The sequence below is a fragment of the Streptococcus sp. V913 genome (genome assembly GCF_054353455.1).
Window position 1 is genome coordinate 458825 of record NZ_JBTHHX010000001.1, and the last position, 230686, is coordinate 689510.

The 230686-nt window shown below is 42.0% G+C and carries 212 protein-coding genes, 1 tRNA gene, 1 other RNA gene, 9 pseudogenes and 1 riboswitch (2 of these 224 cut by a window edge); of the genes and pseudogenes, 53 read left to right on the top strand and 170 right to left on the bottom strand.

Going from position 1 to position 230686, the window contains the following annotated elements; genetic code table 11:
* The 5 genes from ACXYSL_RS02305 to ACXYSL_RS02325 form a co-directional block, all read right to left on the bottom strand.
* Window positions 1-588: the 5' portion of an ABC transporter permease gene (locus tag ACXYSL_RS02305; protein WP_458623846.1), read on the bottom strand. Its footprint begins 690 nt before the window's first position; only the first 588 of its 1278 coding nucleotides appear in the window; the start codon lies at window positions 586-588; the stop codon falls past the left edge of the window.
* A 393-nt stretch (window positions 589-981) separates the two neighbouring features.
* Window positions 982-1067 (bottom strand) — tRNA-Leu (locus ACXYSL_RS02310).
* Between the two features lie 80 nt (window positions 1068-1147).
* Window positions 1148-1723, bottom strand: a complete 576-nt coding sequence (locus ACXYSL_RS02315; protein ID WP_458623847.1) for a cysteine hydrolase family protein — start codon at window positions 1721-1723, stop codon at window positions 1148-1150.
* Complete coding sequence (gene codY / locus ACXYSL_RS02320) at window positions 1723-2511, bottom strand: GTP-sensing pleiotropic transcriptional regulator CodY (protein ID WP_000940727.1); 789 nt, start codon at window positions 2509-2511, stop codon at window positions 1723-1725. Before codY ends, ACXYSL_RS02315 begins: the two co-directional genes overlap by 1 nt.
* A gap of 281 nt (window positions 2512-2792) precedes the next feature.
* Window positions 2793-4370: a DEAD/DEAH box helicase gene (locus tag ACXYSL_RS02325; RefSeq protein ID WP_458623848.1), complete on the bottom strand. Its 1578-nt coding sequence runs from the start codon at window positions 4368-4370 to the stop codon at window positions 2793-2795.
* A 349-nt stretch (window positions 4371-4719) separates the two neighbouring features.
* Here ACXYSL_RS02325 and ACXYSL_RS02330 point away from each other — a divergent pair, with 349 nt between their 5' ends.
* The 4 genes from ACXYSL_RS02330 to ACXYSL_RS02345 all read left to right on the top strand — a co-directional run bounded on the left by ACXYSL_RS02330 (window position 4720) and on the right by ACXYSL_RS02345 (window position 9576).
* A complete protein-coding gene (locus ACXYSL_RS02330) occupies window positions 4720-6036 on the top strand; it encodes an FAD-containing oxidoreductase (protein ID WP_000958903.1) in 1317 nt (438 codons plus the stop codon).
* A 204-nt stretch (window positions 6037-6240) separates the two neighbouring features.
* Complete coding sequence (murT, locus tag ACXYSL_RS02335) at window positions 6241-7584, top strand: lipid II isoglutaminyl synthase subunit MurT (protein ID WP_458623849.1); 1344 nt, start codon at window positions 6241-6243, stop codon at window positions 7582-7584.
* Window positions 7584-8366: a lipid II isoglutaminyl synthase subunit GatD gene (gene gatD / locus ACXYSL_RS02340; RefSeq protein WP_458623850.1), complete on the top strand. Its 783-nt coding sequence runs from the start codon at window positions 7584-7586 to the stop codon at window positions 8364-8366. Before murT ends, gatD begins: the two co-directional genes overlap by 1 nt.
* 127 nt (window positions 8367-8493) lie before the next feature.
* Complete coding sequence (locus tag ACXYSL_RS02345; RefSeq protein WP_458623851.1) at window positions 8494-9576, top strand: M24 family metallopeptidase; 1083 nt, start codon at window positions 8494-8496, stop codon at window positions 9574-9576.
* Window positions 9577-9784: 208 nt separating this feature from the next.
* Here ACXYSL_RS02345 and ACXYSL_RS02350 read toward each other — a convergent pair whose 3' ends face one another.
* The 18 genes from ACXYSL_RS02350 to ACXYSL_RS02435 form a co-directional block, all read right to left on the bottom strand.
* A complete protein-coding gene (locus ACXYSL_RS02350; protein ID WP_458623852.1) occupies window positions 9785-10246 on the bottom strand; it encodes an ECF transporter S component in 462 nt (153 codons plus the stop codon).
* On the bottom strand, window positions 10224-10997 hold the full coding sequence (locus ACXYSL_RS02355) for a bifunctional hydroxymethylpyrimidine kinase/phosphomethylpyrimidine kinase (protein WP_458623853.1): 774 nt from the start codon (window positions 10995-10997) through the stop codon (window positions 10224-10226). Before ACXYSL_RS02355 ends, ACXYSL_RS02350 begins: the two co-directional genes overlap by 23 nt.
* Complete coding sequence (gene truA, locus ACXYSL_RS02360; protein WP_061588344.1) at window positions 10987-11736, bottom strand: tRNA pseudouridine(38-40) synthase TruA; 750 nt, start codon at window positions 11734-11736, stop codon at window positions 10987-10989. Before truA ends, ACXYSL_RS02355 begins: the two co-directional genes overlap by 11 nt.
* Window positions 11737-11835: 99 nt before the next feature.
* A complete protein-coding gene (locus ACXYSL_RS02365; RefSeq protein WP_096421856.1) occupies window positions 11836-12987 on the bottom strand; it encodes an MFS transporter in 1152 nt (383 codons plus the stop codon).
* A 112-nt stretch (window positions 12988-13099) separates the two neighbouring features.
* On the bottom strand, window positions 13100-13723 hold the full coding sequence (locus ACXYSL_RS02370; RefSeq protein ID WP_084910792.1) for a Pr6Pr family membrane protein: 624 nt from the start codon (window positions 13721-13723) through the stop codon (window positions 13100-13102).
* Between the two features lie 2 nt (window positions 13724-13725).
* Window positions 13726-14064 (bottom strand): zinc ribbon domain-containing protein YjdM, encoded by a 339-nt coding sequence (locus ACXYSL_RS02375; RefSeq protein ID WP_001061598.1) that lies wholly within the window; start codon window positions 14062-14064, stop codon window positions 13726-13728.
* A 210-nt stretch (window positions 14065-14274) separates the two neighbouring features.
* Window positions 14275-14793 carry a Dps family protein gene (locus ACXYSL_RS02380; RefSeq protein WP_000229898.1) on the bottom strand — a complete coding sequence of 173 codons (519 nt, stop codon included), beginning with the start codon at window positions 14791-14793 and terminating at the stop codon, window positions 14275-14277.
* A 149-nt stretch (window positions 14794-14942) separates the two neighbouring features.
* Window positions 14943-16724, bottom strand: coding sequence for an ABC transporter ATP-binding protein (locus ACXYSL_RS02385; RefSeq protein ID WP_458623854.1), 1782 nt, complete (start codon window positions 16722-16724; stop codon window positions 14943-14945).
* Between the two features lie 8 nt (window positions 16725-16732).
* Window positions 16733-18469 (bottom strand): ABC transporter ATP-binding protein, encoded by a 1737-nt coding sequence (locus tag ACXYSL_RS02390; protein WP_458623855.1) that lies wholly within the window; start codon window positions 18467-18469, stop codon window positions 16733-16735.
* A 179-nt stretch (window positions 18470-18648) separates the two neighbouring features.
* Window positions 18649-19407 (bottom strand): triose-phosphate isomerase, encoded by a 759-nt coding sequence (gene tpiA, locus ACXYSL_RS02395; RefSeq protein WP_458623856.1) that lies wholly within the window; start codon window positions 19405-19407, stop codon window positions 18649-18651.
* A 96-nt stretch (window positions 19408-19503) separates the two neighbouring features.
* Complete coding sequence (locus ACXYSL_RS02400) at window positions 19504-20181, bottom strand: DnaD domain-containing protein (protein WP_458623857.1); 678 nt, start codon at window positions 20179-20181, stop codon at window positions 19504-19506.
* 8 nt (window positions 20182-20189) lie between these two features.
* The gene (gene metA, locus ACXYSL_RS02405) at window positions 20190-21134 is read right to left on the bottom strand and encodes a homoserine O-acetyltransferase MetA (protein ID WP_001122695.1); all 945 of its coding nucleotides are present in this window, start codon (window positions 21132-21134) and stop codon (window positions 20190-20192) included.
* 181 nt (window positions 21135-21315) lie between these two features.
* Entirely contained in the window at window positions 21316-21828 is a 513-nt protein-coding gene (locus ACXYSL_RS02410) for an adenine phosphoribosyltransferase (RefSeq protein WP_001049316.1), read from the bottom strand.
* A gap of 174 nt (window positions 21829-22002) precedes the next feature.
* The gene (rplA, locus tag ACXYSL_RS02415; protein ID WP_001085676.1) at window positions 22003-22692 is read right to left on the bottom strand and encodes a 50S ribosomal protein L1; all 690 of its coding nucleotides are present in this window, start codon (window positions 22690-22692) and stop codon (window positions 22003-22005) included.
* A 207-nt stretch (window positions 22693-22899) separates the two neighbouring features.
* Window positions 22900-23325 (bottom strand): 50S ribosomal protein L11, encoded by a 426-nt coding sequence (gene rplK, locus ACXYSL_RS02420; protein ID WP_001085808.1) that lies wholly within the window; start codon window positions 23323-23325, stop codon window positions 22900-22902.
* Window positions 23326-23447: 122 nt separating this feature from the next.
* The gene (ldcB, locus tag ACXYSL_RS02425) at window positions 23448-24164 is read right to left on the bottom strand and encodes an LD-carboxypeptidase LdcB/DacB (RefSeq protein WP_458623858.1); all 717 of its coding nucleotides are present in this window, start codon (window positions 24162-24164) and stop codon (window positions 23448-23450) included.
* A gap of 15 nt (window positions 24165-24179) precedes the next feature.
* Window positions 24180-24641: an HIT family protein gene (locus ACXYSL_RS02430; RefSeq protein ID WP_458623859.1), complete on the bottom strand. Its 462-nt coding sequence runs from the start codon at window positions 24639-24641 to the stop codon at window positions 24180-24182.
* A 1-nt stretch (window position 24642) separates the two neighbouring features.
* A complete protein-coding gene (locus tag ACXYSL_RS02435) occupies window positions 24643-25680 on the bottom strand; it encodes a M42 family metallopeptidase (RefSeq protein WP_061597902.1) in 1038 nt (345 codons plus the stop codon).
* A 138-nt stretch (window positions 25681-25818) separates the two neighbouring features.
* Here ACXYSL_RS02435 and ACXYSL_RS02440 point away from each other — a divergent pair.
* Window positions 25819-26370, top strand: a pseudogene (locus ACXYSL_RS02440) (DUF1307 domain-containing protein).
* 48 nt (window positions 26371-26418) lie between these two features.
* Here ACXYSL_RS02440 and brnQ read toward each other — a convergent pair.
* The 14 genes and pseudogenes from brnQ to recJ form a co-directional block, all read right to left on the bottom strand.
* Window positions 26419-27744 carry a branched-chain amino acid transport system II carrier protein gene (gene brnQ, locus ACXYSL_RS02445; RefSeq protein ID WP_001074573.1) on the bottom strand — a complete coding sequence of 442 codons (1326 nt, stop codon included), beginning with the start codon at window positions 27742-27744 and terminating at the stop codon, window positions 26419-26421.
* A 171-nt stretch (window positions 27745-27915) separates the two neighbouring features.
* Complete coding sequence (locus ACXYSL_RS02450; RefSeq protein ID WP_231870005.1) at window positions 27916-28143, bottom strand: rhodanese-like domain-containing protein; 228 nt, start codon at window positions 28141-28143, stop codon at window positions 27916-27918.
* Between the two features lie 266 nt (window positions 28144-28409).
* Window positions 28410-28988, bottom strand: coding sequence for a uracil-DNA glycosylase family protein (locus ACXYSL_RS02455; RefSeq protein ID WP_084939214.1), 579 nt, complete (start codon window positions 28986-28988; stop codon window positions 28410-28412).
* Between the two features lie 159 nt (window positions 28989-29147).
* The gene (pepV, locus tag ACXYSL_RS02460) at window positions 29148-30548 is read right to left on the bottom strand and encodes a dipeptidase PepV (protein ID WP_458623860.1); all 1401 of its coding nucleotides are present in this window, start codon (window positions 30546-30548) and stop codon (window positions 29148-29150) included.
* Window positions 30549-30559: 11 nt separating this feature from the next.
* Window positions 30560-31165: a nitroreductase family protein gene (locus tag ACXYSL_RS02465; protein WP_458623861.1), complete on the bottom strand. Its 606-nt coding sequence runs from the start codon at window positions 31163-31165 to the stop codon at window positions 30560-30562.
* A gap of 173 nt (window positions 31166-31338) precedes the next feature.
* A complete protein-coding gene (locus ACXYSL_RS02470) occupies window positions 31339-32193 on the bottom strand; it encodes a metallophosphoesterase family protein (RefSeq protein WP_084939217.1) in 855 nt (284 codons plus the stop codon).
* Complete coding sequence (gene uvrC / locus ACXYSL_RS02475; RefSeq protein WP_458623862.1) at window positions 32183-34030, bottom strand: excinuclease ABC subunit UvrC; 1848 nt, start codon at window positions 34028-34030, stop codon at window positions 32183-32185. The genes ACXYSL_RS02470 and uvrC overlap by 11 nt, the downstream gene beginning before the upstream one ends.
* A 101-nt stretch (window positions 34031-34131) precedes the next feature.
* Window positions 34132-34233 (bottom strand): annotated as a pseudogene (locus tag ACXYSL_RS02480) (M57 family metalloprotease); the annotation flags it as partial.
* 184 nt (window positions 34234-34417) lie between these two features.
* Complete coding sequence (locus ACXYSL_RS02485) at window positions 34418-35650, bottom strand: aminoacyltransferase (RefSeq protein WP_061588360.1); 1233 nt, start codon at window positions 35648-35650, stop codon at window positions 34418-34420.
* A 4-nt stretch (window positions 35651-35654) separates the two neighbouring features.
* On the bottom strand, window positions 35655-36869 hold the full coding sequence (locus ACXYSL_RS02490) for an aminoacyltransferase (RefSeq protein WP_007520467.1): 1215 nt from the start codon (window positions 36867-36869) through the stop codon (window positions 35655-35657).
* Window positions 36870-37094: 225 nt separating this feature from the next.
* Window positions 37095-37808 (bottom strand): M57 family metalloprotease, encoded by a 714-nt coding sequence (locus ACXYSL_RS02495; protein ID WP_458623863.1) that lies wholly within the window; start codon window positions 37806-37808, stop codon window positions 37095-37097.
* A gap of 104 nt (window positions 37809-37912) precedes the next feature.
* A complete protein-coding gene (locus ACXYSL_RS02500; protein WP_125840423.1) occupies window positions 37913-38692 on the bottom strand; it encodes an alpha/beta hydrolase in 780 nt (259 codons plus the stop codon).
* 68 nt (window positions 38693-38760) lie between these two features.
* Window positions 38761-40422 (bottom strand): ribonuclease J, encoded by a 1662-nt coding sequence (locus tag ACXYSL_RS02505; RefSeq protein WP_458623864.1) that lies wholly within the window; start codon window positions 40420-40422, stop codon window positions 38761-38763.
* A 173-nt stretch (window positions 40423-40595) separates the two neighbouring features.
* The gene (gene recJ / locus ACXYSL_RS02510) at window positions 40596-42818 is read right to left on the bottom strand and encodes a single-stranded-DNA-specific exonuclease RecJ (RefSeq protein ID WP_458624009.1); all 2223 of its coding nucleotides are present in this window, start codon (window positions 42816-42818) and stop codon (window positions 40596-40598) included.
* 177 nt (window positions 42819-42995) lie between these two features.
* Here recJ and ACXYSL_RS02515 point away from each other — a divergent pair, with 177 nt between their 5' ends.
* From ACXYSL_RS02515 to ACXYSL_RS02535, 5 genes are all read left to right on the top strand, one after another.
* Window positions 42996-43754, top strand: coding sequence for an amino acid ABC transporter ATP-binding protein (locus ACXYSL_RS02515; RefSeq protein ID WP_195215425.1), 759 nt, complete (start codon window positions 42996-42998; stop codon window positions 43752-43754).
* Between the two features lie 10 nt (window positions 43755-43764).
* Entirely contained in the window at window positions 43765-44559 is a 795-nt protein-coding gene (locus ACXYSL_RS02520; protein ID WP_458623865.1) for a transporter substrate-binding domain-containing protein, read from the top strand.
* Between the two features lie 12 nt (window positions 44560-44571).
* Window positions 44572-45249, top strand: coding sequence for an amino acid ABC transporter permease (locus ACXYSL_RS02525; RefSeq protein WP_458623866.1), 678 nt, complete (start codon window positions 44572-44574; stop codon window positions 45247-45249).
* A gap of 9 nt (window positions 45250-45258) precedes the next feature.
* Window positions 45259-45918 (top strand): amino acid ABC transporter permease, encoded by a 660-nt coding sequence (locus tag ACXYSL_RS02530; protein ID WP_195215422.1) that lies wholly within the window; start codon window positions 45259-45261, stop codon window positions 45916-45918.
* A 127-nt stretch (window positions 45919-46045) separates the two neighbouring features.
* The gene (locus ACXYSL_RS02535; RefSeq protein ID WP_458623867.1) at window positions 46046-46828 is read left to right on the top strand and encodes a DUF4037 domain-containing protein; all 783 of its coding nucleotides are present in this window, start codon (window positions 46046-46048) and stop codon (window positions 46826-46828) included.
* A 288-nt stretch (window positions 46829-47116) separates the two neighbouring features.
* On the opposite strand, the pseudogene ACXYSL_RS02540 reads toward ACXYSL_RS02535, so the two are convergent.
* The 3 genes and pseudogenes from ACXYSL_RS02540 to ACXYSL_RS02550 form a co-directional block, all read right to left on the bottom strand.
* Window positions 47117-48138, bottom strand: a pseudogene (locus tag ACXYSL_RS02540) (YdcF family protein).
* A gap of 67 nt (window positions 48139-48205) precedes the next feature.
* Window positions 48206-48643 carry an Rrf2 family transcriptional regulator gene (locus ACXYSL_RS02545; protein ID WP_084872646.1) on the bottom strand — a complete coding sequence of 146 codons (438 nt, stop codon included), beginning with the start codon at window positions 48641-48643 and terminating at the stop codon, window positions 48206-48208.
* Between the two features lie 72 nt (window positions 48644-48715).
* On the bottom strand, window positions 48716-49558 hold the full coding sequence (locus tag ACXYSL_RS02550) for a metallophosphoesterase family protein (protein WP_458623868.1): 843 nt from the start codon (window positions 49556-49558) through the stop codon (window positions 48716-48718).
* A 197-nt stretch (window positions 49559-49755) separates the two neighbouring features.
* On the opposite strand from ACXYSL_RS02550, the gene ACXYSL_RS02555 reads away from it, so the two are divergent.
* The 3 genes and pseudogenes from ACXYSL_RS02555 (at window position 49756) to thrS (ending at window position 52948) form a co-directional block, all read left to right on the top strand.
* Entirely contained in the window at window positions 49756-50130 is a 375-nt protein-coding gene (locus ACXYSL_RS02555; protein ID WP_458623869.1) for a hypothetical protein, read from the top strand.
* 262 nt (window positions 50131-50392) lie between these two features.
* Window positions 50393-50994 (top strand): annotated as a pseudogene (locus ACXYSL_RS02560) (AAA family ATPase).
* A 10-nt stretch (window positions 50995-51004) separates the two neighbouring features.
* Window positions 51005-52948, top strand: coding sequence for a threonine--tRNA ligase (gene thrS, locus ACXYSL_RS02565; protein ID WP_270747685.1), 1944 nt, complete (start codon window positions 51005-51007; stop codon window positions 52946-52948).
* A 153-nt stretch (window positions 52949-53101) separates the two neighbouring features.
* Here thrS and ACXYSL_RS02570 read toward each other — a convergent pair whose 3' ends face one another.
* The 4 genes and pseudogenes from ACXYSL_RS02570 to ACXYSL_RS02585 form a co-directional block, all read right to left on the bottom strand.
* Window positions 53102-54151: a DUF389 domain-containing protein gene (locus ACXYSL_RS02570; RefSeq protein ID WP_458623870.1), complete on the bottom strand. Its 1050-nt coding sequence runs from the start codon at window positions 54149-54151 to the stop codon at window positions 53102-53104.
* A 263-nt stretch (window positions 54152-54414) separates the two neighbouring features.
* Window positions 54415-54693, bottom strand: a pseudogene (locus tag ACXYSL_RS02575) (ABC transporter permease); the annotation flags it as partial.
* 75 nt (window positions 54694-54768) lie between these two features.
* Entirely contained in the window at window positions 54769-55743 is a 975-nt protein-coding gene (locus ACXYSL_RS02580) for a sensor histidine kinase (RefSeq protein ID WP_458623871.1), read from the bottom strand.
* Complete coding sequence (locus ACXYSL_RS02585; RefSeq protein ID WP_458623872.1) at window positions 55736-56413, bottom strand: response regulator transcription factor; 678 nt, start codon at window positions 56411-56413, stop codon at window positions 55736-55738. The genes ACXYSL_RS02580 and ACXYSL_RS02585 overlap by 8 nt, the downstream gene beginning before the upstream one ends.
* A 320-nt stretch (window positions 56414-56733) precedes the next feature.
* On the opposite strand from ACXYSL_RS02585, the gene ACXYSL_RS02590 reads away from it, so the two are divergent.
* The 4 genes from ACXYSL_RS02590 to ACXYSL_RS02605 all read left to right on the top strand — a co-directional run bounded on the left by ACXYSL_RS02590 (window position 56734) and on the right by ACXYSL_RS02605 (window position 60063).
* On the top strand, window positions 56734-57303 hold the full coding sequence (locus tag ACXYSL_RS02590; protein WP_458624010.1) for a TetR/AcrR family transcriptional regulator: 570 nt from the start codon (window positions 56734-56736) through the stop codon (window positions 57301-57303).
* An 84-nt stretch (window positions 57304-57387) separates the two neighbouring features.
* A complete protein-coding gene (locus ACXYSL_RS02595; RefSeq protein ID WP_458623873.1) occupies window positions 57388-58164 on the top strand; it encodes a ferredoxin reductase domain-containing protein in 777 nt (258 codons plus the stop codon).
* A 111-nt stretch (window positions 58165-58275) separates the two neighbouring features.
* Entirely contained in the window at window positions 58276-59370 is a 1095-nt protein-coding gene (locus tag ACXYSL_RS02600; protein ID WP_458623874.1) for a DUF2974 domain-containing protein, read from the top strand.
* A gap of 63 nt (window positions 59371-59433) precedes the next feature.
* On the top strand, window positions 59434-60063 hold the full coding sequence (locus ACXYSL_RS02605) for an MBL fold metallo-hydrolase (protein WP_458623875.1): 630 nt from the start codon (window positions 59434-59436) through the stop codon (window positions 60061-60063).
* A gap of 38 nt (window positions 60064-60101) precedes the next feature.
* Here the strand turns inward: ACXYSL_RS02605 and ACXYSL_RS02610 are convergent, their stop codons facing one another.
* On the bottom strand, window positions 60102-61994 hold the full coding sequence (locus ACXYSL_RS02610) for a M13 family metallopeptidase (protein ID WP_458623876.1): 1893 nt from the start codon (window positions 61992-61994) through the stop codon (window positions 60102-60104).
* Between the two features lie 179 nt (window positions 61995-62173).
* On the opposite strand from ACXYSL_RS02610, the gene ACXYSL_RS02615 reads away from it, so the two are divergent.
* From ACXYSL_RS02615 to ACXYSL_RS02640, 6 genes and pseudogenes are all read left to right on the top strand, one after another.
* Window positions 62174-62896 carry a metal ABC transporter ATP-binding protein gene (locus ACXYSL_RS02615; protein ID WP_458623877.1) on the top strand — a complete coding sequence of 241 codons (723 nt, stop codon included), beginning with the start codon at window positions 62174-62176 and terminating at the stop codon, window positions 62894-62896.
* The gene (locus ACXYSL_RS02620; RefSeq protein WP_411866820.1) at window positions 62893-63741 is read left to right on the top strand and encodes a metal ABC transporter permease subunit; all 849 of its coding nucleotides are present in this window, start codon (window positions 62893-62895) and stop codon (window positions 63739-63741) included. Before ACXYSL_RS02615 ends, ACXYSL_RS02620 begins: the two co-directional genes overlap by 4 nt.
* A gap of 31 nt (window positions 63742-63772) precedes the next feature.
* Window positions 63773-64702, top strand: a complete 930-nt coding sequence (gene psaA / locus ACXYSL_RS02625; protein ID WP_458623878.1) for a metal ABC transporter substrate-binding lipoprotein/adhesin PsaA — start codon at window positions 63773-63775, stop codon at window positions 64700-64702.
* Between the two features lie 113 nt (window positions 64703-64815).
* Window positions 64816-65310 carry a thiol peroxidase gene (gene tpx, locus ACXYSL_RS02630; protein WP_458623879.1) on the top strand — a complete coding sequence of 165 codons (495 nt, stop codon included), beginning with the start codon at window positions 64816-64818 and terminating at the stop codon, window positions 65308-65310.
* Between the two features lie 82 nt (window positions 65311-65392).
* Window positions 65393-66043 (top strand): metal-dependent transcriptional regulator, encoded by a 651-nt coding sequence (locus ACXYSL_RS02635; RefSeq protein WP_458623880.1) that lies wholly within the window; start codon window positions 65393-65395, stop codon window positions 66041-66043.
* Window positions 66044-66149: 106 nt separating this feature from the next.
* Window positions 66150-66566: pseudogene (locus tag ACXYSL_RS02640) on the top strand (hypothetical protein).
* Between the two features lie 30 nt (window positions 66567-66596).
* Here ACXYSL_RS02640 and dtd read toward each other — a convergent pair.
* The 22 genes from dtd to ACXYSL_RS02750 all read right to left on the bottom strand — a co-directional run bounded on the left by dtd (window position 66597) and on the right by ACXYSL_RS02750 (window position 94542).
* Window positions 66597-67040, bottom strand: a complete 444-nt coding sequence (dtd, locus tag ACXYSL_RS02645; RefSeq protein ID WP_458623881.1) for a D-aminoacyl-tRNA deacylase — start codon at window positions 67038-67040, stop codon at window positions 66597-66599.
* A gap of 29 nt (window positions 67041-67069) precedes the next feature.
* Window positions 67070-69286, bottom strand: a complete 2217-nt coding sequence (locus ACXYSL_RS02650; protein ID WP_458623882.1) for a RelA/SpoT family protein — start codon at window positions 69284-69286, stop codon at window positions 67070-67072.
* A 139-nt stretch (window positions 69287-69425) separates the two neighbouring features.
* Window positions 69426-70556, bottom strand: coding sequence for an ABC transporter ATP-binding protein (locus ACXYSL_RS02655; RefSeq protein ID WP_000229944.1), 1131 nt, complete (start codon window positions 70554-70556; stop codon window positions 69426-69428).
* 114 nt (window positions 70557-70670) lie between these two features.
* Window positions 70671-71540, bottom strand: a complete 870-nt coding sequence (locus ACXYSL_RS02660) for a helix-turn-helix domain-containing protein (RefSeq protein WP_458623883.1) — start codon at window positions 71538-71540, stop codon at window positions 70671-70673.
* 2 nt (window positions 71541-71542) lie between these two features.
* Entirely contained in the window at window positions 71543-71929 is a 387-nt protein-coding gene (locus ACXYSL_RS02665) for a Mini-ribonuclease 3 (RefSeq protein WP_007520502.1), read from the bottom strand.
* Window positions 71922-73265 (bottom strand): cysteine--tRNA ligase, encoded by a 1344-nt coding sequence (gene cysS, locus ACXYSL_RS02670; RefSeq protein WP_458623884.1) that lies wholly within the window; start codon window positions 73263-73265, stop codon window positions 71922-71924. The genes ACXYSL_RS02665 and cysS overlap by 8 nt, the downstream gene beginning before the upstream one ends.
* An 82-nt stretch (window positions 73266-73347) precedes the next feature.
* A complete protein-coding gene (locus tag ACXYSL_RS02675; RefSeq protein WP_458623885.1) occupies window positions 73348-74229 on the bottom strand; it encodes a GNAT family N-acetyltransferase in 882 nt (293 codons plus the stop codon).
* Between the two features lie 11 nt (window positions 74230-74240).
* A complete protein-coding gene (cysE, locus tag ACXYSL_RS02680; protein ID WP_458623886.1) occupies window positions 74241-74858 on the bottom strand; it encodes a serine O-acetyltransferase in 618 nt (205 codons plus the stop codon).
* Between the two features lie 15 nt (window positions 74859-74873).
* Entirely contained in the window at window positions 74874-77087 is a 2214-nt protein-coding gene (pnp, locus tag ACXYSL_RS02685) for a polyribonucleotide nucleotidyltransferase (protein ID WP_458623887.1), read from the bottom strand.
* Window positions 77088-77852: 765 nt separating this feature from the next.
* Window positions 77853-78719: a methylenetetrahydrofolate reductase [NAD(P)H] gene (gene metF / locus ACXYSL_RS02690; RefSeq protein WP_458624011.1), complete on the bottom strand. Its 867-nt coding sequence runs from the start codon at window positions 78717-78719 to the stop codon at window positions 77853-77855.
* A gap of 92 nt (window positions 78720-78811) precedes the next feature.
* A complete protein-coding gene (gene metE / locus ACXYSL_RS02695) occupies window positions 78812-81061 on the bottom strand; it encodes a 5-methyltetrahydropteroyltriglutamate--homocysteine S-methyltransferase (RefSeq protein WP_458623888.1) in 2250 nt (749 codons plus the stop codon).
* 328 nt (window positions 81062-81389) lie between these two features.
* Window positions 81390-81683 carry a helix-turn-helix domain-containing protein gene (locus tag ACXYSL_RS02700; RefSeq protein WP_458624012.1) on the bottom strand — a complete coding sequence of 98 codons (294 nt, stop codon included), beginning with the start codon at window positions 81681-81683 and terminating at the stop codon, window positions 81390-81392.
* Window positions 81673-82038 carry a type II toxin-antitoxin system RelE/ParE family toxin gene (locus ACXYSL_RS02705; RefSeq protein WP_458623889.1) on the bottom strand — a complete coding sequence of 122 codons (366 nt, stop codon included), beginning with the start codon at window positions 82036-82038 and terminating at the stop codon, window positions 81673-81675. Before ACXYSL_RS02705 ends, ACXYSL_RS02700 begins: the two co-directional genes overlap by 11 nt.
* Before the next feature lie 156 nt (window positions 82039-82194).
* Window positions 82195-82560, bottom strand: a complete 366-nt coding sequence (locus ACXYSL_RS02710) for a TIGR02328 family protein (protein ID WP_458623890.1) — start codon at window positions 82558-82560, stop codon at window positions 82195-82197.
* On the bottom strand, window positions 82544-82948 hold the full coding sequence (locus tag ACXYSL_RS02715; protein ID WP_458623891.1) for a YbgA family protein: 405 nt from the start codon (window positions 82946-82948) through the stop codon (window positions 82544-82546). Before ACXYSL_RS02715 ends, ACXYSL_RS02710 begins: the two co-directional genes overlap by 17 nt.
* A 134-nt stretch (window positions 82949-83082) precedes the next feature.
* Complete coding sequence (locus ACXYSL_RS02720; RefSeq protein WP_458623892.1) at window positions 83083-86127, bottom strand: type I restriction endonuclease subunit R; 3045 nt, start codon at window positions 86125-86127, stop codon at window positions 83083-83085.
* A gap of 55 nt (window positions 86128-86182) precedes the next feature.
* Entirely contained in the window at window positions 86183-86764 is a 582-nt protein-coding gene (locus tag ACXYSL_RS02725) for a restriction endonuclease subunit S (protein ID WP_458623893.1), read from the bottom strand.
* Between the two features lie 59 nt (window positions 86765-86823).
* A complete protein-coding gene (locus tag ACXYSL_RS02730; protein WP_458623894.1) occupies window positions 86824-88020 on the bottom strand; it encodes a restriction endonuclease subunit S in 1197 nt (398 codons plus the stop codon).
* Window positions 88020-89024: a virulence RhuM family protein gene (locus ACXYSL_RS02735; protein ID WP_458623895.1), complete on the bottom strand. Its 1005-nt coding sequence runs from the start codon at window positions 89022-89024 to the stop codon at window positions 88020-88022. Before ACXYSL_RS02735 ends, ACXYSL_RS02730 begins: the two co-directional genes overlap by 1 nt.
* A complete protein-coding gene (locus ACXYSL_RS02740) occupies window positions 89014-90585 on the bottom strand; it encodes a type I restriction-modification system subunit M (protein ID WP_458623896.1) in 1572 nt (523 codons plus the stop codon). The genes ACXYSL_RS02735 and ACXYSL_RS02740 overlap by 11 nt, the downstream gene beginning before the upstream one ends.
* A 106-nt stretch (window positions 90586-90691) precedes the next feature.
* Complete coding sequence (locus ACXYSL_RS02745) at window positions 90692-91858, bottom strand: AbiH family protein (RefSeq protein ID WP_458623897.1); 1167 nt, start codon at window positions 91856-91858, stop codon at window positions 90692-90694.
* Between the two features lie 50 nt (window positions 91859-91908).
* Window positions 91909-94542: a DEAD/DEAH box helicase family protein gene (locus tag ACXYSL_RS02750; protein ID WP_458623898.1), complete on the bottom strand. Its 2634-nt coding sequence runs from the start codon at window positions 94540-94542 to the stop codon at window positions 91909-91911.
* A 135-nt stretch (window positions 94543-94677) separates the two neighbouring features.
* Between ACXYSL_RS02750 and ACXYSL_RS02755 the strand changes: the two genes are divergently transcribed.
* On the top strand, window positions 94678-95295 hold the full coding sequence (locus ACXYSL_RS02755) for a TVP38/TMEM64 family protein (RefSeq protein ID WP_000076176.1): 618 nt from the start codon (window positions 94678-94680) through the stop codon (window positions 95293-95295).
* 41 nt (window positions 95296-95336) lie between these two features.
* Here the strand turns inward: ACXYSL_RS02755 and scrK are convergent, their stop codons facing one another.
* Together scrK and ACXYSL_RS02765 are read right to left on the bottom strand one after the other, a co-directional pair.
* On the bottom strand, window positions 95337-96224 hold the full coding sequence (gene scrK / locus ACXYSL_RS02760; RefSeq protein WP_458623899.1) for a fructokinase ScrK: 888 nt from the start codon (window positions 96222-96224) through the stop codon (window positions 95337-95339).
* Window positions 96225-96373: 149 nt separating this feature from the next.
* Window positions 96374-98311, bottom strand: a complete 1938-nt coding sequence (locus ACXYSL_RS02765; RefSeq protein WP_458623900.1) for a sucrose-specific PTS transporter subunit IIBC — start codon at window positions 98309-98311, stop codon at window positions 96374-96376.
* A 378-nt stretch (window positions 98312-98689) separates the two neighbouring features.
* Here ACXYSL_RS02765 and ACXYSL_RS02770 point away from each other — a divergent pair, with 378 nt between their 5' ends.
* Both ACXYSL_RS02770 and ACXYSL_RS02775 read left to right on the top strand, forming a co-directional pair.
* Window positions 98690-100144: a sucrose-6-phosphate hydrolase gene (locus ACXYSL_RS02770; RefSeq protein ID WP_458623901.1), complete on the top strand. Its 1455-nt coding sequence runs from the start codon at window positions 98690-98692 to the stop codon at window positions 100142-100144.
* The gene (locus ACXYSL_RS02775; RefSeq protein WP_000225991.1) at window positions 100125-101090 is read left to right on the top strand and encodes a LacI family DNA-binding transcriptional regulator; all 966 of its coding nucleotides are present in this window, start codon (window positions 100125-100127) and stop codon (window positions 101088-101090) included. Before ACXYSL_RS02770 ends, ACXYSL_RS02775 begins: the two co-directional genes overlap by 20 nt.
* Window positions 101091-101278: 188 nt before the next feature.
* On the opposite strand, the gene ACXYSL_RS02780 is transcribed toward ACXYSL_RS02775, so the two are convergent.
* The 22 genes from ACXYSL_RS02780 to ACXYSL_RS02885 all read right to left on the bottom strand — a co-directional run bounded on the left by ACXYSL_RS02780 (window position 101279) and on the right by ACXYSL_RS02885 (window position 122765).
* Entirely contained in the window at window positions 101279-102553 is a 1275-nt protein-coding gene (locus ACXYSL_RS02780; protein WP_458623902.1) for a hydroxymethylglutaryl-CoA reductase, degradative, read from the bottom strand.
* Window positions 102553-103725 (bottom strand): hydroxymethylglutaryl-CoA synthase, encoded by a 1173-nt coding sequence (locus ACXYSL_RS02785; RefSeq protein ID WP_458624013.1) that lies wholly within the window; start codon window positions 103723-103725, stop codon window positions 102553-102555. Before ACXYSL_RS02785 ends, ACXYSL_RS02780 begins: the two co-directional genes overlap by 1 nt.
* A 118-nt stretch (window positions 103726-103843) precedes the next feature.
* Complete coding sequence (locus tag ACXYSL_RS02790) at window positions 103844-104299, bottom strand: threonine/serine exporter family protein (RefSeq protein WP_000176910.1); 456 nt, start codon at window positions 104297-104299, stop codon at window positions 103844-103846.
* 1 nt (window position 104300) lies between these two features.
* Window positions 104301-105059: a threonine/serine exporter family protein gene (locus tag ACXYSL_RS02795; RefSeq protein WP_000344546.1), complete on the bottom strand. Its 759-nt coding sequence runs from the start codon at window positions 105057-105059 to the stop codon at window positions 104301-104303.
* Window positions 105060-105144: 85 nt separating this feature from the next.
* Window positions 105145-107025, bottom strand: coding sequence for a Stk1 family PASTA domain-containing Ser/Thr kinase (gene pknB / locus ACXYSL_RS02800; protein WP_458623903.1), 1881 nt, complete (start codon window positions 107023-107025; stop codon window positions 105145-105147).
* The gene (locus ACXYSL_RS02805; protein WP_084875761.1) at window positions 107022-107762 is read right to left on the bottom strand and encodes a Stp1/IreP family PP2C-type Ser/Thr phosphatase; all 741 of its coding nucleotides are present in this window, start codon (window positions 107760-107762) and stop codon (window positions 107022-107024) included. The genes pknB and ACXYSL_RS02805 overlap by 4 nt, the downstream gene beginning before the upstream one ends.
* 15 nt (window positions 107763-107777) lie before the next feature.
* Complete coding sequence (rsmB, locus tag ACXYSL_RS02810) at window positions 107778-109091, bottom strand: 16S rRNA (cytosine(967)-C(5))-methyltransferase RsmB (RefSeq protein ID WP_458623904.1); 1314 nt, start codon at window positions 109089-109091, stop codon at window positions 107778-107780.
* Window positions 109084-110019, bottom strand: a complete 936-nt coding sequence (gene fmt / locus ACXYSL_RS02815) for a methionyl-tRNA formyltransferase (protein WP_458623905.1) — start codon at window positions 110017-110019, stop codon at window positions 109084-109086. Before fmt ends, rsmB begins: the two co-directional genes overlap by 8 nt.
* Window positions 110020-110031: 12 nt before the next feature.
* Window positions 110032-112428 (bottom strand): primosomal protein N', encoded by a 2397-nt coding sequence (locus tag ACXYSL_RS02820; RefSeq protein ID WP_458623906.1) that lies wholly within the window; start codon window positions 112426-112428, stop codon window positions 110032-110034.
* 65 nt (window positions 112429-112493) lie between these two features.
* Window positions 112494-112808, bottom strand: a complete 315-nt coding sequence (gene rpoZ / locus ACXYSL_RS02825; protein WP_002874282.1) for a DNA-directed RNA polymerase subunit omega — start codon at window positions 112806-112808, stop codon at window positions 112494-112496.
* A 24-nt stretch (window positions 112809-112832) separates the two neighbouring features.
* Entirely contained in the window at window positions 112833-113459 is a 627-nt protein-coding gene (gene gmk, locus ACXYSL_RS02830) for a guanylate kinase (RefSeq protein WP_000775041.1), read from the bottom strand.
* Between the two features lie 134 nt (window positions 113460-113593).
* Complete coding sequence (locus ACXYSL_RS02835; RefSeq protein WP_295588650.1) at window positions 113594-115207, bottom strand: ribonuclease Y; 1614 nt, start codon at window positions 115205-115207, stop codon at window positions 113594-113596.
* A 203-nt stretch (window positions 115208-115410) separates the two neighbouring features.
* Window positions 115411-116508: a nucleotidyltransferase gene (locus tag ACXYSL_RS02840; protein ID WP_458623907.1), complete on the bottom strand. Its 1098-nt coding sequence runs from the start codon at window positions 116506-116508 to the stop codon at window positions 115411-115413.
* A 9-nt stretch (window positions 116509-116517) separates the two neighbouring features.
* Complete coding sequence (locus ACXYSL_RS02845) at window positions 116518-117258, bottom strand: class I SAM-dependent DNA methyltransferase (RefSeq protein WP_458623908.1); 741 nt, start codon at window positions 117256-117258, stop codon at window positions 116518-116520.
* Window positions 117259-117437: 179 nt separating this feature from the next.
* Entirely contained in the window at window positions 117438-117791 is a 354-nt protein-coding gene (gene rsfS, locus ACXYSL_RS02850) for a ribosome silencing factor (protein ID WP_458623909.1), read from the bottom strand.
* Window positions 117792-118385: a bis(5'-nucleosyl)-tetraphosphatase (symmetrical) YqeK gene (yqeK, locus tag ACXYSL_RS02855; RefSeq protein WP_458623910.1), complete on the bottom strand. Its 594-nt coding sequence runs from the start codon at window positions 118383-118385 to the stop codon at window positions 117792-117794.
* The gene (locus ACXYSL_RS02860) at window positions 118385-119014 is read right to left on the bottom strand and encodes a nicotinate-nucleotide adenylyltransferase (RefSeq protein WP_458623911.1); all 630 of its coding nucleotides are present in this window, start codon (window positions 119012-119014) and stop codon (window positions 118385-118387) included. Before ACXYSL_RS02860 ends, yqeK begins: the two co-directional genes overlap by 1 nt.
* A 51-nt stretch (window positions 119015-119065) precedes the next feature.
* Entirely contained in the window at window positions 119066-119377 is a 312-nt protein-coding gene (gene yhbY, locus ACXYSL_RS02865; protein WP_000060171.1) for a ribosome assembly RNA-binding protein YhbY, read from the bottom strand.
* Between the two features lie 210 nt (window positions 119378-119587).
* Window positions 119588-120694, bottom strand: a complete 1107-nt coding sequence (yqeH, locus tag ACXYSL_RS02870) for a ribosome biogenesis GTPase YqeH (protein ID WP_458623912.1) — start codon at window positions 120692-120694, stop codon at window positions 119588-119590.
* Between the two features lie 2 nt (window positions 120695-120696).
* Window positions 120697-121224 (bottom strand): YqeG family HAD IIIA-type phosphatase, encoded by a 528-nt coding sequence (locus ACXYSL_RS02875; protein ID WP_458623913.1) that lies wholly within the window; start codon window positions 121222-121224, stop codon window positions 120697-120699.
* Between the two features lie 14 nt (window positions 121225-121238).
* On the bottom strand, window positions 121239-122147 hold the full coding sequence (locus ACXYSL_RS02880; protein WP_000899718.1) for a magnesium transporter CorA family protein: 909 nt from the start codon (window positions 122145-122147) through the stop codon (window positions 121239-121241).
* A gap of 57 nt (window positions 122148-122204) precedes the next feature.
* Window positions 122205-122765 (bottom strand): mechanosensitive ion channel family protein, encoded by a 561-nt coding sequence (locus ACXYSL_RS02885; protein WP_007517840.1) that lies wholly within the window; start codon window positions 122763-122765, stop codon window positions 122205-122207.
* Window positions 122766-122916: 151 nt separating this feature from the next.
* Here ACXYSL_RS02885 and sstT point away from each other — a divergent pair, with 151 nt between their 5' ends.
* Both sstT and ACXYSL_RS02895 read left to right on the top strand, forming a co-directional pair.
* Window positions 122917-124128, top strand: a complete 1212-nt coding sequence (gene sstT / locus ACXYSL_RS02890) for a serine/threonine transporter SstT (protein ID WP_458623914.1) — start codon at window positions 122917-122919, stop codon at window positions 124126-124128.
* 49 nt (window positions 124129-124177) lie between these two features.
* The gene (locus ACXYSL_RS02895) at window positions 124178-125131 is read left to right on the top strand and encodes an aromatic acid exporter family protein (protein WP_458623915.1); all 954 of its coding nucleotides are present in this window, start codon (window positions 124178-124180) and stop codon (window positions 125129-125131) included.
* A gap of 211 nt (window positions 125132-125342) precedes the next feature.
* Here the strand turns inward: ACXYSL_RS02895 and ACXYSL_RS02900 are convergent, their stop codons facing one another.
* From ACXYSL_RS02900 to ACXYSL_RS02910, 3 genes are all read right to left on the bottom strand, one after another.
* A complete protein-coding gene (locus ACXYSL_RS02900; protein ID WP_250315327.1) occupies window positions 125343-125546 on the bottom strand; it encodes a hypothetical protein in 204 nt (67 codons plus the stop codon).
* Window positions 125547-125556: 10 nt separating this feature from the next.
* Entirely contained in the window at window positions 125557-127101 is a 1545-nt protein-coding gene (locus tag ACXYSL_RS02905; protein WP_061588416.1) for a peptide chain release factor 3, read from the bottom strand.
* A 143-nt stretch (window positions 127102-127244) separates the two neighbouring features.
* Window positions 127245-127937 carry a YwaF family protein gene (locus ACXYSL_RS02910; protein WP_458623916.1) on the bottom strand — a complete coding sequence of 231 codons (693 nt, stop codon included), beginning with the start codon at window positions 127935-127937 and terminating at the stop codon, window positions 127245-127247.
* A gap of 165 nt (window positions 127938-128102) precedes the next feature.
* Here ACXYSL_RS02910 and gatC point away from each other — a divergent pair, with 165 nt between their 5' ends.
* The 9 genes from gatC to nusB all read left to right on the top strand — a co-directional run bounded on the left by gatC (window position 128103) and on the right by nusB (window position 135429).
* On the top strand, window positions 128103-128405 hold the full coding sequence (gene gatC, locus ACXYSL_RS02915; protein ID WP_458623917.1) for an Asp-tRNA(Asn)/Glu-tRNA(Gln) amidotransferase subunit GatC: 303 nt from the start codon (window positions 128103-128105) through the stop codon (window positions 128403-128405).
* Window positions 128405-129871, top strand: coding sequence for an Asp-tRNA(Asn)/Glu-tRNA(Gln) amidotransferase subunit GatA (gatA, locus tag ACXYSL_RS02920; RefSeq protein WP_458623918.1), 1467 nt, complete (start codon window positions 128405-128407; stop codon window positions 129869-129871). Before gatC ends, gatA begins: the two co-directional genes overlap by 1 nt.
* The gene (gatB, locus tag ACXYSL_RS02925) at window positions 129871-131316 is read left to right on the top strand and encodes an Asp-tRNA(Asn)/Glu-tRNA(Gln) amidotransferase subunit GatB (RefSeq protein ID WP_001008649.1); all 1446 of its coding nucleotides are present in this window, start codon (window positions 129871-129873) and stop codon (window positions 131314-131316) included. Before gatA ends, gatB begins: the two co-directional genes overlap by 1 nt.
* Before the next feature lie 57 nt (window positions 131317-131373).
* Window positions 131374-131769, top strand: coding sequence for a hypothetical protein (locus tag ACXYSL_RS02930; RefSeq protein ID WP_458623919.1), 396 nt, complete (start codon window positions 131374-131376; stop codon window positions 131767-131769).
* A gap of 99 nt (window positions 131770-131868) precedes the next feature.
* Window positions 131869-132825 (top strand): zinc-ribbon domain-containing transport protein, encoded by a 957-nt coding sequence (locus tag ACXYSL_RS02935; RefSeq protein WP_000715069.1) that lies wholly within the window; start codon window positions 131869-131871, stop codon window positions 132823-132825.
* Window positions 132826-132833: 8 nt separating this feature from the next.
* Complete coding sequence (locus ACXYSL_RS02940) at window positions 132834-133961, top strand: SPFH domain-containing protein (RefSeq protein WP_458623920.1); 1128 nt, start codon at window positions 132834-132836, stop codon at window positions 133959-133961.
* Between the two features lie 81 nt (window positions 133962-134042).
* The gene (gene efp, locus ACXYSL_RS02945) at window positions 134043-134603 is read left to right on the top strand and encodes an elongation factor P (protein ID WP_000568640.1); all 561 of its coding nucleotides are present in this window, start codon (window positions 134043-134045) and stop codon (window positions 134601-134603) included.
* Window positions 134604-134624: 21 nt separating this feature from the next.
* Window positions 134625-135014 carry an Asp23/Gls24 family envelope stress response protein gene (locus tag ACXYSL_RS02950; protein ID WP_000510584.1) on the top strand — a complete coding sequence of 130 codons (390 nt, stop codon included), beginning with the start codon at window positions 134625-134627 and terminating at the stop codon, window positions 135012-135014.
* On the top strand, window positions 135007-135429 hold the full coding sequence (gene nusB / locus ACXYSL_RS02955) for a transcription antitermination factor NusB (protein ID WP_000203659.1): 423 nt from the start codon (window positions 135007-135009) through the stop codon (window positions 135427-135429). The genes ACXYSL_RS02950 and nusB overlap by 8 nt, the downstream gene beginning before the upstream one ends.
* Here the strand turns inward: nusB and ACXYSL_RS02960 are convergent.
* The 18 genes from ACXYSL_RS02960 to ACXYSL_RS03045 all read right to left on the bottom strand — a co-directional run bounded on the left by ACXYSL_RS02960 (window position 135401) and on the right by ACXYSL_RS03045 (window position 149140).
* Window positions 135401-136150 (bottom strand): lysostaphin resistance A-like protein, encoded by a 750-nt coding sequence (locus ACXYSL_RS02960; protein WP_458623921.1) that lies wholly within the window; start codon window positions 136148-136150, stop codon window positions 135401-135403. The genes nusB and ACXYSL_RS02960 overlap by 29 nt on opposite strands.
* An 18-nt stretch (window positions 136151-136168) precedes the next feature.
* A complete protein-coding gene (gene briC, locus ACXYSL_RS02965; protein WP_458623922.1) occupies window positions 136169-136354 on the bottom strand; it encodes a biofilm-regulating peptide BriC in 186 nt (61 codons plus the stop codon).
* 207 nt (window positions 136355-136561) lie between these two features.
* On the bottom strand, window positions 136562-137287 hold the full coding sequence (locus ACXYSL_RS02970) for a CPBP family intramembrane glutamic endopeptidase (protein WP_096421716.1): 726 nt from the start codon (window positions 137285-137287) through the stop codon (window positions 136562-136564).
* Between the two features lie 26 nt (window positions 137288-137313).
* Window positions 137314-137496: a hypothetical protein gene (locus ACXYSL_RS02975; protein ID WP_007520576.1), complete on the bottom strand. Its 183-nt coding sequence runs from the start codon at window positions 137494-137496 to the stop codon at window positions 137314-137316.
* A 226-nt stretch (window positions 137497-137722) separates the two neighbouring features.
* Window positions 137723-138424 carry a CPBP family intramembrane glutamic endopeptidase gene (locus tag ACXYSL_RS02980; protein WP_096421714.1) on the bottom strand — a complete coding sequence of 234 codons (702 nt, stop codon included), beginning with the start codon at window positions 138422-138424 and terminating at the stop codon, window positions 137723-137725.
* Between the two features lie 147 nt (window positions 138425-138571).
* Window positions 138572-139339 carry an acetyl-CoA carboxylase carboxyl transferase subunit alpha gene (locus ACXYSL_RS02985; protein WP_458623923.1) on the bottom strand — a complete coding sequence of 256 codons (768 nt, stop codon included), beginning with the start codon at window positions 139337-139339 and terminating at the stop codon, window positions 138572-138574.
* Entirely contained in the window at window positions 139336-140202 is an 867-nt protein-coding gene (gene accD, locus ACXYSL_RS02990) for an acetyl-CoA carboxylase, carboxyltransferase subunit beta (protein ID WP_001173374.1), read from the bottom strand. The genes ACXYSL_RS02985 and accD overlap by 4 nt, the downstream gene beginning before the upstream one ends.
* 35 nt (window positions 140203-140237) lie before the next feature.
* Entirely contained in the window at window positions 140238-141605 is a 1368-nt protein-coding gene (accC, locus tag ACXYSL_RS02995; RefSeq protein ID WP_458623924.1) for an acetyl-CoA carboxylase biotin carboxylase subunit, read from the bottom strand.
* 11 nt (window positions 141606-141616) lie between these two features.
* On the bottom strand, window positions 141617-142039 hold the full coding sequence (gene fabZ / locus ACXYSL_RS03000; RefSeq protein WP_000565515.1) for a 3-hydroxyacyl-ACP dehydratase FabZ: 423 nt from the start codon (window positions 142037-142039) through the stop codon (window positions 141617-141619).
* Entirely contained in the window at window positions 142036-142524 is a 489-nt protein-coding gene (accB, locus tag ACXYSL_RS03005; protein WP_458623925.1) for an acetyl-CoA carboxylase biotin carboxyl carrier protein, read from the bottom strand. Before accB ends, fabZ begins: the two co-directional genes overlap by 4 nt.
* 2 nt (window positions 142525-142526) lie before the next feature.
* On the bottom strand, window positions 142527-143762 hold the full coding sequence (gene fabF / locus ACXYSL_RS03010) for a beta-ketoacyl-ACP synthase II (protein WP_458623926.1): 1236 nt from the start codon (window positions 143760-143762) through the stop codon (window positions 142527-142529).
* A gap of 28 nt (window positions 143763-143790) precedes the next feature.
* Window positions 143791-144522: a 3-oxoacyl-[acyl-carrier-protein] reductase gene (gene fabG / locus ACXYSL_RS03015; RefSeq protein WP_096421710.1), complete on the bottom strand. Its 732-nt coding sequence runs from the start codon at window positions 144520-144522 to the stop codon at window positions 143791-143793.
* Between the two features lie 45 nt (window positions 144523-144567).
* Entirely contained in the window at window positions 144568-145488 is a 921-nt protein-coding gene (fabD, locus tag ACXYSL_RS03020; RefSeq protein WP_458623927.1) for an ACP S-malonyltransferase, read from the bottom strand.
* The gene (gene fabK / locus ACXYSL_RS03025) at window positions 145481-146455 is read right to left on the bottom strand and encodes an enoyl-[acyl-carrier-protein] reductase FabK (protein ID WP_007520587.1); all 975 of its coding nucleotides are present in this window, start codon (window positions 146453-146455) and stop codon (window positions 145481-145483) included. Before fabK ends, fabD begins: the two co-directional genes overlap by 8 nt.
* Window positions 146456-146574: 119 nt before the next feature.
* Window positions 146575-146799, bottom strand: coding sequence for an acyl carrier protein (locus tag ACXYSL_RS03030; RefSeq protein ID WP_007520589.1), 225 nt, complete (start codon window positions 146797-146799; stop codon window positions 146575-146577).
* A 56-nt stretch (window positions 146800-146855) separates the two neighbouring features.
* Window positions 146856-147830, bottom strand: a complete 975-nt coding sequence (locus ACXYSL_RS03035; RefSeq protein WP_007520591.1) for a beta-ketoacyl-ACP synthase III — start codon at window positions 147828-147830, stop codon at window positions 146856-146858.
* Window positions 147830-148264: a fatty acid biosynthesis transcriptional regulator FabT gene (gene fabT, locus ACXYSL_RS03040; RefSeq protein WP_045617632.1), complete on the bottom strand. Its 435-nt coding sequence runs from the start codon at window positions 148262-148264 to the stop codon at window positions 147830-147832. The genes ACXYSL_RS03035 and fabT overlap by 1 nt, the downstream gene beginning before the upstream one ends.
* A 90-nt stretch (window positions 148265-148354) precedes the next feature.
* Complete coding sequence (locus ACXYSL_RS03045; RefSeq protein ID WP_458623928.1) at window positions 148355-149140, bottom strand: enoyl-CoA hydratase; 786 nt, start codon at window positions 149138-149140, stop codon at window positions 148355-148357.
* A 275-nt stretch (window positions 149141-149415) separates the two neighbouring features.
* On the opposite strand from ACXYSL_RS03045, the gene ACXYSL_RS03050 reads away from it, so the two are divergent.
* The 3 genes from ACXYSL_RS03050 (at window position 149416) to serS (ending at window position 152642) form a co-directional block, all read left to right on the top strand.
* The gene (locus tag ACXYSL_RS03050; RefSeq protein WP_458623929.1) at window positions 149416-150780 is read left to right on the top strand and encodes an aspartate kinase; all 1365 of its coding nucleotides are present in this window, start codon (window positions 149416-149418) and stop codon (window positions 150778-150780) included.
* A 2-nt stretch (window positions 150781-150782) separates the two neighbouring features.
* Entirely contained in the window at window positions 150783-151154 is a 372-nt protein-coding gene (locus ACXYSL_RS03055) for a DUF956 family protein (RefSeq protein ID WP_000079370.1), read from the top strand.
* A gap of 213 nt (window positions 151155-151367) precedes the next feature.
* Window positions 151368-152642: a serine--tRNA ligase gene (gene serS, locus ACXYSL_RS03060; protein WP_458623930.1), complete on the top strand. Its 1275-nt coding sequence runs from the start codon at window positions 151368-151370 to the stop codon at window positions 152640-152642.
* Between the two features lie 23 nt (window positions 152643-152665).
* On the opposite strand, the gene ACXYSL_RS03065 is transcribed toward serS, so the two are convergent.
* The 6 genes from ACXYSL_RS03065 to zapA all read right to left on the bottom strand — a co-directional run bounded on the left by ACXYSL_RS03065 (window position 152666) and on the right by zapA (window position 159322).
* On the bottom strand, window positions 152666-153565 hold the full coding sequence (locus ACXYSL_RS03065) for a TDT family transporter (RefSeq protein WP_458623931.1): 900 nt from the start codon (window positions 153563-153565) through the stop codon (window positions 152666-152668).
* Between the two features lie 110 nt (window positions 153566-153675).
* The gene (locus ACXYSL_RS03070; RefSeq protein ID WP_458623932.1) at window positions 153676-154224 is read right to left on the bottom strand and encodes a carboxymuconolactone decarboxylase family protein; all 549 of its coding nucleotides are present in this window, start codon (window positions 154222-154224) and stop codon (window positions 153676-153678) included.
* A gap of 131 nt (window positions 154225-154355) precedes the next feature.
* Window positions 154356-155678, bottom strand: coding sequence for an alanine/glycine:cation symporter family protein (locus tag ACXYSL_RS03075; RefSeq protein WP_458623933.1), 1323 nt, complete (start codon window positions 155676-155678; stop codon window positions 154356-154358).
* Window positions 155679-155767: 89 nt separating this feature from the next.
* Window positions 155768-155856: riboswitch (glycine riboswitch) on the bottom strand.
* Between the two features lie 168 nt (window positions 155857-156024).
* Window positions 156025-158361: an endonuclease MutS2 gene (locus ACXYSL_RS03080; protein ID WP_458623934.1), complete on the bottom strand. Its 2337-nt coding sequence runs from the start codon at window positions 158359-158361 to the stop codon at window positions 156025-156027.
* 113 nt (window positions 158362-158474) lie between these two features.
* Complete coding sequence (locus ACXYSL_RS03085; RefSeq protein ID WP_458623935.1) at window positions 158475-159023, bottom strand: CvpA family protein; 549 nt, start codon at window positions 159021-159023, stop codon at window positions 158475-158477.
* Entirely contained in the window at window positions 159020-159322 is a 303-nt protein-coding gene (gene zapA, locus ACXYSL_RS03090; protein ID WP_458623936.1) for a cell division protein ZapA, read from the bottom strand. Before zapA ends, ACXYSL_RS03085 begins: the two co-directional genes overlap by 4 nt.
* An 86-nt stretch (window positions 159323-159408) precedes the next feature.
* On the opposite strand from zapA, the gene rnhC reads away from it, so the two are divergent.
* From rnhC to recD2, 3 genes are all read left to right on the top strand, one after another.
* Window positions 159409-160290 carry a ribonuclease HIII gene (gene rnhC, locus ACXYSL_RS03095; RefSeq protein ID WP_458623937.1) on the top strand — a complete coding sequence of 294 codons (882 nt, stop codon included), beginning with the start codon at window positions 159409-159411 and terminating at the stop codon, window positions 160288-160290.
* A 3-nt stretch (window positions 160291-160293) separates the two neighbouring features.
* Complete coding sequence (lepB, locus tag ACXYSL_RS03100) at window positions 160294-160908, top strand: signal peptidase I (protein ID WP_001083990.1); 615 nt, start codon at window positions 160294-160296, stop codon at window positions 160906-160908.
* A 128-nt stretch (window positions 160909-161036) separates the two neighbouring features.
* Window positions 161037-163403, top strand: a complete 2367-nt coding sequence (recD2, locus tag ACXYSL_RS03105; protein ID WP_458623938.1) for an SF1B family DNA helicase RecD2 — start codon at window positions 161037-161039, stop codon at window positions 163401-163403.
* Between the two features lie 47 nt (window positions 163404-163450).
* Here the strand turns inward: recD2 and tig are convergent, their stop codons facing one another.
* The 17 genes from tig to ACXYSL_RS03190 form a co-directional block, all read right to left on the bottom strand.
* Window positions 163451-164734, bottom strand: a complete 1284-nt coding sequence (gene tig, locus ACXYSL_RS03110) for a trigger factor (protein WP_458623939.1) — start codon at window positions 164732-164734, stop codon at window positions 163451-163453.
* Between the two features lie 90 nt (window positions 164735-164824).
* Window positions 164825-165481 (bottom strand): DNA alkylation repair protein, encoded by a 657-nt coding sequence (locus tag ACXYSL_RS03115; RefSeq protein ID WP_458623940.1) that lies wholly within the window; start codon window positions 165479-165481, stop codon window positions 164825-164827.
* Window positions 165482-166114, bottom strand: coding sequence for a response regulator (locus ACXYSL_RS03120; protein WP_458623941.1), 633 nt, complete (start codon window positions 166112-166114; stop codon window positions 165482-165484). It abuts the gene before it with no gap.
* 10 nt (window positions 166115-166124) lie between these two features.
* Window positions 166125-167123: an envelope stress sensor histidine kinase LiaS gene (locus ACXYSL_RS03125; RefSeq protein ID WP_458623942.1), complete on the bottom strand. Its 999-nt coding sequence runs from the start codon at window positions 167121-167123 to the stop codon at window positions 166125-166127.
* Window positions 167120-167818 (bottom strand): cell wall-active antibiotics response protein LiaF, encoded by a 699-nt coding sequence (gene liaF, locus ACXYSL_RS03130; RefSeq protein WP_009729816.1) that lies wholly within the window; start codon window positions 167816-167818, stop codon window positions 167120-167122. Before liaF ends, ACXYSL_RS03125 begins: the two co-directional genes overlap by 4 nt.
* A 165-nt stretch (window positions 167819-167983) precedes the next feature.
* Entirely contained in the window at window positions 167984-168985 is a 1002-nt protein-coding gene (gene fni / locus ACXYSL_RS03135) for a type 2 isopentenyl-diphosphate Delta-isomerase (protein ID WP_458623943.1), read from the bottom strand.
* Window positions 168969-169976: a phosphomevalonate kinase gene (locus ACXYSL_RS03140; protein ID WP_458623944.1), complete on the bottom strand. Its 1008-nt coding sequence runs from the start codon at window positions 169974-169976 to the stop codon at window positions 168969-168971. The genes fni and ACXYSL_RS03140 overlap by 17 nt, the downstream gene beginning before the upstream one ends.
* Window positions 169963-170916, bottom strand: coding sequence for a diphosphomevalonate decarboxylase (mvaD, locus tag ACXYSL_RS03145; protein WP_458623945.1), 954 nt, complete (start codon window positions 170914-170916; stop codon window positions 169963-169965). Before mvaD ends, ACXYSL_RS03140 begins: the two co-directional genes overlap by 14 nt.
* Window positions 170898-171776, bottom strand: a complete 879-nt coding sequence (gene mvk, locus ACXYSL_RS03150; protein ID WP_458623946.1) for a mevalonate kinase — start codon at window positions 171774-171776, stop codon at window positions 170898-170900. The genes mvaD and mvk overlap by 19 nt, the downstream gene beginning before the upstream one ends.
* Before the next feature lie 119 nt (window positions 171777-171895).
* Complete coding sequence (gene cbpF, locus ACXYSL_RS03155; RefSeq protein WP_458623947.1) at window positions 171896-172900, bottom strand: choline-binding protein CbpF; 1005 nt, start codon at window positions 172898-172900, stop codon at window positions 171896-171898.
* A 99-nt stretch (window positions 172901-172999) separates the two neighbouring features.
* Window positions 173000-173689, bottom strand: coding sequence for a response regulator transcription factor (locus ACXYSL_RS03160; RefSeq protein ID WP_458623948.1), 690 nt, complete (start codon window positions 173687-173689; stop codon window positions 173000-173002).
* Window positions 173690-173700: 11 nt separating this feature from the next.
* Window positions 173701-175125: an NADP-dependent phosphogluconate dehydrogenase gene (gene gndA / locus ACXYSL_RS03165; protein WP_000158758.1), complete on the bottom strand. Its 1425-nt coding sequence runs from the start codon at window positions 175123-175125 to the stop codon at window positions 173701-173703.
* 75 nt (window positions 175126-175200) lie between these two features.
* Complete coding sequence (gene mapZ, locus ACXYSL_RS03170; RefSeq protein WP_458623949.1) at window positions 175201-176643, bottom strand: cell division site-positioning protein MapZ; 1443 nt, start codon at window positions 176641-176643, stop codon at window positions 175201-175203.
* Window positions 176640-177812: a THUMP domain-containing class I SAM-dependent RNA methyltransferase gene (locus tag ACXYSL_RS03175; protein ID WP_458623950.1), complete on the bottom strand. Its 1173-nt coding sequence runs from the start codon at window positions 177810-177812 to the stop codon at window positions 176640-176642. Before ACXYSL_RS03175 ends, mapZ begins: the two co-directional genes overlap by 4 nt.
* A gap of 83 nt (window positions 177813-177895) precedes the next feature.
* An RNA gene (rnpB, locus tag ACXYSL_RS03180) (RNase P RNA component class B) lies at window positions 177896-178277 on the bottom strand.
* A gap of 23 nt (window positions 178278-178300) precedes the next feature.
* The gene (gpsB, locus tag ACXYSL_RS03185) at window positions 178301-178627 is read right to left on the bottom strand and encodes a cell division regulator GpsB (protein ID WP_235080460.1); all 327 of its coding nucleotides are present in this window, start codon (window positions 178625-178627) and stop codon (window positions 178301-178303) included.
* Window positions 178628-178696: 69 nt separating this feature from the next.
* The gene (locus tag ACXYSL_RS03190) at window positions 178697-179224 is read right to left on the bottom strand and encodes a DUF1273 domain-containing protein (RefSeq protein WP_458623951.1); all 528 of its coding nucleotides are present in this window, start codon (window positions 179222-179224) and stop codon (window positions 178697-178699) included.
* Window positions 179225-179290: 66 nt separating this feature from the next.
* Here ACXYSL_RS03190 and recU point away from each other — a divergent pair, with 66 nt between their 5' ends.
* From recU to ACXYSL_RS03205, 3 genes and pseudogenes are all read left to right on the top strand, one after another.
* The gene (gene recU / locus ACXYSL_RS03195; protein ID WP_458623952.1) at window positions 179291-179887 is read left to right on the top strand and encodes a Holliday junction resolvase RecU; all 597 of its coding nucleotides are present in this window, start codon (window positions 179291-179293) and stop codon (window positions 179885-179887) included.
* On the top strand, window positions 179884-182061 hold the full coding sequence (pbp1a, locus tag ACXYSL_RS03200; RefSeq protein WP_458623953.1) for a penicillin-binding protein PBP1A: 2178 nt from the start codon (window positions 179884-179886) through the stop codon (window positions 182059-182061). Before recU ends, pbp1a begins: the two co-directional genes overlap by 4 nt.
* A 357-nt stretch (window positions 182062-182418) precedes the next feature.
* Window positions 182419-182784, top strand: a pseudogene (locus tag ACXYSL_RS03205) (transposase); the annotation flags it as partial.
* A 31-nt stretch (window positions 182785-182815) separates the two neighbouring features.
* Here ACXYSL_RS03205 and ACXYSL_RS03210 read toward each other — a convergent pair.
* The 5 genes and pseudogenes from ACXYSL_RS03210 to ACXYSL_RS03230 all read right to left on the bottom strand — a co-directional run.
* Window positions 182816-183510 (bottom strand): annotated as a pseudogene (locus ACXYSL_RS03210) (IS30 family transposase); the annotation flags it as partial.
* A gap of 229 nt (window positions 183511-183739) precedes the next feature.
* Window positions 183740-185722, bottom strand: a complete 1983-nt coding sequence (locus tag ACXYSL_RS03215; RefSeq protein WP_458623954.1) for a peptide ABC transporter substrate-binding protein — start codon at window positions 185720-185722, stop codon at window positions 183740-183742.
* A gap of 193 nt (window positions 185723-185915) precedes the next feature.
* Window positions 185916-187877, bottom strand: a complete 1962-nt coding sequence (locus tag ACXYSL_RS03220; RefSeq protein WP_458623955.1) for a peptide ABC transporter substrate-binding protein — start codon at window positions 187875-187877, stop codon at window positions 185916-185918.
* A 155-nt stretch (window positions 187878-188032) separates the two neighbouring features.
* A complete protein-coding gene (locus ACXYSL_RS03225; RefSeq protein ID WP_458623956.1) occupies window positions 188033-190000 on the bottom strand; it encodes a peptide ABC transporter substrate-binding protein in 1968 nt (655 codons plus the stop codon).
* 167 nt (window positions 190001-190167) lie between these two features.
* Window positions 190168-191778, bottom strand: a complete 1611-nt coding sequence (locus tag ACXYSL_RS03230; RefSeq protein ID WP_458623957.1) for a glycoside hydrolase family 13 protein — start codon at window positions 191776-191778, stop codon at window positions 190168-190170.
* 152 nt (window positions 191779-191930) lie between these two features.
* Between ACXYSL_RS03230 and ACXYSL_RS03235 the strand changes: the two genes are divergently transcribed.
* Together ACXYSL_RS03235 and ACXYSL_RS03240 are read left to right on the top strand one after the other, a co-directional pair.
* Window positions 191931-193415 carry a DUF1846 domain-containing protein gene (locus tag ACXYSL_RS03235; protein WP_458623958.1) on the top strand — a complete coding sequence of 495 codons (1485 nt, stop codon included), beginning with the start codon at window positions 191931-191933 and terminating at the stop codon, window positions 193413-193415.
* A gap of 91 nt (window positions 193416-193506) precedes the next feature.
* Complete coding sequence (locus ACXYSL_RS03240) at window positions 193507-193989, top strand: S-ribosylhomocysteine lyase (protein ID WP_247945953.1); 483 nt, start codon at window positions 193507-193509, stop codon at window positions 193987-193989.
* Between the two features lie 59 nt (window positions 193990-194048).
* Here ACXYSL_RS03240 and ACXYSL_RS03245 read toward each other — a convergent pair whose 3' ends face one another.
* Both ACXYSL_RS03245 and pflB read right to left on the bottom strand, forming a co-directional pair.
* Complete coding sequence (locus tag ACXYSL_RS03245; RefSeq protein ID WP_458623959.1) at window positions 194049-196154, bottom strand: ATP-dependent Clp protease ATP-binding subunit; 2106 nt, start codon at window positions 196152-196154, stop codon at window positions 194049-194051.
* Window positions 196155-196547: 393 nt separating this feature from the next.
* On the bottom strand, window positions 196548-198863 hold the full coding sequence (gene pflB, locus ACXYSL_RS03250; RefSeq protein ID WP_033583856.1) for a formate C-acetyltransferase: 2316 nt from the start codon (window positions 198861-198863) through the stop codon (window positions 196548-196550).
* 236 nt (window positions 198864-199099) lie between these two features.
* On the opposite strand from pflB, the gene dinB reads away from it, so the two are divergent.
* Window positions 199100-200161 (top strand): DNA polymerase IV, encoded by a 1062-nt coding sequence (gene dinB, locus ACXYSL_RS03255; RefSeq protein WP_458623960.1) that lies wholly within the window; start codon window positions 199100-199102, stop codon window positions 200159-200161.
* Between the two features lie 33 nt (window positions 200162-200194).
* Here the strand turns inward: dinB and ACXYSL_RS03260 are convergent, their stop codons facing one another.
* Both ACXYSL_RS03260 and ACXYSL_RS03265 read right to left on the bottom strand, forming a co-directional pair.
* A complete protein-coding gene (locus ACXYSL_RS03260; RefSeq protein ID WP_009729779.1) occupies window positions 200195-201040 on the bottom strand; it encodes an undecaprenyl-diphosphate phosphatase in 846 nt (281 codons plus the stop codon).
* A 59-nt stretch (window positions 201041-201099) separates the two neighbouring features.
* Window positions 201100-202992 (bottom strand): DUF2207 family protein, encoded by a 1893-nt coding sequence (locus ACXYSL_RS03265; protein WP_458623961.1) that lies wholly within the window; start codon window positions 202990-202992, stop codon window positions 201100-201102.
* Window positions 202993-203122: 130 nt separating this feature from the next.
* Between ACXYSL_RS03265 and ACXYSL_RS03270 the strand changes: the two genes are divergently transcribed.
* Window positions 203123-204691 (top strand): ABC transporter substrate-binding protein/permease, encoded by a 1569-nt coding sequence (locus ACXYSL_RS03270; RefSeq protein ID WP_458623962.1) that lies wholly within the window; start codon window positions 203123-203125, stop codon window positions 204689-204691.
* Window positions 204688-205428: an amino acid ABC transporter ATP-binding protein gene (locus tag ACXYSL_RS03275; protein WP_000193353.1), complete on the top strand. Its 741-nt coding sequence runs from the start codon at window positions 204688-204690 to the stop codon at window positions 205426-205428. Before ACXYSL_RS03270 ends, ACXYSL_RS03275 begins: the two co-directional genes overlap by 4 nt.
* Window positions 205429-205520: 92 nt before the next feature.
* On the opposite strand, the gene ACXYSL_RS03280 is transcribed toward ACXYSL_RS03275, so the two are convergent.
* The 24 genes and pseudogenes from ACXYSL_RS03280 to ACXYSL_RS03395 form a co-directional block, all read right to left on the bottom strand.
* The gene (locus ACXYSL_RS03280; protein WP_000241003.1) at window positions 205521-205736 is read right to left on the bottom strand and encodes a capsule biosynthesis transcriptional regulator; all 216 of its coding nucleotides are present in this window, start codon (window positions 205734-205736) and stop codon (window positions 205521-205523) included.
* 106 nt (window positions 205737-205842) lie between these two features.
* The gene (locus ACXYSL_RS03285) at window positions 205843-206739 is read right to left on the bottom strand and encodes an SPFH domain-containing protein (protein WP_000244068.1); all 897 of its coding nucleotides are present in this window, start codon (window positions 206737-206739) and stop codon (window positions 205843-205845) included.
* 82 nt (window positions 206740-206821) lie between these two features.
* Window positions 206822-208072 (bottom strand): threonine ammonia-lyase IlvA, encoded by a 1251-nt coding sequence (gene ilvA, locus ACXYSL_RS03290; RefSeq protein ID WP_458623963.1) that lies wholly within the window; start codon window positions 208070-208072, stop codon window positions 206822-206824.
* A 79-nt stretch (window positions 208073-208151) separates the two neighbouring features.
* Window positions 208152-209174 (bottom strand): ketol-acid reductoisomerase, encoded by a 1023-nt coding sequence (ilvC, locus tag ACXYSL_RS03295; protein WP_000290683.1) that lies wholly within the window; start codon window positions 209172-209174, stop codon window positions 208152-208154.
* Window positions 209175-209263: 89 nt separating this feature from the next.
* Window positions 209264-209740: an acetolactate synthase small subunit gene (ilvN, locus tag ACXYSL_RS03300; RefSeq protein WP_001253808.1), complete on the bottom strand. Its 477-nt coding sequence runs from the start codon at window positions 209738-209740 to the stop codon at window positions 209264-209266.
* On the bottom strand, window positions 209733-211433 hold the full coding sequence (locus ACXYSL_RS03305) for an acetolactate synthase large subunit (protein ID WP_000411741.1): 1701 nt from the start codon (window positions 211431-211433) through the stop codon (window positions 209733-209735). Before ACXYSL_RS03305 ends, ilvN begins: the two co-directional genes overlap by 8 nt.
* 321 nt (window positions 211434-211754) lie before the next feature.
* Window positions 211755-213836 (bottom strand): elongation factor G, encoded by a 2082-nt coding sequence (gene fusA / locus ACXYSL_RS03310; protein WP_000090342.1) that lies wholly within the window; start codon window positions 213834-213836, stop codon window positions 211755-211757.
* A gap of 276 nt (window positions 213837-214112) precedes the next feature.
* Window positions 214113-214583 carry a 30S ribosomal protein S7 gene (gene rpsG, locus ACXYSL_RS03315; protein ID WP_000087873.1) on the bottom strand — a complete coding sequence of 157 codons (471 nt, stop codon included), beginning with the start codon at window positions 214581-214583 and terminating at the stop codon, window positions 214113-214115.
* Window positions 214584-214602: 19 nt separating this feature from the next.
* Entirely contained in the window at window positions 214603-215016 is a 414-nt protein-coding gene (gene rpsL, locus ACXYSL_RS03320) for a 30S ribosomal protein S12 (protein ID WP_001142332.1), read from the bottom strand.
* A 317-nt stretch (window positions 215017-215333) separates the two neighbouring features.
* A complete protein-coding gene (locus ACXYSL_RS03325) occupies window positions 215334-215933 on the bottom strand; it encodes a response regulator transcription factor (RefSeq protein ID WP_045617710.1) in 600 nt (199 codons plus the stop codon).
* Window position 215934: 1 nt separating this feature from the next.
* Window positions 215935-217032: a sensor histidine kinase gene (locus ACXYSL_RS03330; RefSeq protein WP_458623964.1), complete on the bottom strand. Its 1098-nt coding sequence runs from the start codon at window positions 217030-217032 to the stop codon at window positions 215935-215937.
* A 4-nt stretch (window positions 217033-217036) separates the two neighbouring features.
* Window positions 217037-217771, bottom strand: a complete 735-nt coding sequence (locus ACXYSL_RS03335) for an ABC transporter permease (protein ID WP_458623965.1) — start codon at window positions 217769-217771, stop codon at window positions 217037-217039.
* Window positions 217772-217783: 12 nt separating this feature from the next.
* On the bottom strand, window positions 217784-218659 hold the full coding sequence (locus tag ACXYSL_RS03340) for an ABC transporter ATP-binding protein (RefSeq protein WP_458623966.1): 876 nt from the start codon (window positions 218657-218659) through the stop codon (window positions 217784-217786).
* Entirely contained in the window at window positions 218646-218840 is a 195-nt protein-coding gene (locus tag ACXYSL_RS03345) for a hypothetical protein (RefSeq protein WP_000709170.1), read from the bottom strand. Before ACXYSL_RS03345 ends, ACXYSL_RS03340 begins: the two co-directional genes overlap by 14 nt.
* A complete protein-coding gene (locus tag ACXYSL_RS03350) occupies window positions 218837-219043 on the bottom strand; it encodes a hypothetical protein (RefSeq protein ID WP_162279303.1) in 207 nt (68 codons plus the stop codon). Before ACXYSL_RS03350 ends, ACXYSL_RS03345 begins: the two co-directional genes overlap by 4 nt.
* Window positions 219044-219167: 124 nt before the next feature.
* Window positions 219168-220835 carry a DAK2 domain-containing protein gene (locus tag ACXYSL_RS03355; RefSeq protein ID WP_458623967.1) on the bottom strand — a complete coding sequence of 556 codons (1668 nt, stop codon included), beginning with the start codon at window positions 220833-220835 and terminating at the stop codon, window positions 219168-219170.
* A 2-nt stretch (window positions 220836-220837) separates the two neighbouring features.
* Entirely contained in the window at window positions 220838-221203 is a 366-nt protein-coding gene (locus ACXYSL_RS03360; protein WP_000216435.1) for an Asp23/Gls24 family envelope stress response protein, read from the bottom strand.
* A gap of 152 nt (window positions 221204-221355) precedes the next feature.
* Complete coding sequence (gene rpmB, locus ACXYSL_RS03365; RefSeq protein ID WP_001140948.1) at window positions 221356-221544, bottom strand: 50S ribosomal protein L28; 189 nt, start codon at window positions 221542-221544, stop codon at window positions 221356-221358.
* A gap of 104 nt (window positions 221545-221648) precedes the next feature.
* Window positions 221649-222323: a LiaF transmembrane domain-containing protein gene (locus ACXYSL_RS03370; RefSeq protein WP_000725731.1), complete on the bottom strand. Its 675-nt coding sequence runs from the start codon at window positions 222321-222323 to the stop codon at window positions 221649-221651.
* Between the two features lie 5 nt (window positions 222324-222328).
* A pseudogene (locus ACXYSL_RS03375) lies at window positions 222329-222774 on the bottom strand (LytTR family DNA-binding domain-containing protein).
* A 113-nt stretch (window positions 222775-222887) separates the two neighbouring features.
* The gene (locus ACXYSL_RS03380; protein ID WP_458623968.1) at window positions 222888-223391 is read right to left on the bottom strand and encodes a phosphatase PAP2 family protein; all 504 of its coding nucleotides are present in this window, start codon (window positions 223389-223391) and stop codon (window positions 222888-222890) included.
* Between the two features lie 97 nt (window positions 223392-223488).
* Window positions 223489-225249 (bottom strand): ABC transporter ATP-binding protein, encoded by a 1761-nt coding sequence (locus ACXYSL_RS03385; protein WP_458623969.1) that lies wholly within the window; start codon window positions 225247-225249, stop codon window positions 223489-223491.
* Window positions 225239-227008, bottom strand: a complete 1770-nt coding sequence (locus ACXYSL_RS03390) for an ABC transporter ATP-binding protein (RefSeq protein ID WP_458623970.1) — start codon at window positions 227006-227008, stop codon at window positions 225239-225241. Before ACXYSL_RS03390 ends, ACXYSL_RS03385 begins: the two co-directional genes overlap by 11 nt.
* Window positions 226992-227453, bottom strand: coding sequence for a MarR family winged helix-turn-helix transcriptional regulator (locus ACXYSL_RS03395; RefSeq protein WP_045617722.1), 462 nt, complete (start codon window positions 227451-227453; stop codon window positions 226992-226994). The genes ACXYSL_RS03390 and ACXYSL_RS03395 overlap by 17 nt, the downstream gene beginning before the upstream one ends.
* Before the next feature lie 193 nt (window positions 227454-227646).
* On the opposite strand from ACXYSL_RS03395, the gene ACXYSL_RS03400 reads away from it, so the two are divergent.
* The gene (locus ACXYSL_RS03400) at window positions 227647-228336 is read left to right on the top strand and encodes a CD20-like domain-containing protein (RefSeq protein ID WP_458623971.1); all 690 of its coding nucleotides are present in this window, start codon (window positions 227647-227649) and stop codon (window positions 228334-228336) included.
* 47 nt (window positions 228337-228383) lie between these two features.
* Here the strand turns inward: ACXYSL_RS03400 and ACXYSL_RS03405 are convergent, their stop codons facing one another.
* Together ACXYSL_RS03405 and ACXYSL_RS03410 are read right to left on the bottom strand one after the other, a co-directional pair.
* Window positions 228384-229100: a YebC/PmpR family DNA-binding transcriptional regulator gene (locus tag ACXYSL_RS03405; protein ID WP_000532898.1), complete on the bottom strand. Its 717-nt coding sequence runs from the start codon at window positions 229098-229100 to the stop codon at window positions 228384-228386.
* A gap of 95 nt (window positions 229101-229195) precedes the next feature.
* Window positions 229196-230566 (bottom strand): MATE family efflux transporter, encoded by a 1371-nt coding sequence (locus ACXYSL_RS03410; RefSeq protein WP_061588624.1) that lies wholly within the window; start codon window positions 230564-230566, stop codon window positions 229196-229198.
* A 109-nt stretch (window positions 230567-230675) separates the two neighbouring features.
* Between ACXYSL_RS03410 and ACXYSL_RS03415 the strand changes: the two genes are divergently transcribed.
* On the top strand, window positions 230676-230686 hold the 5' end (the start) of the coding sequence (locus ACXYSL_RS03415; protein ID WP_000060287.1) for a GNAT family N-acetyltransferase. 544 nt of this gene lie beyond the right edge of the window; the window shows 11 of its 555 coding nt (coding positions 1-11); the start codon lies at window positions 230676-230678; its stop codon lies beyond the right edge, outside the window.

The window sequence follows — 230686 nt, forward strand, 5'->3', positions numbered from 1 at the left end:
AAAGATGCCGACAATTTCAAACTCAACTGTTTGTCCTTTGCCAGATTCTGACTGTCCAGCATCTAAGCGAATCTTGTCATGAAGCGAAAGGCCGTTCTTCTTAGCCAACTCTTCGTGGATGAGGATTTTCTTTGAATCCCCTTTTTGAAGGTGTCGTCCTTCTTTCAGATTGAAAGCCGAACTGGTAAAGGTAACATCCTTGGATGAATCCTCAAGAGCCGTTAAGCTAACCAAGTTCTTGTCCGCAGCGGACAAATCATCACGTTCAACGCTCTGCTCACCACTCACCGCTTCCTTGTCTTTTAATTTTGCGACTGTCTCGAGTTCAGGAGAGACAGTCTCCAGTCCCTTAATCTTGCTCACGGATGATAAGTCCGATAACTTGAAGGTCTGTCCATTTTCTATCTTCTTAATAGAAAAAGATGTATTGAGTGATTTGTAAAGATTGGTTTCTACTGTTTTGTTGGACTTCATCAGCGTCAAACAGGCTGAAATTCCTGCTAAAAGAACAAATAAAATCAGAAATAAAATAAAACTTCTCAGTCGTTTTCTGCTGACATAAGCCCAAGCTCTTTGGATTGGATTCATTTGTCACCTCCATATTTGTAAGACTATTATAAAATCCAAATATGAAATGTTTATGAAATCGAAAAAACTTTTTGATTTATTTTTTTTTTAAAAAACAAAAAGCTAGCAAACGCTAACTTTTCTTCCTATATAAACAAACAATTTACTAATCTAAAATCCACACCATTCTATAAATGATGGGTATCATCTTTCAGCTAAGTATTGCTTAATTTCTTCAGCTTTTAATTTCCTGACTTGTGTTTGAGGAAATTCTTGATAAGGAAAATGGAGAAACTCGATTCAACTATTCTGATAAAATAACAGCTTTTGATACCGATCTTTCGACTTTCAAAATCAGCCCCTAATCTTCTTTGGAATAACAAAAAGAGCTAGCCAAAGCTAACTCTTACCTTATGCGGAGAGAGGGACTTGAACCCTCACGACCTAAAGCGGTCACAGGATCCTTAGTCCTGCGCGTCTGCCAATTCCGCCATCCCCGCGTCGATTACTTTACTAGTATATCAACTTTCAAAATCTTTGTCAACACTTTTTTCAGATTTTTTTCATTTTTCCAAGGGAATCATTCTTTAATTTCAGACAGATTTTCATCTAGCAATTTAGCTCCCAGAGTGTTTTTAAAATGTCCAAGAGCAAACTGATGATGTTCTGGCCAGATAGAGGCAACCGCAGGTTTGACAACTTCAATGTCATAACCTAAATTATAAGCATCAATAGCCGTATGAAGGACACAAATATCGGTCAGAACCCCCGTCAAGATAACTGTAGTAACCCGACGTTCTCTCAGGCGAATATCGAGGTCCGTTCCTGAAAATGCTGAATAGTGACGCTTGTCCATCCAAAAGACGCGACTATCGTCCTTATTTTCCGCATAGAAATCAGCTAGGGGGCCATAGAGGTTACGGCCACTAGTCCCAATGATGTTGTGCGGTGGAAAGAGCTTGCTTTCCGGGTGGAAGGTATCCTTCTCCTCATGAGCATCAATAGTGAAGAAGACATAGTCTCCTCGATCAAAAGCCAGTCTGGTTACTTGATTGATGGCATCTGATATAGCTTGAGCTGGTGCTCCAGCAGTTAGCTTTCCGTGGTCTGCTACGAAATCCTCTGTATAGTCGATCGAGATTAAAGCCTTTGCCATTAGTAGTCCCTCTTTTTCACTTCCTCAAAAATATCACCAATTAGAACTTTGAGATAAGTCCCCTTCATTCCGAGTGAACGGCTCTCAATAATTCCAGCCGACTCCAATTTACGAAGCGCATTGACAATCACTGAGCGCGTAATGCCAATACGATCTGCAATAACTGATGCAGTCAGCTGCCCTTCATTTCCATCCAATTCAGCTAAAATGGCTGATACGGCACGAAGTTCTGAATAGGAAAGGGTATTAACCGCCATGGTAACAGCAGTACGACGGCGAATATTTTTCTCATCCTCTTCACGTTGGAAGTTCAACAGTTGAATCCCTACCACCGTGCTCGCAATCTCGACAAGAATCAAATCTTCATCTTCAAATTTCTTATCATTGCGCCAAATGATCAACGAACCTAGGCGAATCCCTGACACATGAATCGGAGCAATGGTCGTCAAACCATCTGGAAAATCCGCACGGCTCTCTACAGGGAAAATGGTCAAATCATGTTCAACAGGAAGGTTGGCTTCCGTATCATAGATCATGTTTGCACCTTGAATATAATCATCTGGAAAAATCTTTGTTTGAAAAAACTGCTCTACACGATCTGTATTCGTTTTATAACGCATGAAGTAGCCTAAAAGGCGTCCCTTGCTATTCACAATACAAGCGTTACAATCAATAATATCTGCCAACTGGCGTGTAATCGCATTGTAAGGAAGTTCATCTTGAAGTTGCTCCTCTGAGCGTTTCAAAATAGAAGTAATTTTTCTTGTTTTTTCTAATAAGTGTGCCATTTTTTACCTCGCATTTAATCGCTACCATTATAACATAAAGAGCGTGAATTTTCAATTATTATCTGAAAATTGCTTATTTAATTGCAATTTTGAACAGCAAAAATATTTTAGAAAAAAGCGATTTTTTTATTGACATCCTATTTTATTTTTGATATTATAACATTATAAGAAGATGACATGGTAAATCCCTTTCCGTTTCACCTATCCTTTACTATCACCATCTTCTTTTACTATCGGTCTCCTTATATATAAAAGCGATTCACAGTGTGAATCGCTTTTTTCTATTTGTCTCCTTTGTTACGAATAACAAAGCCGGTTTTCTTTTCACTTGAAGTGTTGTGAGGTTTTTTATTGTCTTTATTACGGTAACGTCTGTCTTTATCAAAACGATCGTTTCCGCGGTTGCCTTTCTTGAAGTCATCACGGCGACCATTGCCACGGCGATCACGATCTCGACGGTCGTCTCCACGACGACCTCCTCGACCTCCCTTGCCTTTGCCACCAAAGCCATTACCTGATGGTTTAAATGGCAGTGGTTTTTCACGCGCAATCTCCACTTCAGGAAGGCTGTCTGGATCTTGGACTGTCAGACTCAAGATATACATTGCCAATTCTTCTGGACTAAATTCGGCAGCTAACTTACGAGCATCCTTAGCAAATTTCTCAAAGTTCCCACGAATAGTTTCATCCGCAAAATCGCGTTCGATTTTCTTGAGAGCTACGTGTTTTTTTGCTTGGAAGGCTTCTTCTACACTTGCAGGTTTGAGACCTTTCATGCGTTTCTTAGTTAAGTTTTCAATGATTTGGAGGTAGCCCATTTCATTTGGTGATACGAAAGTAATAGACTGACCTGACTTACCAGCACGACCTGTACGACCGATACGGTGAACATAACTTTCAGGATCTTGTGGAATATCGTAGTTGTAGACATGGGTCACACCTGAAATGTCCAAACCACGGGCTGCCACGTCAGTCGCTACCAGAACATCCAGATTGCCATTTTTAAAATCACGAAGGACACGAAGACGTTTGTTTTGGTCCAAATCACCATGAATTCCTTCTGCACGGAAACCACGGATTTTAAGACCACGAGTCAATTCATCTACACGGCGTTTGGTACGACCAAATACGATAGCAAGCTCTGGTTGTTCCACATCCATAAGACGTGTCATGGTATCAAATTTCTCTTGTTCCTTGACACGGATATAGTATTGGTCCACCAGTTCTGTTGTCAATTCCTTAGCAGCAATCTTCACATGCTCAGGTTCTTTCATAAACTGAACACCGATACGTTTGATAGCATCTGGCATGGTTGCTGAAAAGAGTAAGGTTTGACGACTTTCAGGAACACGAGAGATAATAGCTTCGATATCTTCAAGAAAGCCCATGTTGAGCATTTCGTCCGCTTCATCAAGGATGAGGGTTTCAATATCGTGCAATTTCAAGGCCTTCCGTTTAATCAAGTCCAAGAGACGGCCTGGTGTTCCTACCACGATGTGGGCACCAGATTTAAGAGCCTTAATTTGTTTTTCAATGCTTGATCCACCATATACTGAGCGAACTTTCACTCCTTTGCTACGGCCAAAGCGGAACAGTTCTTCTTGGCTTTGGACAGCGAGTTCACGAGTTGGAGCGATAACCAAGGCTTGGATGGTCGCTTCTTCTGTACGGATTTTTTCAAGGGTTGGCAAGCCAAAGGCTGCAGTTTTTCCTGTACCAGTCTGAGCTTGACCGATAACGTCTTTTCCTTCGAGAGCCAATGGAATGGTCTGTTCTTGGATGGGACTGGCTTCTACAAATCCAGCTTTTTCAATCTCTGCTAGCAATTCAGCAGACAAGTTAAATTCATTAAATTTCACGTTATTCTTCTTTCTAAAGGTGGTGCGAAGCCACCCTATAGGGCTTTAGTTTATACTTTTCTTTTCATGACGTATCTTCTACAAAAAAGAGATACCGTGTTGCTTCTTTTCCACGAAAGAAAAGTACGAGTTTCTTTGCAACCTATCTAGTATAACACAAGACTAGAGCAAAAGATAGTAGAATCCTTTGGGAAAATCATGTAAACGATTTTCTAACAGTAAAGTAGCCCGAAACTGGTTTTTCAAAGGAAATGAAGGGAGCATTTCAAGCTCACTTCATTTCCCGTAGCAGATTTGTGCAAAAGTTTTTTTCTTGTGCTAGAATTAAATCAAATAGGAGGATTTAAAAATGTTAACATACGATTTAATTGTCATTGGATTTGGTAAAGCCGGTAAGACTTTGGCTGCTAAGATGAATGCGGCTGGAAAAAAAGTTGCTGTCATCGAGCGCAGTAAAGCGATGTATGGTGGTACTTGCATTAATATTGCTTGTATCCCAACCAAGACTATGATTGTAGCGGCTGAAAAGGGCTGGTCATTTGACGATACCATGAAAGAGCGTGGTGCGGTGACTGGTCGTCTTAACGCTAAAAATTATAAAATGTTGGCCGATAATGGCGTTGATGTCATTGATGCAGAGGCACATTTCGTGTCAAATAAGGTGATCGAGATCCAGGCTGGTGACGAAAAACAAGAAATGACTGCTGAAACAATCGTCATCAACACTGGCGCTGTTTCAAACGTCTTGCCAATTCCTGGACTTGCTACAAGTAAAAATGTCTTTGACTCAACAGGTATCCAAAACTTGGACAAATTGCCTGAAAAACTTGGAGTCCTTGGTGGTGGAAACATCGGTCTTGAATTTGCTGGACTCTACAACAAACTTGGTAGCAAAGTCACAGTCCTAGATGCCTTGGATACATTCCTTCCTCGTGCAGAACCTTCCATCGCAGCTCTTGCTAAACAATACATGGAAGAAGACGGTATTGAATTGCTTCAAAACATCCATACTACTGAAATCAAAAACGACGGTGATCAAGTCCTCGTCGTAACTGAAAAGGAAACTTACCGTTTCGATGCCCTTCTCTACGCAACTGGACGTAAACCGAATGTAGAACCACTTCAACTTGAAAATACAGATATTGAACTAACGGAGCGTGGTGCTATCAAGGTCGACAAACACTGCCAAACAAACGTTCCTGGTGTCTTTGCAGTTGGAGACGTCAATGGTGGACTTCAATTCACCTACATTTCACTTGATGACTTCCGTGTTGTCTACAGCTACCTTGCTGGAGATGGCAGCTACACACTTGAAGACCGTCTCAATGTACCAAACACCATGTTCATCACACCAGCTCTTTCTCAAGTTGGCTTGACGGAAAGCCAAGCAGCTGATTTGAAACTCCCTTACGCTGTTAAGGAAATCCCTGTTGCTACTATGCCTCGTGGTCACGTAAATGGAGACCTTCGCGGAGCCTTCAAAGCTGTTGTCAATACTGAAACAAAAGAGATTCTCGGTGCAACTATCTTCTCAGAAGGTTCTCAAGAAATCATCAACATCATCACTGTTGCTATGGACAACAAGATCCCTTACACTTACTTCACAAAACAAATCTTCACTCACCCAACCTTGGCTGAGAACTTGAATGACTTGTTTGCGATTTAAGTTGAAGTCTTATCTTATCTCACAGCCCTATTTGGGCTGTTTTTGCTTCTGCGAAATCTCATACTCTTCGAAAATCAAATTCAAACTACGTCAGCTTCACCTTGCCGTACTCAAGTACAGCCTGCGGCTAGCTTCCTAGTTTGCTCTTTGATTTTCATTGAGTATCAAATCTGTCTTTTCCCTCTTTTATGATATAATAGAAACATGAAATTAAAAACTACTTTGGGACTCCTAGCTGGGCGTTCATCTCACTTCATCTTGAACCGTCTTGGTCGTGGAAGTACGCTCCCTGGAAAACTTGCCCTTCAATTTGATAAAGATATTTTACAAAATCTAGCTAAGAACTACGAGATTGTCGTGGTCACTGGAACCAACGGAAAAACCCTGACAACTGCCCTCACTGTCGGCATCTTAAAAGAGGTTTATGGTCAGGTTCTGACCAATCCAAGCGGTGCCAATATGATTACAGGGATTACGACAACCTTCTTGACGGCCAAATCCTCTAAAACTGGGAAAAACATCGCCGTTCTAGAAATTGACGAGGCCAGTCTATCTCGTATCTGTGACTACATCCATCCTAGCCTTTTTGTCATTACTAATATTTTCCGTGACCAGATGGACCGCTATGGTGAGATTTATACGACTTATAACATGATTTTGGATGCCATTCGTAAAGTACCTACGGCTACTGTTCTTCTAAATGGCGATAGTCCGCTTTTCTACAAGCCATCTATTCCAAACCCAGTACAGTATTTTGGTTTTGACTTGGAAAAAGGGCCAGCCCAACTGGCTCACTACAATACCGAAGGTATTCTCTGCCCAGACTGTCAAGGCATCCTCAAATATGAACTCAATACTTATGCCAACTTGGGGGCCTATATCTGTGAAAATTGTGGTTGCAAACGTCCTAATCTCGACTATCGCTTGACAGAACTAGTTGAGTTGACCAACAATCGTTCTCGCTTTGTTATTGACGGACAGGAATACGGTATTCAAATCGGTGGACTCTACAATATCTACAACGCTCTCGCTGCGGTTGCTATTGCCCGTTTCCTCGGTGCAGATTCGCAACGGATTAAGCAAGGATTTGATAAGAGCCGTGCTGTCTTTGGACGCCAGGAAACCTTCCATATCGGTGATAAAGAATGTACTCTCGTCTTGATTAAGAATCCAGTCGGTGCAACTCAGGCTATCGAGATGATTAAACTAGCGCCTTATCCATTTAGCCTATCTGTCCTTCTCAATGCCAACTATGCTGACGGAATAGATACAAGCTGGATCTGGGATGCTGACTTTGAGCAAATTACTGATATGGACATTCCTGAAATCAATGCTGGTGGTGTTCGTCATTCTGAAATCGCGCGTCGTCTACGAGTGACAGGCTATCCAGCTGAGAAAATCACTGAAACAAGCAATCTGGAACAAGTTCTCAAGAACATTGAGAACCAAGACTGCAAGCATGCCTATATCCTAGCTACCTATACGGCTATGCTGGAATTCCGCGAACTACTGGCTAGTCGTCAGATTGTTAGAAAGGAGATGAACTAATGGTTTATACTTCACTTTCCTCAAAAGCTGGCGACTACCCTTATCAGCTCAACATCGCCCACCTCTACGGAAATCTTATGAATACCTACGGGGACAATGGAAACATCCTCATGCTCAAGTATGTGGCTGAAAAACTGGGGGCCCATGTGACAGTTGATATCGTTTCTCTCCATGATGACTTTGATGAAAACCACTACGATATCGCCTTTTTCGGTGGGGGTCAAGACTTTGAACAAAGTATTATCGCTGGAGACCTACCTGCTAAAAAAGAGAGCATCGACAACTACATCCAAAACGACGGTGTGGTTCTAGCCATCTGTGGTGGTTTCCAACTATTGGGACAATATTATGTTGAAGCTTCAGGCAAACGCATCAAAGGTCTAGGGGTCATGGGCCACTACACCCTCAACCAGACTAATAACCGCTTTATCGGTGACATCAAGATTCACAATGAAGACTTCGATGAAACCTACTATGGATTTGAAAATCATCAGGGCCGTACCTTCCTCTCAGATGACCAAAAACCACTGGGACAGGTTATCTATGGAAATGGAAACAACGAAGAAAAGATCGGCGAAGGGGTTCATTATAAGAATGTCTTTGGTTCCTATTTCCACGGACCTATCCTCTCACGTAATGCCAATCTAGCTTATCGCCTAGTTACTACTGCCCTCAAGAAGAAATATGGTCAGGACATCCAACTCCCTGCCTATGAAGACATTCTCAGTCAAGAAATCGCTGAAGAATACAGCGACGTAAAAAGCAAGGCAGACTTTTCTTAAACTAAAGAAAACTATATCAAAGAGCTCCGCTATCATATCGGAGTTCTTTTTGCCTGCTCTTTTACCCTTCTCCCTTGCATTTTCTCTCTTTTTTTGCCAAAATAGAGGGGTAGAAAGAAGGTAGCATATGTCTAAATTACAACAAATCGTAACATATCTTGAATCAGAAAAACTAGACGTCGCTGTCGTATCTGACCCCGTCACTATCAATTACCTCACTGGCTTTTACAGTGATCCCCATGAACGCCAAATGTTCCTCTTTGTTCTAGCGGATCAGGAACCTCTCCTCTTTGTCCCAGCCCTTGAAGTGGAGCGTGCAACCAGGACCGTTTCCTTCCCAGTTGTAGGCTATGTGGATTCTGAAAATCCATGGCAAAAAATCAAAAATGCTTTGCCTCAGCACGACTTCAAACGTGTCGCTGTTGAGTTTGACAATCTCATCTTGACAAAATACCATGGTTTGAAAACAGTTTTTGAAACTGCTGAGTTTGAAAATCTCACTCCTCGCATCCAACGCATGCGCCTCATCAAATCAACTGATGAAGTGCAAAAAATGATGGTTGCAGGGCTCTATGCTGATAAGGCTGTAAAAGTTGGTTTTGACAATATCTCTCTTGATAAAACAGAGACAGATATCATTGCCCAAATCGACTTCGCCTTAAAACGTGAAGGCTATGAAATGAGTTTTGATACCATGGTATTGACTGGTGATAATGCTGCAAATCCACACGGAATTCCTGGTGCAAACAAGGTCGAAAAAGACGCCCTTCTCCTCTTTGACCTGGGTGTTATGGTCAATGGCTACGCATCAGATATGACTCGTACAGTCGCTGTCGGCAAACCAGACCAATTCAAGAAAGATATTTACAACTTGACCCTTGAAGCCCAACAAGCTGCTCTTGACTTTATCAAACCTGGTGTGACTGCTCATGAAGTAGACCGCGCTGCCCGTGAAGTCATCGAAAAAGCTGGTTACGGTGAGTACTTTAACCACCGTCTCGGTCACGGTATCGGTATGGATGTCCACGAATTCCCATCTATCATGGAAGGAAATGACATGGTCATTGAAGAAGGCATGTGCTTCTCTGTTGAACCAGGTATCTATATCCCTGGTAAAGTCGGCGTTCGTATCGAAGACTGTGGTGTTGTTACCAAGGATGGCTTTGACCTCTTTACAAGCACCAGCAAAGACTTGCTTTATTTTGATTAATATTCATCTAATACTCAATGAAAATCAAAGAACAAACTAGGAAACTAGCCGCAGGCTGTACTTGAGTACGGCAAGGCGACGTTGACGCGGTTTAAATTTGATTTTCGAAGAGTATAAAATCTTCCCACAATAAAACGCATAGTATCAAGGTTTTTCAACACTTGATATTATGCGTTTTTCTGATTTTTAGAACTTTTCTCCAGCCGCTTTACTTAATTTTCTTAATACTTTGACTAAGCACAAACCCTACAACCATTCCCACGATATTTTGCAGGAAGTTTGGTAGGATTTCTGGTAGGGCTGCTGCCCAGCCATTCATCAAAGTTGAACCCAAGGCGTAGCCTCCTACCATCGCAATAGTAGCTAAGATAAGGCCTAGCCATTGCCATCTTCCTTTAAATCCTGCGAAAAATCCCTGCAAGCCATGGTTGATCAAGCTAAAGAACATCCACTGTGGATAGCCTGATAAGAGGTCAATCAAGAAACCTGCTAGACCTCCGACTACAGCCCCTTCACGACTACCAAAGTAGAAGGCTGCAAAGAAGATACCCGCATCTAAGAGAGTTAGAATGCCTGTTGGTGTTGGAATCTTTAAGAAATAACCTAGAACCACAGAAAGGGCGATTAAGAGGGATACAAGGGCGATTTTAGTTGTTTTGGTTTGCTTCATATTGTCTTACTCCATATTGATCTGCTTGTGCAATAGCACGGTAAACGAAAGCCTTAGAGCTTTCTACTGCTGGTAAAAGTTCATCCCCTTTAACCAAGTGACTGGCGATGCTTGAGGCAAAGGTACAACCTGCACCAGCATTTTGTCCTTGGATAACAGGATTTTCTAGGACAGTAAAACTTTGTCCATCATAAAAGACATCTACAGCCTTGGACTGACTAAGGCGATTGCCTCCCTTGATAATGACTGCTGGCGCTCCTAAATCATGCAATTTCTGCGCTGCAGCTTTCATATCTTCCAAGGTCTCAATTTTCTGACCTGCTAGCAATTCAGCCTCAGGAAGATTGGGCGTAATCACGCTAACATGAGGGAAAAAGAGAATCAACTCTTTACAGAGTTCACTGACAGCCACATCGTGCGTTTCCTTGCAGACCAAGACGGGATCCAATACAACAGGCACTCCTGGACGTTGCTTGATAAAGTTCAAGGCTTTCTCAGCCACACTGACAGTAGGGAGAAGACCAATCTTAATCCCTGCAAATTCCACATCACGCAAGCTATCCAATTCATGTTGAAAAATGGCATCGTCAGTTGGAAAGACTTCAAAGCCCTTTTCAGTCAAGGCTGTCAAACAAGTCACTGCTACAAAGCTATGCAAGCCGTTCAAGGTATAGGTAGCCAAATCAGCTGACAAACCACCACCACTAAAAATATCATTTCCAGAAAGTGCTAAAATACGATTATTCTTCATAACGAATCTCCTTTAAATACAAGCCATTTGGTGCCGCAGTGGGACCTGCAAGCTGTCTGTCTTTTTTCTCCAAGATCAGGTCAATCTGCTCAACTGGCATACGGTTGTTGCCGATCTTGAGAAGTGTCCCCACCATATTGCGAATCTGTTTGTAAAGAAAACCATTTCCAGCAAAGGTAAAGGTCAAAAACTGCCCTGTCTCATCGACTGTTAAACTCGCTTCTGTGATGGTGCGAACCTTGTACTCTACACTGGTTCCAGATGCTGTAAAACCGGTGAAATCATGGGTTCCCTCTAGCTTTTTGATTGCCATCTGCATCCGCTCCACATCAAGCGGATAGGGAAAGTGAGTAGCGTAGTGACGACGCATAGGATTTTTGGGGCGCCCTCTATCCACGATAAACTCATAAGTCTTGCTATGTTTTGCATAACGACAATGAAAATCATCCGCCACAATCTCAATCGAAATCACATCAATATCTTCTGGAGACTGGGTATCCAGAGCAAAACGGAGTTTTTCCTCATCCATCTGATAGGGCAGGTCAAAATGAATAACCTGTCCTAGAGCATGAACCCCACTATCAGTCCTACCAGCACCGTGAACAGTGATGGCTTGCCCCTTATTGAGTCTCGTTAACGTTTTTTCAATTTCTTCCTGAACGCTCCGCGCATGAGGCTGCCGCTGAAAACCAGCAAAGGCATAACCGTCATAGGAAATGATTGCTTTATATCTTGTCATAACTTCTATTTTATCAGGAAAGTAGTCTCGTAACAAGCTACAAAATTTAAAATTGTCCGGGTACAAAAAATTGAAAAAGAAAAACTTAGGAAACCAATCCTAAGCTCTCTTTTGAAGTGCGTACATAACAAAGATAGAAGTGACAATCAACCAGCAGCCTAGAATGGCGAAGACCAACATACCGTTTTGAGTCACCAAGCCAATCGCCCCAAGAATGAAAGGTGTGGTAAAGGCACCAAAGCTACATCCTAACACTGCGAAGGAAGTTGCCTGATTAAGGAGCTTGGCTGGAATTCTCTCCGATAAAATCTGAAAGACAGTGGTCAAGGCCACACTATAAGAAAAACCTGCCACAACACTTCCAATTACCATCACACCCAATGACGGAGACAAGGCAATCACAATTTGCCCCAATCCAAAGGCGATACCTGACCAAAGGAGCAATTTTTCTTTAAATAAAGAGATGAAGAAAGAAAAACTCACACCAGCCAAGATACCAATCAACTGCATGATACTTAAAACCAAGCTCGATAACTGGGCATCTCCTAGACCTCTTTCCACCATCAGACTAGGAATACGAATGGTGATAGCCGTATTGGTGCAGACAACAACTGCTGCTTCGACAGCCAATAGAAAAATTAATCCTTTCATCTTTCCTGTCAAACGAGTCGATTCGGTCTCTTTTTTCTTTGTTTCTTTCTTTTCTTTCCCATAAGGGACAAAGAGCAGATAAAGAATCAATACTAAAAATCCCGCACTGTAGGCCAAGAAGGTCACTGTCCATCCCAAGGATAAGAGTTGACCGACCACTAGAGTCAAAATCGATGCCCCGACAACTTCTGCTGATCCGCGAAGACCCAACATCTGAATCCGTGTCTTTCCATGATAGCGTTCGCTGATGATAGAAATAGCCTTGGCATTGATCATCCCAACACCCAAGCCAAATAAAATCCGCATCGCAAAGACAAAGTTGTACTCCTGATACCAGAAGGGAGCTGTTCCACCGATAGAGAGGATGAGAAGGCCCAGACTAATCTGAAGTCGCTCAGGAAACAAACGCTCCAAAAAACCATTTAAAACCAGCATAATCATGATTCCAAAAGAAGGGAGACTGACCAGGAGCTCGATTTGTTCTTTAGGGTAGCCTTGATAGTAGTCAAACATGGCTGGCAGAGCACTTGAGATGGAGAAGGAGGTAATCAAAACGAGGGAGAGGGCCAAAATACTAGCCCGTTCTAAAAATTGTTTCATGAATTTTCTTTCTGTATATTTCTCACTGTTGATCCTTTTAGAAGGAAGATGGCAAGAAAAGAAGGAGCCCGATTGAACTAAAGACTCCGTCCTAACTTTCCTAATAGGAAGACTATTTTCGCTTGATTTGCTTGATCAGATAGAAGATGAAGCCTGCAACCATATACGCTGCAAAAATGATCAAACACCATTTGATGACCACGTCCCAACCCTTGTTCACATTTAAAAAGAAATAAGGGAAGGGATTGTCCTTGGAATTCGGAATATTGAGTTTTAAGACCAGGCCGTTAAACAAGGCAAAAATCATATAAACCAAGGGCAAGATGGTCCACAAGACTGGATCCCAGATCTTGTATTGACCCCGTTTATCAAAGAAGAGGGTGTCGGCTAAAAACCAGAGTGGAACGATATAGTGGCAAAGGAAATTTTCCACACGGTAAAAGTCTGTCGCGATCGGAGCAAGCATAAAATGGTAAATCACACAGGTAATCATGATACTCATGGTAACGCCACCCTTGAGACGAAGCAAGGTCGGACTTTGCCAATTTTCACCTGAACGGCTCATCACACGGAGCAGATAGCCCGTGAAAATCGTTACCAAAAGATTGGACAATACTGTGTAGTAAAGGAGCATACCAAAACCACCATGCTTGGTGATCTCTAAATAAACTCCTGTAAATGCCGCTAAGAACAAGAGCACACGACTATAAAAGATAAATTTGTAGTTCGTTTTCATAGCTAGATTTTCTTAACAAACTCTGACTTCAATTTCATAGCTCCAAAACCATCAATCTTACAGTCGATGTTGTGGTCACCTTCTACGATACGGATATTTTTAACACGAGTTCCTTGTTTCAAATCCTTTGGTGCACCTTTTACTTTCAAGTCCTTGATAAGGGTCACAGTATCGCCGTCAGCCAGTTTATTTCCATTGGCATCGATAGCAACTACACCTTCTTCTACTTCTGCAACTTCTGCAGGATTCCACTCATAGGCACACTCTGGGCATACCAAGAGATTTCCATCTTCGTAGACATATTCTGAATTACATTTTGGGCAATTTGGTAAATTGTTCATGGGTTCTCCTTATAACATTTCACTATTCTTTGAAAATCAAAATTTCTCGAACAGCAACTATTATACCGTAAAATCCTACTTTTGACAATGTGTCCTAAGTCTAGCAGACAAAAAAGTCATGCAACTTTTCACAGTTACATGACTTTTAAAAGATGATTGGTCATGGGCACTTATCAAGCACCTCATGATAAAAGGGGTAGCAACTATATCTTACAAACCAGGAGCTTGTCCAAGTTCTGCTGCAACCATCCAAACTGTTTTCTCAAGTTCAGCCTTAGCACCAACAAAGATATCGTTTGTAACATCATCGCCTTCTTCATCTGTCACATCCAAAGCTTTTTGGAAAAGAGCGATGAGGTAGCGGTAAATCGCTAGAACACGTTCCAAGCTTTCTTCAACGTTACGGAATTCTCCTTCTTCTTCTTCGATTTCACTGTGTTGAAGGAATTCTGTCAAAGTTGAGTAAGGTTTGCCACCAAGGGTGATCAAACGTTCGCTGATTTCGTCAAGATAGCCATCAAGACTGTCCATGTATTCATCCATTTTTGGATGCCATACCATGAAGCCACGACCACGCATATACCAGTGAACTTGGTGAAGGGCAATGTGAGCCACATACAAATCCGCTACTGCTTGGTTCAATACTTCCCTTGTTTTTGCCAATGCTACTGGCGCTGTTTTAGATAATGTTGTAACGTCTTTTACTGCTTCTTTTTTCAATTCAACCATATTTCTTACCTCTTTTCTTTTTTTATAACCACCTTATTAGTGGTTACAGTATAAGTATACTACTACCATAAAACGATAGCAAGAAAAGTGTACTATCTGAGAAAAGTTGTAATAGACTGATAATTTAAGAAAAATCTAGCTTTAGTTTATTAGCTGACTTGATTGGATTTACTTGAAAATTGGCTTTGGTACAAATCATAATAAAAGCCTTTTTCTTGGAGCAAGCTTTCATGATTTCCCTGCTCAATAATCTGTCCATCCTTAAGAACGAGAATCTTGTCTGCTTCTTGAATGGTAGAGAGACGGTGGGCGATGACAAAGCTAGTTCTTCCCTTCATCAAGCGTTTCATAGCTTTTTGAATCAAGAGTTCCAAACGGGTGTCAACAGAGGAAGTTGCTTCATCCAGAATGAGAATTTTAGGATTGGCTAGGAGAGCACGCGCGATGGTCAAGAGTTGTTTTTGCCCGAGGGAAATATTGCTCGACTCTTGGTTCATCTCCATGTTGTAACCACCAGGAAGAGTTCGGATAAAGTGGTCTACATTTGCTGCTTTGGCAGCTTCTATTATTTCCTCGTCACTGGCGTCAAGATTTCCAAAACGTAGGTTTTCTTTGATCGTACCTTCATATAGCCAAGCATCCTGCAAGACCATCCCAAACTGACGGCGATAGTCTTGACGTGACAACTGGCGAATATCCTGCCCGTCAACCAAGATTGCGCCTGCTGTGACATCGTAAAAGCGCATAAGCAGATTGATCAAGGTCGTCTTACCAGCTCCAGTAGGACCAACAATCGCCACCATCTCTCCCGGTTGAACTTCTAGATTAAAGTCTCGAATCAATGGTTTGTTTTCAACATACTGGAAGTCAACATGTTGGAAGGTCACCTGACCTGTTAAGGGTTCAAGGATTTCGAGTTCTTCTCCCTTGACTTCCTCTGTCTCATCCAAGATATCGAAGATGCGGTCTAGCGAAGACTTAGCACTTTGCATTTGACCCGCAAGTTGTGTGATGTTTTGGATAGGCTGGCTGACCTGCCAAACGTACTGAACAAAGGCCTGCATATTCCCCACTGTCAAGCGACCCGCAATCACTTGCAAACCACCAAGAACTGCAACGATCAGATAGGTCAAGTCCGATACAGCATGAAGGGCTGGCATCATGAGCCCAGAGATAAAGCTGGCTTTAAAGCCAACACGTTGGAGGTCGTCTGTAATCTTAGAAAATTCTTTATGAGAAGTTTCCTCACGACCATAGAGCTTCAAGACATTAAAACCTGTGAGATTTTCCTGCACATAACCATTCATCCGTCCTAAAATAGCCGCCTGCTCTTTAAAATAAGGTTGAGAACGTTTCAGGATGCTTCTGGCACCGAAATAGGTCACTGGAATGGATAGAATCACCACTATAGCCAGTTGAAAGTTCAAGTATAAAACCATTCCCATGACGAGAACAATCGTCAGAACGCCATTGACAATTTGGAGAAAAGACTGTTGAAGAGCATTAGACACTGTCTCAACGTCACTGGTAAAGCGCCCCAATAAATCGCCAAATTGGTGTTTGTCAAAGAAAGACACAGGGATACGATTGATCTTTTCAGTCATTTCATTTCGCAGATCCTGAGTCATGGACTGGACCGCATTGGTCATGAAATAATTGGAATAATAAGACCCAAGTTCATACAAGAGCCCTCTAAAGAGGTAAATGATTAAAACTGTCCCGATGTAGCCAGTATTGATGCTAGCACCTGAAAGGCCATTAGCCATATCTAAGAGATTCTTTGTCAACTCCGTAATGGCTAACCCCAAGACAAAAGGCTCCAAGACACTCATGACTACGCTTAAAACTTTTAGAAAAACCGCAAAAAAGACAGAAAAACGGTAGGCTTTCAAATAGCTCCACAAACGAGCCAAACTAGATTGTGTTTTCATATTTCCTCCTATTCTTCTGTTAGAGATGCATTTTTCAACTGCGACTCAGCAATCTCACGATAGATGGCATTGGTCTCCATCAATTCCTCATGTCGACCACGACCTACGATTTCACCCTTATCCAGAACGATGATCTGGTCCGCATCCATGATGGTTCCGACACGTTGAGCAACAATTAAAACCGTTGCATTCTGTGTTACTTCCTTGAGACGACGGCGCAAAATGGCATCCGTACGATAATCCAAGGCTGAGAAAGAATCGTCAAAAATATAGATATCAGGATTCTTTATAACCGCTCTGGCAATTGAGAGACGTTGTTTCTGTCCTCCGGAAAGGTTGCTTCCACCTTCAGCTAGATGGGTCGCAAAGCCTTCTTCTCGGCTTTCGATAAAATCTTTAGCTTGCGCCACATCCGCTGCCTGATGTAGGTCTTTGTGACTAGCATCTTCCTTCCCATAGCGGATATTTTCAGCGATAGTTCCTGTAAACAGCAAGGCCTTCTGCGGGATAAAACCAATCTTTTGACGGAGAGACTTGAGGCGGTAATCCCTCACATCGACACCATCAACCTTGATTTTCCCAAGTGTGACATCGTAAAAACGAGGAATCAATTGCACAAGAGAGGACTTGCCCGATCCGGTCGATCCGATAAAGGCAATGGTTTCACCCGGTTTAGCGCTGAAAGAAATGTTATGCAAAACAGGATTTTCCGTCTCGCCAGGATAGGCAAAGGTGACATTTTCAAATTCCAAATATCCGTGGGTTGCTGTCTCTCTGACTCCTCCTTCATTGGGATCAATAGAAATCGGCATATCCATGACTTCTTTCAAACGTTCACTCGAAACGGCTGTACGAGGATACATGGTGAAGAGATTGGATAGGAAAAGGAAGGACAAGAGGGCGTGGAAACTATATTCGATAAAGGCTACTAGGTCCCCAATTTGCAAGCTTCCTTGTTTGATAGGGTCCAGAGCAAACCAGACAATGGCTACAATCATGGCAATGATAATCTGAACAAACAAGGGTTCCGTCAAACCGGTTAGTTTAAACAGACGATTAGAATTAGCTACATAGACCGCATTTTGTCCTGCAAAGCGTTCCTCTTGAAACTCCTCACGGGCAAAGGCACGAATGACACGGAGTCCCATTAGATTTTCCCTGGCATATTGGTTTATCTTATCTAAGGTAGCCTGCTGTTTCTCTGATAATGGTCGAGTCTTGACCGCTACATAAATGACCACCACGGCTAAGAAAGGTACTGCAAAGGCCACTATCCAGGCTAATGACGGACTGGTCAGGAAGATCATTAAGATACTAGACAGCATCATCATGGGGGTGATGACACCCAGTTTTAAGGTCTGTTCTGCAAACTGCATGAGAACAAAGGCATCACTGGTAATGCGAGTAACCAGTGAAGACACTCCAATCTTTTCATATTCATGATGAGAATACTCTTGTAATTTGGCATAGAGATCATCTCTCATATCCTTGACCATATTGGTCGTCAGCTTACTAGCAGCATAAGCCAAGACTATACGCCCCAAGGTTCCACATAGGATAATCACCAGCATAATTGCAGCCCAAACATACAATTGCTGTTCATTCCCTTTATTCACACCTTCATCAATCATCCGAGCTAGAACAGTTGGCAGTCCAAGATTGACGACAACAAAGAAAACCGCTCCAAAGAAATCCAAGAATAACCACTTGGGGTATTTTTTCAAATAAGACCAAATATAGAGCATAACTCTCCCTTTCATAACTTTTTGATATAGAAAAGAGCGCGCATCTGCACGCCTTTCTTTCCCTAAGGAACTTTCCTAGTCTAGAAAAATCCCTCTTTCACAAGAATGCTCCAAGTAAAAATAAGACAGGCAGTCAAAGTCACTTAGTACTTTTAACTGTCTGTCTGGAATAAGCTAGATTATTTTACAAAATCAAGCAATGCCAAGAAGCTTTCAGCTTCAAGTGACGCACCACCAACAAGGGCACCGTCCACATCTGGGCAAGCCATGTATGAAGCGACGTTTTCAGGTTTAACAGAACCACCGTATTGAACACGAACTTTGTCCGCAACTTCTTGACCAAAGTCAGCAGCTACAACGTCACGAACAACTTTACACATTTTTTGTGCGTCGTCTTGTGAAGCTGATTTACCAGTACCGATAGCCCAGATTGGCTCGTAAGCAATAACTGTTGAAGCAACTTGTTCAGCAGTCAATCCAGCCAATGCAGCAGATACTTGAGCACCTACGAATTCAGCTGCTTTACCAGCTTCGTAAGTTTCAAGTGACTCACCACAACAGATGATTGGAAGCATACCGTTTGCAAAGATTGCTTTTGCTTTTTTGTTGATGTCTTCGTCAGTTTCATGGAAGTAGTCACGACGCTCTGAGTGACCGATAACAACGTAGTCAGTACCGATTTCTTTCAAAACTTGTGGGCTAGTTTCACCAGTGAAAGCACCTGCATTTTCAAAGTAGCAGTTTTGAGCAGCAACTTTAAGGTTTGAACCTTTAGCCACAGCAAGAACAGTTGTCAAGTCAAGTGCAGGAACTGCGATACCTGCTTCAACAAGGTCTGATGAAGGAAGTTTTGAGGCAACGGCTTCAACGAATGCTTTTGCTTCTTCTGGATTTTTGTTCATTTTCCAGTTACCAGCGATAAATGGTTTACGTGACATTTCACATACCTCTTTTTTCATTTTATTCACTATTATTCTATCATATTTATAAGGAGCTTGCAAACCTTACTCTAATTTTCAAAATTTTTCAAGCGACTAATTTTGCCACAAATTCATGGCATCGAGGAAATCAGCCGAAGCCTGAACTTGTTTGGGATTATTCGCTTCTCGCTCTGCTCGTTTGGCCTCTACTTGGGCAACAGATTGAATGCCTTCATGCCGCCAATTCCGAAGGATGGCTTGAATATATTTCCAGTTTGGCTTGCCATTGAGAACGGCCTCTCGGAGAGCTTCCTTGATTAAATCCACCTTAACTCCGTCTTCTTTGACAGTCTTAGAAAGATCTTCGATTTCAAATGGTGTTAATAAGCGTCCCAATTCCTGCTGAAAAGTTTCAACCAGATCCTTCAATTGATTCTGCGGGTTTGGAGCAGTTGTAGCTGGAGTTTGGCTATCTAACAAGCTATCCAAGCGTTCAAAAGCCAAACTAGCATTAAAAATCAGCTCAATTTCTCCATTTAGTTCAATGGTCCGATATTGTAGCAAACCATTTTCAGTCAAATTCGAAATGGATTGGTTGACATCTGCCACTTCTTTCCCAATAATTTCAGCAATCTGGCTAGGCGAAACATCTCCTAGGGCTGTGGTATTTTGTAAATAGAAAAATTGCCAGACGAGAAAATCTTCGCTGGAAGGAAAGAGTTCCTTAAAATGCAAGAGCAGGGCACTTGGCAAAACCAAGTTCCCTGATTTAAAAGCGTCAAAATATGTCATAATTCCTCTTATAAATATCCAAATGAAGCTGCATCGTCCTCTACCTTTTTCCAGTCAAAAGGAGTTTCCTGATAAACGGCATAGTTAACCCAGTTACTGAAAAAGAGGGCAGCTGATGAAGACCAACAGAGACACGGTGTCTCATTCACATCATCATTTTTGAAGTAATTTTCCGGAATGTGAGGATCAAGTCCTGCCTCACAATCACGAAAATACTCTTTTGCTAGAGTATCACGGTCATATTCTAAATGACCAAAACTATAAATCTCACGAAGATCCCGACTGGCTAAAATAGAAACGCCGACTTGTTCTCCCTCAGAGAGGATTTCCAGATTGGTTTTTCCTAATATCTCTTCCTTATAGATTTCTGTATAACGAGAATGGGGAGCTACATAGCTATCATCAAAACCACGAAAGAGAAGATGGCCCTCTTTCAAGGTATCCTGCGGGTAAATGCCTGACAATTTCTGCTCCATCTGGTGTTTATCAACTCCATAGCGAGCATAAAGACCTGCTTGGGCACCCCAGCAGATATGAAGGGTCGAATAGACATGGGTCTTGGACCACTCAAGCACCTGACTGAATTCCTCCCAATAGTCCACTTCCTCAAATGGTAAATGCTCAATCGGAGCCCCTGTGATAATCATCCCATCAAAATACTCGTCCTTGACTTCAGGAAAAGTTTTATAAAAAGTCTCCATATGCTCTGCACGAGTCGTCTTGGAACGGTGGCTCTCCATATAGAGAAAGTCTATGTCCAATTGCAAAGGAGTATTTGCTAAATGCCGTAACAACTGGGTCTCTGTGACCACTTTTTTGGGCATTAGGTTTAAAATCAAAATTTTCAAGGGACGGATATCTTGGTGGGCCGCACGTTGATCATCCATGACAAAGATATTCTCTGTCCGTAAAATCTCAACAGCTGGCAATTTTTTATCAATTCTAATCGGCATAACCTTCTCCTAACTGTACTCTTTTAGAAATAATTGAATGTGTTTGAAGTCAAATCTCAAACACTTAGTCCTTTTATTATACTGCAAGAAGATATAGTTTTCAATTATAGTTTTTCTCTAACTAGCTATAGTTTGTTTATATAGCAGATGAAGAGAAAACAGCCCCAAGGACTGTTTTTCATTAATAATGCATAAGTACCTTGTAATCGTAATCTCCGATTTTTTCACGGCCTTTAAGCTCATCCAACTCAATCAAGAAGGCACAACCGGCTACAACTCCACCAAGTCTTTCAATCATCTCAATGGTTGCTTTGACAGTTCCACCTGTTGCCAAAAGATCATCTACGATGAGAACACGTTGACCTGGCTTAATCGCATCAGCATGCATGGTCAAGGTATCAATACCGTACTCTTTCTCATAGTCAGCAGAAATGACTTCACGTGGCAATTTCCCTGGTTTACGAACAGGTGCAAAGCCAATTCCCAACTCAAAAGCAACTGGGCAGCCAACAATAAATCCACGAGCCTCTGGCCCAACAATCATGTCGATCTTCTTGTCTGTTGCATACTGAACAATTTCACGAACAGCGTAGCTATAAGCATTTCCATCTGCCATCAAAGGGCTGATATCACGGAAGGTAATACCTTCCTTAGGATAATTTTCAATCGTTGCGATATAATCTTTTAAATTCATCTTTTTCTTTCTTTCAAAGTTTTTTACTCTCTATTATACCATATTTTCTGTGAAAGAAGAAGAGGAAACGCACTATTGCTACAAACCTGATCAATGAACTGATTTTTCTAAAAGGTCATACTCATCAAAAAAACGAGCACTTTCGTACTCGTCTTCTCTTTTATAAACTACTGATTAAAGTGAGTTTACGTCAACTTTGATACCAACACCTTGAGTAGTTGTGATTGTCAAGTTTGTTACGTAAGTTCCTTTAGCTGTAGCTGGTTTTGATTTTTGGATTGTTTCGTTGAAAGCTTTGAAGTTTTCAACCAATTTTTCAGCTTCAAATGATACTTTACCGATGATTGCTTGAACGTTACCTGCACGGTCAGCACGGTAAGTAATTTTACCACCTTTAGACTCTTCAACTGCTTTAGCAACATCCATTGTTACAGTACCAGTTTTAGGGTTTGGCATCAAGTTACGTGGTCCAAGGACACGTCCAAGACGTCCAACAAGAGCCATCATATCAGGTGTAGCGATAACTACGTCGAAGTCCAACCAACCGTCGTTGATTTTCGCAACAAGGTCATCTTCACCAACAAAGTCTGCACCAGCAGCTTTTGCTTCTTCAGCTTTTGCACCACGTGCGAAAACAAGAACGCGTGAAGTTTTACCAGTTCCGTTTGGCAATACCATTGCTCCACGGATTTGTTGGTCAGCTTTTTTAACGTCGATGTTCAAGTTGTAAGCAACTTCTACAGTTGCGTCAAATTTTGCAAAGTTAGTTTCTTTTGCAAGTGCTACAGCTTCTTCTACACTGTATGCTTTTGTGCTGTCAATTTTCTCAAGAGCAGCACGAAGTTGTTTGCTTTTTTTAGCCATTTTCTATTCTCCTTGTAAGTGGTTCAATCGATTTTCATCTCCCACGTCACTTCTCGAAATGATGAAGTCTTGCGGGTTTTCAGCCTATTATTTTCCTTTTCCTACTTCGTTCAGTTCCTTTACTGTACCTAAGTACAAGCCTCAGTCACTTGCCTAGTATGAAAAGCAACTAATAGACTGCTGTGAGATTTTCTACTGTGTTATTGATTAGTCAACAACAGTGAATCCCATAGAACGAGCAGTACCTTCGATCATACGCATTGCAGACTCAATGTTTGCTGCGTTCAAATCTGGCATCTTAGTTTCTGCAATTTCTTGTACTTGTGCACGAGTAACTGTAGCAACTTTAGTTTTGTTAGGCGTACCTGATCCTTTTTCAACACCTGCAGCTTTTTTCAAAAGAACAGCAGCTGGTGGTGTTTTTGTAACGAAAGTAAATGATTTGTCTTCGTATACTGAGATAACAACTGGAATGATCATACCAGCTTGGTCAGCTGTACGAGCGTTGAACTCTTTTGTGAATCCCATGATGTTGATACCAGCTTGACCAAGAGCAGGTCCAACCGGTGGAGCTGGTGTAGCTTTACCAGCTGGGATTTGCAATTTTACAAGTTTTTCGACTTTTTTAGCCATTTTTAAATCCTCCTTTGTGGTTTTGGCGGTAATGTAAGATTTTTACCTCCCACAAGTACGCTTTACACATACCCATCTATTATACACTATTTATCTAAAAATGCAAGAGAAAAATTTCTTTTTTAATCGACGTAATCTCCGCCCTCAAAGCCATAGTACTCTTCCAAACTGAGACCACTTGCAGCAATTTCTTTGGCTTCTTTTCCAACGTAGCGAAGATGCCATTCTTCCGCCATGTAGCCAGTCTCTTTTTCCTTGCCTTTGAGATAGCGAACAACAAAGCCATAGTCAGCTGCATGATCCAAGAGCCACTGAGCCGCCTTCTCCTCTGTCACTAATTCTCCATTAGTCCCAATCAAATCAAAAGCAAGACCTGTTTGGTGTTCACTGTATCCAGGGCGAGCTGAGTAGCGATCTGCTGCTTCCTTCCCGTCTTGATTGACATAGTCTTGGTAGAGCTTAACCTGAGTTTCATAACTTCTAAAACCACTGTAGTGGTCACTGATTGGATAACCCTCAGCCTGCATGGCTGCGATTAGCTTGAGCAACTCTGCCTTGGCTGTTGGATTTTCGCCTGGATTATAGTCTTTTGACAAAGGATAGTGCTTATTAGCTACGACGATTTCATCGTATTTTCCTTGTATACTATAGTGGTCTCCCTTATTGACAACTTCTGCCTTTTTCTGACTAGAATCTTGAGATTTGCTTCCTACAGTCCCTTCAGATTGGCTAGTCTGTTCCGTTTTTTGAGTATTTTCTTCATTTTTAGGTGTTTCTTGAGAACATGCTGCTAGGGTTACTGCTAGCAAACCGGATAAAACGATGTATCTTTTTTTCATTTTTTTCTTCCTCTCTTAAATCACATGCTTCTCTAATTCATCGGATAAGGCTTTAATCATTTGTTCCAACTCACGGGATTGCACTTGGCAATCTTCTGCCGCCATTTCTTCCCAGGGCACCCACCAGACTGGACCACGACCATTAAGACCATGACCATTCATATCACCTGATCGTCTTGGAAAGAGGTGCCAGTGAGCGTGGGCATCTCCATTTCCTAGAAGTTCGATGTTCATCTTTTCAGCTTTAAACGCTTTGGCAACCGCTTCTTGGACCAAACTCATTTCCTCTAGAAAACGAAGTTTTACAGAAGTCTCCATATGGTGGAGTTCTGTGACATGCTCTTTTGCCAGAAATAAGGTATAGCCCTTAAAGTATTGGTGGTCTCCAATAACAACATAGCCTGTTTCTAGTTCTTTTACAAAGTAGGGATTCTTCCCTACCTTTATCCATTCAATTCTTTGACAAATCAAGCACATATTAGTCTACCAATGCACTCTTGAGATAGGCATCGACCATACGCTCAGTCGCCACGACCGAATCAATATGTGTTCGTTCGTAAGAGTGACTGGACTCAATACCAGCTCCAAGGAGGGCATGCTTGACCTCTGCTCCTGCTGACATAGCTGCGGAAGCATCCGAACCGTAAAATGGATAAATATCGAGCTTAAATGGAATATCTTGCTCCTTTGCCAAAGCCACTAAATGTTGACGGAAGTCGTAGTGATAGGGACCCGAAGCATCCTTGACACAGATAGACACTGTATACTCATCCGTCTGCTGGTCATCGCCCATAGCTCCCATATCGACAGCCAGATATTCTACTACCTGAGCTGGAATATTGGAGTTGGCACCGTGGCCCACCTCTTCAAAGACTGAAAAAGCAAAATGAGTTGTTACTGGCAATGCAATCCCCTCTTCCTTATAAACACGAAGAAGATTGAGCAAAATCGCTGCGCTGACTTTATCATCCAAGTGACGGGACTTGATAAAACCAGTCTCTGTCACGACAGTTCGCGGGTCAAAGCTGATAAAATCACCGACCTCAATTCCAAGAGCACGAGTTTCTTTTTCATTGGTCACTTTTGCATCCAAACGCACTTCCATATTGTCCTGTGTGCGTTCTGCAGTTCCTGCATCCTTGTAGACATGGCAAGAAGTCTGGTGGATGAGGATGGTTCCAGATACCTTTTTACCTGTGCTAGCCACATGAACCGTACAGTTCTCCCCTTCAATCATGTTCCAAGGGAAACCACCGACACGGTCCATTTTGAGACGACCGTCTGGTTTGACTGCACGAACAATAGCTCCTAGCGTATCCACATGGGCAGTCACATAACGTTGTTGCTTATCTTTTTGACCTTTAATGGTCACATTGACACCGCCCTTGGCTGTACGAACCGGCTGGTAACCAAGCTCTTCTAGAGTATGGACTAGGTAGTCTGAAATCTCACGAGTAAAGCCTGTTGGAGATGCAATAGCGGTTAATTCTTTGATATAGTTTACAGTTTGATTCATTTCTTCACCTCTTTCCTACCATTATAACATTTTTCTAGTCAGACTCCTTCTCAAAAGGAGAAAAACTGTGTTTAGTTGCTTTCACTATAGATCCATGTTATAATACAAATACTTTGATTATGAAAGGAAAGTAAAAATATGAAATCCTACTTTAAAGTATCACTAGCCCTTGTGACTTCACTTGTCCTCCTACTCGGATGTTCCAAACAGGCATCAACACCTGCTAGCAGCAGTAGCAAAGAAGACACAACAACTCAGTCAAGCTAGACCAAACAAAGCAGTCAACAATCATCTGAAAAGAAAGATGAGACAGAAACTCACACATTTGTCCACAATAGCAAACCTGGGATTCATTCTACCTTGACTTATACTGTGAAGGGAGATGACGTTGTAAAACAAACTGTTCATAATGTACTTGACCCTGAAAAACTTAATAATACCGCGGAAGGTGTTAAGGAAATTGTTGATGATACTTATAAAGGTTATGAAGGGGTCAAAGGGGTTACACAAAAAGTTGAAATTAAAGACGAAAAAGTTATCCAAAACATCGAGGTTGACATGACTGTCGCGAGTCTTGACGAATTGAAAAAAGCAATGCCGAACGAATATTCTGGTATTGGAAACCGTGTAAGCTTTGCTGCCTCGAAAAAAATGCTTAAAGAAGCTGGTTATACTGAACAAACCAACTAATGAGTCGTGCTCATACAAAAAATTCTTGGTCGATGACCAAGAATTTTTTTATTCCATCTCAAAAACGTCACTCTCTTGTTTGTTTGGTAGAACCAGTGAAAGCAAGATTCCAATAATTGCTGGCACCAACCATGGTAGAGAGGCAGCTGCAAACGGAAGAGCATTAACGAGATTTGCTAGAAACTCAATCTTAAAAGAACTTCCAAGGACGCTTGCAAGAGCAATCGCTGTAACAAGCCCAATAGTTAACTGCATACCTGGTTTTGATAGAGCGACAAACTTATTAACAATCACAATCATCACAATGGCGATGGTGATTGGGTACAAGATTACCAGTACTGGAACTGAATACTTAATGATTGCATCAAGACCAAGGTTTGCAATAGCAAATCCAATCAAGGTAAAGGCAGTTGCATAGACCTTGTAGCTGATTTGTGGGAAACGTCCGTTAAAGAACTCTGCTGTCGACACAATCAAGCCAACTGTCGTTGTGAAGCAGGTTACAGTTACCATAACAGCAAGGAAGAGTTGAGCTGTTGAACCAAAGATTTCCTGAGTAGCTTGCGACAAGATATAAACACCTGGTGTTCCACCCTTCATTGCTTCTGCTGGTACCGGGAAGTGATTTCCAAGGAATCCTAAACCGATGTAAAGAGCGCTAAAGGCAAGAGCTACAACGATACCAACCACCCAAATAGTTGAAATGTACTCTTTCTTACTTGAGAATCCAAGTTGTTTCAAGGTTTGAACAGCAATCACACTAAAGGCGACTGAAGCAAGAGCATCCAAGGTATTATACCCTTCTAGGAAACCTGTTCCAAAAGCAGAGGATTGATAGGCTTCTGAGGCCGCTTGAGGACTTGTTCCACCATACTTGAAGGCACCTAGTACAACCAAGATAACGATCAACAAAGCAAAGACTGGTGTCAAGATACGTCCGATCCGATCCAAAATCTTTGATGGATTGAGTGAAATCAAATAAGCCGCTACAAAATATAGTACGGTAAAGACAATCAATCCAAGTCCTTTATTCGCATCTGATAAAAGGGGGCTAATCCCGACTTCGTAAGCTGTTGTGGCTGTACGTGGAATGGCAAAGAAGGGACCAATTGATAAATAGAGGACTGCGAGATAAAGCGTCGCAAACCAAGGTGAGATTTTCTTAGAAATCTCATAAATGTATCCCTTAGGATTGAGAGTTCCAATAATGAGAGTCAAAACGGCGATACCGACGCCTGAAAAGACAAAACCTGCAATGGCAGGAAGAAAATGTTCTCCAGATAGGGCACCTAGAGAAGGCGGAAAAATCAAGTTCCCCGCACCAAAAAATATTCCAAACAGGAGCAAACCTGTTAGGGCACCTTTTTTAGCCATAAAGAATCTCCTTCATATTTCTAAAATACTGACCTAGTATATCACGAATAAGAGTATGAAAAAAGCATCACGAAGTAAATATTGAATGTTTTCAATATTTTTAAAAATAAGAATTATCTAAAAACAAAATTCTCCTACCTGGTACACACCAAGTAGGAGAAATGCAAAATTTTAAAGATTTTCAAAGGCCGTCATGCCACCTTGAACATTGATGACCTTATATCCATGCTCCTCTAAAAACTGGCAAGCACGAGCTGATCTCATCCCAGATTTACAAATAACATAATGTAACTGCTCCTTTTCCAACTGCTCATAAGTATCAGCCAGTTGACTAAGCGGTAAGTTGTGTGCACCTTCTAAATGAAGCATCTTGAACTCTTCTATTTCTCTCACGTCCACTAGAGAAAGCTGACCATTTTAGTAAAACTGATAAAATTCATCGAAGGCTATTTCTTTCATTCTTTTTCTCCTAATACTCTTCGAAAATCAAATTCAAACCACGTCAGAGTCGCCTTACCGTAGTTATGGTTACTGACTTCGTCAGTTCTATCCACAACCTCAAAACAGTGTTTTGAGCTGACTTCGTCAGTTTTATCTGCAACCTCAAAGCTGTACTTTGAGCAGCCTGCGGCTAGCTTCCTAGTTTGCTCTTTGATTTTCATTGACTATAAAATCGTTTTAATTCTTCTTTGCAACTCTGGAACCACTTCAGACTCAAACCAAGGATTCTTAGCCATCCAGATTTGATTACGAGGAGAAGGGTGAACTAGGGGGAAATACTCAGGCAAGTAGTTCTGGTAATGTTTTACCCTTTCTGTCACCTTGCCACTGATTTTCTCCTGTAAATAATAGGCTTGGGCATATTGCCCAATCAAGAGAGTTAATTGGATATCTGGCAATTCCTTCAAGAGCTCTGGATGCCATTTTTCTGCGAAACCTGTACGAGGTGGCAGGTCGCCTGACTTACCACGTCCTGGAAAGTAAAAATCCATTGGCAGAACTGCAAAGTATCCTGAGTTGTAAAAGGTGTCTTCGTCAACACCAAGCCACTCACGCAAGCGATCGCCGCTCTTATCCTTCCAATAAATCCCAGCTTCTTGTGTTTTAAGTCCAGGAGCCTGACCGACAATATTGATGCGAGCTGTCTTTGGCGCCGCAAAGAGAGGTTCGATTCCGCGTTCTGTATAGCTGGTATTTTGCGGATCCGCCATAATGGCTTGCTTGATTCTTTCAATTTGAGACATCTGTTTTCCCTCCAAAAAGAAGTCTAAGATTAAAATCTCAGACTTCTATCGTTTTATACTCTTCGAAAATCAAATTCAAACCACGTCAGCTTCACCTTGCCGTACTCAAGTACAGCCTGCGGCTAGCTTCCTAGTTTGCTTTTTGATTTTCATTGAGTATTATTTGATCAATTCATAAATAGCTTCTGCATAGATTGCTGCTGCTCGGAAGAGATCATCCAAGGCGATAAATTCGTTGGCTTGGTGCATGGTATCGATTGAGTCTGGGAACATAGCGCCGTAGGCAACACCGCGTTCTAGCAAGCGACCAAAGGTTCCACCTCCGATGACTTGCTCGTGACCTTTAAGACCAGTTTGTTTTTCATAAACATTCAACAAGGTTTGCACAAGCGGATCTTCCATTGGCACATAGTGAGGGGTGTGTCCGTGTTCAGAAAGACTAACAGAAGCAACTGGCAAGTTTTCAAGAACTGACTTGATTTGCTCTGGACTTGTTCCTTTTGGATAACGGAAGTTGAGGGCAATGGTATTGTCAGCACTTGCTGCATCAAAGCGGAAGACACCGGCATTCATAGAAAGGGCACCCATCTTTTCATCTACATGAGCAACCTTGAGATTTGTACCCTCATGGTCGTTCAAGAGAATCTTACCAGCGATGTCGAGGTAGTCTTTTGCAGGTCCTTCAAAGTCAAACTGACTGAGGAAGAGGGCAAGGTAGGTCGCACCATTGACCCCTGAAGCAGGCATAGCACCATGGGCTGATTTACCAATGATAGTCACCTTGTACTGGCCGTTTTCTTCTTGGATTTCTCCTCTGAGTTTGTGTTCAGTGACGAAGGCATCTAATTTGCCCTGCAAATCAGCCAAATCACCTGAAACAACTGCCGTTGCTGATTCTGGTACCATGTTTTCACGCAAACCACCTGTAAAGCTGTGAAGACGGGCAGCACCTGTATTTTCACCTGCAAAATGAAGATATTCTGTGATGTTACCTTTTTCACCATTGATGATAGGGAATTCAGCATCTGGAGAGAAACCGAAGTCTGGTTTGGCAAGTCCTACATGTTCAAAATAGTAGTCCATGTCTGCCCAGCCTGATTCTTCATCCGTTCCAACGATAAAGCGAACTTTCTTAGACGTTGGAAGGCCCAATTCTTTGATGATTTTCAAACCATAGTAACAAGCTGTTGTAGGTCCCTTATCATCAGAAGCACCACGCGCGTAGAGGCGACCGTCCTTGATGGTTGGTGTGTATGGATCTGTGTCCCAACCGCTACCAGCTGGCACCACGTCCATGTGGGCAAAGATTCCAAGAACTTCTTCTCCTTGACCAAACTCAAAATGACCTGCATAGTTGTCTACATTTTTTGTTGGGTAACCATCACGGTCTGCGATTTCAAGGAATTTCTCCAAAGCTTTTACTGGACCAGGTCCAAAAGGATGTTGCGCATCCGCTTTGCTGTCATCACGTTCTGAGTTGATTTCCAAAAGACTGAATAGGTCAGCCAAGAGGGCTTCTTTGCGTTTTTCTACTTCTGCTGTAAAATCAATTACTGTCATATTATCTCCTTCTATCTTTTCTCGATGATTTCATCTACTGGCAAGCGGTAGCTTGGTTCCAATTTTTCGTCTGTGTAACCCACTGTAATCAAGAGTTCTGGGCGGAAACGGTCTTCAATGTCCAAAACTTCGTTGGCTTTTGATTTGTCAAATCCAAGGATAATGTTGGAACCAATTCCTTGATCTGTAAGAGCCAGAACCAAGTTCATGGCAACCAAACCAGCATTGAGGGCCAAGTAGTCACTAATCTGTTGCTCATTGTAACGTGCATATTCAGCAGGCAAATTTTTCATGAAGTATTGAAGTTGCTCTTCTGAGAAATTCTTTGCACCACCAACACGGGCAATCTTGCGGGCACGTTTGGCCAGATCTGTATCGGTAAACAAGGCAATGGTCACTGGCGCAGACGAAATCTGCTCAAAGTTCGAACCATAAGCCAATTTTGCCAATTCAGCATTTTTCTGACGAACCACCACAAACTTCCATGGTTGGCTATTGTGGGCACTTGGAGCCAAAGTCGCGATTTCGATAGCTGTACGAACATCTTTTGGATCCACAGGCTTGTCAATAAAATGCTTGGTCGCATGACGTTTTTTATTTAATTCAAGAAATTTCATAATCGATTTCCTTTTCTAATTCTACTGCTTCCATTCTACCATATTCTGAAAGAGCTTGCAGAGATTTTTCATAGAAATTAACTGGAACAAGGATAAGCAACTGAGCGAAGCACATCATTTAAATCAGTGATTCCCTCATTCAATTCCTACTATTTTTCAGCAGCTTAAAGAAACTAGTCTATCTTGTATTCTGACTTTATAGCCTCCAAGAAATCCTTCACATCCTCTACATACCGATGCTTTTCAATTAAACTAGCTAAGAGTTCTAGATTGTGCCCCCGATAGTTGTCTTCTCGTCGTAATTCTTCATACATTTCGATAAAGGGGAGGCCCTTAGACTTGGCCAATTCTAACTCCGCTTCATAATCATAAGAAACTTTTCGAAATAGAATATTTACCAATTCCCCATCCTCAACCTCTATCACAGCATACTGGGCACGGTGATTTTTTAACGCCTCCCAATCAAAATAGGGCATGCCAATCGTACCGGGATTGATGATTTGTTGCCCTTGGCTTCCATAACGAAGCAACTGCTTGTGGACATGACCATAGACTGCCACATCCGTTTCCTCATCTAGGAGTTGGTCAAATTTATCTGTATCATTCCCCACCAACAAGTCACCACCATAATTTTTGTCAGGTAAATTATGAGAGATAGAAAAGCGCAGCCCGTCAACTTCTTTCTTTTCCAGCAAAGGCAAGCTTCGTAGCCAGACAATCGTTGCAGGGTCCATTCGCTCCATCAAAAACTGGGTCAATCGCATGAGCTGGACTTCCTGTGGGTCTTCTAAGCCATATTGCCCATCTAAAGCCTCAAGGACACAATCATCCCAGTTTCCGCGGACAGTCGCTGTGATAGGCAGATCCTTTAGCAGAGCAACCAGATCATTTGTACCTGGACCAGGCAGAAAAATATCTCCCAGAAGCCAATATTCACTGACTCCTTGAGTTTTAGCATCTGCAATCACTGCTTCTAAGGCTGTCGTATTTCCATGAATGTCTGATAAAATTGCGATTTTATGGTTCATGATGACCTCCTTCTGTTTGGTAATCTACTTTTTCTTCCGCTACTTGAGCCAACTCCACTTCTTCCTGCGGGTTCAACTTTCTCTGAACAGCTTCTGCGACTGCTCTTGGCACACCAATTTCGACAATCTCATCCACACTGGCTTCCTTGATTTTAGTGAGAGATTTAAAATGCTTCATGAGATTCTGCTTGCGTTTAGGTCCCAGACCGTCAATCCCATCCAATTGAGATGAAAAAGAATTTTTGGAGCGCAGTTGGCGGTGGAAAGTGATAGCAAAGCGGTGTACCTCATCTTGAATGCGTTGGAGGAGGAAAAATTCCTGAGAATTGCGAGATAACTCTACCACTTCCAGTGGATCTCCAAAGAGCAGTTCATGGGTTTGGTGCTTGTCATTCTTTTGCAGACCTGCAATTGGAATATCCAAGCCCAGTTCCTCTTGGATGACTTGCTTGGCGATATTGACCTGACCTTGTCCCCCATCAATGACAATCAAATCTGGCGGGGTTAGACCATCACGTTGAACTCGGCCATAACGTCTGCGAATGACTTCTCTCATACTGGCATAATCATCTGGACCGACAACCGTTTTTATCTTGTACTTACGGTAGTCTTTTTTACTCGGTTTACCGTTGACAAAGACCACCATAGCTGAAACAGGACTGGTTCCCATGATATTAGAGTTATCAAAGGACTCGATACGAACCGGAGTCGGGATTTGGAGCAAGCGTCCCAGATTTTCAATAGCTCCCTGGGTCTTTTCGACAGATTTTTCTAGTAGATTGAACTTCTGCTCCAGACTAACACGAGCATTTTTTATGGCCAGATTGACCAGTTGTTTTTTCTCCCCACGTTGGGGTTTGAGAATCTTGGTATTCACCAAGGCCTTGACTGCTTCTTCATCGATATCCTGCGGAATCAGCACCTCATTGGGAACCAGGTGAGATTTTTCTTGATAGAATTGTCCCACATAGGTCAGAAAATCTTCATCAGGATCGTTGTAATAAGGGAATAGATTGACGTCACGCTCAATTAACTTACCCTGACGGACAAAGAAAACCTGCACACACATCCAGCCCTTGTCCACATAGTAGCCAAAGACATCACGGTTTTGGAGGTCTTTAGCCATGACCCGTTGCTTAGTCCGCAGAGTGCCAATCGCCTGAATCAGGTCACGGTATTCCGCTGCCCGTTCAAACTCCATACTTTGTGCTGCTACTGCCATTTTACCCTTGAGTTCGTCGATGATTTTGTCATCCTGCCCTTTTAAGAAGTCAGAAACCTCCTGAGCCATGGACTTGAAATAGGCCTCATCTTTTTTACAGATGGTGTGGGCCATACACTGGCCGATATGGTAATAGAAACAAACCTTAGACGGCGGATTGGTACATTTCCGAAAAGGGAAAATCCGATCCAGTAGTCGTTTGATTTCATTGGCTGCGCTCACATCGGGATAAGGTCCAAAATAAAGACCTCCATCCTTCTTGACCTGACGGGTGATAATCAAACGAGGATAGCGCTCATTGGTAATTTTGATAAATGGATAAGACTTATCATCCTTGAGCATGATATTGTACTTGGGCTTATTTTCCTTGATGAGGTTGATTTCCAGAAGGAGGGCCTCAATATTGGACTCGGTAACGATAAATTCGAAATCCACAATTTCAGATACCAGAGCCTCTGTCTTGGTATCGTGACTGCCACGGAAGTAAGAGCGCACGCGATTGCGCAGATTTTTAGCCTTTCCTACATAGATAATGGTGCCGTTTTTATCTTTATGAATGTAGCAACCGGGGCTGGTCGGCAAGAGCTCCAGTTTTGATTTGATCAAGTTATTCATAGTTCCATTATAGCAAAAAGGCCGTAACAGGACGAACAAAAAGCCCCACCAATCACTTGATGGAGGAGCTTTGATTTCTTTTCGGATTGCACCGACTTCATCTAGTCGCTACTAGTATAGAGTTCTTGAACAGCTTTCACATCCCGAGGCTGAATCCCATAGTAAGAGCCTGCAGGTTGCATAACAGAAGTCTCGTTGGTATAGCTATAGATTTATCTGATACCCTAATTTATATAAGTGAAATTTCCATATTACTTCCTGGTTTTCCCCTCTTATGCACATCAAAATATTTTTGACTCAAATAGAACATAGAAAAAAGAAGCACTAAACTATACTACAAAAGTTATACAAAAAATAACTTTTTGGGGTAGTACATAGGTAACGTAATTATCGACCCAATATCCTTTTTATTAGAGAAATAATTCTATACTTGAGAGGAGAAGGATAATAACGGAAAGTTCCCGCCTTCCTTACAATATAGCCATTAAAGTTTTGCTTAAAGCGAAGCACACCATCACTTCCATCAAATATTCCTTGAATCCCTAAAAAATTATAAACAGGAATTCCACGCTTTATACTCTCTAACATAACATACTCTTGAAGCAACGCTGGTGCATAGAACTTATTAAATTCTGTGTAAGAGCCACTAAAAAGATAGGTGCTCTCTTGAGGCATATAGATAAAAAGACTACCAGCCAATACAACCTTTTGTTCCCCATACTTTGCTATCAATTTATGTGCTTCCGATTTACGAACCTCAAAAGTTTCAAATTGATGTAGCAATTCTTTATGCTCTTTTTTCTTCTGAGCTGAATCAGGTGATTTTCTTAACGCTGCGTCAAAATCTGCTATTTTTTTGGATAAGTTTTCTTGAGTTTTCTCCAGTTGAGAAAGATAATCTTGAAAATTTAAAGTTGCAACCATAAATTCAGCTCGGTCTCCAAATGCATCATAAAAATGTTCGTAATATTCTAAACTTTTATCACTATATTCTCTTCTTTTTGATGTCGTAGCAGTAATATCTTTAAAAATAGATAATTCATCACGTTTTAATCGTCTCAATTGAATGCCAAAGCTTCTAGCTTTCTTAACCAAGGGTTTTCCCTTTTTACTAAAAGATCTAATTAAATTCTCCTCTGTGATTCCTTCTAAATCCTTGACATATAACCAATCAGGTTCCCCACCTGGGTAACCAATCTGTAAACCATCATGACAATATCCTAGATTCGTCAAACACTGAATAATTTCTTGTTGCTCCTCCGTCACTGGATTCCCATTAGTATCAAAACTTTGAAAAGTATCGTAAGGTTTGACAATCAACTCCAGAGCCCCATGTTGTTTAGCATACACTTGGAGATCTTTGTAAAATTCCTTTAGGTAAGTTGCATCGCTATAAATTGGACCAGAATTGATTTCCATGTGCAGTCCACCTGTCATTGGCAAACTATAAACCAACGCGGCAACCTGAATGGTCTCTGTATGCTTTAGAGCAAGGTAGGTCACTGTTGCTCCTCGCTTCTCTAATAATTCTCCCATCTGGATTGATTGTAAAAACGAGCGGGAGGTAATTGATTCTGAATAAATGCGAAAGTCTTCTTTAGTAAGTACAGTTAGTGTCATACATTTACTTTCTATGATATTTTTTTCGAAGATTAAATAGGAGATTTATTAAAGGATACAAAGGATGAATAGGTAGCGTAAACTCGCCTAAATATTCTTCAATAGTTGGATTAAAATTAGCCTTAAAGCGATAAAGCCCGCCATCTCTTGTATGTTCAATGCCTCCTAGATTTTGCCAGATAGAACCTCTTTCGAATGCATGCTGTAGTGTTCGATACCATGTTAAAATTGGAGCATTATAGCGTCTAAATTCTACATCCATTCCTGCATATAAATTCACAGATGTCTGCCCAAATTCCAAGGTCAAAGTGGCTGATAAAGGAGCAACTTGAACACCTGAAGAAATATATTTCTCCAAAAATAGAATTTCTTCATTCAACCTTTCGCTTTCTTGCAACCTACTTTGATATTTCGAAGATTTAACAGTAGCTGATAAAGATTCTAGAATTTTTTGATTCTGATTTCTTTGTTCTTCTAAAATATTCAACCGATTTGGCAAATCAAGTGTAGATAATGTTATATAAGCATGGTCTGGAAAAGACAATAGTAAATTTCGATAGTAGGCTTCATTACGCAAATGAATACTTTTTCTTGCCTCCGTCTTCTTCATTAGAAAAGAAAATGATTCTAATAATTCAATCCCACCAAACTGAATAGTTATTCCTTTATTTTGTGCAGTCCTAATAGCTTGTCTTGCTGATTTCGGTAGATATTTCTCATCAAAATTTTCTTTGTACACTTTCGCCTGTATACGAGGCTGAATAGTATCAATCATTCCACTAGTCTTACCAGACCAAATGAATCCTAGTTTTTGTAGATAATTTAGCGTTTTTAGAGTTTCCTCTGAGTAATCATAAAATTGACCATCAATATAAGTTTTATTCAAACAAAGCGCAGGGTCTATCTTAATAAAAAGAGCTCGTTTTTTCTGCGCAATCTTTTTAAGCGAAGAAAATACAAAATCCATCAAAGATTGGTCAGTATAATCCAAAATTGGACCTCTGGCAATGTAGCACATTGTAAAACCAAAGGGTAAAGATCTATAAAGTAAACTAGCTACCGCCACTATTTGATTATCACTATAAAACCCAACTCTTTCATTTTCCCATTCACTTTTTACACTTGCCCAAGCACTACTTTGCAAGAGATTCACTAAAGAACTTCGTCTAACAAAACGATCATGTTCTTCAGCAGAAATACCAACTCGATAATAATACATGACATGTACTTTCCATTTTCTATTAATCTTAGTCCTATTTTACTATTTTTTTTTTAAAAAATAAAGAAAAAATAATCTTCACACATCACCTAGTATATGGAGTTAATATCAGTAACTTTTCCTATAAATAGTTAAAAGAAATAATAGGAAGTATGTCATTAAGATAATCTTTCTCAACTAAATTTGTAGTATAAAAATTGTTGTTTTAGCTTTTGAAAAAGCAAATTAAATCACTCGTCCATAATTATTTACATACAATTCTCTGACTTCAATCACATCCCGAGGCTGAATCCCATAATAGGAGCCTGCAGGTTGCATAACAGAAGTCTCGTTGGTATGATCCAATCCGATGGCATGCCCCAGCTCGTGCTCCGCCGTGTGCACAATCCGTTCATAAGAATATCCATAGTTTGGATTAGATAGATAATAGTGATTCAGGCGAACCGTTACAGATATAAATTGTTTGGTTAACAAATTGGTTTGACTCTCGGCTTGACCAGCTACAGCGGTCGATCCATCATTCATCTCACTTGCCACAATATCTGCCTGGCTAGGATCCGCAACCACCTCAAAGGTAAAGGCTCCCGTTTGATTCCAGTTTTTTATAGCTTCTGCATAGGCACCTTGGAAGGTTTCATCCATTTGAGGCTCAATATAGATGCGAGCTGAGGCCTGAGCCCACTTGCCTTCTGCATGTTGGTGACTGTCTGTCTGAGACAAGACTTCCAGCGTTCCCGTTTCCTGCCATTGTTTCCAGCCACCTTGACCAATCTTACTCATTTTTTCAACTTGATTGACCGCAGAATGAAAATCACCTGTCAGATACCAAACCACTCCAAAGGCAATGAGAAGTAGAATGACCACAGTCCAAACCAGACGCCAGAAGAAACGCCAAATTCCCAACAGAAATCGGAACAATAATCGAATAATCCAGAACATGACGCCCCACCTTTCATAAAAATAAGAACCTATCTTGAAATCACATTCTCCTTGATTAAGATAGATTCTCTATTTTACTGAATAAAGCTGAAAGAAATCTAAAACTAAGATAAGCGTTCTTCCAAGACAAAGTCAATTGGTAGAGTAGCCAAAAAACGTTCCAATTGTTTTTCCCAGTAGTACCACTCGTGCTTACCTGGACTATGACTATAGGTTACTTCAAAACCAAGCTTTTTGAGGTTTTTCACTGCGAGATTATTGGCAGAGTAGAGATAGTCTTGCTCCCCACACCAAGCCCATAGTTTGGTCTTTTGATCGGACTTTGCAGCCATGCTTTCAAGCGAATGAGGACTAGCTGTCCAGTCTTTGATCTCTCCAAAAACTCCTCTCCAGTAGGCAAGAGAGCCCAAATCCTGACTTTCAGGAGAAAAATCCTGAAAACTGAGTGCACCAGAAAAACTAGCCGCATGAGAAAAACGATCGGTTGCGAGAGCCAGCTTGAAGGAGCCATAGCCACCCATGGAGAGACCTGCTATGAAGTTTTTTTCTCGCTTGCTGGTCATATTGGGGAAGAAACGTTTCATGACTTGGGGGAGTTCTTCTGCTAGAGCAGTATAGTAGTTATAGCCATACTGAGTATCTGTGTACCAGCCATTATTTGTATTGGGCATGATAACAATGAGATTGGTTCCACGCAACAAGCGTTCGACATTGGTACGCTTGAGCCAGCTATTTTGATTTCCTGACATTCCGTGCAAAAGGTAAAGAACAGGAATATCTGTGCAATCTGGTTCAGTCACTCGACTAGCATCTGGATAGAGTACGGTAACACCCCACTCCATATCCAAAACTTCTGAGTAATACTCAATATTCATAACTGCCATGGTTGTCTCCTTTTACTATTCTATAAGAAAAAGCCGAATATCGACTTTTTCCGTAGGTATTCTGCTTATTATTTAGCTTCCATCACGACTGGCAAGATTGCTGGGCGACGCTTGGTTTGATCAAAGAGGTACTTGGTCAAATTGTCACGAACCTTGCCTTTGAGATCTGCCCAATCAAAGTCATCACCTTGAAGATACTCTTCTACCGTTTGGTTAATCAATTCGGAACTTTCACGGAGAATGTCGCGACTCTTCTTAAGGTAGATAAATCCACGCGTGTGAACACGAGCCTTAGCCACAATCTTCTTCTCACGACGGTTAACAGTGATGGCCACGATAAAGATTCCATCCTCTGACAAGACCTTACGGTCGCGAAGAACGACATTCCCAACATCACCAATGGCATTTCCATCAATCATGACATCGCCTGCAGAAACTGCTCCAGATGGGACGAAGTCTCCATGTTCATAGGACATGGTCGTTCCCTTTTTAGGGATGAAAATACGCTCTGGCAACATTCCAACTGCCATGGCAGCCTTGGCATGCGCATCCAACTCACGGTACTCCCCTTGGACAGGGAAAAGATATTTCGGTTGCAAAAGATTGATCATCAACTGCAAATCACGCGCATTTCCGTGTCCGGATACTCGCAAACTCTGGGTAATGAGTTTTACCACACCACCAGCTTGGTAGATCATATTTTCAACGCGAGCCACAACCGCTTCTTTGGCGGTGGATGGAGTTGTTACAATATAAACCAAGTCCCCATCCTTGATTTCTACATAACGGTGGCGCCCAACGGACATCTTGCGAAGTCCATTGATGGGTTCACCCATACGACCTGTCTCTAGGATAATCAACTCATGGTCTTCAAAACGAGACATTTCTTTGGGTTTAATCAACAAACTTTCGTTGGCCAAAGACAATTTTTTGAGACGAATCGCTGTTCGAACAATATTTTCAACATCAAATCCCGTCAAAACAACTCGGCGACCTGTATCTGCTGCAGCATCAAAAACCTGCTGGATACGAGAGAGGTTGCTGGCAACTGCTGCAACGATAATACGACCTTCCCAGTCCGCAATGGTCTGGGTAATTTCATCCCCAACTTCACTCTCGCTCGCCACCTGAATATTGCTGTCTGCATTCGCAGAATCACTGAGAAGTGCCAAGACACCGTCACGTCCGATTTCGGCTAAACGTGCAAAATCCGTCGCATAGGATTCGCTAGCCGTCTGGTCAAATTTGAAGTCTCCTGTGTAAACAATGTTCCCTTTTGGTGTTTTTAACACAACTCCCAGACTTTCTGGGATAGAGTGAGTCGTACGGAAGAAGGAAACCACCGTTCCCCCAAAGTCAATCTCCGTGTTTTCATCAATCACATGGAAGTCATTGAATTTCTTAACCGTATCATTTCCTTTGACAAAGAGTTTCGCCAACTCAATGGTCAACTCAGAACCAAACACAGGCACCTTAGCTTCTGCCAAGAGATAAGGCAGGGCACCAATGGCATCCGCATGCCCGTGAGTCAAGAAGACCCCTGCGATACGGTCGCTATTTTCAAAAAGGTAGTCCATGTTTGGAATGACGACATCAACCCCTAGTTGTTCATTTTCAGGGTATTTAAGCCCTGCATCCAAAACAAAAATCGAATCGCCTATTTCAGCGATGTACATATTTTTCCCATTTTCTCGTACACCACCTAGTGTTGTTAAACTAATATTACTCATTTTTCCTCCGAAACTTAATTTATCTTGATTATAGGGTAGGTTTACCCTCTTATTCTAAAAGTTCTAAAACTTTCAGCCGAATCTTTTCCTACCATTATACCATTTTTTTGATGATTTTCAAAATGAAGATTTGTTTTCAAAAAAGAGCTGGTTACCCAACTCTTTCCTAACTTCTATTCTTTTTCCATTAAAAAGTCATAGATATCTTGCACCGTACCCAGCGCCATCATTTCTTGGTCTTTGACAGTTTGTTTGAGATTTTGGTAAATCTGACTTTCAGCAATTTCCCTTTTCGGCGCTTCTTTATTGACTGTCATGACACCATCTTTGATCGTCACAAAGCCCAGCTCCTCAAATACTTGGATCATCTTGACCAGCAAGATTTGTTGGATATTGAGATAAACCGCCAAATCTTTGAGCTTGTAGCGAATATCAAACTCTGGGAACTGGTAAATGGTCCTATACAATTTGGCAAACTGCTCTCTGGTCCCATAACCTGTCAGATAATAGGCTTTGTCAATGTCATTTTTGAAATAGACGGCAGAGAAATGTCGCTCCTGAAAAATGGCCTTCAGCAAGGTAATATCCTCAGGAATGTTTTTCACAACCACAGCATCACTAGTCGCTAAATCTGGCACCTCTCCAGAGAAATCCAAGACTGGAATTCCCTCTGGCAAGACTGCATTCTTCCCACGAATGTTAAAGAGTTGAACACCTTCCACACGCGCATCCACCATCATCAACTGGAGGGCAGTTTGGCCATTCCATTGGTTGACAGATAGGGTGACTGCTAATTCTAAGTTTTTTGTTTGAGCAAACTCTGTTGCCCATCTCCCTTGTCCGAAGGCCACCACTTCAAAACTCGCCTCATCCTTGGAAATTTTTAGTTTGAGGTGGGCATTGCCTGCTCCCATGGTTCTGGCACTTTCGACATGAAAATCCTTGATATAAAAGACAGGTTTCTGATTATCCATTCCAAAAGGTGCCAAGCGTTCAAAGCTTTTAACCGTTTCTAAACTAAGAGTCTCCAAATCCAGCTCTTCATCTAGATTTAACTTGTTCTTGCCAGCAGCATCTGCGCCTTTTTCACGGACATAGTCTTCCAAAACCTGAGATAAATCTGAAAGTTTCTCAACTTCCAGCGTCATTCCTGCTGCACCAGCATGGCCACCAAAGGCTATGAAGAGGTCGCGATGGGGGTCTAGGGCTTCAAAAATATCGACTGCTTCCACACTACGAGCGCTACCCTTAGCACGACCCTCCTCTATATTAAGAACGATGACTGTCTGCCCTAGTTCTTCCAGCAAACGACCAGCAACGATACCCAGAACGCCAGGATTCCAGCCTTCCTTGGCCAAGACCTGGACCTTCTTCTCAGGATCCACCATGGTCTTAGCTTCTTCATAGATAGACTGAACAATTTCCTTGCGCTCTTCGTTTTTCTGATGAATCATGAGGGCGATCTCATGCGCTTCCTCGTCGTCAAAGCCAGTCAGCAAATCAATGGCTGGATTCGGATCATCCAAGCGCCCCAAGGCATTTAAACGAGGGGCAATCTGAAAGCCAACCGTTTCTTCTGTCACTTCATTCGCAGCAATCCCAGCCATGTCTAGCATTTCTTGTAGACCGATGCGCTGAGTATGCCCCAACATTTCCAGACCATATTGAACCATGATACGGTTTTCATCCGTCAAACTTACCATATCCGCAATGGTACCGATAGCTACCAAATCTAGTAGCTCAACTTGCACTTCTTCTAAAAGAGCGCAAGCTAGCTTGAAAGCCACTCCGCATCCGGCCAACTGTTTGAAAGGATAGTCCGCATCCGGATGCTCAGGATGGACAATCGCATAGGCATCAGGAAGGGTTTCCGGCATGGAATGGTGGTCAGTCACAATGACATCCACTCCCATAGACTGGGCCAGTTTAATGGCCTCGTGACCTGCAACCCCATTGTCCACTGTCACAATCAAGGAAATCCCCTCTTGCTCGATAAAGTATTTATAGACACTGGCATTGGGACCATAGCCATCGGTAAAGCGATTTGGCAGATAAACACGGCACTCGGCACCAAGCTGTTCCAAACTTTCCCTCACAATCGAAGCTGAAGTCATGCCATCCGCATCGTAGTCTCCATAGATAAGAATGTTTTCCCCTTCTTCAATAGCCTGACGAATTCGTTCCACAGCCTTATCCATATCATGGAGCAGATAGGGATCATACAAGTCTCCTAAAGAAGGTTCTAAAAACTTCTTTAGACTTTCTTCATCCTGAATCCCTCTTTCAAATAATAACCGAGCCACCTCAGGACCCAGCCCAGCCTTCTTGGCTATCTTTGTAAAATCCGCATCTTCAACCTGCGGGGCAAACTGCCATTCATAAGTAGGAGTTATCAAAAAAACATCCACTCTTTCTAAGAATTCTATCGTTTCATTATAACATGATTTAGGCATTTTCTCTATCCAGATTGCTTTTTTATAACATTTTAGTGAATTTTTTTCAGATATGATTTGACAAGAACACTCTTTTGTTGTAAAATCATGTTATAAAATCTAACACAAAGGAGATCTCTCATGGCTTTAGTAGAATTTAAAAACGTCGAAAAATATTACGGAGACTACCACGCACTCCGCGACATCAATCTCCGTTTTGAAAAAGGACAAGTTGTTGTCCTGCTTGGACCTTCTGGTTCTGGAAAGTCCACTCTTATCCGTACGATCAATGGTTTAGAGGCTGTTGACAAAGGAAGTCTCCTAGTCAATGGACACCAAGTAGCAGGTGCTAGCCAGAAAGATTTAGTTCCTCTTCGTAAGGAAGTCGGCATGGTTTTCCAGCATTTTAACCTTTATCCACACAAAACAGTGTTAGAAAACGTGACACTTGCACCCATTAAAGTTCTAGGAATTGATAAAAAAGAAGCTGAAAAAACAGCCCAAAAATATCTGGAATTTGTAAATATGTGGGACAAGAAAGATTCCTATCCAGCTATGCTATCTGGTGGACAAAAACAGAGAATCGCCATCGCACGTGGTCTTGCCATGCATCCGGAGCTCCTCCTCTTTGATGAGCCAACATCTGCTCTTGACCCTGAAACCATCGGAGATGTTCTAGCAGTTATGCAAAAACTGGCGCATGATGGGATGAACATGATCATCGTTACCCACGAAATGGGCTTTGCCCGTGAAGTTGCTGACCGCATCATCTTTATGGCTGACGGAGAAGTTTTGGTGGATACGACAGATGTCGATGACTTTTTCGACAATCCAAGCGAACCTCGTGCCAAACAATTCCTCAGCAAAATTATCAACCACGAAAGTGACAAAGTCAAATAAGGAGGCGCCTATGAAAAAGAAATTCTTTTTATCCGCATTATTGATTAGCCTTTTCAGCCTTGCTGCTGCCAAACCAGTCCAAGCCGATACCAGTGTGGCAGACATTCAAAAAAGAGGCGAACTAGTTGTCGGTGTCAAACAAGACGTTCCTAATTTTGGCTACAAGGACCCCAAGACGGGTACTTATTCTGGTATCGAAACGGACCTGGCCAAGATGATTGCGGACGAACTCAAGGTCAAGGTTCGCTACGTTCCTGTTACCGCTCAGACCCGTGGACCACTACTAGACAATGAGCAGGTCGACATGGATATCGCGACCTTCACCATCACAGACGAGCGTAAAAAACTATACAACTTCACCAGTCCCTACTATACGGACGCTTCTGGATTTTTGGTCAATAAATCCGCCAACATCAAAAGCATTGAGGACCTAAACGGCAAAACCATCGGAGTTGCCCAAGGCTCCATCACCCAACGCCTGATTACTGAACTGGGCAAAAAGAAAGGTCTAACCTTTAAATTCGTCGAACTTGGTTCCTACCCAGAATTGATTACTTCCCTTCACGCTCACCGTATTGATGCTTTTTCCGTGGACCGCTCTATCCTGTCTGGCTACATTAGTAAACGGACAGAACTACTAGATAATAGTTTCAAGCCATCTGACTACGGTATTGTTACGAAAAAATCAAACACCGAGTTCAACGATTATCTTGATAACTTGGTCACCAGATGGAGCAAGGATGGTAGTTTGCAGAAACTCTATGACCGATACAAGCTCAAACCATCTAGCCACACAGCAGATTAAGGAGGACACCCTATGACAGATTTATCATCTTGGACATCCTATTTTCAGGATTTTGGACAATTTTTCAATGGTTTCCTCTTCACTCTTGCCCTAGCAATTGGATCCTTTATCCTAGCTATGGTCTTAGGAATCATCTTTGGAGTCCTATCAACTAGCAAACATCAAATTTTAAGAATTTTGGCTCGTATCTTTGTCGAATTTTACCAAAATACTCCCCTCTTAGTGCAGTTTGTTATCGTCTTTTATGGTCTACCTCTTATCAGTGAACACACCATCATGATTCCGATTTATTGGACAGCTGTTCTCTGCGTGGGACTCTATCACGGCGCCTATATCGCTGAGGTTATTCGTTCAGGGATTCAGTCTATTCCTAGCGGTCAGATGGAGGCCGCCTTATCACAAGGTTTCACCTATATCAGTGCCATGCGCTTGATTATCTTGCCTCAAGCCGTCCGTATCATCCTCCCTCCTTTGACCAACCAAATCGTTAACCTTATCAAAAATACTTCAACCGTTGCTATCATCTCTGGAGTGGACTTGATGTTTGTGACCAAGTCTTGGTCAGCTCTCAACGGAAACTACATCCCAGCCTTTCTAGGCGCTGCTCTACTCTACTTTGCCCTTTGCTTCCCTGTCGCCCAATTTGGTCGCAAGATGGAGCAAGCCAACAAAAAAGCCTATTCACTTTAGGAGGTTACTATGGAATCTATTTTAGAAGTTTTGACCCCAGATAACCTAGTCTTTATCTTTAAAGGATTCGGCTTGACCCTCTACATTTCTCTGATCGCCATCGTCCTTTCTACCTTTATCGGGACGGTACTTGCGGTTATGCGAAATGGGAAAAATCCTGTCTTGCGAATCATCTCCAGCATTTATATCGAATTTGTGCGTAATGTTCCCAACCTTCTCTGGATTTTCACTATCTTTTTGGTATTCAAGATGAAGTCCACACCAGCAGGAATCACTGCCTTTACCCTTTTTACCTCAGCAGCCCTAGCTGAGATTATCCGTGGTGGTCTCAATGCCGTGGACAAGGGCCAGTACGAAGCAGGAATGTCGCAAGGATTCACTTCAGCTCAAATCCTCTACCACATCATTCTCCCACAAGCGATCCGTAAAATGCTGCCCGCTATTATTTCTCAGTTTGTAACCGTGATTAAGGATACCAGTCTCCTCTACTCTGTTATCGCCCTACAAGAACTCTTTGGAGCCAGCCAAATTCTCATGGGTCGTTATTTCGAACCAGAGCAGGTCTTTAGCCTTTACATCCTGATTGCCCTCATCTACTTCAGCTTTAACCTATCAATCTCTAGCCTGTCTCGCATGCTAGCAAAACGTTGGCAACAAGCCGCAGAATAAAAAAGAAATGTGAACTCAAAACAAGGGTTCACATTTTTTCTATAAATGAAAAAGAGTATCTCAATACTATGCAAACGTTTTACTTTTTGGTAAAATGACTTTAAAACCTAAAGCAAGGAGAAAAACAATGATTCAAGACCTTTACAAAGAATTCTCTCAACTGGAACAAGTAGAAGCTATCGCTCTTGGTGGTTCACGTGCAGGACAAGACTACGATCAAAATTCTGACTATGATGTCTATGTCTATCTTAACTCACCTATTGACGAGAAAACTCGTCAAATCATTCTTAGCAACTATTGCTCCTATATGGAAATTGGAAACCAGTTTTGGGAATTAGAGGATGACTGTGTACTAAACAACGGTATCCAAATCGAGTTGATTTATCGTTCGCTGGAGTCGTTTGAACAAGAATTGAACTCAACCGTTTTTCAACACAAAGCTCAAAATGCTTATACAACTTGCATGTGGCATAATCTACTCCACAGCAAGATTCTATACGATCCGAACGGAAACTATGCTTCGCTCCAAAGAGCCTACCAGATTCCCTATCCACAGGAACTCAAAAAGCATATCATTGAAAGGCAACTCCTTTTGCTAGAACAAGCCATGCCTGCCTTCTCTCACCAAATAGAAAAAGCCATCAAACGCCAAGATTTTCTCAGTATGAATCACCGTACGAGTGAATTTTTTGCTTCCTACTTTGACTTGTTATTTGCGCTCAATGAGCAAACCCATCCTGGTGAAAAACGAATGTTGGAGTACGCAAAGACCAATTGTACCCTCCTCCCTAAACAATTTGAAGAAACTATTCGCAAGTATTTCCAACTACTCTATCAACCACAACAAGGAGAACAAGCGATCGTAACCTTGCAAACTATCCTGAAGGAACTAAAAGCCATTTTGCCATAGACCAAAAAGAAAATGTGAACCTCTGTTGCTGGTTCACATTTTTATTTGTCGTTGACTGTAAAATTCTAGTCTACTCATTATTCAGTTGCCTATTTTTGGCTCTCTCTGAAAATCTGCAACTAGGTTAGAAATTGTTCAATTGGTTGACGAGCAATCATGAAGCCGTTCCAAAAACCGCACTCACAATCACTTACCCTGCTCTTTCATTACTAGTGACAATTTTTCCCTTAGGGTTACTACAAGATTTTTTAGAGATTCTAACAAGAATTACAATATGAATTTTACATATTACCATAGAACACCTCTATAGGAGAAAATAAGAGCTAAAATTAATAAAATATAGAAGGCGATAAAAAGCCATCTCATCTTCACACATAGAGCAATATATTCTCTGATAAAGGCCGATGGGATATAGTAGGCGGCTGTACGGCAACCAAGACCATCTCCCTTCATCCCAATACGGCGAGCATAGGTACTGGTACGAAAAACATGGTAATCATTGGTCACAAAGAGAAAACGTGGACTGGTCACCAGCCTCTCTCCCATTTCTTTTGAGAAGAGAAGATTCTCATAGGTTGTCGTTGAGTCTTCCTCTAGGAGAATTGCTTCTCTCGGAACATCCGTCTCTTCCAACAAATAGTTACAAATTGCCTGAGCCTCGGAAATCTTCTCACCCCCTCCTCGACCACCACTAGCGATGATTTTAACATTGGGATTGAGAGACTGGTGATAAGCTTCTACTGCCTTATCAATGCGACTCTTCAGTAAGGGAGTCACTTTTTCTCCATTCAATAAGCCTGCTCCGTGAATGATAATAAAATCATAATATTTTTTCTTAGGAATAAAAAGATACAGGATAGAATAAAGCAAAAATCCTGCAAAGGCAAAACCAAAAATTAAATACGAATAAATCAAAAAGAAAAAGAATATATTCACTAGATGATTGGTGTAGAACAAGCCATTGGTATCGCCCACTCGAATCGCCATGATTACAAAAAAGAATAGAATCACGCAACCTAATCCTAGAGACAAATAATTCGCCTTGGATTTTCCTTCTTTTTTCAATAACACAAATCCATTATAAATAAGGAAAAACCACTTAGAAAAACTAAAAGAGGCAGCAGGAGAAAAATCCCTGCAAAGAAAACCATGTGCACTTCTTTCTGTCCAGCTTCGTAAAAAAGATTGGCAATGGACATATAAGAAAAGAGCAGAGACAAAAGCAAGAGAGCTGGATTCCAGAGACTGCGATTGTCCCTTAAAAACGAAACGAGAAAAAGTAGGACAAAAAATCCTGTGATAAAGTACATAGTCTCCTCCTTTGATAACTACATTTTACCATAATTATGGCAATAGAAAAAGAGGAGCCTAGTCCTCTTATTTTGCTATTCTTGCTTCTGCATCTGCCACAACCTGATCCAGACTCATCTGACGAAGTTGATTTTCCATAGCTACTTGGATATCCAGCAATTTCTGATCCAAGACCTTATGAATATTAGCCCCTACTGGACAGTTAGGATTGGGATTGTCATGGAAACTAAAGAGCTTACCAGATTTTCCTAAACATTCGACTGCCTGATAAACATCAAAAAGGCTAATATCTTGGAGGTCTTTGATAATTTCGGTACCACCCGTCCCACGAGCAACTGAAATCAATCCTGCTTTTTTGAGTTGCGACAAAGTCTTACGGATAATGACTGGATTAACTCCAACGCTAGCTGCGAGAAAATCACTGGTCACCTTGCTTTCCCGGCCCTTGATAGCAATGATAATTAGCATATGGGTCGCAATGGTAAATCGACTTGAAATTTGCATTTTGTTCCCCTTTCACCTGAGATTCTCATCATCTCTCTTCTCATACTCATTATACCCCTTTTTGATGTCATGTCAATCATTACTACTATCCAACCATGCATCCAACTCAACATCATGCCCTTGTTCTTGGGCAATCTCATACAGAAGTTCCTGGTTATGAGTGTGGTGAATCCCATTTACCAAACTTTCATAGTAGATCTGGAAATAGGGAAGCTTTAAATCTTTAGCCAACTGCAATTCAGCTTCTACATCATAATCCACTCGATGAAAATCAACATCAGACAAACCTGCTTCATCAAACTCTAAAATCATATACTGGGCCCGTAGGTCCTTACGTAATCCCGCATCTAAAAAGAAGGGTTGTCCAATGGACCCTGGATTAAGAATCAACTGTCCATCACTTCCATAACGAAGCAACTGTTGGTGGATATGACCATATACTGCGATGGAGGCATGCGGTTCCGTCACTAATCTATCAAAATCTTCTTGTTTTCCCGTATGAATCAACTCCCTACCCCAGTTTTTATCAGGGAGATGGTGAGTGATTCCCACCATCAAATCACCAAACTGACGATGAACTTGCATGGGTTGATTGTGGAGGTCTTCGATTTCTTCAGGGCTGATTTCTTCTAATATATACTGGCATTGACGTAGGAGGTAGCGATGACTAGCTTTTGTCAAATCTAGCTTACGATGCAAACCTCGCCAGAGACTATTCTCCCAATTACCAAGAACTCTTACAGTGATAGGCAAAGCCGCTAAAAGATTCAATATCCTTCTACGTCCCGTTCCCGGCATAAGAATATCCCCCAAAAGCCAGTACTCATCTACCTTTGCCTTTTTAGCATCAGCCAGTACAGCTTCCAAGGCTGTCGTATTCCCATGTATGTCTGAAAGAACTGCTATTTTCGTCATCCTTTCTCCTCTTTTCCTCTTACTTCTTTTGTTAGTATTATAGCAGAAAACACTCAAAAAGAGCACTATCACTACTCACTGGATTAACTTGTAAAGGCTTCCGAGACGTGCTATAATATAAGTAGAGAGTTCCCCTTCATTTAAGATTATGTGGTATTCAACCTCTCTCAATTTTTGTAGATTGGAGGACTATTGCCATGCGGAAATATCTTAAGTATCTCCCATACTACCTTGTCATTTTCTTCTTTTACTGGCCCCTCTATGAGCTATTCTCACTACTCATCACTGACCCATATACACTGAAGGGACTGTACATTTACAACATTCTCCTCTTTTCACCTTTGGCAACCTTCATCGTGTCCCTTCTTTATAGCTACCGTTTCCAATTCTCACTGTGGTGGCTGCTTGGTGTCGGATTGCTCTATTGCTTTACCATCATCACTTTTAATGAATTCATTCTCGTTTATTTCCTAGCTTATGAACTCTTTGCCCTACTTGGTATGGCTTCAGGTTCGGGTATTAAATACATGCTACAGCGAGGAAAAAATAAAAAACTTTCACAAAATCCTTGAAAAATCTCGCAATCATGCTATAATAATGCATAGAGACAAGTCACTTAGTCCCTTTCTACTAGAGAGTGCGTGGTTGCTGGAAACGCATAGAAAGCCTAAACTGATACTACTCTACTGACTTTTATGCAAACATAAAACGGTGGCTACGTTAAAGCCAATCTGAGGTGTCCCTCTTTTTTGAGGAACATAAATGAAGGTGGAACCACGTTGCGACGTCCTTTTAAGGATGTCGCTTTTTGTTTTATCAGAAGGAAGAAGAACGATGCTTTATATGATTGGCGGATCACCTTGCAGTGGAAAGTCAACAATTGCCTCACTTCTTGCTAGACAATATCAACTACTTCATATCAAACTGGATGATTTGATAGAAGAGATGATGAGTCAAGCAAGTGCAGACTCACAGCCGATTTGCCTTCTTAGGCAGGATAGAAATCCAGAAGAGATGGCAGATGAAGAATGGCGCTTTTATTAAGTGAGATTTTTCCTTATGTAAAATCTCACTTAATAAAAAATCAAAACAGACCTCTCTTGGTGGGGAGAGCTGGACTTTTGCCTCACTTGGTAAAGGAGCTTGAATGTCCAACGTCTTCCTATCTATGCTTGACTCCAACAGCCGATTTTCAAAAAAAGCATTATAGACAGAGAGAATGGGTTCCTTATGTCTTAGAGGGTACAACCAACCCTGAGCAAGCTTTTGAAAACTGGATGCAACGAGATATTCTTTTTGCTCAAATGGTTCGTAAGGAAGCGATGAAATTAGGCTATCCTAGTCTCGTAACAGATGGTAGTCAACCAGAAAATCAGACTGCGGAAGAAGTTGCTCGGCTCTTAAAATTGTCCAACAAAAATAGAATAAATATTTAAGGAGAAAACCATGATTAAGATTACTTTCCCAGATGGCGCTGTTCGTGAATTCGAATCTGGCGTTACTACTTTTGAAATTGCCCAATCTATCAGCAATTCCCTAGCTAAAAAAGCTCTCGCTGGTAAATTCAACGGCAAACTCATCGACACGACTCGTGCTATCACTGAAGATGGAAGCATCGAAATCGTGACACCTGATCACGAAGATGCCCTTCCAATCTTGCGCCACTCAGCGGCTCACTTGTTCGCCCAAGCAGCTCGTCGCCTTTTCCCAGACATTCATTTGGGTGTCGGTCCAGCTATCGAAGACGGCTTCTACTACGATACAGACAATACTGCTGGTCAAATCTCCAATGAAGATCTTCCTCGTATCGAAGAAGAAATGAAGAAAATCGTCAAAGAAAACTTCCCGTCAATCCGTGAAGAAGTGACTAAAGACGAGGCCCGTGAAATCTTCAAGAACGACCCTTACAAGTTGGAATTGATTGAAGAACACTCTGAAGACGAAGGTGGTTTGACTATCTACCGTCAGGGTGAATACGTGGACCTTTGCCGTGGACCTCACGTTCCATCAACAGGCCGTATCCAAATCTTCCACCTGCTCAACGTAGCTGGTGCCTACTGGCGTGGAAATAGCGACAACGCGATGATGCAACGAATCTACGGTACAGCTTGGTTTGACAAGAAAGACTTAAAGAACTACCTTCAAATGCGTGAAGAAGCCAAGGAACGTGACCACCGTAAACTCGGTAAAGAGCTTGACCTCTTCATGATTTCACAAGAAGTCGGACAAGGTTTACCATTCTGGTTACCAAACGGAGCGACTATCCGTCGTGAATTGGAACGCTACATTGTCGACAAGGAAATCGCTGCAGGCTACCAACACGTCTACACTCCACCAATTGCCTCCGTGGAACTCTATAAAACTTCTGGTCACTGGGATCACTACCGTGAAGATATGTTCCCAACTATGGACATGGGAGACGGTGAAGAGTTTGTCCTCCGCCCAATGAACTGTCCTCACCATATCGAAGTTTATAAACACCATGTACACTCATACCGTGAATTACCAATCCGTATCGCTGAAATCGGCATGATGCACCGATATGAAAAATCTGGCGCCCTTACTGGCCTTCAACGTGTACGTGAAATGTCCCTAAATGATGGTCATACTTTTGTAGCTCCAGAACAAATTGAGGAAGAATTCAAGAAAATTCTTCAATTGATTATCGACGTGTATGAAGACTTTAATTTGACAGATTACCGTTTCCGCTTGTCTTACCGCGATCCTGAAGATAAACACAAATACTTTGACAACGATGAAATGTGGGAAAATGCACAACGCATGTTGAAGGCAGCTATGGATGATATGGAACTGGACTACTTTGAAGCTGAAGGTGAAGCAGCCTTCTACGGACCAAAATTGGATATCCAGGTTAAAACTGCCCTTGGAAAAGAAGAAACCCTTTCTACTATCCAGCTCGACTTCTTGCTTCCTGAACGCTTCGACCTCAAATATGTTGGAGCAGATGGTGAAGAACACCGTCCAGTCATGATCCACCGTGGGGTTATCTCAACTATGGAACGCTTTACAGCTATCTTGATTGAGAACTACAAGGGTGCTTTCCCAACATGGCTTGCACCACATCAAGTGACCCTCATCCCAGTATCCAACGAAAAACATGTGGACTACGCATGGGAAGTGGCTAAGAAACTCCGTGACCGTGGAGTTCGTGCTGATGTGGATGAACGCAACGAAAAAATGCAGTTCAAGATTCGTGCTTCACAAACCAGCAAAATTCCTTACCAATTGATCGTTGGGGACAAGGAAATGGAAGACGGAACAGTCAACGTTCGCCGCTACGGCCAAAAAGAAACACACACTGTCTCAGTTGATGACTTTGTTGAATCTATCCTGGCTGATATCGCCAACAAATCACGCGTTGAGAAATAAAACAATCACAGTCTGAGAAACATTTTTCAGAGCCAGAAAAAGCAACAACTATTTCAGCTGTTGCTTTTTATATTTTATTTAATCTGAGCTAGTAGTGATTGGTCAAACCACCACACAAGATTTGCTTTCATGAGTTAGATAAGGTCAATATCCTCAATCCTTATCTGCTTCATTTTCTTTTACGAGATCTTTTTGTGAATCCTTTTCAGAGAGTTTTTGATCGATATACTTGTTAATGGTTTCATAAAATTCCTTGGTCGTATCACTGTCTAATTTTGTCGAATTATGAACTTGATTGACTTTTAATTGGACAGATTGAATACCGTAAGAGGCTTGTTTTTGATGGAGCGTTTCTAATTCTTCGTCTGAAATCGGATCTCCAACAACCGTCAAGACCAATTCATTGTTCCTTGACTTGTAGACTTGATTAATGACCGTGTGATTGGCGAACTCTTTTGCTATAAACTGTTTGATTCCTTCTTTTCGCGCTTGTTCTATCGACAGAGTGACTGCTGAATAACTGGCTGGAAGAACCAATAATACAATCAAGGAAGTCAAGCCAATTTTCATTTTAATGTTTAGCTCTTTAAATGAACTTAAGGGAGATTTTCTCATCAAAATTCTTGTTCCAACAATGTTGGCTAGCATGATAAAGACACAGTTGATCAAGAAAAGATAGAGAGCCCCAAATAAAAATCGTACATTTCCATTAGCTAAACCATAGCCTGCAGTACAGATAGGTGGCATCAAAGCTGTTGCGATGGCTACTCCTGGCACGATATTGTTTGCTTCTTTTTTCCTTGACCCAATGACACCTGCTATCCCACCAGCAATAGCAATGAGAACATCCCAAATGGTTGGAGAGGTTCGTGCAATCAATTCGCTACTTGCATAAGACAAAGGAGAAATCCAGAAATACAGAGTCGAGACAAGCAAGCTGACCAATACTTGAGTAAATAAAACCTCTAGAGATTGCTTGATTAAACGCGTATCAAAAATAGCTAAACCGAATCCCAGTCCAACAATCGGTGTCATAAGAGGGGAAATCAGCATGGCTCCAATAATGACAGCTGTTGAATTCATATTTAGACCTATAGAGGCAATAAAAATCGCACACATCAAAATCACTGTATCTCTTAATCGAACATGAAGATCATCATATAATTTCTCACGGTATTCACGTGTTGAATAGTTTCCGGTCATTGGTTACTCCTTTTATTTCATATAATCTTGTTTCTGCATGGATGATGGTAGAGAAACTTCTGTCCAATCTTACATATTTTTAATTCTCACCTGTTATTCTTTTGAAAATTATCCTTTAAATATCCGTCAGTCCATCCTTAACATTATATCAAAAATTTTACAGTCTTTATTTGAAGAAATCTATCAATTGAACAGATTTTTAATTCTCACCTGTTATTCTTTTGAAAATTATCCTTTAAATATCCGTCAGTCCATCCTTAACATTATATCAAAAATTTTACAGTCTTTATTTGAAGAAATCTATCAATTGAACAGATAGAGAAAGTTATCGTCAACCTCATGGTATCATCGACTACTTCAATGACCTCGAGAACTAAACTAAGCATATGATAAGCAAAGGCCAATGGAGAAATGCAAAAATTACAGGAAGGAAGAAAACTGTCAAGATTTGCTTGTTAATGGTTTGCTTAATCTGCTTTTGATCTAGACCTACCTTTTCGTTCGTGGTCTTCATATCCCTCAGAGATTTGTTTATAGTAGATAAAATAATTTACTAGGATACACAGTTAAAGATAGAAAAGCCCAGTTGTCTTATCCTGGGCTCTTATCTACTCTTCTCACTCAAGGACTAAGTTCACTTGAGCAAACTGAATCCGCACTATCGTTCCTTTTCCGACCTCAGACTCGATACGAATCTGGTGACCCAGTTCTTCAGAAATTTTCTTAGATAGGTAAAGTCCAAGTCCAGATGACTGCTGGGTTAGGCGACCATTATATCCTGAAAAGCCACGTTCAAAGACTCGGAGCACATCACTGTTTTTAATCCCGATTCCCGTATCTTTGATACAGAGCTCCTGGCCTTCCATATAAATCTCTAGTCCACCTTTCTTGGTGTATTTGAGGCTGTTTGAGAGGATTTGTTCAATGACGACCAACAGCCACTTCTTATCGGTCACGATGATTTTGTCAAGGTCATGTAGATTGACGGTCAGTCCCTTTTGGATAAAGAAAAGAGCATACTTACGAACCACTTCCTTAACTAAGTCATCCACTTGAACCTTTTCAAATACCAAGTCATCGTGGAAGCTTTCCAAACGAAGATACTGCAACACCAGATTGGTATAGGAGTCAATCTTAAAGATTTCCTGTTCCAGTTGCTGCTTGACCTCACGATCAGATACTTCTGCTACCAAGAGACGGCTCGCTGCAATAGGAGTCTTTATCTGATGAACCCACAAGGTGTAGTAGTCAAGCAAATCCGTCAGTTTACTTTGGGCTTCTGACTTCTTTTGATACAATTCAGACTCACGCTCTTCGAGTTTTTCCGCTAGCACACATTCCAAAGGAGACTTTGGGTCTCTTTCAGCATAGAGTACTTCCTGCCGGTAAATCTGAGCTTCTGCAAAAATATCCCAAACCAAAAATAAAAGGGTTAAAAAGCTACTGAGGAGGAAAAAATAGAAGAAATAAAATCCTATACTAGCGAATAAAAATTGAAAGAGAAAAACAAGAAAACCCAATGAAAAAATATAGACAAAAAGACGACTGCGAGAACGCAGATAGGCTAGAAAAAATGATTTCCAATCAAGCATGTTTCAGTCCGTATCCTATCCCTTTCTTGGTTTCGATAAAGCCTGCTAAACCTTGCTCCTCCAACTTTTTACGCAAGCGAGCAACATTGACGGACAAGGTATTGTCATCGATGAAAAAGTCACTATTCCAGAGTTCCCGCATCAGGTCATCACGCGCCACGATATTGCCCGCATGTTCAAACAGCACTCGCAAAATTTGAAATTCATTCTTGGTCAAACTCAATACTTCCCCCTGATAGTGCAGGTCCATAGACTTGGTATTGAGGATCACACCCGCATACTCCAGCAAACTTTCATCCCGCCCAAACTCATAGGAACGACGCAATAATCCTTGTACCTTGGCTAAAAGGACCTGCTGGTCAAAAGGCTTGGTCACAAAATCGTCTGCTCCCATGTTGATAGCCATGACAATATCCATAGCCTGGTCTCTTGAAGACAGAAACATAATAGGAACTTTGGAAATCTTGCGAATCTCCTGGCACCAGTGATAGCCATTAAAGAGAGGCAAGCCGATATCCATGAGAACCAGATGAGGCTCAGACTGAACAAATAAGCTCAGCACTTCCATAAAGTCTTCTACCAAAACGACTTGAAATCCCCACTCAGAGAGCAGTTTTCCCAATTGTTGTCGAATAACTTGGTCATCTTCTACTAGTAAAATCTTGTGCATGCGCTCCTCCTTTACTCTTGTTCAAAATATCAAAAACCTTAATAAAAAATCTATGAATTAGTAACTCAACTATTTGGCTATTTATCTTTCAAATCCAGATTCGGAAACGAAAGCTAAATAGAGAATAATCCCATTGATATCATACCTTATTTTTAACTATAGTTCCAGCCTTATCCTATATTTTCTTTTTTATGCTCATTTAGTTAGCGTTTCTTTAACTTATTTAATAGATCTAGCCTTCTTATTGACAAGCCGGCAATGATTTGTTAGAATATGAATGAACAAATCAATCTATTCATTCATAAAGCAAAGGAGGTTAAATCATATTGGACAAAAAACAAGCTTTAAAAACAGCGGCTTATGACGTTTTTTCGAAAAAGGGTTACAAGGCAACGGGAATTTCAGAAATTGCTAGGCAAGCTGGTGTTGCAGTTGGTTCTTTTTATAACTATTACGAGAGTAAAGAAGCCATTTTTCTAGACATCTATATAGATGAAAACAACCGTGTTCGCCAAGCTATGATCGAAGAACTGGATTGGGAAATTGACCTGATTGACCTCATTGGTCAACTATTTGCTCAGTCCAGAACTCTCGTTTCTTCCAATAAAATCCTTGCAGAATGGTACAATCCTGCCATAGCCGATGACTTGCACAGCTACTATTCCTCGGAAGAAGGCAAAGTCGCAAATCCTTTTCATCAGTTTCTAGTTAAAACTTTTACAAATCGCATGCAGGCTGAAGGGTACTCGCCAGAAAAGATTCAAGATATTTTACAGGTTTATAATCTGTTTTACTATATGGATATGCATATCACGGAAAAAGATTTTCCAGATATTGGCAAAACTGTTGAAATACTTGCAACCAACTTCATTAAAGGAGTTCTAAAATAAAGAATGGATTTCTTTATTTTTAAAAAGATATGAATGAATTATTTTTTAGTTCATTCATAAAATTAAGAACAGGAGTCATAAAAAATGAAAAGAGGTAAAAAAATGTTTATTATCATTCTGTCAACACTTGGATTACTAGCCCTTATAACTTGGGGTGCCATCGCCTATCTTGGACGAAGTCAAACATTATCGATAAAATCCATCGAAAACCCCAGCGGCGATTTGTATTTAATTCATATCTCAAAGCCAAGTCAGCAAACCTGGAAAGCTGGGGCTTATGCTAAGTTTACGCTCCCCGATACGTCGTCCGCTGCTAGGAAGAACGAAGCTAAGGGAGAGCAAACCAGTCGATGGCTAACCATTGCCTCCACACCTGATGAAGATGAAATTCTCATTTTGACTCATAATAGTGGTAGCAACTTTAAGAACACCTTGACACATTTACCGGCTGGAAGTGAGATTGAGATGAGTTGGCTTGATTCCTCTTTAACCGTTAAAGATACGAATCAGCCACTAGTTTGCTTTGCATCTGATGTTGGTATTTCTTCTCTACGCCCCCTTATCAAAGAATGGGCTGGTAAATGTCCGATTATTCTCAACCATTTTGACAAAGGAGTTACTATTTTCGATAATGAGATGAAGGAACTGGCTCAAAAAACATCGAATTTTACTTATAAAACTAGCGATGAACTTTCTCAAAGTCAAGCATTTTTAAAACATGCTATTGATGAATACGGCAATCAAGCCAGCTATCTCATCACAGGTCAGCCTGATGATGTAAATGAGATGAAGAATTTTTTAAAGGAAAATAGGATTGATAGCAAAAACATACAAGTAAGCTCGTTTAGAGGTTTGAAATAGGAGCAATCTATCTTCTATGTATTTCAATCAAACCCTACTAGGTCATTCGAACAAGCCCACTAGCTAATTCTAGGTAAATGTGGTAGGATAAACATAGAGAAAGGAGCTTTTATGGCCAATATTTTTGACTACTTAAATGATGTAGCATACGATTCCTTTTATGACCTCCCCGTGAACGAGTTAGATGTTCTTGCCTTGACTGAGTTGACCTACCTTGCTTTTGATAATGTAATCACCCAAGAACCAAATCGCCTCATAGATCTAGCACCTCAAATCCCTAGAGACACGACGATGTTGACCAATAAAAACCGTCTCCAGTTGTTGGATCAGCTCGCTCAACACAAACGCTTTAAAAATTGCAAGCTCTCAAACTTTATCAATGATATTGATCCTGAATTGCAAAAACAGTTTGCGGCTATGACTTATCGTATCAGTCTCGATACCTATTTGCTTGTTTTTCGTGGGACAGATGACAGCATCATTGGTTGGAAAGAAGATTTCCATATGACCTATATGAAGGAAATCCCTGCTCAAAAACATGCCCTCCAGTATTTAGAGGACTTTTTTGCCCAACATCCCAATCAAAAGATCGTCCTAGCAGGGCATTCAAAAGGGGGCAATCTAGCTGTCTATGCTGCCAGTCAACTTGATCCAAACTTACAGAAAAACATTGTCGCTGTCTACACTTTTGATGCCCCTGGGCTTCACAAGGAACTAACCGAAACACCTGGCTATCAAAACATGATGGAAAGAACGAAAGTATTTATCCCACAAGGGTCTATCATCGGGATGATGCTGGAAATTCCGGATAAAAAAATCGTCGTTCGAAGCACCGCCTTAGGTGGCCTTGCCCAGCACGACACCTTTAGTTGGCAGATTGAAGACAAACACTTTGTCCAACTAGACGAGACCAATAGTGATAGTCAGCAAGTCGATACAACCTTCAAGGAATGGGTTGAAACAGTTCCTGACGAAGAACTGCAGCTCTACTTTGACCTCTTTTTTGGAATCATTCTCGATGCAGGCATCTCCTCTATCAACGATCTTTCTTCCTTCAATGCCATTGAACACATTCATCAACTCTTTGTACAAGCTCAATCCCTCACTCCCGAAGAAAGAGAAACCATGGGGCGCTTAACCCAACTCTTGATTGACACCCGCTATCAAGCTTGGAAAAATCGTCAAAGCACGAAAAAGACTTTTTGATACCCTAAGTATCCTCTTCTATGCTATACTTAGTTTAGTACATTCTTTGAGATTGGAGCCAGTATGAAAATCCATAAAACCGTGAATCCCGTTGCCTATGAAAACACTTATTACCTGGAAGGGGATCAACACCTAATTGTGGTGGACCCAGGTAGCCATTGGGAATCTATTCGCAAGACTATTGAGAAAATCAACAAACCAGTCTGCGCGATTCTCCTGACCCATACCCACTACGACCATATTATGAGTCTGGACTTAGTTCGCGAGACTTTTGGAACTCCCCCAGTTTATGTAGCAGAAAGTGAAGCTAGCTGGCTCTATACTCCCGTTGACAATCTCTCTGGCCTACCTCGTCACGATGATATGGTAGATGTCATCTGCAAACCTGCAGAACATACCTTTGTTTTTCATCAAGAATACCAGATCGAAGAGTTCCGCTTTACTGTACTTCCTACTCCTGGACACTCTATCGGCGGTGTTTCCCTCGTTTTTCCTGATGCCCATCTAGTCTTGACCGGAGATGCTCTTTTCCGCGAAACCATCGGACGGACAGACCTTCCTACAGGTAGCATGGAACAACTCCTCCATAGTGTCCAGACTCAACTCTTTACTCTTCCTAACTACGATGTCTATCCAGGGCATGGCCCAGCTACGACCATCGCTCACGAAAAGACCTTTAACCCCTTTTTCTAGCAAGCAAAAAACCAAGGATAGCTTCCTTGGTTTTTGTATTACCAAATAATCACACGGTCCTCTGGTGAACGCCACATGCCGTCGCCTTCTTTGACATTATAGATTGTAAAGAAGTCATCAAAGTTTGGCACTTGGATGTTAACACGGAGTTTGGCAGGCGCGTGCACATCGACACTGGCCATGAGTTTCATCAACTCAGGACGGCCTTTCATGCGCCAGATACGAGCAAAGTTGTGGAAGAATTCTTCAGCAGAGAAGTCTGGTTCTCTCTTGGCAGCTTCAAGGGCTGCAGCAATTCCTCCTAGGTCCGCAACGTTTTCTGATACGGTTAGTTTTCCGTTAATCCTTGCGCCGTAAGATTCTTGGCCATCAAATTGGTCGATAACTTTTTGCGTTTTTTCTTTAAAGGCGGCATAGTCACTCTCTGTCCACCAATCCTTGAGACTACCATTTTCATCAAAGGAAGCGCCATTTGTGTCAAAGGCATGAGAAATCTCGTGGGCAATAACAGCACCAATACCACCGTAGTTAGCAGAAGACGACTGATGCAAGTCATAGAATGGAGCCTGTAAAATAGCAGCTGGAAAGACAATCAAGTTCTTCTGAGGATTATAGTAGGCATTGACCATATGTGCTGGCATGCCCCACTCCTTGTAGTCAACAGGTTGGTTCCACTTGCTCCAGCTGTGCTTGATTTCCACACGCGCAAAGGCTAGGGCATTCTCAAAGAGGCTGGATGTTTCATCCACTACCTTGTCCTTATAGCGGGCTGGCAACTCCTCCGGATAACCGATATAAGGCTTGATGACATTGAGTTTGACGATGGCCTTATCACGCGTTTCAGGAGTGAGCCAGTCATTCTTAGCCAAACGTTCCTTATAAACGTCAATCATAGTCGCTACTTTTTTCTCTACGTCTGCTTTTGCTTCTGGGGAGAATTTTTCATGCGCATACCAGAGACCAAGGGCTTGCTTGAAAGGACCTTGAGCTAAATGATAAGCAGCCTTGACCTTATCCTGAGCTTCTGGAACACCTGAAAGGGCACGTCCATAGGCACCTGACAAGACGCGAATCTCATCTGTAAGATAGCTTGTTGAAAGATTGACCACAGCCAAAATCAAGGTTGCTTTGAGTAGAGGCCAAGCTTCTTCACTGTAAAATTGGTCTGCTGCTTGCCAGAAACGTTCCTCATCTACGATAACCTTGTCAGGCACTTGCCCAAGAACGGCTTGGAAAAAGTCATCTAGAGGTAGAGCAGGGGCGAATTTCTTGAAATCTTCATAAGCGTATGGATGATAGAGTTTGGCATATTCTGAACTTTCTTCGTTTGAAAGGACTACTGCTGCGATACGACGATCCAATTCCAATCTCTTCTCTAGCAAATCTGCGATTTCCTCATCTGAAAAATCATAGGCTTTGAGAAGATTCGTAGTACTTTCCTTCCAAAGCGTTAAGAGCTCCTCACGTTGAGGATGGTCTTCCGCATAGTAGGTTGTATCAGGCAAGATAGTTCCTGGTGCACTGGCCCAGAGAACATTGGTTCTGGCATCCATAAAGTCTGGTGAAACACCAAATGGAAGGAAGTTTGGTTTACCAGCTAGTTCAAACTCTGCTAGTTTGCTGGTAAAATCTGCAAAACTTTCTAAGTCTTGGTATTCCTTGAGTAGAGGAAGGACAGGCTTGATCCCATCTGCTTCTCTCTTATCAAAATCGCGTACCATACGATGGTACTTAACAAAGTTTGAGAGGATAGCATCCTCTGGTACCTCTTCACCCGCCAACCACTTGTCCGTAGTCGCCAGCATCAACTCTTCAATTTCCTCGTCAAGGTCAATAAACCCACCTGTTCGAGATTTGTCAACTGGAATGACAGCTGTTTTTTCCCATTCGCCATTAATTGCATCATAAAAATCGTCTTGATAACGTGTCATCTTGTTCTCGCTTTCATTTTTTCACTTATTCTTAGCTTAGCAAAAAACACTTGGGAATGCAATTAAAAATGGTTTCTCTTTTCTCTTCATTTTTCAGTTATTATTTTAAATTTTTCAAAAATTAACTTGACTTAATTTTTTTTTTAAGGTATATTAAAAGGCAGGAGGAAAACAACTGTATGATACGTATCGAAAACCTCAGTGTCTCCTACAAAGAAACGTTGGCACTAAAGGATATTTCACTAGTGCTCCAAGGACCAACTATTACCGGAATTATTGGTCCAAACGGTGCTGGAAAATCAACTTTATTAAAAAGTATGTTGGGAATTATCCCACATGAAGGTCAGGCCTTTCTTGATGACAAAGAATTCAAGAAATCTTTACATCGAGTTGCCTATGTCGAGCAAAAAATCCATATCGACTACAATTTCCCTATCAAGGTCAAGGAATGCGTCTCTCTGGGACTCTATCCATCCATCCCACTCTTTCACACCTTAAAGGCCAGCCACTGGGAAAAAGTGGCAGATGCACTTGAAATCGTTGGGCTCTCAGACTATGCTGATCGCCAAATTAGCCAGCTCTCAGGCGGACAATTTCAACGTGTGTTGATTGCCCGCTGCTTAGTACAAGAAGCAGACTACATCTTTCTAGATGAGCCATTTGTCGGGATTGATTCGGTTAGTGAAGAGATTATCATGAACACGCTGAGAGATCTTAAAAAAGCTGGTAAAACAGTTCTCATCGTGCATCATGACCTCAGCAAAGTCCCCCATTATTTCGACCAAGTTCTGCTTCTCAATCGAGAACTAATAGACTTTGGTCCGACTAAAGAAACCTTTACCGAAGTCAATCTCAAAAAAGCTTATGGTAGCAAGCTCTTCTTTAATGGAGGTGACCTATGATAGCAGAATTTATCGATGGATTACAAAATTTCCATTTCCTACAAAATGCCCTGATAACAGCTATAGTCATCGGGGTGGTTGCTGGAGCCGTGGGATGTTTTATCATCCTACGCGGAATGTCTCTCATGGGGGATGCCATCTCTCACGCAGTTTTGCCCGGCGTAGCCCTTTCCTTTATCTTGGGAATTGATTTCTTTATCGGAGCGATCATCTTTGGTTTGATGGCTTCCATCATCATTACCTACATCAAGGGAAACTCTATCATCAAGAGTGACACTGCCATTGGTATTACCTTTTCGTCTTTCTTAGCCTTAGGTGTCATCTTGATTAGTGTTGCCAAGAGTTCGACAGACCTCTTTCATATCCTTTTTGGGAATATCCTCGCTGTCCAAGATACGGACATGTGGATCACCATCGGTGTGGGGGCATTGATTCTCTTGATTATTGGGATTTTCTTTAAACAACTATTGATTACATCCTTTGACGAGCTTTTGGCTAAAGCCATGGGAATGCCCGTCAATTTCTACCACTACCTGCTCATGGTGCTCTTGACCCTTGTGTCAGTCACTGCCATGCAAAGTGTTGGAACCATTCTTATCGTGGCCATGCTAATCACTCCAGCTGCGACAGCTTATCTCTATGCTAATAGCCTAAAGAGCATGATTTTTCTTTCATCAAGTCTAGGAGCCCTAGCTTCTGTTGTGGGACTCTTTATCGGCTATAGCTTCAATCTCGCAGCAGGATCCAGCATCGTGCTCACATCCGCCAGCTTCTTTTTAATCAGTTTCTTTATCTCTCCTAAGCAACGATATTTGAAGCTGAAAAATAAACATTTGTTAAAATAAGGGGTAAAGCCCCAATAAATTGGAGGATCTAATGAAAAAATTAGGTACATTGTTCGTTCTCTTTCTTTCTGTCATTGCTCTTGTAGCATGTGCTAGCGGAAAAAAAGATGCAGCTTCTGGTCAAAAACTAAAAGTTGTTGCTACAAATTCAATCATCGCTGATATTACTAAAAATATCGCTGGTGACAAGATTGATCTTCACAGTATCGTTCCGATTGGACAAGACCCACACGAATACGAACCACTCCCTGAAGATGTTAAGAAAACTTCTGAGGCTGATCTCATTTTCTATAACGGTATCAACCTTGAAACAGGTGGCAATGCCTGGTTTACCAAATTGGTAGAAAATGCCAAGAAGACTGAAAACAAAGACTACTTTGCAGTCAGTGAAGGGGTTGAAGTTATCTACCTTGAAGGAAAAAATGAAAAAGGAAAAGAAGACCCACACGCTTGGCTTAACCTTGAAAATGGAATTATCTTTGCTAAAAATATCGCCAAACAATTGAGTGCTAAAGATCCTAACAACAAGGAATTCTATGAAAAAAATCTCAAAGAATATACTGATAAGTTAGACAAACTTGATAAAGAAAGTAAGGATAAATTTAATAACATCCCTGCTGAAAAGAAACTCATTGTAACCAGCGAAGGAGCATTCAAATACTTCTCTAAAGCCTATGGTGTCCCAAGTGCTTACATCTGGGAAATCAACACGGAAGAAGAAGGAACTCCTGACCAAATCAAGACCTTGGTTGAAAAACTTCGCCAAACAAAAGTTCCATCACTCTTTGTTGAATCAAGTGTCGATGACCGTCCAATGAAGACTGTTTCGCAAGACACAAATATCCCAATTTACGCGCAAATCTTTACTGACTCAATCGCTGAAGAAGGGAAAGAAGGCGACAGCTACTACAGCATGATGAAATACAACCTTGACAAGATTGCTGAAGGTTTGTCAAAATAATCCATTAAAAACGTCATTCTCACCGAATTGGCGTTTTTTCAATTTCCGGTCAAATCATTGGAAAAATCTGACAATTCTCGGTAAAATAAAAGAAAAAAGAATGGAGTAGTTTCATGACCACTTTTCTCGGAAATCCTGTAACCTTCACAGGTAAACAACTGCAAGTAGGAGACAAGGCACTCGACTTTTCCCTCACTACAACCGATCTCTCTAAAAAAACACTAGCTAACTTTGATGGAAAGAAAAAAGTTTTGAGTGTTGTCCCTTCTATCGATACTGGTATCTGTTCAACGCAAACACGTCGATTCAACCAAGAACTTGCCAACCTTGACAATACTGTCGTTCTTACTGTTTCTATGGACCTACCTTTTGCCCAAGGACGCTGGTGCGGGGCTGAAGGTCTTGACAATGCCATCATGCTATCAGACTACTTCGACCATTCTTTCGGGCGCGATTATGCCCTCTTGATCAACGAATGGCATCTCCTTGCACGTGCCGTCTTTGTTCTCGACACTGATAATGTCATCCGTTACGTAGAATACGTTGATAACATCAACACGGAACCAGACTTTGAAGCTGCCATTGCCGCAGTTAAAGAACTAGACTAAATCAAAAGCATTAGGGCAGAAGGCTAGAGAAATCTAGCTTTTTTTGATATACTAGATGGAGAGAAAAGACAAGAGGAAACGAATGACGCCAAACAAAGAAGATTATCTAAAATGTATTTATGAAATCGGTACGGAAATGCAAAAAATTACCAATAAAGAAATTGCTGCCCGTATGCAGGTCTCTCCGCCTGCTGTAACAGAGATGATCAAACGCATGAAAAGTGAAAATCTCATCCTCAAGGATAAGGAGAACGGCTATCTATTGACAGATATTGGCCTCAAACTGGTCTCTGAGCTCTATCGTAAACACCGTTTGATTGAAGTCTTTCTAGTTCACCATCTCGACTATACTAGCGATCAGATCCACGAAGAAGCTGAGGTCCTAGAGCACACTGTCTCTGACCTATTTGTAAAGAGACTGGATAAACTACTGGGCTTCCCTAAAACCTGTCCCCACGGTGGAACCATACCAGCCGAGGGAGAACTTTTGGTTGAAATCAATAACCTGCCACTAGCGGCCGTCCAGGAAGCTGGAACCTATCTCCTGACTCGCGTTCATGATAGCTTTGAACTACTCAAATATCTAGAAAAGCACGCAATTCATATTGGTGACCAACTCCAGGTCAAGCAGTTTGATAGCTTTTCCAATAGCTTTACACTGGTCAACAAAGGTGAAGATCTCCAAGTTAGCATCGATATCGCAAAACAACTCTATGTCGAAAAAATCAACTAACTCTTATTCCTGAAAGAAGTTCCTTTCAGGAATTTTTTATTATGTTAGTTGCAACTCCCATTCGTTTGGTGTAGAATAAAGCTAGATAAAAGAGGGAGGTTTTCCTATGAAAAAGCTCTTTAGAATCCATTTTGCAGCCATTGCAGTCAGCGATTTGCTACTACTATTTACATTTTTTTACACCAAATCCGAGACATCTTTGGACTGACTCCTACTCTCTGGTTTTATTTTCATCCTTGCTCAGGGACTACTGCTGTCTCGCTTGGTCCTCCGACTCAAAAAACAGTTCTCTGAGATTTATCCTCAGATGAACAAAAAAATTCGCCTTTATTACTTAGGGATTCTCTCCGTTGACCTTCTATTATTTCTCTTTTTAACCATCACTGGCCCTCAACATTTCTACTCTCTTACTCCAGTCTTTACTTCCTGTCATTCTACTTTATATTATATAACAGCTAGCCACCTAAGAGAAAACTATCCAGACTTTTACGACAAACACGTCTCTTTCTGGGAGTGTCTATAAACAAAAACCAAGCCACTAGGCTTGGTTTTCTTATCTATTTTTTGTATCAAGGATAATGGTGACCGGTCCGTCATTGACCAGCTCCACCTGCATATCCGCTCCAAAAATACCTGTCTGAACAGGTACTTCCTGAGCTATTTTTTGATTGAAAGCGTCATAGAAATCTGATGCCCTATCCGGCTTGGCTGCTCCTGTAAAGGCTGGACGATTGCCCTTCTTAGTATCTGCAAAAAGGGTAAACTGAGAAATAGAGAGAATTTCCCCTTCAATATCCTTGACAGACAGGTTCATCTTGCCTTCTGCATCTGAAAAAATCCGCATGTTGACCAGTTTTCTCACAGCATAATTCAAATCTTCCTCTTGGTCTTCTGGGCCAACACCGACCAATAATAAGAGCCCCTGATTAATTTTTCCCCGTACCTGACCTTCGGTACTCACTTGGGCTTTTTTAACCCGTTGGATAATGATTTTCATAATAGCCTTTCTAGTAACTGAGTGGAGAATTAGCCGTTGGTCCGTTTGACAGAGTAGACCTCTGGCACACTCTTAATCTTATCCACGACTGTAGTCAGTGTAGAGAGGTTGGAAATACCAAAGGAGACATGGATGTTGGCAAATTTCATATCCTTAGTTGGTTGAGCATTAACGGTTGAGATATTCTTGGTCGTGTTTGAGAGAACTTGCAGAACATCATTTAAGAGCCCTGTACGGTTGAGACCATAAATATCAATGTGGGCGGTGTATTCCTTGCTTGAGAATTGATCTTCCCATTCCACATCAAGGAGACGTTGCTCGTAGTTTTCTTGGGCGCGAAGGTTCATACAGTCCACGCGGTGAATGGCCACACCACGGCCCTTGGTGATATAGCCAACAATGTCGTCACCCGGAACGGGATTGCAACACTTGGCAATCCGAACGAGGAGTCCTGAGGCACCTTCAATCACCACACCACCCTCATGCTTGACCTTGAGAGTTTCTTTGTTTTCAACCTTAACTTCGCCACCTTTGACAAGCTCTTCTGCTTCCGCCTTGGCCTTGGCACGCTCTTCCTCACGGCGTTCCTTTTCAGTCAGACGATTAAAGACCGTAATAGCACCGATTTCTCCAAAACCAATGGCAGCAAAGAGAGATTCTTCTGTCTTGTAGCTAGTCTTTTGAAGGACTTGGTCCATGTGACGCTTGTCCATAAACTTATTGGCCACATAGCCATTTTCTTGGAACTGAGCTATGAGCATTTCACGGCCCTTGTTAACGGACAATTCCTTGTCTTGGTTTTTAAAGAACTGGCGAATCTTGTTGCGTGCCTTGCTGGTCTTGACCATGTTGAGCCAGTCACGACTCGGTCCAAAGGAGTTGGGGTTGGTGATAATTTCAACCTGATCCCCTGTCTTGAGCTTGGTTGTCAGTGGAACCATACGGCCATTGACCTTGGCACCAGTCGCTTTTTCACCGACTTTGGTATGAATTTCATAGGCAAAGTCAATCGGTCCTGAATCTTTCGGAAGGGAGCGAACTGCACCATCAGGTGTAAAGACATAAATCTCCTCCGCCAGATAGTTTTCTTTAACAGAGTCCACAAATTCCTTGGCATCATCAGCTTGGTCTTGGAGCTCCATCATCTCCTTGATCCAGTTCATCCCAATAGCAGATTCCTTGCTGTTGACCTGCCCTTTAATACCTTTCTTATAGGCCCAGTGAGCTGCTACCCCGTACTCAGCCACTTCGTGCATTTCCTTTGTCCGAATCTGGAATTCAATTGGCCCTTTTGGTCCATAAACGGTCGTATGGATAGACTGGTATCCATTGGCCTTACGATTAGCGATATAGTCTTTGAAGCGGCCTGGCATCGGTTTCCACAGCTCATGCACATAGCCAAGCATGGCATAGACATCACTATGAGTCTCTAGGATACAGCGAATGGCAATTAGGTCATAAATTTCCTCAAAGCGTTTCTTCTTATCCTGCATCTTGCGATAGATAGAGTAGATATGCTTAGGACGGCCATAGATTTTCCCTTTTAGATTGCGTTCGGAAGTGTACTCCTCTAACTTTGTCACGACTTCATCGACCAAAGCCTCACGCTCTCTACGTTTTTCCTTCATCATGTGAGTGATCTTGTAAAACTCAGTTGGATTGAGGTAACGGAAAGATAGATCTTCCAACTCCCACTTGACACTGGAAATCCCTAGACGATGAGCAAGTGGTGCGTAAATTTCCATGGTTTCTCTGGAGATACGTTCTTGCTTGTCCTTTCGCAGGTGTTTGAGAGTCCGCATATTGTGTAAACGGTCCGATAATTTAACCAAGATCACACGGATATCCTCAGACATGGCCATAAGCATCTTGCGGTGATTTTCAGCCAATTGTTCCTCGAGAGATTTGTACTCAACCTTACCAAGCTTGGTCACACCATCAACGATAATCCGAACATCATGACCGAACTCTCTCTCCAGATCATCCAGTGTCGCATCTGTGTCTTCAACAACGTCATGCAAAAAACCACAGGCAACTGTTACAGCATCCAGCTTGAGCTTAGCTAGAATTCCTGCTACCTGAATGGGATGGATAATATAGGGCTCACCTGATTTCCGAAACTGCCCACTATGACAATCAACTGCGTAAATCAATGCTTTTTGTACAAAAGCAACGTCTTCCTTTGTTAAATATTCTTTCGTTAAAGCGACTACCTGATCGCCCGTCAAATTCACTTCTTTCGGCATCTATACTCTCCAATTCTTCCTACCATTTTATCACTTTTTTAAAGATATGAAAACTAGAAAAGCTCTGTTTTTATGCCAATACCAATCATTAAAAAAACACTGCCAGATTTCTCTAGCAGTGTTTTGACATTTCATTTGCTTAGTAGACTGTTTTTTCAGTTTCTACATCGAAGAAGTGTGCTTTGTTCAAGTCAAATCCAAGTTCAACTGTTGCACCTGTTTGCAAGTAGTCACGAGCATCCACTTTGGCAACAAATTCGTCTTTACCAACTTGGCAGTAAAGGTGAGATTCTGAACCAAGCAATTCTGATACGGAGATAGTAGCTTTGACAACTGATTCTGGGAATGTTTCAAGGAAAGCAGGTTCTGCATTCACATCTTCTGGACGGATACCGAAGATCAATTCTTTTCCTTCGTAGCCTTTGTCACGAAGAACTTTCAAAGCACCTTCTGGCACTTTCAAGCGGAAACCGTCAGAAACAATTTCGCTACCAACCAATTTCACATTGATGAAGTTCATAGCTGGGCTTCCGATGAATCCTGCTACAAATTTGTTAACTGGGTTTTTGTAAACTTCTTGAGGTGTACCGATTTGTTCTACACGTCCGATAGTACCGGTACCAGCAGGGTTCTTAGTTGCTGACATGATAACGATACGGTCCGCAAGTGTCATCGCTTCTGTTTGGTCGTGCGTTACGTAGATAGTTGTAGCTCCGATACGACGGTGAATCTTCGCAATTTCAGCACGCATAGATACACGAAGTTTGGCATCCAAGTTTGACAAAGGTTCGTCCATCAAGAACACTTTTGCATCACGGACGATGGCACGACCCATGGCAACACGTTGACGTTGACCACCTGAAAGGTCAGCAGGTTTACGATCCAAGAATTCTTTCAAGCCAAGGATTGCTGCAGCTTCTTGTACACGTTTGTCGATGTCTTCTTTGCTGTATTTACGCAATTTCAAACCGAAAGCCATGTTGTCATAAACAGTCATGTGTGGGTAAAGAGCGTAGTTTTGGAATACCATGGCAATGTCACGGTCTTTTGGAGCTACGTCGTTGACAACCACGCCATCGATAGATGCAGTACCTTCTGTGATGTCTTCAAGACCAGCAATCATACGAAGAGTTGTTGATTTACCACATCCTGAAGGACCTACGAAAACGATAAATTCTTTGTCTTTGATGTCCAAGTTGAAGTCTTCAACTGAGTAGTGTTCGCTGTTTGGATATTTTTTGTAAATGTTTTTAAGATTTAATTCTACCATGGAAGGTGAACTCCTTTTATTTTTTGATAGTTTTATTATAAATGAAAACGCTTTACATTTCTATGGCAAGGTGACCAAAAAAATAAAAAAGTTCTGTGCAACTTGCACAAAACTTTAGAGAATATCTGGTAAGATCAACTGATAACACAAGGTCAGGTCGGTCAATTCCTTCAACTGAAGCCCTGTCAATTCTTCCCATTTGTCAATCTTGTATTGAAGAGAATTGCGGTGCAGATAGAGTTGCTGGGCTGTTTTAGTTAGGACAGCACTGTTTTCCCAGAGAGAAAGGATAATTTCCTGAATCTGGTCCTGATCCAAGATTATCTGGTGCAGGCATTCCTTGATTACCTTCAGGTCCACTAGTCTTTCTCCCATACTCCACAGATAGAGTTGTGAAAATGTATGAACACCTTGGTGACCCTGACGCCACCAAGTCTTAAACAAATCTCGCTCCGCTTTGATTAAGTCTGATAGGGCTTGAGGGCCTGTCTGAGACCAAACCTGCCCCAACATGATAGACAGACGAAGGCCAAAGTCATACTCAACTGCTTCAATCGTATCAGATAAGATTGAGCGTACAGAGGTGTACTTATCTTGTTGAAGCACAAATACATAGTCCTGAGCACCGACCTGTAGCACTGTTTGGCAGTTGGGAAAAAGAGTCCGCATCATATCCAGCCAAGAGGCTAGATTTTCCTGCTGATAATAGGACAGATGGCAATAAACCAGTTGTATCTTTTTAAAAGTTTGAGGCGCCTGCCCCTTCCCCTCGATCAGATAGGGATACCAAGGATTGAGCGAACGAGCCTGCTCTTGATGGGTCAAAAGGGCAACCAACTGCTTTTCACGCTCGCTGAGACCAGCTTCCTCCAGTAAAATCCACTGCTGAGAAGCTAAAGGGAGAGTGAGATAGCCTAGTTTCTCAATCGGCTGATCTGAAATCTGAGCTTCAGGAAACCAGTCTTGTAATTCTTTTGCAAGCATTTCTACTCCTCCACTTTTTGGATACACCACGAAATCAAGGTTTCTAGACGCTCCATATTTTCAGTAAGATGAAGATAGCCCATGACCGCTTCAAAGCCAGTCGACATGCGGTAGGTCACCACATCAGCATTTTTAGCCTTTGTGTGGCTATTGGTATTGCGACCTCGTTTATAGATTTCTTCTTCTTTTTCCGTCAAGACTTGCTCCTCCAACATGAGGGCAATCAGGCGAGCCTGAGCCTTGGCTGAGACATACTTGGTCGCCTCTTGGTGAAGTTTATTGGGCTTGGTCATGCCTTTTAGGATGAGGTGACGGCGAATATACATGGAATAAACCGCATCCCCCTCAAAAGCCAGCGCAATCCCATTAATGAGATTGACATCAATCACGAGTCCACCTCACTCCATCCTTGGTGTCAAGGAGCTTAATTCCTTGAGCCGCCAATTGGTCACGGATTTGGTCTGCTGTCGCAAAGTCACGATTCGCACGCGCTTCTTGGCGTTTTTTGATTAAGGCTTCAATGTCTGCATCCAAAACTTCCTCAACAAAGACAATACCAAAGACCTCTAACATAGCCGCAAGAGATTTCTTAACACTTGCATCATAGTTGCCTGAGTTAATCCACTTGGCCATTTCAAAGACAACTGTGATGCCGTTGGCAGAGTTAAAGTCCTCATCCATAGCCGCTACAAACTTATCTTTAAATGCTTGTAATTCTTGAGAATCGACAGCCCCAGAAAATGGTTGCTCGTAAGTATTCTTCAGATACTTAAGGTTAGTCTCGGCATCCCGAACTGCTTTTTCTGTAAAGTTGATGGGCTTGCGGTAGTGTTGAGTTGCAAAGAAGAAACGAAGCACTTGGCCATCGATGGTCTTGAGAGCATCATGAACTGTGATAAAGTTCCCTAAAGACTTGGACATCTTGACATTGTCGATATTGACAAAGCCGTTGTGCATCCAGTAGTTGGCAAAGGTCTTGCCTGTTTTGGCTTCTGACTGGGCAATTTCGTTGGTATGATGCGGAAACTCCAGATCGGCTCCACCACCGTGAATATCGATGGTATCGCCCAAAATCTCTGTTGACATAACCGAACACTCGATATGCCAGCCCGGACGACCAGGTCCCCAAGGACTGTCCCAAGAAATCTCACCTGGCTTGGCAGCTTTCCAGAGGGCAAAGTCCACAGGATTTTCCTTACGAGCCGTTTCTTCATCTGTTCGACCTGAAGCACCCAGCTCCAAATCTTCCAAGGTTTTATTAGCCAATTTGGCGTAGTTGTGGGATTTTTCCACACGGAAGTAAACATCCCCTTGACTCTCGTAAGCATAACCTTTTTCAATCAAGTCAGCTACAAAACGAATGATGTCAGCCATAAACTCTACTACACGTGGGTGGCGAGTCGCAGGTTTCACGCCCAAGGCCGTCACATCCTCACGAAAGGCCGCGATGTACTTGTCCGCAACCTCCTGAGGCGTGATGCCTTCTTCCCTGGCACGGTTAATAATCTTATCATCCACATCCGTGAAATTGGAAATATAGGCAACTTCGTAGCCACGGTATTCAAAGTAGCGACGAATGGTGTCAAAAGCCACCGTCGATCGGGCATTCCCCACGTGGATATAGTTGTATACCGTAGGCCCACAGACATACATCTTGACTTTGTCGTCCTCAATCGGGACAAATTCTCGCAAATCACGAGACATAGTGTCATAGATTTTAATCATAAAATAATAGTCAGGAAAGCTAAAATCCAAGAACTGTTAGTTTCATCACTAAGAGTTCAATTGAATTTCAGTCCGAATATCTCTACACTTCGGAATCCCTTGCTCCTTTCTCATTCAGATAAACCACCTGAGTCTGTTTGACAAAGCCAATTTTTTCATACAAACACTTGGCTACATTGCTATCTTCCACTGCAATCTGAAATTCCTTATCATTTTGCTCAATCAATTGGTTGACAAGGAATTTTGCTAAGTAGCTTCCATAACCTTTCCCACGTTCAAGTTCTGATATTGCTAAACCGTAGAAGTAATTCGTATTAGTCGATAAATCTACCGTGCAAGTCCCAATAACCTGACCGTCTTTTAATAAAATATATAGGCGACTTTCTGGATCTTTCAGAGCTTCAGCGACATATCTATTCTCAACTTCTCTAGATTCATGTTCCTCTGAAAATGCCTGAAATTTCAACTGACTAATTTGATCCTTATACGAACTATCTGCTAACAAAACTTCAAGATTGGAAACATTTGCTAACGGATAAGGTTCTCTATCCTTACCTAACCAAGTTTCTGTCTCCTCATCCTCGACCAATCCCCAGTTGCTGACAAAATCAGAATGGCGGTCTAGAAAAACACGCTCTGTCTGAAAAGTAACTGAATGAATCGGAAAAGAAGCTGTTTCTCTCTCAAAACTAGTAAACAATGCACGCGCAACCCCCTGACGGCGATGATTTGGATGAACCAGTATCGTCACTTCCACATCTTGGTCATCAGCATAGACAGTTAATAGACCAACAAGTTCGCCTTTTTCATAATAAAGGAAAAAGGCGGGCATGTTTGGGTCAAAATTAAGCATGTTAGAAAGATAGGGATCACGATAGGTACCGTCATAGTTTTGGCAACAGTTAATTAGTTTTTTCGCCTCAGATAACTCCTCTTGGCTTAACTTGTTTCTTGCTTGAATCATATAGGTAACCTCTACAACCCCGACGATCTGTGACTGGCATCTTTAGCATGCTCGAGTTTATTGACGTAGTACTCTCGTTTTTCTTCGACTTCGTGGATCATTGGTTCATCCTTCTGTCCATGAACTCGGACGATCTTAGCTGGAATACCGACAACTGTCACATCACTAGGTACGTCTGCCACGACTACTGCAGCAGCACCGACTTTGGCATTTTCACCGATTTCTACTGGCCCGATAACTTGGGCATGGGCCGATATGAGAGCTCCTTTACGCACAGTCGGATGGCGTTTGCCACAGTCTTTCCCTGTCCCACCGAGAGTCACTCCATGATAGAGCAGAACGCCTTTTTCAACAATCGCTGTCTCTCCAATCACCAAGCCTGAACCGTGGTCAATAAAGACACCTGAATCAATCTGGGCACCTGGATGAATCTCAATCTGAGTCCAAAAGCGCCAAAACTGACTGTGCATGCGAGCCAGGAGTTTGAATCCGTGCTTCCATAGAAAATGTGAGAGACGGTGGGCAGCCAAGGCCTTGACACCTGGATAAGTCAGCAAAACTTCCAAACTGTTGCGTGCCGCTGGATCATTTTCTTTTACAATATCAATGGTTTCGCGCCACCATCCCATACATTTCTCCTTTTCTTATTCTGAATCTTTTGGTGTTTCTGTAAATTCTTTCTTAGGTTTGTGGTCCTTGTGATGACGTAGACGGTGAGGTCGCTCAGACTTTTCGCCTTTTTCATCATGCTCAGGTTTTGGAGGACGAGGAAGAAGGGCTTTCATAGAGGCATCGATACGGCCTTTTTCATCAATCTTGATAACCTTAACGTCGACTTCATCACCGATAGCTACCAAGTCCTCGACACGGTTGGTACGAGTCCAAGCCATTTCAGAAATGTGAACGAGGGCATCTGTCTTGTCAAAGAGGTTAACAAAGGCACCAAATTTCTCGATACGAACAACCTTAGCATGGTAAACTTCATCGACTTTAGCTTCACGAACCAAGCCAGCAATGATTTCTTTGGTACGGTTAATAGCATCTTGGTCGCTAGAGTAGATAGAAACATTACCTTCTTCGTCGATATCAATCTTAACGCCTGTTTCAGCGATAATCTTGTCGATGGTTTCTCCACCCTTACCGATGACAATCTTAATCTTGTCGACATCAATCTTGATGGTATCAATTTTCGGAGCAGTCGGAGCCAATTCTGGACGAACTTCTGGGATGGTTGCTTCAATCACATCAAGGATTTCAAAACGAGCTTTCTTGGCTTGAGCAAGAGCCTCAGTCAAGATTTCTGCAGTAATTCCTTGGATCTTGATATCCATTTGGAGGGCTGTAATCCCGTCACGAGTACCCGCAACTTTAAAGTCCATATCTCCAAAGTGGTCTTCCAATCCTTGGATATCTGTCAATACTGTATAGTTGTTTCCGTCGGAGATGAGACCCATGGCAATACCAGCTACTGGCGCTTTGATTGGCACACCACCAGCCATAAGGGCAAGAGTTCCCGCACAGATAGATGCTTGAGATGAAGAACCGTTTGATTCCAAGACTTCTGCTACCAAACGGATAGCGTATGGGAATTCTTCCAAACTTGGCAAGACTTGAGCAAGAGCACGCTCACCAAGAGCACCGTGACCAATTTCACGACGACCTGGCGCACCATAACGACCTGTTTCCCCTACAGAGTATTGAGGGAAGTTATAGTGGTGCATAAAGCGTTTCTTGTACTCTGGGTCCAAACCATCGATGATTTGCGTTTCTCCCATCGGAGCCAAGGTCAAAACTGAAAGAGCCTGAGTTTGTCCACGAGTAAAGAGACCGGAACCATGTACACGAGGAAGATAGTCAACCTGCGCATCTAAAGGACGGATTTCATCGACCTTACGACCGTCAGGACGAACCTTATCTTCTGTGATCAAACTGCGCACTTCAGCGTGTTCCATTTGTTCCAAGATTTCAGCCACATCACGCATGATACGGTCAAATTCTTCGTGGTCTGCATATTTTTCTTCGTAAACAGCAGTTACTTGATCCTTAACTGCTTGAGTAGCAGCTTCACGAGCCAATTTTTCTTCTACTTGAACCGCTTTTTGGAGGTCACTGTTGTAGGCTGCGATGATTTCAGCCTGTAATTCCTCATCCACGTGAAGCAATTCAACTTCTGCTTTTTCCTTACCAACTACCGCAACGATCTCTTCTTGGAAGGCAATCAATTCTTTGACTGCTTCGTGCCCTTTGAGAAGGGCTTCCAACATGATTTCTTCTGACAATTCTTTGGCACCAGACTCAACCATGTTAATAGCGTGTTTGGTACCAGCTACTGTCAATTCAAGAAGAGATTGCTCTGCTTGTTCTTGAGTAGGGTTGATGATGATTTCACCGTCTACATAGCCTACTTGTACCCCGGCGATTGGTCCGTCAAATGGAATATCTGAGATAGAAAGTGCCAAGGACGAACCAAACATAGCCGCCATTGGAGCAGATGCATTTTCATCATAAGAAAGCACGGTGTTGATAACTTGAACTTCATTACGGAAACCTTCCGCAAACATAGGACGGATTGGACGGTCAATCAAACGCGCTGTCAACGTCGCATCTGTTGAAGGACGTCCTTCACGTTTCATAAAGCCACCAGGAAACTTCCCAGCCGCATACATTTTTTCCTCGTAGTTGACTTGAAGTGGGAAGAAATCCCCAGTTGCCATTTTCTTAGACATAACGGCCGCAGTCAAGACAGTTGACTCACCATAACGCACGACAACAGAGCCATTTGCTTGCTTAGCAACCTGACCAGTCTCTACGATTAACTCACGACCCGCAAAAGTCGTTTGAAACACTTGTTTTGTCATTTTAATCCCCTTTGGATTGATGAAATTATACGCCTTGCCTACAAAGATCAAGATACTAAGGCCGCAAAAAGCAAAGTAAAAATAGGAAACTGGCGAAGTCTTCGATGAAGAAAAGACAGTTTATCTTTTTTACACAGCTTTTCGGCCGGGTTCAATTACACAAGATACTAAGCCGTTAAGCAACTCAAAGGAAAATAGGAAATCGAACGACGGAGCGACTGCTCCTAGGCAGATTTATCTTTTTCCACAGAGCTGTAGGCATGTTCAATTATCAAGATATAAATCATTAGAAAGGTTTGATGCTAAAGCATCTAATCCTTTCACGCTAATCACTATCAGACGATTAACTAAATGCTTTGCTAACTCTCTCGTCATATTATCGATTTGACTCGCTCGTGTCGCTATACCTTGCAGTTTGAATGCATTGTATTATTTTATACCCTCATCTTTGTATCAAGTACGTACAGAGTCTATTTTATCATATTTTTCTTAAAAAGTGCGGGCTTTTCTATTAAAAAGGAACCATTCCCCCATGAAAAGAGGAATGGTTTGTTGTTTATTTTATTTAGCAAATTCTTTGGCTTTCACATCTGTCATTTTTTATTTAAAAGCAAGTGAATGACAAGCTATCGTCTCAGTGGTTAAAGTAACGTTAGTTTTGCTAACGTTACAGGCAAACTGAAAGACCAAGGCTTTCAGTTTAGCCATGAAACCGAAGGTTTGCTGGCGGCCTAACCACTTCAGATGAAAGGCTAAAAGAATCGATTATCCTAAAGACTGATGATTAAACAAGGCATGGGTTGCTTGGTGGATGTATTTTGCTGTTTCAGCATTGTTCATGGTGTAGAGATGCACACCTGCAACATCCTGAGTGACCAAGTCCACGATTTGGTCCACTGCATAGGCAAGTCCTGCTGCTCTGAGCGACTCAGGGTCATGCTCATACTTGTCTAAGATAGCTTTAAATTTACGTGGAAGGTGGATATTCTCACAAGTCTTCAAGAGACGAAGCGCTTGGTTACGGTTCAGAATGGGCATGATCCCCGCATGAATAGGAACATCAATCCCTGCCAAGGTACACTTGTCTTTGAAATCATAGAAACGCTCATTGTCAAAGAAAAGCTGCGTTACGAGACTTGAACAGCCTGCGTCTACTTTCTTCTTGAGGTTTTGGATATCCGAGATCTGGTTTGGCGAGTCAGGGTGTCCCTCTGGGTAGCAAGCTCCGATAATCTCAAAGTGAGGAGCTTGTTCCTTGATGAACTCGATCAAGTCCGTTGCGTAGCGAAAATCCTTTTGTGGCTCCACATCAGGGATGATATCCCCACGTAGAGCCAAGATTTTTCGCACACCAACCTTGTCCAAATCTGCAATGGTTTCAGCAACCTTTTCCTTGGTCAGGTAGATAGCTGGCAAGTGGGCAATGGTTGGAATCGCCAAATCATTCTGGATAAAGTCAGCCAAACGAACCGTCGTTTCCTTGATATTAAATTTATTATTGCTGGCGGTCACACTGATAAAGTGCGGTGTCAGCTCCCGCATATCCTGCAAGGCTGAAATAATTTTATCATTACCCACTGCTGGGTTTGGAGGGAACACTTCAAATGAAAGTGACGGCGTTTGGCTTGACATAGTCATTATCCTTTTCTTTTTGATTTCATGATTGCTGAGCCAGCTAGGCCAACAGTTCCTTGATCAGTCAGGGTCACGAGAGAAATCGAATCTTACAATTTCTCACGCGCAGCTTTAGCTGCTTCGACAAGGCGGATCAAGCTTTCTTTTGTTTCTGGAATACCACGTGTTTTCAAACCACAGTCAGGGTTGATCCAAACTTTCTTGCTTGGTACTTTGGCAAGAATAGCATCGATTGTGTGGTCGATTTCGCCTTCGTTTGGCACACGAGGTGAGTGGATATCGTAAACCCCAGGTCCCACTTCTGTTTGGAAGTTTTTCGCTTTGAGTTCGTCCAAGATTTCAAGGTTTGAACGGCTTGCTTCAAAGGAAATAACGTCCGCATCCATGTTGTCGATAGCTGGGATGATATCTGTAAATTCTGAGTAACACATGTGAGTGTGGATCTGTGTATCTGGCGCTACTGTTGAGTGTACCAAGCGGAAGGCTGGAATAGCCCAGTCAAGGTAGTCTTCATACCAGTCGCTACGACGAAGTGGCAATTTCTCACGAAGAGCAGCCTCATCGATTTGGATAATCTTCACGCCTGCAGCTTCAAGGTCAAGAACTTCATCCTTAATAGCAAGAGCGATTTGAAGAGTAGAATCCTTGATAGAGATGTCTTCACGTGGGAATGACCAGTTAAGGATGGTAACCGGTCCAGTCAACATACCCTTAACAGGTTTGTCAGTACGGCTTTGTGCGTAGCTAGACCATTTCACAGTGATTGGGTTAAGACGAGTGACGTCACCCCAGATGATTGGTGGTTTCACCCCACGCATACCGTATGATTGTACCCAACCATTCTTAGAGAAGAGGTAACCTGACAAGTTTTGACCGAAGTACTCAACCATGTCGTTACGCTCGAACTCACCGTGTACAAGCACGTCAAATCCAACTTCTTCTTGCCATTTGATCCATTCGTCGATGGTTTCAGCAAGGAAAGCGTCGTATTCTTCTTGTGACAATTCACCCTTACGGTAAGCCAAACGTTTAGCACGAACTTCCTTAGTTTGAGGGAATGAACCGATGGTTGTTGTTGGAAGGGCTGGAAGTTTAAAGGCTTCTTCTTGGATAGCTTCACGTTCTGCAAAGGCTGGCAAACGAGTGTAGTCTGCGTCTGTCAATCCAGCGATACGCGCACGAAGTTCTGCATTTTCACCCACACGCTCAGTCGCAAAGAGTTCTTTGTTAGCTGTAAGAGCTTCTGCACCTTGACCATTGCGGATAGCATCCAAGTCACGAAGTTCTTCCAATTTTTCAACTGCAAAGGCAAAGTGGTTCAAGATAGCTGGTTCAAATTCTTCGTTAGCAGTTGTAAATGGCACATGAAGAAGTGAGCATGAGCTTGTCAATACGATGTTTTCAGCTGGAATTTGCTCAAGAACAGCCAAGCTCTTTTCGTAGTTGTTACGCCAGATGTTTTTACCATTGACGATACCTGCATAGAGAGTCTTGTCAGCTGGGAAACCACCTTTAACCAGTTCAAGAGTTTTCTTACCTTCAACAAAATCAAGACCGATGGCATCTACTGGCAATTTCACAAGGTCAGCGTAGACATCACGAACATCACCAAAGTAAGTTTGAAGCAAGACTTCAAGACCTTTTTTGTCAGCCAATAGTTTGTTGTAGAGGTTCAAGAAAAGAGCTTTTTCTTCAGCTGTCAAATCTTTGACAAGAGCCGCTTCGTCCAGTTGAATACGAGTCGCACCAAGTTCCGCCAATTTAGCAAAAACTTCTTGGTAAGCAGCCACTAAGCTGTCTACGAAGTCTTCTGCTTTCACGCCTTCTTCAAAGTCTGACAATTGAAGGAAAGTGAATGGTCCTACAAGGACTGGACGAGTGTTCAATCCAAGTTCTTTGGCTTCTTGGAACTCATCAAAGATCTTGTGACCAGCCAATTTTACTTGAGTGTCTTTTTCAAATTTAGGAACGATGTAGTGGTAGTTGGTGTTGAACCATTTCTTCATCGGAAGGGCACGCACGTCCCCTTTTTCACCTTGGTAACCACGCGCCAAAGCAAAGTAGCGCTCAAGATCAGACAAGTCCAAGTTTTGAACTGAAGCAGGTACCACGTTGAAAAGGAAAGCTGCATCTAGGAAGTTGTCATAGTGAGAAAAGTCATTTGATGGAATTTCAGTGATGCCTTTTTCTTTGACAATGTTCCAGTGTTTAGCACGCAAGTCTTTTGCTGCTGCCAAGAGTTCTTCTTCTGAGATTTCTTTTCTAAAGTATTTTTCAGTTGTAAATTTTAATTCGCGGAATTCGCCCAAACGAGGGAAACCGATGATCGTAGTTGACATGATGTGTCCTCCAAAATTTGTTGTTGAAACTATCTTAACAGAAAAGAAAGGGTCTGTATAATTGTAAATAATTAGGCTTTGATATAGTTTGAAACTATATCTCTCTTTTGAACAAAAGAAAAGGACTTGAGAACAACGTCTCAAATTCTTTGTATTACCAGATTTATAGCTGTGTTTTAGTTGGAATGCTCAAACGAGCTATTGACGATGCTTATAAGTGACTATGGCTTGCTATTAGAAAAGACTATAGGTTGGTTTTCTTTTGTAATTCTGATATTTCCCTGAAAAAGTGCGGACGGGAGCAAATTACTTCGTAATTTCATCCCTATCAACCTTTTTCCCGTTCAAGGGGAACGACTGCTAGTGTCTTTCCTAAACTGGCTAAGACTTTTAAGACCGTATCCAACTGAGGACTGGTCTTTCCTGTCTCCATCCTAGCTATAACAGGCTGGCTCACTCCACTGAGTTCTTCTAGTTTTTTCTGACTGATACCTTGCTCATGTCTAGCTTCTATCAACTCACTCATGATAGCTACTCGCATATCACTTTCAAGGATTTCCTCCTTGGTAAAGAGTTCTGTTCGGACATCCTTCCAATTACTTCCAATGGCACTATTCTTCATCACTTAACCCTCTTTCTTTTATGTCCTTCAGTTCACGCTTGGCTTTTTCAATTTCTCTCCTAGGAGTTTTCTGAGTCTTTTTGACAAAATGATGTAAGAGAACAAAACTCCCATCAAGCCAAGCCACAAATAATATCCTATCCCTCAGAGGTCTTAGTTCCCAAATCTCATCTTCTAAATGTTTGATATAGGGTTCACCAGTTCTAGTCCCATGCTGACTAAGCAACTCGATATAGTCGTTTAGTTTATTGAGTTTGATGCGACTATCCTTACTCTTCTTTCTAGCCAATTCTCTCAAATAATCTAAGACTGGCTCGTTTCCATTTTTGTCCTTATAGAAGTAAATCGTATGCACCAAGTAGCCTCTTTCTAATTCAATTATAACTCAAAAGTTATTAAAAGTAAATTCTAATACCCATAAAAAGAAGACCTTAGAATCATTCTAAAGGTCTCATCTTTATTATTCGAAAAAATTATGAGAATAGTTATAATGTGGAGCTAATCCTGACTCTTACTCCAACTCTATCCCCTTCTCTCGGAGATTATCCAGGCACTCCTCATAGTATTCTGCGTCATGCTCACTATAGATGGGATTGTCCAACTTCTCCTCAGACAAATTCTCATAAGGAGGGCAGATCTTACCACGGTAGTTCTTGTCCAACCATTCTGGACTCACCTTATAGCCTCGATTAGCCATCTCCTCCATGATCAAGCGATGATAGGCATAGAGACGATAGGGCGAGTGGGTAAAGACATAGTCAACCGTCGCATGCTTTCTGCCCCAGCCATTGCCACGCAGGGCGCAACACTCTCGATGTTGCCCCAAGAGCTGGGGACGGGGAAGTTGTGAAATCAAAGTCTCATGCCAAAGTCTCATGGGAGTCTCCTTTCAGTAAAGTCGAATGTTGCAAGTAGGTATTTGGATAGCGATCCAGCAAGTCTCGAGTCTTAGCAATCAAATCTTGCTTAGAAGCTTGACCAAAGCGGTAGCGATCCAGCAAGAGCATGTAGTCCTTGCGTTCAGCATCAGTCGCTTTCTTTTTGAAATAGCCCCATATATGCTGAAAGGCATTGCAAACCTGACCCCTGTGCTCTGGGATTTGACAGGCACGGTCAATCATCTCTTGAACCTGACTCACCTCCACCTGTTCATTCTTTAAGTATTGGCGAATCTCATTGTAAATATTGCTGGAATGGCTCAAAACGAGGTATTTGTTTCTAGCCCAGAGTTGTTGGCACTGGGATTTTTGGTTAGTTTGTTCCATGTTTCTCCTTGCTTTCTATCAGTTTCCAGGAAATATGGAAACAAAGTTGTATCCTAAAAATGAGCGGAATATGAGCGAATAAAGAGTGTTTTTTGTAGTTCCTGATTTTTATAATAAACCTTGTTTGACAATCCTTAAATACCTGAATATGTCTCTACCAACAACTGAATCTTACGTAAAACTTCTTGCTTTTTCCGTTCACGCGCTCCCTGTCTACGAGAAGTTGGTGGAATAATCGAATCCAAATCAGTCCCACTATTTTCAGCATAACCTCTTTGAATTGATTTGTCGATAAACAATTGATAGTCATCTACAAGCTTCTCAGCCTCAGCTAGGTCGTGAATCGCAATTTTCTTGCGCTCCTTGCCATATTCGTAGAAAGCATTGATAATCCCATCATGGTCTTTCAATTTTTGCAAATCGGTGTCATTGATAAATCCAATAACCAACTCTTCTTTGGCACGAATATCGATACTAGAACGAATCACACGACTAACTTCTGCTTTCATTACTTCTTTAGACTCAGAATTCTTAGATTTTTCAACAATCAATGCCAGAATATAGTCTAGGTTGATCTCATCTGTTTTTAAGAGTTCAATTTCAAATTCAACTTCTGAAAGGTCAACCTCTAAATCTTTGGTCTTTTCATAGTTTTTAAGATTCAAAAATTCATCTCGAATTTCCACATAGGCGCTTCTTAAATCCTGAAGATAACCTTCAGAAATAGGTTTGTCGATTTCTTGGAATTCGTCATAATTTCGAAGAACATTATCAAGTTTCAATAACTCACCAAATAACTTAACAAACTCTTTTTTATCGTGCTCTGTTTCAATCTCTTGCGGATTTGGGAATTTTTCCAGAATTTCCTGACAAACCGCAGTATAGCCTTTGACCTCAATACCTGTTACTTGGTCAACGAAACCATCCATGTATTCACTAAAGCTTTTTTCTAAGATGATTTCAAGCTTATTTGTGTCTCCAAAAGTCTTAATAGCTTCTTGCGTAGCCTTTTCTAAATCACGAAAACAAACAATATTTCCAAAAGGTTTAACCCTATTAAAAATTCGATTGGTTCTCGAGAATGCCTGAATCAATCCATGATAACGAAGATTCTTGTCAACAAATAGCGTATTCATAGTCGGAGCATCAAATCCCGTCAAGAACATACCCACTACAATCAGAAGATCCACTTCTTTAGACTTAACTCTCTTAGAAAGGTCGCGATAGTAATTTTGGAACTCCTTCCCATCAATTGAGAAGTTAGTCTTGAACATTCGATTATAGTCATCAATCGCTTTTTCCAGAAACTCTTTAGAAGATAGAGGCATAGTTGTATCTTGAGGTTCTAGCTCTTCGTCTTGAATTTCACCATAAGCTGACTGTTCTTCGTTTGGCGCAAAGCTAAAGATGGTTGCGATTTTCAATCGTTTAGCTTCTGGTAAAGTTGCTTGTTGCCGTTGGAGTTCTTCATAGTATAATTTTGCTGCTTCAATACTTTGTACAGCTAACATGGCATTAAATCCTTGCATCTTTTTTTGTTTATGAGTGTAATATTTACTCCGATGCGTCTTGTCATTATAAACTCTCAACAGGTACTCTGTAATGGTTGCTATCCGTTCTGGATGCAATAGGAGCTCCTTCTCCATCTTTTTGAGTTTCTTCTCATCAATCTCTTGACCAACTGCTTTTTCAGCTTCTCTATACTTGTTTATTTCAGGCTTGATATAGTTATAGTCGACTTTGAACTTCAACACTTTTTTATCTCGAATAGCATCTGTTATAACGTAGTTATGAAGTTGCTCTCCAAAAACCTCTTGTGTTGTTTCTCCTGTTAAGCTATTTTCCGGGAAAATCGGAGTACCTGTAAATCCAAATAAAGCATACTGTTTAAAAGCTTTTTTGATACGCTTTTGCGCCTTTCCAAACTGGGAGCGATGGCACTCGTCAAAAATCAAGACACATTTCTTACTGTAGATTTCATGATTTGGATTTGCTGTTATAAATTTATTTAACTTCTGAATAGTTGTGACAACGATTTTACCATCATTTTCTTCAATATTACGTTGGAGGTCTTTTGTATTGTTACTACCATTTACTGAATTTGGTTGGAATTTTTGATATTCCTTCATGGTTTGATAATCTAGGTCTTTTCTATCCACCACAAATATCACTTTATCAATATAGTCCAACTCTGTTGCTAAACGAGCGGTCTTAAAGCTGGTCAAAGTTTTCCCAGAACCCGTCGTATGCCAGATATAGCCACAAGCATTAATCGTACCGAAATTCTTCATTTCATTTGTGGAATGAATCTTGCGTATGATACTCTCAGTAGCTGCTATCTGATAAGGACGCATGATGAGTAAGGTATTATCAGCATCAAAAACACAATACTTGGTCAATACCTCCAAAAGGACTCGCTTACTTAAGAAAGTGACAGTAAAGTCCTCTAGGTCGTGGATTGTTTTATTCTTGCGGTCTGCCCATTCACAGGTGAACTCGTAATGATTTTTATTTTGTGCTGTTGTATTGGCAAAGTAGCGTGTATAAGTTCCATTGGAAATGACAAAAATCTGAGTGTATTTGTATAAAGAATTTGCGCTATTGAAACTTTCCTTACTATATCTATGGATTTGTTCGAAAGCTTGTTTGAGACTAACCCCTCGTCTCTTCAATTCAATCTGAACTAACGGAAGACCATTCACTAAAATAGTCACGTCATAACGGTTAGTGTGGCTACCCACTTGGGTCACTTGGTTGATGACCTGCATGCTGTTGTTATGAATGTTTTTCTTATCAAGGATAAAAATATTTTTAATTCGTCCATCATCAAAGACAAAATCATAGATATAATTCTCCTGGATTTTTCGAGTTTTTTCAACTAATCCTTCATTGGGACAATCCAGATACTCTACTACAAACCGATCCCACTCAGCGTTCGTAAAAGTCACCTTATTGAGTTTTTCTATTTGTGCCTTGGCATTTGCTAAGAGCTCTTCAGGTGTATGAATATTTAAGCGTTCATAGTTGAGATGATTCACCAAATCAGAAATTAACTGATTTTCTAAATCAGCCTCTGTCTGATATTCTCTATCCGTATGATACTCTGGTTGATACTCAGCCAAGAGAATCCCTTCATTTGTTTCCGCAATTACTTCATGTATTTTTGAATAGTCAACCATAGCATGCTTCCTTTTTTGTTTTAATTGAGATTCTATCTCAAAATGATTAAAGAATTTATCTAGTAAAGTTTAATAGTTGTTCCCGCCAGTAGTCATACTGTTTCTGTCTTAGTTCAATTTCCTTTGGAAGGCCTTCAGAAAGAGAGTCTGTTAAGGTGTTAAAATTGTCAAGAACGGTGACAATTTGAGATTGTGTTGATAAAGAAGGTAATATTATTTGAATTTTTGCAAGGTTTTTAGGATAAAGTTCAATCACTTTAGTTCCCAAGACTCTTTTTTTCTTCTGGTTTTGGAAATAGCTAGTTCTAAAAAAGTAGGCTAAATATTTACTATTTTGCTCTGTTCTAATTACACATGAGTGGCCGCCAATACAAACTTCATCTTTACCAAGCCAGACTAAAGCTTTTCCAACGTCCTCAATATTTTCAGATGTCGTCGCTACAATCAAATCACCATTTTTTGCCTTCTTAAGTTTTTGGGACAATTCAATATTAACAAATGATTTTGCAACCTCTGTTTCAATTCCATAGTATGTATATATCTGTCCGTAATGGATACAAGGAACGCCTGCGTCTTGAAAATCTTTTTTCTGAAGCCCATTCCCCCGAATAATGTCTCCTATAGCTCCCAATTCCACCCGAATTGGGCCAAATACCCACTGTAAAAGCTTGATAATAGCGGAGTTGTCCCACTCCTCTACTCTACTCTACTCTCAGTGTACTCGCCTTCGGCGACGAATGTCAAGAGTTTTTCTCTAAAATATTCATACTGTTTTTGGCGTAGTTCAATCTCCTTGGGAAGTCCGATATTTAAGTCGTTACAAACCGTATCAAAGTTGTCTAAAACTTGAACAATACGGGACTGTATTTCAAGAGATGGAACTGGGATTTTCAATGATTTAATCATACTCATATTTATATCCCCACGTGCTCCTTGTTTCAAACTCAATATCTGCCTATTTTGATTAACCAACCAATAATACAAATACTTATAATTTACTATTCTTTCATCAACACTAATACTACAACAATGTTGATTAGTTGTTAAAGGAATACTATTCATCGCAACTCTACCAGCAGTTGCTCCTGAAATTGCAATAATTATGCTATTTGGCAGTATCCATTTTAAACCAGTTTCTTCAACAGCTTTCTCAGTAACATATTTTTCTGTAGTTGTTATTGTATTAAATTTTACTTCATTTGTTCTAAGCCAAGGAATAGTACCTTTAAGATAATAATCTTCGCATGATTTTTTAGGCGTTACTCCAGTAACAATCTTAACAGAAATATCTTGAATAGTTTTCCACTCAACCCGATAAACTTCATCCTCAAAGGACAAAAGTTTATCTCGATAGAAAGAATATTGCTTTTTACGTGAGGTCAATTCTGAGGTCAATTCTGAGGTCAATTCTGTAACATAATCGGTAAATTTGTCAAGTATTTGCACTATTTTTTCTTGAATTTCTAGAGGAGGAATTGGAATTTTTATACTTTTTAGATTCTTTTGATTAAGCTTAGGAGGTGTCCCTCTAACAATATCAGAGACATCAGTTTGACTCAATACATAATACACATATTTCAATAAAGCACATCCTGGTACTTCACCTAAAATATGCGCATGATTGTTAACCCAAATTTTACCTATCACCCAGTGTAATATAGGTGAATTATCATTTTTTATTACACTTCCATCTTCTCCCATTAAAATAAAAGTGCCGTCAAAAATCCAATCTTTGACATAATCTTGAATTCCATTAGCTCCATAATAAGGAATATCACCCGGAATTCTTTGACTTTTTGTTATTGGGCGTCTTAAACTATCCAAAACCTCAACTACTTCCCCTAACTCTTTCCACTCAACGGGACAGTTCTGGATTTTTTCTAGGATGTTCATCACTTACCTCCTTCCTTGGCTAGATTTTCAATGCTTTTAATTTCTTTGAGGTAATCTTTTTCAACTTGACTGAGTGTCTTGGCTTGGTAGCTCTTATATTCCTTATCTACCTTCTGCTTCATCTGTTCACGAGAGATAGAACCACTATTGTCCAGCAAGTCTTCTCCAGTAGCCTGAAGAATACGATCTACGTGAGTCACCCAGTCAGCCATAGTCATGACCTCTTCTCGCTCCGCCTGCCTTTCAGCAAAGTCTAGATATCCTGATACAAGCTGACTAAGCCCACGAAGTTCCTTCTCTGTCAGATAGTTCTTGGCAACCTTTGCTTCAGACAGAGTAGGGAGGTCGCCCTTAAAAGTGGTCAAGCCCATAAACTCCTTTTCGCTATTGACACGGTTATAGATGAGTTCACTTGCAGTATTGTGGTGAATGGCATAATGCATCTTGTTTTGGACTGTCGCAAAGAATTTCTTTGCCTCTGGTGAGTTTGCATTGTAGTCACTTGATGTAGCAAAGAGATCTAAAACCTGACGATAAAAGACTTTTTCACTTGAGCGGATATCTCGGATTCTTTCAAGAAGTTCTTTAAAGTAAGAGCCACCACCAAAGTTTTTCAAGCGCTCATCATCCATAGCAAAGCCCTTAATCAGATACTCTTTCAAGACTGTCGAAGCATAATGTCTAAACTGGACTCCACGAGGGGAACGCACACGATAACCAATCGCCAAAATCATATCGAGATTATAGTAGGCTACTTTTTTTGACTGAGTTTTACCAGCTATTGCACCGTGACGAGTGGTTGTCAACTGATAGTTGACAACCACTGTTTCATCCAATTCACCATCTTCAAAGATGGCCTTGATATGTTTACTAATGTTTTGCTTGGAAGTCTGAAAAAGCTCAGCTAGTTCCTGTTGGGTCAACCAAACCGTTCCATTATCCAAGTGAAGTTCAATAGCAGACTCCCCGTCATCTGTTCTATAGAGAATCACATCATTTGCCATGGCTAAGTTCCTCTACAATCTTATCTATCTCTGCACGCAAGTGGTCAATCTTGGCAACAGTCTCAGCGATTTCTTTATTGAGCTCATCAATATCAATCTTCTCACGTGTATCTTCTTGTTCGACATAGGTTGAGACAGAAAGATTGTAGTCTTGTTCTGATCCAATCACATCATTATCAACAAGAGCTGCTTTATAGTCTACACTTTGATAATTAGTGAATAATTCAACGATATAATCGATATTACTATCTGTCAAGACATTATTATTGGTCTCTTTTTTGAATTCTTTACTCGCATCAATAAAGAGGGTTTTGTTTTCTAGTTTATTCTTCGCCAGAACTAAAATCGTAGTTGCGATAGAAGTGCCAAAGAAGAGATTATCTGGAAGGGCAATAACCGCTTCAACAAAGTTGTTATCTACCAGATACTGACGAATGGTCTTTTCAGCACCTCCACGATAGAAAATGCCTGGGAAGCAAACAATAGCTGCCCGACCTTTATTAGACAAGTGGTTGAGACTATGCATAATAAAGGCAAAGTCAGCTTTTGACTTGGGCGCTAGTTTCCCTGCAGGAGCAAAACGGTCATCATTTATCAGAGTTGGATCTCCATCTCCCACCCATTTGACAGAATACGGAGGGTTAGAAACGATAGCATCAAAAGGCTTTTCTTCCAGATGCTGAGGATTTAAAAGGGTATCTCCTCGCTTAATATCAAAGTTATTGTAGTTGATATTGTGCAAGAACATATTCATACGAGCCAAGTTATAGTTGGTCATATTGATTTCTTGACCAAAGAAACCATCCTCCAAGATATGGTCTTCGTATTGTTTTTTCATCTGAAGCAAGAGCGAACCCGAACCACATGTTGGGTCGTAAACCTTGTTAATTTTATCCTTACCAACCATTACCAAACGAGCCAATAATTTAGACACTGTCTGAGGTGTGAAAAATTCACCACCACTTTTACCAGCATTGCTCGCATAGTTGGAAATCAAGAATTCATAGGCATCTCCGAAGGCATCGATATCATTTTCCTCAAAGTTACCAAAGCTAATGCTATTGATACCATTGAGAATATCAGAAAGACGTTTATTTTTTTCTGGAACAGTTCCACCAAGGATATTGCTTCGTGTGTCCAAGTTATCAAATAAGCCTTTGATATCGTCTTCTGATTTGAAACCAATCGCTGACTTCTCAATATCTTGGAAAATATTGGCTAATTCTTCGTTTAGATTTTCATTTTGCGAGGCGTTCTTGACGACATTTTCAAATAATTGACTTGGAAGGATAAAGAACCCCTTATCCTCAACTGTCCCTGGTTTGAAATCTTGCTCAGCTTCTTGGTCACTTAAGTCAGCATAACGGAATTCTAAGTCCCCAGCCTCATGCTCCGCACGGTCAAAATAGTCTGCCATGTGCTCTGAAATAAAACGATAGAACAGAATTCCTAGGATATATTGTTTAAAATCCCAACCGTCTACAGCCCCACGCACATCGTCCGCAATCGCCCAAATTTTACGATGCAACTCCTTGCGTTCTGCATTTTCTTTACTTGCCATTTTTACTTTCCTTAATTAATGTATTATCTTTTCTATTTTATCATATTTCAAGAAAAACCACTCGACCTGACTAGAGCGAGTGGGCTATAAACTATTCTTAACTTTATTAAGGTAGTAGAACTTCTTTCATACCATCCTTATCATCACTCTTTATAAATACAACATTCCGTTTCCCTGTTAACTCTATCAGTTTTTCCTTACCAAGAATGATTGCAAGATTCTTTATAATCGAACGTTTAGCTGGCTCATCTAAATAAGTGAAAATAAATCGGTAGAGATACCCACCTTCCTCAGCTAACGCAAAACATTTTTGGAATATTTCTTTATCCAATGGATCTACTGAATGACCGAAAATAACAATATTTTTTGAAGTTTTTTTAGTATAGGGAACGCTTATTCCTCTACTCGGTATATTTATATTTTCGGTAAAATGGGTTACTTTAAAAAACTTCTCAAACTTATTCCCAGTTTCCTTAACAATTCGTTGATAGTATTTCTGGTAAGGAATTATAGCACTGTTGACATCATTTTCCTTATCCTCAATTCCAAAGACCATTGTATTGACCCGATTAAAAGTTCTATCTAAATCAATTCTACCATGTATAAAATGAGTTTTATCCTCAGAAGTTCCGTAGATATTACCTGATGTGTTAGTATAATTAAAGTTTAGTACATAGGAATTGGACAAATCTGATAATGCATCTAGAGCTGTTGGACGTGCTTCAATCGCTTGAACCTCAAAATCTAAATAATTTAAATACGACAGATAGATTTCTAATAGTTCAATTAATAAATCAAGTTTTTTAGTAAATAACTCATTAAGGTTCTCTATGAAAAGTTCTTTTTTATAATTATCCAATTCTTCATCTAGAATTTCATCTTCGAATACTTTTGCAACATAACGTTTTGCGGTGTAATTATTTGTATCTTCTAAAACATCATTAAAATAAGGGTAATAATCAGATCCAATACATTCAGATAATACTTTACTATTTTCTTTAAAAAACAGTATTGCATCTGCAAGTTGAGAAATCATGATTTCAAGGTTAGACCAATTTTCTCCAAGTTTATCCTTGTTATCATTAATAAATTTCAAATACAAATTATCTCTGTATTTCTCAATCCTTATATTTTTAACTTCTAGAAACTCTTGTAGTCTCTCATCAGGATTAGAAAATAATTGTTTTTCAAAGTCAATAAAATCTGTATACTTTGTTTTTCGCCCCATTGCAATATCAAAGCCATTACCTAAAATTAAAATTGTATCTGCCATATTTTCTCCCTTTGCTTTTTTATTTTCTAGAGGGGTATATTTTACCTCCCCTACTCCAACTGGCTTTTAACCTTCTTCTTAGTCAAGATACGGTCATTTTTGTTAGAAAGAGCTTTGATACGAGCTTCGAGAAGGATTTTCCGTCCGGTCTCTGTTCGTGTGTAGATCAGGTGATAGCGTCCGATAGTTGGCGTCAGAAAGTCAAGGAATTTCTGCGCTTCTTCCTTGCGCTTATCAAAAAGGCTTGGCACGGCATAGTAAGGTGACTGACCTTGTCGGACTTTCTCTGCCTTCAAGAGATAGCGCTGATTGTCCACTGGTGCAAAGAACTCTCCCACAGTCTGAGCAAACAATTCCTTATCTCTCATACTACCTCCCTTGAGATAGGCGAAAACCATATAGTTTTCCTTGTCCTCCTCTACCTGAACACGGGATTGATCGTCCGTTAGATGCCCCGAATCTAGCAGAGCCTTTCGGATCTGCTCACCCAAAGATTGCAAACGTTTATAGGGACTCTTATAGCAGAGGTAGCGCCAAGATGCAAAGGCCAAAAAGAGGAGACAAGCTGCTGTAAGCCACCAAACTCCAGTCAGTCTCATTCTAAACAACAAAACCAATAAATCCACTGCTAACAGCAGCAAAGACATGCGTACCCATTTTAATGCATCAAACTGGAGCATGATTGGAATTTTCTGTTTTTGAGTCGCAACTTCAGTGACAATCTCAAATTGATCTGCCACTACGAGAGAATCGTACCATTTTTTGCGCAAACCTGCTCGATCCTTGGATAACATCTTAATCCGTTCGTTATACTCTCTGATTTGCTTTTTCTTAAAAGGGGGCTTTGGAAAATCCAAACGATCCAAACCGGTCTCAATACTCTCCTGATTATAGGCCAGTCCAAGAAAATGTTCCATACGACGAGACAAGGTTTGCAGATCCTGATTGCTCTCTGGTCTTGACTCCTCACCAGGAAGAGTGATGAGCGCTTGCGCTTGAACGGCTACCAGATGCCAGATGTTACTGGTCTTTTCTGGATGTCCCGGCCAGATACGAATGGCACGCCCCCGCATCTGGTTACTCAGCATAAAGCTCCCCACAAAGCTTCCGAGGATTAGGGAATTAACACAAGGAGCATCCCAACCCTCTCCGAGGAGAGATTTGGTTCCGACTAGGACTTGAATCTGCCCTCGTTGAAAAAGTTCCGTCACCGCCGCTACAATACCCTTAGCAGTACTAGGGAATCCCACCAGCACATAATCCTCTTGGTCTAACTGACCAAGAGACGAAAAACTAAGATGAACCTGAGGCAAGAGTTCCTTCAACTCTGCTGCCACATTGGTGGGAAGAATAACGATACTCCCTGACAAGACAGCCAAAGATACAGCTATCTCTTGCTCCTGAGCTTTGCGACGAATGCTTTCAAAATAAGGGAGAACCCCCAACTGAGAAATGGTTGCCTGATTATCTCCCAGATAGGTGGCAAAATCCTTGCGAATATAATCCGCCAAGACGAGTTGTCGCAAATCTTGTCCCATACTCTTATACTCAGTCAGAAAAATATCTGCAATACCAGACAATTTCCCCAAAGACTGATTTAAAATCTTGTCCTTAGACTTGGACTTGACTAGAGAAACCTGTCGCTGTTCGATCAACCCCCGTGCTTTTAACTCCGATTCTAACTTTTCCCTAAATCCATTTGAATCCTCGTACCAATCTGGAGTTTGATAGAGAACGCTCTGCAACAACAGCTCGAGCCAGTAGGAGTTCACCTGAGGCAGACGTTTCGCCCCCAAAAGATTCTCTAAAGAGTCAGGAATGGTCAAGCCTTGAGAATGCATATAGATCAAAATAGCCGACAAGTACTTAGGGTCTTCTAATAGAACATCGGATGAAATATCTCCTTTGAGTACCTTCGAACCTGATACTAGAGCTTGAAAGTCAGGATTGACCAAAAGCTGATGGATATACTCCCACTTTCTATCTTCAAACTGCCTGAGGTGTTCTGACTCTTCAGCTGTTGGTGAACAGATATAAACAAAATCCTGATGAGGGCAGAGGGTGTCTTCCTTGACTAGTTCAGGTACCGTGATTTCTTGGTCAATTTCCCCACACATTCGGATATAGCGTTCCCAGAGTTCAGGTTCGCTGTCATAAGGTGGTGTCGCTGTCAGGGAGATGACTTGCAACTGTCCATACTGCTTGCGAAAGACTTCCAGACTTTTCCACCATTCATTGCGCAGGTGGTGGCATTCGTCCAAGCAAAGAGTAGCAACTTTCTGAGCTCTTAGACTTGCAAGCAAATCAAACCCCACAAAATCCTCTGCTTCTCCATCTTCTTGTGATTGCAATTGGTTCATGGCGCTATGAAAAGCCTGATATGTCACAATCGTTAATGCCTTCATCTCCTTTAAGTTTTGGGAAACGAGATCTGAAATCTTCTGTTCGTTCTCTAAAAAGGCTGTTTGGATCCTATCTACCCATTGTTCACGAATGGTGACAGTTGGAACCAAGACAAGGGCTGGGTTGCCAAAACGAGCGATCAGCTCGATACCAATGGTGGTCTTGCCGGACCCTGGTGCCGCCACTAGGTGAACATGGCCATCTGTTTGATAGTTCTGAAAACGATCTAAGACTTCCTTTTGGTACTTTCTCCATCTTCCTTTAAATTTTAAATCTAACATTTCTTTCACCATTATATCTCTTGACTTACTCCTTTAATTGTACCACACTTATATAAAAAGCAAGATAAGGAATCAAATTAGTCTTTATAAGAAAAATATGGTATAGTAGAACCATACTATCTATGAGGAGTTTACATGTCACAGGATAAGCAAATGAAAGCTGTTTCTCCCCTTCTACAGCAAGTCATCAATATCTCATCTATCGTCGGGGGAGTCGGCACCTTGATTTTCTGTATTTGGGCCTATCAGGCGGGTGTTTTACAATCAAAGGAAACCCTATCGGCCTTTATCCAGCAAGCTGGGGTTTGGGGGCCACCACTCTTTATCTTTTTACAGATCCTACAAACCGTCGTTCCGATCATTCCGGGAGCTTTGACCTCAGTGGCTGGGGTCTTTATTTACGGCCACATCATCGGAACCATCTACAACTATATCGGCATCGTGATTGGCTGTGCCATTATCTTTTACCTGGTACGCCTCTACGGAGCTGCCTTTGTCCAGTCCGTCGTCAGCAAGCGCACCTATGACAAATATATCGGCTGGCTCGATAAGGGCAATCGCTTTGAGCGTTTCTTTATCTTTATGATGATCTGGCCAGTTAGCCCAGCTGACTTTCTCTGCATGCTGGCAGCACTGACCAAGATGACCTTTAAGCGCTATATGATCATCATCATTTTGACCAAGCCTTTTACGCTAGTGGTTTATACCTATGGTTTGACCTATATTATTGATTTCTTCTGGCAGATGTTTTGAGAATAGAAAAATCCGTTTGGTTGCCCAAACGGATGCTTTTTTTATTTTGCGACGCTTTTAGCGAGAACAAAGTTCCCAAGTGTTGCGGAACCATTTCCTGCGACTGCTGGAGTAACAATGTAGTCACGCACGTCTGGTACTGGTAGGTAGCCGTTGAGGAGGGCTGTGAATTTCTCACGCACACGGTCCAGCATGTGTTGTTGGGCCATAACCCCACCACCAAAGACGATGACGTCTGGACGGAACGTCACGGTAGCATTGACCGCAGCCTGAGCGATATAGTAGGCTTGAACATCCCAGACAGAGCTGTTGAGTTCGATGTTTTCACCACGAATACCTGTACGAGCTTCGAGGCTTGGACCAGCCGCAAAGCCTTCCAAACAGCCCTTGTGGAATGGACAAACGCCGTTAAATTCTTTCTCTACATCCATTGGGTGTTTAGCCACATAGTAGTGACCCATCTCAGGGTGACCTACACCACCGATAAACTCACCACGTTGGATAACACCTGCACCAATCCCTGTACCGATCGTGTAGTAGACCAAGTTTTCGATATGACCGCCAGCATTGTTACGGGCAACCACTTCACCATAAGCAGAGCTGTTTACGTCTGTAGTGAAATACATGGGTACGTTGAGGGCGCGACGGAGAGCACCAAGCAAGTCTACATTTGCCCAATGTGGTTTTGGAGTTGTTGTGATAAAGCCATAAGTTTTTGAGTTTTTGTCGATATCGATCGGACCAAATGATCCGACAGCAAGACCAGCAAGGTTATCGAATTTTGAAAAGAACTCAATGGTTTTATCGATGGTCTCGATAGGAGTTGTTGTAGGAAATTGTGTTTTTTCTACAATGTTAAAATTTTCATCTCCGACAGCACAGACAAACTTTGTACCGCCTGCTTCTAAGCTTCCGTATAATTTTGTCATGATAAACCTCTTATCTTTGTTTTCTCTATTATAGCACATTTTGAAAGTCTACATTTCTCTATATTTTAGATTTTCCTCTGTAAATCTTACCATTCAAGTAAAAACGAACAAACATGACATTTGTTCGTTTTCACTTTAGAAAGGATTGATTAGATTTTCACTTCAATAACGGCATCACCCTTAACAACTGAACCGCTTGCGACTGGTGTCACAGAAGCGTAGTCTGCTGTGTTGGTTACGATAACCATTGTTGTGTCGTCAAGACCTGCAGCAGCGATTTTGTTTGAGTCAAAGGTTCCAAGAACGTCACCTGCTTTGACTTTATCACCTTGGGCAACTTTTTTGTCAAATCCTTCGCCGTCCATAGACACTGTATCAATACCAACGTGGATAAGGATTTCAGCACCATTTTCAGTTTTCAAACCATAAGCATGTCCTGTTGCAAAGGCGATAGATACTTCTGCATCAGCTGGCGCATAAACTACACCTTGACTAGGTTTGACAGCAATCCCTTGTCCCATAGCTCCACTTGAGAAAACTGGATCATTCACGTCAGCAAGTGCAACAACTTCCCCAACAATTGGAGTAAGGATTGTTTCATTTTGAAGAGTATCAAACTCTTCCACTACTGGTGCTTCTACTGTAGTTTCAGTAACTGTTTCTGCAGTTGCTGCTGCAGCCTCATCAGCAAAGACACCTGCCGCTTTTGTTTTACCATAGAAATAAGTTAAAGCAAAGGCTGCAACAAATGAAATCACTTCTGCAACTACATACATAGGGATTGAACCTGCTTTAATAGATAGGAATCCGATAAATCCAGCTGCTCCCAAAGAAACTGCAATGACATGGGTCAAACCTGCCACAAAGGCACCAACTGCTGAACCAGCAAGAGCACAGAAGAATGGGAATTTATATTTCAAGTTCACCCCAAATAGGGCAGGCTCAGTAATCCCAAGGAAAGCAGAGACAGCCGCAGAACTTGACAATCCTTTAGTTTTAGCATTTTTAGTCAAGAAGTAGATTGCGAGAGTGGCTGCACCTTGCGCCACGTTTGCCATTGAAGCAACAACAAAGATGTAGTCACCAAATCCAGTACCGTTATTATTGTATGCCGATAATAACTGAGTCTCAATAGCAGGGAATGATTGGTGAAGCCCCGTCATAACAATCAATGAGTATGTACCACCAAAGAGCCCCATACCAAATGCACCTGTAGTATTGTATAGCCATACAATAACATTAGTAATCGCATCAGAAACCACCAACATCACAGGACCAATAACTGTAAAAGTTAGGAATCCTGTAATCATAACTGATAAAAGCGGAGTAAAGGTGAAGTCAACCGCAGAAGGCAATTTCTTGTGGAAGAATTTTTCTAAAGTTGCCAACAACCAGACAGCTACAAGGACTGGGATTACTTGATAAGCATAGTTTGTTTGTGTAACATGGAAACCTAAAATATCCCAAAAAGCTTCTTTACCACCCAAATCTGGTGTGGTCATAATCATACCGATAGCCGCACCAAGAAATTGGTTTGCCCCAAAACGTTTAGCTGCTGAAATCCCTACTAAAACAGGTAAGAACATAAATGGGGCAGCAGACATCAATTGAATCATCGCTGAGATCCCTTTGATAGCAGGGTACATGTCTTCAATAGATTGAGGTCCAAATAAGTCTGGTGATGTCAAGAAGTTACGTAATGCCATCAAAAGACCACCCGCAACCAATGCAGGAATGATTGGAACAAAGATGTCTGACAAAAGCTTAATCAAATCCATCAATGGATTAAATTTTTTGTCTTTATTCGCAATCTCTTTTAAGTCATCTGTGGAAACTTCTTTCAAACCTGTTTTTTTGATGATTTCTGCATATACAAAGTTAACGTCTCCGGGACCAATAATAATTTGGTATTGTCCGTTTGTGCTAAAAGTCCCCTTCACATCCGCATTATTATCTAGAGCTGCTTGGTTCACTTTCGTTTCATCTTTTAACACCAGACGAAGGCGAGTCGCACAATGTGCTGCAGCTACAAGATTCTCTTTGCCGACAGCCTCAATGACCTCGGCAGCAACTTTACTATAATCCATAGCAAAAATCTCCTTATAAAAACTTTGTTCTTGTTTGAAAGCGATTTTATTCGCTCTACGACTATTATTTTATCATGTTTCTGAAATATGTCAAGCGTTTTGCAGGATTTTTTATTTCCTTTCTTTTGCTCCTGATTATTCTTGCTCATTTTTGAGGGATATTTTCTTTTTCCTCAAAAAAATATCTTTATATTTGAGGGATCAAGGCTTTTGTTTACATTTTCTTTCATTTTTTCGTGAAAATTTGCCAGATTCCCTTTGTTTGATTTCTGGTAATCGTTTGACATATTTTTCTTTTTTTTAACATAAAAGACTTGCTTTTTTTGCCGAAAACGTTTACTATTAATAATAGAATAGAACTTATGGAGGAAAGATAAAATGGAATGGACAACTGAGCGTCGTTATAGACCCTATGAAGATTGGACGCAAGAAGAAATTCAACATATAAAGGAAAAGATGGCACAATCTCCATGGCATACTCATTACCATGTTGAGCCAAAAACAGGACTTCTCAACGACCCAAATGGCTTTTCTTACTTTGATGGCAAGTGGATCCTCTTTTACCAAAACTTCCCCTTTGGTGCAGCCCACGGTTTGAAATCTTGGGCACAGCTAGAAAGTGATGATTTAGTGCACTTCACAGAAACTGGAGTCAAAGTTTTGCCTGATACTCCATTAGATAGCCACGGTGCCTACTCTGGTTCTGCCATGCAATTTGGCGATAACTTGTTCTTGTTTTATACAGGAAATGTCCGTGATGAAAACTGGATTCGTCACCCATACCAGATTGGTGCTTTGATGGATAAAGATGGGAAGATTACGAAAATTGACAAAATCTTGATTGGCCAACCATCTGACTCTACTGACCACTTCCGCGACCCGCAAATTTTTAACTTCAAGGGTCAATACTATGCTATCGTCGGTGGACAGGATTTGGAGAAAAAAGGCTTCGTCCGTCTCTACAAGGCTGTTGACAACGACTACACAAACTGGCAAGCAGTTGGCGACCTTGACTTCGCTAACGATCGCACTGCCTACATGATGGAATGCCCAAATCTGGTCTTTGTAGGGGAGCAACCTGTCCTTCTCTACTGTCCACAAGGATTGGATAAAAAAGTTCTAGACTACGATAATATCTTTCCAAATATGTACAAAATTGGGGCTTCCTTTGATCCTGAAAATGCTAAAATGGTAGATGTGTCTCAACTTCATAATCTAGACTATGGTTTCGAAGCCTATGCAACTCAAGCCTTCAATGCTCCTGATGGACGTGCACTAGCAGTAAGTTGGCTTGGTTTGCCAGATGTAGCCTACCCATCTGATCGATTTGATTATCAGGGTGCCCTCTCACTGGTTAAGGAACTGACCATCAAAGATGGGAAACTCTACCAATACCCTATCGCAGCTATCAAGGACCTCCGTGCTTCTGAAGAGGTCTTCTCAAATCGTACTCAAACCAACAACACCTATGAACTGGAGCTCAACTTGGAGTCCAATAGCCAGAGCGAGATTGTCTTACTTGCTGATAAAGAAGGCAAGGGACTTTCCATCAACTTTGACCTTGCCAATGGACAGGTGACAGTGGATCGTAGTCAGGCTGGTGAACAGTACGCTCAAGAATTTGGGACGACTCGTTCTTGCCCTATCGATAATCAGGCTACTACTGCTACTATCTTCATCGACAAGTCAGTCTTTGAAATTTTCATCAATAAAGGAGAAAAAGTATTTTCTGGTCGTGTCTTCCCACATGCGGAGCAAAATGGGATCCTCATCAAGTCTGGAAACCCAACTGGAACTTACTATGAATTAGATTATGGTCGCAAAACTAACTGATGTCGCAAAACTTGCAGGCGTCAGCCCTACTACCGTCTCACGGGTCATCAATAAAAAGGGGTATCTATCTGAGAAAACCATTCAAAAGGTTAATGAAGCCATGCGAGAACTAGGCTACAAGCCCAACAATCTGGCTCGAAGTCTCCAAGGAAAATCTGCCAAGTTGATTGGACTCATTTTCCCAAACATCAGTCATGTCTTTTATGCGGAGTTGATTGACAAGTTGGAACACCAACTCTTCAAAAATGGCTACAAGACCATCATCTGTAACAGCGAACATGACTCTGAAAAAGAACGGGAGTACATTGAAATGCTGGAGGCCAATCAGGTAGACGGTATCATTTCTGGAAGTCACAACTTGGGAATTGAAGACTACAATCGTGTGACGGCACCGATCATTTCCTTTGACCGAAATCTATCACCAGACATCCCTGTCGTTTCCTCTGATAACTACGGTGGCGGGGTCCTCGCAGCCCAAACTCTGGTCAAGACAGGCGCCCAGTCTATCATTATGATTACAGGGAATGACAACTCTAATTCACCAACTGGACTACGCCATGCTGGCTTTGCCTCTGTTCTCCCAAAAGCTCCTATTATCAATGTTTCGAGTGACTTTTCTCCCGTCAGAAAAGAAATGGAAATCAAGAATATCTTGACCCATCAGAAACCAGATGCGATTTTTGCTTCGGATGATTTGACAGCTATTCTGGTGATCAAAATCGCTCAGGAGCTGGGAATTTCTGTTCCTGAAGAGCTCAAGGTCATCGGCTATGATGGGACCTACTTTATCGAGAACTACTATCCTCATTTGACAACGATTAAGCAACCTATGAAAGAGATTGCCCAACTCACTGTTGATCTCCTCTTGCAGAAGATTGAAGGTAAGGAAGTCGCGACAACTGGTTATTTCTTACCAGTCACCCTATTACCAGGAAAAAGTATTTAATACTCTTCGCAAATCTCTTCAAACCGCGTCAGCGTCACCTTACCGTAGATATATGTAACTGACTTCGTCAGTCTTATCTACAACCTCAAAGCAGTGCTTTGAGCAGCCTGCAGCTAGCTTCCTAGTTTTCTTTTTGATTTTCATTGACTATAAGCACAAGAAAACTCAGACTGATTTGTCTGAGTTTTTTATGATCTTAAGTTTTCGAGATAACGCTGGGCTGTCTCTAAGTTAAAGGTTTTATCTGCGATGAGGCGCTCAACGAGGGGAGCAACTTCGGACTCACTAGCACCTGCTAGGAGAGCTAAGGATTTGGCCTGCAATTTCATGTGGCCTTGCTGGATGCCCGTACTTACCAAGGCTTTGAGGGCCGCAAAGTTTTGGGCGAGACCGATAGACACGATAATCTGAGCTAATTCTTTGGCAGAAGGATTTCCCAGTAGTTCATGACTGAGGGCTACACGCGGGTTGAGACCGATTGAGCCACCCTTGGTCGCTACCGGCATGGGTAGGGTCATCTCACCGACCAATTCTTCTCTTTCCATGTCCAGTGTCCATTGACTAAGACCTTGATAGCGTCCATCTCGACTGGCAAAGGCATGGGCCCCAGCTTCGATGGCACGCCAGTCATTACCAGTGGCAATCAAAATGGCATCAATACCATTAAAAATCCCTTTATTGTGAGTAGCTGCTCGGTAGGGATCAGCCTGTGCAAACTGGCTAGCCAAAGCTATTTTCTCCGCAATTTCTCGTCCTTGATCCCTTTGAGGGTTCAAATGGCGAAAGGCGATACGACAGCTTGCAGTCACCAGAGAATCGGTCGCGTAGTTGGACAAAATTCCCATAAGACTCTGTCCCTGACTGAGTTCTTCTAAGACTGGTTTTAAGGCTTCCAGCATGGTGTTAAGCATATTGGCTCCCATGGCTTCCTGAGTATCGACATGGAGATAGACGACGAGAAAGTCTGTTTCACCTTTGATCTGCTCTACATGCAAATCACGCGCCCCACCACCACGTTTGACGATGGAGGGATAGGCTTGATTGGCAAGTTCTAAGAGCTCTGCCTTCTTGCTGGCAATCTTCTCTTGCGCTAGATCTGGATTAGCAACTTGATAAAGGGCTACCTGACCAATCATCTGGCGCTCATGTACTTGAGCAGTAAAGCCACCTGCTCGCTTGATGATTTTACTTGCATAGCTGGCCGCAGCAACCACTGAGGGTTCTTCTGTCACATAGGGAACTGTGTAGTCCTGACCGTTCACCAAAAGCTCTGGAATAATCGAATAAGGCAGAGAAAAAGTTCCCACTACATTCTCACTCAGCTGATCTGCAACTGCCAAGCTGACTTGTTCATCCTGCTCCAGACTGGTTTGCTTTTCAGGACTAAGGAGCGCCTGAGCTTTCAGTAACTCAAGGCGCTCATGGTATGACTTTTTAGAAAATCCATTCCAACTTCTCTTCATTATTTTTCAACCTTGCTATAACGACGTTGGTGGTCGAGAATTTCAACCAAGGCATAGTCTTGATTTTCAAAACCTGCAAACTGGGCTGAACCAGATTCATCCAACTCTACCTCTTCGAAGAAGACTTTTTCATAGTCTGCAACAGACAATGCTGTACGTTGCTTGAGTTTGCTCAAGCGATCCTTATCAAGGTAAGTTTCATAACCTTCTACCAGTTCTCCACTAAAGAACTCTGAAACCGCTCCACTTCCGTAACTGTAGAGGACAATTTTATCTCCAGCCTTCAAATTTTCTGCATTTTCCAAAAGGGAGAGAAGCCCAAGGAAGAGGGAACCTGTGTAGATATTCCCAATCATCTGACTGTAGAGAATGGACTTATCAAAGTTTTCTTGCAGACTATCCTTTTTTTCCTGAGACAAAGTCTTATCCATCATCTTGCGCAAGCCTTTTAGGGCTAATTTGGGATAAGGCAAGTGGAAGCAGATGGCCGCAAAATCATTCATAGTCCAATCAAAACGTTTCTTGTATTCATCCCAAGTCGTCGTAAGACTGTCAAGATATTGCTGAGTTGAGTACAAACCGTTTACATAAGGAGTGGTTGAATAGTTTGGGCGCCAGAAATCCATAATATCACGCGTTTGGGCAACATTATCATTGTTAAAGGCCATGGTACGCGGATTTTGCGTAATCAACATCGCCACACTCCCAGCTCCCTGAGTTGGTTCACCTGGAGTCGCTACACCATACTTGGCAATATCGCTGGCGATGACCAAAACCTTGGACTTTGGAGAATTTTCCACATGCAACTTGGCATAATGGAGGGCAGCTGTTGCTCCGTAACAGGCTTCTTTGATTTCAAAACTGCGAGCAAACGGCTGGATACCTAATAGACCGTGAACAAAGACCGCTGCTGCCTTACTCTGGTCAATTCCTGACTCGGTCGCCACGATGACCATATCGATTTCTTCTTTTTCTTTATCTGTGAGGATAGAGTTGCTTGCACTGGCAGCTAAGGTGACAACATCCTCAGTCAATGGTGCAATGCTAATTTCGTTTAACAAGAGTCCCTTGCTAAATTTTTCGGGGTCAACTCCCCTTGCCTCTGCTAGGTCTTGTAATTTCAAGACATATTGACTGGTCGCAAAACCAATCTTATCAATACCGATTGTCATATTTACCTCTGTTTTTTCATTCATTGTAAAAAATCGTTCTATTCTATTTTATCACAAATAGGAACAAATGAGAGAAAAAAGACTTGATTCAACAAATCAAGTCTTTGCTTTGACAGCATTAGGAGGATATGCCTCGCTGTTTTCGGATATAGTAATAAAGTTTCAGAATCACTGTTCCACTTGCCATCCCGATAGAAATGACCAGAGCCAACATAACTACTAGTGTTGCACTGGTAAGGGCATGACTGTAATCGCCTGTCACAAAGAAGGCTGTCGTTCGATAGGATAGATAACCGGGCACCAAGGGGGCAAGAATGGCCAAGACAAAGACCACTGCTGGCGTCTTATATACAATACTTAAAATTTGGCTGATACAAGAACCAACCACCGCTGCAATAAAGGTCGCAACAATAACATTGGTTGGTTCTTTGAGCACAAGGTAGAGGAGCCAGACACCCATTCCCAGAACACCACCAGGTAGGAGCATGGAACGCTGAACATTTAGTACGATTAGAAAGGTGATAATGGCGAGTAAACTCGCCACTGCTTGGAGTAAAATACTTGTTAGAGTCATCTTATGTCATCAAAACCAGGGCGACGGAGGTGCCGGCCCCTAAAGCGAGGGTAATGAGCAAGGATTCAAACATCTTGCTCATACCAGAGTTGATATGGTTGGTCATGATATCCCGAACTGCATTTGTCAGAGCAATCCCTGGAACAAAAGGCATGACGGCTCCCGCTATGATCAAGTCTGCCGTCGAAGGAAATCCTGTATAGCGGGCCCAGAACTGGGCAATCAATCCAAAAACAAAGGCACCCGCAAAGGCGGTTACAAAAGGAATGCGGACAAACTTCTCTACATAGAGAGAAAAAGCAAAACCAAGTAAAGTCGCAATGGCTGCACCAAAAGCATCATAGGTATTCCCCCCGAACATAATCGAGAAAAAAGGGGCACTGAGAGTTGCTGCAATAGTCACTTGGAACTTGGTATAAGGAAGAGCTTGATTTCTGATTTCCTTTAGCCTTTCAAAAGCCGTAGAGAGATCAATCTGCCCTCCGACAAGCTCCCGTGATACTTGGTTCACATCGCAGACTTTTTCGATGTTGTAGGAGGAAGAAGTTACTCGTTTCATACGAGAAATATTGGTATTCTCAATAGAAAAGAAAATAGCTGCTGGCATGGCAAGAACGTTGCAATCCACTATTCCCTGTGAATGAGCGATACGGATCATGGTGTCCTCCACCCGATAAATCTCCGAACCGCTTTTTAAGAGAATGGTTCCAGCTAGCATAATCACATCAATGACGGCATTCAACTCTCTCGATTCGTCCATTTTCTCCTCCTTTTCTGCTTCCTATATTTTATCACAAAAATCAATGAAAAAAAATCTTTGTCATGAAATCATGACAAAGATTCGTTTAATCTCGAGAACTTTCACGGGTTCCTTCACTATTTGATTGACTAGTTGAAGGAGTGTTTCCTTGTTGGTTCCCCTGATTTGGAGTTGTAGAAGAACCTTGGTTCCCACGTTGTGCAGAACTAGAAGATGAAGTTGATGGTGGTGTTTTCGGTTTGTAGATGGAAAGTTTGATACGCGTGCTAGCAAGGTCAACCTGTTCACCCGCTTTTGGTGTTTGATCTACAACTGTACCTTCTGCTGTCCCTTCAGGAGCAGTCGAAACCTCGACAACCTCAATATTGGCCTCTTTTACACCGACAATCTGAGTCAAATTATTCTTTGTAAATTCGAGACTTGAACCAATATAACTTGGCATAGAAACACTTGTTACTTTCTTAGCAACCGTTAAAGTAATTGTGCTGGCTTTTGAAAGATCATAAGTCGTACCTGCCGCAGGACTTTGTCTGAGAATAATTCCAGGTTCGCTTTCGCCGGATTCTTCCTCTTCCATCTTGATTAGATTCTCAGGAACCTTCTTCTCCTTGAGTTCAGCTACGACATCCGTATACTTGCGTCCAACATAATTGCTCAATTGGAAGGATTGCTTCCCAGAAGAAACAATCAAATTGACCTTGGTCCCTTCTTTTCGGCCACTACCAGCTTCCGGATCGGTTCGAATAACGCGTCCTTCCGCTACTGTGTCGCTGGCTTCTGACTTTTCTTCACCGGCTTCAAACTTGGATTTTTTAAGAGCTTCTTTTGCCTCTGCAACAGTTTGTCCAGCCACATCAGGAATAGGAATCGTTGCTGGTGTTCTAGATAAAATCCAGACCAAAGAAGCTGCAACTAATAGAAGACTAGCTAAAAGAATCATATAGCGAGCCTTAAACTTCCGCTTTTTAGTTGGCTTTTGCGTAGGTGCTTGCTCTGGGGTTAATTTCTTTGACTGAGGACGTTCTTCCTGCGCCGGAGCTTTTGGAATCGAGGTCAATGTACTTTGTGGGACTTTAGGTAAAGTCTTCGTATCCGCCTTACTCGCATCGTCAAAGACCAGTTTCGGTTCATTCCGACGATTATAAGACAAGCTAGTTGACAAGTCCATATACATTTCTGAAACAGATTGATAGCGATCAGACAATTTCTTAGCAGTTGCCTTGATGACAACATTTTCCAAAGCCTGAGGGACAGATGGGTTTTCAGCAATGACGGACGGAAGTGGCTTCTGGAAATGCTGAAGGGCAATCGTAACCGCACTATCCCCATCATAAGGGATATGTCCCGTCAGCATTTCATAGAAGATAATCCCCATTGCATAGATATCACTCTGGAAGGTCGCTTTTGAACCACGCGCTTGCTCAGGTGACAAATAATGAACCGAACCCAGCATCGAGTTGGTCTGGGTCAGACTCGTCTCTGCAAAGGCCACTGCAATCCCAAAGTCAGTAACTTTAGCAGTTCCATCTGGTGTCAAGAGGATATTTTGAGGTTTCAAATCTCGGTGAACAATTCCTCTAGCATGAGCTAAACGCATAGCCAAAAGAATCTGTCCCATAATCCGAACCGCCTCTTCATTTGAAAGAGGATAGTGTTCTTTGATATAACGCTTGAGGTCAAGTCCTGCTACGTATTCCATAGCTAGGTACTGTTGGCCATCTTCCTCACCGATATCTGTTATCCGGACGATATGAGGATGGTCCAGATCCGCCATAGCCCTCGCTTCCCGCTGGAAACGTGCCACAGCAATCGGGTCCGTCTGGTAGTTGGTCCTCAGGACCTTAACTGCCACCTCTTCCCCATCTAGGATCAAATCCTTGGCCAAGTAAACATCTGCCATGCCTCCTCGACCAATCTGCTTGACAATCCGATACCGCCCGGCAAAAATCTTGCCGATTTGGATCATTCTGCCGCCTCCTCGTTCATGTAAACAAGGGCAACCGTAATGTTGTCTAAACCTCCTGCATTGTTAGCAAAACGAATGAGGGTTGCCGCCTTGTCTGCTAGGGAAATATCACTGGTTACAATATCATAAATTTCGCTTGCCGAAATCATATTGGTCAAACCGTCACTATTGAGCAAGAGATAATCTCCTAACTCCAGTGTAATCATCCCAAAATCAGGCTGGATTTCATCTTTTTGTCCGATAGACTGTGTGATGATATTCTTTTGAGGGTGAGTTTCTGCCTCTTCTGGAGTCAATTGACCAGCCTTGAGCAATTCATTAACCAAGGAATGGTCACTCGTCAACTGGTGGTATTCTTCTCCACGAATCAAACCGATACGAGAATCTCCAATGTGAGCATAGATGGCTTGGTTGTCAATAAACGCAACAGCTTCTAGCGTTGTCCCCATGCCTCTGTATGCTTCGTCCTGGCCTAGTTGATGAATTTTTTGATTTTCAATCTCCAGGTAGTGGGCAAACCACTCACGAACTTCATTGACTGAGTTAATTTGGGTATCCACCCAATCTACACCGAGGTCTGTTACCGCCATCTCACTAGCGATATTTCCTGCACGGTGTCCTCCCATCCCGTCAGCCAAGATGATCATAGTGCGTCCTGCTCGGTTGACAAAGTGATTGACATAGTCCTGATTATTTGTACGTTTCTGACCAACATCTGTTAATAATGCTATTTCCATTGTGTCAGTTCCTTCCTATTCTGATATCTTGCGAAATTGGCTAATAAAGAATCCATCACTTCCATACAATTCTGGAGTAATCAGGATGCAGCCATCTTTCAGGATATCTTTACATTCGTGTTCTAGTTTAACCTGCTCGAACTCGGGATGACTTTCTAAAAATGCCTCAACGACTTGAAAGTTCTCCTCAGAGACAATAGTACAGGTACTATACGTTATTATACCACCTTTTCGTAGTGTTTGACAAACACTACCTAATATTTCCAGCTGAATTTCTTGTAAGGATGTGAAATCTGCTGTTTCTTTATTGTATTTGATATCTGGTTTGCGGCGCAAGAGACCGATTCCAGAACAAGGGGCATCTACTAAAATCTTATCAAAAGAGTCTCGACCGAAAAACTCATGCACTTTTCTTGCATCCAATTTTTTCGTTTGCACTTGATCCGCCACACCTAGACGTTGGGCGTTTTCTTGGATCAAGTCCAACTTGTGATCATAAAGATCCAAAGCGGTCACCTTTCCAGATGTGAGGTAAGAGGCAATATGGGCTGTTTTCCCCCCCGGAGCGGCACAGGCATCCAGAACCTGCTCATGGCCTTGTAGATGAAGAGTCGGAGCAACCAGTTGACTGGACTCATCTTGGATGGTAATAGCACCCTCCGAGAACAAATCATGTCCCGCAAAGTGTCCCTGCTCCTTGACCAAACCAGAAGCGGCCAAAGGTGAATCACTCGCCTTTAACACGGCCTTGATTTCCTCTTTTCGGCTCAAGTCAGTCACTCGAATGCTGGCTTTGTTGCGCACCAATAGGCTTTCAAAAATAGCTTGGGCTCGCTCTTCGCCGTATTCTTCCTTGAGCTTAGATACTAGCCAAACTGGGAGAGAATAGGCAATGGAATCACGCTTGTTTTTGCGTTTGATAGTTGCAATATCTGGCCAGCCTTCTCGCAAAATACGACGAAGGACAGCGTTGACCAATTTTTCACTGCCTTTTTTACGGGCTTTGGCTAGTTCCACTGCTTCATTGACTACAGCATGGTCAGGCACCTTATCCAGATAACAGACTTGATAGGCGCTCATAAGGAGTAGGATATAGAGCCAGTTATCTAGCTTGTCTCGGTCTTGGATAAAGTGGGACAAATACCATTCTAAGGTGAGTTTGCGGGCTACCGTTCCGTAAACAATCTCTGTCACCAAACCCTTGTCTGCTGCTGAGAGTTGACTGCCCTTGAGGTGTTTGTTTAAGGCAATATTTGAGTAGGCTTGGTTGACAAAAACATCCTCTAACACTGTTAGAGCTAGACTTCTAGCCGTTTCTACTTTAGTCACCAAATCGTTCTCCTACAGTCAATGTCCGTCCAACTCCGTTGAGGAAGGAAGCAATGTCCATCTTAGGCTTACCTGCTGGCTGCACTTGCTTGAGAGATAGAGCTCCTTCAGCCGTTGCAACGATCAATTCCTTTTTACCAATTGAGAGGATCTCACCTGAATTTCCCTGACCTTCTACTGGTAGGGCTTCATAGATCTTAAAGCGGTCGCCTTTGAGGAAAGTATGGGCTACAGGCCATGGATTCATCCCACGGATTTGGTTGAAGAGTTGACGGTTGGTCTTGGTCCAGTCCAGCTTTTCTTCCTCTGGCTTAATATTTGGCGAGAAAGTGACTTGACTAGAATCTTGTGGTTCAGGTTTGATCTCCCCAGCAATATAGCCAGGAAGGGTATCCAAAAGCAAGTCACGACCAACAATCGCTAATTTCTCAAATAAGGTTCCAACATTATCCTCATCAGTGATAGGAATACTGCGACGGGAAATCATGTCTCCTGCATCCATTTCCTTGACCATCTCCATAATGGTCACACCAGCTTCCTCATCCCCTTGAATCAAGGCATAATGAATGGGTGCACCACCACGGTGTTTGGGAAGGAGGGAAGCGTGAACGTTGACCGCAAAGTCCATGCTATCAAGAAGTTTACTTGGGAGAAACTGCCCAAAAGCAGCGGTCACAATCCCATCTGCTCCTAAATTCATAATAGCTTCCAGCTCTGGGCTTCCAGATAATTTTTCAGGTTGGTAGATAGGAAGACCCGCTTCTTTGGCAGCCTGCTTGACAGGGGTTTCTTGGATCACTTTTTTACGGCCGACAGCGCGGTCTGGCTGGGTTACAACAGCTAGGATCTCGTAACGATCATCTGATAACAAACCCTTCAAAACTGTTGCTGAAAAGTCGGGTGTCCCCATAAAGATTAGTTTTGTCATTTCTTCTCCTTCTTATAAAAATTGCTGCGGTTCGTGGTCAATGCTGAGACGAAGCTCGCTATTTTCCCGTTCTTGAGTCAAGGCCAAAACTCGATTGAGGGCTGGTCCTAGTTCATCTTCTAAACGGTATTTAATCAAAATCTGGTAATGATAAAGGTTGTGAGTACGGGCGATGGGTTTTGGCGTTGGTCCAAGGATTTTACTAGTTTCCGATAAACCTGAGCGCAAAATTCCCATAACTTCATAGGCACGTTTGACAACCTCTTCTTCTTTCTTATGAGAGAGGGTAATCCCAATAGTGAAATAATAAGGCGGATAGCCGAGTTGGCGCCTAATACTCATTTCATAGGCATAAAAACCTTCATAATCCTGATCTTTTGCAAAACGAATAGCATAGTGCTCAGGATTGTATGACTGGATCAAGACCTGCCCAGCTTTTTCCGCACGTCCTGCCCGACCAGCCACCTGAGTTAAGAGTTGGAAGGTTCTCTCAGAAGAACGAAAATCAGGTAGATTCAAGGCCGTATCCGCATTGAGCACTCCAACCAAAGTCACATTTGGAAAATCCAAGCCCTTGGCAATCATCTGAGTTCCCAGCAAGATATCTGCTTCCCCTCGGCCAAACTGGTCAAGAAGAGCTTGGTGACTACCTTTCTTACGGGTCGTATCCACATCCATCCGCAGAATGCGGGCATGAGGAAAGAGGTCCGCTAGTTCATCGTAGGCTTTCTGAGTCCCCGTCCCGTAGTAACGAATACTGCGACTCTGACAGTTGGGACAGACATGAGGAATTCCCTTAAAAAAGCCACAGTAATGGCAGTTCATAGTCTTGGTATCCATATGCAGGGTGAGAGAAATGTCACAGTTGGGACAAGTATCCACCGTCCCACACTCCCGACACATAACAAAGCTAGAATAACCCCGACGGTTGAGCATGAGGACCACCTGCTCTTTTTTATCCAGGCGATCTTGAATGGCCTCTAGCAAAGGAGGGGTAAAGTTTGATGTCTCATTCTGCCCGATATAGTCCCGAAAGTCAATCACTTGAACCTCAGGAATAGTGGCTAAAGGATTGGCCCGTTGGGTTAGACGTAAGTGTTGATAGACACCTTTTCCAGCCCGTGCACGGCTCTCTAAGCTCGGCGTCGCTGAACCAAGGACCAGGGCTGCTTTATTGTACTGGGCCCGTAAGATGGCGACCTCTCTAGCATGATAACGGGGATTGCTGTCTTGTTTGTAACTAGCTTCATGCTCTTCATCGATAATGATGACACCTAGATTTTTCAAAGGAGCAAAGATAGCTGATCGAGCGCCAACAACAACTTGGGCATCTCCGCGTTCAACCTTGCGCCATTCATCGTACTTTTCACCATTAGACAAGCCTGAGTGAAGGATGGCTACTTTCTCGCCGAAACGAGCAATGAACCGCTCCGTCATTTGTGGCGTCAGGGAAATCTCAGGCACCAGCAAAATGGCTGTCTTGCCCTTGTCCACGGCTCCTTGGATAATCTGTAAGTAAACCTCTGTTTTCCCACTTCCTGTAATCCCTTGAAGGAGGAAAGGAGGTTGCTGACTGCCAATAGCACTGATAACCGCATCACGCGCCTGTCTTTGCTCTGGGTTCAGCTCCAAAGGTTGACTGGCTTCAATGCCTTCGAAATAAGCAGCTGAACGTTGCACTTCCTTTTGAACAAGGGTTAGAGCTCCTTGCTCCACAAAGAAATTGACTTGCTCGCGTGAGTAGGATTCTAACAAGCTAGCCAGAGGAGCACTCTCAGGACGAGACAGTAAATAGTCTCTCAGCTCTGCCTTTTTCTTAGCACGCGCAGAAATCTCAACACCTTCTAACTGCTCAACATGGACCTCATACCAAGATTGGGTCTTGACCTTCTTCTGATCAACAGCCTGGTACTCTAAACGGAGCAACCCTTTTCTGGTCAAGCGCATCATTTCAGCTTGCTTGGCAAGGTCTAAAGAAGAAAAGGCGAGCGAATCTTCTGAACCAAACAAGCGCTCTCGGTCTGCCTGACTCAGACCTTCCAGAGGATAGAGAATCTTATCATAGCTGGAGTTTAAAAACCCTGGAAGCATAGCTTTTAGAATGGAGATTTTGTAAGAAAAGACAGACTTACGTAGCTCCTCAGCTAGCCAGAGTTGCTCCTGGGTCAAGACGGGAGAAAAGTCTAGCACCTCCGCAATCTCTTTCAAGTCCTGATCTGCCACTTCTTCATCCGACTGGGACTCCAAGGCCAACACAATCCCTTGGATTAAACGATTGCCCTTGCCGAAGGGGACATGGACCCGCATACCGACTTCCAGCATCTCTACAAATTCCTCAGGGACCTTGTAGCTATAGGGCTGGTCCGTCTGCATCAGGGGAACATCCACGATAATCTTTGAGATAGCCATCTTCTCACCTCCTTCTTGTCAGTACATTCTTGCAATAGAAAAAATAAGATTGAGTCCCCCCAACCTTAAATTTTTTCACCATCTTCTTTTTCTTTAGCGATTTGCTCTTTGATCTTTTTTTCTTCTTCTTCTTTGCGGCGTTTTTCTTCTTCGATACGGAGACGAACTGCTTCACGTTTTCCTTCTGGATCTGGGTGAATCGTAACGTTTCCAGACTCGATTTCTTCCAAAGCGCGAAGAGTTGATTTTTCAGACTTAAACTCTTGAGTTGCTGGCGCACCGGCTTCTAGTTCGTGGGCGCGTTTTGCTTCCAAGATTACGAGTGAATATTTTGATGGTACCTTGTCCAGCAAGGTATCGATAGAGGGTTTTAACATCATTTGCTTGTACCTATTTCCTATAGTTTATCGAGTAGTTGGAGATTTTGGCAACATCTCCTGATAGTGACCAATGACACGGTCCACACGGAAGTGTTCTGCTTCGATCACACGCTTGACACGTTCAGCAGCGAGGGGCACCTGATCGTTGACAATGGCATAATCATACTCACGCATGAGAGCAATTTCTTCCTTAGCTTTTTCGATTCGTTGGGCAATCACTTCCGCACTATCTGTTCCACGACCTACCAAACGATCTTGCAATTCATCCAAATCTGGTGGCGTTAGAAAGATAAAGACAGCATCTGGAACCTTTTTCTTAACCTGAAGAGCTCCTTGCACTTCAATCTCAAGAAAGACATCGATTCCCTTGTCCAAAGTTTCATTGACATAGGTTAGAGGAGTTCCATAGTAGTTACCGACATATTCTGCATATTCCAACATCTGACCTTGACGGATTAGCTCTTCAAACTCTTCACGAGTACGGAAGAAATAGTCCACCCCGTCCACTTCACCAGGACGTTGCGCACGCGTCGTCATCGATACAGAGTATTGAAATTGATTCTCAGAACTCTCAAAAATCTCTCTTCTAACCGTTCCTTTCCCAACTCCTGAAGGACCAGAAAAAACGATTAGCAAGCCTCGGTCTGCCATTATGTCTCCTTTAGTTAGTCTGTGAAATAAAGTAAAATTTCTCTCGGATACTGGTGATAGTGTCAGTTATCCTTCTACAGTCTTTCTATCTAGTGTAACAAAAAAGCAGTAATATTTCAACTGCTCTTTCTTATTTATTTAGCATAATCTACTGCACGAAGTTCGCGGATTACGGTTACCTTGATATTTCCTGGGTAATCGAGATTGTTTTCAATTTTCTCACGAACTTTGTGAGCCAAGATTGTGACTTTGTCGTCCTTGATTTGTCCTGGATTAACCATGATACGGATTTCACGTCCTGCTTGAAGGGCAAAGCTATTTTGCACTCCTTCAAAGCCATTGGCGATTTCTTCCAAATCATGGAGACGCTTGATATAGTTTTCAAGAGATTCACTACGAGCACCTGGACGCGCTGCACTCAAGGCATCTGCTGCAGCAACGATCACTGCAATGACGCTTTCGGCTTCGACATCTCCGTGGTGGCTAGCAATAGTATTCACCACAACTGGGTGTTCCTTGTACTTACGAGCCAACTCCGTACCAATCTCAACGTGACTACCTTCAACCTCGCGGTCAATAGCTTTCCCGATGTCATGAAGGAATCCAGCACGACGGGCAAGAGCTGCATTTTCACCAAGTTCACTGGCAATGATACCAGATAACTTAGCAACCTCAATCGAATGACTCAAGACATTTTGTCCATAAGAAGTACGGAACTGCAAACGTCCCATAATCTTCATCAAGTCTGGATGGAGGTTAGGCGCACCAATCTCATAGGCAGCAGCCTCACCGTATTCACGGATTTTATTGTCAATCTCCTGACGGTTTTTCTCCACCAACTCCTCGATACGAGCTGGGTGGATACGGCCATCCTTGAGCAACATTTCCATGGTCATACGAGCAATTTCACGACGAATTGGATCAAATCCTGACAAGGTCACCACTTCCGGTGTATCGTCGATAATCACATCGACCCCTGTCAAACTTTCAAAGGTACGAATATTTCGCCCTTCACGACCAATAATGCGACCCTTCATAGTATCATCCGGTAGGTGAACTGTCGAGTTTGTTGACTCTGCTACATAGTCACCAGCGATACGCTGCATAGCCTGAACCAAGATATCTTTAGCAATCTTGTCTGAACGTTCCTTCACCTCTTGCTCAGCCTCACGAATGCGGCTAGCAATTTCCTTAGTTAAGTTTTCCTCTGTTTGAGCCAAGATAATATCTCGAGCCTCAGTTTGGGAAAGGGAGCCGATACGTTCAAGTTCAGCTTCTTTTTGTCTTTCGACTTCCTCTAATTGCTCTTCACGTGCATCAAGGTTTTTTGCTCTATCAGAAATACTTTGTTCTTTTTGTTCAAGTGTTTTTTCTTTGTTCGTCAAATTGTCGTCCTTACGGTCAAGGCTCGTAGCTCTCTCCGTCAAACGACTTTCAATTTGCTTGAGCTCCTGACGTTCTGACTTAAATTCAGCGTCCACTTCTTCACGGTATTTTCTGGCTTCCTCTTTGGCCTCCAATAGTGCTTCTTTTTTAAGAGACTTGCTTTCGCTCTTGGCTTCATTTAGCAATAAATCCGCTTCGCGCTCAGCTTGTCCTCGTAAATTAGTTGCTTCTTGTTCAGCATTTAGAAGCATCAACTCTGCAGCCTCTTGAGATGATTTCATCTTAGCTGAGATGCTGACATATCCAATGACTAAACCAATGATGACGGCAAAAACAGCAATCGCAAGTGTCATGATTTCCATGTTTTTACCTCATTAAATTTGTTTATCGAATGACATACATTCCTTAATATTCTATCATAAAAAACCGATTTTCACAAACCCAAATTGAAGAGTTTTGTGTGATTTTTAGAAGAAATCCCTTGGATATTCAAGCAAAATTAAGAATCTTTAAAAATTTAAATTTCCACGAAAAACGAAGCAAAAAAGTCCACCTTTCAGTAGACTTAGTTTGTTTCTATTCTAATGGGCACCCTGCCGAAATTCTGCTCTGCGATGCTTGGCTGTCCTAGTTGGTAAATCTGGTCTGCCTTTTGGGTCATGGTATCCCAAGGTTCTTTGCCAATTCGGCTGACTAGACTGACCTGATCTTTCAAAGACTTGAGATGTTGCCTGCCTTTTTCAGTAAATCCAAGGACATGAATGGCTTCTGGCAAGTCACCTTCTCTAGCCTGCACCAAGATATAGGTCAAGAGGCGTCTGACACGTGCCTTGGTGTAACGTTTGGTCGCAACCGCTTCAACCAAGTCTTCCACAGACTGGGCTGTCTTGATGGCATCCTTGATGCGTACTGCCATTTCTCGATTGACCTGAAAAATGGTGGTTAGGTCTGTATTTGATAAGATTTGATAGCGGAGCAAAAGAAAATAGTCGTCCCAACTCACCTTATTAGCCTGCTCAAAAAGAGCAACAGAAGGCATAAAGCGTTCTAAGAAGTCTTGGTCCTTCTGGTGCTGACGCAGAGCTGTTGCCGAAGCAAAGTCCACATTCTTGTCCACAGAATGATAACCCGCTCCCTTACGCTGAATCGGCTCAAGCTTGATGTTTCGTCCTGCAACCGCCTTGGCATAGGCAAGAGCAAGGACATGATTGGGCGTATTGCCTGAAAAATCAAGACCTGCAAATTCCTTCCACATGGCCTGAGTCTTCTGTGGATAAGAGAGAGAGTCAGGCAGATTTTCCACAAATTTCTCCATCTCAGCACCTTTCTCTGTGTATAAATCAGCGATTTTTTGATAATCCAGAAATTCTTCTGTCCCAAAGGCTAGAGTATCAATCCCCAACCGAGCCAAGATATCCACAGCTCCTTGGCCAAAGAAATCTGCTGCCTGAACACTGACTAAAAAGGGCAATTCCACTACCAGATCAGCTCCATTTTCCAGCGCCATCTGGGCCCGTGTCCACTTGTCCACAATAGCAGGCTCACCACGTTGCATAAAATTCCCTGACATAGCCACGATTTTCAGTCCATCAGCCTGATTTAGCAGGTATTTATGCCCATTGTGAAAAGGATTGAACTCGGCTATAATACCTGTGATGGTCATAGTGTTCTCCTACTTCTGCGCGATAAAAAACCAACGGGCACTGGTTTCTGTTGGTTCCTTGTCCTCAAAGTCCGCATAGAGTTTGAAGGACTTGAAACCAGCCTGTTCCAGCAAAATATCATAGGTCAAAACCTCGTAAGTTCGCTCCTCATGCACTTCATCGTGACGACTAAAGGAACCATCCTCTTCCTTGATAAAGAGGGTCAACTCATGCACGATTGAGTGAGGTGCAGCGTCCTCGTAGGTATCCCAGAGCATGGCAAAATCTTCTGCATTTTCATGATAAGAATAGCCTGGAAAAACTTCATCTGTCTGGTAGGTCGAATGCACATCGAAGATGAAGACTCCATCTTCATTAAGCGCATTATAAACTTCTTTAAAGACGTCGCCTACTTCTACTTCATCCTGCATGTAGCAGATGGAGTCCGAATAACACGTGACAAAATCATATTTCCCTTCCTTGGACAAATCCAACATATTGCCTTCGATAAAATCAATCTTTTGCTTGGCTGAAGTCGCTCTCTTCTCCGCAATCTTCAGCATATCCGCGCTCAGGTCCAGTCCAGTCACCTCAAAACCAGCCTGAGAAAAGCGAACGGACTGGATGCCTGTCCCACAAGCCAATTCCAAGAGTTTCTTTCTCTCCTTAGTCTTAGGCAAATGACGTAGCGAAAAATCCGTCCATTTATCGTATAAACTATCATCCATCACAGCATCGTAAACAGCCGCAAAGGTTTCATATGTCGCCATAAAACATGATACCAAGTCCGCCCGTAATAGGAATGAAAATTAGGAGCTTGGACTTAGGATCCTGATCCAAGCCAAAGCTATCTATTTTCCGACGATTACAGGACGGGTTCAAATCCTTTCTATCACTTTCTTTTTAAAATAAGCAAATAAACCCAGTTGACTACAACTGAGTTCATCTTCTACGCCAGAGTTTCAGATAAGTCTACAGAATCCGCCTCATGCCATAGTTTTTCAAGATTATAGTGGGCACGCATTTCTTCTGAGAAGATATGCACAACGACACCGCCAAGGTCCAGCAAGACCCAGCCTCCAGCTGCATCACCTTCGACATGGCTGCCTTTAACACCAGCTTGAGCTACTTTTTCACGGATATTATCAGCGATAGCGTCTAACTGACGGCTATTCATCGAGCTCGTGATGACAAAGTAGTCTGTAACACTGGTCAAATCTTGTACATCAAGTGCGAGGATATCCTCCGCACGTTTCTCATCAGCCGCTTTCACGACTAGTTCTAGTAATTCTTTTTCGTTCATTTAGTCCTCTTTCAAATAGTGCACAAAGGCGTTATAGGTTTCAAGGGTTTGGGGATAGATGGGAAATCCCTGATGAGCTAAATGCTCCACAGTGTGAGCTGTTTCATAGGCCACTGCCTTATTGAGCGACAAACTTGCAATCTCACGCGCCTGGTCTACTCCTGGAAAGGCACGATTGTGCTCGATATAGTCGGCTACATAGATAACCTTATCTAGGTCTGTCATCTGACCAGCGCCAACAGTATGAATCTCGATAGCTCGCAGGATTTCAGGATCTTGTAAATTCAAATCTTCTTTGATTTTATAAATTCCGACCATACCATGCCAGACGTTATTACCCCAATTTTTGAGGTCAGAGTCTAGCTGGTAACGGTCAATCAAATCCAGAAATTCCTGATCTGACAACTTTTTAGCATAGTCGTGGAGAAGGCCTGCTAGGCCTGCTTTCTCACTATCTACACCAAAGCGCTGAGCCAGTTCTATGGCTGCACGCTCCACACCCAAGCAGTGGGTTAAGCGTTTTTCAGGTAGAAGCTCTGCCATTTTTTCCAACAAAGCCTCACGGGAGCAGTTGATATAGTCTTGATAGGCCATCAGTAGAGACCCTCCTTCTCGATGTAGTCTAGCACAGGCTGAGGCAGGAGAAAGTTGGGTTTCCGACCTTGGGCAAGGAAGTCACGCACCATGCTGGACGAGATATCCATGAGAGGCACATCCACCCAGATAACTGGATAGGAAGTCCCTGCCTTGTAGCGTGGACGCTGAACTCCCACAAACTGAACCATATCTACCAGTTCATCAATTCGGTACCACTTAGGCAGATAGTCCACCATATCGGCACCGATGATAAAGTAATAATCCGTATCTGGATTCTTCTCTGTCAAAATCTTCATGGTATCGTAGGTATAGGAAATGCCCTTGCGCTCTAGCTCAATAGTTTCAATGGCTAGGCCTTCGATCCCCTCAATCGCCAATTCAAGCATCTTGAGACGATGGTGTTCAGAGATGGTTTCCTTTTTATCTACATGAGGAGGTTGGTATTCAGGCATGAGCAGAACCTGATCCAGCCCCAACTGTTGCCGTACTTGGTCCGCAACAATGAGATGGGCATTGTGAACAGGGTTAAAATTCCCCCCTAAAATCCCGACTTGTTTACGTTTTTTCTCCTTGATTTCTGGCTCCAACTCTACCTTGGTAAAGGGAGTCAATAATTCGATTGCCATAGGCTAGTCTCCTTTATTTCTCTGTAAAAACAGTTTCTTGGAGTTTCGGTCTTAGATTTCTTTGACTTTCTTGGAAATCTTGCGATTTTCTTTCTTGCTGGATTGTTTATACAAAATCAAGATGCGTCCGATTTTTTGGACTGTATCCACACCAATTTCTTCTTCCAAGATTTCAGCTACTTCGTGGATGTTTTCATCTGTGTTTTGCAAGAGCGTAACTTTAATCAATTCACGGGCGTCAAGAGCTTGGCGAACGCTGGTTTTGATTTGGTCGTTGAGACCATTTTTCCCAATTTGAATGATGGGTTTGAGGGTGTGTGCCTGGCTGTTGAGGAAGGCACGTTGTTTTGATGTTAATGACATGATCTTTCTTCCTTTTTTGATAGTTATTTAGGTGGTGAGGGACGGTCGGAACTAATTTTTCAAAGATCTCATCTTTGAAAAATGGATTTCCTGACCTCACAATTGAGCCTTGGTCTCAATTGTGCCCCTTGCCAATCAAGAGATTGGCAATCACACCACGGCAATAACTATCTTTTTATGAGCTCACTTTGTTCGCTCAGTAATTTTATTTTAAATTATTGCTTTTCGTGTGACGACTGCGACGCCTTCTGGTGCCCAGACGGCGACTTTTGCACTTCCTGTTACACGGATCCAGCCGAGTCCTGAGATGACTAGGTCTGTTTTGTCCTTGATAGTAAATACATGCTGGACTAGTTTTGGAAACTCCTCTTTTTCCTTGCTATTTGGTGGCGTCAAAAGGGTTCCTAGGTGCTTGTTGTAGAAAGCACTAGCGCCTTCAAGCTTGGTACGATGCAATTTGAGTTCATTATCAAAGAAGGCTGTAAAACCTTGCTTTTCTCCTGAAATGAAGTCAAAACGTCCGAGACCACCTAGAAACAGGGTTTGTTCAGGGTTAAGCTGATAGGTTTTGGGCTTGATTTCCTTTTTAGGGCTGACATACTTGAGGTTTTTAGCCGTCAAGTAGTGGGCCATCTGGTGGCGGTGAATAATTCCCGGTGTATCGTAGATATAAGATCCGTCGTCAAGCGGAATTTCAATCTTGTCCAAGGTTGTTCCTGGGAAACGCGAAGTCGTGATGACATTTTGGTCACCCGTGATTTCTTGGATAATGGCGTTGATAAGGGTTGATTTCCCAACGTTGGTCACACCGACCACGTAGACATCACGGCCCTTACGGTAGTGTTCAATCTTGTCAATGACTTCCTTAATAGCATGCTTATTCTGGGCTGAAGTCAGGACGACATCCACAGGGCGAAGTCCTTCTTCGTGGGCACGCTCCATGAGCCATTGGCTAATCTTGCCCGGTTTAACTGACTTGGGCAGGATATCTTTCTTATTTCCGACCAAGAGGACATCATTGCCCGATACAAAGCGTGGCAGGCCTGGGATGACAGAACCATTAAAATCAAAAATATCAATGACATTGACCACCAAGGCATCACTGTCTCCCACCTCGTGCAAGAGCTTGAGGAAATCATCGTCCGTCAACTGGACATCTGTGATTTCATTGTAATGACGAAGACGGAAACAGCGTTGGCAATAAACTTCACCAGTCTCCAAACCTTTTTTAAGTGCCGACTGAGGAGTAAATCCAAGACCAGCCTTGTCTGTCGTCTGAATGGTTGCTCCACAACCAATACAGAGAATTTCTTCCATAGTTAAATTCCTTTTTTATATGTAATCGGTCCGTACTTTTCAGTGATTTTTCGCATGACACGGCGCTCACGAGCTCGGTTAATCTGCGTCTTGATAGAGTCATGTTGGACCAAGGGTCTGACCAAGATTGAGCGAATCCCTGCACGATGCGCTGCCCGAATATCGGTCATGAGCTGGTCGCCGACCATGACCACTTCATTTTTCTCATAGTGGAATTCTTTCATGGCACGGTCTATTCCAAAGGTGAAGGGCTTAAGAGCCCAATAAACGTAGTCAATCCCAAACTTCTCAACTGCTCGTTGAACCCGTTTTTTGGTATTATTTGAGACCACGATGATGCGAATACCTGCGTCCCGAAGGTCATGTAGCCATTGCTTCATCTCTGGCGTCCCATCAGGGTTATTCCAAGCAATGAGGGTATTGTCCAAATCGACCAAAACAGCCTTGATCCCCTGCGCCTGCAGGCTTGGGACTGTCAGATCATAGACTGCTTCCACAGCAAAATCTGGCATATAGTTTTCAATCGCCATTCTGGCTCCTTTTTTTAGTTTCTAGCAATTTTCTTTAAACATTGAGCTAAGACTGCCCATAAAATAAGACTAGCTATCAAAATATAAATCCAAGCATTTGGTTCATCTGTAAACGGTAAGGGAACATTCATTCCGAAAAATCCTGTAATAACCGCAAGGATAGCTAGCAAGACTGAGATAATGGTCAAAGTTGTCAAATTATCATTTAGATTATTATTTAGGATATTGTTGTAAGAGGCTGAGAGTTGTTGCAAAACTTGAGATATCAAGTCTGTCATTGAAACCAACTGATGGGCTTCAATCATAGCATCGTCAAACTGCTCTCTTTCTACCTCATTAAGATTGCGATAAAGAGCATGCCCTTGAATATGTTCTAAGAGGAGACGATTTTGTTTAGCAGCAGCTGTCAGGTAAACCATACCAGTTTCCAAGTCAGAGAGGGCAAAAAGATTTTTTTTAGTTGTTTTTTGACGAAGAAGTGCACTGATTTCATCCTTACTTTTATCCATCTCTTCAATAACTGGATAGTAAGCATTGCTAATAATCTCTAAACTGGCAAAAAGAAATTTGTAGATTGAAATAATTTCATGGCTTTCAAGGTAGGTCGCCATGCGTTTAATCACATAAGTATTCTTGTGATTGCTGATAGTAATCAGCCGTTGTTTTTCAACGATAAAGGTCATCGGAATCGCTTCATAATATTCCTTGTCTTTTTCTAAATCAAGAACATTATAAATAAAGGTTACCGTCTCCGTTTCACGGTTATAATCCATGTGGGCTCGTTCATTTCTATCCAGAGCATACTCGATGGTTTCCTTGTCCAATCCATAGATGTCAGAAAGATCTTCCATATTTTTAATCTTATCCACATCAAGGTCTATCCAAGTACGATCGTGACCTAATTTTTTCTCTACAAATAGCATACTCTCTCCTTTACCAAACTCCTTCTATTGTACCACAAATCTGCTAAAATAGTCGGACTATTCAGTACGGGATAAATTACTAACAACGGTAATATTGCGGTTAGGAACAAAGTGAAGGGCTTGATCGTCACCGCGCAGTTGTGTTGTACGGATTCCTACACTAACGACCTTTCCAGAAACGGTAATCGGTCCGTTTGTGAGGACCACTTCATCGCCCACATCGAGCTGGCGTTCAAAGAGGATGAAGAAGCCATTAATGACATCGGATAGAAAACCTTGCGCCCCCATCCCAATGGCTACACCAGCAATCCCCGCACCGGCAAGCAAACTAGAAACCGGCAAGCCTAAAATAGACAGGATGCAATAGATTAAAAAGAAATAAAGAATGTAGTTAAAGACATTCTCCAGCAAACGCGAAATGGTCTTTTGCCTTCCTGCATCCCGATTTGAAAATTTAAGTGAGGGCTTGACAATCTTTCGGACAGTCGCATGAAGCATCTTTTTAGCTATATAAAATAGTAAAAACAAAATCAAAAGAGAAATCACCTTGGTCAAGAGATTCTCTAACATGGTTGTTAAATCAAGTTTATCAAAATAGCGTTGAAAAAAATCTTGCATATAAAACTCCTTTTTCCTATTATACCATAAAATCGTCCTTCTCTTTTCTTTCATAATTATTCAATTTTCGTCTATGTTTTTCAAAATATCACTTGCCTCTATAGCATATTTATACTATAATTATAAACAATACATTTTGAAGGAGACTGCTATGAAACGAATCATTAGAGCCTGGACCAAGGCAAGCCTCATCAAACGAATCCTTATTGGAATGATCTTGGGAGCGACATTAGGGATGCTCTTTCCAAACCTTACAGGAATTGGTCTGCTTGGAGATCTCTTTGTAGGCGGACTGAAAGCCATCGCTCCTATTTTGGTTTTTGCCCTTGTTGCCAATGCCCTTTCCCAACACCAAAAGGGGCAAAATACCAATATGAAGACGGTTATTTTCCTATACTTGCTCGGAACCTTTGCTGCTGCATTGGTGGCCGTTCTAGCTAGTTTCTTACTGCCTGTGCAAATCACCCTGACCAGTGTAAATACAGAAGTTGCTGCTCCTGACGGTATCGGTCAAGTCCTCAGCAACCTCTTGCTCAAACTGGTGGACAATCCCCTAAATGCTATTGTTGAAGCCAACTATATCGGAATTCTCTCTTGGGCAGTCATCTTTGGCTTGGCTATGAGAGAAGCAAGTAAACACAGTAAAGAATTACTGAAAACCATGGCAGATGTGACCTCTAAAATTGTGGAATGGATTATCAACCTAGCACCCTTTGGGATTTTAGGTTTGGTGTTTAAGACCATCTCTGACAAGGGCATTGCCAGTCTGGCTAACTACGGTATCCTCCTAGGACTCTTGATTGCTACCATGGCCTTTGTAGCTCTCATCGTCAACCCACTCATCGCCTTTCTCTTTATGAGGAAAAATCCCTATCCCCTTGTTTTTAAATGCCTACGTGTCAGTGGTATTACAGCCTTCTTCACTCGTAGCTCTGCTGCAAATATTCCTGTCAATATGAAACTCTGCCAAGACTTGGGACTGAATCCTGATACCTACTCTGTCTCCATTCCGCTTGGTTCGACCATCAATATGGCTGGCGCTGCCGTTACCATAAATGTCCTGACCCTGGCTGCTGTCAATACACTCGGAATCTCGGTAGACTTTGGGACAGCATTTGTACTCAGTGTAGTGGCTGCCATTTCTGCCTGCGGGGCATCTGGAATTGCTGGGGGATCGCTTCTCCTCATTCCTGTCGCTTGTAGCCTCTTTGGGATTTCCAACGACTTGGCTATGCAGGTTGTCGGAGTCGGATTTGTGATCGGAGTCGTGCAAGACTCCTGCGAAACAGCTCTGAACTCTTCAACAGATGTCCTCTTTACAGCGGTTGCTGAGTATGCTACAAACCGAAAACTTCGCCCCTAGTCTCTGATTTCTCATTAAATACTTGATTCTATTAGTTTAGGAAATTTTCATGTCCCTCACTCAACGCACGACAAAACTGATCTTAGCGACCTGTCTCGCTTGTTTTCTCGCTTATTTTTTAGATTTATCATCAGCTGTTTCAGCTGGTATTATCGCCCTCTTAAGCCTTTCCGACACGCGCAGAAGTACGCTGAAATTGGCTCGAAACCGCCTCTTTTCCATGCTCCTAGCGCTCGCTATCGGCGTTCTAGCCTTTCAGCTTACAGGCTTTCACATCTGGAGTCTGGGCCTCTATCTGGCTCTCTATGTCCCTCTTTCTTACAAAATGGGGTGGGAAATCGGCATCACACCTAGCAGTGTCTTAGTTGGTCATCTCTTGGTACAGGAGTCTACTTCTCCAGCTCTCTTGCTCAATGAAGTGCTCCTCTTTCTCATCGGGACAAGCTTTGCTCTGTTGGTCAACCTTTACATGCCTTCTCGCGAAAAAGCCATCCAAAGCTACCACCTTCAGGTCGAAGAAAAGTTAAAAGACATCCTGCTTCGCTTTAAATACTATCTGTCAAGAGGAGACGGACGCAATCAAGCTCAACTCGTTGACCAATTAGATAGCCTTCTTGAGGAAGCCCTCAAGCTGGTCTATTTGGACCACTCAGATCATCTCTTTCACCAAACGGACTACCACATCCACTACTTTGAGATGAGACAGAGACAAAGTCGCATCCTGCGAAATATGGCCCAGCAGATTAATACCTGTCATCTGGCCGCAAGTGAGAGTTTGATTTTGGCCCAGCTCTTTTCCAAGATCGCTGCCCAGCTAAGTCAGTCCAATCCTGCTCATGACCTACTTGATGACATCGAACGCTATCTGCAAGTCTTCCGCAATCGAAGTCTCCCTAAAACACGTGAGGAGTTTGAAACCCGTGCCACCCTCCTGCAACTACTACGCGAAGCCAAAACCTTTATCCAGGTCAAGGTCGATTTTTACCAGAAATATGGAAACTAAAACGCAAAGAACCTCAGAGGAAGTCCTCTGAGGTTCTTGTTTTCCCTTAACTCCAATTATCTTTACTGCACAGAAATTAGTCTAACCCACCTTATTTATCCATACAGAATTTAGAGAGTAATTAGAAAAATCTTTTGCCTAGTGAAGCGCCTAGCCAAGTTCCATAGAAACTTGGCGTTACTTACTTAGATTGTTACACATTCAAATAAATTTACTGAGCTACGACACTGAGTTTTACAAATGGAATCGATTTGTAAAACTCAGTTAGTGAGGCAGTTAGGTAGTTCGATTCCTTACCATTACGACGGAAAAATCCACGAATCGATAATATTCGTGGATTTTTACTAGTGAAGCGTTTAGGTAGACCGCCATAGCGGTTACCGTCAAATGACAGCAACTTTATGTTGCTAGTCATTTGTAACGATTTACATTTTTTCTTCCAACTCTACGTCTGGATACTTGTCCGCAAACCAGCGGAGGGCAAAGTCATTTTCAAAGAGGAAGACTGGTTGGTCGAAGCGGTCCTTGGCCAAAATATTGCGGCTTGAGGACATCCGTTCATCCAAGTCCTCAGGCTTGATCCAACGAACGGTCTTTTTACCCATTGGGCTCATGACTACTTCTGCATTGTACTCGCCTTCCATGCGGTGCTTAAAGACTTCAAACTGGAGTTGTCCCACAGCCCCTAGCATGTACTCGCCAGTTTGGTAATTCTTATAAAGCTGAATGGCTCCTTCTTGCACCAATTGCTCAATCCCTTTGTGGAAAGATTTTTGTTTCATAACGTTCTTAGCAGAAACTTTCATGAAAATCTCAGGGGTAAAGGTTGGCAGTGGTTCAAATTCAAACTTATTTTTTCCAACTGTCAAGGTATCCCCAACCTGATAAGTACCAGTATCGTAAACCCCGATAATATCACCTGCCACGGCATTGGTCACATTCTCACGACTTTCCGCCATAAACTGGGTGACATTAGAAAGCTTGGCAGTCTTCCCAGTACGAGGAAGGTTAACACTCATCCCACGCTCAAATTCGCCCGATACGATACGGACAAAGGCGATGCGGTCACGGTGACGAGGGTCCATATTGGCTTGGATTTTAAAGACAAATCCTGAGAAATCCTTGTCATAAGGATCCACAATTTCTCCGTCTGTTTTCTTGTGCCCATGTGGTTCTGGAGCAAACTTAAGGAAGGTCTCAAGGAAGGTCTGCACCCCAAAGTTAGTGAGGGCTGAACCGAAGAAGACCGGAGTCAGTTCTCCTTCAAGAATAGCTTCTTCCGAAAATTCATTTCCTGCTTCTTGCAAAAGTTCGATATCGTCCTTAACCTGAGCGTAGAAAGGATTGCTGCCAAAAAGCTGGTCACCATCTTCTAGACTGGCAAAACGCTCATCCCCTTTATAAAGTTCTAAACGTTGGTTATAGAGGTCATACAAGCCCTCAAAAGCTTTCCCCATCCCGATTGGCCAGTTCATTGGATAACTTGCAATACCCAAGACTTCTTCCAATTCTTGCAAGAGGTCCAGTGGCTCACGGCCATCACGGTCCAGCTTGTTCATAAAGGTAAAGACTGGAATACCACGGTGTTTGACAACCTCAAACAATTTCTTGGTTTGGGCCTCGATACCCTTGGCAGAGTCGACGACCATGACCGCAGCATCCACCGCCATCAAGGTACGATAAGTATCTTCTGAGAAGTCCTCGTGTCCTGGGGTGTCAAGGATGTTGACGCGTTTGCCGTCGTAGTCAAATTGCATCACAGATGAAGTGACCGAAATCCCACGTTGTTTCTCGATATCCATCCAGTCAGACTTGGCAAAAGTCCCTGTTTTCTTTCCTTTTACTGTACCAGCCTCACGAATCTCGCCCCCAAAGTAGAGCAACTGCTCAGTGATGGTTGTCTTCCCCGCGTCCGGGTGGGAGATGATGGCAAAGGTACGGCGTTTCTTGATTTCTTCTTGAATAGTCATAAGTTCTCTTTCTTTGATTCTCTATTTTTAGTTGTTTCAGTAGCTAAGAATGATGTTTACATTGGATTTTACCATTCCTTTCAACTCTCCATTATATCGGATTTTGGGGAGTTTTTCAATTGCTCATCTGATGAAAAGGCAAGCTAGAGTATAGATTTTACCTGATTTCTATTTTTCCACCGTTTCTTGAACAAGATATCAAAGAGAACAAGAGCCAGTGAAAGGATGACCGACACAAGGAGGTACTTTAGCCATAGAGGAGCATTCGAGATAAACGGTGTATCTCTTAAGAGACCATAATTTCCACCCGTCACCTGATTAACCCAAACTAGAAAGAGGTTGAGGATAAAAGTATAGGCTACAATCATATATTTCTTGAGCAGACTCTTGTCATAGTGATTCATCAAGTAAACCAAGGAATTCACCAAAAGGGCATAGTGCCCAATCAAAAATGAAAAACTAGTAATATGGGGAAAATCATAGGGGTCAAAAACGGGGTAAACCAAGGCAAAGACCGCTCCACTTGCTCCTAAGAGGGCAAAATATTGCTTGCTCCGCCATTTATCAGGCAAGAAAATCACCGCAAACATAGCCAAACGACAATGATAAAATGGAAGGCTATTAGAAAATGGAATCCCAAAACCAACATACCAACTATATAGGGCTAGCAACTGGAGAATCTGAATCCACTTAAACAAGCGGACAAATTTCGGATTTTGGTGATAAGCAAGTGCTCCATAAATACAAAGCACTAAAAGAAGCATCATAGCCCCATACCAAAAGAGTGGAATAGGAGGAGGAACCGTCTGAGATCTGGTGATAAATTGATGGAACATATTTTTATCCTAACTCTTATTTTCTCTATTCTCTAGTTTAACCATTATAGCGAATTAAAAGCGATTTTTCAATTTCTATTTCTTTTCAGTTTGGCTCCCTTATTTATAGGAAAATATGGTAAAATAGAACAGACTAAAAATCATCATTTCACGAAAGGATGCAAGATGAAAATTACGCAAGAAGAGGTAACACACGTTGCCAATCTTTCAAAATTAAGATTCTCTGAAGAAGAAACTGCCGCCTTTGCGACCACCTTATCTAAAATTGTTGACATGGTTGAATTGCTAGGCGAAGTCGACACAACTGGTGTCGCACCTATTACAACTATGGCTGACCGTAAGACTGTACTCCGCCCTGATGTGGCCGAAGAAGGAACAGACCGTGACCGCTTGTTTAAAAATGTACCTGAAAAAGAAAACTACTATATCAAGGTACCAGCTATCCTAGACGATGGAGGAGATGCCTAATGACTTTTAATCATAAAACCATTGAAGACTTGCACAACCTCCTTGTCTCTAAGGAAATTTCTTCAACTGAATTGACACAAGCAACGCTTGAAGATATTAAATCTCGAGAAACAGCTATCAATGCTTTTGTCACTATCGCTGAAGAACAAGCCCTTGCTCAAGCTAAGGCTATTGATGAAGCTGGAATTGACGTGGACAATGTTCTTTCAGGAATTCCACTGGCTGTTAAGGATAATATCTCTACAGACAGTATCCTCACAACTGCAGCCTCAAAAATGCTCTACAACTACGAGCCTATCTTTGATGCGACAGCCGTTGCCAATGCCAAAGCCAAGGGCATGATTGTCGTTGGGAAAACCAATATGGACGAGTTTGCCATGGGTGGATCAGGTGAGACTTCCCACTACGGTGCGACTAAAAATGCTTGGGACCACAGCAAGGTTCCTGGTGGATCATCAAGCGGTTCTGCGGCTTCTGTAGCTTCCGGACAAGTTCGTTTGTCACTTGGTTCTGATACTGGTGGTTCTATCCGCCAACCTGCTGCCTTCAACGGGATTGTTGGTCTCAAACCAACCTACGGAACAGTTTCACGTTTCGGTCTCATTGCCTTCGGTAGCTCATTAGACCAGATTGGACCTTTTGCACCAACTGTTAAGGAAAATGCCCTCTTGCTCAACGCGATTGCCAGCGAAGATGCCAAAGACTCTACTTCTGCTCCTGTCCGCATTGCCGACTTTACTTCAAAAATCGGTCAAGACATCAAGGGCATGAAAATTGCTTTACCTAAAGAATATCTCGGTGAAGGGATTGACCCAGAGGTTAAAGAAACCATTATCAATGCAGCCAAACACTTTGAGAAACTTGGCGCTATCGTAGAAGAAGTGAGTCTTCCTCACTCAAAATACGGTGTTGCCGTTTACTACATCATTGCTTCATCAGAAGCATCCTCAAACTTGCAACGCTTTGACGGTATCCGTTACGGCTATCGTGCAGAGGATGCGACCAACCTTGATGAAATCTATATAAACAGCCGTAGCCAAGGTTTCGGTGAAGAGGTAAAACGCCGTATCATGCTAGGTACTTTCAGTCTATCATCAGGTTACTACGATGCCTACTACAAGAAGGCTGGACAAGTCCGTACCCTCATCATTCAAGATTTCGAAAAAGTCTTTGCGGATTACGATTTAATCCTAGGACCAACTGCTCCAAGCGTTGCCTATGACTTGGATTCACTCAACCACGATCCAGTTGCCATGTACTTAGCTGACCTTTTGACCATCCCAGTCAACTTAGCTGGTCTCCCAGGAATTTCGATTCCTGCTGGATTCTCTCAAGGTCTCCCTGTCGGTCTCCAATTAATCGGTCCTAAATACTCAGAAGAAACCATTTACCAAGCTGCTGCTGCCTTTGAAGCAACAACAGACTACCACAAACAACAACCTGTGATTTTTGGAGGTGATAACTAATGAACTTTGAAACAGTCATTGGACTTGAAGTCCACGTAGAGCTCAACACCAATTCAAAAATCTTCTCACCTACTTCTGCCCACTTTGGAAACGACCAAAATGCCAACACTAACGTGATTGACTGGTCTTTCCCAGGTGTTCTGCCAGTTCTCAATAAAGGGGTTGTCGATGCCGGTATCAAGGCGGCTCTTGCCCTCAACATGGACATCCACAAAAAGATGCACTTTGACCGCAAGAACTACTTCTATCCTGATAATCCAAAAGCCTACCAAATTTCTCAGTTTGACGAGCCAATCGGCTACAACGGCTGGATTGAAGTGGAGCTAGAAGACGGTACGACCAAGAAAATCGGTATCGAGCGCGCCCACCTAGAGGAAGATGCTGGTAAAAATACCCACGGTACAGATGGCTACTCTTATGTTGACCTCAACCGCCAAGGGGTGCCTTTGATTGAGATTGTATCCGAAGCCGACATGCGTTCACCAGAAGAAGCCTATGCTTATCTGACAGCTCTCAAGGAAGTTATCCAGTACGCTGGTATTTCTGACGTTAAGATGGAAGAAGGTTCGATGCGTGTGGATGCCAACATTTCGCTTCGCCCTTATGGTCAAGAGAAATTCGGTACCAAGACTGAGTTGAAAAACCTCAACTCCTTCTCTAACGTCCGTAAGGGGCTTGAATACGAAGTCCAACGACAAGCTGAAATCCTTCGCTCAGGTGGTCAAATTCGCCAAGAAACACGCCGTTACGATGAAGCCAACAAAGCAACCATCCTCATGCGTGTCAAAGAAGGTGCTGCAGACTACCGCTACTTCCCAGAACCAGACCTCCCACTCTTTGAAATCTCAGATGAGTGGATTGAGGAAATGCGCACTGAATTGCCAGAGTTTCCAAAAGAACGCCGTGCGCGCTACGTATCTGACCTTGGCTTGTCAGACTACGATGCCAGCCAGTTGACTGCAAACAAAGTCACTTCTGACTTCTTTGAAAAAGCTGTTGCCCTCGGTGGTGATGCCAAACAAGTCTCTAACTGGCTCCAAGGCGAAGTTGCTCAGTTCTTGAATGCTGAAGGCAAAACACTGGAACAAATCGAATTAACACCAGAAAACTTGGTAGAAATGATTGCCATCATCGAAGACGGTACTATCTCTTCTAAGATTGCCAAGAAAGTCTTTGTCCACCTGGCTAAAAATGGCGGTGGCGCGCGTGAATACGTGGAAAAAGCAGGCTTGGTGCAAATCTCTGATCCAGATGTTCTGATTCCAATCATCCACCAAGTCTTTGCCGATAACGAAGCTGCCGTTGCCGACTTCAAGTCAGGTAAACGCAACGCAGACAAGGCCTTCACAGGATTCCTTATGAAGGCAACCAAAGGACAAGCCAACCCACAAGTTGCTCTTAAACTACTTGCACAAGAATTGGCGAAATTGAAAGAAAGTGAGTAATTTACTCTTTAAACACTTTTTTCTACTTTTAAGACGAGAATGAGACAAGGAGAATAAATGAACAAATTTTTACGATTGCTATTTGTCTTAGTCATCATCGCTATGTTAGGCGCTTCTATACTACAAATTTTCTTTCCATCATACATGGGAAGTCACTCCGGGTACGGAATATCTGCTGGTTGGCAACGAGAAATTGGAATATGGAATTTAGCTGTATTGATTATTATTCTCGCTATCAATATTAAATACGATTGGTTCTATCTACGAATCGCACTTCTTGCTCTCATTATTGGCGGAATTGGAATAGGAACAAATCACTTACTCAATTATATGGAGTATCACTCTCCTGTAAATGCTATCGGTGCTTTTGAAAATTACTTGCTAACAATAGGATGGATTGTGGGATGGCTCATCGAGCGCCATTCCATAAAGAAGCTAAATGCTAGTAAATAACACCTAGTATATCTTAGATGATTTTTAAAGGTTATTAAATAGTTTAATAATCATTCAAATTCAGAATTCTACCTTTTCAATCATATAGTTAGGAGACACATGAAAAAGTTTTACGCTCTCTTAATGACCTGTTTATTACTTGTTTTTCTATCCGTGCCTCAAATCGTTGATGCGGGTGTTGGACATTCCAGAAGTGGAGGGAGCAGCCGCAGTAGCTCCAGAAGTAGCAGCCGCTCAAGTGGAGGTGGAAGTCGTTCTGGTGGCTCATCCTACCACTACTACCGCTCTGGATATGGATCATCCTCTGACAGTTCTGCTAGCTCTCCCTATCTAGGATTTATGTTCATATTAGTCGGAGGAATCATACTAGTTGTTATCGTTAAATCCTTGCAGAATAAGTCTGGAGATTCGAGTTCAACCTACACTAGTAATGATTATCAAACGCTCCATCGTCGAGTTGAACATAACACACTGGCCATTAGTCGTGTGAAATACGGGGATCCAAACTTTGACGCGGAAGCCTTCACATCTTGGGTTAAGGAAGTCTACCTTAAATTGCAGGTTGCCTGGACTGAGAAAAATTGGAACTCTGTCCGCGCTTTGGAAAGTACCAGTCTCTACTCTCAACATAGTACCCAACTTGAGGACCATATTCGAGCTAAAACAACTAATGTTTTAGAGAAAGTTTGTATCGAAAATGTTCGCATCAAGGAGTTCATTGAAAATCCTGACGGAAACGATACCTTAGTGGTGATTCTGTCATCTACCTTGCGGGACTATGTCATTGACGATGAGACTCGTCGTGTCCTCGAAGGAGATCCTAAAAAAGATCTCTTCACCGTGTATCAATTGAACTTTATCCGTCAACATGGTAGCCAAACGCAAGCAGTCAATCCAGACCAAGTTGTGAGCGACCACTGTCCAAACTGTGGCGCCCCATTAAAAATCTCTGCAGTTAGCGAGTGTGACTACTGTGGTGCCAATCTCTCTCGCAGTCCAAACCAATGGGTACTTGATACCTATGATGTTGTGGATGAAGACGAGCTTTATAATTAGGAGGAATTATGGGATTTATACGTGCAGCCTTATCAGCAGGCTTAAATAGTTTTAATGATAGTAAATTCAAGGAAGCCATTGTCCTTCCAGATAATGTCTCTGGCGACGCCTTGGCCGTCAAGGGGCAATTGCTCACAAAAGACCCAGATGGACGTTCTCGTCACAGCAATCAAAATACAGGCCTCTTGTCAGATGGCAGTGTGGTTATCGTTCCCCAAGGCTATACCGCTATTTTGGTAAACAACGGTACCTTCCTTGGTGAAGTCCTCGAAGCTGGTAGCCACGAATGGCAAGCTGGTGATAACGCCTGGCTCCTTGAAAAAGGTGGTTTAAAAGGCACTTGGGAAAACTTTAAAAACCGTTTCTCTTTTGGTGGACAAGTCATCACCCAACAAGAAATTATCTTTATCCGCATGCAACCCATCGCGGGCAATAAGTTCGGCACACAAAATGCGGTCGAATACTTCAGCGAACGTTACCAACAACTGCTTAACATCCGTTTCTATGGCTTGTTTGATGTAAAAATAGCAGACCCAGTCCTCTTCTACGTAAGTTCTGTTAGCCGTCAAATTACTGACGGACAGCCATTTACTCTCCAAGATGTAGCTCAAGGAACGCTCCGTCAAAATATCGCACCGAAAATCGCGATTGCCATTGCCAAGTATACCAACGAAAACAAGGTAGATATCTATACCCTCAATGCCAACCAAGACACCTTTAACGAACTCGCTAAACAAGAGGTCAACAAGGTTTGGACAGGCCTCTACGGAATTGAAGCAACTAATATCTTGCTTGAAGACCTCAGCTACGACCAAGAAAGTCTTGATATCGTTCGCAAGCTTGATAGTGAGCTCGTGGCAATGAAGTACAACACGATTGAAATCGAAGAACGCCGTGCTCGTAACGAAGCACTTATTGCTGCAGCTGCCAATGAAGGGAATGGCAATGGGATGAACATGTTTATGGGTATGAATCTTGGCCAAACTCTCGGTGGTCAACTAAGCCAACAAGTCCAAAATCAAGCGCCGGCTCAAAACACTGAGCAAACTGCCAGCAAGAATTTTTACATCGAAGTCGATGGAAAATACGTCCTCGTTACTAAAGACGAAGATGGAAATATCGTACCAGTCAACTAATTAAGCTCCTTTTGACATTTGAGTAATGTCGTCTTTTATGGTACAATAAAGAGTAAATTATTTTATTAAAGAGGTAAAAACATGATTGAAGCAAGTAAATTAAAGGCTGGTATGACCTTTGAAACAGCTGACGGCAAATTGATTCGCGTTTTGGAAGCTAGTCACCACAAACCAGGTAAAGGAAACACCATCATGCGTATGAAATTGCGTGATGTCCGTACTGGTTCTACATTTGACACAAGCTACCGTCCAGAGGAAAAGTTTGAACAAGCTATTATCGAGACTGTCCCAGCTCAATACTTGTACAAAATGGATGACACAGCATACTTCATGAATACAGAAACTTACGACCAGTACGAAATCCCTGTAGTCAATGTTGAAAACGAATTGCTTTACATCCTTGAAAACTCTGATGTGAAAATCCAATTCTACGGAACTGAAGTGATTGGTGTTACCGTTCCTACTACTGTCGAATTGACAGTTGCAGAAACTCAGCCATCTATCAAAGGTGCTACTGTCACAGGTTCTGGTAAACCAGCAACGATGGAAACTGGACTTGTCGTAAACGTTCCAGACTTCATCGAAGCAGGACAAAAACTCGTTATCAACACTGCAGAAGGAACTTACGTTTCTCGTGCCTAATCTCTAGAAAGAGGTCATTCTATGGGAATTGAAGAACAACTTGGCGAAATCGTTATCGCCCCACGTGTACTTGAAAAAATCATTGCTATTGCTACTGCAAAAGTAGAGGGTGTTCACTCTTTTTCAAACAAATCAGTATCTGATACCCTTTCAAAACTTTCTCTCGGCCGTGGTGTTTATCTTAAAAACGTGGACGAAGAACTCACAGCTGATATCTACCTCTACCTTGAGTACGGAGTAAAAGTTCCTAAGGTAGCTGTTGCTATCCAGAAAGCTGTTAAAGATGCCGTCCGTAATATGGCTGATGTAGAACTCGCTGCTATCAATATTCACGTTGCCGGTATCGTCCCTGATAAAACACCAAAACCAGAATTGAAAGATCTATTTGACGAGGACTTCCTCAATGACTAGTCCACTATTAGAATCTAGACGCCAACTCCGTAAATGCGCTTTTCAAGCTCTCATGAGCCTTGAATTCGGTACGGATGTCGAAACTGCTTGTCGTTTCGCCTATACACACGATCGTGAAGATACGGATGTGCAACTTCCAGCCTTTTTGACAGAGCTAGTTTCTGGTGTTCAAGCTAAAAAGGAAGAACTAGACAAGCAAATCACACAGCATTTAAAAGCAGGTTGGACCATCGAGCGTTTAACACTCGTGGAGAGAAACCTCCTTCGCTTGGGAGTCTTTGAAATCACTTCATTTGACACTCCTCAGCTGGTTGCTGTTAATGAAGCTATCGAACTTGCAAAGGACTTCTCAGATCAAAAATCTGCCCGTTTTATCAATGGACTGCTCAGCCAGTTTGTAACAGAAGAACAGTAAAAAGAAAAAAGTGGTAATAGATGTAATTGTAAATAAAAATCCAGATAGGTTTTGCATGATTGAGAAAGTTGAAAAAACTATGACAGAGAATGGTCAATCGTAGATTAGATGTATAGCGATAGACAAGAGCGAAAAAGAGACCAATCAGACTATAATATAATAAACTAATTGGGTCTCGGTGAGATAGTATCAAATGACTGAGTCCAAAGATAAGACCTGATAAGATGACATCTAAATAGTACTTTGACTTAGGAAAGAAGGTGTTCATAAAATACCCTCTATCAAGAGTCTCCTCAAAAATAGGGCCGATGATTACAGGAAGTACAAAAGATAAGATAGTCGATAAAAAAGTTGGTTGTCCATTTGAAAGAACCACGGTAAAATACTCATCATGAATATTCCTATGATTAATCAAATGAGCATAGCGTGCCCAAAAATTACCGAGAATCTGATAAACCACATAACCTGCAAATAAGTAGAAGATAGTTGACCAGTTCCAGCTCTTTTTCTCAAAGATAAAGAGCATCTTTTTCTTTTTTAACCACCAAATTAATAGAAGGAAATTTACTACTAATCCCATTGTTAAAATAAGAGAATAGACATCAGCGCCTAACCCTAAAATTATCGTCACATACAATCCAATTGTTTGTGGTAAATAGGTAGATAGTAAAATAATAAGCAAAAATATTCCAAATTGTCTTAGTTTCTTTGTGTTTCTCATCGTACTTTTTTTGAAAGATTATCCTGCTCGGAAACCGTGCTTCCAAGCATCTCTATAAGAATTAAGTGCCCCTTGCCCCATATAGGGAGCAAATTCTCTATAATATAACCATCTACTATATCCATCTTCCCAAACGGCAAGACCACCTGAAGTTTGCTCTAAGTCCTCAGTTGAAAGAACTGTAAATGTATTTGTACCTGTCATTGTAAGTACCTCCTTAAAATAAATTTTTGTAAGCTTACATCTACAGTATACATCTTTTTTGTCTATTCTATAGTCCATCTCCTCAATTGTCAATTTTTCGACCTGAATGGTATGACTATCAATAACATAAGAAAGCATCTCTCAATCTTACTATCAAATTAGAAAAAGTGTTTGACAGCTATCAAACACTTTTTTCTTTGCCTTCCACTATCTAAAAAAGTGGTAATAGACATAATTATAAACAAAAATCCAGATGGGTTTTGCATAAATGAGAAAGTTGAAAAAACTATGGCACAGGATGGTGATTTTTAAGTTCTTTGTCCAACGGTAGACAAGGGCATAGAAGAGACCGCCTAAACTATAAATAATCAAACTGATAGGATCTCGGTGAGTTAGGATTAAATGACTAAGTCCAAAGATAAGAGCAGATAGGACAACATCCAGATAGTACTTGGATTGGGGAAAGAAGGTATTCATAAAGTACCCTCTATGAATCAGTTCCTCTAATATAGGTCCGACGATTACTGTTAAACTAAAACTGAGAACAGTTGATAGAAAAGTTGGTTGACCATTGGAGTATAGAATCGAAAGAAGGTCTTGAAAGATATACTTGTTATCAATTAGGTGATGAAACTGTAACTGAAAAGCATCCACCAATTGACGATCAAAATAAGTAGCCACTAGACCAACTACAAGGTAAAAGAATTTTGACTTCTTTGAACCCTTTTTTTCAAAAACATAGAGCATCTCTTTCTTTTGGAGCCAGTAGATAAATAATAGCAAAAGAGCTATTACTTCAACTGTTAAAAAGATAGAATAGCCATCTATCCCCCATCCTAAAAACTTAGTTAAATGCATAATCCCCAACTCTGGTAGATAAACCGATAGAAATACCAGTGATGTATAGACTCCCAAATGCCCTAGTTTTTTCATACTTACCCCTTTAAATTATTAGAACATTAAGGTATAATTCCGTTACCATAACCAGTCATTCTAGTACATATTGTACTTGAATCAGTTGCAATGCTGTAAGCATAAGGCCAACTCCAATAATAATCATCAACCAACCAAATCATGCCACCACCTGAAACTTGTTCTAAGTCCTCAGATGAAAGAACTGTAAATGTTTCTGTACCTGTCATATCAAGTAGCTCCTTAAAATAAATTTTTGTAAGCTTACATCTACAGTACATATCTTTTTGTCTATTTTATAGTCTATCTCCTCAACTGTCAATTTTTCACCCTAAATGGTAGCTTTACTCATTGAGAAATAAGAAATTGATAAAAGAGATTTCTCTATCTCCCCATCAAATTAGAAAAAGGTTTGACAGATATCAAACGCTTTTTTCTTTATCTCCTAACTTCCTACTATCTAAAAATCAAATAATAGATATAAAATAAGATCGACGGAGCATAGGGAATTGCATTATAGAAACTATGACAAACAATGGTAAACCGAAGACTACCCGTAACTCGATAAACAACTGTAAATAGAAGACCAAGAATACTATAAATGATGAGACTGATGGGGTCACGATGAGATAGAACTAAGTGACTGAGCCCGAAGATGAAAGAAGACAAGATCACATCCAAATAAAACTCCGACTTCGGAAAGAAGGTATTCATAAAATAACCCCTATAGATTGTCTCCTCAACAACAGGTACAATCGAAATGTTAAAGATTAAAAATATAAGACTTGATAGAGTCGTTTCTCTCCCGTTTAAGTAAAGTTCTGAAAGAAGGTCTTGGAAAATAAAGCTATGGTCAATCAATCGAATATTCTGCATTCTAAATCCATTTAAAAAAGAATAGATAAGGAAACAAGCCACTAAGAAAGCGAGATAAGACCAGCACCAACCCTTTTTGTCGAAGATAAAGAGCATCTTCTTCTTTTTCAACCACAAAACGAATAAAAAGAAAATAAGCAACACTTCTCCAACTAGGAAGATTATATAGCTGTCCATTCCTAAACCAAAGGTTCTAGCTAGAGTTATAGCCCCTAATGGCGTTAAATAAATGTACAGGAACATTAAAATCATACAGATTCCTAAATGTATTGTCTTTTTCATTCTTTCTCTCCTAATGGTAAACTCTCTATTAGGGCAATATAGAGGATAGACCATTGATTGTTTTTCTTATTTATCTAGAGTATTCATGTTTATCCATGCTCTATTATCAAAATAGCTAGAACAAATTGTTCTAGCTTTTAAGTTTTCTTAGTATTTTCTAAAGCGTTGGTAACGTTCTTCGATAAGTTGGTCGAGTGGTAGTTCTTGCAATCTATCTAGTTCTGCACGCAATTCATTTTTAACGCAACCTAGCAGTTCTTTACTTGACAGCCCTGCTTCTGAGATTACCTTGTCTACGATTCCCATTTCTAGGAGTTCATGTGAAGTGATTTTCATCAACTCCGCCGCTTCCATAGCACGACTTCCATCCTTCCAAAGGATAGAGGCAAATCCTTCAGGGCTAAGTACGGCGTAGATTGAGTTTTCTAACATCCAGACACGGTTAGCTACGGCTAGAGCTAGGGCCCCACCAGATCCACCTTCACCGATAATAATCGCAATGATTGGAACCTTGAGGTCACTCATTTCCATCAGGTTTCGGGCAATTGCTTCACCTTGTCCACGTTCCTCGGCTCCAACACCTGGGTAAGCACCCGCCGTATTGATAAAAGTCACAACTGGACGGCCAAACTTTTCTGCCTGTTTCATCAGGCGAAGAGCCTTACGATAGCCTTCTGGATGAGGTTGCCCAAAATTTCGTTTGAGGTTATCATGAAGACTCTTCCCTTTTTGGATACCGACGACTGTGACTGCTTGGTCACCTAACCAGCCAATTCCACCAATGACCGCACCATCATCTCGGAAAGAGCGATCTCCATGCAATTCGATAAACTCATCGAAGGTGCCATTGGCAAAATCAAGGGCTGTCAAGCGACTTTGCTCGCGTGCCTCTCTGACTATTTTTGCAATATTCATCCGCGACTTCCTCCATGCAATCTTACTAATTTAGCAATTGTTTCAGGCAATTCTCTCCGTTTGACAATTGCATCAACAAATCCATGTTCAAGCAGAAATTCTGCCTTTTGGAAGTCATCCGGCAAGGTCTCACGAACTGTATTTTCGATAACACGACGTCCAGCAAAACCAACCAAACTCTGTGGCTCCGCTAGGATAATATCCCCTTCCATAGCAAAAGAAGCGGTCACCCCACCTGTTGTCGGATCGGTTAAAATAGTTAGGTAAAAAAGTCCTGCCTTGGAATGACGTTGAACTGCCGCAGAAATCTTAGCCATCTGCATCAAGCTCATGATTCCTTCTTGCATACGGGCTCCACCAGAAGCTGTGAAGAGAACGACTGGCAAGTTTTCTACCGTTGCATACTCAAACAAGCGCGTGATTTTTTCACCCACAACGGTTCCCATAGAAGCCATGATAAAGTTTGAATCCATGATCCCAAGGGCAACTTTTTGTCCCTTGATACTAGCTGTACCAGTCAGTACTGCTTCATCCAAACCTGTCTTTTCACGCATAGTAGCCAATTTTTTCTGGTAGCCAGGAAAGTTTAATGGATCTTGAGTTTCAATACCCGTAAACATCTCCACAAAGCTGTCAGAATCAATCGTCAAATCCAAGCGTTCCTGAGCTGAAATACGGAAAGTATAGCTACAATGGGGACAAATGCGCTCACTCCCAAGGTCCTTTTGATAAATGGTGTGTTTACAACCAGGACACTGGGAGAAGAGTTCATCCGGAACCTCAGGCTTGGCTTGTGGTTTCTGCCTTACGGAACGGTTAGGATTGATCCGAATATACTTATCCTTTTTACTAAATAGAGCCATAACTCCCCCTTTTAGTTCTCATACTGTTTGAAAGTCTATTCTTTTTCTTGGTATTTTGGCAAGAAAGTTTCCATCAAGAAGGAAGTATCGTAGTCACCAGCGATAACTCGGTGGTCTGAAATCAGATCCAACTGGAAGTCTGCATTGGTTTGCACTCCTTCAATATCAAGTTCATAAAGTGCCCGTTGCATCTTCATAAGAGCATCAAAACGATTCTCCCCATGAACAATGATTTTAGCAATCATACTATCATAGTAAGGGGGAATGGTATAACCTGGATAAACTGCTGAGTCCACGCGCAAGCCAACTCCACCACTTGGTAGATAGAGATTGGTAATTTTCCCTGGGCTTGGAGCAAAGTTAAATGCTGGATTTTCTGCATTAATCCGGCACTCGATAGCATGACCTCGTAGGACGATATCTTCCTGTTTGAAAGGTAAGGGTTGCCCGGCCGCAATGCGAATCTGTTCCTTCACGATATCAACACCTGAAACAAACTCTGTGACTGGATGTTCAACTTGCACACGAGTATTCATTTCCATGAAGTAGAAATTGCCACTCGCTTCATCAAGAAGAAATTCAATCGTCCCTGCATTTTCATAGCCTACAGACTCTGCTGCACGAACGGCTGCAGCACCAATTTCATGACGAAGGGTTTTGCCGATCGCAATGGATGGGCTTTCTTCTAAGACCTTTTGGTTATTCCGTTGAAGTGAACAGTCCCGTTCACCAAGATGGACAACATGACCCTCTTGATCTGCAAGAATCTGAACTTCGATATGACGAGCTGGATAAATCACACGCTCAAGATACATAGCGCCATTTCCAAAGTTGGCCTTGGCTTCACTGGACGCTGTCTCAAAGGCTGCGACCAAGTCTTCTGCCTTTTCAACCTTACGAATCCCTTTTCCACCACCACCTGCCGATGCCTTAAGCATGACTGGATAGCCAATTTTTTCAGCAACCGCAAGGGCCTCTTCAGCCGTGTGAACTTCACCATCAGATCCTGGGATAACTGGAACCCCAGCCTTGATCATTTGCTCACGCGCATTGATCTTATCTCCCATGGTATCCATTACAGCGCCAGAAGGGCCGATAAACTTAATCCCCACTTCATCACACATCGTGGCAAACTTGGAGTTTTCGCTAAGAAAACCAAAACCTGGGTGAATGGCTTCTGCTTCTGTCAAGACTGCAGACGATAAAATAGCGTTGATATTGAGATAAGACTCTGTCGCCTTACCAGGTCCGATACAGATGGCTTCATCCGCTAGGAGTGTGTGAAGAGCTTCCTTATCAGCAGTTGAATAAACTGCTACGGTCGCAATGCCCAATTCACGCGCAGCTCGAATAATGCGAACCGCAATCTCACCACGGTTAGCAATCAAAATTTTACGAAACATGGAGAACCTCCTTAGTTTCCAATTGCAAAGGTAAGAGTACCACTCGCTGCAAGTTTACCATCTACTTCAGCCTTTGCTTCAACCACAGCAATCGTACCACGACGTTTGACAAAAGTAGCCGTCATGACTAATTGATCACCTGGTACAACTTGCTTCTTGAACTTAACCTTGTCCATGCCAGCATAGAAGACCAGTTTCCCTTTATTTTCAGGTTTGGACAATTCCAAGACACCAGCAGTCTGGGCCAAGGCTTCCATGATAAGAACACCAGGCATGACTGGGTATTGAGGAAAATGACCATTGAAGAAAGGTTCGTTGATGGTGACATTTTTAATGGCAACAATGGTATCCTCGCTCACTTCCAAGACACGGTCCACTAGGAGCATAGGGTAGCGATGGGGTAGAGCTTCTTTGATTCCTTGAATATCGATCATTTGATACGTACCAATCCTTTACCGAACTCAATCATTTCTTCATTTGAAACGAGAATTTCTGTCACCACACCATCCTTAGGTGCAGGAATTTCATTCATGACTTTCATGGCTTCGATGATTACCAAAGTCTGACCTTTTTTAACACTGTCTCCGACTGTGACAAAGGCAGGTTTATCTGGTCCAGCGGCCAAGTAAGCCACCCCTACAAGTGGGCTCTCAACGACATCACCCTCTGGAGCAACAGTCGTTTCAGCTGGTGCTGGAGCTTCTTCCACAGCACTCTCTACTGGAGTTGAAGGGGCAGAAACTACTGGACTTGCAGCTACTGCAGTTGGTGCTGGAACAACTTGAGCTGGAGCTTCAGAAGCCATTCTTGCTTCATTCTTACTGAACTGCAATTCGTCCGCTCCGTTTTTATAAGAAAATTCTCTCAAACTTGATTGGTCAAATTGAGCCATCAAGTCCTTGATCTCATTTAAATTCATAATTATTTATTCTCCCAACGTTTGAAAGCAAGAACCGCATTGTGTCCACCAAAACCAAAAGTATTTGAAATGGCATAAGGAATTTCTTGCTCCAAGCCTTGTCCATAAACGACATTGGCTTCGATATAGTCGGACAACTCGCTTGTTCCAGCTGTCATTGGAACAAAGTTATGACGCATGGCTTCGATTGTAGCGATTGCTTCTACCGCGCCTGCCGCACCAAGCAAGTGTCCTGTAAAGGACTTGGTTGAAGATACAGGTACTTCTTTACCAAGAACAGCTACGATCGCACCACTTTCTCCTTTTTCATTAGCAGGAGTTGAAGTTCCGTGGGCATTGACATAAGCCACTTGCTCTGGAGAAATCTCTGCTTCTTCCAAAGCCAATTTAATTGCCTTGATTGCACCTTGACCTTCTGGATGAGGTGAAGTCATATGGTAAGCATCACAGGTATTTCCATAACCAACTACTTCAGCCAAGATGGTCGCTCCACGTTTTTCAGCGTGTTCAAGACTCTCAAGAACCAGCATTCCAGAACCTTCTCCCATGACAAAACCATTACGATCTTTGTCAAATGGAATAGAAGCACGAGTTGGATCTTCTGTAGTTGATAGGGCTGTCAGAGCTTGGAAACCAGCGATGGCAAAAGGAGTGATAGATGATTCTGATCCACCTACTAACATGACATCTTGGAAACCAAACTTGATTGAACGGAAGGCATCGCCAATAGCATCATTTGATGAGGCACAGGCTGTATTAATTGATTTACAGACACCGTTTGCTCCAAAGCGCATGGCAACATTTCCCGAAGCCATATTTGGCAAGGCTTTTGGAAGTGTCAATGGCTTAACACGTTTTGGGCCTTTTTCGTGAAGACGGATAACTTGGTCTTCGATTTCTTTAATTCCCCCAATACCAGAAGCCACGATGACACCAAAGCGATCTTTATCGATTGCTTCTACATCAAGATTAGCATTTGTCACCGCTTCTTGAGCTGCGTACAAGGCATACAAAGAATAGTTATCAAAACGGTTGGTATCTTTTTTGACAAAGTATTTATCAAAGGGGAAATCTTGAACTTCTGCCGCATTGTGCACAGCAAATTCGCTATGGTCAAACTTAGTGATTTCTCCAATTCCGATTTTCCCAGTTTGCAAACTGTTCCAAAATTCTTCTGGAGTATTTCCGATAGGAGAGGTCAATCCATAACCTGTTACTACAACTCGATTTAGTTTCATCTGTCTTACCTATATCTTTCCTTATTTTTTACATGCTAAGTCCGCCATCAACAGCGAGAACTTGTCCAGTCAAATAATCTTGTTGGGCTAAGAAGACCGTGGCATCTGCGATATGTTCTGCTTGTCCAAAACGCTTCATTGGGATTTGTGCTAGCGTCGCTTCCTTGACCTTATCAGACAAAACAGCAGTCATATCCGATTCGATCATTCCTGGTGCAAGAGCATTTACTCGCACATTGCGATTGGCAACCTCACGTGCTACTGACTTGGTAAACCCAATCAAACCTGCTTTAGAAGCTGCATAGTTGGCCTGCCCGATATTTCCCATCAAACCGACCACACTAGACATGTTGATAATCGCACCTTCACGTGCCTTGATCATCTGTTTCAAGACTGCTTGCGTCATGTTGAAAGCACCTGTCAAGTTGATCTTAATCACTTTTTCAAAGTCTTCTTCGGTCATCTTGAGCATAAGCGTATCTTGAGTGATCCCAGCATTGTTGACCAAGACATCAACAGAACCGAGTTCTGCAATCGCTTGATCTACCATACGCTTGGCATCTGCAAAGTCTGAAACATCACCTGAAATCGGTACTACTTTGACACCATAGTTTGAAAACTCAGCCAGCAATTCTTCTGAGATTGCTCCGCGACTATTCAAAACTACATTAGCGCCTAGTTGGGCAAATTTGTGAGCAATGGCAAGTCCGATACCACGACTTGAACCTGTTACAAAGACATTTTTGTTTGTAAGTTGCATTCTATCTCTCCTGTTTCCTGTTGTATTTTGTGGGAGAAGGGATCATTAGTTTCCTAACAAAGCATCCAAGCTTGCTTGGTCTTCAACGTTAGCTAGCTGAGCTGTTTTATCGATTTTTTTGACAAAGCCTGATAGGACCTTACCAGGACCAATTTCAATAAAGTTGGTTACCCCAGCATCCTGCATCACAGCAATACTTTCATAAAAACGAACAGGTTCTTTGACCTGACGCGTCAAAAGCTCTTGGATTCGATCTTTTTCCATAACAGCAGCTTCCGTATTGCCAACTAGTGGGCAAGTGAAATCAGCGAAACTCACTCCCTCAAGAGCTTCAGCTAGTTGCTGACTAGCTGGCTCAAGAAGGGCAGTATGGAAAGGACCAGATACATTTAAAGGAATCAATCGTTTTACTCCTGCTTCCTGCAAGAGTTCAACTGCGCGGTCAACCGCAGCCACCTCACCACCGATGACGATTTGGCTTGGGGTGTTGTAGTTAGCTGGAGTCACTACTCCAACTTTAGAGGCTGTTTCACAAGCTTCCTCAATCACTTCAACTGGAGTATTAAGAACGGCAACCATCTTCCCAGAGCCTGCAGGTGCAGCTTCTTCCATATAAGCACCACGTTTAGCAACCAAGGCAACTGCATCCTCAAAGTCCAAGGCACCACTTGCTACAAGAGCAGAATATTCCCCAAGAGACAATCCTGCTACCATATCTGGCTGGTAACCCTTTTCTTTCAATAGTCGGTAAATAGCAACCGAAGTCGCTAAAATAGCTGGTTGCGTATAGCGAGTCTGGTTTAACTTGGTTTCTTCCTTATCAATCAAGTCACGGAGGTCATAACCCAAAACCTGACTGGCTTGGTCAATTGTTTCCTTGACGATAGGGTAGCGATCATAGAGGTCTCGTCCCATCCCTAGATACTGAGCACCTTGACCTGCAAATAGAAAGGCTGTTTTAGTCATTTCTTACAACTCCTGCCCAACGAGAGGCTTCTTCCTGAATTTTCTTGGCAGCGCCATAGTATAGATCTTTTAGGATTTCTTCAACGGTTTCTTCTTTAGAGACCAAACCAGCGATCTGACCTGCCATGACAGATCCACCTTCTACATCTCCATGAACAACGGCTTTAGCAAGAGCACCAGCTCCCATTTGTTCAAAGATTTCTAAATCCGGATTTTCTTGTTTAAAGGCATCTTTTTCAGCCTGCTCAAAGTCACGTGTCAACTGATTTTTAATGGCACGAACAGCATGTCCAAAGTGCTGAGCTGAAATAGTCGTATCGATATCACGCGCTTTTAAGATTTTTTCCTTGTATTTTGGATGGGCGTTAGATTCCTTAGCTACTACGAAACGCGTACCAACTTGAACAGCCTCTGCACCAAGCATAAAGCCTGCAGCGACACCTTCACCGTCGGCAATTCCTCCAGCTGCGATAACTGGAATTGAAACAACTGCAGCAACTTGGCGAACCAAGGTCATCGTTGTTAATTTACCAATATGTCCACCGGCTTCCATCCCCTCTGCAATAACTGCATCTGCACCAATTTTTTCCATGCGTTTTGCCAAAGCAACACTTGGAACAACAGGAATAACTGTAATTCCAGCATCATGGAAACGAGTCATGTATTTACTTGGATTTCCTGCACCAGTTGTCACCACCTTGACCCCTTCTTCAATCACGAGATCAACGATGTCTTCTACAAAAGGTGACAAGAGCATGATGTTAACACCAAAAGGTTTGTCCGTAAGTGATTTGATTTTATCGATATTAGCCTTTACGACCTCTTTAGGTGCATTCCCCCCACCGATAATCCCTAAACCGCCAGCTTTAGAAACAGCTCCGGCCAAGTCGCCATCAGCGACCCAGGCCATTCCTCCTTGGAAGATAGGATAATCAATGTTCAATAATTCTGTAATACGTGTTTTCATAGTGCCTCCATCAGTCCTTGCTTACGTAATAGTTCGATTAGTATATTATTTGAGTCTCAAACCATTACCTAAACAAGAGGGAGTGGGTTCCCCCAACTCCTTCTATATCTTATTCGTTCTTATTTTGTTTTCTCTTCAACATAGGCAACCAAGTCACCAACTGTTTTCAAGTCATCTTCTGCTTCGATTTGGATATCAAAAGCATCTTCAATTTCTGAGATTACTTGGAACAAGTCCAATGAGTCTGCATCCAAATCATCAAAAGTAGATTCAAGTGTTACTTCTGATGCATCTTTTCCAAGTTCTTCAACGATAATTTCTTGTACTTTTTCAAATACTGCCATGATAGGACTCCTTTAAAATATAAAAATTTATAACAATGTGTTCACCACATGATTACCTAGATTGTAAGAATGAGCGTGCCCCAGGTCAAGCCTCCACCGAAGCCTGATAAAAGAATCGTTTGGCTACCGTCTACACGGATCAACCCCTGATCCACACACTCTGATAGTAAAATCGGGATGCTTGCCGCACTGGTATTCCCATACTCCATCATATTGGCTGGAAGTTTGTCGCGATCAACACCGATTTTTTTAGCCATTTTATCCAATATGCGGATATTGGCCTGATGAAGCAAGAGATAGTCCAAATCAGATGCTCCCACTGGACTTTCGTCAATGGTCTGCTTGATTGACCTAGCAACATCTCGAATCGCAAAATCAAAAACTGCTCGCCCATCCATTTTCAAAAATGCAGGAACTGCTTCTTGATTAGAGAAGGGGGAAGTCAAGGACGTTTGGCCATAAGTTAAGCACTCGCTTCGAGTACCATCACTGTGCATACTCTCTGCAAGGAAGTGGCGGTTCTCACTTGTTTCCAAGAGAACTCCACCAGCACCGTCTCCAAAGAGCACCGCAGTAGATCGATCTGACCAGTCAACCGCCTTAGACAAGGTTTCAGCACCGATAACAATCCCTTTTTTAAACTGTCCAGATGTCAGAAACTTTTCAGCAGTTGAAAGTGCAAAGATAAAACCACTGCAAGCAGCTGTAAGATCAAAAGCAAAGGCTCTGTTAGCACCAATATTGGCCTGAACTCGCGCTGCTGTAGAAGGCATCATTGAGTCAGGTGTGATTGTTGCTACAATGATAAAGTCAATCTGCTCAGCTTCTATACTCGCCTTAGCCAGTAAGCTTTTGGCAACTTCTGTCGCCAAATCACTCGTTGACTCCGTTTTTGAAATATGTCTCTGTTTAATTCCTGTACGACTTGAAATCCACTCATCGCTTGTATCCATTATTTGAGCCAAATCTTGATTGGTGACCACTTGCTCTGGTACATAATGAGCAACCTGGCTTATTTTAGCAAAAGCCATTATTTCAAATCCTCCAAAAATTGATAAAGGTTAGTCAAGCCCTTGCCCATAACTTTCATCTCCTCAGGACTCATACCCTCGATAATTTTTTCAACCATGGCCTTGTGGAAACGTTTATGAAGGCGGTGGACTAAACGACCTTTCTTTGTCAAATGTAGATAGACCACACGACGATCCTGTTCGGAACGAATTCGCTCAATATAACCCTTTCTTTCTAGGTTATTCAAGCTCGTCGTAACAGTTCCTAAGGTTACCATCAGTTCTTTGGAAACTTTGCTAGGCGTTGCCTCAGGGAATTTTCCAATCACATCGATTGTGTGCATTTCTTTGATGGAGATATCTTTGAATCGACTACCTCGTAAGCTAACCTCCTCAATCACAAGGACATTATTAAAAATGGATGTTAAATAATCATTTACTCGTTGGTAGTCCAAACTTTTTCCCTCCTCCTCAAAAAACTTTTACAATCAAAACATTTGATAGAAAAAGTATATCAAACTTCAAAAGATAGTGCAAGTATTTTTTTACTTTCCTGAAAATTTTGGTCGTCTTCTTTCTGAATGAGCGCGAACTCCTTCTTTGAAATCTTCGGTTTGAGCTAAGGATTCCTGCAGCTTCAACTCCAATTCGGCATAATCTTGCCAATCCTTAAATTGGCTTTCCCAAACCAGCTTTTTAATCGCTGCATAGGAATTAGCTGAACCACGTCTGAGTTTTTTTAGAACCTGGTCTCTTGTTTTTTCCAACTTATCTGCCTCACAGACTCGATAAACGACGCCCCACTCCAGAGCTTTTTCCGCTGTCAAGGCTTCTCCTGTCATGGCAAGCTGGGCTGCTCTTGTCACTCCTATACTACGACTTAGGAGATGAATACCTCCTGCATCGGGAGCCAACCCAACCCCGACAAAGGCCTGAATGAACTTGGCCTTGTCTGTTGCTATACAGAAATCAACCGCTACTGCCATATTTGCTGCAGCTCCTGCAACTGCCCCATCTACTTCCATCAAAACAGGTTTGGGTATTTGCTTGATCTTATAGGAAATTGTATTGACCAATTCTGCGATTTTTGTCAGTGAAGGAATATCATCCTCATCCACCGCCCGCTTCATCTCGACCAGGTCTCCCCCCACTGAAAAGACCTTCCCATTAGCATTTATCAAGATATACTGTACAGCTTGTTCCTGCTCTGCCAAGGTCAAAGCTTCTAAGATTTCCTCACACATTGGGATGTGGAAACCATTTGCAACTTCAGGACGATTCAAAGTAATAATAGCTAGATCATCTAAGATCTGGTATAGGATATGATTCATAGCTTCTCCTTTTGTATGATGATAAAATTATTTTATTACCAAAGTATACCTTTTTTGGGATAAGGGAACAAGAAAAAAACAACTAAAAGTGTCTCAGCCGATTATTTCACCTTCGTTTATGAATTTGAGGAAAATTGACTTTCCTACTTTTTCTATTTATCAATTCCTAGAATAAATTAACATTTACTTCTATTAAAATAGGAAGATATTTTCTTCATTGAAAAAAGCCTCTCTTTCTGCTATAATCGTATAAAATACTTACTTGAGGAGTCCCTATGAAGGTTGTAAAGTTTGGTGGAAGCTCTCTTGCCTCTGCTAGTCAGTTAGAAAAAGTTTTAAACATCGTTAAAAGTGATAAGGAACGCCGTTTTGTAGTCGTTTCTGCACCCGGAAAACGCAATGCTGAAGATACGAAGGTAACCGATGCCTTGATTAAATACTATCGCGACTATGTGGCGGGAAATGATATCAGTACTAGCCAAAATTGGATTATCGACCGCTATGCTGCTATGGTGAGCGAACTAGGCTTAAAACCAACTGTTTTAGAAAAAATTTCTAAAAGTATCCGTGCCTTAGCGACTCTTCCTATTGAAGATAATGACTTTCTCTATGATACCTTCCTAGCGGCTGGAGAAAACAACAACGCCAAATTGATTGCAGCCTACTTTAACCAAAATGGCATCGATGCGCGTTATGTTCATCCTAGAGAAGCGGGAATTATCGTGACAAGCGAACCTGGAAATGCTCGCATCATTCCATCTAGTTATGACAAGATTGAAGGATTGGCTGACAGCAATGAGGTCCTTGTTATTCCTGGTTTCTTTGGGGTTACTAAGGAAGGTCAAATCTGTACCTTCTCACGTGGTGGATCCGACATAACAGGTTCCATCATAGCTGCAGGTGTCAAAGCTGACCTCTACGAAAACTTTACGGATGTTGACGGTATCTTTGCAGCCCATCCTGGTATCATTCACCAACCGCACTCTATCCCTGAATTGACCTACCGTGAGATGCGTGAATTGGCCTATGCAGGTTTCTCTGTCCTTCACGATGAAGCTCTGCTCCCTGCCTACCGTGGGAAAATTCCTCTGGTTATCAAAAACACCAATAACCCTGACCATCCGGGCACTCGTATCGTTCTAAAGCATAGCAGTGATAAATTCCCAGTCGTTGGAATCGCTGGTGATTCTGGCTTTGTCAGCATCAACATGTCGAAATACCTCATGAACCGCGAGGTCGGATTTGGTCGCAAGGTTCTGCAAATCCTTGAAGACCTTAACATCGGTTGGGAACACATGCCAACTGGTATCGATGATCTTTCAATCATTCTCCGTTCTCGCGAACTCACTCCTATCAAGGAAGAAGAAATCCTGCGTCAGTTGGTCCAAAAAGCTGAAGTAGACCATGCAGAAATTGAACACGATCTGTCCATCATTATGATTGTCGGAGAAAAAATGAAGAGTCACATCGGTGTAACAGCTACCGCAACACGCGCTCTATCTGAAAATAAAATCAACATCCAGATGATGTCCCAAGGCTCAAGTGAAGTTTCCATAATGTTTGTTGTCAATAAAGAGCAAGAAAAGGCAGCTATCAAGGCTCTCTACCACGCCTTTTTCGATGAAAGTAAGGAAGATTAATCATGGCCCAATCACTCAATAAAGTCATTGACTTACAAACCACTGGAACATCCTATCTTTCCATCTCGGGAAAAGTCGGAAAATTTCTAGTTGGGGATCAAGCCTTAGAGTTTTATCCTGATGTCAATGTCGAACAATATATCCAAATTCCCTGGTCAAGTATTCAGCAAATTGGAGCCAACGTAAGTGGTCGCAAAATCAGTCGCCACTTTGAAGTCTTCACTGATCAAGGAAAATTCCTCTTTGCTTCAAAAGACTCAGGTGCCATTCTTAAAATTGCTCGCGAAAAACTGGGCAATGACAAGGTTGTGAAACTTCCTACTTTACTCCAGACCATTGGTCAAAAATTCAAAAATCTATTTGCAAAAAAGTAGAAACTTTAGTATAATCATAGCAACGGATAAGTAGGTTATCCTCTTCTTCCAGAAAGTCTGCGGGTGCTGCGAGCAGATAGGAGGGGTAAGTGAAATTCTACCGTTAGTAACAATTACATACACAATCAAGTGCACACCTGTGAAGTTGGATGGAACCGTGGCCCTGCCACTCCAACGCTTTGTCAGGTGTGTTTTTTTCATAAAGGAGTTCTTATGTTAGATATTAAACGTATTCGTACAGACTTTGATGCTGTCGCAGAAAAATTGGCTACACGTGGTGTAGATCCTGCTGTCTTAAACGAGATGAAAGAAATCGATGCTAAACGTCGTGACATCTTGGTCAAGGTTGAAAACCTCAAGGCAGAACGCAACACAGTTTCAGCTGAGATTGCCCAAGCCAAGCGCAACAAGGAAAATGCCGATGACAAGATTGCTGCGATGCAAAACTTATCTGCTGAAGTCAAAGCCTTGGATGCGGAATTGGCGGACATCGATGCTAAATTGACAGAATTTACCACTACTCTTCCAAATATCCCTGCTGACAGTGTTCCTATCGGAGCCGACGAAGATGACAATGTGGAAGTCCGTCGTTGGGGAACTCCACGCGAGTTTGACTTTGAACCAAAAGCTCACTGGGATCTTGGTGAAGATCTTGGTATCCTTGACTGGGAACGTGGAGCAAAAGTTACTGGTGCTCGCTTCCTCTTCTATAAAGGCCTTGGTGCTCGTTTGGAACGTGCTATCTACAACTTTATGTTGGACGAGCATGGAAAAGAGGGCTATACTGAAATCATCACACCATACATGGTTAACCATGATTCTATGTTTGGTACTGGTCAATATCCAAAATTCAAGGAAGATACTTTTGAATTGAAAGACACTAATTATGTCCTCATTCCTACAGCTGAAGTGCCTCTTACAAACTACTACCGTGATGAAATCCTTGACGGTAAAGACCTACCAATCTACTTTACCGCTATGAGTCCATCATTCCGTTCTGAAGCTGGTTCTGCTGGTCGTGATACTCGTGGTTTGATTCGTCTGCACCAATTCCACAAGGTTGAAATGGTCAAATTTGCCAAACCAGAAGAATCTTATGAAGAATTAGAAAAAATGACAGCCAACGCTGAAAACATCCTTCAAAAACTCAATCTTCCATACCGTGTCGTTGCCCTCTCTACTGGGGATATGGGCTTCTCAGCTGCCAAAACTTACGACTTGGAAGTTTGGATTCCAGCCCAAAATACCTACCGTGAAATCTCAAGCTGTTCAAATACAGAAGATTTCCAAGCCCGTCGTGCTCAAATCCGTTACCGAGATGAAGCCGATGGCAAGGTAAAACTCCTTCACACTTTGAACGGTTCTGGACTTGCAGTTGGACGTACAGTGGCTGCAATTCTTGAAAACTATCAAAATGAAGATGGTTCTGTAACTATTCCAGAAGCACTTCGTCCATATATGGGTGGAGCTGAAGTTATCAAACCATAAAAATAAGGTTTAGCTATTTCTAGCTAGACCCTTTTTCGTAACCAAATCAGATAAGCACCCAATACAAAGAATAAAATAGTTAGGCATATAACAGTTTCAGCCAACACCAGATAATCCAGAAATGGAAGTTTCAAAATTCCCTGAGCCATCTTGAGCGAAGTAGCTGTGATAATTGTTGGAAAAGTGAGGGCTGAGAAGGCTGGTTGAAATCCTTGTTTTAAAATATTAGGCAAGCGAGTTAAAACAAAGAAAAAGAAGGATTGAGATGCCAAAATCATGACGATCAAGAGCCAAGTCGGTAAACCTGCTCCTCCAACTCGAACTAGGGATGCCAGAAGTAGAGAAAAGGGAGCACAGTAGATTCCTTCCTGTCCAAGCAAGGCTACTGGGAGTGGAGTTTTCTTTAAATCCCTATAAATAAGCGGATAGAGATAGAAGGTCAAGACAAAACCAAAACTCAAGGTCGCATAGGCAATCTCGATAATGCCTACCAGAGGATAGGTCAAGGCTGCCACAGCTATCCCCACATAGAGCACCGTCCAGCTAGGAGTCGCATTGACCCTCCGACCTGGGCAGGCAAATTTGATGGTAAAAGTAGCAATCAACGCTAAATCCAAGAGAAAGGAAAACCACCAGATCCCTTGTGCTAGCAAAGGAAGAGCAGGGAATACGCGAAAGGCATAGGTCGATAAAATCATCCCAGCCATGGGAAAAGTGGCCATCCCAGACAAAAGAGGGGGCTTGGTCAATTCTTGCTTGGTTTCCTTCCAATTAAAAAGATGAAGAATCAGAAAGTAAATCCACAAAATTAAACCTGTCAGACTAAAAAGATGGGACAGAACCGGCAACGTATCTAAAATAAGATTTCCAGCTCCTGCCAAACCTAGCAAACAACCAGAAAATACCAAGGGGAGTTTTTTCATCCTAATCTCCGTTAATCATATTATTATTAGTATAGCATAAAAGCGCTTAAAATAGCACAGAAAAATGAAGACTGGATGAATCAGCCTTCATTTTTTCTCTATGATTCGAACTAAGCATACGGTTGTAATTCTGGGTTAATAGGCGTATTAGCTAGGTTGTTGGTATAGTTGCAAAGACTGGCAAGACTAACACCGAGAACCACATCCAGGGCATTTTGTTGCGTGTAGCCAGCTTCCAAAAATTCAGCCAAGGCTTCATCTCCTACACGCCCTTTGGTATTGATGACCGCCAAGGTAAACTTAGCTAGGGTGTCCAATTTAGGATCTGTTTCAATCGGAGTGCGGTTGCGAAGGGCTTGGAGAAGATCATCATTCATCTGGATTTGTTTGATGGAAAAGGCTGTGTGACCTGCGACGCAGAAAGCACAACCATTGGTTACGGCAGCTGTGATTTGCACTACTTCACGCTCTACTGGTGTCAGGCTGTTGCGACGGTTGATGGCTCCGACAGTTCGGTAGGCTTCAAGCGCGGTTGGGGCATTGGCCAAGAGACCGATTAGGTTGGGAATATAGCCATTGTTATCTTTTTGTACTGTTTCGAGAACTTCTCTCACTTCTGCTGGTGCTGATTCTACTGTGTGGATGGTAAATGTTGTCATAAGAAACCTCTTTTCATTTTATTGTCATTTAGTCTATCATAGAATTTTCCACTTGGATAATATATATTTTCAATCGCCTTGATAGGAAATGTCTATGAAATGAAAAAAATCACACTAAAAGTGTGATTGGGTTAGTGTTTAAAATACTTTTTAGTCTCAGCAATGACGACTGGCGACAAGACTAAGAGGGCAATCAAGTTTGGTAAAGCCATCAAGGCATTGACGATATCTGCGATAATCCAGACCATATCCAACTCAATAAATCCTCCCAACAAGACCATGACTACAAAGACTACACGATAGAGCCAGATAAAACGAACACCGAAGAGGAACTCAAAACAGCGTTCTCCGTAGTAGTTCCATCCAAGAATCGTCGTAAAGGCAAAGAGTACAAGGAAGATGGTCAAGAGGGCAGGTCCAAAGTGTGAAAAAACTATTGAAAAGGCTGACTGAGTCAAGGCAACTCCATTCAAATCACCACTCCAAACCCCAGTTACCAAGATTGTTAAACCAGTCAATGTACAGATAATAAGGGTATCAATAAAGGTTCCTGTCATGGAAATCAAGCCTTGCTCGACAGGCTCATTTGTCTTAGCTGCAGCCGCCGCAATGGGAGCAGAACCAAGACCAGATTCGTTAGAGAAGACTCCTCGCGCCACACCATTTTGGATAGCCATCCGAATGCTGGCACCTGCAAAACCACCTACCGCAGCAGCTGGACTAAAGGCTGAAGTAAAGATGAGGGCAAGCGTGGCTGGGATTTTCTCGATATTAAAGAGAATAACTGTAAGAGTTCCCAAAATATAGACAATAGCCATAAATGGAACAACTGCTGTCGAAACTTTTGATATGGATTTGAGGCCACCAAAGACTGCAATCCCTACAAAAATGGATAAAATCAGAGTCGTGATAACTGGATTAACTTGGGCTGTATTTTGAATGGATTCTGTAATCGAATTGACTTGGGTAAAGGTACCAATCCCTAGAAGCGCCACCAATACACCAGCTAGGGCAAAGAAGATAGCAAGTGGACGCCACTTTTCTCCCATTCCCAAAAGGATGTAGTGCATGGGGCCTCCAGCTACAGCTCCATTTGCATCCTTGCTACGGTATTTGATTGCCAGCAAGCCTTCAGCGTACTTGGTTGCCATCCCAAAGAAAGCCGCCATCCACATCCAAAAGAGGGCCCCTGGTCCCCCAACCTTAATGGCTGTCGCGACCCCGATGATATTTCCCGTACCAACGGTGGCTGCTAGAGCCGTACAGAGAGCAGCAAAGCTCGACACATCGCCATGCCCCTTGTCCTTGGTAAAGATCAACTGAAAGGCCTTGGGGAGACGAGCCACCTGTAAAAGGCCTAGTCGGATGGTCAAATAGATACCCGTTCCGACCAATAAGATCAAGAGGGGAGGCCCCCAAACAAAAGCATCAAGCGCTTTAAGCAACTCTAACATATCCTACTCCTATCTTTCAACCCCAAAAGAAAGAGCACATGCAAGATACATGTACTCTGGAATGCTTAGATAAATGCCAAAAAGTGGTCTATCCTAGCTCTGTCCTTTTACCTGAGAGTTTGAGCAGTTGCCTGCCTTGCCCCTTCGGTGCCTTTACGGTCTCTCCAGAGTTCCGTCCATTTACAGTCATGGAAAACAAACCTTTCTCCACTTCTATTAAACTTCATTCGGTGTTGGTATTTAATTTTTTATTATTCTACAAGAAAAGTTAGCCTTTGTCAATATTTTCTATGAAAATTTTTGACTTTTCATTTCTTTTTTCAGAAAGAGCGAATCCTTCTTCTCTCTATCCTTTAAAGGTCACAATGGTAGCGCCACTGCCTCCAGCATTTTGTGGAGCATAGCCGAAACTCTTGACATGCTTGTTTCTTTGTAGGTATTTAGTGACGCCCTCACGAATGACACCTGTTCCGATACCATGGATGATGTCGACTTGCGCCATGTTATTGAGCAGGGCTTGGTCAATAAAGGCGTCCAGCTCATTCATGGCCTCTTCGTACCGTTTGCCTCGGAGATCCAGTCTCGCTTGCGGACCACGACCAGAAGCACATTTGACGACATTGACTTGTTTTTTCTTGACTGAGGCTTCTTGCTGAGCCTGAACAAGGTCAAATTCTCTCTCTTCCAAGGTCATCTTGATCAAACCGACTTGGGCTTCCCAACGGCCGTCCTTAAGCTGATTCGTCAAGGTTCCACGTTGTCCATAACTGAGGACCACAATATTATCCCCCACCTTCGGAGCTCGTTTTTTCTTGGCTTTTTGAAGGACCTTGTTTTTAGATAAGTCGACTTTTTCAGGAGCTAGTTTTTTCAGTTTAGCCTTGGCTTCAATGATTTCGTGGGGTTTGAGTTGAGACTTGCTGTGAAGATTCTTGAGAATCTGGTCACTCTCACTTAGAGCGAGTTCCACAATTTCAGCAGCTTGTTCACGCGCCTTGTTGAGCTCAGTTTCCTTTTCACGATTGAGTTCGTTATAGAGTTTTTTGAGTGCTCGGTTCATCTTGAGGTTTTCTTGCTCCACCTCACGGATATTGTCCAAGCGTTTGCGACTTTCAAGCGTTTGCTCTTCCAATTGTTCAATGATACGGTTGACATCATTATCTTGGTTGACCTGCTGACTGGCATCCCCGACAATGACATCTGACAAGCCCAGACGTTTGGCAATTTCAAAGGCATTGCTTCGGCCAGGAACTCCCTGCATAAAGCGATAGGTCGGACGCAGACTTGCTGTATCAAACTCCATGCTAGCATTTTGCACAAAGGCTGTCTCAATACCGTAGGCCTTGAGCTCTGGATAGTGGGTCGTCGCCATGGTCTTGACCTGACGTAGACGAAGATCCTCCAAAATGGCCATGGCAAGGGCTGCTCCTTCCTGCGGATCGGTACCAGCCCCGAGCTCATCTAGCAATAAGAGCGAGTGCTGATTGACTTTGCCAAGAATATCTACGATATTGGTCATGTGGCTGGAGAAGGTAGACAAGCTTTGCTCGATAGATTGCTCATCCCCAATATCTGCGAAGATTTCCTCGAAGATACCGACACGGCTTCCCTTGTCAGCTAAAATGGGCAATCCAGATTGGGCCATGAGTTGAGTCAAACCCAAGGTTTTGAGCATGATGGTCTTCCCACCTGTATTGGGACCTGTAATGACAATGGCCGTTAATTCCTTACCGAAGTGTACATCGTTTGCCACTGCATTTTTGACTAAAGGATGGCAGACATGAAGGAGTTGAATCTCTTGGCTCTCTGAAAGTTGAGGAACGACTGCTTGTCTTTCTTGAATAAAGCGCACCTTGGCACGAATCAAGTCTAAATGGCCGATAATCCAAGCGTCATTAGCAATCTCAGCAGCATGAGGACGGACCCGTTCCGAGAGCTCCTGAAGGATACGAATCATCTCATAGCGCTCATCAGCTCGCAGGCTCGCGATTTCTTCGCTCAGTTTCACGACCTCACGCGGCTCGATGTAGACCGTGTTTCCACTGGCAGAGATGTCATGGACAACACCTGCAATCTTATTGCGATAGGTGTTTTTGACAGGTAAGACTTGACGGCCATTTCTGCTAGCGATTATGCTTTCCGTCAACATCTGCGCTTTTTGCTTGAGCAAGTCTTGCAAGACATCTCGAACTTGACTCTCGCTATCATGGATTTTCCGACGTATGCGTGCTAGCTCTTCACTGGCGAAATTTTCAATAAATCCTGCATCATTTAGGGCTTGAAGACTCCCTTGCAAGTGTGGAAAATCATGTAGTTTTTCAAACCATCTCGCCAACTGCTCCAAACGTACATTTTCAAGATTGGCATAAAAACCTTGTAACTCTCTGCTAGCAAGCAAGATCCGTTTGAGGAGCAGGAACTCCTCAATATTGAGATCCGCCCCCATCTCCAGACGCTTGCAAACAGCTGATATCTCACGCGTCGCTAGGATGGAAAAGTGAGGTTGCTCCACAAATAGAGCTTGCATTTCCTCCATCTCTGTAAAGGCTTGCTTGATCTTATCCGTCTTGGCAGTTGGAGCCAAGCTTTTTAGCTCCGCTAGGCCTTGCTCTGTTAAGAGATGCGGTTCAAACAAGGCTTTGATTTTATTAAATTCTAAGGTTTCTAGTATTTTTGTATTCATATTTTTTCCTTGTATGCTTGTTTACAAGATCGTAGCGCCTAGAGATTTTTGGACTTTACCTAACCCTAGTCGTCCAATCTGTAAACAAAGGGCTAGGAAAAATCCCGCCCTTTTTATCCGATTAAATTTGTCACCCAGAGTTGTTTGATAAAGTTTGTCGTAAAAGGGACACTTTGGATGATGTGTTTGGCTACTGTACTTTTTTCGAGTGAATTTTGAATGACTGCCAGAGGCACTGTTGCAAGGATGGTCAGAGCCATTTGCAAGACAAATAAGGTTACCAATAGAGATAAAAGGCCTGATCCGATACGCAACCATTTGACATTGAGCTTTTTAGTTGGAATCAAGTGTAGGAACAAACCGATAAAACGTCCGATACTGTAACAAATTCCGAAAACTAGAAGGTAGGCGAGACCCGCATAAAAGACCTTGTCTAGCTGAAACAGTTGGTCTGAAGGGAAGAAAAAGGTGCCCTGTCCTTCCTGAGGATTGGCATAAGGGACAAGCAAGTGGAAGTGTTCTCCCAGTGATTTATAAAACTGTCCCGCAACAAAGGCTGAAATCACTGCCACGAGGAAATAATAAACTTGCAGGACCAAGCCTCTACGGTAGCCGATGTAAAAACCCCAAGCCAGAACCAATAAGAGTAGGATTGAAATCATAGGGAATCCTCAATCTTGCTCTGTTCTTGTTTAACAGCAATCAACTTGTGGCGGAGTTCTAACAACTCTTGCTCCTTGTCATCAAATTCAATCTCACGGTTGAGTTGTGTAGACAGACAATTGACCGCCAAAAGAAGCGCAATGGTTTCATCATCCGCCCCAGGCATTTGTTCTTTAATTTCTTGGTATTTTTCAGTCGCAACCTTGGCAATTTCCTCCATAAAGAGGTTGTCATGCTCGGTTGTCAAGGTTAATGTCTTTTTTCCGAATGTAAACTTATATCGATTTAGATTTGCCATAAAATTCACCTCACGATATTATACCAAATTTCGCTAACTTTGTCAGTTTTTACCAATTCTCCTGCTTTTGTGGTACAATAGAGACTATGGCAAGTATCACACTCACACCCAGTGAACAGGAAATTCAGAACTTTTTAAGTCAGCATCAGAAGGCTCTCAGTCCTAGTAAAAATCCCTATATTCGCTATTTTTTGCGACTGCCTCAGGCAACGGTTTCCATCTATACTTCTGGAAAAGTTCTCCTGCAGGGCGAAATGGCGGAGCAATACGCTAGTTTCTTTGGTTATCAAGTTCAACAAGAAAACAGTGGACAAGATTTTCCTATGATTGGGACAGATGAGGTGGGAAATGGTTCCTACTTTGGTGGACTAGCTGTCGTGGCTTCCTTCGTGACACCTGACCAGCATGACTTCTTGAGAAAACTCGGCGTGGGGGATTCTAAAACCCTGACAGATCAAAAGATTCGTCAAATCGCCCCTATCCTCAAGGAAAAGATCCAGCATCAAGCGCTGCTTCTCTCACCGAGCAAGTATAATGAAGTTATCGAAGAGCGTTACAATGCTGTTTCTGTAAAGGTTGCCCTTCACAATCAGGCCATCTTTCTCCTGCTTCAAAAAGGGGTCCAACCAGAGAAAATCGTAATTGATGCTTTTACGAGCCCTAAAAACTATGATAAGTACTTGGCACAAGAAGCCAACCATTTTCCAAACAAGATCACTTTGGAAGAAAAAGCTGAGGGCAAATACCTGGCTGTTGCAGTTAGCTCTATCATCGCGCGGGATTTCTTCCTCGAAAACTTGGAAAATCTTGGACGAGAACTAGGCTATCAACTGCCAAGTGGCGCTGGAACTGCATCTGATAAGGTTGCTAGCAAAATCCTGCAAGCCTATGGTATGAAGGGACTTTATTTCTGCGCCAAACTGCATTTTAAAAACACTGAAAAAGCCAAAGCACTTCTAGAAAGGTGAGTTATGAATTCGTTTAAAACATTTCTAAAAGAATGGGGAGTTTTCTTCCTGATTATCGCGCTGGTCGGCCTTAGCCGTATCTTTCTTTGGAGCAATGTCCGTGTGGAAGGACACTCTATGGACCCTACCCTAGCCGACGGAGAAGTTCTCTTCGTCGTCAAACACCTCCCAATTGACCGCTTCGACATCGTGGTTGCCCATGAGGAGGATGGAAATAAAGACATTGTCAAAAGGGTTATCGGTATGCCTGGAGATACCATCCGCTACGAAAATGACAAACTCTTTATCAATGGCGAAGAAACGGATGAACCCTACCTAGCTGAATACCTCAACTTGTTCAAAACAGAAAAGTTGCAAAATACCTATACTGGAAAAGGATTTGAAGGCAATAAGGGAGTTTACTTTAGAGAACTTGCTCAAAAAGCACAGGCCTTTACGGTCGATGTCAATTCCAACACTAGCTTCAGCTTTACTGTCCCTCAAGGCGAGTACCTTCTCCTTGGTGACGATCGTCTAGTCTCTAGCGACAGCCGCCATGTTGGTACCTTCAAGGCCAGCGATATCAAAGGCGAAGCAAAATTCCGTTTCTGGCCACTTAACCGTATCGGAACTTTTTAAGATAAGGAAGAGGCCGAGAACGCTAAGTCTCAGTCTCTTTTTCTATTGCGAGAAGAAGGCCTTTTCGTCATCTAGCTTTTCAAAGTGGCTAAGAGACCAATTCTCTCGAACTCATGTAAAGGAAACCTATGGAAGTTTATTTTTCAGGCACCATTGAACGGATTATTTTTGAAAATCCCAGTAATTTTTATCGCATCCTCCTCCTAGATATCGAAGATACCGATGCGGAGGACTTTGACGATTTTGAAATCATCGTTACAGGAACCATGGCGGACGTGATTGAAGGGGAAGACTACACTTTTTGGGGGCAAATCGTTCAGCACTCCAAGTATGGGGAACAGCTTCAGATCAGCCGTTATGAGCGGGCAAAACCCACTAGTAAGGGTCTAGTCAAGTACTTTTCTAGCAGCCATTTCAAGGGAATTGGACTCAAAATTGCTCAGAAAATCGTTGATAGCTACGGTGACAATACTATAGACGAAATTCTGGAGCATCCTGAAAAGCTAGAAAGCATTGCTGGACTCTCTGCCAAAAACCGTGAGGCTTTTGTCTCCACCCTCCGTCTCAACTATGGGACAGAAATGGTCTTGGCAAAACTGGCCAACTACGGCATTCCCAATAAACTAGCCTTTCAGATTCAAGACTTTTACAAAGAAGAAACTCTGGATATTGTCGAAAATTATCCCTACCAGTTGGTTGAGGATATCAAGGGCTTGGGCTTTACCATTGCTGACCAATTAGCTGCCGAACTAGGTATCGAAAGCCAAGCTCCTGAACGCTTCCGTGCTGGCCTTGTCCACAGTCTCTTTCAAGGCTGTATGGATACGGGTGATACCTATATGGAAGCCCGAGATTTGCTGGAACAAACCCTAACTCTCCTCGAGTCTTCCCGTCCCGTGGAACTCGACCCCAGCCAAGTAGCTCAGGAATTAGCTCATTTGATCGAAGAAGATAAAATCCAACAGGTAGATACCAAAATCTTTGATAACAGCCTCTTTTTCGCCGAAGAAGGCATCCGCAATAACTTGGTTCGTATCCTCGAAAAAGGAAAGCAAAAGAGTCAGGATTTAGAAACCATTCAAAAGCATATCGCTAGTGTTGAGGAAGAACTGGGTATCCAATACGATAGTATCCAAAAGCAAGCTATCTGTGACGCCATCCAGAACAAGGTCTTTATCCTGACAGGTGGACCTGGTACAGGTAAAACCACTGTTATCAATGGGATTATCGCTGTCTATGCCCTGCTTGAAGGACTCAATCTCAAGAAAAAGAGCAACTTACCTATTCTTCTCGCTGCCCCAACTGGTCGAGCCGCTCGGCGCATGAATGAATTGACAGGTTTGCCTAGCGCGACTATACATCGCCATTTGGGGATGACAGGAGACGATGATACCAGCCATCTAGAAGATTATCTAGATGCCGACTTTATCATTGTAGATGAGTTTTCCATGGTGGATACTTGGCTAGCCAACCAACTCTTCTCCAACATTTCTTCTAACAGTAAAATCCTCATCGTGGGCGATAGCGACCAGCTACCTTCTGTTAGTCCTGGACAAGTCCTGGCTGATTTGCTCCAGATACCCCTGATTCCGCAGACTCGCTTGGAACGGATTTATCGTCAGAGCGAAGAATCAACTATCGTCACCTTGGCTAGTCAGATTCGACAAGGAATCCTGCCATCCGACTTTACCCAGAAAAAGGCAGACCGTTCCTACTTTGAAATCGCTAGTGGCCATATCCCAGCTACCATTGAGAAAATCCTCGGTGCTGCCCTCAGAAGTGGCATTCCGGCTCGCGATATTCAGGTGCTGGCGCCTATGTATCGAGGAACTGCTGGTATTGACGCCATCAACCAACTCATGCAAGACCTGCTCAATCCTCACCAAAAAGGACAAGTGAGTTTTGAAGCCACTCAGTGTCACTATCGAACAGGGGACAAGGTCATTCACCTAGTCAACGATGCCGAAGTCAATGTCTTTAATGGAGACCTAGGCTACATCACAGATCTGATTCCTGGAAAATACACCGAGTCCAAACAAGATGAGATTGTCATTGATTTTGATGGCAATGAGGTCATCTACCCACGTAACGAATGGTACAAGATTCGACTAGCCTATGCCATGAGTATCCATAAGTCTCAAGGAAGTGAGTTTCCTGTTGTCATCCTGCCCATCACCAGTGCTAGCAAGCGCATGCTGGAGCGGAATCTCATCTACACAGCTATCACACGGGCCAAGAGCAAGCTCATCCTTCTTGGCGAGTTACAGGCCTTTGACTATGCAGTCAAGCATATCGGGACTGCTCGCAAGACCTATCTGATTGATCGCTTCAAGGATCTGGTTGAAGCAGCTGACCAAACCAGCCCAGCTCCTAGTGAAACAACAAATCAAGAGGATTCTCCTCTATCCTACATCCTCACCGAGGAAAACTGGTCTAGCATCCCAGCAATGATCGGGATTACAGATGCAGACCTCAAAGAGATTTTTGGAAAATAGATCATAAGAAAGCCCACCTAATCAGGTGGGCTTTTTCTCTTTCAAGATTATTTTACTGTTGCTGTATTTGTGATCAGTTCAACAGCTTTTTTGATTGCGATATCGTGTTTCAACATGTCAGCTGAAAGCAAGTTTTGAACTTGTGCCACTTCCATGTTGTAGTCTGCTGCCAATTGCTCAATTTCTTTTTGGATTTCTTCTTCTGAAGCGTCAAATCCTTCAGCTTTCGCAACTGCTTCGATCACAAGGTTAGTCTTCGTACGTGATTCAGCTTCTCCCTCGTATTGTTTGTGAAGGTCTTCTTGAGTAGTTCCTGTGATTTGGAAGTACATGTCAGGATTGATCCCTTGACGTTGCAAGTTTCCAAGGAATTCATTTACTGAACGGTGAACTTCTTCGTGGATCATTTCTTCTGGAAGTTCTACGATTTCAGCGTTTTCTACAGCTTTATCGATTGCTGCACCTTCAACGGCATCTTTGTATGCTTCTTCTTTCGCAGCAGTCAATTCTTTGCGGTATTTTTCTTTCAATTCGTCAAGAGTTTCTACTTCTTCGTCGATATCTTTTGCAAGTTCATCGTCAAGAGCTGGAACTTCTTTAGCTTTTACTTCGTGAATAGTTGTTACGAATTTAGCTTCTTTACCTGCAAGGTCTTCTGCTTGGTAGTCTTCTGGGAATGTTACAAGAACATCAACAGTTTCGCCAGCTGAGTGTCCAACCAATTGGTCTTCGAAACCAGGGATGAATTGACCTGATCCAAGTCCAAGTGAGAAGTTTTCACCTTTTCCGCCTTCAAACTCAACACCGTCGATAGAACCAACAAAGTCAATGACAACAGTGTCACCATTTTCAGCAGCAGCTTCCTTGATAACCAATTCAGCCAAGTTGTTGCGTTCGCGTTCGATACGTTCTTCAACATCAGCGTCTGTGACTTCTTTTTCTACATCTACTGACACTTCAAGGTTTTTGTAGTCACCCAATTTTACTTCAGGTTTTGTCACGACTTCAGCTGTGATAACCCAGTCTTGACCTTTTTCCATTGAAGTTACGTCAATTTTTGGTTGTGCAACCACTTCAAGACCTGCTTCTTTTACTGCAGCTTCATAAGCGTTTGGCAAAAGAGCGTTCATTGCATCTTGATAAAGAGCTTCTTCACCAAATTTTTGGTCGAAGATAGGGCGTGGAAGGTGACCTTTACGGAAACCAGGAACGTTAAGAGTTTTCTTTACTGAGTTAAATACACGGTCCAATTCTGGTTTGATTTGGTCTTGAGAGATAGTGAAAGTCAAGACACCACGGTTTGTTTCTTTGTTTTCAAATGATACAGACATTCTGTCATTTCTCCTTAAAATTTTTAATACAGTCCATTATACCATATAATAGCGACTTTTTTCAAGTAATGAATGCGCTTTTCAATAGTGCTAGAGGTACTTGCTCGCTTCCTTGATACTAAGTTCAGCCATTCTCTTCTTATTTTTTTCAATAAAATGTGCTACCCATTCGGGATTGGTTTTAGAGTAGTCTCTTAGAGCCCAGACGATGGCTTTGTTGATAAAAAATTCTGTCTGGTCCAGATTGTTGAGCAGGATCTTTTCCATCAGTTGGACATTTGTTTTCTCTTTTCTTAACAACTGGTGATCAATAGCGACTCGTCTCAGCCAGATATTGTCTGATAGGCTCCATTTTAAAATCACTTCTTCAAGTTCCGGATGGTTAGCCACCAAACTTCCTACTACCCGATCTAAGATATCTACCGTGTCCCACCAAGACTTGGTCACGACCAGACGCTCAAGCTTAGGCAAATCATTCTCTGTTAGATAAGACTGCATAGTTTTCAAATAGTTGGCAGCCACATACTGGTATTCTCTAGGCTCCTTTTCCCAGCAAGTGTCTACAAAATCCCAATCGATAACTCTTGTTTTTTTCGCGCTTGAAAAGTACTTTTTATAGAGGGCATTTCTTGCAGAACCTGCAATGCCTAGAAAGGGAAATTGATGACGCATATAGGCTTCCATAGGTCCCGCTTTTTCAGGATCTTTTGCCGCTTCTAGCTCCACAAGTAAATCTGCAAGACTCATCTAAAAGTCCTCCTGCCCAACCAAGTGGTGCTGAAAGGCATAGACCGCCGCCTGGGTGCGATCGCTGACCTCAAGCTTGGCAAGGATGTTGGACACATGGGTCTTGACCGTCTTGAGAGAGATGAAGAGTTCATCTGCAATTCGTTGATTTTCGTAGCCCTTGGCGATGAGTTGAAGTACGTCTCGCTCACGCGCAGTCAAGTCCTCATGAAGCTCGATATGATTGCGGTGGTATTCGACCTTCTTACTGACCTCTTGTTCAATGGCCAGCTCGCCAGCTGCCACCTTACGGACAGCATGGAGCAATTCATCTGCACTTGAAGTCTTAAGCATATAGCCTTTGGCACCAGCATTCAAGACTGGCATAATTTTTTCATTGTCCAAGTAAGAAGTTACAATCAAAATCTTGGCTTCAGGCCATTCTTTGAGGATGGCCAAGGTTGCATCAATCCCATTCATCTCAGGCATGACGATATCCATGACAATAACATCTGGACGCAATCCCAAGGCCAAGTCAATACCTTGAGACCCATTGGCCGCCTCGCCCACAACTTCTACATCGTCTTGGAGGTCAAAGTAGCTTTTCAAGCCCAATCGGACCATTTCATGGTCATCTACCAGTAAAATTTTCATCTCTACTCCTTTATAATTCCTTATCTAGCAAGGGAATACGGATATCAACCGCCAGTCCTTGCTTTGGAGCTGTCAAAAGTTGAATGTTTCCTGCCATATCTTCGACCCGCTCCTTGATATTTCGCAGTCCATAACTCAAGTCATCTAAACTCCCTAACTGGAAACCAATCCCATTGTCCACTACCTTTAGCTGCAATTCAACATCCGTCTGATAGAGATAGACATCTAGACAAGAGGCCTGAGCATGGCGGAGGGTATTGCTGATCAACTCCTGAAGAATACGGAAGATATGTTCTTCAATCTTCTTGGGCAATTTAGACACATTTTGCTTGAGGCTTACCTTGAGATCACTCTTGTCCTCTAGCTCTTTTAAGAGGATTTGAATCCCCTCAACCAAACTCTTCTCTTCCAACTCAACAGGTCGCAAATGTAGGAGCAAGACCCGCAAATCTTTCTGGGCTGTTTCTAGGATGGATGCGACACTTTGCAACTGGGTTTGCATCTTTTCTCTATCCAATTTCAAAGCCTGCTGACTGACACCTGATAAAATCATATGGGCTGCAAACAACTCCTGACTAACCGTATCATGTAAGTCACGCGCTATCCGCTTCCGTTCTTTCTCGATAATCACTTCTTCCTTGACTAGGCTTTGGTTTTCAGCCTTTTGAACAGCTTCTGTCAAAAGATTGAGCTTGCCAGACAAGGATTGGAAACTGGCATCCAAGTCTGGATCTGCAAAAGAAACTACTTCTTTTCCTGCTAATAAGCGCTTGAGATTGACCTGCATTTTTCTGCGAGAGACTTCTTCTATCACGCGCCAAAAGAGGACAAAAAAGAAGGACATGGAAAGGCTAAAGACAAAGATCAAGAAGATTAACTTTTCTGTTTTCTCGATATCCTGTAGCAAATAGGACCAATCCAGTTCAAAAATATCAAGTAGACTATTGGTCAAAAAGAGGATAAAAAGGAGAGAAGTCAGCCCGATTAATAGATAGGATTGCTTTTTCATCCTCTAACCACCTCCACATCTCCAATCATACTGGTTAGGAAAATTTTGACGCTCTTGTTACTCTTGAGGTAGTCTCTGGTTTCCTGATGATAGTGTTCATTACGAAGGGATCTCTTAGGTTGATGAAGGAAGGTAAGATCTCCATAAAGACAGTTGACACTGAGGCTGATTTCCACATCTACAGGTACGATAATCCTAGTCGTTCCGACCATTTTTCTAAGGATAATGACATTGTCATGATTGGTTAGGATAACTCTTTCTAGATGAATGGTGTCCTTGCCCATGAGGCGAAAGAGGTTGATATCATCAAATTGGCAGGTCTGGTGACTAGAGAAATGATGGAGATTGCCAAACCAAGGATTGCGTTCATTTTTAATCGTCACCACCTCTTCAAAGACCAAGTCCGTCTCCTCTCTTTCTTGATTCATCATCGGATAAAGAAGAAAGAGACTATAGATAACTGCCACAAAGATAGCTAAAATCACAAAGGGATTGAGCATGACGATGAAAAAGAAAAGAATGGTTGCAACAAGGAGAAAAGCATTGTTGCCTTCTTTCCCTGTATAATAGCGGAGCAAGAGCAAAAAGAGGAATAGAATCAGTAGAAAACGTGAAAAATGCTCTGATACCATCAAAATCAGAGCTCCCGTCAACAGACAGGCTTCAATAAATAAAAAGATTTGAAATTTTTTCATAGACGCATCCTCTCCCTTCTATTTTATCACAATTCAAAAAAGTCACCTCGGTCTGAGGATGGAAAAAAGCGGTTGGACAGAAATAGCTCGTACAAGCTAGATTTCATCAACTCTCTAAGGTTGACAAAGAGATAAGAAAAGGGCGGGATTCTTGTCCCGACCTCTCTACATCTGATCTTTAGCTTCTTTTAGTTTTCCATATAGAATGTAGTCTACTTTTTGCAGATCCACTATGGTGACACAATTAAGGGCACACATAATCAAGCGCAGATCTTCTTTCCATCCTTGGACAATCGTAATCACTTCTTCAACTGAGTGATTTTCTACTAGCTCTAACATGGTTCGTGACAATCCCACAGCCTTGGCTCCAAAGACTAGGCACTTAATCATATCAAGCGGGTTCCGAACGCCTCCACTGACCAAAAGCTCGACCTTATCTTTCCAGTCTTGGGCATTGAGAAGGGCTTGCATGGTGGATTGTCCCCATTGATTGAGGTAGTCACGCTGACCACTACGACGGTTTTCGATATAGGCAAAGCTGGTGCCACCACGACCTGACAGGTCAAAGGTTCGTACACCCAGTTCATAGGCTCTCTCGATGGTCTTCACATCCATCCCAAAGCCCACTTCCTTGAGAATAATAGGAACAGGGATTTGCTTGCTATAGTCTGCCAGATGCGATTCCCAGCTTCTAAACTTCCTTTCTCCCTCGGGCATGAGCAATTCCTGCATGACATTGACATGCACCTGCAGGAGAACAGGATCCATTGCTTGCACAGTCTGAAGTCCTAGGTCAACAGGCTTGTCCAATCCAATATTGGTTCCAAGGAGGAGATTTGGATGGCTAGATTTGACAGAAAAAGAGCCATCTGTTGGATCTTTTAGGGCTGCGCTATAAGAACCCGTCACAAACAAAATCCCACAAGCTTCTGCCACCTGAGCTAGCTTTTGATTGATTTCTTTACCTTTTTCGCTCCCACCTGTCATGGCATTGATATAAAAAGGAAAGTCCCACTTTCGACCAGCAAACTCTGTCGACAGATCAATTTCATCTAAATCATAAAGAGGTAAGGAAGAATGAATCAACTCCACCTCATCAAAGCTATTATAGGAACTTTTCTGCTCAAGGGCATAGCGGATATGCTCGTCCTTACGATTTGTCGTCATGTCCTATCCTTTCTTGGTATAAGAGCTCAATCCCCAGATCGGCCCAACGATTTTTTAAGATTTCAGTTGATGGCTCATCAAAACTCAAGGCAATGCCACAGTCACCACCACCAGCGCCGCTACTCTTGGCAACAGCCTGCAAATCTTGACTGGCTTCTTTCAACTGTCTAAGCGAAGGCGTGTAAATATCTGCGCTCAAGCCTTCTAAAAGCTGGCTGGCTGTTTCCATCTGATTAATTATTTCTTCTGCTCTCCCCTGCTCCAAGGCTTCTACCAAAGCAGTCACCGTTGCTCTTGAGGAACTTAAAAAATTCTGATTGATGTTTTGCTTGATTTGCTGAACCATTTGACTCGATACAGCCACTTCCTTGGTCCATCCCACTAGGAAATCACATTCTAGACCTGGTTTTATCTGTGAGATAGAAAAGCCCCAATCACGCTCCAAAACTGTCGCCAAGTTTTCTTCTTCCAACCACGTAGCTATCTTCTTTCGATCAAACGACTGGTAGAGAACCAAATTCTCTGCCACAATACAGGCAAGGTCTCCCATAGAACCATTGTCGCCTCGCTTGAGCAAGACCGCGCTAGCCAGCTTGAACAAGAGTTCCGGATCAACCGTAATATCATATAGGGCCAGTAGGGCCTTGATCACCAAGACAACGACGCTACCACTAGAACCCAGACCAAACTTTTTGCCTTCCCGTTCCATTTTTCCACTGATTTCTAGAGAAAAAGGCCTTAAATCCTGACCTCGATAGGTCAAAAAATCTTCCACTAAAGCAATCGTTTCTTGAATCAAGCTGTAGGCAGGATTTGGCGTAAAGTCCACTGCGAAATCAAACATATCTGAATAGATACGGTAGCTATCAGAAAAGGCAATTTCTCCCCTCATATAGATAGGTATCGCCTTTATCAAGGCCAGCTGTCCTGGTTCTAAAATGGCGTACTCACCAGCCCAATAGAGTTTTCCGCAAGTTTTAACAGCAATCATCTTGGCTCAAATCCTTTGTTTTTGACACAATCAAGCGATAACGTTGACCAAATATTTCAGATAAATGCTCCAAGTCTTCCTCTTGACAGAGGACTTTAACATTGGGACCAGCATCCATGGTAAAGTAGCAGACTTCTCCTTGCTCACGAAGCTGGCGGACAAAGTCCATGGCTTCATAGCTTGCATCGGTCAGATAAGAAAAGGCTGGTGATGCTGTTTTGGTCGTAGCGTGCATAGCAAGGGCATTTTTCTCCGTTAATTCACCAACCTTGGCAAAGTCATTTTCCTTGAGATAGACCAGCATATCCTGATAATCCTTCTCAGATTGACGCACCCAGTCGTCAAAAGTCGTCGAGGTTTCCACACAAAGTTTCATCCCATCACGGCTAGAAATTGGTTTTTTCTTATCCTCTAGCACCAACATGATCATAGCTAGTTTCAAGTCTGTCTCTACAGGGTAAATCTCCCCACTATCCTTATCCCAAGCACCTAGTGGTCCATAAAAACTACGAGAGGAAGAACCTGAAGCGAACTTAGCCTCCTGCGCCAACTGACTCCGATTCAAACCAAGCTTGAAATAAGCATTACAAGCCTTGACCAAGGCGGACAAACCACTAGAACTAGAGGACAAGCCCGCCGCAGTCGGCATATTGTTTTGGGTATCAATACGGACAAAGCCCCCACCATCTGGACGGTAGCGGTCAATAATCTTACTCATCTTAGTATGTTCAGCATCATTTTGTAACTGACCATTGATATAAAATGCATCAGCCGTCGCATCCTTCGGTAGAGGCGACAAGGTCGTCTCTGTGTACATGTTTTCCAACGTCAGAGAGATGCTGCTAGTAGCAGGAACCATCTCTTTTTCTTTTTTCTTTCCCCAGTATTTGATAATGGCAATATTTGCGTAGGAACGTACTGTTACAGGCTCTCGATCCATGTCTGAACAGCTCCTTTCTCTTCTAATCGTTTTGTTAGTTCTTGAGCGTGTGTCAAATTGGTTGCCAAGGCTATGATACAGCCTCCTAGCCCACCACCACTCATCTTGGCACCTAGAGCACCATGGCTAAGAGCCGTTTCAACGAGGGAGTCTGCCTCAGGGCTGCTGACACCAATTTCTTTTAAATGTAAATGCGCTTGACTGAGGATTTGTCCCAGTCCTTCAGCATCTTTTCGTCTAATCGCATCTTCTGCCTGCTGGGTCAATTCTCCCAAGGCATGCAAAAACGGCAGAGCATCCTTACCCTTGCTTTGAACCACTTGGATGGCCTCACGAGTGTGACCATACACGCCCGTGTCAGCAATGACCAAATAGGCAGATAGATCCATCTCAAGCTCTGTAAATCCAACGTTTTTAATAAAGCGAATAGGTCGATCACTGAGACAGGTCTTGGCATCCAAACCACTCGGATTCATATGGGCAATCATCTCCGCCCGATTGACCAAGATTTCTAATATATCATGAGGCAGGTCGGCTTGATAGTAGTCAAAAACAGCTCGAATGGCTGCTATGCTGATAGCTGCTGACGAACCCATTCCCCGTTTTTCAGGGATAGCCGAGTCAATCACACAGCGAATGCAGGCCTCTTTAATCTCTAAATATTCTAACGAAGCATAAACTGCCATGGACAAAGTATCCTCCTCATAAAGACGCCACGGACTCGCTGCAGGAACTACCTTACATGTCACCTCTACCTCTAAGAGAGGCAGGGAAATGGCAGGATAGCCGTATACAACAGCGTGCTCTCCTATTAAAATAATCTTACTATGTGCCTGACCGACACCAACTTTTTTTATCATGTTTTCCTTTAACCAGACGGAAAGACCGTCTTGCTTTTCATACAGTAGTATTTCCTCCTATCTATTTTATTATATTTTCACAAAAAAAGCGATTGTTTCCTTCACAATCGCCCCTTTCATTATTGGATCCATTCGCCATTATAATTGACGTAATAGCCTTCTACAGTCGTATTCACTGCTAAAGCACCTGAACTATAAGCATAGTACCATTTCCCTCCGACCTGGAACCAGCCTGTCTTCATGTCACCATTACTTGCGTTTAGATAATACCACGTCGAACCTTCCTGATACCAACCAGTTGCCATAGCTCCTGATGAACGGAGATAGTACCACTTGTTACCGACATAAGCCCAACCTGTCTTCATATCACCATTTTGAGCATCTAAATAGTACCAAGATGAGCCTTCCTGATACCAACCAGTCGCCATAGCTCCTGATGAACGGAGGTAGTACCACTTATTGCCAAGTTGCTGCCAACCAGTTTGCATAATACCAGTTTCTGGATCTAGATAGTACCAAGTTGAGTTAGCATTGGTCCAGCCACGTGCTAGCTCCCCAACAGTCAATCTGTTGATTCGAGCATCAAAGCCACCATCCTCCTGTAAATAATACCAATGCCCTTCGTCAGAAACCCAACCAGTTTTTAAAGTGTGATAGCTACGCTGATCTTCAAAATAATAGACTCGTTTCTCTGCTGGGCTATCATATTGTTCCCCATGATGTTTGTTGGTATTTGTAGCAGTTTTTGCTTCTAAAACTTGCTTGCCAACAAATTCTTGTAGTACCCCATCTTGACCAAAGTAATACCATTTTGGCATTGGCATATATTCTAATCTTAAACCATTTGGGTAAGGACCAATTGTACTACCTTTAGATGGAAACGGGATATATTGCCAGCCGACAACCATCTCTCCTGATACATGATCGAAATAATAGGTCTTTCCATCTATCACTCGCCAGGCCGTTTCTTTGATCTCACCCTTCTTGTAGTAGGTTCTACCATTTTCTTGGACAAATTGCCAGCCTTCCGAATCAGCATCATCCGCCAATACGGTGCTTGTCGCTAGCAAACTAAAGAAAAAGACTGCTAGTCCAGCTTGCATCATTATTTTAAATTTTTTCATTCGATCTTTCCTCCATAACTGATTGTAGCAAAGACCCGACTGTATGTCAATATATGGAAATCCCTCAAAAAAAGCAGTTACACAACTGCAACTGCTTTTCTATTCTTGCATGGTGTACCCAACACCACGCACGGTTTTAATGTAGCTTTTTTGACCTTTTACATCAAGCTTGCTACGTAGATAACGGATATAAACATCCACGATATTGGTCTCTGTCGCACTTTCGTACTTCCAAACACTTTCCAACAACTGCTCACGAGTCAAGACCTTCTTGCTTCCCATGAGAGTGGCCAAAAGGTCATACTCACGGCGCGTCAGAGCAATCATCTCCTCGCCACGATAAACGGTATGATGTTCTACATCCATACGTAGGTTACGGTATGACGTTGGGACCTTCATCTGACTACAGTGTTGGTCAATGAAGTCCCGACCTCGGAAAATCGCTGAAATACGAGCCACCAGCTGATCAATAATCACTGGCTTATAGATGTAAGAAACGGCGAAGCGCTGGATTGTCTCAATCTGGTCTTGCAATTCTTCGCGACGGTCCAAGACCATGATCACTGAGGCTGGTTTTGTCCGACTAAGCCTCTCTGCAAAATCCTGGGCCGTCATATCCCCCAGATGAGCATTCAGTAAAATCAAGTCATAGTCCGTCTGGAGAGCCATGGAGAGGGCTTTTTGCCCTTCATCTACCAGATCAACACGGTATTGCTCTTTTTGGAGTTCCAGACTGAGAAAATGAGCTAAATTTCGTTCTTTCTCAAGTAATAAAATCCGTTTCCCCATGGCAGACCTACTTATTTTTCGTCATACCAAGAGTAGTGGAATGTTCCTTCTTTGTCTTTACGTTGGTAAGTGTGAGCACCGAAGTAGTCACGTTGTGCTTGGATCAAGTTAGCTGGAAGGTCAGCTGAACGGTAGCTATCAAAGTAAGTAATGGCTGCTGAGAAAGTTGGTACTGGTACACCAGCTTGAACAGCAAGTGCTACGATATCACGTACAGATTGTTGGTATTTCGCTGTTACATCCAAGAAGTACTCATCCAAAAGAAGGTTGGCAAGGTCTGCATCACGGTTGTAAGCATCAGTGATCTTTTGCAAGAAACGAGAACGGATGATACAGCCAGCACGCCAGATAGATGCGATGTCCGCAAATGGCAAGTTCCAGTTGTTTTCTTTAGAAGCTACACGCAATTGGGCAAAACCTTGTGCGTATGAAATGATTTTTGAGAAGTAAAGGGCTTGACGAATCTTTTCAATCAACTCAGCCTTGTCTCCTTCAAACTTGAAGGCGGCTGGTTTTGGAAGGACCTTGCTAGCATGTACACGCTCTTCTTTGTAAGTAGAGATGTAGCGGGCAAATACTGACTCCGTGATGAGTGACAATGGTACACCAAGGTCAAGTGATGATTGGCTAGTCCATTTACCAGTTCCTTTGTTACCTGCAGCGTCAAGGATGTAGTCTACGATTGGTCCTTCTTGACCTTCATCGTCTTTACGGCTTAGGATATCAGCTGTGATTTCAATCAAGTAGCTGTCCAATTCACCCTTGTTCCACTCAGTAAAGATTTCAGCCATATCTTCTGCAGAAAGGCCTAGCAAGTGTTGCATAAGGTCATAGCTTTCTGCGATCAATTGCATGTCACCATACTCGATACCGTTGTGAACCATTTTCACATAGTGACCAGCTCCATCAGGACCGATGTAAGTCACACATGGTTTGCCATCTTCTGGTGCTTTAGCTGAGATTTCTTCGAGAACATCAGCAACCAATTCGTAGGCTTCTTTTTGTCCACCAGGCATGATAGAAGGACCTTCAAGGGCACCTTTTTCACCACCAGAAACCCCAGTACCGATAAAGTTGATACCTGAGTTTGCCAATTCTTCATTACGACGGATGGTATCTTTGTAGAAAGTATTTCCTCCATCAATCAAGATATCACCCTTGTCAAGGTGTGGAAGAAGGGCTTGGATCGTAGCATCTGTACCAGGTCCAGCTTGAACCATCAGCATGATGCGACGAGGCTTCTCGATTGAGTTTACAAAACTTTCCACGTCATAGCTTGGTACAAATTTCTTTTCTGGATGGCAAGCAATCACGTCTTCTGTTTTTTCTTTACTACGGTTGTAAATGGCAACTGTGTAGCCACGAGATTCGATATTTAGGGCAAGGTTACGACCCATTACGGCCATACCAACAACACCAAAGTTAGCTTTTGTCATAAGACACTCCTCTTGTTTAATATGTTTTATTTTATCATTTTTACCTAGGAAAGGAAAGGATTTTGTAACGGACTCCTAGTAGTCCAAGTCATCCGCGTGACCAGCTCCATTACCGACAAAGTACCCCGTCTTACAGTTGAGAGTAAAGAGATAGGTTCCATCTGGTTTGTAAAGGTTGTAATAACCATTTCCGTTTACGATATTGACCCGTTCTAGGATATATTGATTGCCAGTGATATAACCGCGAGCACGTGATGTTGCTAGGATTTGTTCCAAAACACCATCTGCAAAAGTCCAAGCAGGGTTGTTGCTATCGTCTACAGCTGTTTGGTTGTATGGCACACGACTAGCACTTCTTTGAAGGTTGACACCATCGCTAGACAAACCACCATTCGTATCTCTAGCTGGTGCTGTGGTACTTGTTGAAGGTGTAGTGCTGCTCGCATTGCTTTCTGTAGCTGAACTTGAACTTGCTTGACTAGAGCTTGAGTTTGAACTAGAAGCACTGGTTTGTTGGCTCTTACCAAGGCTAATGGCCTTATCCAAGAGCTTGTCTAATTCTGTGTTACCTGTTTTGATTTCTGTAAACTTAGCGTCTGCCTTGGCCTTTGCATTAGTATCCAAGATACCATCAGTAATAGCTGGACTTTCAAAGAGGGCATTGACATCTTGGATGGCCTTGATTTGAGTTGCTAAACTATCGTATTTTGACTTAGCTAATGTATGATCACGACTGCCTTCTAACTTATCTAGCAAGGTTTTCAGTTGACTCAACTTATCGAACTGGCTATTTTTTAAAGCAGTCTTATTGGCATCTGTATAGAAGGAATCATAGAGCGTATTAAACTCTTGCAAGTCAGTTTGCGATTCCTGATTTCCTGAAAATGCTTGAGAAGACTGGATTTCTTGGCTCGAACGAGATACCTGACGGTAAACATAATACGTCCCAGCAAGAACAAGAATTGCAGCTACCACAGAAACGATGGTAATCACACGTCTCTTTTTAGAGCCTGTTTCAGGTTCCGTCTGTACTGATCGTGATAGGGAAGTATAGGTTTCTTCTTGTTTCTCATTTTCCTCATTCATTTCCTTGGATGCTGTTTCTGTTAAAACGAGAGGCTCTATTTCAGTACTTTCCTCATCTTGAAGCGGGGAAACAAACTGAGTAGTTTCTTCATTGTCTATCTCTTCAATAGATTTCTCAATAACTACATCTGACTCTTCTACCTCTCCAGAAGTCTCACTAGATTCTCGCACTTCTTGAATCATATCTTCTAGACTTTGAGTAGAAGCCAGTTCTTCTTTTTTAAACTGACGAGTTTCAAACTTGTCGGCTTCGATTTCTTCACGGTGCTGTTTGATGTATTTGTCCAAGATATTGTCCTCAGGCAATACTCCAGCTTCCACCTCTTCGTTCTTACGAATTACTTGACCAACAGTCAAATCTTTTGCTTCATCAAAGCCGAATTTGGGTTCTTGATGTCCTTTTTTATGACGATCATGTCTTTTCTTGCTCATGAGTTTACCTTTCTATTTACCTCTTGGCGTTTCACACGCTGACCAAAGTATTGATACAAATCCACTTTTAAGGTCCCGTTATAAAGTTTTCGTTTTTTATCTGCTGGACTTCCGTACTTACTTTCAAAAGCTTCGTCACTGGTCAGGATAAACTTACTCCAGGTTTTCAGTGGCGCAAAGACCTGTCCCATCTCAGCATAAAGTTTCGTAACTCCTGCATCATCGGACAAGCGCTCCCCATATGGTGGATTGGAAATGATGACTCCATTTACCTTGTCTGAGCGCAAATCTTGTACCCGCATTTGCTTAAAGGTGATATCTCCTGCAATACCTGCTGCTTGGGCATTGGCTTTGGCAATTTCTACCATACGAGCATCAATATCACAGCCCATGATATCCAGTTCTATCTCACGATTAATTTTCTTAGCAGCATCAGTACGGACCTCTTGGATTAACCGATCGCTAACCCAGTTCCATTCCTCAAAAGCAAAGGAACGGCGAAGACCCGGCGCCATCTTTCTGGCAATCATAGCCGCCTCAATACAGAAAGTTCCTGAACCACAAGTCGGATCAATCAAGGGCTTGTCTGGATACCAGTTAGATAGTTGTAAAATGGCCGCTGCCATATTTTCCTTGATAGGAGCTCCACCTTTTTCCGTACGATAACCACGCTTAAAGAGGCTAGAACCTGTCGTATCAATCATGACAGTTGCCACATCCTTAAGGATGGACACCTCAATCTTAAACTCAGGACCAGTTTCCATCAAAGGAACTCCTTCTGGGCGGGTATAGTGTTTTTGTAATTTCTTCACAACAGCTTTCTTAGAAATAGCCTGAACACTGGGCTCGTTATGAAGTTTTGACTTGACACATTTGGCCTTTGAAATCGGGAAACGTGCTCCTAGCGGGAGATAGTTTTCCCAATCTAGAGCAAAAACACCTTGAAAAAGCTCTTCAAAAGTCTTAGCTGGAAAACTTCCGACCACAATCTTGACGCGATCCGCTGCACGAAGCCAAAGATTGGTCTCAATGATTGCCTTCACATCTCCTTGGAAGCGGACACGCCCATTTTCAACCTGACAATCATAACCAAGTTCTCGCACCTCACGTCCAACGACTGCCTCGAGGCCCGCCGCAGCAGTTGCGATTAAATTAAATTGTTCTTTCATTTCTAGTCTTGCAAGACCTTTCTCTTGTTCACTTTAAAAAATGAGGTTGAGAAAGATTTCTCAGCCCCAACCTATATGCAATTTTCTATAAGCCATGTTTTGTTCCAGAAGTGACTAGGACCACTTCCTTCGATAATCATCTGTCTACCGCTAACAGCATAAATCTGCTAGCAGTCAGAGTACTACGTTCGTTTCCGTGCACTCCATGCCCCGACCAAAATTTGGGTTGCTAGCTTGAGGGGTTTACCGCGTTCCACTCTCTCCGTTTCCAGAAAGACTCCGTCACTGTGGCACTTTCAAGCCTATTCTGACCTATCCGAAGACTTAGCCATTTCGACTGCCGTAACGATCACTCGTCCCTAGGCTTATGGATTCGCCTAGCACAAACACTACAGGCATCACAGCCTGTGCTAGCATGGACTTTCCTCATGAAAAGAGAACCTCTTCACGCGATTATCCAAAAATTGCACTCATTCCTTAGTCAATTATCAATCTTGGTTGTCTAAGATTTGCTTACCAAATACTTCTTTTTCGAGACGATTTAAGCGTTTCAAAATATCAAAGTTTGTCATTGAAGTAGAAGCTGTTACGTCAATAGAGTCTGGTTGAGTTGGAGCCGCCTGTGGTTTACGAGACAACTCCTCCTTCAAATCGGAAATTTCTTGACGAAGGGATTTAACCAAAGCCGCATAAGTCTCATAATCCTTAATCACATCATCTAGGAATTCATCCACCTCTGCTTTGCTATATCCACGTACTTCGCGTCCAAACTCTTGTTCAAAAATATCTTTCGCTGAAAATATAATACTTGCCATGTCTCTCTCCATTCTCGATTGCTATTCTTATTATATAAAAAAAGACAAGTAAAAATCAAGGTCAAAGGGTTACTTTTCAGAAAAATTTTCTGCTAGTTCATTTAACTCATCAAATGTTAATTGCCTTGTAACATAGTCCGCTTGATTTTTCATCATTTGGTAAAAATATTGTAACTTAGTTTTGTTTTCTTCATCATAAAAAAGATAGCAAATATCTGTGTTCTCCAGTAAAAATTTCTGATAATCGCGTAATTGTCCCTTGTGCTCATATCGTGGATAGGCATATTTGACAAAGTCAACCTGCTTGAACTCACTCAATTTCACTTGATTGGCTTCATTCCAGTTACTGCCATGGGTTTCAAAATCAAAAATGGTCGCCAGCTGAAATCCATAGTCTGCTTTCATGTCTTTCGCCACCTGAAGCGCCCAGTATTCAAAGCCCAAACTCCCTGTAAATACAAGCCAGTTCACCCCATCCTCTGCTAGACGTTCCAGGTCTCTCCGAATGGCTGTTTTGATAATATCAACACGAATATCCTTGTCATTAAAGAGACCAAGGTCGAAGGCTGAATAGCCTAAAATCAAGGCTGTTGTCATTTTTAACCCTTTCTTTGTAAATTTATGATATAATAGAGTGATGTTATTGTACCAATAAGGAGAATTATGGTCAACTATCCACATAAAATTTCATCACAGAAGAGACAAGCCCCCCCGTCACAAACTAAAAATTTCGCAAATCGGGGAATGTCTTTTGAAAAGATGATCAATGCTACGAACGATTATTACTTGTCGCATGGGTTGGCAGTGATTCACAAGAAACCGACTCCCATCCAAATCGTACGTGTCGACTATCCCCAACGAAGTCGAGCAAAGATTGTTGAAGCCTACTTTAGACAAGCTTCAACCACAGACTATTCAGGGGTTTATGATGGATATTACATCGACTTTGAAGCAAAGGAAACCAGGCAAAAACATGCGATTCCGATGAAGAATTTTCATCTCCATCAGATCCAACACATGGAACAAGTCCTTGCCCAACAAGGGATCTGCTTTGTACTCCTTCACTTTTCTTCTCAGCAAGAAACCTACTTATTGCCGGCTATTGACCTCATCCGTTTCTATCATCAAGATAAGGGACAGAAGTCAATGCCACTTGGATATATTCGAGAAAATGGATATAGGATTGAGCCTGGGGCCTTTCCTCAAATTCCCTACCTCGACATTATCAAAGAACATTTACTAGGTGGTAAAACAAGATGAACAAACAAACTTTCCTGCGAATAGCTAAGTATGTCAGTATCAGTCTCTTAACTGTATTTATCGCAGCTGTAATGCTTGGTGGAGGTCTCTTCCTCTACTATGTTAGCAAGGCTCCCGAACTTTCTGAAAGTAAACTAGTCGCTACAACGTCAAGTAAGATCTATGATAGCAATGACGAGCTTATCGCTGATCTTGGTTCGGAACGTCGGGTCAATGCCCAAGCAAACGAAATACCGACCGATTTGGTCAACGCTATTGTTTCGATTGAGGACCATCGCTTCTTTAATCACCGAGGAATTGACACGATCCGTATCCTAGGTGCTACCCTCCGAAACCTTCGTGGTAGTGGAGGTCTGCAAGGAGCTTCAACCTTGACGCAGCAGTTGATTAAGTTAACTTATTTTTCTACGTCAACTTCTGATCAAACCCTTTCTCGTAAGGCTCAGGAAGCTTGGTTAGCCGTTCAGCTAGAACAAAAAGCGACTAAACAAGAGATCTTGACCTACTACATCAACAAGGTCTATATGTCAAACGGTAACTATGGTATGCAGACTGCTGCCCAAAATTACTATGGTAAGGACCTTAAAGATTTGAGTATCCCGCAGTTGGCTCTCCTTGCTGGAATGCCTCAGGCGCCAAATCAGTATGATCCATACTCACATCCAGAAGCAGCTCAAGAACGACGCAATCTCGTCCTCTCTGAGATGAAGGGTCAAGGCTACATTTCAGCTGAGCAGTATGAAAAAGCAATTAATACTCCTATTACAGACGGACTTCAAAGCCTAAAATCGGCTAACAGTTATCCTCCATACATGGATAATTACCTCAAAGAGGTGATTGACCAAGTTGAACAGGAAACAGGTTATAACCTTTTAACTACGGGTATGGAAGTCTACACAAACGTTGATTCTAAGGTCCAACAACGTCTCTGGGATATTTACAATACGGAAGAGTATGTCAACTATCCAGATGATGAGTTGCAAGTGGCTTCTACGATTGTTGATGTCACAAACGGAAAAGTTATAGCCCAACTAGGTTCTCGTCACCAATCAAGCAACGTTTCCTTTGGAATCAACCAAGCTGTTGAAACCAACCGAGACTGGGGATCAACGATGAAGCCAATCACAGATTATGCCCCAGCTTTGGAGTACGATATCTATGATTCAACTGCTTCAATTGTTCACGATGTTCCTTACAATTATCCTGGAACAGACACTCCCGTCTACAACTGGGATAGAAGTTACTTTGGAAACATAACACTCCAGTATGCTCTCCAGCAATCACGGAATGTTCCAGCTGTAGAAACCTTGAATAAGGTTGGTTTAGACAGAGCCAAAACCTTCCTAAATGGACTTGGTATTGACTATCCAGATATGCACTATGCAAATGCCATTTCAAGTAATACAACCGAATCTGACAAAAAGTATGGAGCAAGCAGCGAGAAGATGGCTGCGGCTTATGCTGCTTTTGCCAATGGCGGTATCTACCGCAAACCGATGTATATTAACAAGATTGTCTTTAGTGATGGCAGTTCAAAAGAATTCTCTGATTCTGGTACACGTGCTATGAAAGAAACGACAGCCTATATGATGACAGATATGATGAAAACCGTCTTAGCATACGGAACTGGTCGAGGAGCCTACCTCCCTTGGCTACCACAAGCTGGTAAAACTGGTACGTCAAACTATACAGATGATGAGATTGAAAACTACATCAAAAATACGGGTTATGTAGCTCCGGACGAAATGTTCGTTGGCTATACTCGTAAATATTCAATGGCCGTTTGGACCGGTTACTCGAATCGCCTGACTCCTATCGTTGGTGATGGCTTCTATGTTGCTGCTAAGGTTTACCGTTCGATGATGACTTATTTATCTGAAGATGATCATCCTGGTGACTGGACTATGCCAGAAGGACTCTACAGAGGTGGAGAATTCGTCTTTAAAAAGGGTGCACGTTCTGTGTGGACTGCTCCTCAGCAAAGTTCAACACCTGAAAGCTCGACACCTGAAAGCTCGACACCTGAAAGCTCTAGCTCAACTTCAGAGAGTTCTAGTACGCAAGAAAGTACAACAACTCCAAATTCGGGTACGAGCGAAAACAATACACAACAACCAAACCCAAGAACCAGCGAGCAAAATCAAACACCCCAGATACAACCTCGAAGACGATAATTAAACCCAATTTAAAAATGATCAAATAGTGTTAAAAGGTTAAAACCCATATCATTAAATATTATTAAATTATTCTCCTTTGTTCAGAAAAAACTAGATAGTTTTTTCTGAACAATATGCACAGCCATCTTGAACTGCACCCCAATCGTTAGACATAAAATCTAACGATTGGGGTGCTATTTTTATGAAATTAAGTTATGAAGACAAGGTTCAAATCTATGAGCTCATAAAACAAGGTCTAAGCTTTGACCAGCTTTCAAAAAGATTTAGGGTGGATGTTTCTGGACTAAGGTACATGATTCGCCTGATTGACAGGTATGGGGTAGCCATTGTCCAAACAGGAAGAATAATTATTATTCTCCAGATTTGAAACAAGTTCAGACCATGCTTGAGAAGGTATTTCCAACTAAATCATATAGTGGAACAATCCTTCACCGTGACCAAGGCTGGTAATATCAGTACCAATCTTATAATCAGTTTTTAGAGAACAAGGGCATTCGTCCATCTATGTCACGTAAAGGGAACAGTCCTAATAACGGAATGATGGAATCTTTCTTTGGAATACTTAAATCTGAGATGTTTTATGGCTACAAGAAAACGTTTAAATCATTTAAGTGATTGGAACAAGCCATTGTAGACTACATTGATTATTACAACAAACGAATTAAAGTCAAACTAAAAGGATTTAGTCCTGTTCAATACAGAACTAAATCCTTTGGTTAAATTAATTGTCTAACTTTTGGGGCTCAGTACATTTCCAATTAGAAAATTTTTCCCACAATCAAAAGTTATCGACTTAAAGAGATGACTGGGAACTTGAGACAACCATTGATTGATGGAGGCCTCAATATCACTTGCTTTCCGTCCATTGATTTTCAGTGTGATGATGGCTTTTGAGCAGCGTTCTACTGAGGTAATGACTGCACTTTTGTGTTTCTCGCCAACAATGGTATCTCCTTCTAGATGACCAAATTCTGTCTTAAAATTAGGATAACTGTTTGCTCTCTCACGTAAATCTCTGCGCAACGCTTGTTTTCCTCGTTTTTCGCTATGACCATTTGGTTTTCTTTTGCCTATCCAAGGGAGATCCTCTTTCTTTAGAATACCGCGGTCTGCTAGTCGATAGAGAGTGCACATAGAACAAGAAATCCTATCTGGATAAGCTCCCTTAATGACATCAAGACTTCAGCTTAGATCTAAATGAGTTTGAATAAAGTCTTTTTCTGCTTGCGAAAGACTTGTTTTATTCCTGCCACAGAGTTTTTTATTGACTTTATATCGCTTATAGTAATCATAAGCAGAGTAGCCCTCTTTCAGATAGTTGATGACATTGTAGATTGTCTGTTTTGATCTTCCAAGAGCTTTTAGAATATCAGTAACTTTTATACCTTCTTTGTAGTAAGCCTCTATCATTACAAGCTCGTTTGTGGTAAGATGTGTATAGGTCATTTATGTTAGTCCCTTTCAGACAAATGTGGTAGTTTATCTGAGCCTAACATAGATGGCTTTTTTGTCTAGATTAATTTTACAAATTGGGTATTCAAAAAACTCTATATATAACATATATAATAAATAAACCTATTACAGACATTATAGAGATAAAATTAGAAAAATAATGTATGTAAAATGGATTTAGTATCTAAAAGAAAACTAAATCCATTCTATTATTTCATAAAAGTTATTTCACATGATTTGCGAGATCTTCTTGAGCCTTCTTATTAGACTCTTCTTTTTCTTTCAACCAGTTTTCTTGAGCTTTTTGGTACTCTTCTGTTGTTACCGCCTTGTCTTGTACATCTAGGTATTTATACAAGAGGGCTTCGCTCGTACCCTTGTTACCAGAGTATGCAAACGGAAGTGTAAATGGTACCATCTTAGACAACATTGGACGACCAGTTTGAGAAGTTGTTGGGATGAGCAAGGCACTGTCTGTCAACCAAGCTTGGGCAGCAGCATATTTTTCATAACGTTTTGAAACGTCAGTAGTTTCTTCCCCAGCTTCCACAACCATTTTTTCGTAGTCTTCCAAACCAACTTGCTTGGCAGCAGCGTTGTTTGTTCCTGAGTCAAATCCTAGGTAAGTCTTTGTATTTTCCCCTACAGATGGTTTGATAATATCAAGGTAGGTAGAAGGGTCTGCAAAGTCTGGAGACCAACCCACGTTATCTGAGATATCCCAGTCTTCTCCAGCCGCAGTTTCAGCAAAGTAAGTAATGTTCAAGACATCGTCTTTTTGAAGTTGTTGGATATCGACAACCACATTATCAGATCCTAAGTTTTCTTCAACTGACTGTTTAAAAGATTGGACACGTTGAACTTTTGTTGTATTGGTTTGGTCTACAGGCATGTCCAAGTGGATTGGGAATTTCACACCTTCCGCTTGGAGAGCTGTCTTAGCTTTAGCAAACTCTGCTTTGGCCTTATCTGGGTTGTAGAGTCCATCTTGAGCATCATCCAAGTTCACGTTACTCCACTCGTCACCATAAGTCACCAATTTTTCTTTGACCATTTCGCCAAAGTTCTTTCCATCTGCCTGTACAAATGTAGGAGGAACAAATAAGTTACGAAGCAGTTTAGTTGCCCCGCTTGCACCATTTACTTGAGAAGCATAGGCTGTTCTATCGAAACCAAAAGCAAGAGCTTGACGGAAGTCTTTGTTTAGAAGAGCTTTCTTGGTTGATGTTTTTTCTTCATCCGTTGTCTTAGAAGTGTACTTATAAGACTGACGATCAATATTCGTACCTACTAAATAAGTAGTAGAGTCTTGTTGTGTATAAACAATATTGTCTTTAAATGCTTTTTCAGTCTCTGCGTAGCTAGCGCTTGTTGGGAAGAGACGAGCCATTGTAAAGCTGCCGTCTTTGAAAGCTTCAGTTGGTTTGTTGGTATCTTGTCCATCCCAGAATGATAATTTAACCTTATCGATATGGACATTGTCCTTATCCCAGTAGTTAGGATTTTTCGCAAATTCGACAGAAGATTTAGCTACAATTGATTTGAGTAAGAATGGACCATTGTAGAGAATACTGCTTGAATCAGTTCCCTTAGCGAAGTCATCCCCTTTGGAGTTCAAGAATTCTTCATTTACTGGAGCCAAAACTCCCATCGTTGTCTTAGAATTCCAGAAGCTTTCTGGCTTGTTCAATGTGTACTGAACTGTATAATCATCAAGGGCCTTGATTCCTACTTGAGAGAAGTCTGTAATTTCTCCTTTAACATAGGCGTCCAATCCTTTGATTGATTCTTGAACTAAATAAAGACCATCAGATTTTTTATCAGCAGCATATTTAAGTCCTGTTACAAAGTCTTGCGCTTTAACTTCTGCATATTCCTCACCTTCAGATGTATACCATTTTGCATCCTTACGAAGCGTATATGTGTAAGTCAAGCCGTCCTTAGATACAGACCAATCCTCAGCCATAGATGGCACAAAGTTACCATAGCGGTCATTTTCGAGCAAACCATCAATAACATTGCTCGTAATATTTGCTGTAGCTGCCTTACCAGTTGTCAAATAGTTTAGGTTATCAGGATCCGTTTCATAAATGTATGAGAATGTCTTCTCACCTTTAGCACTTGAACCTGATCCAGAGCACGCAGCCAGAGTACCAGCTGCCAATAATGTCACACCCGCAAGGGCAAGTAATTTTGAACTTTTCATCATTTTCTCCTTTAAAATTTACATCCCATTATAGACTCTTTTCAGAAAGTTGTCAACAGAATTTTCAGAATTTTTGTGTTAGTTTGGTATATTCTGAAAAATCTAGTCATATTTTGAAGTGATCGTTTTCATTATTAGGTGTCTTGAGCAAACAAAAAACAAGGCCTCTTGAAGGAGACCTTATTTCAACTTTTTATTTGATATGATTTTCAAATTCTTTTTGACTTTGTTCGATGGCTTTTTTTCGTTCTTCTTCCCACTTAGCCTTGGCTTCGTCAAATTGTTTCTTGGTAACAGGGTCTTTTTGCAGTCTCATGTACTTATAATTATTTCCGTCACCCTTGATACCCACTAGGGAGTAGGCACGTGTAAACGGAGTTACTTTAGTTACAGAGGCTGTCCCACCATTTGACATAGCAGACATGATTAGAGAATTGTCAATCATCCAAGCTTGGGCTTCAGCGTATTTTTCATAACGCTTAGCGACATCTTTATTCTCGGCATCTGCTTCTTTCAGGAGTTGTGTATAGGTATCTAGCCCCAAACTCTTGATGAGCTCTTGGTCTTCCTTGGCATCAAGGCCAAAAATCTTGAGATAGAAGCCAGTTTCAGCATTGAAGGGGTCTAGATAAGTTGATGGATCCTGGTAATCACCAACCCAACCATCAAAGTTTAAGTCGTAGTCACGAGCTGCTGGATTTGGCGCTAGGAAGGCAACATTTCCAAAGTCATCTGTAGAAAGCTGTTGAACATCAATGACGATATTGTCAGAACCTAGTACTGTTTCAAGGGTTTGTTTAACCGAGTTCATACCAGAAACTGCATTTTTATTTGTCTGATCAACAGGGACATCCAAATGGATTGGGAAAGTCACGCCTTGGGCTTCCAATTCCTTTTTAGCTTCCGCAAATTTTGCTTGGGCCTTTTCCTTGTTAAAGTAAGCATCTTGAGCGTCTGCCAAATTGATACCTGACCACTCAGTTCCGTAGTTCACAAGCTTAGAAGCTGTTACTTCTCCAAAGGTCTTATCTCCCACCTGAACAAATGTTGGGGGAACCAGAGTATTACGAAGGGTTTTGCTCGCTGCTTCTTCACCGTTAGATTGAGCAGAGTAGGCTGTTCGATCAATACCAAAGTTGATAGCCTGACGGAAATTTTTATTTAAGATAGCTGTTTGAGCTGATTTCTTTTGTTCGTCCGTTGTTTTAGCGGTATGATTATAGGTTTTGCGGTTGACGTTAAAGTTAAAGTACCAAGATGTCTTGTCTTGTAAGCTATAGACAATATTGTCTTGGTATTTTTCTTTTGTCTTGGCATAGTTCGAACTATTTGGATAGACTCCTGCAATCGAGTAAGCACCACTTTCAAAGTTTCGAATCGTCATCTCCTGATCTGACCCATCAAAGTAGGCTAACTTAACTTTTTCAATAGTTACTTTATCATGGTCATAATAGTGTGGATTCTTCACATACTCGATTGAAGATTTTGATGTGAAATCTTTTAACAGATACGGGCCATTATAAAGGATACTGTCTGGTGTCAAGGTACCAAAGTCTTTATCCTTTGATTTCAAGAACTCTTCGTTGACTGGGAAAAGAATACTATTGGTTGTCTTTGAATTCCAATACGGTTCTGGTCGAGTCAAAGTGTACTCGACTGTGTAGTCATCCAAGGCTTTGACCCCAACAGTTGAAAAGTCATTAGTCACACCCGTCACATAGTCATTCAATCCCTTGATTGAATTTTGGATCAGATCCATAGCTTGCCCCTTGTTGTCCGCAGCATACTTGATCCCAGTGACAAAATCCTGAGCTTTGACTGAAGCATATTCCTCACCATCAGCCGTATACCACTTGGCATCTTTTCTAAGCTTGTAGGTATAGGTCAAACCATCTGATGAAACAGACCAGTCTTCCGCTAGAGCTGGCACGAGGTTCCCATAGCTATCATTTTCTAGCAGACCATCTACGAGATTGGTAATAACGGCAGTGTTATCTGCATAATAATCTAGAAGATAGTTGAAAGTTGTTGGATTCGCACTAAATGTTGATGAATAAGTGCTAGTATTTGTGTTGAACTGTCCACATGCCGAAAGCAAAATCCCTGTCGCTAAGACAAGACCTGTCCCGATTAGTCTTTTTTTCATTTTCATCATCTACTCCTCAATTACTCCTCAATGTCACGTTTTATAACATAACCGTATTTTATCAAATTTATTCAAAAATGTAAAGTTACTGCTTTTATTACAACTGGTGTCTCAAAACAAAAAGGAAGTATAGTTTTTCTGCAACTTCCTTTTCTGTTTATAAATTACTTGACGTGTTTTTCAAGTTCTTTTTGGTATTTGGCATTTGTTTCGATTTTTTCTTGTTGCCATTTCTTGAAGGCTTCTTCGTATTCTTTTGCAGTCACGACGTCATTTTGCAATTCCAAACCTTTGAACACAAATGGGTCTCCCTTGATTCCGACTTGAGAGTAGGCTTTTGTGAATGGTACAGTTCGGCTAACAGTTGGAGAACCACCTGAAGAAGCAACTGGAATCAAGAGCGAGCTATCAGACACCCAAGCTTGAGCTTTGGCGTATTTTTCATAACGCTTATTGAGGTCGCTAGTTTCAGCTGCAGCATCATCCAAGAGTTTCTTGTATTCGTCCAGTCCAACTTGAGCCATCACTTCTGGATCTTTTCCGCGAGTGATTCCCAAGTGTTTAAGGGCAGAACCCTTCTTGGCATCAAGAATGTTTAGGTAGGTAGCTGGGTCTTGATAGTCTGGTCCCCAACCAGTTCCGTTCAAATCATAGTCTTTTTGAGATGGCACCTTGGCTTGAGACGTAATGCTCATCTTTTCATTATCGGTCATTTGAAGGACATCGACAATGACATTCTCTGTACCAAGCGATGATTCGATAGACTGCTTGAGTGAGTTGGTTTGTTGAACCGCGATTACATCTGTTTGTTCAACTGGGATATCCAAATGGATTGGGAAAGTAACACCCTTGACTTGCAATTCTTCCTTGGCTTTAGCAAAGGCTGCCTTAGCCTTTTCAGGACTGTAAATCGTATCTTTGCCATCTGTAAGAGCTACATCTTTCCACTGGTCTCCATATGAAACGAGCTCTGCCTGAGCCAACTCTCCAAAAGTTTTTTCACCTACTTGAACGTAGTCATGAGGCACTAGGCTGTTACGGATAATTTTGTCCGCACCTTCTTCACCATTCAACTGAGCAGTGTAAGAATGGCGGTCAAGGGCAAAGTTCAGCGCCTGACGGAAGTTCTTATTAAGAAGAGCTTCTTTTGTTGATGTTTTTTGAGCTTCGTCTGTTTTAGCTGTTTTATTGTAAGACTGGCGATTTACGTTAACAGTGAGGTAGTAGCTTGTTGCTTCTTGTGGACTGTAGACAATCTTATCGCCGTATTCTTTTTTAGTTGACTCAAAATTTGAGCTTGTTGGGAAGAGACGAGCTGTTGTATAAGCACCCTGCGTAAAACTACGAATCAAAGATTCTTGGTCTGATCCATCGTAGAAAGTTAGTTTAATGTTGTCAATCTTAACATTGTCCTTATCCCAGTAGTTCGGATTCTTTTCATATTCGATGACTGATTTTGAAGTCAATGATTTCAAGAAATAAGGACCGTTATAAAGAATACTTGATGGTGTTGGCGCACCGTAGTCGCTCCCTTTAGAATTCAGAAACTCTTCATTTACTGGAAGCATGGTCGCAGTTGTGACTTTAGAGTTCCAGAAACTTTCTGGCTTGTTGAGCGTATATTCTACTGTGTAATCGTCAACAGCCTTAACTCCTACTGTAGAAAAGTCATTGCTTTCTCCACTAATATAGGCAGCTAATCCTTTGATAGAATCTTGAATCAAAGTAAGACCATCTGATTTTCCATCAGCTGCGTGTTTCAGACCAGTAACAAAGTCCTGAGCCTTGACTTCAGCATACTCTTCTCCTTCAGATGTATACCATTTTACACCCTTACGAAGTTTGTAGGTATAAGTCAAACCATCTTTAGAAACGGACCAGTCTTCTGCAAGTGATGGAATTAAGTTTCCATACTTATCATTTTCCAAAAGGCCATCGACAACGTTGGCTATAACGTCAGAAGTTGAGCTCTTGCTCGTCACACTGTAGTCCAAAGATGATGGATCCATAGCGTAGACATATGAAAATGTCTTGGGAGCATCAGCCTTTTTTTCGCTTTGCCCACAAGCTGTTAACAGAAGGGCTGCACTCAAAACAGCGCCTGCTCCTAAGAGCCACTTTTTCGATCTCATAAGTAATCTCCTTTAAGATAGTATTTTCACCATTATACCCTATTTTTTCATAAAAGCAAGGGCTTTCGACATATTTTTTAGAAAATTCTAACAAATATTTTTAAAGGGTTTTCTATATAATTTTTAGTAAAAAACCTCAAGCTTTTGAAGCTTGAAGTTCTCTCATTTTAGTCAGTCATTTCTACACAGAAGGCATCCCATGGAGCCAAGGTCTGTTTCTCGACTGCTTTTTTAGCTGTAGTGTTTTCAATCAAGACAGATTTAACTTCTCCTTCTACTGAAAAGTTTTGTTTTTCATTGGACAAGTTAGCCACAACTAAGAAACGACGGTCACCGTCCTTACGGATATAAGCAAAGATCTTGTCAGCTGTATCAAGCAATTCAAAATCAGCTCGAATCAGCCAGCTGTTCTCCTTACGGATTTGGATGAGTTTCTGATAGGTATAGAAAATAGAATCTGGGTTTGCCAGTGCTTCTTGAACGTTGATTTCTTCGTAGTTTGGATTAACTGCCAACCAAGGTTGACCTGTTGAGAAGCCAGCGTTTTTACTCTCATCCCATTGCATTGGGGTACGGGCATTATCACGACCAATGACACGGATGCTGTCCATGATTTCCTCTATAGAAACGCCTTTCTCAAGAGCTTCACGCGCATAGTTGAGGGATTCAATATCTTCTACTTGGTCCAGTGTTTCAAATGGATAGTTGGTCATCCCAATCTCCTCACCTTGGTAGATATAAGGAGTCCCTCTCATAAGATGAAGTAGGATTGCAAAGGCTTTGGCAGATTTCTCACGGTATTCTTGGTCATTTCCCCAGATAGAGACGATACGAGGAAGGTCATGGTTGTTCCAGAAGAGGGAATTCCAGCCGTCTTCAACTCCTAACTCTGTCTGCCATTTGTTGAAGATTTCTTTTAACTTACTGATATTCAGCTCTTTTTGATAGTGCCATTTAGGTTGCCCTTCCTGATATTGAAGACAAATGTGCTCAAACTGGAAGACCATAGACAATTCTTGTCCCTTGGGATCAGAGTACAGTTTAGCAATCTCTGGCGTTGCTCCCCAGGTCTCTCCTACTGTCAAGAGATTCTTATCTCCAAAGGTTGCTTGGTTCATCTCCTTGAGATAGGGATGGAGCATAGGACCGTTATTGACTACTTTCTCATCAGGAATCTTGCCAATCATATCAATGACATCCATACGGAAACCACCAATACCTTTATCAATCCAAAAGTTCATCATCTCGTAAATTCTCTGGCGCAGTTTTTCATTCTCCCAGTTGAGATCGGGCTGTTTCTTACTGAAAAAGTGGAGATAGTATTGATCTGATTTTTCATCGTATTCCCAAGCAGACCCACTAAAGATAGACTCCAAATCATTGGGCTCATCCCGCCAGATATAGTAGTCTCGCTCGGGACTGTCAGGATTTTCACAGGCCTCGACAAACCAGGCGTGTTCATCCGAGGTATGATTGACTACCAAGTCCATGATGATACGAATATCGCGCTTCCTAGCTTCTGCGATGAGTTGGTCCATGTCCTCCATAGTCCCGAAAATAGCTGCAATTGCTTGATAATCAGCAATATCATAGCCATTATCATCCATAGGACTGTCATAAACGGGAGAAAGCCAAATCGCTGTAATTCCTAACTTAGCTAGGTAGTCTAACTTACTAGTAATTCCTGGCAAATCGCCAATTCCATCTCCGTTACTGTCCATGAAACTCTTTGGATAGACTTGATAGACTACGGCATTGTGCCACCATTTTTCTTGCATCTGTTTACCTCATTATTTTAATAATCTATAGTCTATGATAGCGCTTTTTAAAACTTAGTGCAAGCGTTTGCTTAATCTTTTTAATTTCTTTTTTAGCTCCGTAGTTTCCTAACTTCCAATTTTTTATTATAATAGAGGTCAGAGGTAAAAAAATGAAAAAACAAGCTTTTAGTTCTGAACAATATCTGAATCTACAGCGCGACCACATTTTGGAGCGCATTAACCAATTTGATGGCAAGCTCTATTTGGAGTTTGGTGGCAAAATGTTAGAAGATTTCCACGCTGCTCGTGTACTTCCTGGTTATGAGCCTGACAATAAAATCAAGCTCTTGCAAGAATTGAAAGAGCAGGTTGAGGTTGTGATTGCCATTAATGCTAGCAACATCGAACATTCCAAAGCACGTGGCGACCTAGGCATTTCTTATGACCAAGAAGTTCTTCGTTTGATTGATAAATTCAATGAGCTGGGAATTTTTGTTGGTTCGGTTGTCATCACACAATACGCTGGCCAACCCGCTGCAGATGCCTTCCGAAACCAGTTAGATAAAAACGGAATTGATTCTTATCTTCATTATCCAATCAAAGGATATCCGACGGATATGGACCACATCATTTCTCCAGAAGGTATGGGGAAAAACGACTACATCAAAACCAGTCGCAACTTGATTGTCGTAACCGCTCCTGGACCTGGTTCTGGAAAATTGGCCACTTGTATGTCAAACATGTACCACGACCAAATCAATGGTATCAAGTCTGGGTACGCTAAATTTGAAACCTTCCCAGTTTGGAATCTTCCCCTTCATCACCCAGTCAACTTGGCCTACGAGGCTGCAACCGCAGACCTTGATGATGTCAACATGATTGACCCATTCCATCTTCAAACCTATGGAGAAACCACTGTCAACTACAACCGTGATATCGAAATTTTCCCAGTGCTCAAGCGCATGTTAGAGCGCATCCTCGGCGAATCTCCATACGCTTCTCCAACAGACATGGGTGTCAATATGGTTGGCTTCGCTATTACAGATAATGAGGCTGCTATCGAAGCTTCTAAACAAGAAATCATTCGTCGTTACTATCAAACAGTCCTTGATTTCAAAGCTGAAAAAGTTGACGAATCTGCTGTCAAGAAAATTGAACTGCTCATGAACGACCTCGGTATCACTCCTGCAGACCGTAAGGTTGCTGTTGCTGCATGCCAAAAAGCAGAAGAAACTGGTGGTCCTGCCCTAGCCCTTGAATTGCCAAGCGGGGAAATTGTCACTGGTAAGAACTCTGAACTCTTTGGTCCTACAGCCGCTGCCTTAATCAATGCCATCAAAAAATCAGCTGACATCGCTAAGGAAGTGAAACTCATCGAGCCTGAAGTCGTCAAACCAATTCAAGGTCTTAAAATCAATCATCTAGGTAGCCGCAATCCTCGCCTCCACTCAAATGAAATTTTGATTGCGCTAGCCATCACAGCTATGGAAAATCCTGATGCTGCGCGTGCCATGGAAGAACTTGGGAATCTCAAAGGAAGCGAAGCTCATTCAACCATCATCTTGACCGATGAAGACAAGAATGTCCTACGAAAATTGGGTATCAACGTAACCTTTGACCCATTCTACCAATACGACCGCTTGTATCGGAAATAATTCAAACCTCTCCTTCATCGGAGAGGTTTTCTCTCTATCTCAACAGCACCCTTTATGATATAATGAAAAAAGAAAACTGAAAGGAACTACCATGTCAAAAGAAGTTATTGTTGAAAGTTTTGAACTTGACCACACTATTGTTAAAGCACCCTATGTTCGCTTGATTGGGGAAGAAACCGGACCAAAGGGAGACATCATCTCCAACTATGATATTCGCTTGGTGCAACCGAACGAAGACTCAATCCCTACCGCTGGCCTTCACACTATCGAGCACCTCTTGGCCAAACTCATCCGTACTCGAATCGACGGGATGATTGATTGTTCCCCATTTGGTTGCCGTACAGGCTTCCACATGATTATGTGGGGACGCCATACCAGTGCTGAAATTGCTGCTGTTATCAAGGATTCGCTCAAGGAAATCGCGGAAACCACTACTTGGGAAGATGTCCCTGGAACAACCATCGAATCTTGCGGAAACTACAAGGACCACAGCCTCTTTTCTGCTAAAGAATGGGCGAAACTCATCTTGGAACAAGGAATCTCAGATGATGCCTTTGAGCGCCATATCATCTAAACACAAAAAGGAACCAGCTTTTAGCTAGTTCCTTCTTTTTTTATTCTCAAAATCTTGAGTTAGGCTTTTTCACGAATGACCAAAACGCCATCTTCCATATCTGCTTCCAAATGTTTAGCATCTAGGTGATCCAAGTGGAAGTCCGTCACCTTATCACGAATTTGTTGTTCCACCACGCGACGGAGAGGACGAACACCCATAACTTCGTCATAACCTTCTTCTGTGATAAAGTCCTTAGCTGCTTGACTAACTTCCAAATCAATGTCTTTCTTAGCCAAAGTTTGGTTGACTTCCGCCAACATCAAGTCCACAATCTTAGAAAGGTCTTCCTTATTCAAGTGTGAGAACTCGATAACTGCGTTAAAGCGGTTAAGGAACTCTGGACGGAAGAATGGTTTCAAACGATCCATCAACTCTGGTTTATCCGCATCTTCTGTCAAGTTAGCTTCATAGCCAAATCCAGCATTTGATGTCGCGATAATGACCGTGTTCTTAAAGTTCACTGTATTTCCTTGACCATCAGTTAAACGACCGTCATCCAAGACTTGGAGGAGAAGGGTAATTACTTGAGGATCAGCCTTTTCAATTTCGTCCAAGAGAATGATAGAGTATGGATTGCGACGAACACGTTCTGTCAAGGTATTGCTATTGTCATCATACCCAACATAACCTGCTGTTGTACCGATTAATTTAGATACGGCTGTGCGGTCACTGTATTCAGACATATCCAAGCGAATGATCGCATCTTTAGTACCAAACATATCGAGCGCTAATTGCTTAGCAAGTTCTGTCTTACCAACCCCAGTTGGACCTACAAAGAGGAAGCTACCGATTGGGCGATTGCCTTCATCAAAACCAGCACGGTTACGACGGATAGCACGAGCTACAGCTTCAACCGCCTTGTCTTGGCCGATAACCTTGTGTTCCAAGCGATGAGCCATATCTTTCAAACGTTCGATATCTGATGCTCCCATTTGTGAAACTGGGATACCTGTCATTCGTTCCACAGATTCAGCCACATCGTTGATGCTTGCAGTCACTTTCATGTCTTCTGTGTGGTTTTCGACTTTTTTCTCTAATTCTGCAATACGTATTTTGGCATTGAGAGCTGCTTCAAAATCTTCTGCCTCAACTGCTTTTTCTTGCTTGTCTTTTTCTGCCTCAATTTCCCGTTCAACAGCATGCACATCTGTTACAGGATGTTGAGCTGCCAAGTGAGCAGCCGTTACGTCTACAAGGTCAATAGCCTTATCTGGCAAGCTGCGTTGTGGAATGTATTGGATAGAATAATCCACTGCTGCTTTCAAGACTTCATCTGGCAAGATAACATTGTGGTGTTGTTGATAGAGGTCACGAATTCCTTGAAGGATTTTAAAGGTATCCTCTGCTGAAGGAGCATTGACCTTCACTTCGTTGAAACGACGAGCAAGAGCTGCATTTTTCAAGATGGTGTTACGGTATTCGTCTTGAGTTGTCGCTCCAATAACGGTCAATTCACCACGAGAGAGAGCTGGCTTGAGAATATCCGCAAGCCCTTTAGAACCACTGTCTCCTCCGATTGAGCCAGCGCCAAGGATTTGGTGGATTTCATCAAAGAAGAGGATAATATTTCCTGCTTCTTTCACTTCATTGACTAAGTTTTGAACGTTTTCTTCAAAGCTACCACGGTATTGAGTACCAGCCTCAAGACCTGAGATATCAATAGAAATAATTTCCTTGTTCTTGATGGCAGCTGGAACATCTCCGTTCACAATGGCTTGCGCTAGACCTTCGACAACTGCAGTCTTACCAACACCTGCATCTCCGACAAGTACAGGATTGTTTTTGGTACGACGTGAGAGGATTTCAGATGTTTCTTGAATTTCCTTGTTTCGTCCGATAACAGGATCCAACTTGCCCTCGCGAGCTTCTGCGGTCAAGTTTCGACCTAGTTTAGCAAGGACACCGTCTTGTTTCATACCTGAAGCGTGTTGTTGCATTTGCGCATCAGATTCTGCATTTCCTGGTAATTGACCAGTTGCACGATAGTGAGCAAACTCCTCAGGTGTCACTTCTCGTCCATTAATCAAGTAACGGCGGTTTTCAGAACTATATCCTCGCATACCACCCATCAATTGGTTAAATAAATCATCCATGTTGTTAAAGTTATTAAAGTTGTTGTTCATATTCTTTACCTCGTTTATTGTTAATTATTTGCGATCTCTGATATTGACTATCTTTGACCTTTGTTTTAAAAATTTTAGACTAGCTAACTAGCTACCCTACGTATGATTTCTGGTTTTTCTTTCTTAAATAAGCCTTTTATCATCTTCTTTTCAAAGTCTGTTAGATTTAACATAGGCCTCACCCCTTTCTCGGGATTCTATACCTCATTCTCAAAGACTAATTCGTTGAAAATGAGCTTTTTAAGGAATTCATTTTCCTTATGTTTCTACTATATCACTTTGGTCAGTAAAAGTCAATAACTTTTTGACCAAATTTGACTAATTTTTTAAAATTTTTCAAGGACGCAAAAAGCCAGTCGTTTCCAACTGGCCTTTTCTATTTAATTTAAAATCTTAGCTCAATGCATCATCCATTGAAAGAACTTCGTGGAAGACACGTTGTGTTAATTCAGTTTTTTGTTCTGGAGTGAGGTATTTGGTGTTTACACAGTATCCTGAGATACGAACGATGACATCTTCGCCATTCATAATCTTGTCATAAACATCTTTCAAGTCCATTACGTTCAAGTTACAGTGTTGTCCACCGTTTTCGAAGTAACCATCAAGGATTGTTACTAAGTTGTCTACTTGTTCGTCACGAGTTTTACCAAGAGCACGAGGTGAAACTTGAGTTGTCAATGAGATACCATCAGCTGCATAACCAAAGTCAAGGCTAGCAAGTGAGTTCAAGTTTTGCAACCATCCACCTTTAGCTTTGTTAGATGGGTTAGCACCTGGTGAGAAGAATTCAAGTTTAGACAAGTTCACAGAACCATCTTCGTTGAGGTATACACCTTTGTGGACTGGTGAGTTACCAGTTTGTTTAGAGTAAGCAACGTTAGATGTGATGGTCAAAAGTGATACTGTAGCTTCTGCGTTCTTGTAGAGTTTGTGGCTACGTAGACGAGTTGTGTAAGCTTCAATCAACCATTCTGCCAATTCGTTTGAACGTGGGTCATCTTCACCCCAACGTGGGTATTCACCGATTGTTTCGTAATCGTAGATGTAGCCATCCTCGTCACGGATTGGTTTAACTGTAGCGTACTTGATTGCTGACAATGTGTCAACAGTATTGGCAAATCCACAGATACCGAATCCCATGTTAGCACGTTGTTTAGTTGGCAAGAAGGCCATTTGAACCGCTTCGTAGTTGTACTTATCAGTCATGTAGTGGATGATGTTCAAAGCATCTACGTAAGTGTCAGTCAACCAGTCAAGAGATTTTTCAAAGTTCGCTTTAACTGATTCGAATTCAAGAACTTCGTCACGGATTGGTTCTATGTCAAATACCTTGTAGTCTTTGTGAACATCGTCGTAACCACCGTTCAAACCAGTAAGAAGGGCTTTCAATACGTTAACACGAGCACCGAAGTACTGGATGTTGTGACGTTGTTCTTCATTTTCTGGGTCAAGTGGTGACACACAGCATGAAATACAGCTCATTTCACCATATCCGTCTTTAGCCATTGTTGTTACACCTTCGTATTGGATAGAAGAGTGTTTATGGCTCATGTGCATACAGTAGCGACGGAAGCTATAAGGTAATTTGTCAGTCCAAAGAACTGTCAAGTTTGGCTCTGGAGAGTTACCGATGTTGTCAAGAGTGTTCAAGAAACGGTAGTCCATCTTAGTAACACGGTGACGACCGTCGTTACCCATACCAGCCATAGAAGTTGTGATGAAAGTTGGGTCACCTGAGTACAATTGGTCATAAGCTTTTGTACGAGCAAATTTAACTGTACGAAGTTTCATAACGAAATCATCAACAAACTCTTGGATTTCTGATTCAGTAAATGTACCACGAGCAAGGTCACGTTCTGCAAAGATATCCAATACGATTGGCACACGTCCTAGAGATGTTGCAGCACCGTTGATAACACGGCAGACAGCCATGAAGGCGATGTTCACCCATTGGATAGCTTCTTTGACGTTCATCGCTGGTTTGCGAACGTCAACACCGTAAAGGTCACCCAAGCGAACAACTTGTTGCAATGCTTGGTATTGAAGGTTTACTTCTTCGCGAAGACGGATTGTTTCTTCATCAATTTCTTTAATTGCATTCCAGTCGTTTACTTTTTCTTGCATCAAGTAGTCTGCACCGTAAAGAGCAAGACGTGCGTAAACACCGATGATACGTCCACGTGAGTAAGCATCTGGAAGACCAGTTACAGTGTGAGCGTGACGAGCACGACGGATATTTGAAGTGTAAGCACGGAAAATACCGTCGTTAACTGTTGTTACGTATTTTGTGAAGATTTCATGAACAGCTGGATCTGGTTCGTATCCATTTTCTTTCAAAGTAGTTTCAGCCATACGGATACCACCTTTTGGCATGAAATTCAATTTGAAGAGTTCATCGTTTTGGATACCGAAGATCAATTCGTTTTCTTTGTCGATAAATCCAGCAGGAATATCAGCAATAGATGTTGGACGAGTGTCCATTGGGAAACGAGTTTCTTCGTAGTGTGCTTTTGTTTCTTCTACGATTTTTTTGATGTGAAGCGAACGTTCTGTTGGGCCAGCAAGGAAACTTTCATCTCCGTCGTAAGGTGTGTAGTTAGCTTGAACGAAGCGAGAAATACTTGCTTTTTCTTTCCAATCTACGCCTTTGAAGCCTTCCCAAGCTTTATCAAAAATATCTTGCGCTTCAACAACTGTCTTAACAACCATGTTAATGTCCTCATTTTTCTTTCTAGTAACAACTATCTGTTACATTCATAAATCAAGTATACCACACAGTAACCGATTTCAACAAGAGAAAACCGGCATTTTAGGCGCTTTCTTTTATACTACAGCCCCTTTTTTGCTCTAATCTGTATTATATTTTTGAAAGTCAGGTTGAACTTTCCCATTTTTTCAGAAAAAAGGGTATAATAAATAGAAAATGACTCTAGAAAGGGATTGGAATGCTCATATTTCCATTGATAAATGATTTGTCCAGAAAAATCATCCATATCGACATGGATGCCTTTTTTGCTGCGGTGGAAATAAGAGACAATCCTAAGTTAAAAGGAAAACCTGTCATCATTGGGAGCGACCCCAGACAAACAGGTGGTCGAGGTGTCGTTTCTACCTGTAGCTACGAGGCGCGAGCCTTTGGCATTCACTCTGCCATGAGTTCTAAAGAAGCTTATGAGCGTTGTCCTCAAGCCATCTTTATCTCCGGAAATTATGAAAAATACAAAACTGTGGGACTTCAGATTCGAGCTATTTTTAAACGCTATACTGATTTGATTGAACCTATGAGTATTGACGAAGCCTACTTGGATGTAACCGAAAACAAACTTGGTATCAAATCGGCAGTCAAAATAGCCCGCCTCATCCAACAGGATATCTGGCATGAACTACGCCTGACTGCTTCTGCAGGCATCTCTTATAACAAATTCTTAGCTAAAATGGCTAGTGACTATCAAAAACCACATGGTTTAACAGTTATCCTCCCAGATCAGGCCCAAGACTTTCTCAAACAAATGGACATTGCTAAATTCCATGGCGTAGGCAAAAAAACAGTTGAACGCCTTCATGAAATGGGCATTTATACTGGCGCAGACTTATTGGATGTCTCAGAAGTCACTTTAATCGATCGGTTTGGCAGACTCGGTTTTGATCTTTATCGAAAGGCTAGGGGCATTCATAATTCACCGGTCAAGGCCAATCGTATTCGCAAGTCCATTGGCAAGGAAAAAACCTACGGAAAAATCCTGCAAGTAGAAGAAGACATCAGAAAAGAGCTGACTCTTCTCTCAGAAAAGGTAGCTCACAATCTCAGCCAACAAGGCAAAGCTGGAAAAATCATTATCCTAAAAATACGATATGCTGACTTCTCTACTCTAACTAGACGAAAAAGCCTCCCACAAGCAACACAGGATGCTAGTCAGATTTCTCAAACTGCCCTTCAACTCTACGAAGAACTAGCTGAAAAAGAAAAAGGCATTCGTTTGCTAGGAGTCACAGTAACAGGATTTTAAAAAGCTTGAAGGAAGATTCCCTCAAGCTTTTTCTTATACAAATAAACGCACAAAACTATAGAGCAACAAGACACTACCGAGTACGATACGGTATTTACCAAAGAGGGTAAAGTCGTGCTTCTTCACATAGCCAGTCAAGAAGCGAATAGCAACCATGCTGACCGCGAAGGCTACTCCCATAGCAACCAAAAGCAAGAACAGTTGTCCAAAACTCAAGAGTTGACCTGCTTTTATAAATTTGAAAATCTTTAAAGCACTAGCCCCAAACATAACAGGAATTCCGAGATAGAAGGTAAACTCTGTTACGACAGAGCGACTCGTTCCATTTAACAAACCACCGACAATCGTCGCACCTGAACGGCTCGTTCCTGGGAAGAGGGCGAGGACTTGGAAGAGTCCGATATAGAGAGCTGTCTTGTAGGGAAGCTTTTCAAGTTCTGTGATTGTTGGTTCAATAGCTTGCGCCTTATTTCTTTTTTCAAGATAGATAAAGGCAACACCATAGATAATCAACATAATCGCAACTGATACCATATTATGAAAATGAGTGTCAAACCAATCATCCAGCTTAAAGACTAACAATAAAGGCAAGGTCGCAACGAGGACTTTTGACCACAATTGCCAAGTTCGACGGACTTCCACCTTATTTTTACCAGGTTTGAAGGGATTGAGCTTGTTAAAGTAAATCACCATAACCGCTAAGATAGCACCGAGCTGAATGACAACATTAAACATGGACATGAAGGCTTCATTTTGGTCCTTGTATTGTACAAATTCTTCAACCAAGATCAAGTGACCCGTACTTGAAATGGGCAACCATTCTGTAATTCCTTCAACAATCCCAAAAAAGATCGACTTCAAAATTTCAATAAGATACATGTATTACTCCTTTTTCTGTCCTCTATTATAGCATAATTTCGGATTATGCGATAGGTTTTTTAGAAGGCACCGATGCTACCACCGCCTCCGCCTCCTGAGAATCCTCCACCTGAAGAACCACTTCCAGAAGATACGGAGTAGGTACTTGCTGTGTTTGCGACCGCTGCATAGTATTTCATCTGTCCAGTATAGGTATGAAGTTGCGCATACCAGCCATAGGCAATGTAACTATCTAAGTCTGGATTTTCAAGATGAATTTGCCGAACTTTCATTAACTGGCTGACCTTTTTGGCATAACCAAAAAGAGTCGCATAGACCAGAAGGCGATTCCAAAGGACGATACTCTCCAACTCAGCCTTGTCTAGACGGGCGATATTGCGAAGCATGTTTTCAAAACTCTTCCAGTGATAGTAAACCTCTGCCCCTTCATCTGTCAAGACACCATTATCATAATACCCGTATGTTACAACATAAATTAGCACTAAAGTAATGGAAGCAAGTAATCCCAAAAAGAGGAGGTAGAACGAAACAAAACCATACGTATTCCAACTACAGTAGAAGAATAGCCAGCTTCCTACGGCTGAACCAATTAATCCAATCCACATAACTAGAGATAGTTTCTTCTCACCCGTACTCAAAGGACGGTAATAATTTGGAATACGCAACGCATGCACCTTGTCTTTGATGCGCTTTTCAATGTTAGAGATGCGTCTATCAAACGAACGTTTCAGCTGCTTTCCTATCTCCTGAACTTGCTTTGCATCCTTTTTAGAAACTCCACGATAAATACTTGGTGAAACCTGATAATCTGAAAACAGATCCGAAATTGCTAACTCTCTCTTATCTGAAAAGCAAAGTGTCAGACATTCCTTCTCAAAATTTGCCAATCCACTTTCGTTTATGATTTTAAGAATTGGTTCTTTTTCCCCTTTCTCAATAGACAAATGCCCTCTATCTACTAGATCTAGCAAAGTAGCCTGAATGACTCGTTCAAATGTAAAACGACCAAATCCTTTTGCTCCCGGTTTCATTTCGCCCAGTGATAAGGAATATACACTCTCTGCTAAAACCATCGGAGGCCAGTCCATAGGTGGCTCATAGAGACGATGGTTCTTAGCAAATTTCTTCTCGGGACTAATTTCTTTTTTGAAACGTTTATAAAAGATTAAACCGACAAACAGAAGAACCGTCAAAACAATTGGAATAAGCCACATCATCACAATCTTGTCCGAAGCTTTTTCACTTGCTATTTCAAGCTCAACTCTTTTAAACCAAATGAGGTTATCAGATACCAAGCCTTGATCCGGAGCTTCTGCAAAAGCACTTCTCGGCCAATAGGCATGTAGTTCCACCTGACGATTTCTCGGAAGATCTTTCATCTTGACCTGGTAGAAATCATTTACCTTTTTGACACTAGCTTCCTTAAAGAGTTTTCCTGTATGGAAATAGAGTTTCTCTGCTGGATTTTCAGAGCTGACCTTGAACTCAAACTCTTTAATATCTCCAGAACTATCTGTCAAGGGTTGCCAATTTAACTCCGCTATATCACTGTATAAGAAGAGAAGATTTGATAGTTTCCAGGTAACCGTCACCCGAACAGTATCTCCAGCATATCCAGCATTGTAAATTTTTACCTTGTAGCCGTCCTCTTCCTCCATAGTATAAAAGGAAACATTTTGAATAATTTGCCCATTTTTAGACACTTGAACGGTCGGGTCGGGATCAATGTCAAATCCTTCTGGCATTTTCCCAGCTTTTCCCAGCCCAACTAGCTGACCATTATAATCATCTCCAAAACGGTAGGTAATTGTTTCCTTAAAAATTGCAGTATTATCTGCATGAATATTCAAATCACCCTGATAGGATAAGATATCAAAGTCTACTGCAAAAACTAGGCTCGGTATAAATAATAAACAAGCAAATACCAAAGTCACCAACCATCTTTTTTTCATAATTGATTCCCTTTCAATCTTTTCACCATTATATCATTTTTTATAAGTAAAGGCTTACTTGTATTGAAAATCTCACCATTTTTAGATACAATAGAGAGAAGTCATTTTTAGACTAGAAATAGGAGAAAACATGAAAAAATTATGCTTATCTATCATTGCTAGCCTAGCCCTTACCTTAGGACTAGTTAGCCAAGTCCAAGCCGACGAATATTTACGCATCGGGATGGAGGCAGCTTACGCTCCCTTCAACTGGACCCAAGACGACGATAGTAACGGCGCCGTCAAAATCGACGGTACCAATCAATATGCCAACGGCTATGATGTTCAAATTGCTAAAAAAATTGCCAAAGATCTAGGTAAGGAACCTTTGGTCGTAAAAACAAAGTGGGAAGGACTTGTTCCAGCCCTTACTTCTGGCAAAATCGATATGATCATTGCTGGTATGAGCCCAACCGCTGAACGTAAACAAGAAATTGCCTTTTCAAACAGTTACTATACTAGCGAACCGGTTCTATTAGTAAAAAAGGACTCTGCCTACGCGAATGCCAAATCTTTGGAAGATTTTAGCGGAGCAAAAATCACTTCTCAACAAGGTGTTTACCTTTATGATTTGATTTCTCAAATTCCAGGTGCCAAAAAAGAAACAGCTATGGGGGACTTCGCTCAGATGCGTCAAGCTTTGGAGGCAGGTGTTATTGATGCCTATGTTTCTGAACGACCTGAAGCAATGACCGCTGAGTCTGCTAACGCTAAGTTCAAAATGATCCAACCCCAACCAGGTTTCAAAACTGGCGAAGAAGATACAGCTATCGCCATTGGACTTCGTAAAGATGACAGTCGTATCAGCCAAATCAATGCGAGTATTGAAACCATCTCTAAGGATGAGCAAGTAGCCCTCATGGATCGTATGATTCAGGAGCAACCTGCCGAAGCCACAACAACTGAAGAAAGTAGCAGTAATTTCTTCAACCAAGTTGCTAAAATTCTTTCTGAAAACTGGCAACAGCTCTTGCGTGGTGCTGGTATCACACTCTTAATCTCAATCATCGGAACTATCGTAGGTCTCATTATCGGTCTTGCCATTGGTGTCTTCCGTACTGCTCCTCTCTCGGAAAACAAAGCCATTTACAGCCTACAAAAACTAGTCGGTTGGTTCCTCAATGTCTATATTGAAATCTTCCGTGGTACACCGATGATTGTTCAATCCATGGTTATCTACTATGGTACTGCTCAAGCTTTCGGTATCAATCTCGACCGGACACTGGCTGCTATCTTTATCGTCTCAATCAACACGGGTGCCTACATGACAGAAATCGTTCGTGGTGGTATTCTAGCAGTCGACAAGGGACAGTTCGAAGCTGCAACCGCTCTTGGTATGACCCACAATCAAACCATGCGTAAGATTGTCCTTCCTCAGGTTGTCCGTAATATTCTACCTGCTACTGGTAATGAGTTTGTCATCAATATCAAAGATACCTCTGTATTGAACGTTATTTCAGTTGTCGAGCTTTATTTCTCAGGAAATACTGTGGCGACGCAAACCTATCAATACTTCCAGACCTTTACCATCATTGCAGTGATTTACTTTGTCCTCACCTTCACTGTGACCCGTGTCCTACGTTTTATCGAACGCTATATGGACATGGACACTTACACTACAGGTGCTAACCAAATGCAAACGGGGGATTTGAAAAAATGACACAACCAATCCTTGAAATCAAACACCTAAAAAAATCCTATGGACAAAATGAAGTGCTAAAAGACATTTCTCTCACCGTCCATAAAGGAGAGGTTATTTCCATCATCGGAAGCTCGGGAAGCGGAAAATCAACCTTCCTTCGTTCGATTAATTTACTAGAAACACCTACAGGAGGAGAGATTCTCTATCGCGGAGAAAATGTCCTGGAAAAAGGCTATAACCTCACCCATTATCGTGAAAAGCTCGGTATGGTTTTCCAATCTTTCAATCTCTTTGAAAATCTGAATGTCCTCGAAAATACCATCGTCGCCCAAACGACAGTACTCAAACGTGACCACTCTGAAGCTGAAAAAATTGCCAAAGAGAATCTTGAAAAAGTTGGTATGGGAGAACGTTACTGGCAAGCCAAGCCGAAGCAACTTTCAGGTGGACAAAAGCAACGTGTAGCTATCGCTCGTGCACTCTCCATGAATCCTGACGCCATTCTCTTCGACGAACCAACATCTGCCCTTGACCCCGAAATGGTCGGAGAAGTCCTCAAAATTATGCAGGATCTAGCTCAAGAAGGTTTGACCATGATTGTTGTAACCCACGAAATGGAATTTGCTCGCGACGTCTCCCATCGTGTCATCTTCATGGACAAGGGAATCATTGCAGAAGAAGGTAAACCTGAAGAACTCTTCACGAACCCTAAAGAAGAACGGACAAAAGAATTCCTTCAGCGTTATCTCAATTAATAAATAAAGACTGCATACAGAATGCAGTCTTTTTAGTTTGTAATTGTAAAGGAAAGGCAGACTCGATTCAGAAATCTGCCTGTAACCACAGTTCAATCTTCAAATTTTTCATGATTTTTTTCATAGAAATCGATTAAACTAAGAGCTGTTTCAAATGAAATATTTTTAACTTTTGCGCGTCCTTGCGCTAGGGCAATGATAGACATTTCACGCGCATTCGTTTCTTTAGAGATACGGTAACCTGTGATCTTCTTATCACGAACCCAGCCAACAACTGCTTCTACCTTTTCAAAGTTTGACTTAACCATGTTCTTCTCCTGAATTATTCTTTACAATTCTTAATTGTATACGTTTTTATTTCATCTGTCAATAAAAAAACATATATTCGTCACAACTATATTATTCTGCATATTTTTATTTGGCTTTTAAAGCCGATAATATATGAGTTCTTATATCCTCAACTCCATTAGGATTTGCTGGTAGGAAGATTGTATTATTACCTTCTTTTTCTGCAAAATTATTCAATGTATCTAAATACTGGTTCGTTAATAGGATAGACATGATTTGTTCTTCAGTCAGCTCAACATTAGCTCCCTTTAACTCTTTGATAGAATCAGCCAGTCCGTCAACAATCGCTTTACGCTGTTCTGCAATCCCTACACCATGTAGGCGATCTTTTTCTGCTTCTGCTTCTGCTGCGGTCACGATCTTAATCTTATCTGCTTCAGCAAGTTCTTGCGCTGCAACTCTCTTACGTTGAGCTGCATTGATTTCATTCATTGATTGTTTTACTTCAGCATCAGGTTCAACCTTAGTAATCAGCGTCTTGACAATGATATACCCATATGTAGACATTTCTTCTGCCACTTGTTTTTGAACTTCTAAGGCGATTTCATCCTTCTTCTCAAACAACTCATCTAGGGTTAACTTTGGTACAGATGAGCGCAAAGCATCTTCAATATAGGATTTGATTTGGGCTTCTGGACGCATCAATTTATAATAGGCATCTGTGACATTGTTTTCATTCACTCGATACTGAGTTGCCACATTCATCGTTACAAATACATTATCTTGCGTCTTTGTCTCTACAACGATTTCACTCTGCAACAAGCGTAGTTGTACTCTTGCTGCAATTCTATCAATCCCAAAGGGAGCCCGCAAATGAATACCACTATTGCTCAACTTTTGGTATTTACCAAAGCGTTCTATAATAGCGACAGATTGTTGTCGTACCACATATACAGAACTAATCGTAATCACTGATGCAATCACCACTAAAATCAATACAACAAGTAAAATTTGTAAAACCATGGGAATCTCCCCCTTTCATCACCCTCATTATAACACCATCGTTATCATTACGCAAATAATATGATAATAATTTTATTTTAGTTTAAACTAGCATATTATACAGTGTTTCATTTCCATTCAAATTAATATAAGACGGGTCAAACTTTTCCATTCGATGAATCAATCCAGCATAATCATGCTTATTGGCAAGAGCAATCCCAATCAATACAGGACCCGTCCCCTTACTTGCTCGTTTGATATATTCAAAACGAGTGATGTCATCATTTGGCCCCAAAATGTCATTTACAAACTCTCGGAGAGCTCCTGGACGCTGTGGGAAATTCACTACAAAGTAATGCTTGATTCCATCGTAAATCAAGGCACGTTCTTCCATCTCTGGCATGCGGTTGATATCGTTATTTCCTCCAGAAATAATACAACAAATCGTCTTGCCTTTGATATAGTCTGATAAAACTTCCAAGGCTGCAACGCTGGCAGCTCCGGCTGGTTCTGCTACAATACCTTGTTTGGAATAAAGATCAATCAAGGTTTCAGAAATCAATCCCTCGTCCACCCCAATCAGCGTTTCAACATTCTTTCGGGTCGCTTCATAGGTCAACTGTCCAACTTTCTGTACAGCTATCCCATCAGCAAACTTATCAATTTCTTTGAGTTTAACTGGTCCCCCAGCCTCAAAGGCAACCTTCATAGAGCGGGCTCCATTGGCTTCTACCCCAATCACTTCAATAGTCGGGTTGGTTTCCTTGATGTAGGTTGAAACACCGGCAATCAATCCACCACCGCCTACTGGTACAAGTACTGTATCAAAATCAATAGACTCTTTACGGGCTTCTTCAAGAATCTCATAGGCTACAGTCCCTTGACCAGCCTGAACATGAACATCATCAAAAGGATCAATGAAGGTACGATTTTCTGACAGTGTAAACTCTTGTGCCGCCTTAGCAGAAGCATCAAAGGTATCCCCAACTAACTTAATTGTCACAAAATCACCACCAAAAAAGCGGACCTGTCCAATCTTTTGTTGCGGTGTTGTGATGGGCATAAAGATGGTTGCAGGAATTTTCATCTCATTACAAGTATAGGCGACACCTTGGGCGTGATTTCCTGCAGAGGCACAGACTACACCACGCTCACGTTCTTCTTTTGTTAATTGAGAAATGGCATAATAGGCTCCGCGAATCTTAAAGGAACGAACACGCTGGGCATTCTCCTTCTTCAAATAAATCTTAGCACCATACTTCTCCGATAAATAATGATCATAATCAAGCGGAGTATTGACTACTACACCACTCAATACTTTGTGGGCTTTCACCACGTCTTTTGCACTTAGCATTGTCTCCTCCTCAAATACTTTTTAAGATAAAAAGCGAGTTAGGTACCCCCAACTCGCCTTCTGTTTTTCTTCACAAGAATTAGTTGTAGATTTTGAATGCGTCATCGTCGTTTTTACCAACGAAAGGCATTGCTTTACGCAATTCAGCACCAACTTTTTCAATTTCAAGGTTAGCTGCTTGTTCACGGTAAGCAGTTAATTTTGGACGACCAGCTTTGTAGTCATTTACAAAGTCATTGGCAAATTTACCATTTTGAATGTCTGCCAAAACAGCTTTCATGTTTTCTTTAACTTGCTCAGTAATCACACGTGGACCTGATACATAGTCACCGTATTCAGCAGTGTTTGAAATAGATTGACGCATTTTCTTGAATCCACCTTCATAGATCAAGTCAACGATCAATTTCATTTCATGAAGAACTTCAAAGTAAGCCAATTCTGGGGCGTAGCCTGCTTCTGTCAAGACTTCAAAACCTGCTTCGATAAGGGCAGTCAAACCACCACAAAGTACGGCTTGTTCACCAAACAAATCTTCTTCAGTTTCTTCTTTGTAAGTTGTTTCAAGCAAACCAACACGGGCTGCTCCAACACCTTTACACCAGTCCATAGCAATATTTTTCGCATTTCCTGTAGCGTCTTGATATACTGCATAAAGAGCCGGAACACCAAAGCCTTCTTCGTAAGTACGACGTACTAAGTGTCCTGGTCCTTTAGGAGCACACATGAAGACATCTACATCTGCAGGAACTTTGATAAATTCAAAGTGGATGTTGAAACCATGAGCAAATCCAACTGCGTTTCCAGCTTCCAAATTTGGAGCGATTTCTGCTTCGTACAATTCTTGTTGGATTTCGTCTGGTGCCAAGATCATGATAACGTCAGCCAATTTAGTTGCTTCTGCTACTGTATAAGTGTCAAATCCATCTTCTTTTGCTTTGTCAAAAGATTTACCAGGACGTACACCGATGATGACATCACGACCTGAGTCACGCAAGTTTTGCGCATGCGCATGTCCTTGTGAACCATAACCGATTACGGCGATTTTTTTACCATCAAGCGCTGCTACTTTAACATCTTTTTCGTATTCCATTTGAACTGCCATAGTTTTTCTCTCTTTTCTATTTTTTATTGCCTTATAGGCTGGTTTAACAAATTTAAGTTATTTTTATACTCAATGAAAATCAAAGAGTATTAGTCGCGGGTAAATCCAGTTGCACCCGTACGAGCGATATTTTTAATACCGTATGGTCGAATCACTCGCAATAAAGCTTCACTCTTCTCAGCATTTCCAGTCATCTGGATAGTGATGGAGCTTGGAGCCACATCTACTACCGTTGCACGGAAAGGTTGGATAATGGCCAAAATTTCTGCACGCTTCTCAGCAGGAGCAGATACTTTCACCAAGATAACTTCTCTTTCCAAGTGTGGTTTATCTGTGATATCTCGAATGCGAATCACATCAATCTGACGATTGAGCTGTTTAATGATTTGCTCTACTTCATCATGAGATGCTACATCAATAATGATGGTGATACGAGATACATTGGGGTTCTCTGTCGCACCAACTGAGATACTCTCAATGTTGACCTGACGACGAGATAGGACACCTGTAAAGCGATTGAGGACTCCCGAACGATTTTGTAGTTTTGCAGTTAACATTCTACGCATGGAACTTCACCCCCAACATCTCATGATTGCTCTTACCAGCTGGTACCATCGGTAAAACCTGTTCCTTACGAGAAATATCCACCTCGATAAACATGGGCACATCCTCCAGAATGACTTCTAGATCCTTCTCTATCGTCTCTGGATTATCAAATTTATAGTTTTTGATACCGTAAGCCTGTGCCATCAGCTGGAAGTCAGGAAGTGTATCAAAGACTGACTCGGAAGTTCTACCCTCATAGAAAGATTCCTGCCACTGACGAACCATTCCTAAGGAGTGGTTATTCAACATGACAACCTTAATCGGCACCTTGTAGATGTTTAGGATAGCTAATTCTTGGTTGGTCATCTGGAAGCCACCATCACCAACAAAAAGGATGACTTCTTTTTCTGGATTTGCAATCTTGGCTCCGATAGCTGCAGGAACTCCGAAGCCCATGGTACCCAAACCACCTGAAGTGACTAACTGACGCTCATTTTGGTAAGGATAATACTGAGCTGTCCACATTTGGTGTTGACCTACGTCTGTGACAACAATGGCATCTCCATTCGTCAACTCACCGATGCGTTCAATAACGGCCTGAGGCTGAACCACACGTTCTTTCTTATCATAAGAACGAACTCGATTCTTGTCCTTGGTGACTTTTTCAATCCACTTTTCAGTATTGTTATGAACAGTTGGTTCTGCTAGTAGCATCTGCAAGGCTTTCTTAGCATCGCCCACCACTGGAATATCTGCACTGATAATCTTACCAATCTCGGCTGGATCAATGTCGATATGAGCAACCTTGGCATTTTTAGCAAAGGTCTTAGGATTTCCAGTCAAGCGGTCATCGAAACGACAACCAATACTAATCATAAAGTCGGCTTCCGTCATGGCAATATTAGCTGCGAAAGACCCGTGCATGCCTCCCATTCCAAGAAAGAGCGGATGACTCGTCGCAATCGTACCTTGCCCTAAAAGACTGGTCACGACTGGAATTTGGTAACGTTCAGCAAATTCATTAAGCTCTTCAGAAGCTTCCGCATAGCTGATACCACCACCTGCTAACAAAACAGGTTTCTTAGCCTTAGACAATTGCTTCAAAATTTTCTTGATTTGCATGTCATTCGGATCTAGCGTTGGTTGATAACTTGGCAAATTCACTTCGGGTGAATAGATGAAATCTGTCTCTAAGGCAGATACGTCTTTTGGTAGGTCAATCACGACGGGCCCTGGACGACCTGTCGTTGCGATATGGACAGCTTCCGTAATGATGCGAGGAATATCTGCCGTCTCACGAACTTGGTAATTGTACTTAGTGATTGGCATGGTAATGCCCACGATGTCTGCCTCCTGAAAGGCATCCTTCCCAATCCCTGCACGCGCCACCTGACCTGTAAAGACCAAAAGGGGAACGCTATCACTCATGGCATCTGCAATCCCTGTAATGGCATTTGTAGCTCCCGGTCCACTCGTGACGACAGCAACACCCAACTTTCCAGTTGATTTGGCATATCCTTCAGCTTCGTGCAAACAACCTTGCTCATGGCGTCCTAAAATGTGGCGAATGCCTTTAAAATTATATATCGCATCATACAAAGGCAAGACTGCACCACCAGGATAGCCAAATATGGTATCAATTCCTAAATCACGAAGTGTTTCCAAAACTAGGTCTGACCCCGTCTTAGGAGATTCTAAACTGATTTTCTCCATTGTTCCCCTTTCTCTTCTCTTAAAAATAGCTTGTTACTATCATACCATTTTTTCAAAAATTTTCAAGATAAAAGAAGCAATTTTCTGAATTTTCTATCTAAAAGTGTATTTATGAATCTTTTTCTCATTTTTATTAACTTTTCTACGGAATTAGGAACCTTTATTTACTTTAATTTATCAAATTAGAATATTTTCTTTCTGGATAAAATTAGTAACTCTCTCACTTAGCGACCAAATTTGTATACTATATTCAGCAAAAATGAATAGTTAAAGACAAAAAAAGGAAGCCACCAAGTGACTTCTTTCTATAGCGAAGACAGATTATTCTTCACCTTTGTTTTTCTTAATGATTTCTTCTTGTACTGACTTAGGTACATCTTCGTAGTGGTCAAATACCATCATGAATGTACCACGTCCTTGAGATGCAGAACGAAGAACTGTTGCGTAACCGAACATTTCAGCAAGTGGAACGTAAGCACGAACGATTTGGCTGTTACCGTGTGCTTCCATACCATCTACACGTCCACGACGAGCAGTTACGTGACCCATAACATCACCAAGGTTTTCTTCTGGAACAGTGATGGTTACAAGCATCATTGGTTCAAGGATAGCTGGTTGTGCAGTCTTAGCAGCTTCTTTAAGTGCAAGAGATGCAGCAATCTTGAAGGCAGTTTCAGATGAGTCGACATCGTGGTATGAACCATCGTAAAGTTTAGCTTTAACGTCAACAATTGGGTAACCTGCAAGGACACCGTTAGCCATTGCTTCTACAAGTCCTTTTTCAACCGCTGGGATAAATTCACGAGGAACCACACCACCGACGATTGCGTTTTCGAATTCGAATCCTTTACCTTCTTCGTTTGGAGTAAATTCAATCCATACATCACCAAATTGACCTTTACCACCAGACTGACGTTTGAAGAATCCACGTGCTTGAGTAGAAGCGCGGAATGTTTCACGGTAAGATACTTGAGGAGCACCTACGTTCGCTTCAACTTTGAACTCACGACGCATACGGTCAACAAGGACATCAAGGTGAAGCTCACCCATACCAGAGATAACTGTTTCACCAGTTTCAACGTTTGTTTCAACACGGAATGTTGGATCTTCTTCAGCCAATTTTTGAAGGGCAATACCCATCTTGTCTTGGTCTGCTTTAGATTTTGGCTCAACCATCAATTGGATAACTGGTTCTGGAACGTCGATTGATTCAAGGATGATTTTAGCTTTTTCATCAGTCAATGAGTCACCAGTTGTCGTATCTTTCAAACCAACGGCAGCAGCGATATCACCTGAGTAAACCGTGTCGATTTCTTTACGGCTGTTAGCGTGCATTTGAAGGATACGTCCGATACGTTCACGTTTACCTTTAGAAGTATTCAATACGTATGAACCTGATTGAAGAACACCTGAGTAAACACGGAAGAACGTCAAACGACCTACGAATGGGTCTGTCATGATCTTGAAGGCAAGAGCTGCGAATGGCTCTTCGTCAGATGCTGGACGAGTTTCTTCTTCATCTGTATCTGGGTTAACACCTTTGATCGCTGGGATGTCAAGTGGGCTTGGAAGGTAGTCGATAACCGCATCAAGCATCAATTGAACCCCTTTGTTTTTGAAGGCAGAACCACACAATACTGGGAAGAATTCAACATTGATAGTAGCTTTACGGATACCCGCTTTCAATTCTTCGTTAGTGATTTCTTCACCTTCGAGGTATTTCATCATCAAATCTTCATCAGTTTCAGCAACTGCTTCGATCAATTTTTCACGGTATTCTTGTGCTTGTTCAAGATATTCAGCTGGGATATCCTCTTCAAGGATATCTGTACCAAGGTCGTTTGTATAGATTTCAGCTTTCATCTTGATCAAGTCGATGATACCACGGAAATCATCTTCAGCACCGATTGGCAATTGGATTGGGTGTGCGTTTGCTTGAAGACGGTCGTGAAGTGTGCTTACTGAGTAAAGGAAGTCAGCACCGATTTTGTCCATTTTGTTGGCAAATACGATACGTGGAACTCCGTACTCAGTTGCTTGACGCCAAACTGTTTCAGTTTGAGGCTCAACACCTGATTGTGAGTCAAGAACAGTAACCGCACCGTCCAATACACGAAGAGAACGTTGTACTTCAATTGTGAAGTCCACGTGTCCTGGTGTGTCGATGATGTTTACGCGGTGGTTGTTCCATTGAGCTGTTGTCGCAGCAGATGTGATAGTGATACCACGTTCTTGCTCTTGCTCCATCCAGTCCATTTGTGACGCACCTTCGTGAGTTTCACCGATTTTGTGGATTTTACCAGTGTAGTAAAGAATACGCTCAGTAGTTGTTGTTTTACCGGCATCGACGTGAGCCATGATACCGATATTACGAGTTTTTTCAAGTGAAAATTCGCGTGCCATGAGGTTTGTTTCTCCTATTTATTTTTGATTTCTATTCTATTATAACACGATTTTAATAAAAACGGATAGGCAGGACCTACCCGTTCTCAATGTTTATCTTGTTTTTGTTGGTTTCAACTTGTAGACAAGTTGAATTGAACTCGGGCTAAAGTTAGCTAGCCGATTTGAGCCGGAACGGGATGCTGTGTGAAAAAGATAAACTTCCTTGTATTCGTCGAATACTGCGTCAGTTTCCTATTTTCACCTTGCATCCTTACCGTTCCTAGAATCATGATTTTACCAACGGAAGTGTGCGAAGGCACGGTTAGCTTCAGCCATACGGTGAGTGTCTTCACGTTTCTTAACTGCTGCACCAGTGTTGTTAGCAGCATCCAAGATTTCTTTTGCAAGACGGTCTTGCATTGTGTGTTCACCACGAAGGCGAGCGATGGTTACCAACCAACGAAGTCCAAGTGTTGTACGACGTTCTGGACGAACTTCAACTGGGACTTGGTAGTTAGATCCACCAACACGACGTGCACGTACTTCAAGTACAGGCATGATGTTTTCCATAGCTGTTTCAAATACTTCAAGTGCATCGTTGCCAGTAGCTTCTTTGATTTGCTCAAAAGCACCGTAAACGATTGAAGCAGCTGTACCACGTTTACCATCAAGCATAACGCGGTTGATAAGACGAGTAACTAGTTGTGAATTGTAAAGCGGATCTGGCAATACGTCACGTTTTGGAGCTCTATTTTTACGACTCATTTCTCTTTATCCCCTTTCCTTATGCTTTTGGACGTTTAGTACCGTATTTAGAACGGCCTTGTTTACGATCGTTAACACCTGCAGTATCAAGTGCACCACGGACGATATGGTAACGTACCCCTGGAAGGTCTTTTACACGTCCACCACGAAGAAGCACCACGCTGTGCTCTTGCAAGTTGTGTCCGATACCTGGGATGTAGGCAGTAACTTCGATAAGGTTGCTCAAACGTACACGAGCGAATTTACGAAGGGCAGAGTTAGGTTTTTTAGGTGTCATTGTTCCCACACGAGTTGCAACACCACGTTTTTGTGGTGAAGAAACGTTTGTTTGAACTTTTTTATGACTGTTGTAACCAACGTTCAAAGCTGGTGATTTAGATTTTTCTACTTTTGATTTACGCGGTTTGCGAACCAATTGGTTAATTGTAGGCATCTACATTCTCCTGTGTTTTTTTTATTTTTGGTGATGATATACTTGGTGACAGCTACCATCTGTGTGTACTTTTGCAACATTTGTCAGCACGTCCCTGTACACTTTTGAGAGACCAAAAGTAAAAAGTACCGTCTATTATTGTAACACAATTTTTCCTTCATTGTCAAGATATTTTTCATTTTTATTCTGATCTTTTCACTCTTTGACACTAGCTTTCACCCCTTTTCTAAACCAGAAAAGGAGGCAATTGGCCTCCTCCTTTTTAGTATGGTTTTCCTTCAATTAAACATTCGTTTGAGATGTTTTTAGCATTCTTATCAAAGCCAACCTGATTCGTTTGCGATGTTGGCTGCCTCTGTACGATTGCCTGCATCTAGCTTGGAAAGAATATTGGTGACATAGTTTCGGACGGTTCCGTTTGATAGATAGAGTTGGTCTGCAATTTCTTGGTTGGATAAACCCTGAGCGATTCCCTTTAAGACAGCAACCTCTTGTTCTGTCAACGGATTGGGATGCGTCATCACCACTTCCATCAATTCAGGCGAATACTCCTTGCGCCCTTCGAGGACAGTGTGCAAGGTTTGCATGAGGTCTGCAATGCTTCTTTCTTTCAAGACATAGGCATCCACTCCAACCTTAATCGCGCGTTCAAAATAGCCAGGGCGCTTGAAGGTTGTCACCACAACCACCTTTGTTTCTAACTTTTCTGCTCGTATCCACTCCAAGACTTCGAGGCCAGTCTTAGCAGGCATTTCTACGTCAAGGATGGCGATATCGACAGACTCCTTTTCTAGGAGTTGGATTGCTTCTTGCCCATCCTTGGCTTGTAAGACAGACTCCACATCCGCTTGAAAGGCAAGCAACTGGCACATGGCATCTCGCAACATACTTTGGTCTTCTGCAACAAGTAGTTTCATCTTAGTTTCTCTCCTTATAAGGTAGTCGAACCTGCACTTCAGTTGGATGTTTCTGACTGATTACCTTTACTTCTCCTGAAAAAGGAAGGACACGATCGCAGACTGTATGAAGTTCATCTCCTTTTAGAGAAGCAAAGCCACAGCCATCATCTCTCACTGTTAGAATGAGTTCTTTCTCTGTCCGTTCTAATTTTAAGTAGACTTTAGACGCTTTAGCATGTTTGATGACATTGGTCACTAACTCAAGTAAAATCATGGAAGCCATTGACTCCAATTCCTGAGTTAAGCTAGCTGTATCTAGTTGATTAGCTATTTCCACCTCAATTCCAGCAATTTCTAACATCTTTTTCACAGTCTCTAGTTCTGATGTCAAAGTTCTAGACTTAAGATTTTCCACAATGGTTCGAACTTCACGCATTGATTCTTTGCTAATTTGCTGTATTTCTCTTAATTCCTTTTCCACCTGTGGATAAGCCTGCATCTGAAGAAGTTGGAGGGCAAGGTCCGTCTTCACACTCAACATAGCAAAGGTATGACCTAGACTATCATGGAGATCCTGACCGATACGATTGCGTTCATTTTCAGCCAAGAAAAGATTAAGCTTAGCATTTTGTTTCATCTTTTCTTCTTTTATTTCCTCCGACACTCGAATTCGATAAAGACCAAAGGTCAGTGCATCGGAAAAGATAAAGGTCACCAAGAAAAAGAGGAGGTCCCAGGGACTAACATGATTGACCATATAGATTCCGGTCAGAATGAACGGTTGCAAGACAACAAAACTGACAAAACGCCAAGAGTGAAAAGAAATCTCATCCAGCTCATAAATAAGGAGATTGGATAAATAGAAGATAAACCAGGTGAAACCCGAACTCAGCCAGACCGATGTATAAAATATATAGACAAGCATGCCCCACCAAGCCAGCCACTGCACGGTGCGATTCTGACTGATTAAAATCGAATAGAAAGCAAGGACAAATAGTAGGGTCCATAACAAGGTGAAAAGCGGGTACTCTCCACCGATGACACCCGCTATAGGAAAGATGATAAACACTGTTGAAATATGAAACATATAATGAGTGTTTTTAAATTTTTCCAACATAGATTTATTTTACCTCAATCCGTTTTTTCAGCTGGATTACCAGTACACCAAAGAAAACTGTATAGCCTAGTACAACTAAGGCGGAAAGAATATTAAACTCATGGTGTTCCAAATAAGCAGAGACGACCTGCATCAGCTGATAGGTTGGAGTCAGTTTTCCAATGGATTGGAGCCATTCTGGGAAGGAATTCAAAGGGAACCACAGTCCACCTAGGACAGCTAAAGCAATATAGGCAATATTTCCAATAACCGTCATCAGTTGGGCGCTGGGAAGCAAGCTCACTAAGACACCCATGCTGATAAAGACCACGCTTCCGACCAGCAAAATAACACCGATCACCAACCAGTCAAGCCAAGGTAGCGTAACCTCACGGACAAAATGACCAACCGAAAAGACAACTATAATTGATAACAAGAAAGTCAGCAGAGTACTGAACAGTTTTGATACATAATATTCTACCATAGAAACTGGAGAATGTTGAATCAATTTTTGCCAGTTGTTTGTCTTGTCAGATTCGAGTGTGCTAGGGATACTGAAAAAGGCGCTTGACATGATACTAAAGAGCGTCATAGCAAAAAGATAGGCTTGAAGAGCGATTTCCGGAATATCTGACCCTGACATCATACCAGAAAAAATAAGGTAAAACACACTTGGAAGTCCGATGGATAGCAAGTAGTAGACGGCTTGCCGTTTCATCAGAATGATTTCCACTTTCATGAGACTTATCATATTTTTCATCGTCAATCTCCTTTAGTCTTGAGTCGTTTCAAAGATACTGTCTAAGAGAGTTCGATTGCGAACTTCAATTTCTTCGATCGTGCAGCCCTGTTTTTGCAAGGCTTCCCATACTTGGCTGGCTTCTCTGGTTGTGAAGGAAAGAGCATTTTGCTTGGTTCCAATCTCTTGAACCTGGTCCAAAGTTCTGATAAATTCATGATAAGTTAGAGGTACCGTAAAATGTTTTTCTTGTTCTTCACCACGCATGGCATAAGGCGTCGTATCGCGAATCAATTCTCCCTTGTGGAGTACCAAAATGCGGTCAGCCGTATGTTCTACCTCTTCGATATAGTGAGAAGAGTAGACAATGGTGACACCATTTTTCTTTAACTGATTGACAATTTCCCAAAAATGCTGACGTGTCGACGTATCCATGGCAGCAGTTGGCTCGTCTAAAAATAGAATTTCCGGACGACCTATTAAAGTCAACACGAAAGAGAACAAACGTTTTTGCCCACCAGACAACTTGCCCGCTAGCTGATTTTTCTGCTTGTCTGAGAATCTCAGCAAGTCATCAATTTCTTTATCTGAAAGACTGTCGGGATAAAGTGACTTGAAAAATGATAGAAGTTCTTTCACTTTCAAACTTTGAACAACTGCATTTTCTTGAGGTAAGACAGAAACAAGTTGCTTTAATCGAGGATCTGTTGGCGCAAAGCCTTGAATGGCGACCTGACCTGAGCTCACGAACTTGTCGCCCAAGAGGCAATCAATCAAGGTTGTCTTCCCTGCTCCATTGGGCCCGATCAAGGCGACACATTCACCATCGTTGATTTCAAAGGAGATGTTCCGCAAGATCTCCTTGTCTTTTATTTTCTTACTCAATTTCTCAACTTTAATCACAGTCATGAGATTCTCCTTTCAACCACTTCATTCCCATAGGGAAAACGACAAAAATCATAAATCCAAAACCCCAAGCACCACGAATAAATTGGCGAAGCACGGTTTGGTCAAACCAACCAGTAAACATTTCCACTAACCATACCAAGAGTGACAGGCTGATAAAGAAATAGATGATTGCTTTTTTCATTCCTCAAACTCCTTTTTCACATCTCTGACCAATTTCAAACCTTCTCTGACAAGCCAAGACATCATTCCAAAGCCAGCAAAGAGCTCCCAAGGAAAATGGTAGAAACCCTCGTCCAATCCTGAAAACATGAGATAGGTCATCACTCCTGCTGCTACTAAACTCACTGCGACAATCATTTTATTTTTCATTTCTTCTTTCTCCATTTCATACTTCAATTATAGTCTTTTGAAGTTAGCGGAGCTAGATGCTTCTGTCACTAGGAAATATGACAAATGTCATAAAAAAAGAAAGCTGCAAAATCAACTTTCTTTTTAATCGATTAAATTTTTATTCCACACTGAAAAGATATGGATATACAGGTTGTTGACCTTGGTGAATCTCTACTTCAACATCTTCGAATTCTTCTGTGATTTCTTGGGCGATTTGGTTAGCCAATTCTTCACTTCCATCTTCACCAATATAGAAGGTTACGATTTCACTGTCTTCATCCAACATATGTTTCAATGTTTTAGTCAAAGTTTGGTGCATGTCAGGGTTTGATACGAGGATCTTACCATCTACCATACCAAGATTGTCATTTTCATGAATTTCCAAACCATCGATAGTCGTGTCACGAACGGCTGTTGTTACACTACCGCTGACCACATCACCAAGAGCTGCAGTCATGCGTTCTTTATTTTCTTCGATAGACTTGCTTGGATCGAAGGCAAGAAGACTCGTCAACCCTTGAGGAATTGTACGTGCTTCTACCACAACAGCAGGTTGTTCAAGCACTTCAGCCGCAGACTGAGCTGCCATAAAGATATTTTTGTTGTTCGGCAAGAAGATGATGTTGCGAGCATTGACCTGTTCAACAGCCTTGATAAAGTCTTCTGTTGAAGGGTTCATTGTCTGACCACCTTCGATGACATAATCCACACCTTGGGCACGGAAGATATCTGCTAAACCTTGACCAGCTACTACTGCGATAAGGGCATACTCTTTTGTTTCAGCAGGCTTGTTTCCTTGAGTTGCTTCTTTTTCAACTTGCGCCTCGTGTTGATTACGCATGTTGTCCACTTTTACCTTGATCAAGCTACCATATTTGAGACCTTCTTGCATAACAAGACCTGGATCTTCTGTATGGACGTGAACTTTGACGATTTCATCATCATTGACAACAAGTAGAGAGTCACCTAAGTCATTCAAGTAGTTACGGAATTCATCGTAGTCAAAGTCCTTAGAATAAGTTGGACCTTGTTTGAGAGCTACCATGATCTCTGTACAGTAACCGAAGGTAATATCCTCAGTTGCCACATGCCCTGCTACAGACTTGTGGTGCTCTGCATTGATCATTTCACTCATGTTGGCAGGAGTCGCTACAAAGTCTTCAGAAGCACTGTATTCACCAGTAAGAGCTGAAAGGAAGCCTTCGTAGATGAAGACCAAACCTTGACCACCTGAGTCTACCACACCAACTTCCTTAAGGACTGGAAGCATTTCTGGAGTTTTAGCAAGGGCTGCTTTCGCGCCTTCCAAGGCTGCACGCATGACCTCAACAGCATCATCTGTTTGCTCCGCTTTTTTCTTGGCACCAATGGCTGCACCACGAGAAACTGTTAAAATAGTTCCTTCGACTGGTTTCATAACTGCTTTATAAGCTACTTCGACACCAGATTGGAAGGCAAGAGCCAAGTCTTGACCTGTTAATTCATCTTTTTCCTTGATAGCCTGAGAGAAGCCACGGAAGAGCTGAGAAGTGATAACCCCTGAGTTCCCACGCGCACCCATCAAGAGCCCTTTGGCAAGAATGCTCGCTACTTCTCCAACTGTAGAAGCAGGCTTGTCTGCTACTTCTTTGGCACCATTTTCCATGGTCATTCCCATGTTTGTCCCAGTATCTCCATCTGGAACTGGAAAGACGTTCAATGAATTGACATATTCTGCTTGCTTATTCAAACGAGTTGATGCAGCCTGCACCATCTCTTGGAATAAACTGGTAGTAATTTTTGACACGATTATTCTCCTACAACTTTGATATTTTGAATGTAGACATTCACAGTCTGAGCAGTAATTCCTAGTTGATTTTCTAGACTAAAACGAACACGCTCTTGAATGTTTTTTGACACTTCGCTTATCTTTATTCCGTAGCTCAACACGGTATAAACATCAACCGCGATGCTACCATCTTCGGCTGCCTTCACGACAACACCCTTAGAATAATTTTCCTTACCAAGGAGGGCTTGGAAATTGTCTTTGAGGGCATTTTTACTAGCCATACCGACCACTCCAAAAATCTCAGTTGCGGCACCACCTACTACGGTTGCAATCACTTCATCTGTCAGTTCGATTTGACCATCTTTTGTATTAATTTTTACAGTCATTTTTTTTACCTCAACTAGTTGATACTCTATTTTATCATATTTCAGCCCAAGTGTAAAAGCAGAATGCTGTATCGGCGGATATTTACTCTATTTTTCAAATGATTTTATCCATGGAGCAAAAGAAAAAGACCTAAGTGGTCTTTTCATCTTTATTAAACGCGTTCAACTTTACCTGATTTCAAAGCACGAGCTGAAGCCCAAACTTTTTTAGGTTTACCATCGATAAGAACAGTAACTTTTTGAAGGTTTGGTTTTACGGCACGTTTTGTTTGGTTCATCGCGTGTGAACGGTTGTTTCCTGATACAGTCTTACGACCTGTAAAGTAACATACTTTAGCCATTGTGTTTTCCTCCTATTAGATCTAATATAGCGGATGTGCTAGCACCACATACCGTACTATGTTATCACACTTTCTCGAATTTATCAAGGGCCTAAACTATTTTTTTATTTAACGTAAACAACTCCAAGTTTACCAAAAGCGACTTCCCCACGGATAATCAAGGTTTTGTTTGTTGGCGCTACAGGAGCATCTGCCTTAGCTGCACCAAAGGAGGTTTCTACTTTCAAATCGACACGCCAGTGTTGTGGAACATAGACAGTTGCATTCCCGAAGGCCACTTCAATATTTAAAGTTGCAAAATCACCTAGCATCTCTGCATTGTCATAGTAGATTTTAGCATCTCCAAAAGCAACTTCCACTTGGTCGTCTACAAGATCTTGATCTTGTTTATAGAAGGTTCCACTACCAAAAGCGACTTCCTTATCCGTGACGACTGTTCGTTCACCGTTGTACCACCATTTTTTGCCATACCAAAACTTACTTGAGTGAGTGAGATAGCCAACTCCTAGCACTGCTAAGATACTAGCCCAAAACAAAGACTGGTTTGGAATAGGAAAAATGTTATAAAAATGATTCGCAATCATTAAGGCTACTAGAGCGGTAAAAACTGCTGATGTTAGATGACGACGAAGCAAAGCTTCAACTGATTGGTAAGCAAAAAAGGCGATACCAATCAAAGGCCATATCTTACCATCCAAAGAAGGAATGCCAAAATTCCCTTGCAGCAAGATCCAAGCTGCTAAAACCAATAAAACAATACCAAATGCTTTCTTTTTCATGTTTTTTACCTCATGTTTCTTAGATTTTCTTTTAGGAGGGATTGGTAATGTCGTGAGACATGAACCTCCTTGTGCGTCTGATAAAAGGAAATGGTGCCCGTTCCTGAAAAGGACTTGTCCACTGAGTAAATCTGACGGATGTTTGCAATAGTTGACTTGGACACTCGACTAAAATAGCGAGGCAAGATGGACTCCAACTCATAAAGTTTGAGACGTACTTCATAGGCTTCCTTCTGGTTATGAGCGTAGATCTTGCTCCCTTCTGTTTCAAAGAAGAGAATTTCTGATAGGTCTAGATAATATTCACCTGTCCCCTTGTAAAAAGTCAACCTCGGAGCCTTTGACTCTTGCAAGAGCCGTTGCAAATCTGCAATTTCATCTGTCAAAGCAGGGGTCTTGATGACAATTCAGTCTCCTCTAAATTGCCGTCAATCTCAATTCGTAACTTCATCACATCTCCTTTCTGACTCTACTATATCAAAGCTAAGTTAGGAATACAAGGGCAAAAAAGCAAGTGGTCAATTTGAAGCAGTAAGTGGTTGTAGAACTAGCTTAACTTACATGTCAGAATAGGAAGAAAAGGAATCCCCACACCAGACCACAAGCATAGCCAACCAAGACATCCTTAGGATAATGAACACCCCCTAAAACCCTCACCAGTCCCAGCAAAGCTGAAAAAATCAAGCATGCTAAGCCAACAGATAGACTAGCATGCAGACAGGCCATGGAGATGATCGTTGCCGAAAAGACATGGCGACTGGGCATCGACCGTCCCGAACTATCCTTATCAAGAAGGGGACAGATATCCCAAGTTTCATAAGGTCGCGGGTGGTTGATTTTCTTACGAAAAAGAGACAAAATCACAAAACCTGAGGCAGGGACAAGCAAATAAACCCCAACTTGCTGACCAAGTTCTAGTTGCAGGTAAGTGGTGACTAGCAAGGCCAGGTAGACCAGAGGCATGGCGACTGTCATCAAACGATTGAAACTGCGTAACAGAAATAAAAGAGTGGGATGGCTGGTGAGTCTGGAGCTGATATTTTGATACCATTCTTGATAATTTTTCATTTATACTTCTCATTCATTACCTTGTTTTCGTCTACAGGTGAGACGTTTGTCTTCTAGTATAGTGCAGAAAAAGAAGGCCGTCAAGCCTTCTTTTGATTTATTCTTCTGCTTCGTCTTCTGTAAATTGACTATTGTACAAGTCAGCGTAGAAGCCACCTTGCGCCATCAACTCCTCGTGATTGCCTTGCTCGATGATATTGCCATCTTTCATGACAAGAATCAAGTCGGCATTTCGGATAGTAGACAAGCGGTGGGCAATGACAAAGGATGTGCGTCCTTCCATCAAACGGTCCATGGCTTTTTGAATCAGCTCCTCTGTACGTGTGTCGACTGAGGATGTCGCTTCATCCAAAATCAAGAGCGGTGCATCCTTGAGAAGGGCACGAGCAATGGTCAAGAGCTGTTTTTGTCCAACAGACAAGGTTACGGTGTCATCCAAAATAGTATCGTAACCATCTGGCAAAGTCATGATAAAGTGGTGGATTCCCACAGCCTTGCTAGCTTCCATCATTCGTTCATCACTGATGCCCGTTTGATTGTAGATGAGATTTTCTCGAATGGTTCCTTCAAAGAGCCAAGTATCTTGCAAGACCATTGAAAAGGCATCGTGTACTTCTGAGCGCTTCATATCCTTGGTATCGACACCATCGATACGGATACTTCCCTTATCAATCTCATAGAACTTCATCAAAAGATTGACAATGGTTGTCTTACCAGCTCCAGTCGGCCCAACGATAGCGACCTTCTGGCCTGCATGAGCTGTCGCAGAAAAGTCATGGATGATGGTGCGTTCTGGTGTATAACCAAAGGATACGCGATCAAAGATCACTTCTCCTCTCATGCCAGTCAATTGTCTTTCCTTATGGGATTCATCCTGCATCTCAGCTTCACCTAGAAATTCAAAGACACGTCCCATGGCCGCACTCGCTTGTTGTAAGCTCGTAATCCCTTGGGCAATCTGTGATAAGGGTTGGGAGAAGGTCCGTACGTAAACCATAAAGGCTACAATAATCCCTATAGTGATATGCCCTTCTAGAGCAAGCGCGGCCCCAACGATGATGACCAAAACATAACTAAAATTCCCAACAAAGAACATGGCTGGCATCATGATACCAGAGATAAACTGAGATTTCCAGATACTATCATGCAAGTCTTGGTTTAAACCTGCAAATCTCGCTTTGGAGGTGTCCACTGCGTTGTAGCTGGTCACTACATTGTGGCCAGAGTACATCTCTTCCACATAACCATTGACGGCTGCTAGATTATTTTGTTGGGCTTTAAAATAACCCTGTGACTTGGCCATAATTACTGAAACCGCCGCAAAACCAACAAACGTAGAAACAACCGTTACCAGAGCTAAAATCCAGTTCATACTAAACATGGTCACCAAAACAGCAATCAACAAGAAGCTGGCTGAGATAACTGTTCCGAGACTTTGGTTGAGAGATTGCGCCGCCGTATCCACATCATTGGTCACACGAGATAGAGTGTCCCCTTGCGAATGACGATCAAAATAGCCAAGGGGCAAACGATTGATCTTTTCAGCGATTGCTGTCCGCAAGCGTTTTGAAAAATGTTGGATACTTGTTGAAAAAATATAGGCCTGTGTATAGTTAAGGATAGCACCAAGTACATAGAGAATCACTAAAAAGCTAGCAATACTTGAAACAGCCTCTAGGTCAATTCCCGTCATCAAACCATCTGAAATCAAGTTGGTAATTTCCTTAATCTTGGTTGGTCCATAAACAGTGATAATGCTTGAACATACAGCTGCTACAACCGCTACTAGTAGGGGAAGTTGGAGACCTGCTAGAAAAGGTTTATAATATTTCCAAAAAGACATTTTCTTATTTTCCATGTTCCAATTCCTCCTTCGATAGTTGTGAGTAGGCAATTTCTTGGTAGACTTCGTTGGTAGCTAGAAGTTCCTTATGGGTGCCTTGTCCCACGACTTTTCCTTGATCCAAGACTAAGATCAGGTCAGCATCCATAATGGTAGAAATCCGCTGCGCTACGATGAGCTTGGTCATGGATTGTGTTTTCTCAGCTAGCTCTTGGCGTAAGATACGATCCGTCTTGTAGTCCAAGGCTGAGAAGGAGTCATCAAAAATGAGAATCTCTGGTTTACGAGCCAAAGCACGCGCAATGGCCAAACGCTGTCTTTGACCTCCTGAGAAGTTGGTTCCACCTTGGGCTACTTCTGATGCAAGTCCTGCTTCCTTATCCTCTATGAAGCTTTTAGACTGGGCCAATTCAAGGGCTTGCCACATAGCAGCTTCGCTTAGAGGAGTTTCTTTGCTTTTGCCAAAGTCCAAGTTCCCCTTGACATCTCCAGAAAAGAGCACAGCTTTTTGAGGAATATAACCAACCTTGTTGCGCAAATCTTCAAAGTCATAGTCTTGAACATTAACTTCGTCCACTAGGATTTCTCCATCTGAAACGTCGTAAAAACGAGGCAAGAGGTTGACAAGCGTGGACTTACCTGATCCAGTCGATCCAATGAAGGCTACGGTTTGACCCGCTTCTGCTTTGAAAGTGACATGTTCCACGACTGCTTCAGAATTTTTAGAGTAGCGGAAAGTCACATCACGGAATTCCACTTGTCCTTGAACTGAAGGGTCCACTGTCTGTGCATGACTAGGATTTTCAATAGAAGAATGCAAATCCAATACTTGATTGATACGTCCTGCAGAAACCAAGGTACGAGGAAGAACGATAAAGAGTGCTCCCATGAGAAGGAAGCCCATCACGACCTGCATGGCATAGGACATGAAGACCACCATATCACTAAAGAGTGGCAGACGTTCTGCCAAACTTGCATCGTTGATGATATAGGCACCAATCCAGTAAATGGCTAAGGTCAAACCGCTGGAAATCGCCATCATAATAGGGTTCATAATCGCCATCAATCGATTGACAAAGAGATTGAGACGAGTCACCTCATCATTGGCTTCTTCAAATTTCTTATCTTGGTAATCCTCGGCATTATAAGCACGAACAACCCGAATCCCAGTCAAACTTTCGCGAGTGATGCTATTGAGTTTATCTGTCAATTTTTGAATGACAGATTGTTTTGGAAAAGCTAGAGTAATGAGAACAGTGGTCATCAAGACATTGACAATGACGGCCACCACTACTGCCCAGAGCCAGTATTCCGACTTCCCAAGGATTTTTCCAATGGCCCAGATGGCCATGATAGGCCCACGAGTCACTACCTGTAAGCCCATAGTAAAGAGCATCTGAACCTGCGTAATATCATTGGTCGTTCGAGTCAAAAGACTGGGGATTGAAAAACGTTTGATTTCCGTTTGCGAAAAATCTAGAACACGATTAAAAATATCTCTTCGCAAGTGAGTCGTGTAAGACGCTGCAACACGAGAAGCAAAAAATCCAACTGTTACAGAAGACAGAAAGGCTAGGAGAGATAAGCCCATCATCTTGGCAGCAGGAGACCATAGTTGTCCTAACTCCGTACCCGGTGTTCCAATCAATTCTGTTATTTCTGAAATATAGGTCGGTACCTCTAACTCGAGATAGACCGAGAAACAAGTGAAAAGAATCGTAAGGACAATCATCCCCCACTCTTTTCCTGTAATATGTTTAGCGAGTTTCTTCATTCTCTCCTCCTATTCTTTCTACATTAGCCTGTAGTTGTCCGAGAACTTCTTCAAAAACGGCTAGCTTTTCCTTTGAAATTCCTTCCAGTAGGCTACTGGCAATACGATCAAAAAGCGCCTTAACTTCTTGCATCTGAGATCGTGATTTATCGGTCAAACGAACAAGTTTTGCTCGTTTATCACTTGGACTGGCCTCTAACTCGACCAGACCATTTTGTACCATACGCTTGACCAAGTTGCTAGCAACTGACTTGGTGATATTGAGTTCTGTCTCAATATCCTTGATAAGCGTTAATTCTTGATCATGCTCACGACGATCTAAAAACTGCAGGACCTGCCCTTGCGGTCCCCCCATAAATTCAATACCGCAACGTTTGGCTTCTTTCTGCAACATCAGGTGGATCTGGTACCCAAAACGTTTAAAAATCAACAACGATTTGTCCATGATTGCTCCCTTCTCATGATTTTATATAGTTCTCTGGAGAACTAATTTAGTTTTCATGAGAACTATTTTACCACTTTCGGAGGAGATGTCAAGAAAAAAGTTTCCTAGAGAACTATTCTAGTCTAAATTGACATTGGAGAATATTTTCTCTATAATAAGCACTAGCTACCATGGATAGGAATCCATTCACTCGATGAAGGGAGAAGACTTTCAAATGAAACCAGAAGAACAAAAAGTTTTAGGGATTTTAGCAACCATTTTTGGATCCATCGCACTTTTAGGATCTTGGATCCCGTTTATTAATTATCTATCGTTTTTCATCGCTATTGTCGCTTTGATATTAGGTATTATCGGACTTATTGCCAATCTCAAAAAACGGAAAACAATGGCCATTATCGGAACATCCTTGTCAATTGCTTCTATTATACTCTTCCTTACGACCCAAATGTTGTATGCTAATGTCTACAAAGAGTTTGTCAGAGAGTTTAACCGTTCCTATAGAGAAGCCAATTCCTCAATGGAACGCGACTTGACAGATGATACCATTGATTCACTCCCTGAAGAGGAGGAAGAAGACGATACCTTCACTTGGACCCAAGAACAGTTCGACGCTTTAATCGAGGGTGACCTTGAAAACAAAGGAAAAGGTGGTACCAATTACAAGGATATTATCAAAAAGCATGGACTACCAGATTCCGAATTTGATTCAATCATTGAAGGCTACGACACAAAGAAAATTACCTATATTGGCATTGATGATAGAATCAAGACCGTTACTCTGACCTTTGTAAAACAGGATAATGGTCAACTCTTACTAGTTCATAAAATAGCTGTAGGCCTAGGAGAAAGACAGCAGCAAAGAGATTCTGGAACCAGAGTCTAAGTTCCAATATAAAAAGCGAACAGCTAGCAAGTCTGTTCGCTTTTTTATTAGAATCCATCGACATTTGTGTAGATCTTTTGGACGTCCTCATCATCTTCAAGAACGCTGTAAAGTTTTTCAAAGGTTTCAAGGTCTTCACCTGACAACTCAACTTCTGACTGAGGAATCATTTCCAGTTCAGTAACTTGGAATTCTTCGATACCAGACTCACGAAGGGCAACGATAGCCTTATGAAGGTCTGTTGGAGCTGTGTAAACAGTGATTGTTCCTTCTTCCGCTTCTACATCATCCACATCAATATCTGCTTCAAGCAACAATTCAAAGATAGCATCCGCATCATCACCAGCAAATACGATAACACCCTTGTTGTCAAAGAGGTAAGAAACAGAACCTGAAGCACCCATGTTTCCGCCATTTTTACCAAAAGCAGCACGAACGTTCGCAGCTGTACGGTTGACGTTTGAAGTCAAGGTATCCACAATCAGCATAGAACCATTTGGTCCAAATCCTTCGTAACGTCCTTCTGTAAAGGTTTCGTCTGTGTTTCCTTTTGCCTTATCGATAGCCTTATCAATAACGTGTTTCGGCACTTGCGCTTGTTTGGCACGATCGATAACGAATTTCAAAGCAGTGTTTGATTCTGGATCTGGTTCCCCTTTTTTAGCTGCTACATAGATTTCTACACCAAATTTTGCATATACTTTAGAGTTAGCTCCATCTTTAGCCGTTTTCTTGGCTACGATATTGGCCCATTTACGTCCCATTAGGAATCTCCTTTTTCACATTTTAATCTTTCTTATTATAACACAAGTCTTTTCGATTTTCACTAGAGGAAATGGATTTTCTTTTGCAAAGCAAGCTAGGCTTTCCCTCCGACTGCCACGATTTTCTTGCCTTCTTTTATCCAAGGATGTCGGGAAAGGGAGAAGTAAAGTTGGACAGTCATCACAACCCAGAGTAGCGGTTCACAGAGAATAACACCTGTATAGCCTGTCCAAGGAATAATCCAAGCTACGAAAATAATTTTCCCAAACAATTCTATAAAGCTAGATATAAGTGGCAAAAGTTTTTGGCCTAGTCCCTGCAAGCTATTTCTATAAATCAATAAAAGACTTAAAAATGGATAAAATACAGAACTGATACGTAAGTACAAGGTCCCGTTTTCTACCAAATAGCTGTCTGTCGAACTCGCCAAGAAAGAGACTAGGCTAGGACTGGCAAAAAATAGGAAAATACAGGCAAAGGCTGCCCAAGACATACTCAAATAGCTCCCTAAACGAAGACCTTGGACAATACGTTCGGGACGTTTTGCACCAAAGTTTTGAGAGATAAAAGTCGTCATTGATGCTGAAATAGCTGTCATTGGCAGCAAGGCAAAAGCCATGATTCGCCGTGCTGCCGTTTGAGCACTGATAATGACTGCACCAAAACTATTGACAGAGGATTGTAAAATGACACTCCCGATAGAGACGATCGACCCCATCAGACCCATGGCTAGTCCCTGCTCCAAGAGATCCACATAGAGAGCCTTATTCCATTTAAAATGTTTGAGACCCGGAAGAAGCTCTGGAACACTCTTACGAATATAAAAATAACAGAGGATTGCTGACAAACCCTGCGAGATAATGGTTGCAAGACCCGCAGACTGAACTCCCAGATGCAGTTGCGTAATAAAATACAAATCCAAGATCACATTAACGATAGCTGAAAAGATAAGAAAAGCAAGAGCCGCAAGGCTATCGCCAATCGAGCGCAGTAAGCCTGCAAAAAGATTGTAGGCGAAGCTGACGCCTACACAGGTAACAATCATGGAGATATACTCGTAGGATTGAGGAAGGATTTCTACAGGTGTCTCTAAATATTGCAAGAGTGGATACAGGCCGAAGAAGCCCATCAGCATGACAAGAGCACTCAGGATGGCACCCAGAAGCCAAGTTGCCGCAACAGCCTCTTTAATCTTAGCAAAATTACGAGCCCCATAATAGCGAGCAATGACAATCCCCATGCCATTGCCAACACCAAGCGTAAAGCCTATAATCAAGTCAAAAACGGCCGTTGTCGCTCCTACTGCTGCTAAGGATTCTTGTCCAAGGAACCGCCCTACAATCAAGACGTCAGCTGTATTATATAGTTGTTGAAAGATATTGGACAACAGAATTGGAAGGGCAAAGCTCAAAAGTGAGGGAAGAATGGGGCCATGAATCAGGTCCACTGTTTGTTTTTTATTCATAAAGATATTATATCAGCTTTCCAGAGGACCGACAAGATTCTTTAACGAATACCGAAATCAATTGCTTACAGAGAGACAATTTGCTATAATCAAGAAAAGGAGGTCATTTATGAGTTTGAC

Coding starts and splice junctions, on each gene's coding strand:
- ACXYSL_RS02315 (WP_458623847.1), bottom strand. CDS start 1,723: ATGGCAAAGGCTTTAATCTCGATCGACTATACAGAGGATTTCGTAGCA.
- codY (WP_000940727.1), bottom strand. CDS start 2,511: ATGGCACACTTATTAGAAAAAACAAGAAAAATTACTTCTATTTTGAAA.
- ACXYSL_RS02330 (WP_000958903.1), top strand. CDS start 4,720: ATGTTAACATACGATTTAATTGTCATTGGATTTGGTAAAGCCGGTAAG.
- murT (WP_458623849.1), top strand. CDS start 6,241: ATGAAATTAAAAACTACTTTGGGACTCCTAGCTGGGCGTTCATCTCAC.
- gatD (WP_458623850.1), top strand. CDS start 7,584: ATGGTTTATACTTCACTTTCCTCAAAAGCTGGCGACTACCCTTATCAG.
- ACXYSL_RS02345 (WP_458623851.1), top strand. CDS start 8,494: ATGTCTAAATTACAACAAATCGTAACATATCTTGAATCAGAAAAACTA.
- ACXYSL_RS02350 (WP_458623852.1), bottom strand. CDS start 10,246: ATGAAGCAAACCAAAACAACTAAAATCGCCCTTGTATCCCTCTTAATC.
- ACXYSL_RS02355 (WP_458623853.1), bottom strand. CDS start 10,997: ATGAAGAATAATCGTATTTTAGCACTTTCTGGAAATGATATTTTTAGT.
- truA (WP_061588344.1), bottom strand. CDS start 11,736: ATGACAAGATATAAAGCAATCATTTCCTATGACGGTTATGCCTTTGCT.
- ACXYSL_RS02365 (WP_096421856.1), bottom strand. CDS start 12,987: ATGAAACAATTTTTAGAACGGGCTAGTATTTTGGCCCTCTCCCTCGTT.
- ACXYSL_RS02370 (WP_084910792.1), bottom strand. CDS start 13,723: ATGAAAACGAACTACAAATTTATCTTTTATAGTCGTGTGCTCTTGTTC.
- ACXYSL_RS02375 (WP_001061598.1), bottom strand. CDS start 14,064: ATGAACAATTTACCAAATTGCCCAAAATGTAATTCAGAATATGTCTAC.
- ACXYSL_RS02380 (WP_000229898.1), bottom strand. CDS start 14,793: ATGGTTGAATTGAAAAAAGAAGCAGTAAAAGACGTTACAACATTATCT.
- ACXYSL_RS02385 (WP_458623854.1), bottom strand. CDS start 16,724: ATGAAAACACAATCTAGTTTGGCTCGTTTGTGGAGCTATTTGAAAGCC.
- ACXYSL_RS02390 (WP_458623855.1), bottom strand. CDS start 18,469: ATGCTCTATATTTGGTCTTATTTGAAAAAATACCCCAAGTGGTTATTC.
- tpiA (WP_458623856.1), bottom strand. CDS start 19,407: ATGTCACGTAAACCATTTATCGCTGGTAACTGGAAAATGAACAAAAAT.
- ACXYSL_RS02400 (WP_458623857.1), bottom strand. CDS start 20,181: ATGACATATTTTGACGCTTTTAAATCAGGGAACTTGGTTTTGCCAAGT.
- metA (WP_001122695.1), bottom strand. CDS start 21,134: ATGCCGATTAGAATTGATAAAAAATTGCCAGCTGTTGAGATTTTACGG.
- ACXYSL_RS02410 (WP_001049316.1), bottom strand. CDS start 21,828: ATGAATTTAAAAGATTATATCGCAACGATTGAAAATTATCCTAAGGAA.
- rplA (WP_001085676.1), bottom strand. CDS start 22,692: ATGGCTAAAAAAAGCAAACAACTTCGTGCTGCTCTTGAGAAAATTGAC.
- rplK (WP_001085808.1), bottom strand. CDS start 23,325: ATGGCTAAAAAAGTCGAAAAACTTGTAAAATTGCAAATCCCAGCTGGT.
- ldcB (WP_458623858.1), bottom strand. CDS start 24,164: ATGAAAAAAAGATACATCGTTTTATCCGGTTTGCTAGCAGTAACCCTA.
- ACXYSL_RS02430 (WP_458623859.1), bottom strand. CDS start 24,641: ATGTGCTTGATTTGTCAAAGAATTGAATGGATAAAGGTAGGGAAGAAT.
- ACXYSL_RS02435 (WP_061597902.1), bottom strand. CDS start 25,680: ATGAATCAAACTGTAAACTATATCAAAGAATTAACCGCTATTGCATCT.
- brnQ (WP_001074573.1), bottom strand. CDS start 27,744: ATGGCTAAAAAAGGTGCCCTAACAGGTTTGCTCCTGTTTGGAATATTT.
- ACXYSL_RS02455 (WP_084939214.1), bottom strand. CDS start 28,988: ATGTCTCAAATTGAAAGAATCAAGCAAGCCATTATGGCGGATCCGCAA.
- pepV (WP_458623860.1), bottom strand. CDS start 30,548: ATGACAGTAATTGATTTTACAGCAGAAGTAGAAAAACGCAAAGAAGCC.
- ACXYSL_RS02465 (WP_458623861.1), bottom strand. CDS start 31,165: ATGAAATTTCTTGAATTAAATAAAAAACGTCATGCGACCAAGCATTTT.
- ACXYSL_RS02470 (WP_084939217.1), bottom strand. CDS start 32,193: ATGAACCATAAAATCGCAATTTTATCAGACATTCATGGAAATACGACA.
- uvrC (WP_458623862.1), bottom strand. CDS start 34,030: ATGAATAACTTGATCAAATCAAAACTGGAGCTCTTGCCGACCAGCCCC.
- ACXYSL_RS02485 (WP_061588360.1), bottom strand. CDS start 35,650: ATGACACTAACTGTACTTACTAAAGAAGACTTTCGCATTTATTCAGAA.
- ACXYSL_RS02490 (WP_007520467.1), bottom strand. CDS start 36,869: ATGTATTATTATCGAGTTGGTATTTCTGCTGAAGAACATGATCGTTTT.
- ACXYSL_RS02495 (WP_458623863.1), bottom strand. CDS start 37,808: ATGTTCTGGATTATTCGATTATTGTTCCGATTTCTGTTGGGAATTTGG.
- ACXYSL_RS02500 (WP_125840423.1), bottom strand. CDS start 38,692: ATGGCAGTTATGAATATTGAGTATTACTCAGAAGTTTTGGATATGGAG.
- ACXYSL_RS02505 (WP_458623864.1), bottom strand. CDS start 40,422: ATGAGTAATATTAGTTTAACAACACTAGGTGGTGTACGAGAAAATGGG.
- ACXYSL_RS02515 (WP_195215425.1), top strand. CDS start 42,996: ATGGCTTTAGTAGAATTTAAAAACGTCGAAAAATATTACGGAGACTAC.
- ACXYSL_RS02520 (WP_458623865.1), top strand. CDS start 43,765: ATGAAAAAGAAATTCTTTTTATCCGCATTATTGATTAGCCTTTTCAGC.
- ACXYSL_RS02525 (WP_458623866.1), top strand. CDS start 44,572: ATGACAGATTTATCATCTTGGACATCCTATTTTCAGGATTTTGGACAA.
- ACXYSL_RS02530 (WP_195215422.1), top strand. CDS start 45,259: ATGGAATCTATTTTAGAAGTTTTGACCCCAGATAACCTAGTCTTTATC.
- ACXYSL_RS02535 (WP_458623867.1), top strand. CDS start 46,046: ATGATTCAAGACCTTTACAAAGAATTCTCTCAACTGGAACAAGTAGAA.
- ACXYSL_RS02545 (WP_084872646.1), bottom strand. CDS start 48,643: ATGCAAATTTCAAGTCGATTTACCATTGCGACCCATATGCTAATTATC.
- ACXYSL_RS02550 (WP_458623868.1), bottom strand. CDS start 49,558: ATGACGAAAATAGCAGTTCTTTCAGACATACATGGGAATACGACAGCC.
- ACXYSL_RS02555 (WP_458623869.1), top strand. CDS start 49,756: ATGCGGAAATATCTTAAGTATCTCCCATACTACCTTGTCATTTTCTTC.
- thrS (WP_270747685.1), top strand. CDS start 51,005: ATGATTAAGATTACTTTCCCAGATGGCGCTGTTCGTGAATTCGAATCT.
- ACXYSL_RS02570 (WP_458623870.1), bottom strand. CDS start 54,151: ATGACCGGAAACTATTCAACACGTGAATACCGTGAGAAATTATATGAT.
- ACXYSL_RS02580 (WP_458623871.1), bottom strand. CDS start 55,743: ATGCTTGATTGGAAATCATTTTTTCTAGCCTATCTGCGTTCTCGCAGT.
- ACXYSL_RS02585 (WP_458623872.1), bottom strand. CDS start 56,413: ATGCACAAGATTTTACTAGTAGAAGATGACCAAGTTATTCGACAACAA.
- ACXYSL_RS02595 (WP_458623873.1), top strand. CDS start 57,388: ATGAAAAGAGGTAAAAAAATGTTTATTATCATTCTGTCAACACTTGGA.
- ACXYSL_RS02600 (WP_458623874.1), top strand. CDS start 58,276: ATGGCCAATATTTTTGACTACTTAAATGATGTAGCATACGATTCCTTT.
- ACXYSL_RS02605 (WP_458623875.1), top strand. CDS start 59,434: ATGAAAATCCATAAAACCGTGAATCCCGTTGCCTATGAAAACACTTAT.
- ACXYSL_RS02610 (WP_458623876.1), bottom strand. CDS start 61,994: ATGACACGTTATCAAGACGATTTTTATGATGCAATTAATGGCGAATGG.
- ACXYSL_RS02615 (WP_458623877.1), top strand. CDS start 62,174: ATGATACGTATCGAAAACCTCAGTGTCTCCTACAAAGAAACGTTGGCA.
- ACXYSL_RS02620 (WP_411866820.1), top strand. CDS start 62,893: ATGATAGCAGAATTTATCGATGGATTACAAAATTTCCATTTCCTACAA.
- psaA (WP_458623878.1), top strand. CDS start 63,773: ATGAAAAAATTAGGTACATTGTTCGTTCTCTTTCTTTCTGTCATTGCT.
- tpx (WP_458623879.1), top strand. CDS start 64,816: ATGACCACTTTTCTCGGAAATCCTGTAACCTTCACAGGTAAACAACTG.
- ACXYSL_RS02635 (WP_458623880.1), top strand. CDS start 65,393: ATGACGCCAAACAAAGAAGATTATCTAAAATGTATTTATGAAATCGGT.
- dtd (WP_458623881.1), bottom strand. CDS start 67,040: ATGAAAATCATTATCCAACGGGTTAAAAAAGCCCAAGTGAGTACCGAA.
- ACXYSL_RS02650 (WP_458623882.1), bottom strand. CDS start 69,286: ATGCCGAAAGAAGTGAATTTGACGGGCGATCAGGTAGTCGCTTTAACG.
- ACXYSL_RS02655 (WP_000229944.1), bottom strand. CDS start 70,556: ATGGTAGAATTAAATCTTAAAAACATTTACAAAAAATATCCAAACAGC.
- ACXYSL_RS02660 (WP_458623883.1), bottom strand. CDS start 71,540: ATGCTTGCAAAAGAATTACAAGACTGGTTTCCTGAAGCTCAGATTTCA.
- cysS (WP_458623884.1), bottom strand. CDS start 73,265: ATGATTAAAATCTATGACACTATGTCTCGTGATTTGCGAGAATTTGTC.
- ACXYSL_RS02675 (WP_458623885.1), bottom strand. CDS start 74,229: ATGATTCAAGCAAGAAACAAGTTAAGCCAAGAGGAGTTATCTGAGGCG.
- cysE (WP_458623886.1), bottom strand. CDS start 74,858: ATGGGATGGTGGCGCGAAACCATTGATATTGTAAAAGAAAATGATCCA.
- pnp (WP_458623887.1), bottom strand. CDS start 77,087: ATGACAAAACAAGTGTTTCAAACGACTTTTGCGGGTCGTGAGTTAATC.
- metF (WP_458624011.1), bottom strand. CDS start 78,719: ATGTCAAGCCAAACGCCGTCACTTTCATTTGAAGTGTTCCCTCCAAAC.
- metE (WP_458623888.1), bottom strand. CDS start 81,061: ATGTCAACTACGATCATCGGTTTCCCTCGTTTGGGCGAATTCCGCGAA.
- ACXYSL_RS02700 (WP_458624012.1), bottom strand. CDS start 81,683: ATGAAGAATAGTGCCATTGGAAGTAATTGGAAGGATGTCCGAACAGAA.
- ACXYSL_RS02710 (WP_458623890.1), bottom strand. CDS start 82,560: ATGAGACTTTGGCATGAGACTTTGATTTCACAACTTCCCCGTCCCCAG.
- ACXYSL_RS02715 (WP_458623891.1), bottom strand. CDS start 82,948: ATGGAACAAACTAACCAAAAATCCCAGTGCCAACAACTCTGGGCTAGA.
- ACXYSL_RS02720 (WP_458623892.1), bottom strand. CDS start 86,127: ATGGTTGACTATTCAAAAATACATGAAGTAATTGCGGAAACAAATGAA.
- ACXYSL_RS02730 (WP_458623894.1), bottom strand. CDS start 88,020: ATGAACATCCTAGAAAAAATCCAGAACTGTCCCGTTGAGTGGAAAGAG.
- ACXYSL_RS02735 (WP_458623895.1), bottom strand. CDS start 89,024: ATGGCAAATGATGTGATTCTCTATAGAACAGATGACGGGGAGTCTGCT.
- ACXYSL_RS02740 (WP_458623896.1), bottom strand. CDS start 90,585: ATGGCAAGTAAAGAAAATGCAGAACGCAAGGAGTTGCATCGTAAAATT.
- ACXYSL_RS02745 (WP_458623897.1), bottom strand. CDS start 91,858: ATGGCAGATACAATTTTAATTTTAGGTAATGGCTTTGATATTGCAATG.
- ACXYSL_RS02750 (WP_458623898.1), bottom strand. CDS start 94,542: ATGTTAGATTTAAAATTTAAAGGAAGATGGAGAAAGTACCAAAAGGAA.
- ACXYSL_RS02755 (WP_000076176.1), top strand. CDS start 94,678: ATGTCACAGGATAAGCAAATGAAAGCTGTTTCTCCCCTTCTACAGCAA.
- scrK (WP_458623899.1), bottom strand. CDS start 96,224: ATGACAAAATTATACGGAAGCTTAGAAGCAGGCGGTACAAAGTTTGTC.
- ACXYSL_RS02765 (WP_458623900.1), bottom strand. CDS start 98,311: ATGGATTATAGTAAAGTTGCTGCCGAGGTCATTGAGGCTGTCGGCAAA.
- ACXYSL_RS02770 (WP_458623901.1), top strand. CDS start 98,690: ATGGAATGGACAACTGAGCGTCGTTATAGACCCTATGAAGATTGGACG.
- ACXYSL_RS02775 (WP_000225991.1), top strand. CDS start 100,125: ATGGTCGCAAAACTAACTGATGTCGCAAAACTTGCAGGCGTCAGCCCT.
- ACXYSL_RS02780 (WP_458623902.1), bottom strand. CDS start 102,553: ATGAAGAGAAGTTGGAATGGATTTTCTAAAAAGTCATACCATGAGCGC.
- ACXYSL_RS02785 (WP_458624013.1), bottom strand. CDS start 103,725: ATGACAATCGGTATTGATAAGATTGGTTTTGCGACCAGTCAATATGTC.
- ACXYSL_RS02790 (WP_000176910.1), bottom strand. CDS start 104,299: ATGACTCTAACAAGTATTTTACTCCAAGCAGTGGCGAGTTTACTCGCC.
- ACXYSL_RS02795 (WP_000344546.1), bottom strand. CDS start 105,059: ATGGACGAATCGAGAGAGTTGAATGCCGTCATTGATGTGATTATGCTA.
- pknB (WP_458623903.1), bottom strand. CDS start 107,025: ATGATCCAAATCGGCAAGATTTTTGCCGGGCGGTATCGGATTGTCAAG.
- ACXYSL_RS02805 (WP_084875761.1), bottom strand. CDS start 107,762: ATGGAAATAGCATTATTAACAGATGTTGGTCAGAAACGTACAAATAAT.
- fmt (WP_458623905.1), bottom strand. CDS start 110,019: ATGACAAAACTAATCTTTATGGGGACACCCGACTTTTCAGCAACAGTT.
- ACXYSL_RS02820 (WP_458623906.1), bottom strand. CDS start 112,428: ATGGCTATCTCAAAGATTATCGTGGATGTTCCCCTGATGCAGACGGAC.
- rpoZ (WP_002874282.1), bottom strand. CDS start 112,808: ATGATGTTAAAACCCTCTATCGATACCTTGCTGGACAAGGTACCATCA.
- gmk (WP_000775041.1), bottom strand. CDS start 113,459: ATGGCAGACCGAGGCTTGCTAATCGTTTTTTCTGGTCCTTCAGGAGTT.
- ACXYSL_RS02835 (WP_295588650.1), bottom strand. CDS start 115,207: ATGGAAATCATGACACTTGCGATTGCTGTTTTTGCCGTCATCATTGGT.
- ACXYSL_RS02840 (WP_458623907.1), bottom strand. CDS start 116,508: ATGACCATCACAGGTATTATAGCCGAGTTCAATCCTTTTCACAATGGG.
- ACXYSL_RS02845 (WP_458623908.1), bottom strand. CDS start 117,258: ATGGCGACATATGAAACCTTTGCGGCTGTTTACGATGCTGTGATGGAT.
- rsfS (WP_458623909.1), bottom strand. CDS start 117,791: ATGAACGAAAAAGAATTACTAGAACTAGTCGTGAAAGCGGCTGATGAG.
- yqeK (WP_458623910.1), bottom strand. CDS start 118,385: ATGGCCTATCAAGACTATATCAACTGCTCCCGTGAGGCTTTGTTGGAA.
- ACXYSL_RS02860 (WP_458623911.1), bottom strand. CDS start 119,014: ATGGCAATCGAATTATTGACTCCCTTTACCAAGGTAGAGTTGGAGCCA.
- yhbY (WP_000060171.1), bottom strand. CDS start 119,377: ATGTCATTAACATCAAAACAACGTGCCTTCCTCAACAGCCAGGCACAC.
- yqeH (WP_458623912.1), bottom strand. CDS start 120,694: ATGGAAGAAATTCTCTGTATTGGTTGTGGAGCAACCATTCAGACGACA.
- ACXYSL_RS02875 (WP_458623913.1), bottom strand. CDS start 121,224: ATGGCGATTGAAAACTATATGCCAGATTTTGCTGTGGAAGCAGTCTAT.
- ACXYSL_RS02880 (WP_000899718.1), bottom strand. CDS start 122,147: ATGCTATTTGTAGAGAAAAAATTAGGTCACGATCGTACTTGGATAGAC.
- ACXYSL_RS02885 (WP_007517840.1), bottom strand. CDS start 122,765: ATGCAAGATTTTTTTCAACGCTATTTTGATAAACTTGATTTAACAACC.
- sstT (WP_458623914.1), top strand. CDS start 122,917: ATGAAACGAATCATTAGAGCCTGGACCAAGGCAAGCCTCATCAAACGA.
- ACXYSL_RS02895 (WP_458623915.1), top strand. CDS start 124,178: ATGTCCCTCACTCAACGCACGACAAAACTGATCTTAGCGACCTGTCTC.
- ACXYSL_RS02900 (WP_250315327.1), bottom strand. CDS start 125,546: ATGACTAGCAACATAAAGTTGCTGTCATTTGACGGTAACCGCTATGGC.
- ACXYSL_RS02905 (WP_061588416.1), bottom strand. CDS start 127,101: ATGACTATTCAAGAAGAAATCAAGAAACGCCGTACCTTTGCCATCATC.
- ACXYSL_RS02910 (WP_458623916.1), bottom strand. CDS start 127,937: ATGTTCCATCAATTTATCACCAGATCTCAGACGGTTCCTCCTCCTATT.
- gatC (WP_458623917.1), top strand. CDS start 128,103: ATGAAAATTACGCAAGAAGAGGTAACACACGTTGCCAATCTTTCAAAA.
- gatA (WP_458623918.1), top strand. CDS start 128,405: ATGACTTTTAATCATAAAACCATTGAAGACTTGCACAACCTCCTTGTC.
- gatB (WP_001008649.1), top strand. CDS start 129,871: ATGAACTTTGAAACAGTCATTGGACTTGAAGTCCACGTAGAGCTCAAC.
- ACXYSL_RS02930 (WP_458623919.1), top strand. CDS start 131,374: ATGAACAAATTTTTACGATTGCTATTTGTCTTAGTCATCATCGCTATG.
- ACXYSL_RS02935 (WP_000715069.1), top strand. CDS start 131,869: ATGAAAAAGTTTTACGCTCTCTTAATGACCTGTTTATTACTTGTTTTT.
- ACXYSL_RS02940 (WP_458623920.1), top strand. CDS start 132,834: ATGGGATTTATACGTGCAGCCTTATCAGCAGGCTTAAATAGTTTTAAT.
- efp (WP_000568640.1), top strand. CDS start 134,043: ATGATTGAAGCAAGTAAATTAAAGGCTGGTATGACCTTTGAAACAGCT.
- ACXYSL_RS02950 (WP_000510584.1), top strand. CDS start 134,625: ATGGGAATTGAAGAACAACTTGGCGAAATCGTTATCGCCCCACGTGTA.
- nusB (WP_000203659.1), top strand. CDS start 135,007: ATGACTAGTCCACTATTAGAATCTAGACGCCAACTCCGTAAATGCGCT.
- ACXYSL_RS02960 (WP_458623921.1), bottom strand. CDS start 136,150: ATGAGAAACACAAAGAAACTAAGACAATTTGGAATATTTTTGCTTATT.
- briC (WP_458623922.1), bottom strand. CDS start 136,354: ATGACAGGTACAAATACATTTACAGTTCTTTCAACTGAGGACTTAGAG.
- ACXYSL_RS02970 (WP_096421716.1), bottom strand. CDS start 137,287: ATGAAAAAACTAGGGCATTTGGGAGTCTATACATCACTGGTATTTCTA.
- ACXYSL_RS02975 (WP_007520576.1), bottom strand. CDS start 137,496: ATGACAGGTACAGAAACATTTACAGTTCTTTCATCTGAGGACTTAGAA.
- ACXYSL_RS02980 (WP_096421714.1), bottom strand. CDS start 138,424: ATGAAAAAGACAATACATTTAGGAATCTGTATGATTTTAATGTTCCTG.
- ACXYSL_RS02985 (WP_458623923.1), bottom strand. CDS start 139,339: ATGAATATTGCAAAAATAGTCAGAGAGGCACGCGAGCAAAGTCGCTTG.
- accD (WP_001173374.1), bottom strand. CDS start 140,202: ATGGCTCTATTTAGTAAAAAGGATAAGTATATTCGGATCAATCCTAAC.
- accC (WP_458623924.1), bottom strand. CDS start 141,605: ATGTTTCGTAAAATTTTGATTGCTAACCGTGGTGAGATTGCGGTTCGC.
- fabZ (WP_000565515.1), bottom strand. CDS start 142,039: ATGATCGATATTCAAGGAATCAAAGAAGCTCTACCCCATCGCTACCCT.
- accB (WP_458623925.1), bottom strand. CDS start 142,524: ATGAATTTAAATGAGATCAAGGACTTGATGGCTCAATTTGACCAATCA.
- fabF (WP_458623926.1), bottom strand. CDS start 143,762: ATGAAACTAAATCGAGTTGTAGTAACAGGTTATGGATTGACCTCTCCT.
- fabG (WP_096421710.1), bottom strand. CDS start 144,522: ATGCAACTTACAAACAAAAATGTCTTTGTAACAGGTTCAAGTCGTGGT.
- fabD (WP_458623927.1), bottom strand. CDS start 145,488: ATGACTAAAACAGCCTTTCTATTTGCAGGTCAAGGTGCTCAGTATCTA.
- fabK (WP_007520587.1), bottom strand. CDS start 146,455: ATGAAAACACGTATTACAGAATTATTGAACATTGATTATCCTATCTTC.
- ACXYSL_RS03030 (WP_007520589.1), bottom strand. CDS start 146,799: ATGGCAGTATTTGAAAAAGTACAAGAAATTATCGTTGAAGAACTTGGA.
- ACXYSL_RS03035 (WP_007520591.1), bottom strand. CDS start 147,830: ATGGCTTTTGCTAAAATAAGCCAGGTTGCTCATTATGTACCAGAGCAA.
- ACXYSL_RS03045 (WP_458623928.1), bottom strand. CDS start 149,140: ATGAATCATATCCTATACCAGATCTTAGATGATCTAGCTATTATTACT.
- ACXYSL_RS03050 (WP_458623929.1), top strand. CDS start 149,416: ATGAAGGTTGTAAAGTTTGGTGGAAGCTCTCTTGCCTCTGCTAGTCAG.
- ACXYSL_RS03055 (WP_000079370.1), top strand. CDS start 150,783: ATGGCCCAATCACTCAATAAAGTCATTGACTTACAAACCACTGGAACA.
- serS (WP_458623930.1), top strand. CDS start 151,368: ATGTTAGATATTAAACGTATTCGTACAGACTTTGATGCTGTCGCAGAA.
- ACXYSL_RS03065 (WP_458623931.1), bottom strand. CDS start 153,565: ATGAAAAAACTCCCCTTGGTATTTTCTGGTTGTTTGCTAGGTTTGGCA.
- ACXYSL_RS03070 (WP_458623932.1), bottom strand. CDS start 154,224: ATGACAACATTTACCATCCACACAGTAGAATCAGCACCAGCAGAAGTG.
- ACXYSL_RS03075 (WP_458623933.1), bottom strand. CDS start 155,678: ATGTTAGAGTTGCTTAAAGCGCTTGATGCTTTTGTTTGGGGGCCTCCC.
- ACXYSL_RS03080 (WP_458623934.1), bottom strand. CDS start 158,361: ATGAATACAAAAATACTAGAAACCTTAGAATTTAATAAAATCAAAGCC.
- ACXYSL_RS03085 (WP_458623935.1), bottom strand. CDS start 159,023: ATGATTTCAATCCTACTCTTATTGGTTCTGGCTTGGGGTTTTTACATC.
- zapA (WP_458623936.1), bottom strand. CDS start 159,322: ATGGCAAATCTAAATCGATATAAGTTTACATTCGGAAAAAAGACATTA.
- rnhC (WP_458623937.1), top strand. CDS start 159,409: ATGGCAAGTATCACACTCACACCCAGTGAACAGGAAATTCAGAACTTT.
- lepB (WP_001083990.1), top strand. CDS start 160,294: ATGAATTCGTTTAAAACATTTCTAAAAGAATGGGGAGTTTTCTTCCTG.
- recD2 (WP_458623938.1), top strand. CDS start 161,037: ATGGAAGTTTATTTTTCAGGCACCATTGAACGGATTATTTTTGAAAAT.
- tig (WP_458623939.1), bottom strand. CDS start 164,734: ATGTCTGTATCATTTGAAAACAAAGAAACAAACCGTGGTGTCTTGACT.
- ACXYSL_RS03115 (WP_458623940.1), bottom strand. CDS start 165,481: ATGAGTCTTGCAGATTTACTTGTGGAGCTAGAAGCGGCAAAAGATCCT.
- ACXYSL_RS03120 (WP_458623941.1), bottom strand. CDS start 166,114: ATGAAAATTTTACTGGTAGATGACCATGAAATGGTCCGATTGGGCTTG.
- ACXYSL_RS03125 (WP_458623942.1), bottom strand. CDS start 167,123: ATGAAAAAGCAATCCTATCTATTAATCGGGCTGACTTCTCTCCTTTTT.
- liaF (WP_009729816.1), bottom strand. CDS start 167,818: ATGAAAAAATTTCAAATCTTTTTATTTATTGAAGCCTGTCTGTTGACG.
- fni (WP_458623943.1), bottom strand. CDS start 168,985: ATGACGACAAATCGTAAGGACGAGCATATCCGCTATGCCCTTGAGCAG.
- ACXYSL_RS03140 (WP_458623944.1), bottom strand. CDS start 169,976: ATGATTGCTGTTAAAACTTGCGGAAAACTCTATTGGGCTGGTGAGTAC.
- mvaD (WP_458623945.1), bottom strand. CDS start 170,916: ATGGATCGAGAGCCTGTAACAGTACGTTCCTACGCAAATATTGCCATT.
- mvk (WP_458623946.1), bottom strand. CDS start 171,776: ATGATAAAAAAAGTTGGTGTCGGTCAGGCACATAGTAAGATTATTTTA.
- cbpF (WP_458623947.1), bottom strand. CDS start 172,900: ATGAAAAAATTTAAAATAATGATGCAAGCTGGACTAGCAGTCTTTTTC.
- ACXYSL_RS03160 (WP_458623948.1), bottom strand. CDS start 173,689: ATGGGGAAACGGATTTTATTACTTGAGAAAGAACGAAATTTAGCTCAT.
- gndA (WP_000158758.1), bottom strand. CDS start 175,125: ATGACAAAAGCTAACTTTGGTGTTGTTGGTATGGCCGTAATGGGTCGT.
- mapZ (WP_458623949.1), bottom strand. CDS start 176,643: ATGAGCAAGAAAAGACATGATCGTCATAAAAAAGGACATCAAGAACCC.
- ACXYSL_RS03175 (WP_458623950.1), bottom strand. CDS start 177,812: ATGAAAGAACAATTTAATTTAATCGCAACTGCTGCGGCGGGCCTCGAG.
- gpsB (WP_235080460.1), bottom strand. CDS start 178,627: ATGGCAAGTATTATATTTTCAGCGAAAGATATTTTTGAACAAGAGTTT.
- ACXYSL_RS03190 (WP_458623951.1), bottom strand. CDS start 179,224: ATGACAACAGCCTTGATTTTAGGCTATTCAGCCTTCGACCTTGGTCTC.
- recU (WP_458623952.1), top strand. CDS start 179,291: ATGGTCAACTATCCACATAAAATTTCATCACAGAAGAGACAAGCCCCC.
- pbp1a (WP_458623953.1), top strand. CDS start 179,884: ATGAACAAACAAACTTTCCTGCGAATAGCTAAGTATGTCAGTATCAGT.
- ACXYSL_RS03215 (WP_458623954.1), bottom strand. CDS start 185,722: ATGAAAAGTTCAAAATTACTTGCCCTTGCGGGTGTGACATTATTGGCA.
- ACXYSL_RS03220 (WP_458623955.1), bottom strand. CDS start 187,877: ATGATGAAAATGAAAAAAAGACTAATCGGGACAGGTCTTGTCTTAGCG.
- ACXYSL_RS03225 (WP_458623956.1), bottom strand. CDS start 190,000: ATGAGATCGAAAAAGTGGCTCTTAGGAGCAGGCGCTGTTTTGAGTGCA.
- ACXYSL_RS03230 (WP_458623957.1), bottom strand. CDS start 191,778: ATGCAAGAAAAATGGTGGCACAATGCCGTAGTCTATCAAGTCTATCCA.
- ACXYSL_RS03235 (WP_458623958.1), top strand. CDS start 191,931: ATGAAAAAACAAGCTTTTAGTTCTGAACAATATCTGAATCTACAGCGC.
- ACXYSL_RS03240 (WP_247945953.1), top strand. CDS start 193,507: ATGTCAAAAGAAGTTATTGTTGAAAGTTTTGAACTTGACCACACTATT.
- ACXYSL_RS03245 (WP_458623959.1), bottom strand. CDS start 196,154: ATGAACAACAACTTTAATAACTTTAACAACATGGATGATTTATTTAAC.
- pflB (WP_033583856.1), bottom strand. CDS start 198,863: ATGGTTGTTAAGACAGTTGTTGAAGCGCAAGATATTTTTGATAAAGCT.
- dinB (WP_458623960.1), top strand. CDS start 199,100: ATGCTCATATTTCCATTGATAAATGATTTGTCCAGAAAAATCATCCAT.
- ACXYSL_RS03260 (WP_009729779.1), bottom strand. CDS start 201,040: ATGTATCTTATTGAAATTTTGAAGTCGATCTTTTTTGGGATTGTTGAA.
- ACXYSL_RS03265 (WP_458623961.1), bottom strand. CDS start 202,992: ATGAAAAAAAGATGGTTGGTGACTTTGGTATTTGCTTGTTTATTATTT.
- ACXYSL_RS03270 (WP_458623962.1), top strand. CDS start 203,123: ATGAAAAAATTATGCTTATCTATCATTGCTAGCCTAGCCCTTACCTTA.
- ACXYSL_RS03275 (WP_000193353.1), top strand. CDS start 204,688: ATGACACAACCAATCCTTGAAATCAAACACCTAAAAAAATCCTATGGA.
- ACXYSL_RS03280 (WP_000241003.1), bottom strand. CDS start 205,736: ATGGTTAAGTCAAACTTTGAAAAGGTAGAAGCAGTTGTTGGCTGGGTT.
- ACXYSL_RS03285 (WP_000244068.1), bottom strand. CDS start 206,739: ATGGTTTTACAAATTTTACTTGTTGTATTGATTTTAGTGGTGATTGCA.
- ilvA (WP_458623963.1), bottom strand. CDS start 208,072: ATGCTAAGTGCAAAAGACGTGGTGAAAGCCCACAAAGTATTGAGTGGT.
- ilvC (WP_000290683.1), bottom strand. CDS start 209,174: ATGGCAGTTCAAATGGAATACGAAAAAGATGTTAAAGTAGCAGCGCTT.
- ilvN (WP_001253808.1), bottom strand. CDS start 209,740: ATGCGTAGAATGTTAACTGCAAAACTACAAAATCGTTCGGGAGTCCTC.
- ACXYSL_RS03305 (WP_000411741.1), bottom strand. CDS start 211,433: ATGGAGAAAATCAGTTTAGAATCTCCTAAGACGGGGTCAGACCTAGTT.
- fusA (WP_000090342.1), bottom strand. CDS start 213,836: ATGGCACGCGAATTTTCACTTGAAAAAACTCGTAATATCGGTATCATG.
- rpsG (WP_000087873.1), bottom strand. CDS start 214,583: ATGAGTCGTAAAAATAGAGCTCCAAAACGTGACGTATTGCCAGATCCG.
- rpsL (WP_001142332.1), bottom strand. CDS start 215,016: ATGCCTACAATTAACCAATTGGTTCGCAAACCGCGTAAATCAAAAGTA.
- ACXYSL_RS03325 (WP_045617710.1), bottom strand. CDS start 215,933: ATGAAACTACTTGTTGCAGAAGACCAAAGTATGTTGCGAGATGCCATG.
- ACXYSL_RS03330 (WP_458623964.1), bottom strand. CDS start 217,032: ATGTTGGAAAAATTTAAAAACACTCATTATATGTTTCATATTTCAACA.
- ACXYSL_RS03335 (WP_458623965.1), bottom strand. CDS start 217,771: ATGAAAAATATGATAAGTCTCATGAAAGTGGAAATCATTCTGATGAAA.
- ACXYSL_RS03340 (WP_458623966.1), bottom strand. CDS start 218,659: ATGACTGTGATTAAAGTTGAGAAATTGAGTAAGAAAATAAAAGACAAG.
- ACXYSL_RS03345 (WP_000709170.1), bottom strand. CDS start 218,840: ATGAAAAAAGCAATCATCTATTTCTTTATCAGCCTGTCACTCTTGGTA.
- ACXYSL_RS03350 (WP_162279303.1), bottom strand. CDS start 219,043: ATGGAGAAAGAAGAAATGAAAAATAAAATGATTGTCGCAGTGAGTTTA.
- ACXYSL_RS03360 (WP_000216435.1), bottom strand. CDS start 221,203: ATGACTGTAAAAATTAATACAAAAGATGGTCAAATCGAACTGACAGAT.
- rpmB (WP_001140948.1), bottom strand. CDS start 221,544: ATGGCTAAAGTATGTTACTTTACAGGTCGTAAGACTGTATCAGGAAAC.
- ACXYSL_RS03370 (WP_000725731.1), bottom strand. CDS start 222,323: ATGAAAAAGAAAGCATTTGGTATTGTTTTATTGGTTTTAGCAGCTTGG.
- ACXYSL_RS03380 (WP_458623968.1), bottom strand. CDS start 223,391: ATGAAAAATTATCAAGAATGGTATCAAAATATCAGCTCCAGACTCACC.
- ACXYSL_RS03385 (WP_458623969.1), bottom strand. CDS start 225,249: ATGGAAAATAAGAAAATGTCTTTTTGGAAATATTATAAACCTTTTCTA.
- ACXYSL_RS03390 (WP_458623970.1), bottom strand. CDS start 227,008: ATGAAGAAACTCGCTAAACATATTACAGGAAAAGAGTGGGGGATGATT.
- ACXYSL_RS03395 (WP_045617722.1), bottom strand. CDS start 227,453: ATGGACAAATCGTTGTTGATTTTTAAACGTTTTGGGTACCAGATCCAC.
- ACXYSL_RS03400 (WP_458623971.1), top strand. CDS start 227,647: ATGAAGGGAGAAGACTTTCAAATGAAACCAGAAGAACAAAAAGTTTTA.
- ACXYSL_RS03405 (WP_000532898.1), bottom strand. CDS start 229,100: ATGGGACGTAAATGGGCCAATATCGTAGCCAAGAAAACGGCTAAAGAT.
- ACXYSL_RS03410 (WP_061588624.1), bottom strand. CDS start 230,566: ATGAATAAAAAACAAACAGTGGACCTGATTCATGGCCCCATTCTTCCC.